At 75.6% G+C, this 228605-nt stretch carries 209 protein-coding genes and 4 tRNA genes (2 of these 213 cut by a window edge); 126 read left to right on the plus strand and 87 right to left on the minus strand.

What is annotated here, in order from left to right; genetic code table 11:
* The 8 genes from E5225_RS02835 to purM all read left to right on the plus strand — a co-directional run.
* Positions 1-662: the 3' portion of an RNB domain-containing ribonuclease gene (locus E5225_RS02835; protein ID WP_135972974.1), read on the plus strand. The gene continues 874 nt to the left of window position 1, outside the view; the window shows 662 of its 1536 coding nt (coding positions 875-1536); its start codon lies beyond the left edge, outside the window; the stop codon is at positions 660-662.
* The gene (locus E5225_RS02840; protein WP_135972975.1) at positions 659-1483 is read left to right on the plus strand and encodes a M15 family metallopeptidase; all 825 of its coding nucleotides are present in this window, start codon (positions 659-661) and stop codon (positions 1481-1483) included. The genes E5225_RS02835 and E5225_RS02840 overlap by 4 nt, the downstream gene beginning before the upstream one ends.
* 91 nt (positions 1484-1574) lie before the next feature.
* Positions 1575-2621, plus strand: coding sequence for a ribosome small subunit-dependent GTPase A (gene rsgA, locus E5225_RS02845; protein WP_135972976.1), 1047 nt, complete (start codon positions 1575-1577; stop codon positions 2619-2621).
* Between the two features lie 251 nt (positions 2622-2872).
* Positions 2873-4273, plus strand: a complete 1401-nt coding sequence (locus tag E5225_RS02850; RefSeq protein ID WP_135972977.1) for a glycoside hydrolase family 6 protein — start codon at positions 2873-2875, stop codon at positions 4271-4273.
* Between the two features lie 111 nt (positions 4274-4384).
* Entirely contained in the window at positions 4385-4762 is a 378-nt protein-coding gene (locus tag E5225_RS02855; RefSeq protein ID WP_135972978.1) for a sterol carrier family protein, read from the plus strand.
* A gap of 39 nt (positions 4763-4801) precedes the next feature.
* Entirely contained in the window at positions 4802-5278 is a 477-nt protein-coding gene (locus E5225_RS17700) for a histidine kinase (RefSeq protein WP_208012502.1), read from the plus strand.
* Between the two features lie 76 nt (positions 5279-5354).
* Entirely contained in the window at positions 5355-6902 is a 1548-nt protein-coding gene (gene purF / locus E5225_RS02865) for an amidophosphoribosyltransferase (protein ID WP_135972979.1), read from the plus strand.
* Positions 6899-8023 carry a phosphoribosylformylglycinamidine cyclo-ligase gene (gene purM, locus E5225_RS02870; RefSeq protein WP_424945129.1) on the plus strand — a complete coding sequence of 375 codons (1125 nt, stop codon included), beginning with the start codon at positions 6899-6901 and terminating at the stop codon, positions 8021-8023. The genes purF and purM overlap by 4 nt, the downstream gene beginning before the upstream one ends.
* 230 nt (positions 8024-8253) lie before the next feature.
* Here purM and E5225_RS02875 read toward each other — a convergent pair whose 3' ends face one another.
* Positions 8254-8466, minus strand: a complete 213-nt coding sequence (locus E5225_RS02875) for a DUF3073 domain-containing protein (RefSeq protein ID WP_135972980.1) — start codon at positions 8464-8466, stop codon at positions 8254-8256.
* Positions 8467-9241: 775 nt separating this feature from the next.
* Between E5225_RS02875 and E5225_RS02880 the strand changes: the two genes are divergently transcribed.
* On the plus strand, positions 9242-9451 hold the full coding sequence (locus E5225_RS02880) for a BldC family transcriptional regulator (protein ID WP_135972981.1): 210 nt from the start codon (positions 9242-9244) through the stop codon (positions 9449-9451).
* A gap of 314 nt (positions 9452-9765) precedes the next feature.
* On the opposite strand, the gene E5225_RS02885 is transcribed toward E5225_RS02880, so the two are convergent.
* The 6 genes from E5225_RS02885 to E5225_RS02905 form a co-directional block, all read right to left on the minus strand.
* Positions 9766-10056: a DUF3618 domain-containing protein gene (locus E5225_RS02885; protein WP_135972982.1), complete on the minus strand. Its 291-nt coding sequence runs from the start codon at positions 10054-10056 to the stop codon at positions 9766-9768.
* Positions 10053-10487, minus strand: coding sequence for a phage holin family protein (locus tag E5225_RS02890; protein WP_135972983.1), 435 nt, complete (start codon positions 10485-10487; stop codon positions 10053-10055). Before E5225_RS02890 ends, E5225_RS02885 begins: the two co-directional genes overlap by 4 nt.
* Before the next feature lie 129 nt (positions 10488-10616).
* Positions 10617-10766, minus strand: coding sequence for a hypothetical protein (locus E5225_RS17415; RefSeq protein ID WP_166435928.1), 150 nt, complete (start codon positions 10764-10766; stop codon positions 10617-10619).
* 237 nt (positions 10767-11003) lie between these two features.
* Positions 11004-11076 (minus strand) — tRNA-Phe (locus tag E5225_RS02895).
* A gap of 39 nt (positions 11077-11115) precedes the next feature.
* Positions 11116-11189, minus strand: a tRNA-Asp gene (locus tag E5225_RS02900).
* A 56-nt stretch (positions 11190-11245) separates the two neighbouring features.
* A tRNA-Glu gene (locus tag E5225_RS02905) sits at positions 11246-11318 on the minus strand.
* 182 nt (positions 11319-11500) lie between these two features.
* Here E5225_RS02905 and E5225_RS02910 point away from each other — a divergent pair.
* A complete protein-coding gene (locus tag E5225_RS02910) occupies positions 11501-11845 on the plus strand; it encodes a metallopeptidase family protein (protein WP_135973000.1) in 345 nt (114 codons plus the stop codon).
* A 102-nt stretch (positions 11846-11947) separates the two neighbouring features.
* Here E5225_RS02910 and E5225_RS02915 read toward each other — a convergent pair whose 3' ends face one another.
* Complete coding sequence (locus E5225_RS02915; protein ID WP_135972984.1) at positions 11948-13087, minus strand: S1 family peptidase; 1140 nt, start codon at positions 13085-13087, stop codon at positions 11948-11950.
* 122 nt (positions 13088-13209) lie between these two features.
* Complete coding sequence (locus E5225_RS02920; RefSeq protein ID WP_135972985.1) at positions 13210-14154, minus strand: LysR family transcriptional regulator; 945 nt, start codon at positions 14152-14154, stop codon at positions 13210-13212.
* Between the two features lie 95 nt (positions 14155-14249).
* Here E5225_RS02920 and E5225_RS02925 point away from each other — a divergent pair, with 95 nt between their 5' ends.
* The gene (locus tag E5225_RS02925; protein ID WP_208012503.1) at positions 14250-15149 is read left to right on the plus strand and encodes an LLM class flavin-dependent oxidoreductase; all 900 of its coding nucleotides are present in this window, start codon (positions 14250-14252) and stop codon (positions 15147-15149) included.
* 39 nt (positions 15150-15188) lie between these two features.
* Here the strand turns inward: E5225_RS02925 and galE are convergent, their stop codons facing one another.
* Positions 15189-16175 (minus strand): UDP-glucose 4-epimerase GalE, encoded by a 987-nt coding sequence (gene galE, locus E5225_RS02930; RefSeq protein WP_135972986.1) that lies wholly within the window; start codon positions 16173-16175, stop codon positions 15189-15191.
* Between the two features lie 162 nt (positions 16176-16337).
* Here galE and E5225_RS02935 point away from each other — a divergent pair, with 162 nt between their 5' ends.
* The 6 genes from E5225_RS02935 to E5225_RS02960 all read left to right on the plus strand — a co-directional run bounded on the left by E5225_RS02935 (position 16338) and on the right by E5225_RS02960 (position 21861).
* Positions 16338-17567 carry a polyprenyl synthetase family protein gene (locus E5225_RS02935; protein WP_135972987.1) on the plus strand — a complete coding sequence of 410 codons (1230 nt, stop codon included), beginning with the start codon at positions 16338-16340 and terminating at the stop codon, positions 17565-17567.
* Between the two features lie 144 nt (positions 17568-17711).
* Positions 17712-18665, plus strand: a complete 954-nt coding sequence (locus tag E5225_RS02940) for a phytoene/squalene synthase family protein (protein ID WP_135972988.1) — start codon at positions 17712-17714, stop codon at positions 18663-18665.
* Positions 18662-20320 (plus strand): phytoene desaturase family protein, encoded by a 1659-nt coding sequence (gene crtI / locus E5225_RS02945; protein ID WP_135972989.1) that lies wholly within the window; start codon positions 18662-18664, stop codon positions 20318-20320. The genes E5225_RS02940 and crtI overlap by 4 nt, the downstream gene beginning before the upstream one ends.
* Positions 20317-20673, plus strand: a complete 357-nt coding sequence (locus E5225_RS02950) for a lycopene cyclase domain-containing protein (RefSeq protein WP_341765625.1) — start codon at positions 20317-20319, stop codon at positions 20671-20673. The genes crtI and E5225_RS02950 overlap by 4 nt, the downstream gene beginning before the upstream one ends.
* Positions 20670-20999 carry a lycopene cyclase domain-containing protein gene (locus E5225_RS02955; protein WP_135972990.1) on the plus strand — a complete coding sequence of 110 codons (330 nt, stop codon included), beginning with the start codon at positions 20670-20672 and terminating at the stop codon, positions 20997-20999. The genes E5225_RS02950 and E5225_RS02955 overlap by 4 nt, the downstream gene beginning before the upstream one ends.
* Positions 20992-21861, plus strand: coding sequence for a prenyltransferase (locus tag E5225_RS02960; RefSeq protein ID WP_135972991.1), 870 nt, complete (start codon positions 20992-20994; stop codon positions 21859-21861). The genes E5225_RS02955 and E5225_RS02960 overlap by 8 nt, the downstream gene beginning before the upstream one ends.
* Positions 21862-21997: 136 nt before the next feature.
* Here E5225_RS02960 and E5225_RS02965 read toward each other — a convergent pair whose 3' ends face one another.
* Together E5225_RS02965 and E5225_RS02970 are read right to left on the minus strand one after the other, a co-directional pair.
* Positions 21998-22675 carry a YceI family protein gene (locus E5225_RS02965; RefSeq protein ID WP_135972992.1) on the minus strand — a complete coding sequence of 226 codons (678 nt, stop codon included), beginning with the start codon at positions 22673-22675 and terminating at the stop codon, positions 21998-22000.
* 290 nt (positions 22676-22965) lie between these two features.
* The gene (locus E5225_RS02970; RefSeq protein WP_136225289.1) at positions 22966-24300 is read right to left on the minus strand and encodes a glycoside hydrolase family 16 protein; all 1335 of its coding nucleotides are present in this window, start codon (positions 24298-24300) and stop codon (positions 22966-22968) included.
* A 268-nt stretch (positions 24301-24568) separates the two neighbouring features.
* Here E5225_RS02970 and E5225_RS02975 point away from each other — a divergent pair, with 268 nt between their 5' ends.
* The 3 genes from E5225_RS02975 (at position 24569) to E5225_RS02985 (ending at position 26085) form a co-directional block, all read left to right on the plus strand.
* A complete protein-coding gene (locus E5225_RS02975) occupies positions 24569-24985 on the plus strand; it encodes a GNAT family N-acetyltransferase (RefSeq protein WP_135974049.1) in 417 nt (138 codons plus the stop codon).
* Between the two features lie 62 nt (positions 24986-25047).
* Positions 25048-25383 carry a hypothetical protein gene (locus E5225_RS02980; RefSeq protein WP_135974048.1) on the plus strand — a complete coding sequence of 112 codons (336 nt, stop codon included), beginning with the start codon at positions 25048-25050 and terminating at the stop codon, positions 25381-25383.
* 81 nt (positions 25384-25464) lie between these two features.
* Entirely contained in the window at positions 25465-26085 is a 621-nt protein-coding gene (locus E5225_RS02985) for a GyrI-like domain-containing protein (RefSeq protein WP_135974047.1), read from the plus strand.
* 50 nt (positions 26086-26135) lie between these two features.
* On the opposite strand, the gene E5225_RS02990 is transcribed toward E5225_RS02985, so the two are convergent.
* From E5225_RS02990 to E5225_RS03000, 3 genes are read right to left on the minus strand one after another with little or no spacing between them, the layout of a single operon-like run.
* Complete coding sequence (locus tag E5225_RS02990; RefSeq protein WP_135974046.1) at positions 26136-26537, minus strand: hypothetical protein; 402 nt, start codon at positions 26535-26537, stop codon at positions 26136-26138.
* Positions 26534-26926, minus strand: coding sequence for a hypothetical protein (locus E5225_RS02995; protein ID WP_135974045.1), 393 nt, complete (start codon positions 26924-26926; stop codon positions 26534-26536). Before E5225_RS02995 ends, E5225_RS02990 begins: the two co-directional genes overlap by 4 nt.
* Positions 26923-28131, minus strand: coding sequence for a hypothetical protein (locus E5225_RS03000; protein ID WP_135974044.1), 1209 nt, complete (start codon positions 28129-28131; stop codon positions 26923-26925). Before E5225_RS03000 ends, E5225_RS02995 begins: the two co-directional genes overlap by 4 nt.
* Before the next feature lie 148 nt (positions 28132-28279).
* Here E5225_RS03000 and E5225_RS03005 point away from each other — a divergent pair, with 148 nt between their 5' ends.
* From E5225_RS03005 to E5225_RS03015, 3 genes are all read left to right on the plus strand, one after another.
* Positions 28280-29461, plus strand: a complete 1182-nt coding sequence (locus E5225_RS03005; protein WP_243738304.1) for an RtcB family protein — start codon at positions 28280-28282, stop codon at positions 29459-29461.
* Positions 29462-29578: 117 nt separating this feature from the next.
* Positions 29579-30973 (plus strand): MFS transporter, encoded by a 1395-nt coding sequence (locus E5225_RS03010; RefSeq protein ID WP_135974042.1) that lies wholly within the window; start codon positions 29579-29581, stop codon positions 30971-30973.
* Positions 30970-31374, plus strand: coding sequence for a YchJ family protein (locus E5225_RS03015; RefSeq protein WP_135974041.1), 405 nt, complete (start codon positions 30970-30972; stop codon positions 31372-31374). Before E5225_RS03010 ends, E5225_RS03015 begins: the two co-directional genes overlap by 4 nt.
* A 29-nt stretch (positions 31375-31403) precedes the next feature.
* Here E5225_RS03015 and E5225_RS03020 read toward each other — a convergent pair whose 3' ends face one another.
* The 7 genes from E5225_RS03020 to E5225_RS03050 form a co-directional block, all read right to left on the minus strand.
* The gene (locus E5225_RS03020) at positions 31404-32603 is read right to left on the minus strand and encodes an RNA polymerase sigma factor (RefSeq protein ID WP_135974040.1); all 1200 of its coding nucleotides are present in this window, start codon (positions 32601-32603) and stop codon (positions 31404-31406) included.
* Complete coding sequence (locus tag E5225_RS03025) at positions 32600-32977, minus strand: YciI family protein (protein WP_135974039.1); 378 nt, start codon at positions 32975-32977, stop codon at positions 32600-32602. The genes E5225_RS03020 and E5225_RS03025 overlap by 4 nt, the downstream gene beginning before the upstream one ends.
* A 166-nt stretch (positions 32978-33143) precedes the next feature.
* Complete coding sequence (locus E5225_RS03030; protein WP_135974038.1) at positions 33144-34586, minus strand: FAD-dependent oxidoreductase; 1443 nt, start codon at positions 34584-34586, stop codon at positions 33144-33146.
* A 16-nt stretch (positions 34587-34602) separates the two neighbouring features.
* On the minus strand, positions 34603-34899 hold the full coding sequence (locus tag E5225_RS03035; protein WP_135974037.1) for a (2Fe-2S)-binding protein: 297 nt from the start codon (positions 34897-34899) through the stop codon (positions 34603-34605).
* Positions 34896-36080, minus strand: coding sequence for an NAD(P)/FAD-dependent oxidoreductase (locus E5225_RS03040; RefSeq protein ID WP_135974036.1), 1185 nt, complete (start codon positions 36078-36080; stop codon positions 34896-34898). The genes E5225_RS03035 and E5225_RS03040 overlap by 4 nt, the downstream gene beginning before the upstream one ends.
* Entirely contained in the window at positions 36077-37009 is a 933-nt protein-coding gene (locus tag E5225_RS03045) for a dihydrodipicolinate synthase family protein (protein WP_135974035.1), read from the minus strand. Before E5225_RS03045 ends, E5225_RS03040 begins: the two co-directional genes overlap by 4 nt.
* Before the next feature lie 34 nt (positions 37010-37043).
* Positions 37044-37580: a cupin domain-containing protein gene (locus tag E5225_RS03050; protein ID WP_135974034.1), complete on the minus strand. Its 537-nt coding sequence runs from the start codon at positions 37578-37580 to the stop codon at positions 37044-37046.
* Between the two features lie 194 nt (positions 37581-37774).
* Between E5225_RS03050 and E5225_RS03055 the strand changes: the two genes are divergently transcribed.
* The 10 genes from E5225_RS03055 (at position 37775) to E5225_RS03100 (ending at position 48244) form a co-directional block, all read left to right on the plus strand.
* Complete coding sequence (locus E5225_RS03055; RefSeq protein ID WP_135974033.1) at positions 37775-39409, plus strand: ABC transporter substrate-binding protein; 1635 nt, start codon at positions 37775-37777, stop codon at positions 39407-39409.
* Positions 39410-39471: 62 nt separating this feature from the next.
* Complete coding sequence (locus tag E5225_RS03060) at positions 39472-40548, plus strand: ABC transporter permease (RefSeq protein ID WP_243738302.1); 1077 nt, start codon at positions 39472-39474, stop codon at positions 40546-40548.
* A complete protein-coding gene (locus E5225_RS03065; RefSeq protein WP_135974031.1) occupies positions 40545-41510 on the plus strand; it encodes an ABC transporter permease in 966 nt (321 codons plus the stop codon). Before E5225_RS03060 ends, E5225_RS03065 begins: the two co-directional genes overlap by 4 nt.
* Positions 41507-42517: an ABC transporter ATP-binding protein gene (locus E5225_RS03070; protein ID WP_135974030.1), complete on the plus strand. Its 1011-nt coding sequence runs from the start codon at positions 41507-41509 to the stop codon at positions 42515-42517. Before E5225_RS03065 ends, E5225_RS03070 begins: the two co-directional genes overlap by 4 nt.
* Positions 42514-43512, plus strand: coding sequence for an ABC transporter ATP-binding protein (locus tag E5225_RS03075; RefSeq protein WP_135974029.1), 999 nt, complete (start codon positions 42514-42516; stop codon positions 43510-43512). Before E5225_RS03070 ends, E5225_RS03075 begins: the two co-directional genes overlap by 4 nt.
* Complete coding sequence (locus E5225_RS03080; RefSeq protein ID WP_135974028.1) at positions 43509-44753, plus strand: metal-dependent hydrolase family protein; 1245 nt, start codon at positions 43509-43511, stop codon at positions 44751-44753. The genes E5225_RS03075 and E5225_RS03080 overlap by 4 nt, the downstream gene beginning before the upstream one ends.
* Positions 44750-45082 (plus strand): TIGR04076 family protein, encoded by a 333-nt coding sequence (locus tag E5225_RS03085; protein WP_135974027.1) that lies wholly within the window; start codon positions 44750-44752, stop codon positions 45080-45082. The genes E5225_RS03080 and E5225_RS03085 overlap by 4 nt, the downstream gene beginning before the upstream one ends.
* Positions 45079-46131, plus strand: coding sequence for an LLM class flavin-dependent oxidoreductase (locus tag E5225_RS03090; RefSeq protein ID WP_243738301.1), 1053 nt, complete (start codon positions 45079-45081; stop codon positions 46129-46131). Before E5225_RS03085 ends, E5225_RS03090 begins: the two co-directional genes overlap by 4 nt.
* A complete protein-coding gene (locus tag E5225_RS03095; RefSeq protein WP_243738300.1) occupies positions 46128-47861 on the plus strand; it encodes a DUF885 domain-containing protein in 1734 nt (577 codons plus the stop codon). Before E5225_RS03090 ends, E5225_RS03095 begins: the two co-directional genes overlap by 4 nt.
* Positions 47858-48244, plus strand: coding sequence for a nuclear transport factor 2 family protein (locus E5225_RS03100; protein ID WP_135974026.1), 387 nt, complete (start codon positions 47858-47860; stop codon positions 48242-48244). Before E5225_RS03095 ends, E5225_RS03100 begins: the two co-directional genes overlap by 4 nt.
* Positions 48245-48308: 64 nt before the next feature.
* On the opposite strand, the gene E5225_RS03105 is transcribed toward E5225_RS03100, so the two are convergent.
* The gene (locus E5225_RS03105; RefSeq protein WP_135974025.1) at positions 48309-48854 is read right to left on the minus strand and encodes an MOSC domain-containing protein; all 546 of its coding nucleotides are present in this window, start codon (positions 48852-48854) and stop codon (positions 48309-48311) included.
* A 122-nt stretch (positions 48855-48976) separates the two neighbouring features.
* Here E5225_RS03105 and E5225_RS03110 point away from each other — a divergent pair, with 122 nt between their 5' ends.
* Together E5225_RS03110 and E5225_RS03115 are read left to right on the plus strand one after the other, a co-directional pair.
* The gene (locus E5225_RS03110) at positions 48977-50278 is read left to right on the plus strand and encodes a glycoside hydrolase family 3 N-terminal domain-containing protein (RefSeq protein ID WP_135974024.1); all 1302 of its coding nucleotides are present in this window, start codon (positions 48977-48979) and stop codon (positions 50276-50278) included.
* A gap of 296 nt (positions 50279-50574) precedes the next feature.
* The gene (locus E5225_RS03115) at positions 50575-52500 is read left to right on the plus strand and encodes an RICIN domain-containing protein (protein WP_135972611.1); all 1926 of its coding nucleotides are present in this window, start codon (positions 50575-50577) and stop codon (positions 52498-52500) included.
* A gap of 68 nt (positions 52501-52568) precedes the next feature.
* Here E5225_RS03115 and E5225_RS03120 read toward each other — a convergent pair whose 3' ends face one another.
* On the minus strand, positions 52569-54962 hold the full coding sequence (locus tag E5225_RS03120) for a LamG-like jellyroll fold domain-containing protein (RefSeq protein WP_135972612.1): 2394 nt from the start codon (positions 54960-54962) through the stop codon (positions 52569-52571).
* Between the two features lie 165 nt (positions 54963-55127).
* Here E5225_RS03120 and E5225_RS03125 point away from each other — a divergent pair, with 165 nt between their 5' ends.
* Positions 55128-56081, plus strand: coding sequence for a hypothetical protein (locus E5225_RS03125; RefSeq protein WP_135972613.1), 954 nt, complete (start codon positions 55128-55130; stop codon positions 56079-56081).
* Between the two features lie 63 nt (positions 56082-56144).
* Here E5225_RS03125 and E5225_RS03130 read toward each other — a convergent pair whose 3' ends face one another.
* The 5 genes from E5225_RS03130 to E5225_RS03150 are packed head-to-tail and all read right to left on the minus strand — an operon-like array spanning position 56145 to position 58053.
* Entirely contained in the window at positions 56145-56486 is a 342-nt protein-coding gene (locus E5225_RS03130; protein ID WP_135972614.1) for a rhodanese-like domain-containing protein, read from the minus strand.
* Positions 56483-56746: a hypothetical protein gene (locus E5225_RS03135; RefSeq protein WP_135972615.1), complete on the minus strand. Its 264-nt coding sequence runs from the start codon at positions 56744-56746 to the stop codon at positions 56483-56485. The genes E5225_RS03130 and E5225_RS03135 overlap by 4 nt, the downstream gene beginning before the upstream one ends.
* Entirely contained in the window at positions 56743-57198 is a 456-nt protein-coding gene (locus E5225_RS03140) for a hypothetical protein (protein WP_135972616.1), read from the minus strand. The genes E5225_RS03135 and E5225_RS03140 overlap by 4 nt, the downstream gene beginning before the upstream one ends.
* A gap of 9 nt (positions 57199-57207) precedes the next feature.
* Positions 57208-57633, minus strand: a complete 426-nt coding sequence (locus tag E5225_RS03145) for a MarR family winged helix-turn-helix transcriptional regulator (RefSeq protein ID WP_135972617.1) — start codon at positions 57631-57633, stop codon at positions 57208-57210.
* A gap of 9 nt (positions 57634-57642) precedes the next feature.
* Complete coding sequence (locus E5225_RS03150; RefSeq protein ID WP_135972618.1) at positions 57643-58053, minus strand: TIGR03618 family F420-dependent PPOX class oxidoreductase; 411 nt, start codon at positions 58051-58053, stop codon at positions 57643-57645.
* Between the two features lie 173 nt (positions 58054-58226).
* Between E5225_RS03150 and E5225_RS03155 the strand changes: the two genes are divergently transcribed.
* Both E5225_RS03155 and E5225_RS03160 read left to right on the plus strand, forming a co-directional pair.
* Positions 58227-58445, plus strand: a complete 219-nt coding sequence (locus tag E5225_RS03155) for a ribbon-helix-helix domain-containing protein (RefSeq protein WP_243738123.1) — start codon at positions 58227-58229, stop codon at positions 58443-58445.
* On the plus strand, positions 58442-58792 hold the full coding sequence (locus tag E5225_RS03160; protein WP_135972620.1) for a type II toxin-antitoxin system PemK/MazF family toxin: 351 nt from the start codon (positions 58442-58444) through the stop codon (positions 58790-58792). Before E5225_RS03155 ends, E5225_RS03160 begins: the two co-directional genes overlap by 4 nt.
* Positions 58793-58836: 44 nt before the next feature.
* On the opposite strand, the gene E5225_RS03165 is transcribed toward E5225_RS03160, so the two are convergent.
* Entirely contained in the window at positions 58837-60237 is a 1401-nt protein-coding gene (locus E5225_RS03165) for a TrkH family potassium uptake protein (RefSeq protein WP_135972621.1), read from the minus strand.
* 196 nt (positions 60238-60433) lie between these two features.
* Here E5225_RS03165 and E5225_RS03170 point away from each other — a divergent pair, with 196 nt between their 5' ends.
* Together E5225_RS03170 and E5225_RS03175 are read left to right on the plus strand one after the other, a co-directional pair.
* Positions 60434-61564 carry a sensor histidine kinase gene (locus E5225_RS03170; protein ID WP_243738124.1) on the plus strand — a complete coding sequence of 377 codons (1131 nt, stop codon included), beginning with the start codon at positions 60434-60436 and terminating at the stop codon, positions 61562-61564.
* A complete protein-coding gene (locus tag E5225_RS03175; RefSeq protein ID WP_135972622.1) occupies positions 61561-62235 on the plus strand; it encodes a response regulator in 675 nt (224 codons plus the stop codon). Before E5225_RS03170 ends, E5225_RS03175 begins: the two co-directional genes overlap by 4 nt.
* Positions 62236-62296: 61 nt before the next feature.
* Here the strand turns inward: E5225_RS03175 and E5225_RS03180 are convergent.
* Both E5225_RS03180 and E5225_RS03185 read right to left on the minus strand, forming a co-directional pair.
* A tRNA-Lys gene (locus E5225_RS03180) sits at positions 62297-62369 on the minus strand.
* 201 nt (positions 62370-62570) lie between these two features.
* On the minus strand, positions 62571-63203 hold the full coding sequence (locus E5225_RS03185; RefSeq protein WP_135972623.1) for a VOC family protein: 633 nt from the start codon (positions 63201-63203) through the stop codon (positions 62571-62573).
* A gap of 296 nt (positions 63204-63499) precedes the next feature.
* On the opposite strand from E5225_RS03185, the gene E5225_RS03190 reads away from it, so the two are divergent.
* Positions 63500-64957, plus strand: coding sequence for a thioester domain-containing protein (locus E5225_RS03190; protein WP_135972624.1), 1458 nt, complete (start codon positions 63500-63502; stop codon positions 64955-64957).
* Positions 64958-65062: 105 nt separating this feature from the next.
* Here E5225_RS03190 and E5225_RS03195 read toward each other — a convergent pair whose 3' ends face one another.
* The 3 genes from E5225_RS03195 to E5225_RS03205 all read right to left on the minus strand — a co-directional run bounded on the left by E5225_RS03195 (position 65063) and on the right by E5225_RS03205 (position 67417).
* A complete protein-coding gene (locus E5225_RS03195) occupies positions 65063-65362 on the minus strand; it encodes an EthD domain-containing protein (RefSeq protein WP_135972625.1) in 300 nt (99 codons plus the stop codon).
* Positions 65363-65432: 70 nt separating this feature from the next.
* Positions 65433-66857 carry a dihydrolipoyl dehydrogenase family protein gene (locus E5225_RS03200; protein WP_135972626.1) on the minus strand — a complete coding sequence of 475 codons (1425 nt, stop codon included), beginning with the start codon at positions 66855-66857 and terminating at the stop codon, positions 65433-65435.
* The gene (locus E5225_RS03205; protein WP_135972627.1) at positions 66854-67417 is read right to left on the minus strand and encodes a DUF308 domain-containing protein; all 564 of its coding nucleotides are present in this window, start codon (positions 67415-67417) and stop codon (positions 66854-66856) included. The genes E5225_RS03200 and E5225_RS03205 overlap by 4 nt, the downstream gene beginning before the upstream one ends.
* A gap of 106 nt (positions 67418-67523) precedes the next feature.
* Here E5225_RS03205 and E5225_RS03210 point away from each other — a divergent pair, with 106 nt between their 5' ends.
* The 3 genes from E5225_RS03210 (at position 67524) to E5225_RS03220 (ending at position 71774) form a co-directional block, all read left to right on the plus strand.
* Positions 67524-68138 (plus strand): TetR/AcrR family transcriptional regulator, encoded by a 615-nt coding sequence (locus E5225_RS03210; RefSeq protein WP_243738125.1) that lies wholly within the window; start codon positions 67524-67526, stop codon positions 68136-68138.
* Between the two features lie 134 nt (positions 68139-68272).
* A complete protein-coding gene (locus E5225_RS03215) occupies positions 68273-69748 on the plus strand; it encodes a calcium-binding protein (RefSeq protein ID WP_135972629.1) in 1476 nt (491 codons plus the stop codon).
* 406 nt (positions 69749-70154) lie between these two features.
* Positions 70155-71774: a vWA domain-containing protein gene (locus E5225_RS03220; protein ID WP_135972630.1), complete on the plus strand. Its 1620-nt coding sequence runs from the start codon at positions 70155-70157 to the stop codon at positions 71772-71774.
* A 36-nt stretch (positions 71775-71810) separates the two neighbouring features.
* On the opposite strand, the gene E5225_RS03225 is transcribed toward E5225_RS03220, so the two are convergent.
* Together E5225_RS03225 and E5225_RS17855 are read right to left on the minus strand one after the other, a co-directional pair.
* Positions 71811-72719 (minus strand): 3'-5' exonuclease, encoded by a 909-nt coding sequence (locus tag E5225_RS03225; RefSeq protein WP_243738129.1) that lies wholly within the window; start codon positions 72717-72719, stop codon positions 71811-71813.
* Positions 72632-73759: a UvrD-helicase domain-containing protein gene (locus E5225_RS17855; RefSeq protein ID WP_135972632.1), complete on the minus strand. Its 1128-nt coding sequence runs from the start codon at positions 73757-73759 to the stop codon at positions 72632-72634. Before E5225_RS17855 ends, E5225_RS03225 begins: the two co-directional genes overlap by 88 nt.
* A 155-nt stretch (positions 73760-73914) precedes the next feature.
* Here E5225_RS17855 and E5225_RS03235 point away from each other — a divergent pair, with 155 nt between their 5' ends.
* Positions 73915-75888, plus strand: a complete 1974-nt coding sequence (locus tag E5225_RS03235) for a BCCT family transporter (RefSeq protein ID WP_243738126.1) — start codon at positions 73915-73917, stop codon at positions 75886-75888.
* A gap of 46 nt (positions 75889-75934) precedes the next feature.
* Here E5225_RS03235 and E5225_RS03240 read toward each other — a convergent pair whose 3' ends face one another.
* The gene (locus E5225_RS03240) at positions 75935-76411 is read right to left on the minus strand and encodes a nitroreductase/quinone reductase family protein (RefSeq protein WP_135972634.1); all 477 of its coding nucleotides are present in this window, start codon (positions 76409-76411) and stop codon (positions 75935-75937) included.
* Positions 76408-77187, minus strand: coding sequence for a glucose 1-dehydrogenase (locus E5225_RS03245; RefSeq protein WP_135972635.1), 780 nt, complete (start codon positions 77185-77187; stop codon positions 76408-76410). The genes E5225_RS03240 and E5225_RS03245 overlap by 4 nt, the downstream gene beginning before the upstream one ends.
* 144 nt (positions 77188-77331) lie before the next feature.
* Here E5225_RS03245 and E5225_RS03250 point away from each other — a divergent pair, with 144 nt between their 5' ends.
* The 3 genes from E5225_RS03250 to thiD all read left to right on the plus strand — a co-directional run bounded on the left by E5225_RS03250 (position 77332) and on the right by thiD (position 79775).
* On the plus strand, positions 77332-77970 hold the full coding sequence (locus E5225_RS03250; RefSeq protein ID WP_135972636.1) for a TetR/AcrR family transcriptional regulator: 639 nt from the start codon (positions 77332-77334) through the stop codon (positions 77968-77970).
* 114 nt (positions 77971-78084) lie between these two features.
* Positions 78085-78852 (plus strand): SDR family NAD(P)-dependent oxidoreductase, encoded by a 768-nt coding sequence (locus E5225_RS03255; protein WP_135972637.1) that lies wholly within the window; start codon positions 78085-78087, stop codon positions 78850-78852.
* Between the two features lie 131 nt (positions 78853-78983).
* A complete protein-coding gene (gene thiD, locus E5225_RS03260) occupies positions 78984-79775 on the plus strand; it encodes a bifunctional hydroxymethylpyrimidine kinase/phosphomethylpyrimidine kinase (RefSeq protein ID WP_135972638.1) in 792 nt (263 codons plus the stop codon).
* 68 nt (positions 79776-79843) lie between these two features.
* On the opposite strand, the gene E5225_RS03265 is transcribed toward thiD, so the two are convergent.
* From E5225_RS03265 to E5225_RS03275, 3 genes are all read right to left on the minus strand, one after another.
* Entirely contained in the window at positions 79844-80212 is a 369-nt protein-coding gene (locus E5225_RS03265; protein ID WP_135972639.1) for a type II toxin-antitoxin system VapC family toxin, read from the minus strand.
* Positions 80209-80454: an AbrB/MazE/SpoVT family DNA-binding domain-containing protein gene (locus tag E5225_RS03270; RefSeq protein WP_135972640.1), complete on the minus strand. Its 246-nt coding sequence runs from the start codon at positions 80452-80454 to the stop codon at positions 80209-80211. Before E5225_RS03270 ends, E5225_RS03265 begins: the two co-directional genes overlap by 4 nt.
* A 125-nt stretch (positions 80455-80579) precedes the next feature.
* Positions 80580-82148, minus strand: a complete 1569-nt coding sequence (locus E5225_RS03275; protein ID WP_135972641.1) for a non-reducing end alpha-L-arabinofuranosidase family hydrolase — start codon at positions 82146-82148, stop codon at positions 80580-80582.
* A 419-nt stretch (positions 82149-82567) separates the two neighbouring features.
* Here E5225_RS03275 and E5225_RS03280 point away from each other — a divergent pair, with 419 nt between their 5' ends.
* The 3 genes from E5225_RS03280 (at position 82568) to E5225_RS03290 (ending at position 85480) form a co-directional block, all read left to right on the plus strand.
* Positions 82568-83266: a hypothetical protein gene (locus E5225_RS03280; RefSeq protein ID WP_135972642.1), complete on the plus strand. Its 699-nt coding sequence runs from the start codon at positions 82568-82570 to the stop codon at positions 83264-83266.
* A 134-nt stretch (positions 83267-83400) separates the two neighbouring features.
* On the plus strand, positions 83401-84345 hold the full coding sequence (locus tag E5225_RS03285; RefSeq protein ID WP_135972643.1) for a DUF808 domain-containing protein: 945 nt from the start codon (positions 83401-83403) through the stop codon (positions 84343-84345).
* A 136-nt stretch (positions 84346-84481) separates the two neighbouring features.
* Positions 84482-85480 carry an RDD family protein gene (locus E5225_RS03290; RefSeq protein WP_135972644.1) on the plus strand — a complete coding sequence of 333 codons (999 nt, stop codon included), beginning with the start codon at positions 84482-84484 and terminating at the stop codon, positions 85478-85480.
* Positions 85481-85494: 14 nt separating this feature from the next.
* Here E5225_RS03290 and E5225_RS03295 read toward each other — a convergent pair whose 3' ends face one another.
* On the minus strand, positions 85495-85911 hold the full coding sequence (locus E5225_RS03295) for an NUDIX hydrolase (protein ID WP_208012480.1): 417 nt from the start codon (positions 85909-85911) through the stop codon (positions 85495-85497).
* Between the two features lie 41 nt (positions 85912-85952).
* A complete protein-coding gene (locus E5225_RS03300) occupies positions 85953-87086 on the minus strand; it encodes an epoxide hydrolase family protein (protein ID WP_243738127.1) in 1134 nt (377 codons plus the stop codon).
* 175 nt (positions 87087-87261) lie between these two features.
* On the opposite strand from E5225_RS03300, the gene E5225_RS03305 reads away from it, so the two are divergent.
* The 6 genes from E5225_RS03305 to E5225_RS03330 all read left to right on the plus strand — a co-directional run bounded on the left by E5225_RS03305 (position 87262) and on the right by E5225_RS03330 (position 94056).
* A complete protein-coding gene (locus tag E5225_RS03305; protein ID WP_135972646.1) occupies positions 87262-88101 on the plus strand; it encodes a class II glutamine amidotransferase in 840 nt (279 codons plus the stop codon).
* Positions 88102-88151: 50 nt separating this feature from the next.
* Positions 88152-89171 (plus strand): LacI family DNA-binding transcriptional regulator, encoded by a 1020-nt coding sequence (locus tag E5225_RS03310; RefSeq protein WP_135972647.1) that lies wholly within the window; start codon positions 88152-88154, stop codon positions 89169-89171.
* Positions 89172-89329: 158 nt separating this feature from the next.
* The gene (locus E5225_RS03315; protein ID WP_135972648.1) at positions 89330-90649 is read left to right on the plus strand and encodes an ABC transporter substrate-binding protein; all 1320 of its coding nucleotides are present in this window, start codon (positions 89330-89332) and stop codon (positions 90647-90649) included.
* A gap of 38 nt (positions 90650-90687) precedes the next feature.
* Complete coding sequence (locus E5225_RS03320; protein ID WP_135972649.1) at positions 90688-91656, plus strand: carbohydrate ABC transporter permease; 969 nt, start codon at positions 90688-90690, stop codon at positions 91654-91656.
* On the plus strand, positions 91649-92488 hold the full coding sequence (locus tag E5225_RS03325) for a carbohydrate ABC transporter permease (protein ID WP_135972650.1): 840 nt from the start codon (positions 91649-91651) through the stop codon (positions 92486-92488). Before E5225_RS03320 ends, E5225_RS03325 begins: the two co-directional genes overlap by 8 nt.
* Positions 92489-92574: 86 nt before the next feature.
* Complete coding sequence (locus E5225_RS03330) at positions 92575-94056, plus strand: gluconokinase (RefSeq protein ID WP_135972651.1); 1482 nt, start codon at positions 92575-92577, stop codon at positions 94054-94056.
* Positions 94057-94087: 31 nt separating this feature from the next.
* Here E5225_RS03330 and E5225_RS03335 read toward each other — a convergent pair whose 3' ends face one another.
* Complete coding sequence (locus E5225_RS03335) at positions 94088-94933, minus strand: SMP-30/gluconolactonase/LRE family protein (RefSeq protein WP_243738128.1); 846 nt, start codon at positions 94931-94933, stop codon at positions 94088-94090.
* A gap of 199 nt (positions 94934-95132) precedes the next feature.
* Between E5225_RS03335 and E5225_RS03340 the strand changes: the two genes are divergently transcribed.
* The 20 genes from E5225_RS03340 (at position 95133) to argJ (ending at position 120961) form a co-directional block, all read left to right on the plus strand.
* On the plus strand, positions 95133-97046 hold the full coding sequence (locus E5225_RS03340; RefSeq protein WP_166435915.1) for a TPM domain-containing protein: 1914 nt from the start codon (positions 95133-95135) through the stop codon (positions 97044-97046).
* Positions 97047-97102: 56 nt separating this feature from the next.
* Positions 97103-98749 carry an ABC-F family ATP-binding cassette domain-containing protein gene (locus tag E5225_RS03345; protein WP_135972653.1) on the plus strand — a complete coding sequence of 549 codons (1647 nt, stop codon included), beginning with the start codon at positions 97103-97105 and terminating at the stop codon, positions 98747-98749.
* 91 nt (positions 98750-98840) lie between these two features.
* The gene (locus tag E5225_RS03350) at positions 98841-99887 is read left to right on the plus strand and encodes a LacI family DNA-binding transcriptional regulator (RefSeq protein ID WP_135972654.1); all 1047 of its coding nucleotides are present in this window, start codon (positions 98841-98843) and stop codon (positions 99885-99887) included.
* 139 nt (positions 99888-100026) lie between these two features.
* The gene (gene speB / locus E5225_RS03355) at positions 100027-101286 is read left to right on the plus strand and encodes an agmatinase (RefSeq protein ID WP_135972655.1); all 1260 of its coding nucleotides are present in this window, start codon (positions 100027-100029) and stop codon (positions 101284-101286) included.
* 82 nt (positions 101287-101368) lie between these two features.
* Positions 101369-102574, plus strand: a complete 1206-nt coding sequence (speB, locus tag E5225_RS03360; RefSeq protein ID WP_135972656.1) for an agmatinase — start codon at positions 101369-101371, stop codon at positions 102572-102574.
* A 60-nt stretch (positions 102575-102634) separates the two neighbouring features.
* Positions 102635-104272 (plus strand): ABC transporter substrate-binding protein, encoded by a 1638-nt coding sequence (locus E5225_RS03365; RefSeq protein WP_135972657.1) that lies wholly within the window; start codon positions 102635-102637, stop codon positions 104270-104272.
* Between the two features lie 125 nt (positions 104273-104397).
* The gene (locus E5225_RS03370) at positions 104398-105699 is read left to right on the plus strand and encodes an MDR family MFS transporter (protein WP_135972658.1); all 1302 of its coding nucleotides are present in this window, start codon (positions 104398-104400) and stop codon (positions 105697-105699) included.
* Positions 105700-105805: 106 nt separating this feature from the next.
* Positions 105806-107821, plus strand: a complete 2016-nt coding sequence (locus E5225_RS03375; RefSeq protein ID WP_135972659.1) for a dipeptide ABC transporter ATP-binding protein — start codon at positions 105806-105808, stop codon at positions 107819-107821.
* Entirely contained in the window at positions 107821-108753 is a 933-nt protein-coding gene (locus E5225_RS03380) for an ABC transporter permease (RefSeq protein ID WP_135972660.1), read from the plus strand. The genes E5225_RS03375 and E5225_RS03380 overlap by 1 nt, the downstream gene beginning before the upstream one ends.
* Positions 108754-108758: 5 nt before the next feature.
* Positions 108759-109754 (plus strand): ABC transporter permease, encoded by a 996-nt coding sequence (locus E5225_RS03385; RefSeq protein WP_135972661.1) that lies wholly within the window; start codon positions 108759-108761, stop codon positions 109752-109754.
* 12 nt (positions 109755-109766) lie between these two features.
* Positions 109767-111392, plus strand: a complete 1626-nt coding sequence (locus tag E5225_RS03390) for an ABC transporter substrate-binding protein (RefSeq protein ID WP_208012481.1) — start codon at positions 109767-109769, stop codon at positions 111390-111392.
* Complete coding sequence (locus E5225_RS03395; RefSeq protein WP_135972662.1) at positions 111389-112450, plus strand: ABC transporter permease; 1062 nt, start codon at positions 111389-111391, stop codon at positions 112448-112450. Before E5225_RS03390 ends, E5225_RS03395 begins: the two co-directional genes overlap by 4 nt.
* Positions 112440-113333, plus strand: coding sequence for an ABC transporter permease (locus E5225_RS03400; protein ID WP_135972663.1), 894 nt, complete (start codon positions 112440-112442; stop codon positions 113331-113333). The genes E5225_RS03395 and E5225_RS03400 overlap by 11 nt, the downstream gene beginning before the upstream one ends.
* Positions 113326-114909 (plus strand): ABC transporter ATP-binding protein, encoded by a 1584-nt coding sequence (locus tag E5225_RS03405; RefSeq protein WP_135972664.1) that lies wholly within the window; start codon positions 113326-113328, stop codon positions 114907-114909. Before E5225_RS03400 ends, E5225_RS03405 begins: the two co-directional genes overlap by 8 nt.
* Positions 114900-115202 (plus strand): urease subunit gamma, encoded by a 303-nt coding sequence (locus E5225_RS03410; protein ID WP_135972665.1) that lies wholly within the window; start codon positions 114900-114902, stop codon positions 115200-115202. The genes E5225_RS03405 and E5225_RS03410 overlap by 10 nt, the downstream gene beginning before the upstream one ends.
* 32 nt (positions 115203-115234) lie before the next feature.
* Positions 115235-117331, plus strand: a complete 2097-nt coding sequence (locus E5225_RS03415) for an urease subunit alpha (protein WP_135972666.1) — start codon at positions 115235-115237, stop codon at positions 117329-117331.
* A gap of 55 nt (positions 117332-117386) precedes the next feature.
* Positions 117387-118097, plus strand: coding sequence for an urease accessory protein UreF (locus tag E5225_RS03420; RefSeq protein ID WP_135972667.1), 711 nt, complete (start codon positions 117387-117389; stop codon positions 118095-118097).
* A gap of 49 nt (positions 118098-118146) precedes the next feature.
* Positions 118147-118884: an urease accessory protein UreG gene (ureG, locus tag E5225_RS03425; RefSeq protein WP_135972672.1), complete on the plus strand. Its 738-nt coding sequence runs from the start codon at positions 118147-118149 to the stop codon at positions 118882-118884.
* Positions 118881-119819, plus strand: coding sequence for an urease accessory protein UreD (locus E5225_RS03430; protein ID WP_136225291.1), 939 nt, complete (start codon positions 118881-118883; stop codon positions 119817-119819). Before ureG ends, E5225_RS03430 begins: the two co-directional genes overlap by 4 nt.
* Positions 119816-120961, plus strand: coding sequence for a bifunctional glutamate N-acetyltransferase/amino-acid acetyltransferase ArgJ (argJ, locus tag E5225_RS03435; protein WP_135975601.1), 1146 nt, complete (start codon positions 119816-119818; stop codon positions 120959-120961). The genes E5225_RS03430 and argJ overlap by 4 nt, the downstream gene beginning before the upstream one ends.
* Before the next feature lie 66 nt (positions 120962-121027).
* On the opposite strand, the gene E5225_RS03440 is transcribed toward argJ, so the two are convergent.
* From E5225_RS03440 to E5225_RS03465, 6 genes are all read right to left on the minus strand, one after another.
* A complete protein-coding gene (locus E5225_RS03440; protein WP_244243677.1) occupies positions 121028-122638 on the minus strand; it encodes a cellulose binding domain-containing protein in 1611 nt (536 codons plus the stop codon).
* A 117-nt stretch (positions 122639-122755) separates the two neighbouring features.
* Positions 122756-123430, minus strand: coding sequence for a response regulator (locus E5225_RS03445; RefSeq protein WP_135974465.1), 675 nt, complete (start codon positions 123428-123430; stop codon positions 122756-122758).
* On the minus strand, positions 123427-124812 hold the full coding sequence (locus E5225_RS03450; protein WP_135974467.1) for a sensor histidine kinase: 1386 nt from the start codon (positions 124810-124812) through the stop codon (positions 123427-123429). Before E5225_RS03450 ends, E5225_RS03445 begins: the two co-directional genes overlap by 4 nt.
* A 107-nt stretch (positions 124813-124919) precedes the next feature.
* Positions 124920-125768 (minus strand): ABC transporter permease, encoded by an 849-nt coding sequence (locus tag E5225_RS03455; protein WP_135974469.1) that lies wholly within the window; start codon positions 125766-125768, stop codon positions 124920-124922.
* A complete protein-coding gene (locus tag E5225_RS03460) occupies positions 125765-126700 on the minus strand; it encodes an ABC transporter ATP-binding protein (protein ID WP_135974470.1) in 936 nt (311 codons plus the stop codon). Before E5225_RS03460 ends, E5225_RS03455 begins: the two co-directional genes overlap by 4 nt.
* A gap of 141 nt (positions 126701-126841) precedes the next feature.
* Complete coding sequence (locus E5225_RS03465; protein ID WP_135974472.1) at positions 126842-127939, minus strand: NADH:flavin oxidoreductase/NADH oxidase; 1098 nt, start codon at positions 127937-127939, stop codon at positions 126842-126844.
* Between the two features lie 267 nt (positions 127940-128206).
* Here E5225_RS03465 and E5225_RS03470 point away from each other — a divergent pair, with 267 nt between their 5' ends.
* The 3 genes from E5225_RS03470 to E5225_RS03480 all read left to right on the plus strand — a co-directional run bounded on the left by E5225_RS03470 (position 128207) and on the right by E5225_RS03480 (position 130674).
* Positions 128207-128878, plus strand: a complete 672-nt coding sequence (locus E5225_RS03470; RefSeq protein ID WP_135974474.1) for a DUF2238 domain-containing protein — start codon at positions 128207-128209, stop codon at positions 128876-128878.
* A gap of 132 nt (positions 128879-129010) precedes the next feature.
* Positions 129011-130126, plus strand: coding sequence for a right-handed parallel beta-helix repeat-containing protein (locus E5225_RS03475; RefSeq protein ID WP_135974476.1), 1116 nt, complete (start codon positions 129011-129013; stop codon positions 130124-130126).
* A gap of 71 nt (positions 130127-130197) precedes the next feature.
* A complete protein-coding gene (locus tag E5225_RS03480; RefSeq protein ID WP_243738349.1) occupies positions 130198-130674 on the plus strand; it encodes a GNAT family N-acetyltransferase in 477 nt (158 codons plus the stop codon).
* Positions 130675-130704: 30 nt separating this feature from the next.
* Here E5225_RS03480 and E5225_RS03485 read toward each other — a convergent pair whose 3' ends face one another.
* Complete coding sequence (locus E5225_RS03485) at positions 130705-131727, minus strand: NAD(P)/FAD-dependent oxidoreductase (protein WP_135974480.1); 1023 nt, start codon at positions 131725-131727, stop codon at positions 130705-130707.
* Positions 131724-132674: a class I SAM-dependent methyltransferase gene (locus tag E5225_RS03490; protein ID WP_135974482.1), complete on the minus strand. Its 951-nt coding sequence runs from the start codon at positions 132672-132674 to the stop codon at positions 131724-131726. Before E5225_RS03490 ends, E5225_RS03485 begins: the two co-directional genes overlap by 4 nt.
* A gap of 48 nt (positions 132675-132722) precedes the next feature.
* On the opposite strand from E5225_RS03490, the gene E5225_RS03495 reads away from it, so the two are divergent.
* Positions 132723-133301: a helix-turn-helix domain-containing protein gene (locus tag E5225_RS03495; protein ID WP_135974483.1), complete on the plus strand. Its 579-nt coding sequence runs from the start codon at positions 132723-132725 to the stop codon at positions 133299-133301.
* A 36-nt stretch (positions 133302-133337) separates the two neighbouring features.
* Here E5225_RS03495 and E5225_RS03500 read toward each other — a convergent pair whose 3' ends face one another.
* The gene (locus E5225_RS03500; protein ID WP_135974485.1) at positions 133338-133628 is read right to left on the minus strand and encodes a DUF4287 domain-containing protein; all 291 of its coding nucleotides are present in this window, start codon (positions 133626-133628) and stop codon (positions 133338-133340) included.
* A gap of 220 nt (positions 133629-133848) precedes the next feature.
* On the opposite strand from E5225_RS03500, the gene E5225_RS03505 reads away from it, so the two are divergent.
* From E5225_RS03505 to E5225_RS03515, 3 genes are all read left to right on the plus strand, one after another.
* Entirely contained in the window at positions 133849-134502 is a 654-nt protein-coding gene (locus E5225_RS03505) for a DUF998 domain-containing protein (RefSeq protein WP_208012598.1), read from the plus strand.
* Positions 134503-134795: 293 nt separating this feature from the next.
* On the plus strand, positions 134796-135842 hold the full coding sequence (locus E5225_RS03510; RefSeq protein ID WP_135974489.1) for an alcohol dehydrogenase catalytic domain-containing protein: 1047 nt from the start codon (positions 134796-134798) through the stop codon (positions 135840-135842).
* Between the two features lie 294 nt (positions 135843-136136).
* Complete coding sequence (locus E5225_RS03515) at positions 136137-137792, plus strand: glycosyl hydrolase family 18 protein (protein ID WP_135974490.1); 1656 nt, start codon at positions 136137-136139, stop codon at positions 137790-137792.
* A 404-nt stretch (positions 137793-138196) separates the two neighbouring features.
* On the opposite strand, the gene E5225_RS03520 is transcribed toward E5225_RS03515, so the two are convergent.
* Both E5225_RS03520 and E5225_RS03525 read right to left on the minus strand, forming a co-directional pair.
* Positions 138197-138991, minus strand: a complete 795-nt coding sequence (locus E5225_RS03520; RefSeq protein WP_135974492.1) for an aldo/keto reductase — start codon at positions 138989-138991, stop codon at positions 138197-138199.
* 58 nt (positions 138992-139049) lie between these two features.
* Positions 139050-139655: a TetR/AcrR family transcriptional regulator gene (locus E5225_RS03525; protein WP_135974494.1), complete on the minus strand. Its 606-nt coding sequence runs from the start codon at positions 139653-139655 to the stop codon at positions 139050-139052.
* A 75-nt stretch (positions 139656-139730) separates the two neighbouring features.
* On the opposite strand from E5225_RS03525, the gene E5225_RS03530 reads away from it, so the two are divergent.
* Complete coding sequence (locus E5225_RS03530) at positions 139731-141626, plus strand: ABC transporter ATP-binding protein (RefSeq protein WP_208012599.1); 1896 nt, start codon at positions 139731-139733, stop codon at positions 141624-141626.
* Positions 141627-141678: 52 nt separating this feature from the next.
* On the opposite strand, the gene E5225_RS03535 is transcribed toward E5225_RS03530, so the two are convergent.
* Together E5225_RS03535 and E5225_RS03540 are read right to left on the minus strand one after the other, a co-directional pair.
* On the minus strand, positions 141679-142041 hold the full coding sequence (locus E5225_RS03535) for an MmcQ/YjbR family DNA-binding protein (RefSeq protein ID WP_243738289.1): 363 nt from the start codon (positions 142039-142041) through the stop codon (positions 141679-141681).
* 91 nt (positions 142042-142132) lie between these two features.
* Positions 142133-142822: a hypothetical protein gene (locus E5225_RS03540; protein ID WP_208012560.1), complete on the minus strand. Its 690-nt coding sequence runs from the start codon at positions 142820-142822 to the stop codon at positions 142133-142135.
* A 119-nt stretch (positions 142823-142941) separates the two neighbouring features.
* Between E5225_RS03540 and E5225_RS03545 the strand changes: the two genes are divergently transcribed.
* Positions 142942-143706 carry an endonuclease/exonuclease/phosphatase family protein gene (locus E5225_RS03545; protein ID WP_135973959.1) on the plus strand — a complete coding sequence of 255 codons (765 nt, stop codon included), beginning with the start codon at positions 142942-142944 and terminating at the stop codon, positions 143704-143706.
* A gap of 703 nt (positions 143707-144409) precedes the next feature.
* Here the strand turns inward: E5225_RS03545 and E5225_RS03550 are convergent.
* From E5225_RS03550 to E5225_RS03580, 7 genes are all read right to left on the minus strand, one after another.
* Positions 144410-144772 (minus strand): hypothetical protein, encoded by a 363-nt coding sequence (locus E5225_RS03550; protein WP_135973958.1) that lies wholly within the window; start codon positions 144770-144772, stop codon positions 144410-144412.
* Between the two features lie 233 nt (positions 144773-145005).
* Positions 145006-145623 (minus strand): CE1759 family FMN reductase, encoded by a 618-nt coding sequence (locus E5225_RS03555; RefSeq protein WP_135973957.1) that lies wholly within the window; start codon positions 145621-145623, stop codon positions 145006-145008.
* A gap of 37 nt (positions 145624-145660) precedes the next feature.
* Positions 145661-146830 (minus strand): LLM class flavin-dependent oxidoreductase, encoded by a 1170-nt coding sequence (locus E5225_RS03560; protein ID WP_135973956.1) that lies wholly within the window; start codon positions 146828-146830, stop codon positions 145661-145663.
* 73 nt (positions 146831-146903) lie between these two features.
* A complete protein-coding gene (locus E5225_RS03565) occupies positions 146904-147152 on the minus strand; it encodes a hypothetical protein (RefSeq protein WP_135973955.1) in 249 nt (82 codons plus the stop codon).
* The gene (locus E5225_RS03570) at positions 147133-147852 is read right to left on the minus strand and encodes a signal peptidase I (RefSeq protein ID WP_243738288.1); all 720 of its coding nucleotides are present in this window, start codon (positions 147850-147852) and stop codon (positions 147133-147135) included. Before E5225_RS03570 ends, E5225_RS03565 begins: the two co-directional genes overlap by 20 nt.
* 49 nt (positions 147853-147901) lie before the next feature.
* Complete coding sequence (locus tag E5225_RS03575) at positions 147902-148585, minus strand: TasA family protein (protein ID WP_135973954.1); 684 nt, start codon at positions 148583-148585, stop codon at positions 147902-147904.
* Positions 148586-148701: 116 nt separating this feature from the next.
* Positions 148702-150807 carry a putative bifunctional diguanylate cyclase/phosphodiesterase gene (locus tag E5225_RS03580; RefSeq protein WP_243738287.1) on the minus strand — a complete coding sequence of 702 codons (2106 nt, stop codon included), beginning with the start codon at positions 150805-150807 and terminating at the stop codon, positions 148702-148704.
* 220 nt (positions 150808-151027) lie between these two features.
* Between E5225_RS03580 and msrB the strand changes: the two genes are divergently transcribed.
* The 3 genes from msrB (at position 151028) to E5225_RS03595 (ending at position 152834) form a co-directional block, all read left to right on the plus strand.
* Positions 151028-151447, plus strand: a complete 420-nt coding sequence (gene msrB / locus E5225_RS03585) for a peptide-methionine (R)-S-oxide reductase MsrB (RefSeq protein WP_135973953.1) — start codon at positions 151028-151030, stop codon at positions 151445-151447.
* A gap of 86 nt (positions 151448-151533) precedes the next feature.
* Positions 151534-152286 carry an NERD domain-containing protein gene (locus tag E5225_RS03590; RefSeq protein WP_135973952.1) on the plus strand — a complete coding sequence of 251 codons (753 nt, stop codon included), beginning with the start codon at positions 151534-151536 and terminating at the stop codon, positions 152284-152286.
* Positions 152287-152363: 77 nt separating this feature from the next.
* Positions 152364-152834 carry a MarR family winged helix-turn-helix transcriptional regulator gene (locus tag E5225_RS03595; RefSeq protein ID WP_135973951.1) on the plus strand — a complete coding sequence of 157 codons (471 nt, stop codon included), beginning with the start codon at positions 152364-152366 and terminating at the stop codon, positions 152832-152834.
* Between the two features lie 57 nt (positions 152835-152891).
* On the opposite strand, the gene E5225_RS03600 is transcribed toward E5225_RS03595, so the two are convergent.
* Positions 152892-154430 carry an MDR family MFS transporter gene (locus E5225_RS03600; protein WP_135973962.1) on the minus strand — a complete coding sequence of 513 codons (1539 nt, stop codon included), beginning with the start codon at positions 154428-154430 and terminating at the stop codon, positions 152892-152894.
* Positions 154431-154739: 309 nt separating this feature from the next.
* Positions 154740-156212 (minus strand): sugar porter family MFS transporter, encoded by a 1473-nt coding sequence (locus E5225_RS03605; RefSeq protein ID WP_243738286.1) that lies wholly within the window; start codon positions 156210-156212, stop codon positions 154740-154742.
* 258 nt (positions 156213-156470) lie between these two features.
* Here E5225_RS03605 and E5225_RS03610 point away from each other — a divergent pair, with 258 nt between their 5' ends.
* Positions 156471-157043 (plus strand): hypothetical protein, encoded by a 573-nt coding sequence (locus E5225_RS03610; RefSeq protein ID WP_135973961.1) that lies wholly within the window; start codon positions 156471-156473, stop codon positions 157041-157043.
* Between the two features lie 137 nt (positions 157044-157180).
* Here E5225_RS03610 and E5225_RS03615 read toward each other — a convergent pair whose 3' ends face one another.
* Both E5225_RS03615 and E5225_RS03620 read right to left on the minus strand, forming a co-directional pair.
* A complete protein-coding gene (locus E5225_RS03615; protein WP_135973949.1) occupies positions 157181-158449 on the minus strand; it encodes a type II toxin-antitoxin system HipA family toxin in 1269 nt (422 codons plus the stop codon).
* Positions 158446-158709: a helix-turn-helix domain-containing protein gene (locus E5225_RS03620; RefSeq protein ID WP_135973948.1), complete on the minus strand. Its 264-nt coding sequence runs from the start codon at positions 158707-158709 to the stop codon at positions 158446-158448. The genes E5225_RS03615 and E5225_RS03620 overlap by 4 nt, the downstream gene beginning before the upstream one ends.
* Before the next feature lie 463 nt (positions 158710-159172).
* On the opposite strand from E5225_RS03620, the gene E5225_RS03625 reads away from it, so the two are divergent.
* Complete coding sequence (locus E5225_RS03625; protein ID WP_135973947.1) at positions 159173-159793, plus strand: DUF47 domain-containing protein; 621 nt, start codon at positions 159173-159175, stop codon at positions 159791-159793.
* 6 nt (positions 159794-159799) lie between these two features.
* On the plus strand, positions 159800-160804 hold the full coding sequence (locus E5225_RS03630; RefSeq protein ID WP_135973946.1) for an inorganic phosphate transporter: 1005 nt from the start codon (positions 159800-159802) through the stop codon (positions 160802-160804).
* Positions 160805-160856: 52 nt separating this feature from the next.
* Here E5225_RS03630 and E5225_RS03635 read toward each other — a convergent pair whose 3' ends face one another.
* On the minus strand, positions 160857-161873 hold the full coding sequence (locus tag E5225_RS03635; RefSeq protein WP_135973945.1) for a LacI family DNA-binding transcriptional regulator: 1017 nt from the start codon (positions 161871-161873) through the stop codon (positions 160857-160859).
* Positions 161874-162074: 201 nt separating this feature from the next.
* Here E5225_RS03635 and E5225_RS03640 point away from each other — a divergent pair, with 201 nt between their 5' ends.
* The 5 genes from E5225_RS03640 to E5225_RS03660 all read left to right on the plus strand — a co-directional run bounded on the left by E5225_RS03640 (position 162075) and on the right by E5225_RS03660 (position 170851).
* A complete protein-coding gene (locus E5225_RS03640) occupies positions 162075-164102 on the plus strand; it encodes a beta-galactosidase (protein ID WP_135973944.1) in 2028 nt (675 codons plus the stop codon).
* A 127-nt stretch (positions 164103-164229) separates the two neighbouring features.
* Entirely contained in the window at positions 164230-165480 is a 1251-nt protein-coding gene (locus tag E5225_RS03645; RefSeq protein ID WP_135973943.1) for a sugar ABC transporter substrate-binding protein, read from the plus strand.
* Positions 165481-165584: 104 nt separating this feature from the next.
* A complete protein-coding gene (locus tag E5225_RS03650; RefSeq protein WP_135973942.1) occupies positions 165585-167201 on the plus strand; it encodes an ABC transporter permease subunit in 1617 nt (538 codons plus the stop codon).
* On the plus strand, positions 167201-168103 hold the full coding sequence (locus tag E5225_RS03655) for a sugar ABC transporter permease (protein ID WP_135973941.1): 903 nt from the start codon (positions 167201-167203) through the stop codon (positions 168101-168103). Before E5225_RS03650 ends, E5225_RS03655 begins: the two co-directional genes overlap by 1 nt.
* Before the next feature lie 108 nt (positions 168104-168211).
* Complete coding sequence (locus E5225_RS03660; RefSeq protein WP_166435984.1) at positions 168212-170851, plus strand: glycosyl hydrolase 53 family protein; 2640 nt, start codon at positions 168212-168214, stop codon at positions 170849-170851.
* 53 nt (positions 170852-170904) lie between these two features.
* On the opposite strand, the gene E5225_RS03665 is transcribed toward E5225_RS03660, so the two are convergent.
* The 3 genes from E5225_RS03665 to mshD all read right to left on the minus strand — a co-directional run bounded on the left by E5225_RS03665 (position 170905) and on the right by mshD (position 175182).
* On the minus strand, positions 170905-171882 hold the full coding sequence (locus tag E5225_RS03665) for an NUDIX hydrolase (protein ID WP_135975153.1): 978 nt from the start codon (positions 171880-171882) through the stop codon (positions 170905-170907).
* Positions 171879-174107 carry an RNA degradosome polyphosphate kinase gene (locus E5225_RS03670; protein ID WP_135975151.1) on the minus strand — a complete coding sequence of 743 codons (2229 nt, stop codon included), beginning with the start codon at positions 174105-174107 and terminating at the stop codon, positions 171879-171881. The genes E5225_RS03665 and E5225_RS03670 overlap by 4 nt, the downstream gene beginning before the upstream one ends.
* 103 nt (positions 174108-174210) lie before the next feature.
* Positions 174211-175182 (minus strand): mycothiol synthase, encoded by a 972-nt coding sequence (gene mshD / locus E5225_RS03675; protein WP_135975149.1) that lies wholly within the window; start codon positions 175180-175182, stop codon positions 174211-174213.
* Positions 175183-175338: 156 nt separating this feature from the next.
* On the opposite strand from mshD, the gene E5225_RS03680 reads away from it, so the two are divergent.
* Positions 175339-176613, plus strand: coding sequence for an NAD(P)-binding domain-containing protein (locus tag E5225_RS03680; RefSeq protein WP_135975147.1), 1275 nt, complete (start codon positions 175339-175341; stop codon positions 176611-176613).
* A gap of 114 nt (positions 176614-176727) precedes the next feature.
* Here the strand turns inward: E5225_RS03680 and E5225_RS03685 are convergent, their stop codons facing one another.
* The 4 genes from E5225_RS03685 to E5225_RS03700 all read right to left on the minus strand — a co-directional run bounded on the left by E5225_RS03685 (position 176728) and on the right by E5225_RS03700 (position 182575).
* Entirely contained in the window at positions 176728-178164 is a 1437-nt protein-coding gene (locus E5225_RS03685; RefSeq protein WP_135975146.1) for a cellulase family glycosylhydrolase, read from the minus strand.
* Positions 178165-178369: 205 nt separating this feature from the next.
* Positions 178370-180463 (minus strand): acetate--CoA ligase, encoded by a 2094-nt coding sequence (acs, locus tag E5225_RS03690; protein WP_424945149.1) that lies wholly within the window; start codon positions 180461-180463, stop codon positions 178370-178372.
* A 125-nt stretch (positions 180464-180588) separates the two neighbouring features.
* The gene (locus E5225_RS03695) at positions 180589-181512 is read right to left on the minus strand and encodes a hypothetical protein (protein WP_136225293.1); all 924 of its coding nucleotides are present in this window, start codon (positions 181510-181512) and stop codon (positions 180589-180591) included.
* A 187-nt stretch (positions 181513-181699) separates the two neighbouring features.
* Positions 181700-182575: a formate/nitrite transporter family protein gene (locus E5225_RS03700; RefSeq protein ID WP_135975201.1), complete on the minus strand. Its 876-nt coding sequence runs from the start codon at positions 182573-182575 to the stop codon at positions 181700-181702.
* Between the two features lie 194 nt (positions 182576-182769).
* Here E5225_RS03700 and E5225_RS03705 point away from each other — a divergent pair, with 194 nt between their 5' ends.
* The 4 genes from E5225_RS03705 to E5225_RS03720 all read left to right on the plus strand — a co-directional run bounded on the left by E5225_RS03705 (position 182770) and on the right by E5225_RS03720 (position 187783).
* Positions 182770-183786, plus strand: coding sequence for a LacI family DNA-binding transcriptional regulator (locus E5225_RS03705; protein ID WP_135975205.1), 1017 nt, complete (start codon positions 182770-182772; stop codon positions 183784-183786).
* Positions 183787-184086: 300 nt separating this feature from the next.
* Positions 184087-185760: an ABC transporter substrate-binding protein gene (locus E5225_RS03710; protein ID WP_135975199.1), complete on the plus strand. Its 1674-nt coding sequence runs from the start codon at positions 184087-184089 to the stop codon at positions 185758-185760.
* 68 nt (positions 185761-185828) lie between these two features.
* The gene (locus tag E5225_RS03715; RefSeq protein ID WP_135975197.1) at positions 185829-186860 is read left to right on the plus strand and encodes an ABC transporter permease; all 1032 of its coding nucleotides are present in this window, start codon (positions 185829-185831) and stop codon (positions 186858-186860) included.
* Positions 186861-186865: 5 nt separating this feature from the next.
* Entirely contained in the window at positions 186866-187783 is a 918-nt protein-coding gene (locus tag E5225_RS03720) for a carbohydrate ABC transporter permease (RefSeq protein WP_135975203.1), read from the plus strand.
* 88 nt (positions 187784-187871) lie between these two features.
* Here E5225_RS03720 and E5225_RS03725 read toward each other — a convergent pair whose 3' ends face one another.
* A complete protein-coding gene (locus E5225_RS03725) occupies positions 187872-189323 on the minus strand; it encodes an NAD-dependent malic enzyme (protein ID WP_135975195.1) in 1452 nt (483 codons plus the stop codon).
* A gap of 90 nt (positions 189324-189413) precedes the next feature.
* Here E5225_RS03725 and E5225_RS03730 point away from each other — a divergent pair, with 90 nt between their 5' ends.
* Both E5225_RS03730 and E5225_RS03735 read left to right on the plus strand, forming a co-directional pair.
* Positions 189414-189893: an NUDIX hydrolase gene (locus E5225_RS03730; RefSeq protein WP_135975193.1), complete on the plus strand. Its 480-nt coding sequence runs from the start codon at positions 189414-189416 to the stop codon at positions 189891-189893.
* Positions 189890-190735, plus strand: a complete 846-nt coding sequence (locus E5225_RS03735; protein ID WP_136225295.1) for a Fic family protein — start codon at positions 189890-189892, stop codon at positions 190733-190735. The genes E5225_RS03730 and E5225_RS03735 overlap by 4 nt, the downstream gene beginning before the upstream one ends.
* Before the next feature lie 528 nt (positions 190736-191263).
* On the opposite strand, the gene E5225_RS03740 is transcribed toward E5225_RS03735, so the two are convergent.
* On the minus strand, positions 191264-192049 hold the full coding sequence (locus E5225_RS03740; RefSeq protein WP_135975619.1) for an HAD family hydrolase: 786 nt from the start codon (positions 192047-192049) through the stop codon (positions 191264-191266).
* A gap of 193 nt (positions 192050-192242) precedes the next feature.
* Between E5225_RS03740 and E5225_RS03745 the strand changes: the two genes are divergently transcribed.
* The 6 genes from E5225_RS03745 (at position 192243) to E5225_RS03770 (ending at position 196522) form a co-directional block, all read left to right on the plus strand.
* Positions 192243-192953 (plus strand): CpaE-like family protein, encoded by a 711-nt coding sequence (locus E5225_RS03745; RefSeq protein WP_208543838.1) that lies wholly within the window; start codon positions 192243-192245, stop codon positions 192951-192953.
* The gene (locus tag E5225_RS03750; RefSeq protein ID WP_424945162.1) at positions 192950-194254 is read left to right on the plus strand and encodes a TadA family conjugal transfer-associated ATPase; all 1305 of its coding nucleotides are present in this window, start codon (positions 192950-192952) and stop codon (positions 194252-194254) included. Before E5225_RS03745 ends, E5225_RS03750 begins: the two co-directional genes overlap by 4 nt.
* Before the next feature lie 300 nt (positions 194255-194554).
* Positions 194555-194971 carry a type II secretion system F family protein gene (locus E5225_RS03755; protein WP_244243678.1) on the plus strand — a complete coding sequence of 139 codons (417 nt, stop codon included), beginning with the start codon at positions 194555-194557 and terminating at the stop codon, positions 194969-194971.
* Positions 194968-195576 (plus strand): type II secretion system F family protein, encoded by a 609-nt coding sequence (locus tag E5225_RS03760; protein WP_244243679.1) that lies wholly within the window; start codon positions 194968-194970, stop codon positions 195574-195576. The genes E5225_RS03755 and E5225_RS03760 overlap by 4 nt, the downstream gene beginning before the upstream one ends.
* Positions 195577-195770: 194 nt before the next feature.
* Positions 195771-196094, plus strand: a complete 324-nt coding sequence (locus E5225_RS03765) for a DUF4244 domain-containing protein (RefSeq protein WP_244243680.1) — start codon at positions 195771-195773, stop codon at positions 196092-196094.
* Positions 196091-196522, plus strand: a complete 432-nt coding sequence (locus E5225_RS03770; RefSeq protein ID WP_136225297.1) for a TadE family type IV pilus minor pilin — start codon at positions 196091-196093, stop codon at positions 196520-196522. Before E5225_RS03765 ends, E5225_RS03770 begins: the two co-directional genes overlap by 4 nt.
* 437 nt (positions 196523-196959) lie before the next feature.
* Here E5225_RS03770 and E5225_RS03775 read toward each other — a convergent pair whose 3' ends face one another.
* Positions 196960-199611: a DEAD/DEAH box helicase gene (locus E5225_RS03775; RefSeq protein ID WP_135975573.1), complete on the minus strand. Its 2652-nt coding sequence runs from the start codon at positions 199609-199611 to the stop codon at positions 196960-196962.
* A gap of 80 nt (positions 199612-199691) precedes the next feature.
* On the opposite strand from E5225_RS03775, the gene E5225_RS03780 reads away from it, so the two are divergent.
* From E5225_RS03780 to E5225_RS03795, 4 genes are all read left to right on the plus strand, one after another.
* Positions 199692-200507 (plus strand): LamB/YcsF family protein, encoded by an 816-nt coding sequence (locus tag E5225_RS03780; RefSeq protein WP_135975571.1) that lies wholly within the window; start codon positions 199692-199694, stop codon positions 200505-200507.
* Positions 200497-202290 carry a 5-oxoprolinase subunit B/C family protein gene (locus E5225_RS03785; protein WP_208543839.1) on the plus strand — a complete coding sequence of 598 codons (1794 nt, stop codon included), beginning with the start codon at positions 200497-200499 and terminating at the stop codon, positions 202288-202290. Before E5225_RS03780 ends, E5225_RS03785 begins: the two co-directional genes overlap by 11 nt.
* A gap of 270 nt (positions 202291-202560) precedes the next feature.
* Positions 202561-204429: a ribonucleoside triphosphate reductase gene (locus E5225_RS03790; protein ID WP_135974117.1), complete on the plus strand. Its 1869-nt coding sequence runs from the start codon at positions 202561-202563 to the stop codon at positions 204427-204429.
* Positions 204426-205151, plus strand: a complete 726-nt coding sequence (locus tag E5225_RS03795; protein WP_135974116.1) for an anaerobic ribonucleoside-triphosphate reductase activating protein — start codon at positions 204426-204428, stop codon at positions 205149-205151. Before E5225_RS03790 ends, E5225_RS03795 begins: the two co-directional genes overlap by 4 nt.
* 44 nt (positions 205152-205195) lie before the next feature.
* Here E5225_RS03795 and E5225_RS03800 read toward each other — a convergent pair whose 3' ends face one another.
* Together E5225_RS03800 and E5225_RS03805 are read right to left on the minus strand one after the other, a co-directional pair.
* Positions 205196-206242, minus strand: a complete 1047-nt coding sequence (locus E5225_RS03800) for a hypothetical protein (protein WP_135974115.1) — start codon at positions 206240-206242, stop codon at positions 205196-205198.
* A complete protein-coding gene (locus tag E5225_RS03805; RefSeq protein WP_135974114.1) occupies positions 206239-206823 on the minus strand; it encodes a sigma-70 family RNA polymerase sigma factor in 585 nt (194 codons plus the stop codon). The genes E5225_RS03800 and E5225_RS03805 overlap by 4 nt, the downstream gene beginning before the upstream one ends.
* Before the next feature lie 185 nt (positions 206824-207008).
* Between E5225_RS03805 and E5225_RS03810 the strand changes: the two genes are divergently transcribed.
* Both E5225_RS03810 and E5225_RS03815 read left to right on the plus strand, forming a co-directional pair.
* Positions 207009-207344, plus strand: a complete 336-nt coding sequence (locus E5225_RS03810) for an STAS domain-containing protein (protein WP_135974113.1) — start codon at positions 207009-207011, stop codon at positions 207342-207344.
* A 380-nt stretch (positions 207345-207724) separates the two neighbouring features.
* On the plus strand, positions 207725-210034 hold the full coding sequence (locus tag E5225_RS03815; RefSeq protein ID WP_208012568.1) for a sodium-translocating pyrophosphatase: 2310 nt from the start codon (positions 207725-207727) through the stop codon (positions 210032-210034).
* A 115-nt stretch (positions 210035-210149) separates the two neighbouring features.
* On the opposite strand, the gene E5225_RS03820 is transcribed toward E5225_RS03815, so the two are convergent.
* Positions 210150-210836, minus strand: coding sequence for a hypothetical protein (locus E5225_RS03820; RefSeq protein ID WP_135974111.1), 687 nt, complete (start codon positions 210834-210836; stop codon positions 210150-210152).
* Between the two features lie 130 nt (positions 210837-210966).
* Positions 210967-213963 (minus strand): glycosyl hydrolase, encoded by a 2997-nt coding sequence (locus tag E5225_RS03825; RefSeq protein WP_135974110.1) that lies wholly within the window; start codon positions 213961-213963, stop codon positions 210967-210969.
* Between the two features lie 165 nt (positions 213964-214128).
* Here E5225_RS03825 and E5225_RS03830 point away from each other — a divergent pair, with 165 nt between their 5' ends.
* From E5225_RS03830 to E5225_RS03875, 10 genes are all read left to right on the plus strand, one after another.
* Positions 214129-214833: an endonuclease/exonuclease/phosphatase family protein gene (locus E5225_RS03830; protein ID WP_135974109.1), complete on the plus strand. Its 705-nt coding sequence runs from the start codon at positions 214129-214131 to the stop codon at positions 214831-214833.
* A 124-nt stretch (positions 214834-214957) separates the two neighbouring features.
* The gene (locus E5225_RS03835; RefSeq protein WP_135974108.1) at positions 214958-216526 is read left to right on the plus strand and encodes a DUF7059 domain-containing protein; all 1569 of its coding nucleotides are present in this window, start codon (positions 214958-214960) and stop codon (positions 216524-216526) included.
* A gap of 483 nt (positions 216527-217009) precedes the next feature.
* On the plus strand, positions 217010-217933 hold the full coding sequence (locus E5225_RS03840; RefSeq protein ID WP_135974107.1) for a hypothetical protein: 924 nt from the start codon (positions 217010-217012) through the stop codon (positions 217931-217933).
* A 228-nt stretch (positions 217934-218161) separates the two neighbouring features.
* Positions 218162-218998, plus strand: coding sequence for a pyrroline-5-carboxylate reductase (gene proC, locus E5225_RS03845; protein WP_135974106.1), 837 nt, complete (start codon positions 218162-218164; stop codon positions 218996-218998).
* Positions 218999-219174: 176 nt separating this feature from the next.
* Positions 219175-220146: a LacI family DNA-binding transcriptional regulator gene (locus E5225_RS03850; RefSeq protein WP_135974105.1), complete on the plus strand. Its 972-nt coding sequence runs from the start codon at positions 219175-219177 to the stop codon at positions 220144-220146.
* A 124-nt stretch (positions 220147-220270) separates the two neighbouring features.
* On the plus strand, positions 220271-221872 hold the full coding sequence (locus E5225_RS03855; protein ID WP_135974104.1) for a xylulokinase: 1602 nt from the start codon (positions 220271-220273) through the stop codon (positions 221870-221872).
* Between the two features lie 82 nt (positions 221873-221954).
* Positions 221955-222674 carry an L-ribulose-5-phosphate 4-epimerase gene (locus E5225_RS03860; RefSeq protein WP_135974103.1) on the plus strand — a complete coding sequence of 240 codons (720 nt, stop codon included), beginning with the start codon at positions 221955-221957 and terminating at the stop codon, positions 222672-222674.
* 23 nt (positions 222675-222697) lie between these two features.
* On the plus strand, positions 222698-224206 hold the full coding sequence (gene araA, locus E5225_RS03865; RefSeq protein WP_135974102.1) for an L-arabinose isomerase: 1509 nt from the start codon (positions 222698-222700) through the stop codon (positions 224204-224206).
* Between the two features lie 213 nt (positions 224207-224419).
* Positions 224420-225595 (plus strand): hypothetical protein, encoded by a 1176-nt coding sequence (locus E5225_RS03870; RefSeq protein WP_135974101.1) that lies wholly within the window; start codon positions 224420-224422, stop codon positions 225593-225595.
* 83 nt (positions 225596-225678) lie between these two features.
* On the plus strand, positions 225679-226119 hold the full coding sequence (locus tag E5225_RS03875; RefSeq protein WP_136225301.1) for a hypothetical protein: 441 nt from the start codon (positions 225679-225681) through the stop codon (positions 226117-226119).
* Between the two features lie 168 nt (positions 226120-226287).
* Here the strand turns inward: E5225_RS03875 and E5225_RS03880 are convergent, their stop codons facing one another.
* The 3 genes in view from E5225_RS03880 to E5225_RS03890 are tightly spaced (at most 52 nt apart) and all read right to left on the minus strand, a layout consistent with a single transcriptional unit that may run on beyond the window.
* Positions 226288-227160, minus strand: a complete 873-nt coding sequence (locus E5225_RS03880; RefSeq protein ID WP_135972944.1) for a PPK2 family polyphosphate kinase — start codon at positions 227158-227160, stop codon at positions 226288-226290.
* Positions 227161-227212: 52 nt separating this feature from the next.
* A complete protein-coding gene (locus tag E5225_RS03885; protein ID WP_135972951.1) occupies positions 227213-227908 on the minus strand; it encodes a potassium channel family protein in 696 nt (231 codons plus the stop codon).
* A gap of 4 nt (positions 227909-227912) precedes the next feature.
* On the minus strand, positions 227913-228605 hold the 3' portion of the coding sequence (locus E5225_RS03890; protein ID WP_135972943.1) for a TrkH family potassium uptake protein. 681 nt of this gene lie beyond the right edge of the window; only the last 693 of its 1374 coding nucleotides appear in the window; the start codon falls outside the window, past its right edge; its stop codon occupies positions 227913-227915.

Consider the following 228605-nt stretch of genomic DNA (forward strand, 5'->3'; position numbering starts at 1 on the left):
GCACGGCCGCGGCCCTGGAGATCCCGTGGGACGCCGACGAGCCGTACGGCGACCTGCTGCCGCGCCTGGACTCGGCGGTCGACGGCCACGCCGCCTTCCTGCAGGAGGCGACGTCGCTCTTCCGTGGCGCCGCCTACGTCGCCTTCGGCGGCGCCGACGGCGCACCGGCACCCGCGGGCGAGGCGGCCGAGCACGCCGCGATCCGGCTGCCGTACGCGCACGTCACCGCGCCCCTGCGGCGCCTCGTGGACCGCTACGGCACGGAGGTCTGCCTCGCCGTGACGGCGGGACGGGAGGTGCCCGCGTGGGTGCGCGACGCCCTGCCCGGGCTGCCCGCGACCATGGCGGGCACCGGGCGGCGGGCGAGCGCGTTCGACCGCGGGGTGCTCGACCTGGTCGAGGCCGTCGTGCTCGCCCCGTCCGTGGGCCGCACGTTCGTCGGCGTGGTCGTCGACGCCGACGAGCCGCGGGACGGGGAGGCCCGGGGGCAGCTGCAGCTGCGCGAGCCGGCCGTGCGTGCGCGCGTGACGGGGGCGGCCCCCCTGCCCCTGGGCGACGCCGTCGAGGCGCGGCTGACCGAGGCGTCGGTGCCACACCGTCGGGTGGTGTTCGCGCTCGAACGTCCGGTTCGTCCCGAATCGCGCCTAGCATCGCGCGGGTGACCCCCTCGCGTGGACGCCTGACCGTCGTGGTGCTGGCCGCAGCGGCGGTGCTCGTGGTCGCCGGCGCGGTGCTGTGGCCGCGCGTGGACGACGCCCTGACGGTGGGCACGGCGCTCGGGCGCACGCACGAGCCCAAGCCGTGGGCTGCCGCGCTGTCGGCGCCGACGGTGCCCACCCGCGAGAGTGCGGGCACCGCCGCCCCGACGTCGGCGCCGACGCCGGCGTTCGACCTGGCCCAGCACTCGTCGTCCGACCCCGCGTCGCCGTGGGTCGTCGTCAACAAGCAGCACCCGCTGCCCGCGGACCACGTCCCGCCGGACATCGTGGAGGTCGAGGGCGTGCAGGTCCGCGGGCTGGCCGCGGCCGACCTGACGGCGATGCTGACGACCGCCCGCGCCGAGGGCGTCGCGCTGGGCGTGCGCAGCGGCTACCGGTCCTACGACGTGCAGGCGGCGGCGCGCGCCGACATCGAGGCACGCCGGGGCTTCGCGCACGCCGAGCGCTACAGCGCGCGGCCCGGGCACTCGGAGCACCAGACGGGCCTGGCCGTCGACGTGGTCAGCGGCTCCACCCCGTCCTGCGACCTGCAGACGTGCTTCGCGACCACGCCCGAGGGCACGTGGGTCGCCGCGCGCGCCGGCGAGTTCGGCTTCGTCGTGCGGTACACCGAGCAGAACACCGACGTCACGGGTTACGCGCCGGAGGGCTGGCACCTGCGCTGGGTCGGCCGTGAGCTCACGGCGTGGCTGGCGGCCAACGGCACGCCGTCGCTCGAGGAGGCGCTCGGCGTCACCGGGGGACCGGAGTACGTGGGCGGCTGACGGCCCCGTCCCGGTTCGCCCGGCAGGTGCCCGTCGCGCCGGCGGAAAATGCGCGTGCCGCGTCGTCCGCGGCGCGCCTACCGTCGCCGGCATGACCTCCGCGGAGCCGCCGGCCCGACCGGCCCGCGTGACCGGCCCGTGCCGCGTCGTGCGCGCCGACCGCGGCGCGCTCCTCGTCGTCCCCGCGGACGACCTCGGCGCCGCCCCGGTGCGCGTCGGGCTCGACCGGGACGGGCTCGTCCCGCTGGACGCGTCGCGCGTGCCGCCGACCGTGGGGGACCTCGTCGAGGTCGAGCAGCCGGACGACCGGACGCCCGCCCACGTCGCCCGGCTGCACCCGCGGCGCACGGCGCTCGTCCGCGACTCCGCGGGCCGCACGTCCCTCCCGCAGGTCCTCGCGGCGAACGTCGACGTGGTCCTGGTCGTCGAGCACCTCGACCCCGACCCGGACCTCGGTCGGGTCGAGCGGCTCCTGACGCTCGCGTGGCGGTCCGGCGCGACGCCGGTCGTGGTCCTGACGAAGGCCGACCTGGTGCCCGACCCCGCGGGGATGGCCGCCGACGTGGCGGGTGTGGCGCTCGGCGTCGACGTCCACGCGGTGGGCGTGCCGACGGGGTACGGCCTCGAGCCGCTGCGGGCGCTCCTGGGCCCGGGCGTCGCGCTCGTCGCCGTCGGGCCGTCGGGGGCCGGCAAGTCGACGCTGGTGAACGCGCTCGCGGGCCGCGAGGTGATGGCCACGGGGGAGCGCCGCGGGGACGGCCGGGGCCGGCACACGACGACGCACCGCGAGCTGGTCCCGCTCGCGGGCGGCGCGGTGCTCGTCGACACCCCCGGCATCCGTGGCGTCGGCCTCGTCGCCGACGCGGACGCCCTCGACGCGACGTTCGCCGACGTGGCGGCGCTCGCGGCGCGCTGCCGCTTCCGCGACTGCGCGCACCGGGCCGAGCCGGGGTGCGCGGTCCGGGAGGCGCTCGAGAGCGGTGCGCTCGACGCCCGCCGCTACGACAGCTGGCGGCGCCTCGCCAAGGAGGCCGCGTGGCAGGCCCGGCGCTCCGACGCGCGGCTCGCCGCGGAGGAGCGGGCGCGCTGGCGGCGTGCCACGCGGGAGTACCACCGCGACGTCCGCACGCGTCCCTGACGGGCGGCACCGGCGTCCGACCCGTCCGGAGGTCGCGCCGCCGGGTCCCGGCGGCCGCGGGAAGCGCTTCGATGTCGCGGGCTTCGTGACAAAACGATTAGGGAACCGCCGTGCGCTCGCCCCGGCGGAGGTTCGTCGGGTTTGCTCAGGGCGATCGCGCGAGGCGCCGACGTCATCGACGACGGCCGCTCCCCGCGCCACCGGTGCCCGCGCCTCGCGCGGAGCTCACCCTCCCGACCCGAGGAGCGCACATGTCCCCCCGCACGACGACGGTGACGTCCGTCCGCCGGAAGGTGGCCGCCGCGGTCGCCGCCGCCGCGGTCGTCACCGCGGGCCTCACGGCCCTGACCAGCACCGCCGCCCAGGCCGCACCCGGCTGCCGCGTCTCCTACGCCGTCAGCAGCCAGTGGCCCGGCGGCTTCGGCGCCAACGTCACCGTGACCAACCTCGGCGACCCCCTGACGAGCTGGGACCTGCGCTGGACGCTCGCGTCCGGGCAGCAGATCGGCCAGCTCTGGAACGGCGCGCTGACGACCTCCGGCTCGCAGGTCTCGGTGCGCAACATCGGCTGGAACGGCTCGGTGCCCACCAACGGCACCGTTACGTTCGGCTTCAACGGGTCGTGGTCGGGGAGCAACCCCGTGCCGTCGCAGTTCACGCTGAACGGCACCGTCTGCACCGGCACGGTCGGTACGCCGCCCGCCACGCCCACGGCCACGCCGACCCCCACGCGGACGTCGACCCCGACGCCGACCCCCACGCGGACGCCGACGCCGACCCCCACGCCGACGACGACGCCGCCGCCCGTGACGTCCGGCTCGCTCTACGTCGACACGGCCAACCAGTCCTACCGCGCGTGGCAGGCCGCGTCGGGCGCGGACAAGGCGCTGCTCGAGAAGATCGCCCTGACGCCGCAGGCGTACTGGGTGGGCAACTGGTCCGACGCGTCGGTCGCGCAGGCGGAGCTGCGCGACTACACGGGCCGGGCGCTCGCGGCCGGCAAGACGGCGACGATCGTCTTCTACGCCATCCCGGGCCGTGACTGCGGCTCGCACTCGGGCGGCGGCGTCGCCGAGTCCGAGTACGCCCGCTGGGTCGACCAGGTCGCCCAGGGCATCCAGGGCCGCCCGATCCTCATCCTCGAGCCGGACGCCCTCGCCCAGCTCGGCGACTGCGCCGGCCAGGGCGACCGCATCGGCTTCCTCAAGTACGCGGCTCGCGCGCTGACCCAGGCGGGTGCGCGCGTCTACATCGACGCCGGGCACTCGGCGTGGCTGACGGCCGCCGAGGCCGCCCGCCGCCTCCAGCTCGTCGGCTTCGAGCACGCGGTCGGCTTCGCGCTGAACACGTCGAACTACCGCACGACCGCGGAGTCCATCGCGTACGGCCAGGAGATCTCCCGCCTGACCGGCGGCAGGACGTTCGTGATCGACACCTCGCGCAACGGCAACGGCTCGAACGGCGAGTGGTGCAACCCGCGCGGGCGGGCGCTCGGTGAGCGACCCACCACGAGCACCGGCGTGGCCGGCCTCGACGCGCTGCTCTGGGTGAAGCTGCCCGGCGAGTCGGACGGCGCCTGCAACGGCGGCCCGGCCGCGGGTCAGTGGTGGCAGGAGATGGCCCTCGAGCTCGCCCGCAACGCGCGCTGGTGAGCTGACGCCGGCTCGCCGGCACCCGACGAGGCCGCGGACGTCCCCGACGTCCGCGGCCTCGTCGCGTCGGTCCCGACGGTCGGGCCCCGGGGCGTGCGGCAGGATCGGCCCATGCCACCGCGCCGCCGCACCGACCCCGCCGACGGGCGGGCCGCGCTCGCCGCCTGGCGGGCCGACCCGGAGGCGGCCACCGTCCGGGACCGCCGCACCGCCGTGCGGTTCACGCTCGAGGAGCTGGCCGACGTGGCGCCCGGCAACTCGGTCGAGGTCCGCGTGCCCCCGGACGGCGCGGTGCAGGCCGTCGAGGGCCCGCGGCACACCCGCGGCACCCCGCCGAACGTCGTCGAGACCGACCCGGCCACGTGGCTCGCCCTCGCGACCGGCCGCACGACGTGGCACGAGGCGGTGGCCGCCGGCCGCGTGCACGCGTCGGGGGAGCGGGCGGACCTGTCGGTGCTCCTGCCCCTGCAGGCGGCCCGCGAGCGCTGACGACCGGCCGTCGCGCGGCCCCTCGCCTACGATCGACGTGTGCCCGAGCCCCACGCCGACGACGACCGGCCCACCCCCGACCGCCCCGCGGGCCTGCCCGCGGACGCCGTCGACGGCGGCGCCGGGGCCCCGGCGGACCCGCGCCCCGTCGCGGACCCCTCCGGTGCCACGGCGTCCGCTGCGGCACCGGCCACGGACGGCCCACCCGCCCCGGCCGTCCCGTCGGAGGAGGAGCTCGAGCGCGTCGCCACGCCCGCGACGGTCCGCCGCGCCCCGCGGTACGGCGCCTTCCTGGTGACGGGTGCGCTGGTCGGGGCCGTCCTCGGGCTCGTCCTCGCGGCGGTGCTCGCGCCCGACGGCGCGGCGGCGGGCGGCGACGGCGGGGTGCTGCCGTTCCTCGGCGGCGAGAACGCCGTGCGCGCGTTCTGCGCGGTGGCCGGCGCGTTCCTCGGCGTGCTCGTCGGGGGCCTGCTCGCGGTGCTCGCGGACCGGCGCAGCACGCGCCGGCAGCGCTGACCGGGCAGCCGACCCGCGTCCCCCCGTACGGCGACCGGGCAGGGCCTGGCAGCGTGAGGTGTGCCACCATGGTCGCGTGGCCCCCCGCGCAGACGGACGTCTGAACCACGACCTCCTTCCCGGCGAGAAAGGCCCGCAGGACGCCTGCGGCGTCTTCGGCGTCTGGGCTCCCGGCGAAGAGGTCGCCAAGCTCACCTACTTCGGGCTCTACGCGCTGCAGCACCGCGGGCAGGAGTCGGCGGGCATCGCGACCTCGAACGGCCGGCAGCTGCTCGTCTACAAGGACATGGGCCTCGTCTCCCAGGTCTTCGACGAGACGGCGCTGAACGCCCTGCAGGGGCACATCGCCATCGGGCACGCGCGCTACTCCACGACCGGCCGGTCCACCTGGGAGAACGCGCAGCCGACGCTCGGCGCCACGGCAGCCGGCACGGTCGCCCTCGGGCACAACGGCAACCTCACGAACTCGGCGGAGCTGGTCCAGCTCGTCGAGGAGCGGTACGGGCCGCAGCGCCGCGGTGAGCTCGCCCGCGGCAACACCACCGACACCGCGCTCATCACCGCGCTGCTCGCGGGCGACCCCGACCACACGCTCGAGGCCACGGCGCTCGAGGTGCTGCCGCGCCTGCGCGGCGCGTTCTGCCTCGTCTTCATGGACGAGCGCACGCTGTACGCCGCGCGTGACCCGCAGGGCGTGCGCCCGCTCGTGCTCGGGCGGCTGGAGCGCGGGTGGGTCGTCGCGTCGGAGACGTCGGCGCTCGACATCGTCGGCGCCTCGTTCGTGCGGGAGGTCGAGCCCGGCGAGTTCATCGCGATCGACGCGGACGGCCTGCGCTCGCAGCGGTTCGCCCCGGTCGACCGCGCCGGGTGCGTCTTCGAGTACGTCTACCTGGCGCGCCCCGACACGTCGATCAAGGGCCGCTCGGTGCACGCCGCGCGGGTGGCGATGGGCCGCCGCCTGGCGCAGGAGCACCCGGTCGAGGCCGACCTCGTCATCCCGGTGCCCGAGTCGGGCACGCCCGCGGCGGTCGGCTACGCCGCCGAGTCCGGCATCCCGTTCGGGCAGGGCCTGACCAAGAACGCGTACGTGGGGCGCACGTTCATCCAGCCGTCGCAGACCCTGCGCCAGCTCGGCATCCGGCTCAAGCTCAACCCGCTGCGCGACGTCATCCGCGGCAAGCGCCTCGTCGTCGTGGACGACTCGATCGTCCGCGGCAACACGCAGCGCGCCCTCGTGCGGATGCTGCGCGAGGCGGGTGCGGCCGAGGTGCACGTGCGCATCAGCTCGCCCCCGGTGAAGTGGCCGTGCTTCTACGGCATCGACTTCGCCTCGCGCGCCGAGCTCATCGCCAACGGGCTCTCGCCGGAGGAGATCGGGTCGTCCCTCGGGGCCGACTCCCTCGGCTACATCTCGGAGGCGGGCATGGTCGCCGCGACGGAGCAGCCCGCGACGCAGCTGTGCACGGCGTGCTTCAGCGGCCGCTACCCGATCGAGCTGCCGTCGGGCGAGGAGCTCGGCAAGCACCTGCTCGAGCAGAACCAGCTGCCCCTCGGCGCGCCCGAGGACGGCCTGCTGTCGATCGTCCCCACGGCCGGTGGCGCGAGCGCGCTGGAGCACCCGTGAGCGCCGTGACGCAGCCCGTGACGTACGCGTCGGCGGGCGTCGACACGCACGCGGGCGACAGGGCCGTCGAGCTCATGAAGGACGCCGTGCGCGCGACCCACGGGCCGCAGGTGCTCGGCGGGGTAGGCGGGTTCGCCGGCCTGTTCGACGCGAGCGCGCTGACGGCGTACCGGCGGCCGCTGCTGGCGACCTCGACCGACGGGGTCGGCACGAAGGTCGCCATCGCGCAGGCGCTCGACGTGCACGACACGATCGGCTTCGACCTGGTCGGCATGGTCGTCGACGACATCGTCGTGGTGGGCGCGAAGCCGCTGTTCATGACCGACTACATCGCGTGCGGGCGCGTCGTGCCCGAGCGGATCGCGGACGTGGTGCGCGGCATCGCGGCGGCGTGCTCCGTCGCGGGGACGGCCCTGGTCGGCGGCGAGACCGCCGAGCACCCGGGACTGCTAGGCCCCGACGAGTACGACGTGGCCGGTGCGGCGACGGGCGTCGTCGAGGCCGACGGGCTGCTCGGCCCGGACCGGGTCCGAGCCGGCGACGTGCTCGTCGCGCTCGGGTCCTCGGGGCTGCACTCCAACGGCTACTCGCTGGTGCGCCGCGTCATCCAGGTCGCCGGGTGGGGCCTCGAGCGGCACGTCGACACCCTCGGCCGGACGCTGGGCGAGGAGCTGCTCGAGCCCACGCGCGTCTACGCCGCCGACTGCCTCGCGCTGGTCGACGCGTTCGGCGCCGATCAGGTGCACGCGTTCAGTCACGTGACGGGTGGCGGACTCGCCGCGAACGTCGCGCGCGTGCTGCCGCCCGGACTGGTCGCCGACGTCGACCGCGCGGCGTGGGAGCTCCCGCCGGTGTTCGGCCTCGTGCAGCAGCTGGGCCGGGTGCCGTGGGGCGACCTGGAGGGGACCCTGAACCTCGGCGTCGGCATGGTCGCCATCGTCGCGCCGGACGTCGCGGAGGACGTGCAGCGGGCCGCTCGCGACCGTGGCGTGCCCGCGTGGGTGCTGGGCGCCGTGCGTCCGCCGACGGACGACGACGCGGCGTCACCGGACGTGGTGGCGGGCACCAAGGGCGTGCAGGGCGGCGCCGTGCGCATGCGCGGGGCCTACCGGGCCGGCTGACGGGCTGCGGGCGCCCGTCGCGCCGAGCGGGCACGGGTGACGAGGCCCGGACCCCGCCCGGGCGCCCCGGGCGTCACGGCGGCGGCAGGACGGCAGCCCGCCCTGCCTGCCGCGGTGGTGCGGCGGGCGGGACGGGCCACCGACGGCGCCAGGACGGCGACGACGTGAGGAGTGACGCGATCATCGAGCCGCGTCACCGCGTACGAGATCGGGGCGGTGTGCCGAGCGCGTCAGCGCTCGTCGTCACCCGGGGACCAGGGGTCCCAGCTCCTGGGGTCGTCGTCGTCCGTGCTGACCGCGCTGCGGCGGCTGTCCGTGACGACATCGTTTCGGCTACGCGACGAGAGCTCCTGCTCGAGGGCCCTGTAGTTGGTGTCCGGGCTGAAGTACTTCAGCTCCCGGGCCACCTTCGTCTGCTTTGCCTTCTGACGGCCGCGCCCCATGGCATCGACCCCCTCTAACGTGGAAGCGGGGCGGCTCCGTGCTGACACGAGCGGCCCCGGGGTGCTGTTGAGTCTCTTCGTGTGGCAACGGTACATGGTCGCGATCCATTCCGACCACCGGCGCGCCCTTCGCGGGCGCCGTGGGCGCCGGGGGTCCTGCTGTCGCGTCCCGGCCGCCCGCACCGGGGCCCGGCGTCGGCACCGCGGGCGCGGCCGGTCGCGGCGTGTCCACCGACGCTGCGGAGCCGGAGCGTCGGGCCGAGCGACCTGCGGGCCGCCGGGCGGAGGCACGGGGGCGCCTGGGTGCTGCGTCCCACGTACTGATACGCATGAGTAACGGAGATGCCTCCGAGTGGGTGAAACGTGAGTGACGTGCGTCGCCTGATCGGCTGAACGCCGCAGATCGGTGAGCTCTCCGGCCCGCCCGAACGCTGTCCGAGGCGCATCTGCGCTGATCAGAGGGTTGAAGCCCGGGTCACACGGCGGGTTGGCGGGGCCCGCCGGGCCCCGCGCTACGCCCTCGGCGGAAAGGAAGCCACTCAGGTTGGCTGTCCGGATTGGGCAGGTTTACGCTGGATCACACGGCGCCCGACGGGACGCCGGAGGGAGGTCGGACGTGCGACGCCGGCCACGCGAGGCGCCACCTCGCTGTGTCCAGGACTGCCGCATGTGTCAGATTCGTCCATGCTAAAAGGAGCACGCGGCGCCGCGAGCTCACCACGGTCAGTCAGCGGAAGAAGCCCGTCGCCTGCCCGAACCGACAGAGGAGGAATCCATGTCCGCTCACTCGCCAGAGTCGGAGACTTTGCTCACGCCCTCGGAGGTCGCCACCCTCTTCCGGGTCGACCCGAAGACGGTGACCCGGTGGGCCAAGTCCGGGAAGCTCTCGTCCATCCGGACGCTCGGCGGTCACCGCCGCTATCGGGAGTCCGAGGTCCGGGACCTGCTCAACGGCGTCCCGCAGCCCCGGCAGACCGCGTCCTGACCCCGTCCGCGACCGTCGCCGAGGTCGGGGCACGCGCACCGCGGGGGAGTGCGTGGGCCGACGGAACGGGTGACGGCCGTCCGGACGGGTCGGCGACGCGGCGCGGCGGTCACGCCGCGGACGAGCAGTGAGCCGCGAAGGCCGCGTCGGCACCAGCCGACGCGGCCTTCGCCTGCGCCGGCCAGGCGCCGGGCGCGACGAGACCTCCGGCCCGAGCCCGGTGCCCGAGGGCCCGGCTCGACCCGGAGGTCTCTCGTCTGTCGACGACGGTCCTTCGACGACGCCCCTGGACGGGCCCGTCGTGCTCAGGACGCCTAGCGCGTCACCTTGCGCACGATGCCGGCCACGACGAGCGCCGCCACGCCCCCGGCGACGGCGAAGATCTTGCGCGCCCGCGACCGGTCCTCCGGCAGGGCGGCGGCGTCGGTTGCGTCGAACACCAGGCGCTTGCCGTCGGCGACCAGCTTGTCCTTCTGCACGCGCGGGTCCAGGCGCTCGGCGAGCGCGTCGACCGTGGACGCCAGCTGGCCGCGGCTGACGACCACCTCGGCCTCCAGCTCGGTGATCTTCGGCGTCGTGATCCTCGTCGCCTCGTCCTCGCTCATCCTCCGAACCCCTTCTTCACGGCGTCGACGTCCTCGTGCACGTTCTCCTTGGCCCGCTCGGGCGTGGGCGGCATGCCCTTCTGCAGACGCTTGACGCCCAGCAGGGCGAGCACGCCGGTCACGACCAGCAGCACCACGGTCACGATGAGCGCGGCGAGCCAGGCGTCGACGACGTTCGCGAGCGCGATGATGATCGTCGCGAGCAGCGTGCCGAACGCGTAGAGGCCGAGCACGCCCGCGGCGGCGAGAAGGCCCGCACCGATGCCGGCCTGCTTGGCCTTGGCGGCCATCTCGGCCTTGGCGAGGTCGATCTCCGCGCGGACGAGGCGCGACGCCTGCTCGCTGAGGTCGCTGACCAGCTGGCCGAGGGACCGGTGGTCCTGGGGTGCGTCGGGGCGTGTGTCGCTCGCCCACCCGGAGTGCGTGACCATCTCCACGACCTTCCTGCGATGTGCCCGCGCGGGGCGGGTCCCGGAGTGCTCAGTCTGCCGGTGCAGCCGCCGTCGCGCGAGGTCAGGGACCCGCAGACGTCGGGGGAGGGTCGTCGCCCCTGCGGGTGGTCAGTCGATCCAGGGGTGGACGAGGTCGCCGGCGGGGTGCGTCACCGCCGGCACCGGGATGACCGGCCCCGTGAGCCCCGGGGTGCCGGGCTGGGGGCGCGGGTCGAGCGGACGCGGCTGGGGACGGTCGGTGGTCGTCGTCATCGTCACGGGACGGTCCTTCGTGCAGGGATCGGTCGGTACGACCCACGCTACGAGCGTCCCCGTGCACGGAGCCGGGACGTGAGTCCCGATCGGGACACGCCGGGCGCTGCTCGACCCGGACGGGGAGCGGAGGGAGGCGAGAGCCGGCGCTGCACGGTCCCGGACGCACCGACGGCCCTGGACACACCGACGGCCCTGGACGCACTGACGGCCCCGGCGGGCGTCCCGCGGGGCCGTCTGAGGTGGCTCCGACCGGCGTCGATCCGGTGACCTTTCGATTTTCAGTCGAACGCTCTACCAACTGAGCTACAGAGCCTCGCAGCGAGAGCGCCGGTCCGAAGACCGGCCCTCGCAGCGACCCCGACGGGACTTGAACCCGCGACCTCCGCCGTGACAGGGCGGCGCGCTAACCAACTGCGCTACGGGGCCTTGAAGCGGCCGTGACCGCTCAAAACCTACTGCTGATCCTGCTCTCGCAGGGTCCGTACCCCCAACGGGATTCGAACCCGTGCTACCGCCGTGAAAGGGCGGGGTCCTAGGCCGCTAGACGATGAGGGCGTTTCCGCCCCGGACGTCGAGGCGTCGGATGACCGGTGTTAACCATACGGGGTGGTCGGCCGGAACTCCAAAGCGAGCCTCCTCCAGGGCTGTCACCAGCGCAGATACCCCGCGGACGCGCGCCCACGGGTACCGGGGCGCGCCGTGGCCGCCCGCTCGGGGAGGATGGTCCCGTGGCCGACATGACGCGCGAGGAGTTCGAGGACGCGGTCCGCGACGCCCTCGACGAGATCCCGGCAGAGCTAGCGGCGATGATGGACAACGTCGTGGTGCTCGTCGAGGACCACGCACCCGCGGACGACCCCGAGCTGCTGGGCCTGTACGAGGGCACGCCGCTGACCGAGCGCGGGGAGTTCTGGGCCGCGGGGTCGCTGCCGGACCGCATCACGATCTACCGCCACCCGACGCTCGCCCTGTGCGCGGACCGCGACGAGGTCGTCGAGGAGGTCGCCGTGACGGTCGTCCACGAGATCGCCCACCACTTCGGCATCGACGACGACCGGCTGCACGCCCTCGGCTGGGGCTGACCGCGCCCGGCGCCGGCCGTGGTGCGGCGCTACGGCGGTCAGGCTCCGGGCACGCGTGCACCCCGGGACGAGGGCGTCCCGGGGTGCACGCGCGGGGGCGGGTCAGCTGGTGAGCAGGCGCAGGCCGTAGGCCTGCAGGATCTCGTTCACCGGCTGGAAGTACGTCGTGCCGCCGGTGCGGCAGTTGCCGTTGCCGCCCGACGTGACGCCCTGTGCCTGGTTGCCCGCGAGCAGCGAGCCCCCGGAGTCGCCGGGCTCGGCGCAGACCGTCGTGCGGATCAGCCCGGACACCGTCCCCTGCGAGTAGCGGACGGAGGCGTTGTAGGCCTGCACGGTCCCGCAGCGCCAGCCCGTGGTGCTGCCCGAGCGGCAGACGTAGGCGCCGACGACCGCCTGGGTCGACCCGCGGACCGCGACACGGCCGCCGGAGTAGTTGTTCACCGCGCCGATCAGCGTGTTGCCCGAGCCGACCTGCACCCAGGCGTAGTCGTTGCCGGGGAAGGACGAGCCGCGGAACGTGCCGTTCGGGCTGCTGGTCGTGGCGCCCGTGCGGCCGCAGTGGCCGGCGGTCACGAAGCCGCCCTGGACCGTGAACCCGACCGAGCAGCGGCTCCCGCTGCCGATGTAGTAGGCGTTGCCGCCGAGCACGTTGATGAAGGTCGTGGGCGCGGTGGCCGTGGTGGACAGCCGCACCGCCTCGGCCGGTACCCCGGCCGCGGCGACGAGCGCGGCCGCGGCCGCGGTGTCCTGCCCGACGGCCTCGACGACCACCGTGTTGGCGGGGACGTCGACGTACCAGGTGGCGACGTCGGCGGGCAGGCCGGCGGCGTCGAGCCGCGCGCCGACGGCCTCGAGCTGGGCGAGGGAGCGCGACGCGGCGACGGCCGTCACGCCCTGTGCCATGGGGCCCCGCACGCGCTGGGGTGCGGTCGACGCGACGTGGACCGTGCCGGCGGCCGGGTCGAGCCACGCGCCGGCGTAGGTGTCGCCGAGCGCCTGGGACAGCGTCCGGACGCGGGTCGCGGCGTCGGCCTGGAAGCTGAGCCGCTGGAGGGCCTTCTCCCGGGGGACGCCGAGGTCGCGCTCCAGCGCGTCGATCATCTCGGCGGGGACGTCGGACGCCGGCGCCGGTCCGGCGGCCGGGGCGGGGGCCGCGCCGCTCCCGGCGGCGAGCGGTCCGAGCAGCATGGCGAGTGCCGCGGTGGCGGTGATCGCGATGCGCCTGGGGCGGTTCAGGTTCATGGGGGGCTGCCTCTCGTCGGTGGTGACCGTGCGTGTCACGCTAGGTCATGACCGACGTCACACCACATCCCGCCTGGGTCATACCGCGGGTGCGCTGCCCGGGCGCACGGGGCTGCGCGACGTCACACGGCCCGCACGGCCTGCGGCGCGACGGCGAGGCCTCGCGGTCCGGCGGCCGCCGCGAGGCCGTCCGTGCGGGCGGCGCGCGCCGCCGCGAGCAACGCGGCCCGGAGCGTCTCCGGCACGGTGTCGTGCACCGCGAGCCACGTCGACCACAGCAGCGGACGCCCGCGCAGCGCGACGGCGCGAACCCCGTCGAGCGGGGCGCCGAACGGCTGCGCGAGGCCCACCCCGGCCCCCGAGCGGACCAGCTCGAGGCCTGCCGACCGGTCGCACTCGCTCGGCGCGTGCGGCGCGAAGCCCGCGCGGGCGCACGCCGCCACGAAGCACGCCGTGAAGCAGCTGTCGCCGGGCGCCTTCAGCCACCGCTCGTCGGCGAACGCGGCCAGGTCGGCCTCGTCGGGGCTCGCGTGGTCCGTCGGCACCAGGACCTGCACGGCGTCCGTGCCGACGAGCCACCAGTGCACGCCGGACGCCGCCGGCGGCAGCGCGTCGGCGCACATGCCGACCAGCAGGGCGTCGTGCGTGCCCGAGGCGAGGTCGTTCGTGGCGCCCGCCGCCGACCACGCGGTGCGCAGGACGGCCCGGCCGGAGCAGCCGCCGTCGACCCGGCGGGCGAACGCCGCGGCGAGCGCGGACCCGACCACGGCGACCCGCAGTCCGTCCGGCACCTGGCCGCACCGCGCGAGCCGGTGCGCGTCCAGCACCAGGGCGTCCATGGCGGGCAGGAGCGTGCGTGCGCGCTCGAGCACGAGTGCGCCGAGCGGTGTGAGGTGCACGCCCCGGTGGTCGCGCACGAAGACGGGACCGCCGAGCGTGCGGTCGATGCGCGAGAGCTGGGCGCTGAGGGCCGGCTGGGCGAGGCCCAGGGCCGCGGCCGCCTTGGTCACGCTGCCGTGCTCGGCGACCGTGGCGACCATCCGGAGGTGCCGCACCTCGAGCTCCATGACGCTTGAGGGTAGGACGACGGGTGGGTGGTGTCACGATTCCGTGACACAACGGTGCGCATGCTGCGTGACCCCCCGTCGGCTAGCGTGCCGGTGTGGTGAGGGTCGGGATCGTGCTGCTGCCCCAGGAGCGGTGGTCGACGGCGCGCGAGCGCTGGCGACGCGCCGAGGACTACGGCTTCGACCACGCGTGGACCTACGACCACCTGGCCTGGCGCGACCTCGCCGACGAGCCGTGGTTCGCCACGGTGCCGCTGCTGGCCGCCGCCGCGGCGGTCACCGAGCGCATCGGCCTCGGTACGTGGGTCGCGTCGCCGAACTTCCGTCACCCCGTGCCGTTCGCGAAGGACGTCATGGGTCTCGACGACGTGTCCGGCGGGCGGTTCGTGCTGGGCGTGGGGGCGGGCGGCGAGGGGTGGGACGCCGGGGTCCTGGGCCCCGCGCCGACCCGCGGTGAGCGCACGCGCCGGTTCGCGGAGTTCCTCGAGGTGCTCGACGCGCTGCTCACGCAGCCCGTCACCGAGCACGCCGGCGAGTTCTACACGGCGCACGCGGCGCGCATGGTGCCGGGCACGCTCGCGCGGCCCCGCACGCCGTTCGTCGTCGCGGCCAACGGGCCGCGCGGCATGGCGCTCGCGGCGCGGCACGGGCAGGGCTGGGCCACCTACGGGCCTGTCGCCGGCGACGAGGGCGTCGGCGCGCAGGAGGCGTGGTGGGACGGGCTCGCGCAGATGGCGGACGCCTTCGACGCGGTCGAGCGCGCGGCGGGCGTGCACGTGCCGCGGTGGCTGAGCCTCGACGGCGCGCCGACGTTCTCGCTGACGGACGCCGACCTCGCGGCCGAGGGCGTCGAGCGGGCCGCCGCGCTCGGCTTCGGCGACGTGGTCGTGCACTGGCCGCGCGCGGAGGGCGTCTACGCCGGTGACGAGCGCGAGCTCGAGCGGTTCGCGGGGATGCTGCCGCGCCTGCGGGCGCTGGAGCCGGCCGCGCGCTGAGGCCGCGGCCGGCTCCCCTCCCGCAGGGGGAGGCCGCCGTCAGGCGCTCGCGCGCCGGTGCGCGTCCCAGGCGCTCGCGACCATGTCGGCGGCCGTGTGCCGCATCCGCCAGTCGAGGTCGCGCGCGGCGGCCTCGCCGGAGGCGACGATGCGCGCGGGGTCGCCGGGGCGGCGCGGTGCGAGCTCCGGCTCGAACGCGATGCCGGTGACCTCGGCGACCGTCGTCATGACCTGCCGGACGGAGAGGCCGTCGCCCGAGCCGAGGTTGTAGACGCGCTCCAGCTCGCGGCCGGCCGCGAGCGCCTGCGCCGCGGCGACGTGCGAGACGGCGAGGTCCCCGACGTGGACGTAGTCGCGCACGCACGTGCCGTCGGGCGTCGGGTAGTCGGTGCCGTTGATGCGCGGCGTGCGACCGGACGCGAGCGCGTCGAGCACGAGCGGGAAGAGGTTGTGCGGGCTGGAGTCGAACAGGTCGGCGTGGCCCGAGCCGACGACGTTGAAGTAGCGCAGCGACGTGTGGCGCAGGCCCGTGGCGCGGCCCTGGTCGCGCAGCAGCCACTCGCCGATGAGCTTCGACTCGCCGTAGGGCGACTCGGGCGCGGTGGCGGTCGCCTCGGTCACGACGTCGACGTCCGGGGTGCCGTAGACGGCGGCGGAGGAGGAGAAGACGATGCTGCCGACGCCCGCGTCGGCCATCGCGGCGAGCAGGTGCGCCGTGCCGGTGACGTTCTGCTCGTACGTGTGCAGCGGCCGCTGGACCGAGACGCCCGCGTACTTGAAGCCGGCGAGGTGCACCACGCCCGTGACGCCGTGCTGGAGGAGCGCCGCCCGCACCGCGTCGGTGTCGACCACGGACGCCTCGACGAGCGGCACGCCGTCGGGGACGAAGCCCCGGTGGCCGCTCGAGAGGTCGTCGAGCACGACCGGTGCCAGCGTGGTGTCACCGGTCCGCTCCACCGCGTCGAGGAGCGCCCGCACCACGTGCGCCCCGATGTATCCCGCTCCGCCCGTCACCATCCACGTCATGGCACCAGGGTAGCCCGCGCGGGGCGGGTTTCCAACAGGATCGAACATGACCGAACAGTTCTACACATCCTGCATCCGGCGGACGTCGGCGCCCGGAAGCACCCTGTGGCGGCGATGCACATGCTCAGTATGCTGAGTAATCCGAGCGGGGGACGGTGGCGCATGGACGAGCGGGACGCGCAGGACGGCACGGCGGTGGGCGACGCGCCCACCGGTCTGGCGGGTCGGGGCCTCGTCGCTCCCGGGGGCACGGCGGCGGCCGCGGACCTGCGCGGCGCGCACGCCCGGGACGCGCAGGCCCCCGGCGCGCACGCCCGTGACGCGCAGGCCCGGGCCGCGCTCGCGCACCGCGTCGAGCACGTCACCGCGGCCGCCGAGCGGCTGCTGGTGCAGGCCGTCGAGGACCGCGTGCGCCACGGCCGGGACCTCGCCCCCGAGCACGGCCGGCTGTGGTCCGACCTCGGGTCCGTGCTGGGCGGCAAGCTCATGCGGCCCCGCCTGACCGTCACCGCCTACCTCGGGCTCGGCGGCACCGACGTCGACGCGGTGGCGCCCGTCGCCGCGGCGCAGGAGATGCTGCACACCGCGATGCTCGTCCACGACGACCTGCTGGACCACGACGAGGTCCGCCGCGGCCGGCCCAACGTCGCCGGGGTGACCCGCGCCCGCCTGGCCGCCGCGGGCGTCACGGGCACGGCGCAGCACGAGCAGGCCGGTGCCGCCGCGCTGCTCGCGGGGGACGCCGCGCTCGCGCAGGCCTTCGCCCTCGTGGCGGGGGCGGCGGTGCCCGCGCACCTCGTCGGCGAGCTCGTCCGGCTGCTGGCCGCCGGGGTGGACACGACGGTCGCCGGCGAGCTGCTCGACGTGCGCGCCGAGGTGCAGGCGCTCGCCGACGTCGACACGCTGCTCGTCGCGCAGCTCAAGACCGCGGCCTACTCGTTCCGCGTGCCCCTCGAGTCCGGTGCCGTCCTGGCCGGCGCGTCGCGCGCGCACCGGATCGCGCTCGCGCTGGTCGGCACCGCGCTGGGCCTGGCCTACCAGCTCACCGACGACGACCTCGGGGTCTTCGGCGACCCCGCGGCGACGGGCAAGTCCGTGCTGTCCGACCTGCGCTCGGGCAAGCGGACCGAGCTCCTGCGGCTGACCTGGGCACGCACGGGCGCGTCGGGGCGGGCGGTGCTGCGCGCGCACGTCGGGCTGTCCGACCTCGACGACGCCGGCGCGGCTCGCGTGCGCGACGTCATGCGCAGCTGCGGGGCGCTCGACGAGGCCCGCGCGCTCACCCGCCGGACCGCCGGCATCGCGCGTACCCTCGCGACCACGACGTTGCCCGAGCCGCTCGCGGGGTACCTCGCGGGGGTCGTGGACGACCTCGTGGCACGGGGGCACTGACCGGTGCGGACGGACGCGAGGCACGCGGACGACCCGCCGGGACCGGCGTCCGCGCCGCCGCCGACGACCGGCGACGGCACGGACGAGCACGGGGACGGGCGCGGCGGGCACCGCCGCGCGGCACGGAGGGACGCCACGGACGGCATGCGCACACCCCACGACGGCGCAGCGGGCGCGCGCCTGTACGACGCCACCGCCGCCCGCGCGAGCGCGGTCGTGCTGCGCGCGTACTCGACGTCGTTCGGGGTGGGCACGCGCCTGCTCGGGCCGCGCACGCGCCGCGACATCGAGGCCGTGTACGCGCTCGTGCGGCTCGCGGACGAGGTCGTCGACACCTACCGCGGACCGGACGCCGGCGCGGAGCTCGACGAGCTCGAGGCGCAGACGGCGCGGGCGCTCGTGAGCGGCTACTCGACCAACGTCGTCGTGCACGCGTTCGCGGGCACCGCCCGGCGCACGGGCATCGGCCACGCCGAGGTCGACCCGTTCTTCGCGTCGATGCGCGCCGACCTGACCGTGCGCGCCCACGACCGCGCGAGCTACGAGCGGTACGTCTACGGCTCGGCGGAGGTCGTCGGGCTCATGTGCCTGCGCGTGTTCCTCGACGCCGAGCGCGGCCCGGGCGACCCGCCCGCCGAGCCCACCGCCACCGCCGTCGCGGGCGCCCGCGGGCTCGGCGCCGCGTTCCAGAAGATCAACTTCCTGCGCGACCTGGGCGCGGACCGCGGCGACCTCGGGCGCAGCTACTTCCCCGGCGTCGACCCCGAGCACCTGACCGACGCGGACGTGCGCGCGGTGCTCGACGAGGTCGCGCAGGACCTCGCCGTCGCGCGCGCCGGCCTGCCCGAGCTGCCGGCGCGCGCGCGGGTCGCGGTGGCGGCGACGCTCGCGCTGTACGAGCGGCTGCTCGACCGCCTGGCGGACACGCCGGCGCAGGACCTGGAGGGACGACGCGTGCGGGTGCCGGGACGGGAGAAGGCGGTGGTGGTCGGCGGCGTCGTCGGCCGGGCGGTGGCCGGGGCGGCGGTGCGGCGCGGGCGGCCGGTGGTGTCGCGGGTGACGACGGCCGTGCGCTCGGCGGCGGGGTGGCGCGCGTGAGCGGGCCCGTGCGGGTCGTCGTCGTCGGCGGCGGTGTCGGCGGGCTGACGACGGCGGCGCTGCTCGCGCGCGGCGGTGCGCACGTCACGCTCCTGGAGCGGCACGAGCGCGTGGGCGGGCGCGCGGGCACGTGGGAGGTCGACGGCTTCCGGTTCGACACCGGGCCGTCGTGGTGGTTCATGCCCGAGGTCATGGAGCACACGTTCGCCCTGCTCGGGCGGCGGCTGTCCGACGAGCTGGACCTCGTGCCCCTCGACCCGGCCTACCGGCTGTTCCCGGAGCCGGGGACGGAGCCGGCCGTCGAGCCGTTCGACGTCACGGCCGACCGGGACGCGAACGCCGCACGCTTCGAGGCGCTCGAGCCCGGCGCCGGCGACGCGATGCGGCGGTTCGTCGACGAGGCCTCCGACGCGTACCGCGTCGCGCTCGACCACTTCCTCTACACGACGTTCGAGCGGCCCGACCGGGCGCTGTCGGCCGACGTCCTGCGCCGCGGCGGCGCGCTGGCCCGGCTCCTGACGCAGTCGCTCGCCGACAAGGTCGCGGGGACCGTGCAGCACCCGGTGCTGCGGCAGGTGCTCAGCTACCACGCGGTGTTCCTCGGCTCGTCGCCGTACCGCGTGCCGGCGCTGTACAGCCTCATGACGCACCTCGACCTCGCGGCGGGCGTCTCCTACCCGCGGGGCGGGGTGTACCGGCTCGTCGAGGCGCTGGAGAAGGCGGCCGTGGAGGAGGGCGTCGACGTGCGGACGGGCGCCGACGTGGTCGCGATCGACGTCGAGGACGCGCCCCGCTCGCTCCGCCACCCCCGCCGCACGGGCCGGGCTCGGGGCGTCCACCTGGCCGACGGGACGTTCGTGCCGGCGGACGTCGTGGTGTCGGGCGCCGACCGGCACCACACCGAGACGGCGCTGCTCGACGCGCGGCACGCGGACCTGCCCGACGCGGCGTGGGGCGCCCGCGGGCCGGGCATCTCCGCGCTGCTCGTGATGGCCGGGGTGCGCGGGGAGCTGCCGGAGCTGCGCCACCACTCGCTGTTCTTCACGCGGGACTGGCCGGCGAACTTCGAGGCCATCCTCGGCACGGGCCGCTCGACACCGGCGGACGGGCTGCGCGTGCCGGACGTCGCGTCCGTCTACGTCTCGCGCACCACCGCGACCGACCCGACGGCCGCGCCGCCCGGGCACGAGAACGTCTTCCTGCTCGTCCCGTTCCCCGCGGACGCGTCGATCGGCGCCCGGCCGGGCGAGCTCGACGCGCACGCCGACCGGTTCCTCGACCAGGTGGGCGCCTGGGCGGGGGTGCCGGACCTGCGCTCGCGGGTCGTCGTGCGGCGCGTCGTGGGCCCGGCCGACTTCGCCCGCGACCTGCACGCGTGGCGCGGCACCGCGCTCGGCATGGAGCACACGCTGCGCCAGTCCGCGATGTTCCGGCCGGGCGTCAGCTCGCGGCACGTGCCGAACCTGCTGCACGTGGGCGGCGGGACGATGCCCGGCGTCGGAGTGCCGATGGTGCTCATCGGCGCCGAGCTGGTCGCGAAGCGGCTGCTCGGGGAGACGTCGGCGCGCCCGCTGCCGGCGCCGCTGCGGCCCGGGTACCTCGCTGCCGCGCTGCCGCGGGGCCTGTGGAGCGACGTCGCGGCGGACCGCGGGTGATCGGGTTCGCGTACCTGGCGGCGCTGCTCGTCTCGCTCGGCTGCCTCGCGCTGTGCGACCACCGGTGGCGGCTGGCGTTCTTCGCCGACGCGCGCCGGGCGGCGTGGACCGTGGGGACCGGGGTCGTCGCGTTCCTGCTGTGGGACGTCGCCGGGCTGCTGCTGGGGATCTTCGCCCGCGGGGACTCGCCGCACCTGACGGGCCTGCTGCTGGCGCCGGAGCTGCCGGTCGAGGAGGCGTTCTTCCTGACGCTGCTCTGCTACGTGTCCCTGCTCGCGTGGCGAGGGCTCGAGCGGGCGGCGTCGGCACGCGCCGAGCGGGCGCGGGGCGTCGGCGCGGGGGGCGCCCGGTGACGAACATCGTGCTCAACGCGATCGTGCTCGCGGTGCTGCTCGCCGTGTCGTGGCCCGTCCTGCGCCGGCTGCGCGGCGGTCCGGTGCTCGGCGCGGTCGCGTTCGTCTGCGTGCTCACCGCGGTGTTCGACACGCTCATGATCGAGGTGGGCCTCTACGTGTTCGACCCGGACAAGATCCTCGGCGTGCACGTCTGGGGCGCGCCGCTCGAGGACTTCGCGTACGCCATCGCCGCCGCCGTGGGCATGCCCGTGCTCTGGACGGCGCTGGGCCGGACCCGGTGGGGCTCGCGGCGCGCCGCGGAGGAGGACGCCCCCGGTGCGTGAGGTGCTCGCCGCGTCGCGGCCGTTCTCGTGGATCAACACCGCCTACCCGTTCGCCGCCGGCTGGCTGCTCGCGACCGGCGGGCGCGTCGACGTGGCGTTCGTCGTCGGGACGCTGTTCTTCCTCGTCCCCTACAACCTGCTGATGTACGGCGTCAACGACGTCTTCGACTACGCCTCCGACCTGCGCAACCCGCGCAAGGGCGGCATCGAGGGCGGGCTCGTCGACCCGGCCCGCGCCCGGAGCGTGCACCGGCGGATCCTCGTCGCGTGCGTCGTCACGACCGTGCCGTTCGTGGTCTGGCTGCTCGCGCTCGGGTCCCCCGCCGCGGGGCTCGTGCTCGCCGTCGTGCTGTTCGCCGTCGTGGCGTACTCCGCGCCCGGGCTGCGGTTCAAGGAGCGGCCGGTCCTCGACTCGCTGACGTCGGCGACCCACTTCGTCGGGCCGCTGCTGTACGCGCTCGTGCTCGCCGACGCGCCGCTGACGGCACGCACGACGTGGCCCGTGCTCGTCGCGTTCGTGCTGTGGGGGATGGCGTCGCACGCGTTCGGTGCGGTGCAGGACGTCCGCGCGGACCGCGAGGGCGGCATCGCGTCGGTGGCGACCGTGCTGGGCGCGCGGCCCACCGTGCGGGCGGCCACCGCCACGTACGTGCTGGCCGCCGCGGTGCTGCTGGCCCTGCCGTGGCCCGGTGTGCTCGCCGCGCTGCTGCCGCTGCCGTACGCGGTGAGCACGTGGCGATTCCGCGGCGTCACGGACGCCGACTGCGAGCGCGCGAACGCCGGCTGGCGCACCTTCCTGTGGCTGAACCTCGTGACCGGGTTCCTCGTGACGATGCTGCTGCTCGCGGTCGCGCTGACCTGAGCGCGTGCGCGTGCCCGCCGCGTCAGACGAGGCGGCCCAGCTCGGGCAGCGTCACGCCCGGGTCGGCGACGGGGGCGCGCGGCTGCGAGACGGTCGCCCACCGCCGCTCTCCTCGGTGCGCGCACCGACCGGCCGGTCAGACCTCGCGGACGGCCTCGCCGCTGATCTCGACCTTCACGCGCTTGCCCACCAGCCAGCCGCCCGCCTCGAGGGCCACGTTCCACGACAGGCCGAAGTCCTCGCGGTTGACGTCGGTCGTCGCGGAGAACCCGAAGATGTCGCGACCGTACGGGTCGCGGCGGGCGCCGCCGAAGTGCATGTCGAGCGGGACCTCACGGGTCACGCCGCAGACGGTCAGGTCACCGACGACCGTGAACCGGCCGCCCACGCTGACGGTCCGCTCGACGAGCTCCGTCGCCACCCGCGACCGCTCCGGCAGGTGGTTGCGCAGCCGCGCCCACTGCGCGATCGCGTCCTCCGCGACCCGGCGCTCGACGCGGCTGCTGCGGAACTCGATCGTCGGCCAGCGCTCGACGTCGAGGAAGTCCGCGCTGCGCAGGTGCGTGTCGCGGTCCTCGTTCTGCGTCGTCAGGGTGCGGGTGCGGATCGTCGCGGTCACCTGGGAGTCCAGCGGGTCGTCGCCGACGCGGATCGTCGCCGCAGCCGCGGAGAACTCGCCCCGGACCTGGCTCACCATCATGTGGTGCGCCGTGAACCCGACGCGCTTGTGCGCGGCGTCGAGCACGTACGTGCCCGCCGCGGGGATGACCATCCCCTTCCACCGTCGCGTCGTCCCCTGCGTGCCCTCGGTCATCGTGTCGTCCCCGCTCTCGTCGCGTCGTGCAGCCGGCCTGCGACCCGGGCCGCGCCCCGGGGCGCGCCGCTGACGGTGCGGGTGAGCGGGGGTGCGACCCACGGAGCGCGCCCGGCGGTGCCGGAGCGTCCGTGTGCGGCTCATCGTCCGTCACCCGGACGGATCACGCCACATCGCCCGAAAGGCGGACAAAACGTCACGAACGCGTGACGCCGATGCGCACCGGCCCCGGACCGGGCGGTCCGGGGCCGGTGGTACGTGCGGGTCGTGCGGTCGGGCAGGGGGACCGGTCAGAAGGTCCAGCGCTGGTTGCCGGCGCCGGAGCAGTCCCACAGGTGCACGCGCTGCCCGTCGTGGACGGGGGTGCCGCCCGCGGCGTCCAGGCAGCGACCGGCCTGCGGGTTGCGCAGCGTCCGGGCGCCCGCGTCGTAGGTCCAGCGCTGCGCGGGCGTGCCGTTGCACGTCCACAGCTGCACGACCGTGCCGTTGGCCGTGCCGCCGCCGCTCACGTCGAGGCACTTGCCGAGCGCGCGGATCGTGCCGTCCGTGCCGCGCGTCCACTGCTGCGCGGCGTTGCCGTTGCAGCCGGCCACCTGGATCGGGTTGCCGTCGCGCGGGTCCGCCCACGGGACGTCGAGGCACAGGCGGTCGTCGACGCGGATCGTGCCCGTGCCGGTCGGCAGCGCGCCGCCGTTCCCGCCGCCGTTCCCGCCACCCGTCGCGCCGTTGTCGTAGACGCGGACGTAGTCGACCCGCATCTGCTGCGGCAGCTGCGTCGAGCCGTCGGGGTAGCCGGGCCACTGGCCGCCCACGGCGACGTTCAGGATGAGGAAGAACGGCTTGTCGAACACCCACTGCCGCCCGCCGAGGCTCGCCGGCGTCACCCGGTGGTAGACCTGCCCGTCGACCGACCACGTGATCTCGCCGGGCTTCCAGTCGACCGCGAACGTGTGGAAGGTGTCCGCGAACGACCAGCCCTGCGGGTGCTGGTACGTGCCCAGCAGGCCCGCGCCGCCGGAGTACCCGGGCCCGTGGATCGTGCCGTGCACCAGGTGGGGCTCGCGGCCGATGTTCTCCATGATGTCGATCTCGCCCGAACCCGGCCACGCGTTCTGCGGGAAGTCCGCGCCGAGCATCCAGAACGCCGGCCAGATGCCCTGACCGCGCGGGATCTGGATGCGCGCCTCGACGCGGCCGTAGCGGATCTCGGCCTTGTCGTTGGTCTGCAGGCGGGCGGACGTGTACCGGCCGTCGGCCTCGCGGCGGGCCGTGATGACGAGGTTGCCGGCGCCGTCGAGCGCGGAGTTCGCGCGGGACGACGTGTACTCCTGCAGCTCCGCGTTGCCCCAGCCGCCGGCGCCGAGGTCGTGGTTCCAGACCCGGCTGTCGGGGGCCGACCCGGCGGGGCCGTCGAACTCCTGCTGCCAGACGACGTCGCCGGGGACGGCGCTCGCGGACGTGGCGGAGGTGACCGCCGCCAGGGCCCCCGCGCCAGCCACGAGGGCGGCCGTGAGGGCGGCCGTCAGCCGGCGGGTGCGGAGCTGTCGGGTGCGGGGCCGTCGGCGGCGGCCGGCGGGGTGGGTCGCCCGGGGTGCGGGGGCGGGGTGGACGGGTGCAGCGCGCACGGGATCCTCCTTCGCGGTCCGGTGGGACCGTCGGGTGAATCCGCCCTGTGCCGCCTCGGCCGCCTGGGGTCGCGGCCCGACGCGAGCGGGTCCGGGTCTCCGTCGACCCGGCGTGGCGAGGCTAGGCCGGAGCCGCTGCGCGTGGCAACAGAGGGATGGCAACGGATCCGTGGCAGCAGATCGGTGGCGACAGGCGGCGACGCCGGCAGGTGGCGCCGCTACGGTCGCGGGCGGCCGCCCACGTCCCGCCGCACCGAGGAGCCTGCCCGTGCACCGTCCGCCCGCCGGTCCCGTCCGTCACACGTGGCGCGGACCGTTCGCCGACCACGAGGTGGACGCGCTGCACGCCGAGGCGTTCGGGCACGACCCCACCGGCGAGGGCTGGGGCAGCCGGCTCGACCGGTTCAGCCTCGGGTGGGTCACGGCGCGCGACGACCGGGGCCTCGTCGGGTTCGTCAACGTCGTCTGGGACGGCGGCGCGCACGCCTTCGTCGTGGACACGGCCGTCGCGCTGCGCGCACGCGGCGGCGGGATCGGCGCGGGACTCGTCGCGGTGGCCCGCGAGCAGGCCCGCGCCGCGGGCTGCGAGTGGCTGCACGTCGACTTCGAGGACCGGCTGCGCGGCTTCTACCTCGACGCGTGCGGCTTCGTCCCGACCGCCGCCGGGCTCATGAGGCTGCGGTAGGGCGGGCGGGCGTGCGGCGTGGCGGCGGGGGCGTTGTCGGTGGTCGGGGCGAGGGTGTGGCCATGGTCGTCGTCTCGTGCTCCTGCGGTGAGGTCTCCTACCCCTCGCACAACCCCCTCCGTGCCCTGCCCGTGGCGGTGCGCGCGCGTCTCGCCGCGACCGCCGGCGAGCGTGGCACCGTCGTCGTCGACATCGACCCGGACTGGCACCCCGGCGGTGCGAGCCTGCACGTCTCGTGCGTGTGGCTCGTCGCCGAGGTCTCGCTCGAGGCCCTCGTGGCCGGCCTGGACCCCGCCGACGCCGCGCTCGTGCGCGCGGCATGGGTGCTCCCGCGCGCGGACGCGCTCGAGGTCGCCGCGCCCGAGCCCGCCGCAGCACGGCTCGCGGTCGGCGCCTGACGCGCTGACGCGACCGGTCGTCGTGCCCGCCGCCGCGGGACGGTGCGCCGCGCGGCACCGGACCGGCACCGGGAGGGACCGATGAAGGTCGACCTGAAGAAGCAGATCCCGACGTACACCGCCCGGCGGGGCCGGTTCGACGTCGTGGAGGTCCCGCCGCTGGGCTACCTGATGGTCGACGGGCACGGCGACCCGAACACCGCGCCCGGGTACCGGGACGCCGTCGCGTCGCTCTACCCGCTGGCCTACCGGCTGAAGTTCCTGCTGCGCGACGAGATCGGGCTCGACCACGTCGTCATGCCGCTCGAGGCGCTGTGGTGGGCCGACGACATGGCGGCGTTCACGACGGCACGCGACAAGGCGCGCTGGGACTGGACCCTGATGATCGCCGTCCCGGACGTCGTCACGGGCGCGCACCTGGCGGCGGCCCGGGCCGCGGCGGCGCGCGGGACGCACGGCCCGCTGCTCGACGCGGTCCGGCTCGAGCGGCTCGACGAGGGGCTGTGCGTGCAGACGCTGCACGTCGGGCCCTACGACGCCGAGGGCCCCGTGCTCGCCGAGCTGCACGAGCGCGTCGTGCCCGGGCACGGGCTGCGCCTGCGGGGCAGGCACCACGAGATCTACCTGGGGGACGCGCGCCGGACGGCGCCCGAGAAGCTGCGGACGATCCTGCGCCAGCCGGTCGAGCGGCCGCCGGCGTAGCTCCGCGTCACGGCCAGCGGCGTCAGGGCTCCGGCGTCAGGGCGCCGGCGTCACGGCTCCGGCGTGCCCGACTCCCACGGCCCCACGTCGACCGGGAGGCCGGCCGCGCCCAGCCGCGCGACGACGTCGTCGACGACCGTGCGCACGAGGCGGCCCGCGCGGAGCTCGTCCTTGCCGCGGTCGACGGTCAGGCGCAGCGTGCACCCCCTGCCGGCCGGTGCGGACGTCACGTCGACCCGCGCGGTGACGGGCATCGGCAACTTCTGCGCCAGCAGGTTCGACCACTGCGTCCGCCGTCCCAGCAGCGTCGTGGTGCCGGCGGCGTGCTCCACCGCGAAGCGGTGCGAGCGCAGCACCTCGGACGCCGTGGCGAGGAGCGGGTCCGCCGGGCCGTCGGTCGCGAGGGCGATCGACGGCCGGACCGTCGAGACGCCCCATGCCGGCACGCTCACGGGCGGCCCACGCCCCCGGACCAGCGCCGGCGCAGGGCGTCGAGGGCGTCGAGCGCCTCCGCCGTCGTCTCGGGCAGCTGGTCGCGCGGCTCGGCGGCGAGCGCCTGCAGGCGCGCGCGGGAGCCGGCGCGCAGGGCGACCGCCTCGGGGCTGTCGTCCTGCCCGCCGAAGACCGCGTCGAGGGACGTGCGTCCGGCGTCGACGCGCCGCTGCACGGCCTGCCAGTCGGCGCCGAGCGCGCCCTTGCGCGCCGCCTCGGCGCGCGCGTCGCCCTCCTGCGCGCGGCGGGTCTCCAGCTCCGCCCCCAGGCGCTGGATCTCGCCCAGGGCCGCGCGGATCCGGGCCTCGGGCGTCGGTGCGTCCGCCGGGAGGCCGGTGCCCGCGGTCATGCCGCCACCGGCGTGCGCGCCGCGAGGCCGCTGACGAGGTCCTCGACCAGGTCGATCGCGTCGAGGACCGACGTCTTGGCGTCGACGAACGACGCGATGGCGTCCGCCAGCCCCTCGAGGATGTTGTAGATCATGCGCACGATCCCCACCACCTTCTCGATCTTCCACCAGATGGTCGCGGCGCCGACCGCCCAGCCGACGACCGGGACGGACGCCTCCGCGGCGAGCTGCGTGAGCACCTCCGCGATGGTGCGCAGCCCGAGCCCGATGCCCGAGCACGCCAGGCTCGAGACGAGCGCGATGTTCGAGACCAGGCCCGACACGTGGTCGCACGCGGCCTGCAGGCCCGCGCACGCGGCGGCGTACGCCGCCATGGTCACGCGGAACGCGTCACCCGCCGCGCCCTGCCAGCCGGCGGTCGTCGAGGCGACCAGCCCGGCGCAGTTGCGCCCCGTCGCGGCGTACGCCTCACCCGCGAACCCCCACGCCGCCGCGGAGCACTTGATGGCCCGCCAGTCGCCGCCGAGCGGCTTGAACACGCACTCGGCGAGGACCGAGATACCGAGGAGCTTCTCCGCGACCCAGTCGATCGAGCCGAGCAGGACGCCGGCGTTCCAGCGCAGGTCCTGCACGGGGTTGTCGGTCGCCTGGGGCACGACCAGGTAGGACGACGCGTCGACGACCTCGACCACCTGGCCGGGCGAGCCCCAGCGGCTGACGTCCTCGCCGATCCCGCGCGCGTCGGCCACGGCGTCGCGGACGGAGGTGCCGACGCCCTGCGCCTTGGAGCCGAGCCACGAGTCCGCGTCGCCGTGGTCGGAGGGCGCGGACTCCTGGGCCGCGCCGAGCGGCGGCACGCCGCCGCGCGGGTCCTGCCACGGCGCGGGCGCGGAGCCGAGGCCCGTGGCGAGGTCGTCCAGGTTCGCGCAGGCCGCCTGGTCCGCCTCCGCGTACGTCGTCGACGTGGCGCGCACGTGGTCGGCGGTCAGCTCGGCGACGCGGGCCGCGCCGCGCGCGACCTGGGCGCCCAGCTCCACGGTGGCCATGGAGAGCGGGACGAGCAGCGCCAGCAGCGCGCCGGTCGAGTCGCGGATGTCGCCGTGGCTGCGCAGGTACGGCTCGACGGCCCGCAGGTGTTGCGCCTGCCGGTCGAGCAGCTGCTCGCTGCGGCCCAGGGTGGTGTAGTCCACCACGATCGCGCTCATCGGTCTCCCCGTGTCGATGCCACCCGCCCCCCGTGCCGGGTGGGCTCGGTCCGGATGCTAATGGCCGCGCGGAGCGTCGTCGCAGGTCATGGGGCTGTTGTCCCGGATTGCCCGCGACGTCGGGGCCGCGCGGTGCCACCATCGCGGTGTGCCGTACACCCGACTCTCCGACCGGCTCGTCAGCTGGGCCTCGGTCCTCGACCCCGTGACGCGCGAGCAGGCCGAACGGACCGCCGAGCTGCCGATCGTCCACCCGCACGTCGCGCTCATGCCCGATGCGCACCTCGGCAAGGGCGCGACCGTGGGCAGCGTCATCCCGACCCTGCGTGCGCTGATCCCCGCCGCCGTCGGCGTCGACATCGGCTGCGGCATGATCGCGGTCCGCACGCAGTGGACGCAGGACGAGCTGCGCGGAGCCAGGAAGCCCCTGCGCGCGCTGCGCGAGGACGTCGAGCGGCGCGTGCCGGTGTCGGCGGGCGCGGCGAACAGGCGGCTCACCGAGAGCGCGGCCGCGCGCGTCGGCGTGCTCGAGGAGGCGGCCGCGGCGGTCGGGCTCACGCCCGACCGGTACGTCGCCGGGTGGCGTCTGCAGCTCGGGACGCTCGGCTCGGGCAACCACTTCATCGAGGTGTCCGTCGACGAGACCGGGCGGGTGTGGCTGTTCCTGCACTCGGGCTCGCGGGGCGTCGGCAACAAGCTCGCGCAGCACCACATCCGGGTCGCGGCGGACGTGTGCCGCCGGCGTGGGATCACGCTGCCCGACCGGGACCTCGCGTACGTCGAGGAGGGCACCGACGAGTTCGACGCGTACGTGCGCGAGCTGCGCTGGGCGCAGGACTACGCCGTCGCGAACCGCGAGGAGATGATGGACCGGGTCGTGGCCGCGCTCGCGCAGCACGTGGGCGCCGACGTCGTCGAGCACGAGCGCGTCAACTGCCACCACAACTTCACCGAGCTCGAGCACCACCACGGCGCGGACGTCTGGGTCTCCCGCAAGGGCGCGATCCGCGCGCGGGCCGGCGACGCGGGGCTCATCCCGGGGTCCATGGGCACGGCGTCGTACGTGGTGGTCGGCAGGGGCGAGCCGGAGTCGCTGTGCTCGAGCCCGCACGGGGCCGGCCGGGCGTACTCGCGGTCGGCGGCGCGGCGGACGTTCACGCGCGCGCAGCTGCGGGAGGCGATGGCCGGCATCGAGTACCGCGACACCGACGCGTTCCTCGACGAGATCCCGGCCGCGTACAAGGACATCGACCAGGTGATGGCGGACGCCGCCGACCTCGTCGAGGTCCGCCACGTGCTGCGGCAGGTGGTGAACGTCAAGGGGGACTGAGACGCGACGCGTCGTCCTGCGGACCGCGTCTGCACCCAGGCCGCGGTCGCGTCCGGCGCCGTTGTATCGTTTCACCGCTGTGCTGCTCGATGACGCGCCACACAGGTTGGAGCCCCGGTGACCGACCGCCAGAACCCCTCGGGGCGCAGTCCGAGCCCGGTGGCGCCCCGCCCTGCGGTCAGCGCGCCCTCGCCCTTCCGGTCCCGCAGCTTCCTCCTCCTGCTCGTCGCCCAGCTGCTCGGCGGGAGCGGCATGTGGATGCTGCGGATGGCCGCCGACTGGCTGGTGCTCGACCTCACGGGCAGCTCGGAGGCGGTCGGTGTCCTCGTCGCGCTGCAGTTCCTCCCGCTGCTGCTCGTCGGCCCGTGGGGCGGGGTCCTGGCCGACCGGCACGACAAGCGCAGACTGGTCGAGCTCGCCCAGGGTGCGCAGGCGCTGCTCGCCGTATCGCTCGCCGCGCTGACGTTCACCGGCGCGATCGCGGTCTGGCACCTCTACGTCGCCGCGGCGCTCATGGGGCTGGTCAGCGCGGTCGACCAGCCCGCGCGGCAGGTCCTCGTGGGGGAGACCGTCGGCGACGCCCACCTGCAGCCGGCCGTGTCGGCGATGAACGCGCTCAACCAGGCCGGCGGCATGATCGGCCCGGCGGTCGCCGGCCTCGTGATCCACCAGTGGGGCGAGGGATGGGCATTCACGACGAACGCCGTCGTAGCCGTGTGCGTGGTCTCACTCGTGCTGACGATGCGCACCCGCGACCTCCACCTGACGCCGCGCGTCCCGCCCAGCAAGGGCCAGGTGCGGGAGGGCGTCCGGTACGTGCGCGAGCGTCCCCGTCTGTCGTGGGTCATCGTGCTCGCCGGGCTCATGGGCGCGCTCGGCATGAACGGCCCGGTGGTGCTCACCGCGTTCGCGCAGGACGTCTGGGACACCGGGCCCGCGGGCTTCGGGCTGTACAACAGCGTCAGCGCGGTGGGGGCCTTCGTCGGCGTGGTGGTCGCGGCCCGGTATGTCCGGGTCCGCGCACGCTCCGTCGTCGTCGCGTCGGGGGCGTTCGCGGTGACCGAGGTCGTCGCCGCGCTGGCCCCCTCCCCGGCGGCGTTCCTCGTGATGCTCGCCCTCGTCGGGGCGGCGACCCTGGTGTTCCTCACGACCGCGGCGACGCTGGTCCAGCTCACGGCGGAACCGTCGGTGCGCGGCCGCGTGCTGGCGCTGTACACGCCCCTGCTGCTGGGCGGGCACGCCTGCGGCGGCCTGCTGCAGGGCTGGCTCACCGAGGAGCTCGGCGTCCGGACGGGCCTCGTCGTGACCGGGGCGTTCGCGCTCGCGGCGACGACGTGCGTCGCGATCGCTCTCGCCCGGGTCCGCCGCGACGGTGCGTCGTGGTCGTCGTCGTCCGGACCGGCACGGACGGCTCCGGTCGGATCCGTGACCCCGGATCCTCGCCGGTCCGCAGGGCGCTGCCGTGCGGCGCCGCGCGCGACGGACCCGCGCGGTGGTATCCCGGACGCATGACCACGACGCCACCGCCCGACGACACCCGCTGCCCCTGCGGTTCCGGGGACACCTACGGCGGCTGCTGCGGCCGGTTCCTCGGGGGTGCGGCGCACGCCCCGACGGCCGAGGCGCTCATGCGCTCGCGGTACACGGCCTTCGCGACCGGCGACGCGGCGTACCTGCGTGCGACGTGGCACCCGAGCCGGCGGCCCGCCCGCGTCGACCTCGACGACGGCACGGTGTGGCGGCGCCTCGACGTGCTGCGCACCGACGCCGGCGGGCCGTTCGACGACGCCGGCGTGGTCGAGTTCGTCGCGCGGTACCGGGGCCCCGACGGGCCGGGGCTGCTGCACGAGCGCAGCCGGTTCGTCCGCGAGGGCGGGCGGTGGTTCTACGTCGACGGTGCCGCCGGCCGCTGAGCGCCACCGACGGTCGCCCCGGTCGTCCGTCAGCGGCCGGCGGGTGCGGCCGCCCGGGCGCGCAGGTAGGCGCGCACGTCCGCGTCGTCCGTGAGCTCGGCCGCCCGCGCCCACGCCGTGGACGCCTCGGCGGCGTGCCCGCCGCGCGCGAGCAGGTCGGCGCGCGCCGCCCACCAGGGCTGGAACGCCGGCACCGGCTCGGGGGGCAGTGCGGCGAGGCCCGCGTCCGGCCCGTCGAGCCGGCCGACGACCGGGGCGAGCGCCACGCGGGCGCCCAGGCTCGGCGCCACCGCGTCCAGCGCGCGGTACAGCGTGCGCAGCGCCGCCCAGTCGGTGGTGCCCGTGCGTCGGCGGTCGCAGTGCACCGCCTGGATCGCCGCCTCCAGCCGGAACCGCCCGGGCGGGCCCGGCCGGTCGGCGCGGAGCAGGTACGCCTCGGCCTCGGCGACCAGCGCCGGGTCCCACGCGGTCGCGTCCTGCTCGTCCAGCGGGACGAACGGGCCGGGGAGCCGGCGCGCCAGCGCGAACGTGACCAGCGCCGCGAGCGCCCACGCCTCCGGCTCGTCGTCGAGCAGGGCCGCCAGCGTGACCGCCAGGTGCTGCACCTCGCCGGCGAGCCCCCGGCCGTCCTGCCGCCACGTCGCCGCGGCACCGCCGTAGACCGCCTCCAGCACGGCGGGCAGCCGCTCCGTCAGCGCCGACCGGTCCGGCACGGCGAACGGGATGCGTGCGGCCGTGATCCGGCGCTTCGCACGCACGAGCCGCTGCGCCATCGTCGCCGGCGCGACGGCGAACAGCCCGGCGACCTGCGCCGCCTCGAGCCCGAGGACGGTCTGCAGCATGAGCGGCGTGCGGACGTCCGCCGCGATCGCGGGGTGCGCGCACACCAGGAGCAGCGCGAGCCGGCGGTCGGGGACCGCGTCGGGGTCGACGTCGGCCAGCGGGTCGGCGGTCGCGGCGGCCGCCTCGTCGAGCGGGGTCGACGTGCGGTGGGCGGCGGAGCGCCACACGTCGCGGACGCGGTTGCGGGCCACGGTCAGGAGCCAGCCGTCGGGGTTGCGCGGGACGCCGGCGCCCGGCCACGTGCGTAGCGCCTGCTCGAAGGCCGTCGCGAGCGCGTCCTCGGCGAGGGTGACGTCCCCGGCGGCCGCGGCGAGCAGCGCCAGCAGGCGGCCGTACGAGTCCCGGGCGGCGCGCTCGGCGGCCGCCCGGGCCTCGTCGGCGCTCACGCGTTCGGCACCCAGGCGCCGTCGACGGTGTGGGTCGCGCCGGGCCGCACCTCGACGGGGCCCCACTCGACGGACGGTGCCCGGCGCGCCCACGCGAGCGCCGCGTCGAGCTCCGGGACGTCGATGACGAACGTGCCGCCGAGCTGCTCCTTCGTGTCCGCGAAGGGCCCGTCCTGCACCTGCAGGACGCCGTCGACCGTGCGCAGCGTGGTCGTCGCCACCGACGGCTGGAGCACCTCCGCGCTCACCAGCGCGCCCGCGGCCTGCAGCGTCGCCGCGTACGCGGTGAAGGCGCGCTGCCCGTACTCCATGCCCTCGGGGCCCAGGGCCTCGGCGCTCATCTCGGGGTAGTGCAGCAGGAGCGTGTACCGCATGGCGTCCTCCTCGGACGGTGCGTGCCGACCTCGTCGACAGGGTAGGCCGCGGGCGTCCCGGTGGGCGGTCCGCGGTCGAGCGGGCCGCTCGACGTGGGGATGACGATGTCGGCGCGCGCCGATCGACAGCCACCACCGGCACGCGTGGACCGACGGCGCGGGTGGGCTACGCGAGCCCGGCGAGGTCGCCCAGCGGGACCGGCTTGACCGGCAGGTGCGCCGTGAACGGCCCGACCTGCTCCATCGGCCGGCCGGTGCGGGCGGCGACGAGCGCGCCGACGGTCGCCTCGCAGTACCGGCCCTGGCAGGTCCCCATCCCCGTGCGGCACTCGAGCTTGACGGCGTTGGCGGTCGAGACGTGGGGGTTCGCCGCCAGCGTCTCCTCCACGGTCGCGCGCGTGACGGACTCGCACCGGCAGACGAGCGTGCCGGGGGTCGCGAGGGAGGCGAGCGCCGCCCGGTCCGGCGCGAACGTGCGCTGCACGACGTCGGAGAACCGTCGCGCGCGGGCCACGTCGCGGCGCGCGCGGCGCAGTGCGGGCCCGTCGGCGGGGGAGGTGCCGCGCAGGTCGCACGCGGTGACGAGCCCCGCGAGGTGACCCTCCGCGCGCGCCTGCTCGGCGCCACGGACGCCGGCCGGCTCGCCGGCGACGAGCACGTCGGGCACCGACGTGCGCTGGTCGCCGTCGTGCGTGACGACCCACCCGCCGCCGGCGTCGTCCCACCGGGTCGCGCAGCCGGCCTGGCGGGCCAGCTCCGTCGAGCCGTGGAAGCCGAACCCGAGCACGAGCGCGTCGGCCTCGACCGTCCGGCCCCGGCCGACCGGGCGCCACGCCGCGTCGACGCGGCACAGCTCGACCCCCTCGACGCGGTCGGTCCCGAGCACGCGGGTCGGCACGGTGCGGGTCCGCACGCGGACGCCGGCACGCAGCAGGCGGCCGAGGGCGGCGGTGCTCGACGCGAGCAGGCCGGTGTGCCCCGGCACGGCCGGCAGGGCACGCAGCGCCTCGGCCGGGCCCGGCAGGCCGCGGGCGAGCGCGACCTCGGCGACGTGCGCCCCCGCCGCGACGAGCTGGTCGGCGACGAGCAGCAGGAGGGGATGGGCCCCCGCGAGGACGGGCCGGTGCCCGACGAGGACGCGCTGCGACTTCAGCAGCCCCTGCGCGGCACCCGCCGTGACGACGCCGGGCAGCGTCCACCCGGGCAGGGCGACGGGCATGTCGTACGCGCCCGTCGCCACCAGCAGGCGCCGTGCCCGCAGCGTCGCCGTGCCGTCGGGGCCGCTGACGGCGAGCCGCACCGGGGCCCCCGGCTCGTCCCGCAGGACGCCGAGCGCGGTCGTGTCCCACCGCCACGACACGTCCGACGCCGTGGCGTCGGCCACGAGGCCCGGCCCCCACGGGTACCCCGCCGGCCAGGTGTGCCGCGCGGTGGCGACGCCGCCGTGCGGGCGGCGGAAGACCTGGCCGCCCGGCCGCTGCTGCTCGTCGACCACGACGACGTCGAGACCGCGGCCGCGGGCGGCGAGCGCGGCCGCCATCCCGGCGGGCCCGGCGCCGACGACGACGAGGTCGTGCAGGGGCCCGGTGCTCATCGGCTCGGTGCTCATCGGCCCGCTGCTCGGCTCAGTGCTCATCGCTGCGCCGGACCTCCGCACCGGGCGTCGCGGGTGCCAGGCACGCGCGCACGGTCCGCCCGTCGACGCGCACCACGCACTCGAAGCACGTGCCCATGTGGCAGAACGGCGCGCGCGGCGCGCCGTCGCGGGCCGTGCGGAAGGCGTCGACGCCCGCGGCGAGGAGGGCCGTGGCGACGCTCTCGCCGTCGTGCGCGGGCACCGCACGCCCGTCGACGCTCAGGGCGAACGCGGAGCCGCGCGCCCCCGGGAGGCGTGCGGGGCCGCGCGTCGTGCTGTCGTTCATGCCCACCGCCGGGGGTCGTAGGGGCTGACGTCGACGGCCGCGGGACGCCCTTGGACGAGGTCGCCGAGGACCTGCGCGAAGCTCGGGGCGAGCGTGAACGCCGACCCGCCGGTCGCGACGAACGCCCCGGGGGCGCCGGGCACGGGGCCGACGAGCGGGAGCTGGTCGGGCCCGACCGTGGTGGCGCCGACCCACGTGCGCAGCGTCTGCAGGTGGGCCAGGCGCGGGACCGCGCGGACGGCGGCGCGCGCGTTGCCCGCCAGCGACGCGGGCACGACGGTGCCGCGGCCCGTGCGGTCGGGCGTGCCGTCGGCGTCCCGCACGAGGGCCGCGGGCCAACCGCCGCCGACGAGCACGTTGCCGTCCGCGGTCTGCTTCAGGGACAGGCGGGTGCCGGCGTGCTGCACGAGGTGGGGCAGGAAGGCGCGCGTGCGCTCGGTGACGCTCATCATCAGGCCGAGCACCGTCACGGGGAGCTCGACGCCGAGCATGCGGCCGAGCGTGCGCGTCCAGACGCCCGCGGCCAGCACGACCGCGTCCGCGCGCAGCGCACCGGGCTGCACGTCGCTCGGGGTGCGGGTGCTGGTGCCGAGGGTCCAGGTGCGCCCGTCGCGGCGCAGGGAGTCGACGCCGGTGCGCGTCCGGATCCGGGCGCCGTGGGCGGCGGCGGCGCGGGCGAGCGCCGGCGCGGCGGTGCGCGCGTTGGCGCGGCCCTCGGACGGGCAGTAGGCGGCCGCCAGGACGGCGGGGGACAGGTAGGGCGCGAGGTCGTGCACCTCGCGCGTGCCGAGCACGTGGACGTCGAGCCCACGTTCCCGCTCGAGGGCGGCCTTGGCCTCGAGCAGCCGCACGGTGGCGTCGTCGTCGGCGAGCATGAGTCCGCCGTGGCGGGCCACGCCGAGGGCGGGGCCGATCTCGGCGGCCAGGGCGTCCCAGCGGGCCGAGGCGTCGAGGTGCAGGGGCATCGCCTCGGCCGCGGTGCGGGCGGCGTCGAGGCCGGCCTCGATCATGCGGTACTCGAGCTGGAAGTGCAGGCTGCCGGCGTTCTGCCCGGACGCGTGCTGGTTCACCTGGTCGCGCTCGAGCAGGACGACGTCCGCGCCCTCCCGGGCGAGCAGGTGGGCCGTGGCGCAGCCGAGCAGGCCGCCGCCGACCACCGCGACGTCGCAGCGCTCGCTCATGCGAGGGGGACGGTCGCCACGCCGAGCGAGTGCAGCGTCCCGGCGACGACCGCGACCTCGTCCTCGGTGAGCTCCAGCAGCGGCCGGCGCACGTACCCCGCGGGCACCCCGCGCAGCCGCAGCGCGGTCTTCATGATCGCCTGGGCGTTGCCGAAGCGGGCGCCGTAGTCGGGGCGGAACCAGCTCTCCATGAGGACGCGGTCCCGCGCGCCCAGCGTGAGCGCGCGCTCACGGTCGCCCGCGGCGACGGCGCGCCAGAAGTCCGGGTGGTCGGCCCCGAGGACGCCGCCGGCGCCCATGAGCCCGTCGCCGTGCCCGAGGCCCGCCAGGTCCGCGCCCAGCGGGCTCGTCGGCACGCCGAAGTAGCGCACGCGGTCCTCGAGCGCGTACATCCCGCGCCAGAACGCGGCGGCGTCCCCCGTGGAGTTCTTCACCGCCACGACCGTGTCGATCGCCGCGAGCTCGCCGAGCAGGTCGGTGCCCATGTCGACGACGCAGCCGCGCGGCCAGTTGTAGACGCACAGCGGCATGTCGCTGCCCGCGGCGACGTCGCGGTAGAAGCGGACGATCTCGCGGTCCGTGGGCACGACGTAGGGCGGCGGCGTGACCAGCACGCCGTCGAGGCCGGCGGCCTGCGCGGCGCGGGCGTGCCGCACGGACTCGTCGGCGGTGTAGGCGTTGCAGCCGCCCAGCACGGTGACCCGGCCGTCGACGACGCGGGCGCCCTCGCGGAACAGGGTGGCGCGCTCCTGCTCGGTCAGCGCGAACCACTCACCGGTCGTGCCGGCGAGGACGACGCCGTGCATGCCCTGGCCGACGAGCCACTCCAGCTGGTGGCCGAGGGCGTCGAGGTCGAGCGCGCCGTCGCGGTCGAAGGGCGTCGTGACGGCCGGCACGTAGCCGGCCCAGTCGACGTCGTGGCGGTCCATGGTGCTCCTGGTGCGCGGCGCGGTACGGGCGAGGTCAGGGGGTGGGCGGGGAGACGGTGAGCAGGAACGACGCCGGGGCACCCGAGGTGTTGGCGTAGCGGTGCGGCTCGCGGGAGTCGAACGTGACGGCGTCGCCGGCGCCGAGGTGGTGCGTCTGCGCGCCCACCTCCACGACGACCTCGCCGGTGAGCACGTAGACGCACTCGGTGGAGTCGTGGCCCCACGCGTGCTCGGAGCTGACGTCACCCGGCGCGAGCTCGGCGCGCAGCACCTCGAAGTCGCCGCGGCCCGGGGTGATGCGCTCGTAGGTGATGAGCCCGGCGGGGGCGGCCATCCGGAACCGCTCGCCGGGGCGCGAGACGTGCACGGCGGGTGCGTCGGGGTCGCGGAACAGCGAGGCCATGTCCGCCTCGAACACCCGCGCGAGCTTGCGCAGCGTGGTGACGCTGGGGTCGGTGCGCCCGTTCTCGATCTGGCTGAGGAGGGCGGTCGACAGGCCGGTCGCGTCCGCGACCTGCCGCAGGGTGAGCCCGTGCTGGTGGCGCAGCGCGCGCAGGCGGTCGCCGAGCATGCGCCCTCCTCGTGGTCGGTGGCGGGCCGGTGCCCGTCGCGGCCAGTGTTTCATCTTGGTGAACACGTTTGATGGAACTGTACATCTGCCCAAATGCTGTGGTGTCATCTGGCGGACACGGCGTCTCATCGCCGCCCGACACCAGCAACAGCGCCGACCCGCAGGGCCGCGGACCACGGCACGGACGGAGAACCATGCAGCGACACACCAGCCGAGGCCGAGCGGTCCTCGCACTGGCCGCGGTGGGCGCACTGACGCTCACGGCGTGCACGGCGGGCTCCTCCGGCGGTGCCGGCGGGACGGGCGGCGGCGGCACGGACGCCGACGGCGGCGACGGCGGCGGCACGCTCACCGTCGCCAACTCGTTCGTCGTCAAGAGCCTCGACCCCGCCCAGGTGTACGAGGCCACGGGCGTCATGACCGTGCACGCCCTCTACGACACGCTCACGACCTTCGAGGGCTCGGACGTCTCCACGCCCGTGCCGCTGGTGGCCGAGAGCTGGGAGGCGAACGAGGACTCCACGCAGTTCACGTTCCGGCTGCGCGACGACGTGACGTTCTCCGACGGCTCGGAGCTGACGGCCGACGACGTCGTGTTCAGCCTCAACCGGCTCGTCGCGCTCAAGGGCAGCCCCTCGGTCACCGTCGCCGGCTTCAGCGCGTCCTCGCCCGAGGACGGCGTCGTCGTCGTGACGACCGAGGCCCCGAACCCCAACGTGCCCACGATCCTGGCCATGCCGTCCACCGGCATCGTCAACGCCGACGTCGCCCGCGAGAACGGCGCGACGGACGCGGCGGACGCGCCCGAGGCCGACTCGGCGACCGCCTTCCTCGACGGGGAGTCGCTCGGCTCCGGCCCGTACGTCCTCGACTCCTTCGACCCGGCGTCCGAGATCGTCCTGACCGCGAACCCCGAGTACTGGGGCGAGGCGCCCGCGTACGAGCGGGTCGTCGTCCAGAACGTCGAGGCGCAGAACCAGAAGATGAGCGTCGAGCGCGCCGGGGGCGACTACGTCGCGCTCGACCTGTCCGGGCGCATGCTCGAGGGGCTCGACGACGCGCTGCAGGTGTCCAGCACGCAGGACACGTTCTACTTCCTGACGCTGCACCAGGACCCCGCCGTCAGCGACGTCACGTCCAACCTCGAGTTCGTCCGGGCGCTGCGCGCGTCCATCGACTACGAGGGCCTCGCCGCGCTGTTCGGGGCCGAGGCACGCCCCGCCGCGGGCATGGTCCCGACCGCGTTCGCCGGTGCCCTGCCCGAGTCCGAGTCGAAGGCGCAGGACCTCGACGCCGCCGCCGAGCACCTGGCCGCCTCCGGCCTGGCCGACCCGAGCGTCACGCTCATGTTCCCCGCGATGACCTACCGTGGCGTCGACCTGGCCACCATCGCCACGAAGGTGCAGAACGACGCGGCCCAGGCCGGCATCACCGTGCAGCTCGACCCGCAGCCCATCGCGTCGTTCCTCGACGCCCAGAGCGCGGGCAACGTCGCGTTCCGGTTCAGCCCGCAGTCGCTGAACTACCCCGTCGCGTCGTCCCTGGTGAACAACTTCCACCCGGGGCACCCGAGCGCGGTGCGCACCGGCTGGACGCTCGAGCGCGCCACCCCGGAGGTCGTGGCCGCCGGCGAGCGCGTCATGGCGGCCGTCGAGAGCGACGAGGAGCTCGCGGCGGTGCAGGACTGGCAGCGCGCGCTCGACCAGGACGGGCCGTACATCCCGCTCGCCTACAACTCGGGCGTCGTGGTGTCCACCCCCGACCTCGTCGGGGCGGACTACTCGCCCGCCGGCTGGCAGGTCGACCTGCGCGACGTGGCGCGCCGATGACGGGCGGTGTCGCCCCGACGGGGAGCGGCACCACCGCCCGGCAGGACCGTGCGGAGGGCGGGGTGAGCACCACCCCGCCCTCCGGCGGCGCTCCTGCGCGGGAGCGGTGGCGCGGCACCACCCGCGCGGTCCGGTACGTCTCCCGCCGCGTCGCCATCACGGCGGCGCTGCTGCTCGGCGTCACCGTCATGACGTTCCTCATCGTGCAGGCCGTGCCCGGGGACGCCGCGACGGCGAACCTCTCCGAGACCGCGCTCAACGACCCCGAGGTCGTCGCGGCGTACCGCGCCAAGTGGGGCCTCGACCAGCCGCTGCCCGTGCAGTACTGGGTGTACCTGACGCACGTCCTGCAGGGCGACCTGGGCATCTCCCAGCAGACGGGTCGCCCCGTCCTCGGCGACCTCATGACCTACGTGCCCGCGACGCTCGAGATCGCGCTGCCGGCGATGCTCCTCGCGATCGTCATCGGCACCGCGGTCGGGCTGTACGCCGCCGTGCACCACGACCGCGCCGGCGACCAGGTCGTGCGCTTCGGCACCCTGCTCGGCCTGTCGACGCCGTCGTTCTGGCTGTCGCTCGTCGTGCTGTACGTCTTCTTCTACGTGCTCGGGGTCGCGCCGTCGGGCGGGCGGCTCAGCACCTGGCTGACGCCACCGCCGCGCGTCACCGGGATGTTCACGGTCGACGCCGCGCTCGCGGGCCGGTGGGACGTGTGGTGGGACGCCGTGCAGCACCTGGCGCTGCCGGTCCTCGTCCTGACCTTCCTCACGGTCGCGATCCTCACGCGGTTCGTGCGCTCCGCCATGCTCGAGGTGCTCGACGCGGACTACATCCGTGCCGCGCGCGCCAAGGGGCTGCCCGAGCGCACCGTGCTGCGCCACCACGTGCTGCGCGCCGGCCTCGTGCCCGTCATCACCGTCAGCGGCCTGGCGTTCGCCTCGCTGCTGTCCGGGACCGTGCTGGTCGAGCAGATCTTCGGCTGGCCGGGTGTGGGCCAGTACGCGTACCGGGCCGCGAGCGGCCTCGACATGCCCGCCATCATGGGGGTCAGCCTCTTCGTGGCGCTCGTGTACACGGCCGTCAACCTCGCCGTGGACCTCCTCTACGGCGTCATCGACCCGCGGATCAGGGTGTCATGAGCTTCGAGGTGCAGCGTCCCGCCCCCGTCCCGACCGAGGTGCCCGCGCAGGCCCCGGACGGTGCGGCGACCCCCGCGGACCGGCGTGCGGCGCGCGCCCTGGGCCGCGGGCGCTGGCCCCAGCGCCTGCGGGTGCGGTCGGTGCACGGCATCTGGCGCCAGCCCGCCGTCGTCCTCGCGATCACGCTCATCGTCGGCTGGCTCGCGGTCGCCGCCACCGCGTCGTGGCTGGCCCCGTACGACCCGGTCGCCCAGTCGCCCGAGCTGTACGCCGCACCCTCCGGCGCGCACGCCTTCGGCACCGACGAGCTGGGCCGCGACGTGCTGAGCCGCGTGCTGCACGGTGCGCGCCTGTCCCTGCCGCTCGCGTTCGTCATCGTCCTCGGGTCGCTCGCCATCGGCGGGCTGCTCGGCCTCGTCGCCGGCTACCTCGGCAAGGCCGTCGACGAGGTGATCATGCGCGTGACCGACCTGTTCTTCGCGTTCCCGCAGATCATCCTCGCGATGGCGGTCTCCGCCGCGTTCGGCCCGAGCACCCGCAACGCCGTCCTCGCGCTGATCCTCGTGTCCTGGCCGACGTACACGCGGGTCATCCGGTCCGCCGTCCTGAGCATCCGCGGGTCGGACTACCTCGCCGCGGCCCGCATGCTCGGCGTCGGGCCGGTGCGGGCGCTGCGCCGCGACGTCGTGCCCAACTCGGTGGGTCCCGCCGTCGTGCTGGCCACGCTCGAGCTCGGCAACGCCGTCCTCATGCTCGCCGCGCTCTCGTTCCTCGGTCTCGGCCCCCGTCCCCCGGCGGCCGAGTGGGGCGCGATGATCGCCGGTGGCTCGCGCGACCTGTCGATGTGGTGGGTCAGCGTCTTCCCCGGTCTGGCGATCCTCACCGTCGTGCTCGCGTTCAACGTGCTCGGCGACGCGCTGCGCGACCGCCTCGACCCCCGGCACGCGAAGGGCATGTCATGACCCGTCTGCTCGACGTCCAGGACCTGGCGGTCGCGCTGCCCGCGGCCGGCGGCGGGACGGTCCCGGTCATCCACCAGGCGTCCCTGCACGTCGACGAGGGCGAGATCGTCGGCATCGCCGGGGAGTCCGGGTCGGGCAAGTCCATGACGGCCCAGGCCCTGCTGGGCCTGCTGCCCGCCGGCGCCCGGGTCAGCGGCCGTGCGTCCCTCGGCGGCACCGACCTGCTGGCCCTGCGCGGCAAGCAGTGGAACGCGGTGCGCGGCGCGCAGGTCGCGATGGTGTTCCAGGACGCCACGTCGGCGCTGCACCCCATGCTGACGATCGGGCGCCAGCTCACCGAGCACATGCGTCTGCACCTGGGCGTGGACCGGCGCACCGCGAACCGGCGCGCGGCCGAGCTGCTCGACCGCGTCCGCATCCCGGAGCCGGAGCGCGCGCTGCGCGCGTACCCGCACCAGTTCTCGGGCGGCATGCGCCAGCGCGTCGCCATCGCCGCGGCCCTGGCGTGCAACCCGCGCCTGCTCATCGCCGACGAGCCGACCACCGCCCTCGACGTGACCGTGCAGGCCGGCATCCTCGAGCTGCTGGACGAGCTGCGCCGCGACATGGGGCTCGCCGTCCTGTTCATCACGCACGACCTCGGCGTGCTCGCGGCGCTGACGTCGCGCGCGTACGTGTTCTACGCCGGGCGGGTCATGGAGTCGGCGGCGACGACGGACCTGCTGCTCGACCCCCGGCACCCGTACACGGCGGCGCTGCTGCGGGCGCGCCCGCACGCCGACGACTCCTGGCACACCGCGACCGGCGCACCGGGCGCCGGTCGGCTGCAGACGATCCCGGGGGCGCCCGCGACGCCGGCCACCGCGGGCCCGGGCTGCCCGTTCGCGCCGCGCTGCACGTTCCGCCAGGACCGCTGCACGGACGCCCCGCCGCCGCTCGTCGCGGTCGGCCCCGACCGGGGCGCGGCGTGCGTCGTCCTGCCCGACCTGCAGGAGGTGCCGGCATGAGCCTGCTCGAGGTACGCGACGTCGAGGTCCGGTTCCGCAGCCGCAGCCGCGGCGCGGTGCGCGCGGTCGACGGCGTCAGCCTGACCGTCGAGCGCGGCCAGGTCGTCGGGCTCGTCGGGGAGTCCGGCTGCGGCAAGTCGTCCCTGGCGCGTGCCGTGGTGGGGCTCGAGCACGTCAGCGCGGGGCAGGTCCTCCTCGACGGGGCCCCCGTGGCGCCGCTCGGCTGGCGGCGCCGGACCGCGCACGACGTCCGGCTGCAGATGGTGTTCCAGAACCCGTACGGCTCCCTGAACCCGCGCCGGACCATCGGCTCGCAGCTGCGTGACGGCCTGCGCACGCCCGCCGGCGCGGCCGACCCGGCGGGCGAGGTGCGGCGGCTGCTCGACCTCGTGGGCCTCGACGCGGAGGCGGCCGAGCGGTACCCGCACCAGTTCTCCGGCGGTCAGCGCCAGCGGGTCGTCATCGCGCGGGCGCTCGCGGCCGACCCCGACGTGCTGGTCGCGGACGAGCCGGTGACAGCGCTGGACGCCTCCTCGCAGGCGCAGGTCGTGAACCTGCTGGTGCGGCTCGTCGACGAGCTGGGCCTGGGCATGCTCTTCATCTCCCACGACCTGGCGCTCGTGCGCGAGATCGCCGACGTCACGGCGGTGATGTACCTGGGGCGGATCGTCGAGGCGGGTCCGACGGCGCAGGTGTGGTCGTCCCCGCAGCACCCCTACACGCGGGCGCTCATCGACGCCCTGCCGCGCATCTCGGCGGCGCCGACGCTGCCCGTCAGCCTGCTCGGGGAGGTGCCGGACGCGGCGCGCATCCCCGTGGGCTGCCGGTTCCGGCCGCGGTGCCCGCACGCGATGGACGTGTGCCGGACCGACCCGCCCGTCGTGCAGCTCGGTGCGCAGTGGTCGGCGTGCTGGCTGCCCGCGCACGGGGCGACGCCGACGACGACGCAGGACACGGCCGGCGTGAGCGCCGGCACGACGGAGGGACGGGCATGAGCACGACGGTGGGGTCGGTCCTGACGGGCTGTGCGGTGTGGGACGGCGTCGCGGACGCGACGGCGCCCGGCTGGGCGGTGCACGTGCGCGCCGACGGCACGCTGGGCGCGGTCGGCCCGGAGGCGGAGGTGCTCGCCGCCGCGCCGGACGCCGACCGCGTCGACCTCGGCGGAGGCGTCGTCGTGCCCGGCCTGCTGAACATGCACGTGCACCTCGGGCTCGCGCTGCCCGGGGCGATGCAGGACGCGGCGCGCGGTGCCGGCGAGGCCACGCAGACGCTGCTCATGACGGGCAACGCCGCGCAGACCCTGCGGGCGGGCGTGACCACGGTGCGGCTCGTGGGCGAGACGGGCTTCACCGACATGGCGCTGCGGGCCGCCGTCCGGGCGGGCCACGTCCCGGGCCCCCGGATCTTCACCGCCGGCCACGCGCTGTGCTGCACCGGCGGGCACGGCCACGACGCGGACGCCATGGAGGCCGACGGTGCGGACGGGTTCCGCCGCGCCACGCGCGTGCAGCTGCGCGCGGGCGCCGACCTCATCAAGGTGTGCATCTCCGGGGGCATCGCGGGCCTGCACGAGACGATCGACTCCCCCCAGATGACGGACGAGGAGATGGCCGCGGTCATCTCGACCGCGCACGACTGGGGGCGCAAGGTCACCGCGCACGCGGGGCCGACGCCCGTCGTGCGGCGGGCGGTCGAGCTGGGCCTCGACTGCGTCGAGCACGGGTACGAGCTCGACGCCGAGGTCTGCGCGCTCATGGCCGAGCGCGGCGTCGCGTACGTGCCGACCATCACCGTCAGCCGCTGCGAGGAGTTCTTCCGCGCCAACGGCGTGCCGCAGTGGATGATCGACCGGGCGCTGGGTGCCGGACCGCGCCACTGGGAGAGCCTGCAGCACGCGATCGCCGCCGGCGTGACGATCATGATGGGCACCGACATGCCGCCGCAGGCGGAGTACGACGGGACCACCGCAACCGTGCGGGAGATGGAGTTCATGGTCGACGCGGGCATGTCCCCGCTGCAGGTCATGCGCTCGGCGACCGGCGTGCCCGCCGACTGGCTGGGCGGGGAGGACGTCCTCGGCCGGCTCGTGCCGGGAGCCGTCGCGGACCTGCTCGTGCTCGACGCGGACCCCGTCGCCGACGTGTCCGCGCTGCGCGGCCTGCACGCCGTCGTGCAGGGCGGGCGCACGGTGCGCGACGACCGCGGCCTGCTGACCGCGCTGGGGCGCCCGTGACGGCCGGCGGGAGCCCGCCCGCGACGACCGACCTGTACGACCTGCGGGTCGTCGTCGAGCGCATCGAGGGCCGGTCCGTGTGCGGCATGCAGGTGGGGGACTGCCTGGAGCTGTCGCAGTCGCGCGTCACGATCCCCGACGGGCGGCACTTCTGCCTGTACGCCCTGTCCGCGGTGCTGCCGCTGCTGCCCGCCAAGCAGCGCGACCTCGCGCCGGGCGACTGGCTCGCGGCCGACGCCCACGTCGCCTGCCCCGACCCGGAGGAGCGGCTCGTCATGCGGATCGAGCGCACGGGCCGCTCGTCCGTCCCCACCGAGGAGCTCACGTGACCGGCACGACCGACCGGCCGGTGCGCGTCACCGTCGCCCTGCAGTCCGACAAGACGACGGCCGAGTACCGCGCGCTCGCCGAGCGCGTCGAGGGGCACGGCTTCGACGGCCTGTCCGTGTACGCCGACCTGGGCTTCCAGCCGCCGTTGCCCGCGCTGCTCACGGCGGCCGCGCACACGCGGCACCTGACGCTGGGGCCCGCGTGCCTCAACCCGTACCTCACGCACCCCGTGGAGATCGCGGGGCAGGCGGCGGCGCTCGACGAGGCCAGCGGCGGGCGCTCGTACCTGGGCCTCGCGCGGGGGTCGTGGCTGGACCGGGCGGGGGTCGCGCAGGAACGCCCGCTGCGGGCGCTGGAGGACACCGTCGCGATCGTGCGCCGGCTGCTGGCCGGTGACGACTCCGGCTACGAGGGCACCGTCCACCACCTGCCGGCGGGCACCGCGCTGCACTACCGCCCGCTGCGCCCCGCGGTCGAGCTGCTGCTCGGCGTGTGGGGCCCGCACGGCGCGCGGCTCGCGGGCCGCCTCGCGGACGAGGTGAAGATCGGTGGCTCGACGAACCCGGACATGGTGCGCCTCATGCGCGGCTGGCTGGACGAGTCCGCCGCGGCCGCCGGGCGGCCCGCCGGGTCGGTCGGCGTGGTCGCCGGCGCCGTGACGGTCGTCGACGAGGACGGCGCGCTGGCACGGCGGGTGGCCCGCCGCGAGGTCGCGATGTACGTGGACGTCGTGGCGGCGCTCGACCGGACCGTCGACGTCGACCCGGAGCTGCTGCGCCGCCTGCACGCCCTGCTGGCCGCCGGGGCCCTGGACGAGGCCGGTGCGCTGCTGCCGGACGACGTGCTCGACCGGTTCTGCTTCGCCGGCACCCCGCAGGCCGTGGCCGAGCGGACGATCGCGCTCGCCGAGGCGGGCGCGACGCGCGTCGAGTTCGGCACGCCGCACGGCCTGACCGGTCCGGGCGGCATCGACCTGCTCGGTACCGCGGTGCTGCCCGCGGTCCGGGAGGCGCTCGGCGCCCGCGCGGTCGCGGGGGTGGGCGCGTGAGCGCGCCGGAGACCTCGCGCGTGAGCGCGGCGGAGACCTCGCCGGTGCGCGCGGTCCTCGACGGCTACGTCGCCGAGCTGGCCACGCTCGACCCGGACGCCGCGGAGGCGCTCGGCCGCACCGACGTCCTGCGCGTGGCCGACCTGTCGCCGGACGCGTTCGCCGCCCGGGCGGACCTGGACCGGCGCACGCTCGCCGCCCTGACGGCCGCGCCGGCCGACGGCCCCGACGCGACGCTGAGGCTCGCGGCGCTCGAGCGCCTGGGGAGCGACGTCGCGCTCGACGAGGTCGGGTTCACCCGGCGCCTCCTCGCGCCCCTCGCCACCCCGGTCCACCTGGTGCGGCAGGTGTTCGACGGGCTGCCGCGCTCGTCCGAGGACGACTGGCGGCGGGTCGCGGCGCACCTGGCGGAGGTCCCGCGGGCGCTGGCCCAGTACCGGGCGACGCTCGAGCAGGCGGCCGACCGCGGGCACGTCGTCGCGGTCCGGCAGGTCGAGGTCGTCGCCGGCCAGTGCGACGCGTGGGTCGCCGGCGGCTTCTACCCGGGCGTGGCCGCCGGGTACGGCGGCGCCGACGCGGCGCTGGCGCGCACGCTCGCGGCACGGGCCGACGACGCGGCGGCGGCGACGGCCGCCTTCGCCGCCGACCTGCGGACGCGGCTGGCGCCCCGGGCGGGGCGCGCCGACGGGGTGGGCCGCGAGACCTACTCCGTCACGAGCGCCGCGTTCCTCGGCACGAGCGTCGACCTCGACGACCTGTACGCGTGGGGGTGGGCGGAGATCGCCCGGCTGCAGGGCCGTGCGCGCGACCTCGCCCGTGCGGTCGTCGGCACCCCGGACGTCGCCGCCGCGGTCGCGGCGCTCGACGCGGACCCGGCGCGCCGCGTGGACGTCGGGGCGCCGCTCGAGGCGTGGCTCCAGGGCCGTCTCGACGCCGTGACGGACGCGGTCGACGGCCGCTGGTTCGACCTTCCGGCACGCCACCGGCGGGTGGAGGCGCGGCTGACCACCGCCGCGTCGGGCGTCATGTACTACACGCCGCCGGACGCCGGGGGGACGCGGCCCGGGCGCGTGTGGTGGACCGTGCCCGCGGGCACGCAGCACGTCGCGACGTGGCGCGACGTGAGCACCGTGCACCACGAGGGCGTGCCGGGGCACCACCTGCAGCACGCGGTCACCTACGGGCTCGACCTGCACCCGTGGCAGCGCCTGCTGTGCCACGTGCACGGCTACGCGGAGGGGTGGGCGCACTACGCCGAGCACCTCGCGGAGGAGATCGGGCTGCTCGACGACCCCGGCGAGCGGCTGGGCGCCGTGTTCGCCCAGCTGTGGCGCGCGTGCCGCATCGTCGTCGACATCGGTCTGCACCTCGACCTCCCCGTCCCGGCCGGCACCGGCGTGCGCTGCCTCGACGGCCGGGACCGCTGGACGCCGGAGCTCGGCGTGCAGGTGCTGCGCGAGGTCGCCGAGGTCGACGCGACCACCGCCGCCTTCGAGGTGGACCGCTACCTCGGCTGGCCGGGCCAGGCGCTCGCGTTCAAGGTCGGCGCGCGGCTGTGGCAGCAGGTGCGCGCGGACGCGCAGGCCCGTACCGACCGCCTCGACCTGCGCGACTTCCACATGACCGCGCTCGGCCTGGGCCCCATGGGTCTCGGACCGCTGCGCACGGCCCTCGCCACGACCCTCGGCGCCCGCCCGGACGCCCCGTCACGACAGGACGCACCCGCATGAGCACCGCCGCACGCGACGAGGTCGTCGCCCACATCGCCTCCCTGTACGACGCCCTCGGCGACCGGCCCCGGTTCGACGCGCACCTGGACCCCGACGTGCTGATGTGGGAGTCCGACGCGCCCGGCGTCCTGCGCGGCCTGCGGGCGCTGGACGCGCTGCGGGACGTGCGCCGCGAGCGGGCCTCCGACGGTCCCCGGCCGGTGTCGGTGGCGCCCGAGGTCGTCGCGGCGGACGCGTGGGGCGACACCGGCGTCGTGCGCTACGAGCTGCGCGCCCGCTACGAGGGCGCCACGCCCGACGAGGTGTACCGCGTCACCGACGTGCTGCGGCGCGGCGGCGAGGGCTGGCGGATCGTGCACCACCACTCCGAGCGCGTCGGCTGACCGCGGGCGGACCGGTGACCCCCGGCGTCGCGGGCGCCCGGCGGGCGTGGGTGCGGCGTCCGGGTCAGCCCCGGTAGCGCTCCAGCACCGTCGGGGCGTCGGCGGGGGCCGGGTCCACGACGATCTCGTCGCCCGCCGTCACCGTGCCGCCGCGGACCACGCGCAGGTACGCGCCCAGCCGGCCCTCGGCGCCGAACCGCTTGACCCAGCCGCGCTCGTCCGCGCCGCCGACCCACCGCGCGAACGTCGCGCACGGCGTCCGCGGGCCCGTCACCTCGAGCACGACGCGGGCGCCGACGCGCCACCGCTCGCCGATCCGGGCGGCGTTGGGGTCGATGCCGGCGACCCGGAGGTTCTCGCCGAACCAGCCCGGGTGCAGGTCACGGTCCAGCTCGCCGGCCCAGAAGTCCGCGTCGTCCTGCCCGTACGCGTACACCGCCTGCTCGTGCCCGCCGTGGTACTTGCGGTTCGCCTGCACGTCGCCGCGCACGCCGTAGGGGCCCACCTTCACCGGACCGTCGAGCGTGCGCTTGTCGATGGCGGTGACGCCGTTCGAGCCGCTGTCGGGGCGCAGGGCGTGGACGGCACAGACGGCGAGCAGGGTGGGCATGCGGGTCAGCGTAGGCGCGGGCCGGTGCGTGCTCACGACGCCGAGGAGGAGTGGCGCGGCTCACGTCACCCGGTCGTGGGCCACCGGAGGTGGGCGTCCGGGCACCGACATAGCCTGCAGCGGTGACGACGTTCCCGCCGACCCCGGCACCGCCGTTCGGCCCGGACGACGCCACGGACGGTCCGGACGACGCCACGCCGCGGCACGCGCGCCGCTCGCCGTGGGCGCGCCGGGCCCGCGGTGCGGGCCTCGCCGTGCTCGCGGTGGCGTGCCTCGGCGCGGGCTCGCTGGCGTCGGTCGCCCTGGAGGAGCCGTCCGCCGAGCCGGTCGTGCGGGGTGCCCCCGGCGCGACGTCCCGGTCCCCGCGCCCCACCCCGACTCCCACGTGCACCCCCGCACCGCTCGAGCAGCGCGCCGCGGCCACGCTCGTCGTGGGTCTGCCCGGCGTCCGCAGCGCCGACGAGCCGCTCGCGCAGGAGGTCGTGGGGCTGGGCGTCGGCGGGGTCTTCCTGTCCGAGGGCAACGTCGGCACGGCGGAGGAGGTCGCGGCGTTGTCGGCGGGCCTGCGCACCGCCGCCGGACGGCCGCTGCTCGTCTCGACCGACGAGGAGTCGGGCCGGGTGGCGCTCATGCGGGAGGTCGTCGGTGCCGGCCCGTCACCGCGCCGGATGGCGCAGCGCGACACGGCTGCGCAGGTGCGCGAGCGGGCGGCCGCCACGGGGACGGCGCTCGCGGGCGTGGGCGTCGACCTCGACCTGGCTCCCGTGCTCGACCTCGACGGCGGGCCGTCGGGCGGCGTGATCGGTGACCGGTCGTTCAGCGCCGACCCCGCGACCGCGGGGACCTACGGGCTCGCGTACGCCGCGGGCCTCGCCGACGCGGGCGTCACGCCGACGATGAAGCACTTCCCGGGCCACGGGCGCTCGAGCGTCGACTCGCACAGCGAGTCCTCGCTGGTCGAGGCGCCCCTCGACGAGCTGCACGCGACCGACCTGCTCCCGTTCCAGCAGGCGATCGACGCCGGTGCGCCGGTGGTCATGCTCAACCACCTGCAGTACGCGGCGCTCGACCCCGACCTGCCCGCGTCGCTGAGCCCCCGCGCGTACGCGCTGCTGCGCGACATGGGCTTCGAGGGCGTCACGATCACCGACTCCGTGGGCATGGGGGCGGTGAACCTGCGGTGGGACTTCCCGGAGGCGGCGGTCGCGGCCGTCGGTGCCGGTGCGGATGCCGTGCTGGCGACCGACGGGCGGCAGGCGGTGCGCATGCGCGACGCGCTCGTCGAGGCTGTGCGCTCGGGTGCGCTCCCCGAGGAGCGGGTCTCGGAGGCGGCCGCACGGGTGACCGCGCTGGCCGGCGGCGACCCGGTGGCGATGTCGTGCCTCGACGTGGAGCTGCCGACGTTCGAACCGCCCGCCGGCTGACGGCTCCACGGCGTCGCGGGACGCCGTCGTCCGGCGGCGTGCGCGCGCACCGGCCCGATGCCCCGGACGAAACGTTTGCAACGTTGCAGAACGGCCCCGCGCCGGAGTACAGGTAGACCACCCCGCGGCCTCGGCGCCCGGGCGCCCCGCAGTCGTGGCGCCCGCGCGCGCACCGCGGGCCCGCACCGGCGCCGGGCGTGACACGCGGGCCGGTGTGTCCCGCGTCCCCACCGCCCGACCCTTGCGCCCACTCGTCACGGCTCGGTTGTGAGCGCTCACACCACGAGGAGCCCGCCATGCACCCCTCTCCACCGCCCGCCCCCGGCAGGACGCGCGCGACCGTCAGACGCCTCGCCGCGGTCCTGCTCACCGCCGTGCTCGCCGCGGCGGCCCTGGTCGCCGTGCCCGCGACCGCGACGGCCGTGGGGGAGGAGACCGTCCGCAACCCGCTGCTGCCCGACGGCGCCGACCCGTGGCTGCAGTTCCACGACGGCAGCTACTACCTGGCGACGACCACGTGGAGCTCGCAGCTGGTCATGCGCAAGTCCCCGACCCTCGCCGGCCTGCGCTCGGCCGCGCCCGTGCACGTCTGGTCGGAGACGGCCGCCGACAGCGGCTTCAACTTCTGGGCGCCCGAGTTCCACCGCCTGACCGGCCCCAACGGCACGCGCTGGTACCTCATGTACACCTCGGGCACGTCCGCGAACCTCGACGGGCAGAAGCTGCGCGTGCTCGAGAGCGCGGGCGACGACCCCATGGGCCCCTACACGTTCCGCAGCACCCCGATGCCGAGCACGTGGAACATCGACGGCACGTACCTCACGGTCGGCAGCCAGCTGTACCTGCTGTGGTCGGAGTGGCAGGGCGCGGACCAGAGCGTCTGGATCACGCGCATGAGCAACCCGTGGACGGTCACGGGCGCGCGCGTGCTCATCTCACGCCCCACCCACTCCTGGGAGACGCAGGGCGGCCGGACCAACGAGGCGCCCGAGGTGATCCAGCGCAACGGCCGCACGCACGTCGTGTTCTCGGCCAGCTCGTGCAACACGCCGGACTACAAGCTCGGGCTGCTGACGCTGACGGGCAGCGACCCGATGTCCGCGTCGGCGTGGACGAAGCGGTCGACGCCCGTGTTCCAGCGGGCCAACGGGGTGTACGGGCCGGGCCACAACGGTTTCTTCCGGTCGCCCGACGGCACGCAGGACTGGCTCGTCTACCACGCGAACGCGACGACGTCCCAGGGCTGCGGCGACACCCGCTCGACGCGCGCCCAGCCGTTCACGTGGGCCTCCGACGGCACGCCGAGCTTCGGCGCGCCCGTGTCGACGTCCACCGACCTCGCGGTCCCGTCCGGTGAGATGGGCCCGATCACGGCGGCGGTCGAGGGCGCCGCGTGGACGCTGGTCAACCGCAGCTCCGGCCGCTGCGCCGGCGTCGCGGGCGGCTCCGCCACCGACGGTGCGGACGTCGCCCAGTACGGCTGCGACACCGCGTCGAGCCGCTGGGTGCTCGACCCGACGGCCGACGGCTACTACCGGATCGTCAACAGGGCGAGCAACAAGGTCGTCGACGTCGCGGACTGCGGGACGGCCGACGGCACGGACGTGCGGCAGTGGGCGTGGCTGAACAACACCTGCCAGCAGTGGCAGGTCACGCCGACGACGGACGGCTGGTCGCGCCTGACCAACCGCGCGTCGGGCAAGGTCCTCGACCTCGCGGGCTGCGGTACCGCCGACGCGACGAACATCCGGATCTGGTCGTCGACCGGGTCGACCTGCCAGCAGTGGCGGCTCGCGCCCGCCGGTTCCGTCGCCGTCGTCAGCAGCCAGAGCGGCAAGGTGCTCGACGTCGCGGACTGCTCGAGCGCCGCGGGTGCGGCGGTCCGGGCGTGGACGTGGAACGGCGCCGCGTGCCAGCGCTGGACGTTCACGCACACCGACAACGGCTACTACCGGGTGCAGCCGGCGTCGTCGACGGGCAGCTGCCTCGCGGTCACGTCCGGGTCCACGGCCGACGGCGCCGCGCTCGCCCAGGGCGCCTGCTCCGGGACGGCGTCCCAGTGGCGCATCGACCCGCTCGCCGACGGGTCCGTCCGGCTCGTCGCCCGGAACAGCGGGAAGGCGCTCGACCTGGCGAGCTGCGGCCTCGCCACCGGCAACGCGCTCGTGCAGTGGCCGTGGCTGGACAACATCTGCCAGCGGTTCACGCTGCGGGCGGTCTGACGACGCGTGCGACGCAGGACGGGGCACGGCCGGCCGGCCGTGCCCCGTCCTCGTGCCTCACCGAGGGGTCAGCGTGCCGCGAGCGCGGCGACCTCCTCGGCCGTGAGGGCCGACCCGTGCACGGTCAGCTCGTCGACGGCGCCGGCGAACGGCGTGTCCCACCAGTTGACGCCGAGGGCGAAGGTGCCCGTGGCCGTCGTGAACACGTTCGGGAACCCGGTGCCGGTGAAGCGCTGGGCGCCGTCCACGTACACGGCGACGTCCCCGCCGTCGACGGTCAGGGTCAGGTGGCTCCACTCGCCGGCGGGGATGGTCCCGCCCGTGCTGGCGTCGTACCAGGCGGTGCCGGACCAGACCATCGTCGAGCCGTCCGGTCCCTGCGGGACGACGCTCACCCAGCTCTCGGGGTCGCGCGCCCCGAAGAACGTGGTCGTGAACCCGGTGACCACGTCGGGACGCACCCACAGCGACACGGTGTACGTCGGGCCGCTGATGAGCCCGTCGGGCAGGCGCACGCCGCTGGCGCCGTCGAGCTGCACGGCCTGCCCCTCGACGCCCTCGACGTAGGAGACGGTCCCGCCGGCCGCGTCGACGCGCGGCCCGGTGACCGTGCCGGCCGGCAGGGCGCCGGACGCCTCGGCGAGGTCGCCCTCGAACGACCAGGCACCGACGAGACCGCCGGCCGCGCGCTCGAGCACGGTGAGGGTGAACCGCGTCGTGGCGGTGCGGCGCTCGTTGCGGACCGTGGCGGTGAGCGTGACGGTCGCGTCGCCGGCACCGTGCTCGGGGCGCGTCACCTCCCCGGTGGGGGAGACGACGGCGGGGTCGCTCGACGCCCACGTGATCGTGGTGCCGTGCGTGCCGGTGGTCGGCAGCGCGAGGTCCGCGACCACGGCGGACGTGTCGCCGAGGTCGAGGTCGGCGACGACGGCCGCGACGGCGTCCTTCGCGCTCATCGGCGCGACGGCGCTGCCCCACAGCGAGACGCCGGCGCGGGACTGCACGGAGAACGTGACGACCCACTCCTGGCGGTCGGGCTGCCACTGGCGCAGGAGCGCACCGTCGTAGAGCACGCCGTCGACGAGCATGTGCACGCGGTCGCGGCCGGTCTGCAGCCACCAGCCCGTGCGGTCACCCGAGATGCGGCCCAGCGGCTCGAGGCGCACGTCCACGGCCCGCGTCACGTCCGCGGAGATGGCCTTGCCGTGGTCGATGAGCGCGTAGTCGCCGACCACGTCGCTGCGGGAGATCGTCTCGGGGTGGTGCTTGTGGCCCTTCGTGGCGGGCGGCTCGCCCGCGTACCGGTACGGCGCGACGACGGGCCAGCCGCGGGCGTTCATCGCCAGCTCGTGCACCCGGACGTTGTGGGTCTCGCCCTGGCCGGGGAAGCGGCTGTGGAACACGAGGAACTGCTTGCCCGTCTCCGGGTCGGTGTACGTCGAGTTGTGGCCGGGGGAGACGTAGCCGGTGCCGAGGCCCGTGCCGGGGTCGCCGACCTCGCGCTGGAAGATGTGGTTGCCCATGACCTTGACGCCGTACGGGGCGATCGACGCGTCGTCGAAGAGCGGCAGCGACGGGTCCGAGCGCACCTGGGACATGTCGTTGCCCTCGGCGTCGACGTAGGGCCCGTCGGGGTTCTTCGACCGGACGACGCGCATGTTGTACCCGCCGTTGGCGTCGAGCCCGCCGAACGACAGGAACATGTAGTAGTAGCCGGTGTCCTCGTCGAACATGATGTTCGGCGCCTCGATGCGGCTGTGGTTCCCGCCGAGCAGGTGCGTGCCGTACCCCTGGCCGGGCAGGGGGAAGCCCGTCGCCGGGTCCATCTCGAGGATGAAGATGCCGCCGGAGTACGACCCGTAGACCATCCACAGCCGGCCCTCGGCGTCGACGAACGTGTCGGGGTCGACGACGTTCGGGTGGATGCGCGCGTCGTAGATCTCGCCGTCCTCGCTGGGCTGGTCCCACATGCCCGAGCGCAGGAAGATCCCGAGGTCCTCGTAGGGGCCGTCGACGGAGTCGGCCACGGCGACGCCCATCGCGGAGCGGGGCGAGTCGCCCTTGCAGGCGTTGTAGTACATGTAGAAGCGGCCGTCGCCGAGCTGGATGACGTCCGCGGCCCAGAGGGTGTCGGTCTGCGCCCACTCGAGGGCCTCCGCCAGCTCCGCGGTGACGTCCTCGAAGATGGGGTTGTCGGGCGTGACTCCCGCCGCGACCTGCTCCCAGTGCAGCAGGTCGTCGGTCTTGGCGACCTGCAGGTGGGACCCGAAGGCCCAGATCTCGTCGTCGGCGACGACGACCGAGGGGTCGTGGACGGTGGCGTCGGTGAACGTGGGCGCGGGCGGCGGGGCGGGCCGCCCGGGCGGGCCTGCGGCGGCGGGCGACGCCGTCGAGCCGACGAGGGCGACGGCGAGGACGAGCGGGACGAGACCGCGAACGGTCCGGGGTGGTGGGGTGCGCACGGCGGCCTCCTGGTGCAGCGCTGGACTGGAGGGATGCGACCACGGACGTCGGGGGACGTCCGTCGTCGCGTGACCGACCGTACGGGCCTTTGTTCAACGTTGTAAAGAGACGATGATGAGGGTGGCCCCCCGGGCCGCACCCCCCACCCCTCGATCGGAGCACTCGTGTCCCCACGCCCCCGTCCCCGCAGCATCCGCCCCCGGCTCCTCGCCGGACCGGCCGCCCTCGCGCTCGCCGGCGTGGTCGCGGCCACGGTGCTCGCGCCCGGGGCCGCCGCCGCCGACACCCCGCCCGCGCGGCCCGTGACGACGATGTGGGTCTGGGACAACTCCATCCCGCGCGAGGTCGACGCCCGCGGCACGGGGTACGCCCCCGCCGAGCCGGCGACCCTCGCGGCCTGGGCGGCCGAGCAGGGGCTCACCACCGTGCACCTGTCCGCGCCCTGGGCCGCCGACGTCGGCGTGATCGACCCGTGGATGACGGCCGCCGTGGACGCGCTGCGTGCCGAGGGCGTCGACGTGGGCGTGCTCGGCGGCGACCCGCCGTGGCTCGACGAGCCGCACCTCGCGGTGTGGTGGCTGCAGGCCGCGACGCGCGGCCGCACGGTCACGCACGTGCAGATGAACGTCGAGCCCTGGACGCTGCCCGGCTGGCAGACCGACCGCGCCGGCATCCTGACCCGCTGGTTCACGATGCTCGACGCGGCGAAGGCGGCGCTGCCGGAGGGCGTCGGGCTCGGCGTCGACGTGCCGTACTGGCTCGCGTGGGAGCCTGCGCCGGGCGGCGGGACCGTCGCGGAGGCCGTCTTCGCGCGGGCCGACTCCGTCGGCATCGTGACGTTCGTCGACCACGCGCAGGGCCACGACGGCATCCTCACCCTCTCCGCGGACGCGGTCGCGCAGGCCGTCGCCGCGGGCGTCCCGTTCACGATCGGCGTCGAGACCGACACCCCCGCGGTGGCCGGCGGCGCCGAGTGGACGTTCGGCGACGACGACCCGGCGGTGCTGACCGCCGAGGTGCAGGTCGTGCACGACGCCCTCGTCGCGACGCCCGGCTACCGCGGCGTCTCCGTGCAGCACTACCGCACGTGGCGCGAGCTGGTGGGTGCGACCCCCTGACCGCTGCTGCGGCGGCTGCGCCCCCGCCCCGGGCCGCGCCCAGCGGCTCGCGGGCGGGTGGCGTCAGTCGACCCGCTCGCCCTCGAGCGGACCGCCGGCGGCCCGCCACCCGATGAGCCCGCTCGCCAGGTCCACGACGTCGAACCCGAGCTCGGTGAGCAGCCGCGCCGCGCCGCGGGACAGCAGCCCCCCGGTGCAGAACGTGACGAGCAGGCGGTCGTCCGGGAGGTCGACCGCGCGCGCCTCGAGCTCGCGCAGCGGCAGGTGCACCGCGCCGGGGACGTGGTGGCGGGCCCACTCGCGCCCGCCGCGCACGTCGACGACCAGCGCGCCGGCCTCGACGAGGCGCACCGCCTCGCGGGCGTCGACCGACGGCACCCCGCGGAGGCGGTCGCGGAAGCTCACCGGCGTGCCTCCCGCCGCACGTTGCGGAGCGTGAGCACCCCGCCGACCACGGGCACGAGGGCGAGCAGCCGGGTGCGCAGCAGCAGGTCCCGGCCGAGCAGCGCGGCGACCGCGACCGTCAGGTACAGCGCGCCGTGCACGGGGCCGAGCGCGGACGTGACGCCGTGCGCGTGCACGGTGGCGAGGTTGGCGAGCAGGACGAGCACGCTCAGGGTCTCGAGCACGGACAGGACGCCCAGCGTGCGCAGCAGCGGCCTCACGACTCGGCGCCCGGGCGCACGACCATGAGCACGACGACGGTCGTCCAGAGCAGGTTGAACACGCCGGCGAGGCCGCGCAGCACGCGGAGCCGGGCGCCGTCGTCCGGGGTCCGGAGCGCCTCGCGCTGGATGGGCGTGATGCGCAGGACGAGGACCCCGCCGGCCACGGCGGTGAGCACCATCGCGAGCGTGATCCAGACCTCGGTGAGCCGCCCCTGCACGGCGGCGAGCACGAGCCCGATCAGGGGCACGGCGAGCGCGAGCGCGCCGTACAGCCGCGTGACGCGGTGCAGCACCGCCGCGACCGACGCGCTGCGCCCGTCGCCGTCGGCCGCCCCGCCCAACCGGCCGGCGAGCGGTGCGTACCGCGGGAAGAGGCTGGTGGTGACGGCGACGGGCCCGACGAAGAGGATGCCCGCGACGACGTGTGCGGCGAGCAGGAGGCGTTCCATACCTTCAGGCTAACTGAAGGTGGTGCTCCTGACCATGGCCTGCATCTCGGCGCGGAGCGCGTCCACCAGGCCGGGGTGCGTGGCGGCGAACCGGGCGTCGAGCTCGGCGACCCGTTCACCCGCCTCGGCCAGCAGCCGCTCGCCGGCCTCCGTCACGCGCAGCCGCGAGGCGGACCCGGCGTGCGCGGTCGCGTCCTCGACGAGCCCGGCGGCGGCGAACGCGGCCACGGTCGCGTGCGCGCTCTGCACGGTGATCCGCGAGCGCCGCGCCAGGTCGCTGAACGAGATGCCGGGCGTGCCGCGGACGTGGCCGAGCAGGCCGTACTTGCGCGTCGTGAGGCCCAGGGGCTTCAGCGCGTCGGTGAGCGCCGCGTCCCAGGTGCGCGAGAGCGTCAGCAGCGCCACCGTCGGGCTGAACGGCGGTTGCTGGGGCATGTCCGCAGGCTAGTCCTGCTTCGCGGCGCCCCAGCCGTGCCAGGACTCGATCTCCACGAGGGCGCTCACCCGCGGGCGGTCACGTGTCGGGTACGGGTTGCCGGCGTAGTGCACCGAGAGCCGGTCGATGTCGACGAGGTCCGTGTCGTCCCGCATCTCGACGACGCGGCCCCGCACGCTCACGTGCGTGTACCAGTCCTCCGCGGCGAGGGCCGTCAGCGAGACGAGCGGGTTCGCCCGCAGGTGCTTGAGGCGTGCGCGGCCGGCGTCGAGGTTGAGCAGCACGCGGCCGTCGTCCTCGAGCAGGTACCAGGTCGCGACGGTGACGGGGTGGCCGTCCGGGTGGATCGTCGCCATGACGGCGGGGTTCGGCTTCGCCAGCAGGGCGGCGACGTCGGCGGGCAGCGGCGGCTTGGGCATGGTGGGTCCCTCCCAGGGTGGTGCGGGTGCCGTCCGTGGCGGACGGTCCTATCTCCATCCTCGCCGCCGGGGCCGCTCGCCGCTGACTGCGACGCCCCTCGAGCGAACCGGCGCCCGCAGCGCTGCCACCTGTTGTGCTACCGGCGGGTAGGATTGTCGGTATGAAACTGAGCGTGAGTCTCCCCGAGGACGACGTGGCGACGCTCGACCGCTACGTCCAGCAGCACCCCGGCGCGACGCGGTCCTCGGCCGTGCAGGACGCGGTGCGCCTGCTGCGCGACCGCACCCTGCAGGAGCAGTACGGCGAGGCGTTCGCCGAGTGGACGGCCTCCGCAGATGCCTCGGCCTGGGACTCCACGTCCGGCGACGGCCGGCGCGGCGGCTCTGCGTGAGCCGGCGCGGCGAGGTGTGGCTCGTCGACCTGGAGCCGGCACGCGGCACGGAGGCGGACAAGACGCGGCCTGCGGTGATCGTCGGCAACCAGGCCGCCGTGACGGCGGCGTTCGCCTCCGGGAGGGGAGTCGTCACGGTCGTCCCCGTGACGTCGAACGTGACCCGGGTCCTGCCGTTCCAGACTGAGCTCCCGGCGGGGGAGACCGGCCTCGAGAAGGACTCGAAGGCGCAGGCCGAGCAGGTGCGCTCCGTCGACGTCGCGCGCCTCGTGGAGCCGGTCGGGTCGCTCTCGCCGAGGCTGATGCGCGAGCTCGAGCGCGCGCTGCGCCTGCACCTCTCCCTCTGATCTCCCTCTGAGGTGCGGCCGCCGGCGCGCTACCCGATCACGCGCTACCCGATCAGCGGACGGCCCTCGGGCCGGCGGAACAGCCGGCGGCGGTCCCGCAGCACCAGGGCCGAGGCGAGGGTGACCGGCCCGAGCCGCCCGGCGAACATCAGGACGATGAGGATGAGCTGGTGCCACGGGGCCAGGTCGGCGGTGATCCCGGTCGACAGACCCACGGTCGCGAACGCCGAGATGACCTCGTAGAGGATCTGGTCGAGGGTGTACGGGCTGGTCATGGCGATCGTCAGCGTGGGGACGACGACGGCGGCGACGCTGAGCAGCGCGACGGACAGCGCCTGGCGGATGACGCCGGGGGACAGCCGGCGGTCGAACAGGTGGGCGTCCGGGTCGCCGCGCAGCTCGGCGACGATCGCGACGAGGAGCACCGCGAACGTGCCGACCTTGATGCCGCCGGCCGTCGAGGCGCTGCCGCCGCCGACGAACATGAGCACGTCGACGCCGAGCAGGGTGCCGGTGTTCATCGCGCCGGGGTCGACGCTGTTGAACCCGGCCGTGCGGGGCATCACCGCCTGGAAGAACCCGGCCAGCACCCGCCCTGGCGGGTCGAGCGCCCCCAGGGTGCCGGGGTTCCCCCACTCGGCGATCGTGACGAACAGCGTCCCGCCCACGAGCAGGACGCCCGTCATGACGAGGGTGAGCCGGGTGTGCACGCTCCACTGGCGGGGCCGCCGGTTCCGGCGCATCAGCTCGATGACGACCGGGAACCCGAGCCCGCCGACGATCACGGCGAGGGCGATCGGCAGGCAGATCCACGGGTCGGTGGCGAAGCCGATGAGGTTGTCGCTGAACAGCGCGAAGCCCGCGTTGTTGAACGCCGAGACCGCGTGGAACACGCCGAGCCACAGGCTCTCCGGCCACGTGTACCCGTAGCCCCAGGCGAACCTCGCCGTGAGGACCAGGGCCGTGGCGGCCTCGACGGTGAGGCTGATCCGGGCGACCCCGAGCAGGACGGAACGCACGTCGCCCAGGCCGACGCTCTTGGTCTCCGCGGCGGCCAGCAGCCGCGAGCCGAGGCCCAGGCGCCGGGAGATCAGCAGCCCGAGCAGGGAGGCGAGCGTCATGACCCCGAACCCGCCGACCTGGATGAGCAGCAGGATCATCGCCTGCCCGAAGCCCGACCAGTAGGTGGCCGTGTCCACGACCGCGAGCCCCGTCACGCACAGCGCCGACGTCGCGGTGAACAGCGCCTCCAGCAGTCCGGCGCCCCCGCGCCCGGCGCGCGAGATCGGCAGCAGCAGCAGGACCGTCCCGACGAGCAGCCCGACCGCGACCGCCGCCACGACCGTGCGCCCGGGGTTGTGGACGCCCAGGCGCAGCGGCGTCCGCGCGAGGGACGCCGGGCGGAAGCGGGTGCCCGGGCTGCGGACATCGGGCGGGACGGCCATGAGCGTGCACACCTCGGACGTGAGCCCCGGTCGGGGGAGCGGCGCGGACCCGGGTGGGCGCGACCTCCGAGCCTAGGAACGGGTCGCGGCGGTCCACCGCAGCGGGAGGGGGTCGGGGGCGTCAAGATTCCGTTAAGAAGCGCGCCGGGTCCGACGCCGTCACCGGGTCCGCCGGGGTGTGTGCGAACCTGACGCCGTGCCGGACACGACGACCCCGCGGGGAGCCACGACGGCGGTCGTCCGCGGCGGCATCGCACCGGTGCGCACCGTCGGCGCGCTCGTGCTGGCGTCCGCCGGCCTGCCCCTGCTCACCGCGCTGCTCGTGGGTGCCCGCGAGGACCTCGCGCTCGGCAGCATGCTGCTCCTCTACCTGCTCGCGGTCGTCGTGGTCTCCGCGCTGGGCGGGCTGCTGCCGGGGCTGCTCGCCGCGGGGGCCTCGTTCATGCTCGCCAACTGGTTCCTCACCCCGCCGTTCCACACCCTCGCGGTGGAGGGCGGCGACAAGCTCGTGGAGCTCGTGGTCTTCGCGGCCGTCGCGACCGTCGTCGCCGCGACCGTCGAGCTCGCCGCGCGCGACCGCGTGCGCTACCAGCACGCCCTCGACGTGCACGTGGCCCGGGCCCGTGAGCTCGCCGCCGAGGACCGTGCCCGCGCGACCCTGCTGGCCGCCGTCGGCCACGACCTGCGCACCCCGCTCGCGAGCACCAAGGCCGCCGTCAGCACGCTCCGGCAGACCGACGTGGACTGGCCGCCCGAGCTGCGTGCGGAGCTGCTCGCCACGATCGAGCAGTCCACCGACCGGCTCACGGGCCTGGTGGCGAACCTGCTCGACATGACGCGGCTCGAGGCCGGCGCCGTGACCGCCCAGCCGGTCGCCGTCGCCCTGGACGAGGTCGTCTCGCGCGCGCTGCTGAGCGAGCACCACGCGCTGCTCGACGTGCGCATCCCCGACGACCTGCCGTTCGTCGTGGCCGACCCCGGCCTGCTCGAGCGCGTCGTGGAGAACCTCGTCGCCAACGCCGTGCGGTTCAGCCCGCCCGGGACCCCGGTCGAGCTGCACGCCGGCCTCGACCCCGCCCCCGCGCGCGGGGGCCCCACGGCGCACCTTCGCGTGGTCGACCACGGTCCCGGGATCTCGCCGGAGCGGCACGACCAGGTGTTCGCCCCGTTCCAGCGCCTCGACGACCACGACGCCAGCTCCCACGTGGGGCTCGGCCTCGCGATCGCCCGCGGCTTCACCGAGGCCATCGGGGCGGAGCTCACCCCGTCGACCACACCGGGCGGCGGGCTGACCATGACCGTGCGCCTGCCGGTGGCGGCGGCGTGAACCGCCTCCTGCTCGTCGAGGACGACACCGCGCTCAGCCGCACCCTGCACATCGGCCTGCAGGCGCGCGGCTACGACGTCCGCTCGACGACGCTGGGCGCCGAGGCCATGCCCCTGGCCCAGGAGTTCCGGCCCGACATCGCGATCGTCGACCTCGGCCTGCCGGACGTCGACGGCATCGAGGTCGTCCGCGCACTGCGCGCCTGGTCCGACCTGCCCGTGCTCGTGCTCTCCGCGCGCACCACGCAGGACGACAAGGTCGCCGCGCTCGACGGCGGCGCCGACGACTACGTCACCAAGCCCTTCGGGATGGACGAGCTCCTCGCGCGCCTGCGGGCCGCGCTGCGCCGGGTCCCCCCCGCGCAGCCCTCCTCGACGATCCGGACCGAGGAGCTCACCATCGACCGCGCCGCCCGGCGGGTCGACCGCAACGGCGCCCCCGTGCACCTGACGCCCACCGAGTGGAACGTCCTCGACGTCCTGCTGCGCGCGCCCCGCCACCTCGTCACCCAGCGCGAGCTGCTCCACGAGGTGTGGGGCCCGCAGTACGCCCACGAGACCAACTACCTGCGCGTCTACATCGCCCAGCTGCGGCGCAAGCTCGAGGCCCGCCCGTCCGCGCCGCGGCACATCCTCACCGAGCCGGGCGCGGGGTACCGCTTCGAACCGTGAGGGGTCCGCGCACGGGGCGGGGTCCTCGGGCGACGGGGGAGCGGTCCGAGCCGACCTGGGGTGGGCCCCGTGGGGATCGAACCCACAACCCGCGGATTAAAAGTCCGCTGCTCTGCCAGTTGAGCTAGAGGCCCGGGTGGTGCGGGGTTCCACCGGGGGAACCCTCGGGACAGCACCGGTGTCGTCCTCGAGCGCCGCGGGGGTGCTCTCGGTCGACGTGGTCGACCGTACCGCCTCGTCAGCGACGGGTCCGAGCGTGCGCGACGCGCGGCGCCCGGGGAGGTGCGCGCGGCCTGACCCGCCCTGCCCCAGGCTGCGGCTGACGCTCGCGCCGGTCAGGCGCCGGTGGTGACGGCCATGAGCACCGCGACGACCGTGACCACGACGGCCACCAGCACGACCGCCACGGCGACGGCCGCCAGCGCGGTCAGCCGCGGACGTGCCCGCCAGCCCGCCATGAGCCGCGCGTCGCGCGTGCGCAGCGCGCGAGGCGTGATCGGCTCCGTGACCGACGTGATCGGCACGCCGTTCGCCGCGAGGTCCTGGGCCATCGCGGTCAGCTGCGCGTGGTCCCACATCTGGCCGACCAGGTGCACGAGCGGCTTCGTGGGCCCCGCGACGATCAGGTGGTGCGTGGCGCCCGCGCCGAGGGACATGTGCGTCACCAGGGCCGCGGTCGACACCTGGGCCGCTGTGAAGCGACGCGGCCGCCCGCTGCCCAGCACGGTGTACGTGCCGTCGCCGAAGGCGAGGCGGGACCGGTCCGCCGCCCGCACGGCGGACGCGGCGGTCGCCGCGACGAGCGTCAGGCCGGCGGCGACACCCGCCACCGCGAGCCATGTGTGCCCCGTGACGACTGCGCTGGTGCCGGTGATGGCCACGAGGAACACCATGTACACGGCGACGGCGACGACGTTGGTCCGCACGACGCGACGGCGCGCGTCCGGCAGCAGGCTGAGCTCGGTCACGGGCACAGGGTGCCGCAGCAGCGCGGCTGGACCGGGCGGTGTCCTCCGGCCGGTGGCGTGTCGCGGACGGTGCCTGCCGTCCGCGCGTCCGACCGGGCAGCCCCGCGAAGGTGCCGCCGGAAGCGGTCAGACCGGACCGAATGGCGTATAAACGTCACGAAGGGCGCGCGAGCCCCGGACGGAGTTCTCGAACGAGAGTCCGCGGGGGGAGTCGTCGGTGACGTGAAGTCCGGGGGGACACGATGACAGGTCGACGTCTGGCGCGCTGGGGAGCGAGCCGCTGTGCAGCGGTCGCGGTGTTCGCAGGCCTTCTGCTGGCGCTCGGCATCGCTCCGGCACCGGCGGTCATCATCCTCGACCCGCCCCCCGTGACGCCCGTCGACGTTCCCGCCACCGACCTCGTCATCGCCACTCCTCCGAACGCCGTAGGTCAGAGACTTACCGGGTTCCTGCCCCCGGTGGGAGCGACGTTCGACCCGACGGCCGGCTACCCGAGCGGCAACCCCACCGGCTACGACCCCGGGAACCCCAGCTTCGCCGGCACCGGGCGGGTCGCGGTCGAGGACACCGGCGAGATCCTGCCGTTCTACTGCATCCAGAGTCGCGTCGGGACGTTCTCGGGCCTCGGGTACACGAACACGACCTGGGCCGAGTCGAACGTGCAGAACACCGGCTACGTCGCCAGGATCGTCAACAGCTACTACCCCGTCGTCCCGACCGAGCCGGCCGCTGCCGCGACCGACAACCAGCGCGGAGCAGCCGTCCAGGCTGCGATCTGGTTCTTCACTGACGGCTACATCGTCTCCACGGCGGACCCGGTCAGACCGCTGGTGGAGTCCATCGTGGCCGCCACCCTTCTTGCCGGCCCGCTGGCGGAGCCGTCACCGCCCGCCATCGCGATCACGCCGGCGTCCGCCAGCGGCGCGGCGGGCGCCCTCGTCGGACCGTTCACGGTGACCGCCACGGCGACCGACGGCGCGCCGACCGACGCCACCCTGGACATCCCCGCCGGCGTCACCGCGTACTCCGACGCCGCGGGCACGGTCGAGGTCGCGAGCGGTGCGCCGGTCGCGTCGGGCACCCAGATCTGGTTGCGCGGCACTACGCCCGGAACGGTTTCCCTCGGCGCGACCGCGACGGTCGACGTCCCCGCCGGCACCATCTACCTCTACGACGGGAACACGCCGGGCCAGGCGGCCGCCCAGACGATCATGCTGGCGCAGACAGGGAACATCAAGGCGGACACGACCGCCGCGGTCGAGCTGTTCGCCGCGGGCTCGCTGGTGGTCGACAAGACGATCGCCGGGGCCGCGGCGGGCGCGCAGGGCGAGGTCGTCCTCGACGTCGCCTGCACGCTGAACGGGACCCCTGTGCTCGGCCAGAGCATCACCCTCCCCGCAGGCAGCCCCGCAGGCACGACCTCCAGCAGGTACGACGGGATACCGGACGGGAGCGCCTGTACCGTCACGGAACCGACCACCGGGCAGACGGCCGCCGTCGGAGTCGTGACGGCCAGTACCGGTGACGTCACGATCGCGGCCGACACCGACGCGGTCATCACCGTGACGAACACCATCACCGTGACGAACACCTACGCCCCTCCCCGGAACGCCGGATCGTCGGACGGGGCGCCGGAACTGGCCGTCACGGGCGCCGACTCCTCGCGCCCGCTGGTCGCGCTCGCCGTGGGCCTGCTGGTCGCCGGGCTCGCCCTGGTCGGTGCCTCGCGACGGTGGGGCACTCGCCGCGGGTGATGCTCCCGCCGGCAGGGGGCCCCGAGGTCGACCGGGGTCGCCGCGTCGTCGCCCCCGTCGTCGCCCGCGTGGTGCGGCACGCGCCGCACCACGCGGGCGAGGTGGTCACTCGATGTCGGAGAAGAGTCCGGTGAACGGGGTCCCGCTGCCGACGAGACGCTGGAAGAACTCCCCGCCGGCCGGGGTGGCGACGGCCGCAGAGGCGTCGTCGTAGCCGTCGAAGTACAGGTCGAGGGTGCGGTACGCCGGGGTGGGCGTCCCGTCCTCCTTCGGCCAGACCTTGGCCGACTCGACGCGGCGGAGCCCGGGCAGCTGCGCCGCCAGGGTGCGGATCTCGGCGTACCGGACCTCGTACGCGGCGGGGTCGGCGGGGTTGTCGACGATGAGCGTGATCTTCGTGGGCATGGTGTTCCCTCTCGGTGGGTGCTGGTGCGGTGGTGGTCCTGGGCGGGTGCTCGGTGCGCGCGATCGGGTCTCAGTCGCTGTGCGGGCGGCCGTAGGCCTCCAGCAGGCGCAGCCAGACCTCGCTGATCGTGGGGTAGGACGGGACGGCGTGCCAGAGCCGCTCCAGCGGCACCTCCCCGACGATGGCGATGGTGGCCGAGTGCAACAGCTCGGCCACGTCCGGGCCCACGAAGGTCGCTCCGACGACGACGTGCCTGTCCTCGTCGACGACGAGCTTCGCTCGGCCCTCGTAGCCGTCGGCGTGCAGCGTCGCGCCGGCGACCGAGCCGAGCTCGTACTCGACCGCGCGCACGGCGACGCCCCGCGACCGGGCCTGCGCCTCCGTGAGGCCCGCGCGGGCCACCTCGGGGTCCGTGAAGACCACGTGGGGGACGGCGGCGTGGTCGGCCGTCGCGACGTGGTCGCCCCAGGGCTCGGCGTGGACGGGCGTCCCGTTGACGCGGGCGGCGATCGCCTCGCCGGCCGCTCGGGCCTGGTACTTGCCCTGGTGGGTGAGGAGCGCCCGGCCGTTCACGTCGCCCACCGCGTAGAGCCAGTCGGTCCCGGCGACGAGCATGGTGTCGTCGACCGGGAGCCAGTCCCCCGGCCGCTGCCCGACGGTCTCGATCCCGAGGTCGAGCGTGTTCGCACGTCGGCCGGTCGCGACGAGGATCTCCTCGGAGGCGACGGTCGTACCGTCGCTGAGCCGTGTCGTCACGCTCCCGGCCGCGTCCCGGTCGACCCGTTCGGGCGTGACGTGCGTGCGCACGTCGACGCCGAGCTGCGTGAGCGCCCGCGCGACGTGATCGCCGGCGAACGGCTCCTCGCGGTCGAGGAGGGTGCTGCGGGCCACCAGGGTCACGCGGGAGCCGAGCGACGCGTAGGCGGTGGCGAGCTCGGTGCCCGCGACGCCACCGCCGACCACCAGCAGTCTCGGTGGCACGCTCGGCGCGCTGGTGGCGTCGCGCGTGCCCCACGGCTGCGCGTCCGCGAGGCCCGGGACGTCGGGGAGGACGGGCAACGAGCCGGTGGCGACCGCGACCGCCGTGGCGGTGTACGCACGGCCGTCGACGTCCACGGTGCCGGGACCGGTGAGGCGACCACGGCCGCGCAGCAGGTCGATGCCCGCCGAGCGCAGCCAGTCGACCTGACCGTCGTCCTTCCAGTGGCCGGCGAAGGCGTCGCGCCGGGCGAGGACCGCCGGCACGTCCACCCGTCCGGTGACCGCCTGGCGAGCGCCGTCGAGCCGCTCCGCCGCCCGCAGCGCGCTGCCGCTGCGGAGCAGGGCCTTGGACGGCATGCACGCCCAGTAGGAGCACTCGCCGCCCACGAGCTCGGACTCGACGATCGCGACCCGCAGACCGCGCTTGGTGGCGTAGTCGGCGACGTTCTCCCCGACCGGGCCCGCTCCGATCACGATCAGGTCGTACGCGGGCGAGACCTGCGCGGCGGTCACGCGTCGGCCGCCGATCGCGTCAGACGGAGGGCGGAGACTCCGAACAGCACGCCGCCGAGCGCCGCGTACCCGGCGATCGAGGTGACCGTGGTCGCGCCGCCGAGCCCCTGGGCCAGGAACGCGAAGCCGACGAGCACCGAGAGGCCGCCGCTGACGATGACGGGCCACTGACCGCCGAGGGCGCGACGGCGACCGATGCCGGTCAGCAGCTGGGTGGCTCCGGAGAGCACGGCCCACACGCCCCACACAGCCAGCACAGCGGCTGCGGACGCGGACGACGCCCACCCGAGGGCGATCGCGGCCAGGACGCTGACCGCGATGTTGACGATCTCGCTGGTCGCGGACCGTCCGGACGCACCCGACGCGCGCAGCTCGATGAGCACCGAGGCAGCGTCGACCAGGGGGTAGACGATCAGCAGCACCGTCAGGAGCGGCGCCACGTCGGGAGCGACGAGGGCCACGAGCAGCGCCCAGACGACGGCGAAGCCGAACCGGGAGAAGGACAGCCGTCGCAGGGTCAGGGCCAGCGGCGGCGCGATGGGGGGATCGAGGGTGGTCATGGGATCTCCTTGTCGGGACAGTAGACGAACTAGTACGTCTACTATCGCGACCCTAGGCTGGGTGCAGCCCGTGACGCAAGAGGCAGCCATCAGGAAGGGGTCACCCGTGAGCGAGCAGACGACCGCGCCACCACCCGTCGGCCGCGGCCGGGGCCGCGAAGGCGTCGCGCGCGGCCGGATCCTGGACGCGGCGAGCGAGCTGTTCTACGCCCACGGCATCCGGGGCACGAGCGCGGACCGCATCATCGAGGCTGCGGGGCTCACCAAGGGCACCTTCTACCGGCACTTCCCGACGAAGACGGAGCTCGTCGTCGCCTACCTCGAGCGGCAGGCCGCGCTCGAGCGCGCGGGCTACGAGGCGGCCGTCGACCAGGCCGACCCGCTCGATGCGCTGGCGCGCCTCGCGGAGTTCATCGGCACGGTGAGCTGCATGCCCGGCTTCCGCGGTTGCGCGTTCATCAACGCCGCCGCCGAGACACCCGACCCCGACGACCCGGTGCGCGTCGTCGTCGACTCCCACCGCAGGTGGACCCACGACCTGTTCGCGGCCATCGCGGCCCGCGCAGGGGTCGCCGACCCGGAGACGGTCGCTCGGCGTCTCGTCATGCTCCGGGACGGCGCGATGATCGGGGGCTACCTCGGCGCGCCCGAGGAGATCAGCGAGACGCTGCGCGGCGCCTACCTCGCGGCCGTCCGGACAGACCTGCCCGCCGCACCCTGACCGGCCTGCCGGGGACGTCGTCCGGACGGCGCGGCTTCGTCGCACTGCGAATCTTTTCGGGCCTCGTCGGTCGCTCCACGGCCGGTCCTCGTCCCCCTATCGTGCGAAGCAACTGCCACAGGGGGGACTCGACGATGAGGCGTACCCGGATCGGCCTGACCGTTGCGACGGTCCTGGCCGCCACCCTGCTCGTGCCCGCACCGGCCTGGGCCGGTGACGTGCAGCGCGAGGAGTTCTGGCGCGTCCCGTCCGACCCGTGGCAGGTGATCGGGTTCGGCCCCACGAACGAGCCGGACGTGACCGCCCGCGGCGGCGCCCTGACGATCGGGGAGGACACGCTCGTCATGCAGCTGGAGGGCCGGTCGGCGTCCGACTGGACGGGCTCGGCGAACCGGCTGACCGGCTGGGACGTGGACTTCCGCATGCGGCTGGGGCGTGACGCCACGGTCTCGTGCTCCGCCGAGCTCGGCGGCACGCCCGCGACGCTGGTGTGGCTGGGTGACAACACCGAGCTCATGCAGCTCGGTTTCGGCCCGGGCGAGCTCTGCATCACGCACCCCTACGCGGACCAGGAGTCGATCCCCCTGGACACCCAGCGCTGGCACCGGTACCAGGTGGAGGCCCGCGGCAAGCACGTGCGGATCAGGGTCGACGGCCGCACCGTCGTGGACCGGGAGTTCAGCGGGACCGGACAGGGCACCGTGGGCGTCGGCTTCGAGACGCACGAGGGCACCTCGACGTGGGACTGGTTCCGGTACGACACCGCACCGGAGCACCGGTGCACGGTCCGCGGCACGGCCGGTGCGGACACGCTGCGCGGCACGCGCGGCGCGGACGTCATCTGCGCCGGCGACGGCGACGACCGGCTCCTCGGCCTCGGCGGTGACGACGTCCTCATCGGCGGGGACGGCGACGACACGCTGCTGGGCGGCGACGGGGGCGACCTGCTCCAGGGCGGCCTCGGCGACGACACGCTCGACAACGGCACCGGGAACGGGCGCGCCGAGGGCGGCTTCGGCGACGACCGGTTCGTCACCGGGGCGGCGCCCGACGGTGCGCAGCAGCTCGCCGGCGGGCCCGGGCACGACGTCGCCGACTACAGCGCGCGCACCGGCGGCGTGACGATCGCGCTCGACGGCAACGGCGGCGACGGCGCCCCGGGCGAGGGCGACGCGGTCGGCGCGGGGAACGGCTGGGGACAGGCGGACGTCGAGGAGGTCCGCGGCGGGCACGGGGACGACGTGCTCACCGGTTCCCCCTGGTCCTCCACGCTCGTCGGCGGTCCCGGTGCCGACCGCCTGCGCGGCAGGGACTCGGCGGACGTGCTCGACGGTGTCGACGGCGTCGAGGGCAACGACGTGCTCGACGGCGGTGGCGGGCCGGACACGTGCACGGCGGACCCCGCCGACGAGGTGCTCGCCTGCAACGACCCGAGCCCGTCGCCGACGCCCACGCCGCGGTACACGATGCCGCCACCCCCGCCGACCAGCCCGGCGCCGTCGCCGAGCCGGCCGCCCCTCACCACGCCGTCCCCGAGCGGGTCGCCGGTGGGCACGGCTGACCCGACGGCGGTCGGCACACCGAGACCGACGCCGGTCACGACGCCGTAGGCAGCGCGTCGGTTCCGTCGCGAGGTCGTGCGGCCTCGCTCCGGAGCGGGCCGCGACCGGTCCCACGACGTGTTCCCGCGCGGGGGTTCCCGTCCGGCCGGCGTGCGGCCGGACATTCCCGGACCGGCTCGGCCGGTGTTCCCGTCGACGTCGTGAAATCCGGCACGAATTGCGACCTTTCGTACGGATGCGCCGTCCCGAGAACGGGCCGCCCGGCATTCTGCGCGCGTGCCGCCGGCGCACGCGACCCCTCCCACCTGCGCAGGAGCGCCGACGCGGCGGGCGGGCGTCGGCAATTACGGGCTCGACCGTCGTTATCCGAACGGGACGGTCGCGTGACTGTCCCGTGCTGGTCGCGGTCGGCGCCGCACGCCACGCTTCAGGCCTCGGACAACGGAGGTCACTGATGCGCATCTCGTCGTCGAAGAATCCCCTGGGGGTGGCCGACCGGCGGGCCCGTGCGGCAATTCGCGCACGGGTGCCGCGGCGCGCGCTGGCCGCTGCGGTCGCCGTCGTCCTCGCGGGCGGCGCGCTCGGTGCCTGCAGCGCGGAGGGTGCGGGCGACGCCGGGTACGACCAGGAGGCCGCGTACGACGGCTCCGTCATGACCGAGGAGTGGCGCGACGTCCCCGTGGACGAGCAGGAGGAGTACGACGACTCCCCGGAGCAGCCGTTCCAGGACGTGACCACCAGCCCGCTGTCGACGTTCGCCTCCGACGTCGACACGGCCTCGTACAGCAACCTGCGCCGCCAGCTCCGCGAGGGCGTCGCGCCGCAGGGCGTGCGGATCGAGGAGCTCGTCAACTACTTCGACTACGACTACGCGGCGCCGGAGCCGGGGGCGGCGGACCCGTTCACCGTCGAGGCCCAGGTCGCGGACGCGCCGTGGGCGCCCGACCACCAGCTCGCGATGATCGGGGTGCAGGCCACGGACGCCACGCCCACGAGCCGCGGCAACAACATCGTCTTCCTGCTCGACGTCTCGGGGTCGATGGAGGACCCGAACAAGCTGCCGCTGCTCGCCGACTCCTTCGAGCTGCTGGTCGAGCGGCTCGACGAGGACGACACCGTGTCGATCGTGACCTACGCCGGCAGCGACCAGGTGCTCGCCGACTCCGTGCCCGGCGACCGGCGCGACGAGCTGGTGCGGACCCTGCGCGGGCTGCGCGCGGGCGGGTCGACCGGCGGTGCGTCGGGGCTGGAGACGGCGTACGAGCTGGCGACGAAGAACTTCGTCGAGGGCGGGAACAACCGCGTCGTCCTCGCGACCGACGGCGACTTCAACGTCGGCCCGTCGACCCCCGAGCAGCTCACCGAGCTCATCGAGGAGCACGCCCGCTCGGGGGTCTACATCTCGGTGCTCGGCTTCGGCATGGGCAACCTCAAGGACAACACCATGGAGGCCATCGCGGACCACGGCAACGGCAACTACGCGTACATCGACACCATCGAGGAGGCGCGCAAGGTGCTGGTGCACGAGTTCGACTCGACGATGTTCGTCGTCGCGCAGGACCTCAAGCTCCAGGTCGAGTTCAACCCCGCGACCGTCGCGCAGTACCGGCTGCTGGGCTACGACAACCGGCGCCTGGAGGACGAGGACTTCGCCGACGACACCAAGGACGCCGGCGACGTCGGTGCGGGTCACTCGGTCACCGCGTTCTACGAGCTGGTCCCGACGCAGGGCGAGGCGGACGACGACGGTCTGCGGTACCAGGACGTCGAGGCCGGCGACTCCGACGACTTCTTCACCGTGCACGTGCGCTACAAGCAGCCGGGCGCGGCCGAGAGCACCGAGGTCGTCGTGCCCACGGGTGCCGACGCCTACACCGACGACCCCACCGCCGACTTCCGGTTCGCCTCGGCGGTGGCCGAGTTCGGCCTCGCGGTGTCCGGCTCGGAGCACGCCGAGGGTGCCGACCCGGGACGTGCGCGGGAACGCGCCGAGTCGGCGCTCGGGGAGGACGACTACGGCCTGCGGTCGGAGTTCGTCGACCTCGTCGGGACGTACCTGCGGATCACCGGCTGAGACGTCCGGGCGTCACCCGTCCGGACCGCCGGCTCGTCACAGCGGGATGAGCCGGTGGTCCGGCGTCACGGTCAGCCGGCCGCCCGAGCCGAAGTCCACGGTGACCCGGCCCGCGCGGACGTCGACGACCTTGCCGAGGCCGTGGCGGTCGTGCGTGACCCGCTGACCGGCGGCGAACGCCGCCGCGGGCGCCGACGACGAGGCGCGGGCCGCCGCACGCCGTTCCGGCCCGGAGCGCGTGTGCGCGGCGCGGACGGGCTCCAGCGCGTCGAGGAACGGCGACCGCCGCGCGGGCCGGCCACCCGACCGCCCCGGGCGGCCCGCCGCCCACGTCGCCACCAGGTGCCGGCGTGCCCGCGTCACGGCCACGTACGCGAGGCGCCGCTCCTCGGCCAGCTCGGCCGGCGTCGTCGCGTACACCGACGGCAGCGAGCCGTCGGTCGCGCGGACGAGCAGGCACGCCTCCCACTCCAGGCCCTTGGCTTTGTGGATCGTCGTCACCGTGACGGCACCGCGCCCCGGCGGCGCGTGGTCGTCGGCGGCCCGGCGGTCGAGGTCGGCGGACAGGGCGCGGACCGAGCCGGTCAGGTGCGCCGGCAGCGAGCCGACCAGCGTGCGCAGCGCGTCCAGGGCGTCCCAGCGCTCGCGGGCCGCGCCGGTGCCGTCGGGCGGGCTGTCGGGGTCGTACCCGGCCTCGGTCAGCGCGTGCGCCAGCGCGTCGGCCGCGGGGTCGGCGGGGGACCGGTCCGCGTGCCGGCGCAGCAGCGTGAGCACCTGGCGGACCTCGCGGCGGTCGAAGTAGGGCGACCCGTCACCGGCCACCGCGATGCCGGCGTCGCGCAGCGCCGCGGTCACCTTCACGGCCTGGGAGTTGAACCGGTGCAGGACCGCGACCTCCTCGGCCGGCACGCCTGCGGCCAGCCAGCCGCGGACGGTCGCGACGATCCGCGCGTCCTCGTCGTCCTCGTCCTCGCACCGCACGACCTGCACGGCGGGGCCCTCGCCCAGCATCCCGACCAGCGGCGGCCGGCGGCCTCGGGCCGGCCGGTCATCAGCCGGTTCGCCGCGTCGACGACCTGCGAGGTCGACCGGTAGTCGCGCACCAGGTGGACCGTGACCGCGTGCGGGAACCGGGCCGTGAACCCCTGGAGGAGGGCGGTGTCCGCGCCCTTGAACGCGTACACCGCCTGGCGGGCGTCGCCGACGACGGTGACGTCGTCGCGGGTGCCGAGCCACGCGTCGAGCAGCCGCTGCTGCGCCGGGTCGGTGTCCTGGTACTCGTCCACGACGAACGACCGGTACTGCTCGCGGACCGCCGTCGCGACCTGCTCGTCCTCCTCGAGGAGCCGCGCACAGGACGTCAGCAGGTCCGCGAAGTCCAGGACCCCGGCCGCCCGCTTGGCGGTCTCGTACCGGCGCATCGCCGCCGCGACCGTCGCGAGGGCCATGCCCGGCCGGCGCCCCGCCGGCGTCGCCTGCGCGAGGTACTCGTCGGCCGTGAGGTCGCGGGCGGCGGCCCACGTGAGCTCGGTCGCCAGGTCGGTGACCATGGCGGCGTCCACGTCCCGGGCCGGCGTGCGCAGCGTCGCGCCGAGGGCGCCGCGCAGGTACCGGTAGTAGGCGCCCTTCCCGTCGGCGTCCAGCATCACCGGCCCGTCCCCGGGCAGGCCCGTCGCCCGCCAGAAGTAGCGCAGCTGGCGCAGCGCGGCCGCGTGGAAGGTCCGGGCCTGGACGGTTCCGGCGCCGAGCCGGCCGAGGCGGTCCCGCAGCTCGCCCGCCGCCCGGGTCGAGTGCGTCACCGCGAGCACGACGTGTGCCGGCACGGCACCGGTCACGTGCTGGTACGCGATCCGGTGCGTGAGGGTGCGCGTCTTGCCGGTCCCCGCGCCCGCCGTGACCCGGACCGGTCCGGGCGGGGCGAGGACGGCGGCCGCCTGCTCCTGGTCCAGGCCCGCGAGGACCCGGTCCGCCGCGGCGTCACCCATCCGGTTCGCTCCGTCCGTGTGCTGGTCGACCGGAGGACATCGTGCCTGGTGGCGCCCACATGCCCGGCCCCCGAGCCCCCGGGGACGAGGGCCGCATCCCGTCCGGTAGACTCGATGACCGTTTCTTGACCGGAACGAGAGAGGCAACACCTGCAGTGAGCGACACCGGCACCGGATCCACGGGTGGCACGAGCAGCGAGACCCCCGCCGGGCAGCGTGCCCGCGCCGCCCGGATCCTGCAGGAGGTCACCTCACCGGAGACCCTCGGGAGCCCGCACCCCGCGCTGCTGCCCGGCATCGGCGTGGAGCGGACCCACGGCGCCTTCGGGGTCGACAAGGTCGTGTTCGCCGTCGCCGGGGCCATCGCGCTGGCGGTGATCGCGTGGGGAGTGCTCGCGCCCGCCGGTCTCGCGGACTTCGCGGCCGTGGCCTTCGAGGTCGCGACCGCCGACTTCGGCTGGTTCTTCGGCGTCCTGACGGTCGCCGTGCTCGTCTTCATGATGTGGCTCGGCTTCGGCCGTCACCGGGCGGTCCGCCTCGGGCAGGACGACGAGGAGCCGGAGTTCTCCACGATCTCGTGGGTGGCGATGCTGTTCTCGGCGGGCATCGGGATCGGCCTGCTGTTCTACGGGCCGCTCGAGCCGCTCTCGTTCTTCCTGGACCCGCCGCCCGCGTTCGCCGACGTGGAGCCGGGCAGCGGTCAGGCGATGCACGTCGCGCTCGCCCAGACGCTCTTCCACTGGGGCCCGCCCGCCTGGGCGTACTACGCGCTCGTGGGCGGCGCGGTGGCGTACGCGGCGTACCGCAAGGGCCGCACGCCGCTGATCTCGTCGCTGCTGGAGCCGATCTTCGGCCGGCGCACCGAGGGCCCGCTCGGCAAGGTCGTCGACGTGTTCGCGATCGTCGTGACGCTGTTCGGCACGGCGGTCTCGCTCGGCATCGGTGCGCTGCAGATCGGCCGGGGCGTGGAGATCGTCAGCGGGATCGGCCCGATCGGCAACGGCGCCGTCGTCGCCATCATCGCGGTGCTCGCGGTGGCGTTCATCTTCTCGGCGGTGTCCGGGCTCAAGCGCGGCATCCGGGCGCTGTCCAACATCAACATGGCCGTCGCCGGCCTCCTCGGCATCTTCATCCTCGTCGTGGGGCCGACGGTGCTGCTGCTCAACCTCGTGCCCGGGGCCCTGCTGACCTTCGTGGGCGAGCTGCCCATCCTCATGGGCCAGTCGGCCGCGACGGCGAGCGACGCCCAGGAGTTCATGAGCGCGTGGAGCACCTACTACTGGGCGTGGTGGGTGTCGTGGACGCCCTTCGTCGGCATGTTCATCGCCAAGATCAGCCGCGGTCGCACGCTGCGCGAGTTCGTCACCACCGTCATCGTCGTGCCGACCGTCGTCTGCCTCGTGTGGTTCACGATCCTCGGCGGCACCACGATGTGGCTCGAGGACACCGGTGCCGCCGTCAGCGAGGCGGCGACCGGCCAGGACATGCTGTTCACGGTGCTGCACGAGCTGCCGCTGGGGGCGGTCACCTCGGTCGTCGCGATGGTGTCGATCGTCATCTTCTTCGTCACCAGCGCCGACTCGGCGTCGATCGTCATGGCCAGCCTCTCGGAGCAGGGCAACCCGGCCCCGCGCCGCTGGACCACCGTCGTGTGGGGTGTCGCGCTCGCGACCATCGCGGCGGTCCTGCTCGTCGGGGGTGGGGACATCGCGCTGTCGGGCCTGCAGAGCCTCATGATCGTCTCGGCGCTGCCGTTCGGGCTGGTCCTGATCTTCGTCATGGTGGCCTGGGCGAAGGACCTGGCGCGCGACCCGCTCACGCTGCGGCGGCGGTACGCGCGCGAGGCCCTGGAGCAGGGCGTGCGCGCCGGCATCGAGGAGCACGGCGACGACTTCGTGGTCGGCGTCGTCGCGACGGCCCCGGACGAGGGCGCGGGCTCCTGGCTCGACACGGAGGACCCCGCCCTCAGCGACTGGTACCGGCCGGACGGCGCAGACGCCGAGCCGTCGGCGACTGCGGCCGAGCCGTCGGCGACGCGCGCCGAGCCGTCGGCCGCACCCGCCGAGCCGCCGGCGACTGCCGGCGAGGCGTCGGAGCGCTCCGCGGGGGAGGTCCGGGCCGGCGGGTAGCCCCGCCGCCCCCGGCGGCGGGTGACGGGCACCCGCGGATCCGCGATCACGGCCGACGCGGGAAGCTGATGCGCATCAGCCGGCTCTCGGCCCAGTCCTCGAGCCGGGTCGGCCGGATGGTGCCGGGGTCGTGGGGCTGGTTGAGGTCCGCGACGATCTCCGCCAGCACGGCCTGACGTTCCGCGGCGTCGGTGACCGGCGTGGCATGGGCGGGCAGGTCGGCACGGATCCCGTTCTTGAGGTGGAAGGTGAAGTCGGGTTCGGCGAGCAGGTTCGCGTGCCAGTCGGTCGCCCCACCGCCGGCGCCGCTGCACAGGTAGGTCGCGCCCGCGGCCCGGTAGAAGAAGATCTCGATGCGGCGTGGTCGGCCGGTGCGGCGTCCCCGCGTGGTGATGTCGATGATCCGTTCCCTGCTGCCCGCGGCGGGGGTGATCTCGATGGCACGCCGGACGGGATCGGGCAGGTGCGCCAGAGACGCGTCGCGCACGGAGTCGCCGGCTCCGGTCACGTGCGGCGTGCTCATGCGGTCTCGGCCTGGAGGGCGGGGCCGAGGAGGAGCCCGCCGTCGATGACGTACTCCGACCCGGTGATGAACGCCGCGTCCGACGACGCGAGGAACAGCAGGAGCCGGGTGACGTCGGTCGGCTCCCCGAGTCGGGGGATCGCGAACGGCGCGGGCGAGTAGAAGTCCGCGATCGCCGTGGTGGCGCCGGCCGCCGGCTCGTGGATGAAGGGGGTCGCGATCACGCCGGGGTGGATGGTGTTCACGCGGATGTTGTCGCGGCCGAGCTCGAGCGCCGCCGTCCGGGTGAGTCCCCGCACGGCCCACTTGCTGGCGACGTACGGCGCGTAGTGCGCCGTGCCACCCAGGGCCATGGTCGAGGCGATGTTGACGATGGCTCCCCCCACCGCCCGGCGCAGGGCGGGAGTGGCGACCTTGATCCCGAGGAAGGTCCCCGTGAGGTTGACGTCGAGGATGCGCGACCACGTGGCCGGGTCCGTCTGCTCGATCGGCGCCGGCGGGTTCTGCACGCCGGCGTTGTTGACGAGCACGTTCAGGGCGCCGAAGGCGCTCTCGGCGGCGTGCACGGCGGCGGACCACGAGCTCTCGTCCCGCACGTCGAGGTGGGTGAAGAGAGCACGGGTCCCGAGCTCGTCGACCAGGGCGGCGCCACGTTCGGCGTCGATGCCCCCGATCACCACGTTCGCTCCCTCCGCGTGGAAGGCGCGCACGTGGCTGGAGCCCTGTCCGCCGGTCCCGCCGGTCACGAGCACGGTCTGGTTGTCGAAGCGGGGCATCAGGTGGTCCTTCGGTCCGTGGTGGATGACCGCGATCACCCGTGATGAGCGGCGGCCAGTGGTGAGCCGTGCGACTCACCATCGCCCCGGACACTAGGTCGACGCCGGAGGCGAGTCAAGCCACTCACCTCGTATGCTCGGCCCATGAGCAGCGTCGTGACGACGTACCACCAGCGCGTCGCCCAGGAGAAGCGGGACCTGATCGTCACGGCCGCGACCGCCCTGTTCCTCGAGCTGGGCTACGACCGGACGTCGCTGGCGCGGATCGCCGATCGCGCGGGCGTCTCGCGCGCCACCCTGTTCAAGCAGTTCCCGACCAAGGCCGCCCTGTTCGACGCCATCGTGACCGAGTCCTGGTCGACCGCGGACGACGCGGATCCGCCGCCGGCAGGCGACCTCGTCGACGGGCTCAGCACCATCGGCCGCCGGTACGCCGAGCTGTTGGGCCGCCCCCGGATGACCGACCTGTTCCGGATCGTCATCGCCGAGCTGCCGCGGTTCCCCGAGCTGGCCCACGCGCAGTTCTCGCACGGGAAGATGCCCTACTTCGAGTCCGTGCGCAGGTACCTCCTGGCCGAGCACGAGGCGGGAACGGTGCGGGTCGACGACGTGGACCTCGCAGCCACCCAGTTCCTCGGCATGATCTCCAACTACGTCTTCTGGCCGACGCTCCTCGTGCCGGGCTGGGAGGTGAGCGCCGAACGCGTCGCCGAGGTGGTCGACGAGGCGGTCCGCACCGTCGTCGCCCGGTACGCCGTGACCGGACCAGGGGCGTCCACGTGACCCTGGTCGACACCTTCCGCGAGATCACCGGCTGAACGCGCTCGGCCCCCATCTTCTGCGCGGTGCGGGGCACCGGCGCACGATGGAGGGAGCCGAGCAGGGGGAGGGGTCGTCGTGCAGGGTCTGGGTGAGGGACGCGTCCATCTGATCACGGGCGGGGCGGGCGGGATCGGCCGTGCCACGGCGGAGGTGCTGGCGCGCGCGGGCGGTCGCGTCGTGATCACCGACGTCGACGAGGCGGCAGGGGTGCGCGTGGCCGAGGAGGTCGCGCGCGAGACCGGCGGCGTGACGCGGTTCGACCCGCTGGACGTCGCCGACCCCGACGCCGTCCGCAGCCTGGCGGACCGGCTCGAGGAGGACGGCTGGCCCGTGCACGGGCTCATGGCCAACGCCGGCATCGCGCCGTCGTCACCGGCGACGGACTACTCCGACGAGCTGTGGCGTCGCACGATCGGGATCAACCTCGACGGCGTCTTCTGGTGCTGCCGCGACTTCGGGCGGCGCATGGTCGAGCGCGGTGCGGGGACCGTCGTCATCACGTCGTCCATCGCCGGGTACGGGGTCGTCTCGCCGGAGACGCACGCGGCCTACGGCGCGACGAAGGCGGCGGTAGGGCACCTCGCGGAGCTCCTGGGCGTCGAGTGGGCGAGCACGGGGGTGCGCGTCAACTCGGTCGCACCGGGCTACACGGCGACGCCGATCCTCGACCGCCTGCGCGAGGAGTCGCCCGACACCTACCAGCAGTGGCTCGCGCGCATCCCGACGGGCCGGCTGAACACCCCCGCGGAGATCGCCAACGCCACCGCCTTCCTCATGTCCGACCTGGCCAGCGGCATCACGGGCGCCGTGCTGCGCGTGGACGGCGGGTACGGCGCGCGCTGACGCGCCGGCGGCCCGCGAGCACGTCGCCCGGGCCGGGGAGCGGTCCTGATCCGCGGGCACGGGCGCCCCGCCGTGCTGTCGCCGTGCGAGGCTGTGCAGGTACCAGCAGCACTCGCGACAGGAGCACCCGCGTGGTCGACCTCGCCTATGTGATCGCCGGGTCCGAGGCCACCGGCGGTGCCGGCATCCAGGCGGACCTGAGGACCTTCCAGGCGCTGGGCGCCTTCGGCCTCGGGACGGTGACCTGCGTGGTCTCGTTCGACCCCGCGAACGACTGGGGGCACCGGTTCTTCCCGGTCCCGGCCGACGTGATCGCGGCGCAGATCGAGGCCGCGACGGCCGCGTACGCGCTCGACGTCGTGAAGATCGGCATGCTCGGCACGCCCGCGACCATCGAGGTCGTCGCCGAGGGGCTGCGGTCGCAGCCGTGGCGGCACGTGGTGCTCGACCCGGTGCTCATCTGCAAGGGCCAGGAGCCCGGTGCGGCGCTCGACACCGACAACGCGCTCCGTGAGCACGTCGTGCCGCTCGCGACGGTGGTGACGCCCAACCTGTTCGAGGCCCGGGCGCTGTCCGGCATGGAGACGATCGAGACCGTCGAGCAGCTCACCGAGGCGGCGCGGCGCATCCAGCAGCTCGGCCCGCGCTACGTCGTCGCCAAGGGCGGGGTCGAGCTGCCCGGGGACGACGCCGTGGACGTGCTGGTGGACGGCGACGAGGTCACGGTCCTGGCGACCCCGAAGGTCGGCCGTGCGCGCGTCGCGGGCGCCGGCTGCACGCTGGCGGCCGCGATCACCGCGGAGCTGGCGAAGGGTGCCGAGGTCGGCGCCGCCGTCGCGCGCGCGAAGGAGTTCGTCACCGCCGGCATCGAGCGCCGCGTGGCGGGGCGGGCGCCGTTCGAGGTGGTCCGGCAGGGCGCCTGAGCGCTCGGCCGGGACGCCCGCCGGTGCCCGTGCGGCGGGCGGGCGGCCGGCGTCGGGACCGCGCGCGGTCAGCGGATCAGCCGCACGCGCGGGTCGTCCTTCCACGCCGTGTCGGCGGTGACGACCGTCGCGTCCAGCCGGTCGCCGAGCGCCAGGCAGAACCGGTCGCCGAGGGAGAGCCCCGACCCGCGGACCCACCGGCGGGCGGCCCGCTCCGCGTCGGCCGTCGTCGCGTCGTGGACCGTCAGCCCGTAGCCGGCCAGCAGGGCGGCGGCGACGGGCCAGTCCCCACCCGCCGCGCGCACCTTCTGGGCGGTCTCGGACCAGTTGACGGTGGAGCAGGCGGCGTCGTCGGCGAGCGCCTCCTCGACGGCGTCCGCGCCGGGCTCGCCGCCGAGGAAGGCCAGGAGCGCGGACGCGTCGAGCACGGTCGTCACGCGGCGTCCTCGCGCTGGGCGGCTGCGCGCCGTTCGGTGAGGAGCGCGTCGACGAGGTTCGTGCCGGCCAGCTGCGTCCGCAGGTGGTCACGTGCCTGGTCGCGCGTCATGACGACGAGTCCGCTGCCCGTCTCGACGAGGACCAGCGGCGCGCCCGCGTCGAGCCCGGTGCGCGCCCGGAGCTCGGCGGGGATGACGAGCCGACCGCGGTCGCCCATCGTGATGGCGTACGTCCCACTCATCCATCGAACGTACCATCGGCGGTTCGGCGATGGGATGCGGAGACGGCTCCGCCCCGCGCCGGAACCCCCAGGTGGGGGCCCGGCACGGGGCGGAGGTCGGGGCCGTAGCCCGGCCCGACGCGCGACTACCGCTGGAGCGTCAGCAGGCCCGGCCGGTACGGCAGGCGACCGTAGTCACCACCGGAGCTCGGCGAACGGCCCTGGTAGAGCAGCTGCAGGTTGCACGGGTCGACCGTCATCGTCTGGTCGGCGTTGGTGCGCAGCAGCTCACCGTGGCTGATGTCGTTGGTCCACGTGGCGCCGCTGTTGACCTTGCCGGCGAACGGGTTGTTCTCCGTCGCGGCCTGCGGGGTCCACGAGCCGTTCAGGCTGGTGGCCGTGAACGAGCGGAAGTAGCGGCCCTGCGAGCCGATGGCCTCGACGATCATGAGGTACCGGCTCTGGCCCTGGAGCTTGTAGACCTGGACCGCCTCGAACAGGTTGTTCGTCGTGTCGCTCATGACGATCGTCGACGACGAGCCGAAGCTGCCCGGGAAGTTCCCGATGGGCATGCTGGCCCGGTAGATCTTGCCGTTGTCGCCGGCGAAGAACAGGTACATGTTCTGCCCGTCACCGATGAGCGCCTGGTCGATCGGCCCGGTGCTGGAGCCGGTGATGCTGCCCGAGAACAGCGTCTGGGGCGCCGACCAGCTGTTCACGTTGGTGGGGTTCGTCGACGTCCGGTAGGAGAAGGCGGGCCCGCCCCACTGGTACGCCAGCACCCAGATGCTCTTGGGCGCGAAGTAGAACAGCGACGGCGCGACGGCGCTGAACGGCATCGCGTTCTGGCTGGCCGACGCCATCTGCGACCAGTTCGTGAACAGGCCGAAGTTCATCGAGCCCCAGGACTCGCCGTTGTCGTGCGTCGTGGCGTAGACGAGCTGCTGCCCGTTGTACGGCGCGACCGTGAAGTCCTTGAGCGAGGCCCAGCCCGATCGCGGGGTGGCGAGCACGCCCGAGGACGACCAGCGGTAGGTCGACGGGAGCGAGCAGGTGCCCGTCGGGGGAGGCGTGGTCGGCGACGGCGTGGGTGTCGTGGTGGGCGACGGCGTGGGCGTGGTGGGCGGCGGCGTGGTCCCGCTCCCGACCCGCACGAGCTGCCACTGCTGGTTGTTCCCGCCCCAGCTCGTGTACTGGACGATGTTGGCGCCGTCGGCGGTCGAGGCGCCCTGCACCTCGACGGCCTTGCCGGACTGGCGGCTGACCAGGGTCACGTAGCCGCCGGCGGCGTCCTGGAGCCGGAACTGCTGGTTGGTCTGGTTGCGGTCGGTGTACTGGACGATCGCGGCGCCGTCGGCGGTGGACCAGTTGTAGACGTCGAGCACCTTGCCCGAGAGCCGCGACTTGATCCGGTAGTAGCCGTCCCCGGAGTCGACGAACTGCCACTGCTGCTGGGCGCCGTCGTTGCGGGTCCACTGGGTGATCCGGGCGCCGTCGGCGGTCGAGAGGTTGTACACGTCGAGGGCCTTGCCGCTCCCGCGGTTGACCAGCACGTACGACGCGCTCGGGTCGACGGTCGCCGCGGACGCGGCCGGCGCGGTGGCCAACGAGATCGCGGTCGCCGACAGGGCTGTCGCCGCCGCCACGAGCACGGCGGCCCAGCGTCGACGTCCTCGCACCGGGCTCGCGGCCCCGGGTGCACGTGCTGGTCTCATGCTGCTCTCCTTCGAGTCATCAGAGCGAACCGTCGGCGGCGGTGCCGTCGGTTGGTGCCCAGCGGTGCGGACCACGAGGGTCTGCACCGATGTAGGCGCCGTCGCGGCCGGACTCCGGCCGCGAATTGTGAGCCTTAACATTGCAGCGCCGGACGGGCCCGGATGAAGGGGTTCGCCCGAGGGTTAAACGATTCGGAGCACCCGGACGCGTGCCGGCGCGGCGCGTCGGCCGCGACGACAGCCCCGCCGCGGACGCCCCCTGCTGCCGCGGCGCCCGGCGTCCGGCGCGGAGGGTCGCCCGTCGAGGGCGGCGTGCCGCTACGCCGAACGGGTGCATCGGCCGACCGGCCGGCGGCCCGGAGCGTGCCGGTGGCCACACCCCGGGGCGGGCGCGCGCACCCGTTGCTACGGTCCGCCGCGTGCCCCCCACCACCGCAGGTGTCCGTGACCGCTCCGCGCCCAGGGCCTGGGAGCGCCGTTGGCGTCCCGTCGGCTACCTCGCCGTCGCCCTCGTCTGGTGGGTGCTGACGGCGATCACGCTCACCGCGGTGCTCTACCTGGCCGTGGCGGCGGCGCTCGGTGTGTTCCCGCCGTTGTCGCAGACGCTGCCCGAACAGCTCGCGGACCCGCAGGAGGCCGTCGCGTTCGCGATCTGCGTGCCCCTGCTCGCGGCCCTCTTCGGTCCGCTCTGCTGGTACCTGCCGACGCTCTGCTGGCCGTGCGCCGTGCTCGCGTCCGTCTACGTGCAGCGCAGCCTGCGGCCCGGCTACGCGGACGAGCGGCTGTCGCGGACGGAGCACGCCGTCGGCACGTTCGGGCCCGCGACGGTGACGGCGACGGCGCTGTCGCTGCAGCCGGTGCGCGAGTCACGCGTCACCCGCGCCGTGATGTGCGCCTACGTCTCGGCGTGGTCGCCCCGGGGTCGGCAGCTGCGCGCCACCCTGCCGACCGGTGCGGCGTACCTGCTGTTCTTCGGTGCCCACGCGTGGCCGACGCACGGCGTCGTGCGGTGGCTGCTGGTGGCCGCGTCGGCCGCCCTGCTCGCCGTGAGCGTGGTCGGGGTCGTCCGGGAGACCCGTCGCCGCTTCGCGGCCCCCGCCGTCCCGACCGGCGCCTGAGCCGCCGACGGTCGCAGGCGCCGCGACCGGGCGGGCCCCGTCCGCGGCCGTCGCGAGCACCACCGCCCGCCGACGCCTAGCCTGTCCCCGGCGCACCCGACCGGTCCGCGCCGACGCACGACGGAAGGTGACCCATGCCCGGCGGTCTCGCAGCACTCCTCGACGACGTCGCAGCCCTCGCGAAGATCGCGGCGGCGTCCATCGACGACGTCGGCGCGGCCGCGGGTCGCGCGGGCGCCAAGGCGGCGGGGGTCGTCATCGACGACACGGCGGTGACGCCGCGGTACCTGCACGGCGCGAGCGCCAACCGCGAGCTGCCGATGATCTGGGCGATCGCGCGCGGGTCGCTGCGCAACAAGCTGCTGATCATCCTGCCGGTGGCGCTGCTGCTCAGCCAGTTCCTGCCGTGGCTGCTCACCCCGATCCTCATGCTCGGCGGCACGTACCTCGCGTTCGAGGGCGCCGAGAAGGTGTGGGAGGCGGTCAGCGGCAAGGACGCCGAGAAGGCGCCGGTCACCGCGCCGGAGCAGGGGCCCGAGGCGGAGAAGAAGATGGTGTCCGGCGCGATCCGGACCGACCTGATCCTGTCCGCCGAGATCATGGTCATCTCGCTCAACGAGGTCGCGGACCAGCCCTTCGTCTCCCGGGCGATCACGCTCGCCGTCGTCGCCCTGCTGATCACCGCGCTCGTCTACGGCGTCGTCGCGCTCATCGTGAAGATGGACGACATCGGCCTGCGCCTCGCCAAGACCCGCAGCGGCGCGGTCGCCGGGCTCGGGCGCGGTCTGGTCACCGCGATGCCGAAGGTGATGGCGGTGCTGTCCACGGTCGGCATCGCGGCCATGCTGTGGGTCGGCGGCCACATCCTCCTCGTCGGCGTCGACGAGCTCGGCTGGCACGGGCTGTACGACGTCGTGCACCACCTGGAGGAGGCCGTGCACGGGGTCGCCGGGGTGGGCGGGTTCCTCGCGTGGCTCGTCAACACGCTCGCGTCCGCGCTGATCGGGCTGCTCGTCGGCGCGGTCGTCGCGTTCGTCGTCCACCAGATCCACAAGCGGCGCGCGCACGCCGCGCACTGAGGGGCGCGCGCGACGCCGGGCGCACGTCCCGCCGGCCGGGGGTCAGCCGCGCGCCGCGCGGGCGTGCCGCGCCCACCGCGCTGCTCCCGCCCCGGACCCCTGGTCCGGGCGGGGTGCGGTCTGGGAGCATCCGCCCATGGTCATGACGCTGCCGGCGCCTACGGCGTTCGACCGGGTCGCCGAGACGGAGTACGCGAGCTGGGGGCGCCGCGTCGCCGCGGCGCTCCTCGACAGCGCCGTGCTCGGGGCCGTGGCGTGGTTCGTGGCCGGCGGTGCCGTGGCCGCGCCCTCGCTGCACCCCACGTATTCGATGGCCCAGGCGGCCGGCCTCGAGGCGGGCGTGCAGCCGTGGACGTCCTCCCCGGTCCTCGTCGGGGCGTGGCTCCTCCTGCTCGCGCTGCAGGGGCTGACCGGCCAGACGCCCGGCCGCCGCGTGCTGGACATCGCCGTGGTCCGCGCGCCCGCCGATGGCGGCCCGGTCGGGGGGCCTCCAGGAGTCCTCCGGTCGATCCTGCGATTCTTCGCGCACCTGCTCGACGCGATCCTGCTCGTCGGGTACCTGCGACCGCTGTGGCAGCGCGAACGGGGCACGTTCGCCGACAGCCTGACCGGGACCGTCGTCGTCCGCCGACCGTCACCGCGGCCTGCCGCGCCCGGCACCGCGTGGCGCTCGACCGCCGTCACCGCGGGCGCGTACGTCGCGGTCACGGTGGGCCTGGCCGCGGGCGTGAGCATCGGGCAGAGCGCCGGCGTGGAGCGGGGCGCCGACGCGGTGTGCGCGCTCGCCCCGCAGGACCCCGACGCCCCCGTGCGGGTGGGGGACGTGCTGCTCGTCCGCGAGACCGAGTGGCGCGCCGACCGGCGGCTGTGGCCGTGGGCGGACGAGCAGCGGCGCGTGGAGCGCCGGCGGCTGTCCCTCGAGGCGACGTGGAGCGTGCAGGGGGCGTCCGTCCCGGGCGGGACCCTCCTGCTGCGCACGACCACCGAGAGCACCGCCGACAACGAGGTGCCCGTCGACGCTGGCTGGGCGTCCGTCCCTGTCGAGCGGGCCACGGGCGGCGTCGTCGACGTCGAGGTCCTGTCCGGCGGCCGGCCGCTGACGTCGTGCTCCGCGGCGGTCCCGGCAGGGGGCTGAGGGCCCGCGGCGCCTCAGCCGGCCGCGCGCGCGAGCGCCGGGAGCACGTGCTCCGCGAGCAGGGGGGCGAGGTCGTCGGGGAGCGGGCCGGCGGGGTCGAGCCAGCGCAGCTCCTCGATCTCACCGGCGGGTGCGACGGCGTGCACGCCGGGGTGCTCGAAGACGGTGCCGACGACCTCCTGCCCGGCCTCGTTCGCCGCGGCCGCCCGGTACGTCCCGAGCTCGCGCAGGTGCTCGAGGTCCAGCGTCGCCCCGACCTCCTCGGCGGCCTCCCGCACCGCGGTCTGCGCGGGCGACTCCCCGGGCTCCGGCTTGCCGCCGGGCAGCATGAACCGGTGCGTGCCGCGCTTGCGGACGGTCAGCACGGAGCCGGCCGCGTCGCGCAGCACCACGGCGCTGACGCGGATCACGTGCTGGTCGGAGGTGGTCACCGCGGCATCGTACGGTCGTCCCGCGGCGGTCTCCCGGCGCCTCAGCCGATCGCGCGCCGCGTCGCCCGCAGCTCGGCGGCGAACAGCGCGGGCTGCTCCCAGGCGGCGAAGTGCCCGCCCCGGGGCGGCTCCCCCCAGTGCACGATCCGGGTGAAGCGGCGCTCGGCCCACCGGCGGGACGGGCGCGGCACCTCGGCGGGGAACACGCTGCACCCGGTCGGGACGTCGACGGCCTCCCCGGTGCCCGACGTGAACCACGCGCTGACCTCGCCGATGCTCTCCCAGTACAGCCGGGCGGAGGACGCGCCGGTCGCGGTGAGCCAGTACAGGCTCAGGTCGTCGAGCACCTGGTCCAGCCGCAGGCCGCCCGCGGTCCGGTCCGACCACAGCCAGAGCTTCTCGCCGACCCACGCGGCCAGCGCGGCGGGGGAGTCGCAGAGCCCGTACCCCAGCGTCTGCGGGCGCGTGCGGTGCACCTCCGAGTACGCCGACCCCGTGGCGGTGCGCTCGTCGAGGTCGGCGAGCGCACGGCGCTCGGCGTCGGTGCGGGGCGACGCGCCACGGTCCGGCGCCGCCAGCGGGGGGACGAGGTGCAGGCCCACCAGCCGCTCCGGGTGCTGCAGCGCGATCGACGTCGAGATGCTCGTCCCCCAGTCGGAGCCGGCGGCGAGGAAGCGCGGGTACCCGAGCCGCGTCATGAGCGCGCACCACGCCCGGGCGATCCGGTGGACGTCCCAGCCGGTGGTGGTCGGGCGCGCGCTGAACCCGTACCCGGGCACCGACGGGACCACGACGTGGAACGCCGGGTCACCGGCGGGCGGGTGGGTGAGGAGCGGGAGGCACTCCTCGAACTCGAGGAACGACCCCGGCCACCCGTGCGTGAGCACGAGCGGCGTCGCGTCGGGGCGCGCCGAGCGGGCGTGCAGCGCGTGCACGCGCACGCCGTCGACCTCGGTGACGACCTGCGGCACGCGGTTCAGGCGCTGCTCGGTCGCCCGCCAGTCGTGCTCGTGACGCCACGAGCGGCACCACGCGCGCACCACGTCGAGCGGGACGCCCTGGCTCCAGCCGCCGACGGGCTCGCGGTCCGGCCAGCGCGTGCGGTCGAGTCGCTCGTGCAGGTCGTCGAGGTCGCCCTGCGGCACCTCGACCCGGACGTCCTCGACCTCGTCCACCGCACCTCCTGGTCCCGTCGTCCACGTGCTGTCCGAGGATCGCGGCCCGCGGCGGCGAGCGGAAGGGGTACGCGGCCGCGCCGCCGGCGCGCGCCGCTCCCGGTGGCGCGTCGCCGCGCCGGTCGTAACGTGAGGAGGGCGACAGCGCCCGCCGGCGCACGGTGAGGGGGCCGACATGTGCCGATGGCTGGCGTACTCCGGGGCGCCGGTGACGCTCGACGACCTGCTCTACAAGCCGCCCGAGTCGCTCGTCGTGCAGAGCCTGCACAGCCGCCTCGGGGCGGAGACGACCAACGGCGACGGGTTCGGCGTCGGCTGGTACGACGGCCACGCACCCGAGCCGGGCCTGTTCCGCAGCACCCAGCCCGCCTGGGGCGACCGGAACCTGCGCGAGCTGTCCCGGCACGTGCGCTCCGGGACCTTCTTCGCGCACGTGCGGGCGACGAGCGGCAGCGCGGTCCAGCAGAGCAACTGCCACCCGTTCCGGCACGACCGGTGGCTGTTCATGCACAACGGCGCGGTGCACGGGTTCCCGGCCCTGCGCAGGGACCTGCAGCTCGCGGTCGACCCGGCGCTCTTCCCGCTGATCGAGGGCACCACCGACACGGAGACGCTGTTCCACCTGGCCCTCACGTACGGCCTCACGGACGACCCGCCCGCCGCGATGGCCGCCGCCGTGGGCCTGGTCGAGCAGGTCGGACGCCGGCACGGTGTGGACGCCCCGTTCCAGGGCACGCTGGCCACCACGGACGGGGTCCGGATGTGGGCGGTCCGGCACGCGAGCGCCGGCCCCGCGCGCACGCTGTTCCGCAACGCCGACCTCACCGTGCTCAAGGAGCACTACCCGGACAACCCCGTGCTCGCGGACCTGTCCGACGACACCCGCCTCATCGTCTCCGAGCCGCTGGGCGACCTGCGGGGCGCGTGGCTCGAGGTGCCGCCGAGCACCTGCGTGGTCGTCGACGGCCGGGACGAGGAGCTGCGTCCCTTCGTGCCGCGCGCGCCGGCGGCCTGACCGGCCGGGCGCGGGCGGGCGGGTCCACCCCCCGCACTAGGATCGCCCCCATGGCCGCCCGTGTGACCATCGGCGACCTCGCGCAGCGGCTCGGGCTCTCGAAGGCCTCCGTGTCGTACGCCCTGAACGGGCAGCCGGGGGTGAGCGCGCAGACCCGCGCGCGGGTCCTCGCCCTCGCGCGGGAGCTGCAGTGGTACCCCAGCTCGTCGGCGCGGGTGCTCTCCGGTGCGCGGACGGGGGTGGTGGGCCTGGTGCTGTCGCGCGACCCGGACCTGCTCGGCACGGAGCCGTACTACATGCTCGTCCTGTCGGGCATCGAGTCGGCGCTGATCGACGCGGAGTACGGCCTGCTGCTGCGCATGGTCGGCACGGAGCCCGGGCGCGACCTCGCCGTCTACGAGCGGTGGGCGGGCGAGGGCCGGGTGGACGGCGTGATGCTGTTCGACCAGCGCCGGGACGACCCGCGCATCCCGCTCGTGCGGCACCTCGGGCTGCCGGCGGTGCTGAACGGCGCGGCGGAGCCGGGTTCGGTGCTGCGCGCCGTCGTCCCGGACGAGCGCGGCGACGCCGACCAGGTCGTCGAGCACCTGCGGGGCCTCGGCCACCGGCGGGTCGCGCACCTGACCGGCCCGTCCGGGCTGCTGCACGAGGAGCGCCGGGACGCGCTCGTCCGGGCGGCGGCGGCCCGCGCCGGCATGGTCGTCGAGACGGTCGAGGGCGACTACACGATGGCGACCGCCCACCGGCTGGTGGCGGACCGGCTGCGGGGCCCGGCCGGGCCCACGGCGTGGATCGCCTCGAACGACGTGATGGCGCTCGGAGCCGTCCGGGCCGCGGCGCAGGAGGGCGTGGACGTGCCGGGGCGGGTGTCCGTCGTGAGCTGGGACGACTCGCTGCTGTGCGAGATCGGCGCGCCGCCGGTGACGGCGCTGGACCGGCACCCGCGAGACTTCGGCCGCCGCTGCGCGCGGGCGCTGCTGCAGGAGATCGCCGGCGTCCCGGACGACGGCGCGCCCCCGCCGGCGAGCCGGCTCCGCGTGCGCGCGAGCACGGGGCCCGCCGCGGCCTGACGTCGGCGCCGCGAGCCGCGCGGCTGTCGTACGCCCACTGACTGGTGTCACGACTTCGGCGCAAGGGGTTCCCGATCGGCCTAACGCATGGGTAGTTTGTCCCCGCGAACTGAACCGGTTAGGTAACGCCGCCGCCGGCACTCGACAAGGGAGTCCCAGTGAAGCTTCGCCACCTCACGGTCGTGTCCGTCGTCCCCGTCCTGCTCCTCGCGGCCTGCTCCGGCGGCGGCAGCGGCGGCTCGGAGTCCGCCGGCGGTGACGGGGACGTCACCCTCACCTACTGGGCCAGCAACCAGGGCACCAGCCTCGACCACGACAAGGAGGTCCTGACGCCGGTGCTGGAGGAGTTCACCGAGCAGACGGGCGTCGGCGTCGACCTGGAGGTCATCGGCTGGAGCGACCTGCAGACCCGCATCCAGACGGCGGTCACGTCGGGCCAGGCGCCCGACGTCGTCAACATCGGCAACACCTGGGCCGTCTCCCTGCAGGCCACGGGGGCCTTCCTGCCCTTCGACGACGCGGCGATGGAGGCGATCGGCGGGGCCGACAAGTTCGTCGGGGCCGCGCTCGCCACGGGCGGCGCGGAGGGCACCGACCCGACGTCCGTGCCGCTGTACGGGCTGGCGTACGGGCTCTACTACAACAAGGCGATGTTCGAGGAGGCCGGCCTGCAGCCGCCCACCACGTGGGAGGAGATGGTCACCGCCGCGCAGGCGCTGACCGACCCGGCCGCCGGGGTGCACGGCATGGCGCTGGCCGCCGGAAGCTACACGGAGAACAACCACTTCGCGTTCATCAACGCCACGCAGAACGGCGCGGAGCTCTTCGACGACGAGGGCAACCCGACCTTCACCGAGGACGGCGTGGTCGAGGGCATCGTGCGCTACCTCGACCTCATGCAGACCGACGCCGTGGCCGACCCCGGCAACGCGCAGTACGACAACGCGTCGCTCGCCGTCGCCGACTTCGCCACCGGCAAGGCCGCGATGATCCTCAACCAGAACAACGCCAACGCGACCATCGAGGCGAACGGCATGGCGCCCGACGCGTACGGCGTCGTCCCGTTCCCGGCCCCCGCGGACGCCGAGAGCGACGTCGCCAGCCACGTGGCCGGCATCAACCTCTCGGTCTTCGGCAACACCGAGCACCCCGACGAGGCGCTCCAGCTCGTCGAGCACATGACCAGCGAGGAGGTCCAGACCACGCTCGGCCGGCCGTTCTCCTCGCTGCCCGTGCTGCGGGACGCCGAGGCGGTGTTCACCGACGACGCCGAGCTCGCCGAGACGTTCACCCAGATCTACAACGAGCGCTCGGCGCCCCTGCCGCTCGTCCCCGCGGAGGACCAGTTCGAGACGACCGTCGGCCAGGCGATGAACACGATGTTCGCCACGATCGCGACGGGCGGCACGGTCACCGCGGACGACGTCCGCGAGGCCATGCAGACCGCACAGGACCAGGTGCAGGCCTCGGTCGGCTGACGCACACGGCCCGCCCCCACCGCGCGCGAGGAGACGCCGTGGCCACGACCACCTCCACCGCCCCGCCCGTGCCCGCGGCCCGTACCGTGCCCGCACGCCGCTCCCGCAGGAGCGGCTGGTGGCTGCCGTACGCGCTGCTGGCACCGGCGGTGCTGCTCGAGCTGCTCATCCACCTGGTGCCGATGCTCACCGGCATCTGGATGAGCTTCACCCAGCTCACCCGCTTCTTCATCCGGGACTGGACGTCGGCCCCGTTCGTGGGGCTGCGCAACTACCAGGTCGCGCTCGACTTCGACGGTGCGGTCGGGCGGTCGCTGCTCAGCTCCTTCGCGATCACGTGCGCGTACACGGTGATCGTCGTGGGGGCGGCGTGGGCGCTCGGCATGGCGGCCGCCGTCGCGCTGCAGCGGCCGTTCCGCAGCCGCGCGGTGTTCCGCACGCTGTTCCTCGTGCCGTACGCGCTGCCGGTGTACGCCGGCATCGTCACGTGGAACTTCATGCTCCAGCGCGACACGGGGGTCATCAACCACCTGCTCGTCGAGGACCTCGGCCTGCTCGAGGACCGGCCCTTCTGGCTCATCGGCGGGCACGCGTTCGCGTCGATCGTCATCGTCGCGATCTGGCGCCTGTGGCCGTTCGCGTTCCTCATGCTGACGGCCGGCCTGCAGTCCGTGCCGGACGACGTCTACGAGGCCGCCGCGATGGACGGGGCGCACGCGTTCCGGTCGTGGTGGTCGATCACGCTGCCGATGCTGCGGCCCGTCAACACGGTGCTCGTGCTCGTGATGTTCCTGTGGGTGTTCAACGACTTCAACACCCCGTACGTGCTGTTCGGCACGTCGCAGCCGGCCGCGGGCGACCTCATCTCGTTCCACATCTACAACGCGTCGTTCCTCACCTGGAACTTCGGTGCCGGTGCGGCGATGTCCGTCCTGCTGCTGCTGTTCCTGCTGCTCGTGACGAGCGTCTACCTCGTCACCCTGAACCGGAGGTCGCGCCGTGCATGACACCCGGGCGTTCCAGGCGTTCCGCGCGGTCGTCGTCGTGGTGCTCACAGCGATGACGGCGCTGCCGCTCTACATCATGGTGACGTCGTCGCTGAAGCCGCTGCAGGACGTGCGGGGGGCGTTCTCCTGGTGGCCCAGCAACCTGACGTTCCAGCCGTTCGTCGACATGTGGACGACCGTGCCGCTCGCGCGGTACTTCGTGAACAGCCTGATCGTCTCGAGCGCCGCGACGCTGGCGAGCCTCACGATCGCGGTGTTCGCGTCCTACGCGGTGTCCCGGTACCGCTTCCGGGGGCGGACGGCGTTCACGACCACGGTGCTGTCGACGCAGATGTTCCCCGGCGTGCTGTTCCTGCTGCCGCTGTTCATCATCTTCGTCAACATCGAGCAGTCGACCGGCTTCCAGTTCGTCGGGACCCGGATCGGCCTGAGCATCACGTACCTGACGTTCTCGTTGCCGTTCTCCATCTGGATGCTGTCGGGGTACCTCGACAACATCCCGCAGGAGCTCGACGAGGCGGCGCGGGTCGACGGCTGCTCGCCGATCGGCGCGCTGCTGCGCGTCGTGCTGCCCGCCGCCCGCCCCGGCGTCATCGCGGTCGCGATCTACGCGTTCATGACGGCGTGGGGCGAGGTGCTGTTCGCCTCCGTGATGACCACGGAGGAGAACCGCACGCTCGCCGTCGGCATCCGGCAGTACTCGACCCAGACGAACGTGTACTGGAACGAGATCATGGCGGCCTCGCTCGTCGTCAGCATCCCCGTCGTCATCGGCTTCCTGCTGCTGCAGCGGCACTTCGTCGCCGGCCTCACGGCGGGCGCCGTGAAGTGAGCCCGGCGACGCCCCGCCCCACCCGGCGGCCGGGGCGGGGCGTCGCTAGGGTCGGGGGCGAACCGCTCCCGGGACGATGAGGTGGCATGGGCCGGACCGCTGACGACGTCACCCTCGAGGCCGCCCTCGACCCGCTGGTCCTCGCGCTCGACGTGGGCTCGACCGCGACCCGCGGCGGCGTGCACGACGCGACCGGGCGGCCCGTGCGCGGGCTGCAGCACAAGGTGCCGCACGCGTTCACGGTCGCACCGGACGGCACGTCGGTCATCGACCCCGACCAGGTCACCGCCGAGATCGAGCAGGTGCTCGACGCCGTCACCGCGCACCGGTCGCTGGGCACGCGGGTCGCGGGCGTCGCGATGGACACGTTCGCCGCCTCGCTCGTCGCGGTCGACGCCGCGGGCCGGGCGCTCACCCCCTGCCTCACCTACGCCGACTCCCGGTGCGCCGACGCGGTCGCCGCGCTGCGCGAGGAGCTCGACGAGCACGCCGTGCAGCAGCGCACGGGCACCCGCGTCCACGCGAGCTACCACGCACCGCGCCTGCGCTGGCTCGCCGCCGCCGAGCCGCGCACGTTCGCCACGGTGACGGGGTGGTGGTCCCTGGGGGAGTATGTGCTGAACCGCCTCGTGGGCGTGCCGCTCGCGGGCACGTCCACGGTGGCGTGGACCGGGTTGCTCGACCGGCGCACCGGCGAGCTCGACGCCGAGCTGCTCGCGGCCGCGGGCGTCGGCGCCGACCAGCTGTCCGCGCCGCGCGACACGACGCAGCCGGTGGCGGCGGCCGCACCCGCACGCTGGCCGGCGCTGACCCGGGCCGTCTGGTTCCCCGTCGTGACGGACGGCTACGCCAGCAACGTCGGCGCCGGCGCGACGGCCCCGACGGCCGCGGCCGCGTCGACCGCGACCAGCGGCGCCCTGCGGGTCCTGCTCGACGGGCCGGCCGACCCCCTCCCGTTCGGCCTGTGGAACTACCGGGTCGACGCGGGGCGCACGCTGCTCGGCGGGGCGATCAACGACGTGGGCCGCGCGGTCAGCTGGGCGCAGGTCACGCTGCGCCTGGGCGCGGACCTCGGCCCGGTCCTGACCGCCGCGCCGACGGACGCGACGCCCCTCGTGCTGCCGTACCTGACCGGGGAGCGCGCACCCGGCTGGGTGGGGGAGGCACGGGCGGTGATCGGGGGCGTCTCGACCGCGACCGACGCGGACGCGCTGTTCCGCGGGATCGTCGAGGGGGTCGCCATGACGTACGCGCGCGTCGCCGACGAGCTCGCCCCAGCCGCACCGCAGGTCGTCGAGGTCGCCGCGTCGGGCCGCGTCAGCAACGACCAGCCGGAGTGGCTGCAGGTGCTCGCCGACGTGCTCGCGCGGCCCGTCACGCACGTCACGCGCCGCCGGGCCACCCAGCGCGGCACCGCCCTGCTGGCCCTGGACGTGCTGGCCCCCGACGTGCCGCGCGCCCCGCGGCTCACGGGCGCCACCTACGACCCGCGGCCCGCCCACGCGGACCACTACGCCGACCGGCGTGCCCGCTTCGCGCACGTGTACGACGCGCTGCTGCGCGGCTGACGGGCCGCGGCAGCCCGCCGCGACGCGACAATCAGCCGCCGAACGGCAGGACCGGGGTGCCCGGCACGTCGACGCGCACGCGGAACAGCGCGCCCGCCTCGGGCTCGGGGTCGTCGAGGTTCTCCCGCGACGTGCTGATGTACAGGTCGCGCAGGTCCGGCCCGCCGAGCGTGCACGCCGTCACGAGCCGTACGGGCACGTCGACCTCGGCGAGCACCTCGCCCCCCGGCGAGACGCACCGCACGCGGCCGTCGCCGTTCAGCGCGACCCAGACGTTGCCCGCCGAGTCGACCGTCAGTCCGTCCGGGCTCTCGTCGTCGCCGCCGGTGAAGAACGGCCGCCGGTTCGCCAGGCGCCCGCCGACGACGTCGAACACGTCGGTCCGGCCCGTCGACGTGTCGTCGTAGTAGGCGCGGGTGCCGTCGGGGGAGAAGTCGATGCCGTTGGAGATCGTGACGTCGTCGAGGACGACCTCCACCTCCAGGTCCGGCGTGATCCGGTAGAGGTTCGCGCCGCCGGGGGTGACGTCGTAGGGCATCGACCCGGCGTACAGGACGCCCGCCGGGTCGCAGCCGCCCTCGTTCATGCGCACGCCGGTGTCGGACCACAGCTCGGGCAGCGGCGTCGGCGCGGCGTCGGGCCCGTCGGCCAGCCCGAGGCCGCGCTGGAGGCCGACGACGTACCCGCCGCGCGTGCGCGGCCGCACGAACGCCGCGACGTCCCCGACGTGCAGCCGGTCCACGGACCCGTCGTCGCGCAGCGTGAGCAGGTCGCCGGCCAGCATGTCGACCCAGCGCAGCCCTCCCCACGTCGGTGACCAGCACGGACCCTCGCCGTGGTAGGCGACGGCGTCGGTGACCTGCTCTGCTCGCAGCACGGTGCTCCTTCGGGTGGGCGCGTGCACCGAGCCTGACCCGCCCGGCGGCAGGACGCACGCCGGGCGTCGGCCCCGGCGGCCGCGATGGGCCAGGATCGTACCGACGGCGCGTGCCCGACCCCGGGCGCGCCGACCGGTGGCAGGGTGGCGCTGCCGTGCGCCCGCCCCCGATCGCCCCCCTCGACCCTGGAGCAACGTCGTGCCCCTGACACGCCACCTCACCCGCGCCGCCGGCACGGCCGTGCTCGCCGCGGCCCTCTGGGCCGGTGCGGCGCCCGCGACGGCCGAGCCGCCGCAGCGGCTGGCCGGGGAGGTCAGCGACACCGCGGGGGTGCTGCGCGACGAGGCCGCCGTGCGGGCCGCGCTCGACGAGCTCGCGGACACCACGGACCTGCAGCTGTTCGTCACGTACGTCGACACGTTCGACGGCATGGACCCGGTGACGTGGGCCGACACGACCGCCGAGCGGTCGAACCTCGGCACGGACGACATCCTGCTCGCCGTCGCCGTGGAGGACCGCGTGTACCAGGTCTCCGCCGCCCCGGACCTGTCGCTCAGCGACGCCGAGCTGCGCGACGTCGAGACCGACCACATCGAGCCGCACCTGCGCGACGGCGACTGGGACGGCGCCGCGATCGCGGCGGCCGGCGCCTACGCCGACGCGACCCGGCCCAGCGGCACGCCGCGCGTCGTCGTCGCCGTCCTGGGCGTCCTCGTGCTGGTCGGTGCCACGGCGCTCGTCGTGCGGGCCGTGCGCCGGCGCCGCGCCGCACGCGCCGAGCTGTCCGCGCTGGAGGACCGGGCGTCCGTCGCGTTGGTGCGCACGGACGACGCCATCGCGACCTGGGCGCGCGAGCTCGACTACGCCGAGGCGGAGCTCGGCCGCGAGAGCCTCGGGGACCTCCCGGCGGCCCTGCCACCGGCCCGGGACCGGCTCACGGCCGCGTTCGCGGCGCGGTCCGCGGCCGACGACGCGGACGACGACGCGGCCCGGCGCACCGCCCTGACCGGGGTCGTCGCCACGTGCGAGGCCGTGGCGGCGACGATCGCGGAGAGCACCGCCGCCCTGTCCGGGCTGCGCGACCTGCACACCCACGCCCCGCAGCTCCTGGGCGACCTCGCGGCCCGCGCCCGGCACGTCACCACGGACGCCGGCGCCGCCGCCGAGCAGGTCGAGGCGCTGCGCACGCGCTGGGCCGCGTCGGCGACGGCCGCGGTCGCGGACCACCCGGCGCAGGCGGAGGCGCTCGCGGCCGAGGCGGCACAGGTCGTGGCGCGCGGTCAGGCGGCGCTCGAGCCCGACCGGACCGCGGCCGTGCAGGCCGTCGGCGCCGCGGACGAGCTGCTCGACCGCGCCGAGGCGCTCCTGGAGCAGGTCCGCACCCGCGCCGCCGACCTGGAGGACGCGCCCGCGGACGTCGCGAGCGCCACCGCGTCGGTCACGGCCGACCTCGACGACGCGCAGCGGCTGGGCGGTGACGACCCTGCCGTGGCGCAGGCCGCGGCACGGGCACGGGAGGTCCTCGCGCTCGCCGGGGCCTCGCTGACCGGTGGCGACCCGATCGCCGCGCTGGCCGACCTGGCGCAGGCCGAGGGTGCGCTCGACGCGGCCCTCGTGCCGCACCGCGAGCAGCAGGAGCGCCTGCAGCGTGCGCGCCGGCGGGTCGACGAGCAGCTGCCGCGGGTGCTGCGGGACATCGACACCACCGAGAGCCTCGTGCGCGCGCACCGCGGCACGGTCGGCGCGTGGGCGCGCCAGCAGCTGTCCGAGGCGCGCGAGCAGGCCCGCGTGGCCGGCGCGCTCAGCGACCCGGTCACGGCCGTCGCGGCGCTGGACCGGGCGCAGCAGACGGTGGCCGCCGCGCAGCGGGCGGCGCGGCAGGAGATCGAGGACGCGCGCAGCGACGCGGGGGGCGTCGGGTACGGCGGTGGCTCCGGCGGCTTCGGCTTCGGCTTCGGTGGCGGGTCCGGTGGCGGGTACCGAGCGTCGCGGAGCCGGTCGTCGTCCTCGTCGTCGCGCTCGCGGTCGGGCTCGAGCTCGCGCCGGTCGAGCGGCGGCCGGTCGCGCGGCTCGTCCGGCCGGAGCCGGCGGGGCGGCGGCGGCCGCTTCTAGCCACCCGGCCGGCGGGCGCGTCCCGGACCGCCTCGCGGCACCGGCAGGATGGAGCCATGAGCGCGACCGTCCAGGCCCGTGGGGTGTCCGCCGGCTTCGGCGACCGTCAGCTGTTCTCCGGCCTCGACCTCGTCGTCGCACCGGGGGACGTCGTCGGGCTCGTCGGGCCCAACGGCGCCGGCAAGACCACGCTGCTGCGCATCCTCGCCGGGCGCCGCGCGCCCGAGGCGGGTGCGGTCACGCTGTCGCCGCCGACCGCGCAGGTCGGGTACCTCGTGCAGGAGGTCGAGCGGCACCCCGGCGAGACCGTGCGCGGCTTCCTCGAGCGCCGCACCGGCGTCCTCGACGCGCAGACGGAGATGGAGGCGGCGTCGCACGGGCTCGCCGCCGGTGCGGCCGGAGCCGACGACCGGTTCACGGCGGCGCTCGAGCGGTGGATGGCGCTCGGTGGTGCGGACCTCGACTCGCGGCTCGCCGTCGTCGCCGACGACCTGGGCCTCGCGGTCGACCTGGACCTGCCCATGACCGCGCTGTCCGGCGGCCAGGCCGCGCGCGTCGGCCTCGCGGCGCTGCTGCTGTCCCGGTTCGACCTCTACCTGCTCGACGAGCCGACCAACGACCTCGACGCCGACGGGCTCGACCGCCTGGAGGAGTTCGTCGCGCGGGCGCAGGCGCCGGTCGTCGTCGTCAGCCACGACCGGGAGTTCCTGGCGCGGACCGTCACCACGGTCGTCGAGATCGACCGCAGCCTCCAGCGCGTCGCCACGTACGGCGGCTCCTACGACGCCTACCTGGAGGAGCGGTCGACCGCGCGGCGCCAGGCCCGCGAGGCGTTCGAGGACTACACGGCCCGCCGCGACGCCCTGCAGGCGCGGGCGCGCACGCAGCGCGCGTGGATGGAGAAGGGCGTGCGCAACGCGCGCCGCAAGGCCAGCGACAACGACAAGCACGTCAAGCACCACCGCGGCGAGACGTCGGAGAAGCAGGCCGCCAAGGCCCGGCAGAGCGACCGGATGCTCGAGCGGCTCGACGTCGTGGAGGAGCCGCGCAAGGAGTGGCAGCTGCGCATGAGCATCGCGACGGCGCCACGTTCCGGAGCGGTCGTCGCGACCGCGCGCGCGGCGGTGGTGCGGCGCGGCGGGTTCGTCCTGGGGCCGGTCGACCTGCAGCTCGACTGGCAGGACCGCGTCGCCGTCACCGGGCCGAACGGCGCGGGGAAGTCGACCCTGCTGCAGCTGCTGCTCGGCCGGGTCGCGCCCGACGAGGGCAGCGCGTCGCTCGGGCCCGGCGTGCTGGTGGGCGAGGTCGACCAGGCGCGTGCCGCGTTCGAGGGCGACGCCCCCGTCGGGGACGCCTTCGCGCGGCAGGTGCCGGAGTGGACGACCGCCGACGTGCGCACCCTGCTGGCGAAGTTCGGGCTCGCGGGGCACCAGGTGGGCCGGCCCGCGTCGTCGCTGTCGCCCGGCGAGCGGACGCGCGCGGCGCTCGCGCTGCTGCAGGCCCGCGGCGTGAACCTGCTCGTCCTCGACGAGCCGACCAACCACCTCGACCTGCCCGCGATCGAGCAGCTCGAGCAGGCGCTGGAGTCGTTCGACGGGACCGTGCTGCTGGTGACGCACGACCGCCGGATGCTCGACACCGTCCGCCTCACGCGGCGGTGGCACGTGGCGGACGGACGCGTCACCGAGGTCGCGCCCGACTGAGCCGGCGACGGTAGCGCCCGGCGTGCGGGCCCCGGGCGGCCGGGTCGCGGGACGCCGCCCGGCCCCGCGACGGCGTGGGTAGGGTCGGCCCATGACTTCCAGGCGGCGCGGCGCCGCGCCCGTCACGCTCAAGGACGTCGCCGCCGACGCGGGCGTCTCGGTCGCGACGGCCTCGCAGGCGCTGGCCGGCCGCGGCCGGATGACGGACGTGACACGCCAGCGGGTGCGCCTCAGCGCCGAGCGCCTGGGGTACCGGGCGAACGCGTTGGCGCGCGGCCTGCGCACGGGACGCACGCAGGCGCTGGGCGTGCACCACCAGAGCGCCGCGGCGAGCCTGGCCACGGCGTACTTCCGCGACTTCCTGGCCGGTGCGATCGAGGCGGCGCACCGGCACGACCACGACCTGGTGGTGCTCTCGTCGGACACCACCCGCCCGCGCACGTCCGCGCCCCGGGTCGACGGCGTGGTCGTCGTGGACCCCATCGCCGACGACCTGCGCGCGCGTGAGCTGATGGAGATGCCGGTCCCCGTGGTGGCGGGCGAGCACGTGCCGGCGCACATGCCGCCGTGCGCGGTGGTGGCCGCGGACCACGCGACGGCGGTGCGGACCGTGCTCGACGCCGCCGCGGCGGCGGGCGCGCGCCGGCCGCTGCTGGCGGCGCCGGACGAGAACAGCGGCTGGGGCAACCTGCTGCGCGAGGTGGTCGTCGCCTGGTGCGCGGAGCGGGGGACCACGCCCGTGCTGGTGTCCACGCAGTTCGCCACCCGCTCGGTCGACACCGAGCGGGCGCGGCTGACCCCGGTGCTGGTGGCACACCCGGAGGTGGACCTGGTGGTGGGGGCGTCGCCGTTCGCGGCGCTGGGCGCCCTGCAGGTGCTGCGCGCGCTGGGGCGCACCCCCGGCGGCGACGTCCTGGTGGCCGCGTGCGCGGACGGGCAGGGCCTGCGGGAGGAGGACCCGCCGGTGACGGCCGTGGAGCTGCCGGCCCACGCGCTGGGCGCGGCGTGCGTGGAGCGGCTCGTGTCGATGCTCGACACCGAGGGTGGCGCCGACGCGGCCCTCGGCACGGTGCAGACGGTGCCCGCCCCGGTGCACCTGCGGGCCTCCACGTCGGGCGCCGTCGGCGTGCTGCGCTGACGAGAAATCGTTTCACCAGCGTTACGTCCGGCGCGGGTTCGCGTGTCCGCGTATCGCTCTGTGGGCGCGGGCGTTAAACCTGCGTTACCGACTCGGACAAGCATGGTAAATCGATTAAGCACGGCCCTACGTTCCTGCCATGAGCACCGAGCACGCCGACACCCCCGGCCCGGACGCCGGGCACGCCGGCCACGACCACGAGGGCCAGCCGCACACGCACGGTCACGACCTGTGGCCGGAAGGGTTCTGGGAGCAGCCCCGCCGCCTGGGTGAGGGCCTCGAGGGGCACGGCGCCGTCGACGACCACAACGTCGGCCGCACGCCCGGCCTCTTCCACGTCAACCGCCGCCACGGCGGCAGCCACTCGGGCATCCGCACGTTCGCGAAGCTGCCCATGGCGCTCACGCCCGAGGACCTCGTCGCCGCGCAGGTCGACGTCGCCGTGCTCGGCGTGCCGTGGGACTCCACCGCCGGGGGCCGCTCCGGCACCAACCACGGGCCGACCGCGCTGCGCACCATCCCGCACTTCGGCAGCTACGGGTTCCCCAGCCAGCACCTCGACGTGCGGGTCAACCCCTTCGACGTCCTGACGATGTGCGACTACGGGGACTCCCCGATCCACGTCGGCAACACCGCGGCGACGTTCGAGTCGGTCCGCAAGTTCGTCGGCACGGTCGTCGGCGCCGGCGCGATCCCGATCATCATGGGCGGCGACCACGCCATCACGTGGCCCGCCGCGACCGCCGTCGCCGACCACTACGGCCACGGCAAGGTCGGCATCGTCCACTTCGACGCGCACGCCGACGTCGGCACCGACATGCACGGCGCGCTGGCCTCGCACGGCACGCCCATGCGCAAGCTCATCGACTCCGGCGCCGTGCCGGGCCGCAACTTCGTCCAGGTCGGGCTGCGGGGCTACTGGCCCGACCAGGAGACGCTCGACTGGATGGACGAGCACGAGATGCGGACCCACTTCATGGCCGAGATCGACCGGGACGGGTTCGACGCCGTGCTGGACCGCGCGGTCGACGAGGCGCTCGACCAGGCGGACCACCTGTACATCTCGCTCGACATCGACGTGTGCGACCCGGCGTTCGCGCCCGGCACCGGCACCCCCGTGTCCGGCGGCATCACGTCCATCGACATCCTGCGGGCCGTCCGCCGCCTGTCCGCCGAGGTCGGGATCGTGGCGATGGACGTCGTCGAGGTGGCACCGCCCTACGACAACGACGGCGAGATCACGGTGCTGCTCGCCAACCGGGCGATCGGCGAGGCGATGACCGGCACGGCGATGCGCCGCCTCGGCCTGACGGGCGCCGACTACCTGGACCCGCACGCGCTGAACCTCGACGCCGACGGCGCCCGCCGCACCCAGGTGTTCCGCGACCGGCAGGCCTGACCCCGCCCGCCGGACGCGCCCCCACCGCAGCCGCGCCCCCCGCACCCGCGCCCCGCACGACCGACACGAACGCGAGGACCCCATGTCGCACGACCACGACCACGGCCACGACCACCACCACGACCTGGCCCCCGAGGGCTTCTGGCAGCAGCCGCGCCGGCTCGGCGAGGGCCTCGAGGGCCACGGGGCCACGGACGACTTCAACGAGGGCCGCGCACCGGGCCTGCTGTTCCCGAACCGCAAGAACGAGGGCGGCTTCTCGGGGATCCAGACGTTCGCCAAGCTCCCCGTCGCGCTGACGCCCGACGACCTGCGCGCCGCGAAGGTCGACGTGGCCGTCCTCGGGGTCCCGTGGGACTCGACCGCGACGGGCCGCAGCGGCACCAACCACGGCCCCCTCGCGATCCGGGCGTGCGACTACAAGGGCGGCTACGGCCGGCCGCACTTCTCGCTCGACACGCACGTCGACGCGTTCGAGGAGCTCGTGATGGCGGACTACGGCGACGCGCCGATCTCCGTCGGCAACACCGCGCGCACCTTCGAGCAGGTCCGCAAGTTCATCGGCACGGTCGTCGACGCGGGCGCGATCCCGATCGTCCTCGGGGGCGACCACTCCATCACGTGGCCGTCGGCGACGGCCGTGGCGGACCACTACGGCTACGGCAAGGTCGGCATCGTCCACTTCGACGCGCACGCCGACACGGGCTCCGACATGCCGGGCTCGCTCGCGTCGCACGGCACGCCGATGCGCCACCTCATCAACTCCGGGGCGGTGCCGGGCAAGAACTTCGTCCAGGTCGGCCTGCGGGGCTACTGGCCCGAGCAGGAGACGCTCGACTGGATGGACGACCAGAAGATGCGCACGCACTTCATGGCCGAGATCATCCGCGACGGCTTCGACAAGGTCCTCGAGCGGGCGGTCGACGAGGCGCTCGACCAGGCCGACCACCTGTACATCTCCCTCGACATCGACGTGTGCGACCCGGCGTACGCGCCCGGGACCGGCACGCCCGAGCCGGGCGGCATCACCTCCAACGACATCCTGCGCGCGGTGCGCCGGCTGGCCGCCGAGGTCGGGATCGTCGCGATGGACGTCGTCGAGGTCTCCCCGCCCTACGACGACCGCGGCGAGATCACGGCGCTGCTGGCCAACCGCGCGGTCCGGGAGGCGATGACCGGCATCGCGATGCACCGCCAGGGCATCACGGAGCCCGACTTCCTGCACCCCTACGCGATCGGTCTCGACGCGGACGGCAACCGCCGCAACCAGGTCTTCCGCCGCGCCTGAAGCTCCGAGCCGCCCCCCACGGCCCGGCACCCTGCGTTCCCCATCGAGAGAGGGCTTCTGATGAACCCACGTACGACGCGTGTCCCGGCCGCGGCGCGGCTCCCGCTGGCACTGCTGACCGTCGGCACCCTGGTGCTCACCGGCTGCTCGGGCGGTGCCTCCACCGGCGGCGGCGGCGGGGGCGAGGGCGGCGCGGCACCGACCGACGGCGTCCTGCGCCTCGGCGTGCTGAACGACATCGGCCAGCCGCCGGACCCGGACGTGTACTACTCCGGCAACGGCCTCGCGATCACCACGAACACCTACGAGGGGCTCGTGCGGTACGAGGCCGGCAACCACGACGAGGCGGCGATCGTGCCCGCGCTCGCCGAGTCGTGGGAGGTGAACGACGACTTCACGCAGTACACGTTCGTGCTGCGCCAGGGTGTGACGTTCCACGACGGCACCGCCTTCGACGCGAGCGCCGTGGGGGCGTCCTTCGACCGCCGCAAGGCCGTCGACGCCGGGCCGGCGTACATGGTCCAGGGCGTCGCCGACGTCGAGGAGGTCGACGCCCACACGGTGCGGGTCACCCTCACGGAGCCGAACTCGGCGTTCCTCGACTACCTGGCCTCCCCGTACGGCCCCCGCATGATCAGCCCGACCGTGCTCACCGAGCAGGCGGGCGACGACTCGGCGCAGACCTACCTGTCGACCGCCTCGGCCGGCACGGGGCCGTACGAGCTCACGAAGGCCGTCGTCGGCGAGGGCTACGAGCTGACGTACTTCGAGGACTACTGGGGCGACCTCGACCCGCAGTTCACGACCGTCGAGCTGCCCGTCTACACCGAGATCTCCGCGATGCAGCTCGAGCTCGAGAAGGGCGACCTGCACGCACTGCTCTCGGCCGTCCCGACCGCGTCCCGGCAGAAGTACCTCGACTCCGAGGAGCTGGAGGCGTACGCGCTGCCGTCGTTCCAGGTCGGCGTCCTGTACATGAACCCGAACCGTCCGCTGCTGGCGGACGCCGAGGCGCGCCGGACGCTGTTCGAGGGCATCGACTGGACGACCCTGGTGGACCAGGTGACGGGCGTGGGCTCGGTCCCCGCCGAGGGCTACTACCCGAAGGGTGCGCTGCCGGCCGACGTCGACTCGCGCGAGCTCGTGCACGACCCCGCGGCCCTCGAGGCCTGGGTGTCCGGCCTGCCTGAGGGCTCGGAGATCCAGATCGGGCACAGCGCGGGCGGCTCGGACGCCGAGCAGATGGCGAACATCATCGCCGCCCAGCTGCAGGCCCTCGGCATGAAGGCCACGGTCACGAGCCACCAGTCGTCCGAGGTCTTCGGCGACTTCCCGGAGCACCCCGAGGACGCCCCCGACGTGCTCGTCTCGCCCGGGACGTGGCCGGACTCCAACAACGCGTACATGCACGGGCACGTGTTCTGGGACCCGGACGGTGGCCTGAACCACCTGCAGTGCTCGGACGAGACCACGACGACGCTGCTGAGCGAGGCGCTCACCACGGGGTCCGACGCCACGTACCTCGCGGCGGGCGAGGCCGCGTACGCGGCCGGGTGCGCCCCGACGTTCTCCTGGACCACCGACTTCATGGTGGCCCAGGGCTGGCTCGCCGGCGTCGAGGAGGCCCACTCGATCGCGGCGCCCGCGACGCTGGACTTCGCGCACCTCCGCGTCGACGAGACCGCCACCTCCGAGTGAGCGGGCCGCCTCACCGCGCGGCCCCCCGCCGCGCGGTGAGGCACCGGCCACCCGCTCCCACCCTCCGCCCCCGCACGCCCGGACCCGGGCGCCTCGGGCGACCCCTGCGAACGAAGGAACCGGCGATGACCTCGGCCGAGACGCCCGTGCACACGCGGCTGCGTGACCTGCCCGCCACCTTCTGGTGGCTGTGGACGGCGCAGCTGGTCGTGTGGATCGGCCGCTTCGTGGTCCCGTACATGACGATCTTCCTGACCTCCTCGATCGGCATGTCCGCCGCGGGCGCCGGCCTGGTCGTCGCCGCCTACGGCGTCGGGGTCGTGGTGTCGTCCCTGCTCGGCGGGGTCCTCGCCGACCGGATCGGGCGGCGCAAGGTGCTGATCGGCAGCGAGCTGCTCAGCGTCGTCGTCCTCATCGCGATCCCGATGGTCGACGGCGCCGTGCTCATCGCCCTGCTGCTGACGGTGTACGGCCTGTTCAACGGGGCGGCCGGGCCGGTGATCCACACGATGGTCGGCGACCTGGTGGAGCCCCGGCACCGCCGCGCGGCGTTTAACTACAACTACTGGGCCGTCAACCTCGGGTACGCCATCGGCCCGCTGGCGGCCGGGTTCATGGCCGAGCACTCGTTCTCGCTGCTGTTCTGGTGCCAGGCCGCGCTCGTGCTGGTGTCGTCGTGCCTGGTCGCCGCGAAGGTCCCGGAGACGCGGGTGCCCGCGCCCGCCGCCGGGCCGCAGGCAGGCGGCACCGGGGCGGGGGCCGGCGCCGGCACGGGCCTGGTGTCCGTGCTCAAGGACCGCGTCTTCATGACCTTCGCCGCCGTGATGTTCGTGTACTCGGTGGTCTACGTGCAGTCCACGACGACCCTGCCGCTCGTGATGACCGAGCAGGGCCACCCCTCCAGCCACTTCGGCATGCTGCTGACGCTCAACGGCGTCCTGCTGTGCCTGCTGCAGCTGCCGACCGCCCGGCTGTTCCACCGGTGGTCGCGCGACCTCGTCATCGTCGTCGCGATCGGCATCACCGCGGTCGGCGTCGGGCTGCAGGCGGCGGCGTCCTCGCTCGCGATGTACATGGTCACCGTCGCGATCTGGACCCTGGGGGAGATGGGGTCGCACCCGCAGGCCACGTCGATCACGGCGGACCTCGCGGACTCCGCGCGCCGGGGCCGCTACCAGGGCGTGTACGGCGTCACGCACTCCCTCGCGATGGCGGTCGGCCCGGTCGCCGGCGGCCTCGTGCTCGACACCTACGGCGGGCGTGCCCTCTGGCTGGGTGCGGCGGCGCTCGCCGTCGTGGTCGCCGTGCTGCTGGCCGTCACGGCGCGGTCGCGGCAGCGACGCGTGACGGCGGTGGTCGCCGCGGACACGGCCGCACGGGCGGCCGCGGAGCAGTCGCAGTCGCCCGCCGAGCTGGCCCGCACGTGACGACATCCCCCGGACATCTCCCGGAGACCCGTCCGAGACACCGCCGGGTGACCCTCGTCCGAGGTCGCCGCCCCCGCCCGCACCCGCACCGAAGGAGCCGGTCACCATGGATGTAGCCGCACCTCCCCTCGCCGAGGCGCCGACCCCCGCCGGCGCGCCTCGCGCCGCCGGCCCGGTCGCCCGGCTGCGCGGGCTCGACGTGAGCCTCGAGCGCAACGGGGTCCGCTCGCAGATCCTGCACGGCATCGACCTCGAGATCGGCCGGGGCGAGATCGTCGGCATCGTCGGCGAGTCCGGCTCCGGCAAGAGCGTCATGAGCATGGCGATGCTGGGGCTGCTGCCCGAGTCGTCGCGGCCGCGGATCGACGGGGAGCTGGAGGTCGCCGGACTGGACCTGCGCACGGCGTCGCCGCAGCAGGTGCGCGAGGCGCGCCGCACCCGGCTGGGCGTCGTGTTCCAGGACCCGATGACGTCGCTGAACCCGACGATGGTCGTCGGCGCGCAGGTCGCCGAGAAGGCGGGGTCGCCCGCGGAGGCGATCCGCCTCATGCGCGCCGTCGGCATCCCGCAGCCCGAGCGGCGCTACCGGTCCTACCCGCACGAGCTGTCCGGCGGCCTGCGCCAGCGCGTCATGATCGCCATGGCGGTCGCCGGCGACCCCGAGCTGCTCGTGGCCGACGAGCCGACCACGGCGCTCGACGTCACGGTGCAGGCACAGGTGCTCACGCTGCTGGCCGGCATGCGCGACCAGCTGGGCTGCTCGCTCGTGCTCATCACCCACGACCTGGGCGTCGCCGCGCAGGTGGCCGACCGCATCGCCGTCATGTACAAGGGCCGCATCGTCGAGACCGGCACGACGCGTCAGGTCCTCGAGTCGCCGCGGCACCCGTACACGCTCGGGCTGCTCGGCTCGCGGCTCTCCCTCGACTCGGACCGCACCCGCCCGCTGTGGGCGCTGCCGAGCGAGGCGCCCGGCGTCTCGAGCACCGGCTGCCCGTTCGCGTCCCGGTGCCGCTTCGTGGTCGACGCGTGCCGCACGACCGTGCCGCCGCTCACCGTCGCCCCGGACCCGGCCGACCCGCTGGGCACCCACCGGGCCGCGTGCCTGCGGTCCGCCGAGCTCGGCGCCGAGGGGGCGGACCGGGTCCGGCTCGACCCGCTGCCGCCGCTGCCACCGCCCGACCGCGGCGCGCCGGTCGTCCAGGCGGCCGACCTCGAGTGCGCCTTCGCCGTCCGCGACGAGCGCGGGCGCCGGGCACGGCTGGCCGCGCTGCGCGGCGTCACGTTCGACCTGCAGCCGGGGGAGTCCGTCGCGATCGTGGGCGAGTCCGGCTCGGGGAAGTCGACCCTGCTGCGCATCGCCGGGCGGCTCGAGCGGCGGTTCACCGGCTCGCTGCGCACGCCGCGCGGCACCGACGTGCAGATGGTCTTCCAGGACGCCGGCTCGTCCCTGACGCCGTGGCTGACCGTCCGCGAGGTGCTGCACGAGCGCCTGCCGGCCCGCACGCCGCGCGCCGCCAAGGAGGAGCAGGCCCTCGCGATCCTCGACCGGGTGGGCCTGCCCGCCGCCGTGCTCGACGCCCTGCCGGGCGAGCTGTCGGGCGGGCAGCGCCAGCGGGTCGCCCTGGCCCGCGCGACGATCGTGCCGCCGAAGGTGCTGCTGTGCGACGAGCCCACCAGCGCGCTCGACGTCTCGGTCGCCGCGAACGTGCTCAACCTCGTCAACCAGCTGCGCCGCGACCTGGGCATCGCGGTCATGTTCGTCACCCACGACCTGGCCGTGGCGCGGATCGTCGGCGACCGCATCGCCGTCATGTACCTGGGCCGGATCGTGGAGGTGGGCCGGGCGGAGGACGTGATCTCGACGCCGCGGCACCCGTACACCCGCAACCTCGTCGCGGCGGTGCCGCAGCCCGGCCGGACGGTCGAGCCGCTGGCCGGGGAGCCCGCGAGCGCGCTCGACCCGCCCACCGGGTGCTCCTTCCACCCCCGGTGCCCGGTCGCGCTGCCCGAGTGCGCGACCACCGTGGTGGGCATCCAGCTCGCCGCCGTGGGCGACCGTCCCACGTCCGACGTCACGCTGCGCCACGAGGTGGCGTGCGTGCGCAGGGGGGAGATCTGATGGCCGACGTCCTCGTCCCCGTCGACGGGCAGCCGGTGCGCACGACGCCCACCGGGGCGCCCGTCGCGACCGGCCCCGCGCCGCGCCGGTGGGGCACCGGCCGCCGCCGCAGCGCCGGCACGAACACGCGGGTGCGCCGCGTCACCGACTGGACCCTCATCGGGCTCCTGCTCCTCGTCACCGTGGTGGCGGTGCTCGCACCGGCCCTCGCGCCGCACGACCCCGTGCAGCCCGTCGGCGTCCCGAAGCTGCCGCCGTTCAGCGACGGCCACGTGCTCGGCACCGACCAGATCGGGCGCGACACGCTCTCGCGCGTGCTCGTCGGCCTGCGCACGTCGTGGCTGCTGGCGCTCGTGGTGACCGGCGTGGGCCTGCTGGTCGGGACCCTGGTCGGGCTCGTCGCGGGCATGTTCGGCGGCTGGGTCGACGCGCTGCTCATGCGCACGACCGAGGTCTTCCTCGCGCTGCCGTCCATGCTCGTGGCGGTGGCCGTGGCCGCCGCGCTCGGGCCGGGGCTGCTCAACACGTTCCTCGCCGTGACGGTCGTGTGGTGGCCGTACTACGCGCGGATCGTCCGCGGCGAGGTCCGCGGCATCATGGCGCGGCCGCACGTCGAGGCGGCGCGGATGGCCGGCGTCGGCCCGCTGCGCGTCATGCGCCGCCACGTCCTGCCCGGGGTCGTGCCGACCGCGGTCATCACGGCCAGCCTCGACGTCGGCAACGTCGTCATGGTGCTCGCGTCCCTGTCGTTCCTCGGCCTGGGGCAGCCCGCGCCGGCACCCGAGCTCGGCTCGGACACCTCGCGCGGCCTCGTCGAGATCCTCGACGCCTGGTGGATCCCGCTCGTCCCCGGCCTCGTCGTGATGCTGCTCAGCCTCCTGTCCAACCTCGCCGGTGACGCAGTGCGCAACCGGCTCGCCCACCGGAGGTGACCGCGATGCCCCACCTGCGCTTCCTCGCCGTCCGCCTGGCCTCGCTGCTCGGCCTGCTGCTGGTCCTCTCGCTCGTCCTGTTCCTCCTGCAGGAGGTGTCCGGCGCCGACCCCGTCGCCGCCACGATCGGCGGGAACGCCTCGCCCGAGGCGGTGGCGGCCGCGCGCGAGCGGCTCGGCCTCGACGACCCGGCCCCCGAGCGGTACCTCGCGTTCGTCGGCGGCCTCGCCACCGGTGACCTGGGGACGTCGTTCCGCACCCGCCGCCCCGTGATGGACGACATCGCCGCGTACCTGCCCGCCACGCTCGAGCTGGTGCTCGTCGCGTTCGCGCTCGCGCTCGTGCTCGGGACGCTCTTCGCGGTGTCGAGCATGCTGCGCTGGCCGCTGTCCGGGCCGTTCCGCGGCCTGCTGTTCGTCGGGTCCACGGCGCCGACGTTCATGCTCGGCATCGTCGGCCTGATCGTGTTCTACAAGCTGCTGGACTGGTTGCCCGCGTCCGGCCGCGGGGGGGTCACGGACGGGCCGACCGGCATGACCGTGCTCGACAGCCTGCTGACGGGGGACGTGGCCGCGGCCGGTGACGCGGTGGCGCACGTCGCGCTGCCCGCGCTGGCCCTGGCGGTCGGGCCGGCGCTGGCGATCGGGCGCGTGCTGCGCTCGAGCCTGACCGAGACGCTGCGGTCCGACTACGTGCGCACCGCGACGGCCAAGGGACTCGGGGAGTTCCAGGTGCTGCGCCGGCACGTGCTGCGCAACTCGCTCAACGCGGCGCTGTCGATGAGCGCCCTGCAGCTCGGCTTCATGTTCGGGGGCGTCCTGCTGATCGAGGGCGTCTTCACGTGGGGCGGGCTGGGCTCGTACCTGTCGGCGAGCCTGCCGGTCGCCGACTTCCCCGCCATCGCCGGCGTGACGTTCGTGCTCGGCGGGCTGTACGTGGTGGTCAACGCCGTCGCGGATGTCCTGCAGTCTGTGGCCGACCCGCGCATCAGCGTCTCCTGAGGAGCTCCACCCGTGCACCTGCGTCACCCCCGCGCCGCCGCCCACCTGCGCCTCGTCGGCTCCCTCGGTCTCGTCGCGCTCGTCGGGTCGGGCTGCGCGGCGGCCGGGTCGGGCACCGGCCCGGCCGCGGCCGGCGACCCGGCGACGCTGCGCCTGGCCGAGACCGGCGAGTACGCCTCGCTGCACCCGCTCGAGTACCCGCTCGGCATCACCGCCAAGCTGTACGACGGGCTGGTCGCGGTCGGCGCGGACGGCGTGCTCGAGCCCGGGCTGGCCACCGCGATGCCCGTCCCGGACGCGACGCTCACGTCGTGGACGGTCACCCTGCGCACTGGCGTGACGTTCAGCGACGGCTCGGCGTTCGACGCCGGCGACGTCGTCGCCGCGTACGACGCCGTGCGCGACCCGGCGGTGGGGTCCTGGATGGCCGCGGACTACGCGATGGTCGAGGACGTCACGGCGATCGACGCGGCGACCGTCCGGTTCGACCTCGCGTACGCCTACGCGGGCCTGCCGGCGCGCCTCACGCTGGGCATCCCGGCGTCCGAGGCCCTCGGGGGCGACGTCGTCGGCTCGCCGCTGGCGACCGAGCCGGTCGGGACGGGACCGTACGTGCTGGCCGAGTGGCGGCGCGGGGAGTCGATGACCCTGCGGGCACGCGGGGGCTGGTGGGGCGGGACGCCGCAGGTCACGACGATCCACCTCGCGTTCGTGCCCGACGAGAACGCGCGCGCCCAGCGGGTGCGCGCCGGGGAGGTCGACGGCGCGCAGCTCTCGCCGCGCACGGCCACCCAGCTCGCCGGCGAGGACGGGATCGAGCTGGTCACCAACCCGTCGGGCGACTTCCGCGCGATCTCGCTGCCCGTGACCCTGCCGTTCTTCGCCGACCCGGCGGTGCGCGTCGCGCTCAACCTCGGCACCGACCGCGAGGCCATGATCGACGGCATCCTCGCCGGCCACGGCGTCGCCGTCGCCACGCCGTTCACACCGGCGCAGGGGGACGCGTACGAGCCCGCGGCCACGTTCGCGCACGACCCTTCGGCCGCCGCCGCGCTGCTCGACGACGCGGGCTGGACCGTCGGGCCGGACGGCACCCGCACCAAGGACGGCGTGCCGTTCGCGTTCACGCTCATGTACTTCGCGGAGGACACGCTGCGGCGCGACGTCGCCCAGGCCTTCGCCTCCGACATGGCCGCCCTCGGGGTGGACGTCGCGCTCGAGGGCGTGGACCGGCCGTACGCGGTGACGGCGATGGACGAGAAGGCGTTCGTGCTGGGCGGGGGGGACATGCCGTACGACCCCGACGCCCAGGCGTACCGCCAGCTGCACTCCGACTTCGCCGTGTTCGCCGAGGACGACGCCTACTCCAACCCGTCCGGGTACGCCGACCCGGAGGTGGACGCCCTCCTGGCGGCGGCGCGCACGGAGGCCGACCCGGCCGCGCGGTCCGCGCTCTACCGCCGCCTGCAGGAGCGGCTCGTGGCGAACCCGCCCATGGTGACGGTGTTCGCGCTCGAGCACACCTACGTCGCGCGCGGGCTGGACGCCTGGGACGGCATCGAGCACGTGCTCGAGCCGCACGAGCACGGCGTCGCGTGGGGGCCGTGGTTCGACGTGCAGCGGTGGACCCGGCGATGACCGCCGACCTCGCCGTGGCCGATCCGCCCGCCGCGCCGGCGCCGGACGCACCGCCCGCCCGCCGGGCCGGTGCCGCCCCCGGACGTGCCGGCGCGGTGCTGCGGCTCGTGCGCCGCCGCCTGCTGTGGGCCGTGCCGCTCGTCGTCGTCGTCAGCCTCGCCGTCTTCGCGCTCGCCGCCGCCTCGCCGACGGACGCCGCCGCGGCGTTCCTCGGCGCCCGCGACGAGTTCACCGGCGGCGCGGCCCGCGCCGGCGTGGAGGAGCTCGTCGCCGGGACGCACTGGCTCGACGCCTGGTGGCGCTGGGCGTCGGGCGCTCTCACCGGCGACCTGGGGGTGTCCACGTCGTCGCGCGCGCCCGTCGCGGACGTCGTGGCCGCGCGGCTGCCGTGGACGCTCCTGCTCATGGTGCTCGGCCTCGGCGTCGGCGCCGTCGCGGCCGTCCCGCTGGCCCTGCTCGCCGCGCGCCGCCCCCGGGGTGTCGTCGCGCGCGTGCTGACCTCGGGGCTGTGGGCCCTGTCCGCCGTGCCCGCGTTCGTCGTGGCGATGGGCCTCGTGGCGGTCCTCGCGCTCGGTCTCGGCTGGCTGCCCACGGGCGGTCTCACCGACGCCGGCGCGGCGGTCACGCCCGGCCAGGTCGGCCGGCACCTCGTCCTGCCGGTGCTGTCCGTCGCGCTGTCCCAGCTGCCCTGGATCACCCTGCACCTGTCGCGCGCGATGAGCGTCCAGCTGCGCAGCCCGGCCACGGACGCGGCCCGGCTGCGCGGCGTGCCCGAGGGGCGCGTCCTGACGCGGCACGTGCTGCCGCCCGCCGCCGTTCCCACCCTCGCCGTCGCCGGGGCGCGGCTGCCCGAGGTCGTGGCCGGGTCCGTGCTGGTCGAGGAGATCTTCTCCTGGCCCGGCCTGGGCCAGTCCCTCGTGGCCGCCGCGCTCGCGCAGGACTTCGCGCTGCTCGCCGCGAGCACCGTGCTGCTCACGGCCGTCGCGGTGCTCGGCGGGCTGCTCGCCGACCTGTGCCTCGTGCGGATCGACCCGAGGACGGACCCCGATGCGCTCTGACCGCGTGCTGCACGACCGCCGGCCGGAGGCGGGCCCGCTCGGCGACGGCCCGCCCGACGCCCCGCGGCGCGCACCGAGGACGCGCCGGCTGCCCGCGGCCCGTGCGGTCGCGGTCGCCGGGCTCGTCCTGCTGGTCGCGTACGCCGTGCTCGTCCCGCTGCTGCTGCCGGTCGACCTGGACCTCGTGGACTACGGGACCGGTGCGACGGCCCCCTCCGCGGCCCACCCGTTCGGCACGGACCTGGCGGGGCGCGACCTGTTCGTGCGCTCCGCGCACGGGCTGCGCGTCTCGCTCGTCGCGGCCCTGGCCGGCGCGCTCGGGGCCGTCGTCGTCGGGTCGGTCGTGGGCGCGGCCTGCGCCCTGCTCGGCGGGCGCGCGGACCGGTGGGGGATGCGCCTGGTCGACGGCGTGAACGCCGTGCCGCACCTGCTGCTGGGCATCGTCGTGGCCGCCGCGCTGCGCGGGTCCCTCGTCACGATCGTGCTCGTCGTGGCGGCCACGCACTGGACCCAGACGGCGCGCCTCGTGCGCGCCGAGCTGCTCGCCCTCGGCGCGCAGGACTTCTACCGCGCCGCGGTCGCGCTCGGCTTCACGCGCCGCCAGCTCCTGCGCCACCACGCCGGGCCCCGCCTGGCCACGCAGCTCGCGGTCGCGTTCGGCCTGCTCGTGCCGCACGCCGTGTGGCACGAGTCGACGCTCACGTTCCTCGGTCTCGGGCTGCCCCCGCACCAGCCGTCGCTCGGCGCGCTGCTCGACCTGGGCCAGCAGGCGCTGCTGTCCCAGGCGTGGTGGACGCTCGCCGCGCCGGCCGGACTGCTCGTCGCCGTCACCGTCTGCCTGGCCGGCTGCCTGTCCGGCCGCGAGGGGGAGCACCATGCCTGAACCGCGTCCCGCGCACGCGTCGGCCTCCGTCGCCGTGCGCGGGCTCACCGTCGCCCACCAGGGCACCGTGGTGCTCGACGGGCTGGACCTCGACCTGGTGCCCGGCCGCGTGCACGTCCTGCTCGGCGCGTCGGGGGCCGGCAAGTCGACGGTGGTCGCGGCCCTCACCGGGACGCTCGCCGCCGGCGCACGCACCACGGGCACCGCGACCCTCGTGGCGAGCGGCCGGACCACCGCGCTCGTGCCGCCCGCGCGGGAGGTGCGCCGGCTGCGCGGCCGCGTCGTCGGCACCGCGCCCCAGGGCGCGGGCGCTGCGTTCACGCCGACCGCGACCCTCGCGGACCAGCTCCGCGAGGTGCAGCGGGCCGGGGGACGCGGCCCGCGGCTCGGCGCGGCGCACCCCCACCGGGCGGCCGGCGACGCCGAGCAGCTCGCGGAGCTCGCGCACGCCGCCGGGGTCGACCCGGCGTGGCTCACCCGGTACCCGCACCAGCTGTCCGGCGGCCAGCTCGCGCGCCTCAACCTGGTCGCCGCGATGGTCAACCACCCGCCCGTCCTGCTGGCCGACGAGCCGACGTCCGGCCTCGACGCGCAGGCCACGCGGACGGTCGGCGTGCTGCTCGCGTCCTACGCGCGGGCGGGGCACACCGTCCTCGTCATCACGCACGACGTCGCGCTGGCCCGCCAGGTCGCGGACACCGTCACGCGCGTGGCCGCGGGCCGGGTCGTCGCGCAGGGGAGCCCCGACGAGGTGCTGCGCGACCTCGCGCCGCCGGTGCGCTCGCGGGAGCCCGTGCCCGCGCACGCCCCGACGCTCGCGGCGCACGGCGTCGTCGTCGTGCGCGGCGGGCGCGCGGTCCTGGCGCCGACCGACGTCGCCGTGCGCGCGGGGGAGGTGGTCGGCCTGACCGGGCCGTCCGGCGTCGGCAAGTCGAGCCTCGCCGCGGTGCTGGCCCAGCTCGAGGCACCCGCGGCGGGGCACGTCACGCTCGCCGGGCGGCGCGTGCCGGGTGCCGGCCTCGACCTGCCGCCCGCGCAGCGGCGCCGCGTCGCGTGGGTCTCGCAGCACCCGCGCACCGCCGTGGACGCCCGCATGACCCTGCGCCGCGCCATCGAGCTGCCCGCGCGGCTCGCCGGCCGCGACGTCGACGCGGCCGCGGCGGCCGCCGCCGTCGGGCTGGACGCGGCCCTGCTCGGGCGCCGTCCGCACGAGGTGTCCGGCGGGGAGCTGCAGCGCGCGTGCGTCGCCCGGGCGCTGGCCCTCCAGCCGGAGTTCCTCGTGCTGGACGAGGTGACGTCCATGCTCGACGACCGCACCGCCGCGGACGTCCTCGACACGGTCCACCGGGTCGCGGCCGCCGGCACCGGCGTGCTCCTGGTCAGCCACGACGTGGCGGCGCTGCGCACGGTCTGCGACCGTGTGCTGTCCTTGCGTCCGGCCGACGGCGGCGCGGTGCTGGAGACCTGGGCGGCGACCGCCACCACGGCCGGCACCGGGCCCGCCCGACCGCCGGCCGCCCTGCCGTCCCCCACCCCGAGCCCCGTCCGGAAAGGCACCGAGACCGCATGCACCTGACCCCCGCCGACCAGGAGAAGCTGCTGCTCGCCGTGGCGGGCATGGTCGCCCGCGACCGCCTCGCGCGCGGCGTGCGGCTCAACCACCCCGAGACCGTGGCGCTGCTGACCACGTGGGTCATCGAGCGCGCACGCGACGGCGCGTCCGTCGCCGAGCTGATGGAGTCGGGCCGCCACGTGCTCACGCGGGACGACGTGATGCCCGAGGTCGCGGACATGCTCACCGACGTCCAGGTGGAGGCGACCTTCGACGACGGGCGCAAGCTCGTCACCCTCCACCAGCCGATCGCCTGACCCGGCGCCCGCCGGCCGTCCCGAGGAGAACCATGGCCCACCACGCCACCAGCGGCCCGGGTGCCGTCCGAGTCGCCGACGGCACGGTCGCGCTGAACGCCGACCGCGCCCCGCACGAGCGCATCGAGCTCGTGGTGCTCAACACCGGCGACCGGCCCGTGCAGATCGGCTCCCACCTGCACCTGCCGGACGCCAACCCGGCCCTGCGCTTCGACCGCGCGGCCGCCCACGGGTTCCGGCTCGACGTGCCCGCCGGCACGTCCCAGCGCTTCGAGCCGGGGGCCTCCCGCACGGTCACCGCCGTCACCCTGCGCGGGGCGCGCCGCGTGCCCGGCATCCGCCGCGGCAAGGAGGACGGCGGCGAGCTCGGGCCCGTCGTCGTCCCGGACGCCGCTCCCGACGCGTCGCCCGCCGCTCCGGTGCCGGCGCTCGTCGTGCCGCGCGCGCGGTACGCGGCCCTCTACGGCCCCACGGTGGGCGACCAGGTGCGCCTCGGGGACACGGACCTGTGGATCGAGGTCGAGGAGGACCGCACCGTCGGCGGCGACGAGGCCGTGTTCGGCGGTGGCAAGTCCATCCGCGAGTCGATGCTGCAGGGGTCGACGACGCGGGCCGAGGGCGCCCCCGACACCGTCATCACCAACGTCGTCGTGCTCGACTGGTGGGGCGTGGTCCGCGCGGACGTCGGCATCCGCGACGGCCGGATCGTGGCCCTCGGCAAGGCCGGCAACCCCGACGTGGCCGACGGCGTGCACCCCGCGCTGCGCATCGGCCCGTCCACCGACGTCATCAGCGGCGAGGGGCGGATCCTCACGGCCGGCGGCTTCGACGCCCACGTGCACCTGATCTCCCCGTCGCAGGTGCACGAGGCGCTGGCCACGGGCATCACCACGATCGCGGGCGGGGGCACCGGCCCGTCCGAGGGCACCAAGGCCACCACCGTCACGCCCGGCGCGTGGCACCTGCGCGCGATCCACCGCAGCCTCGACCACCTGCCCGTCAACGTGCTGCTGCTCGGCAAGGGCAACACCGTCAGCGCCGCGGGGCTCGCGGAGCAGGCGCTCGCGGGCGCCGCGGGGTACAAGGTGCACGAGGACTGGGGCTCGACGCCGGCCGCGCTCGACGCCGCGCTGCGGGCCGCGCAGGAGTGGGGCCTGCAGGTCGCGCTGCACTCCGACTCGCTCAACGAGGCGGGCTTCCTCGAGTCCACGGTCGGTGCGATCGGGGGACGCTCGATCCACGCCTTCCACACCGAGGGCGCGGGCGGCGGGCACGCCCCCGACATCATGCGGCTGGCGGGCGAGCCCTACGTCCTGCCCGGCTCGACCAACCCCACGCTGCCGCACACCCGCAACACCGTCGCCGAGCACCTCGACATGCTCATGGTGTGCCACCACCTGAACCCGCGGGTGCCGGAGGACCTGGCGTTCGCGGAGTCGCGCATCCGCGCCACGACGATCGCGGCCGAGGACGTGCTGCACGACATGGGCGCGATCTCCATGACGTCGTCCGACGCCCAGGCGATGGGCCGCATCGGCGAGGTCGTCACGCGGACCTGGCAGGTCGCGCACGTGATGAAGCACCGCCGCGGCGCGCTGTCGGGCGCCCTGCCGGCCGACAACGAGCGCGCCCGCCGGTACGTCGCGAAGTACACGATCAACCCGGCGATCGCGCACGGGGTCGACGCCGAGATCGGGTCGGTGGAGGTCGGCAAGCTCGCCGACCTCGTGCTGTGGGACCCGCGGTTCTTCGGGGTGCGGCCGGACGTCGTCGTCAAGGGCGGCGCCCTCGTGTGGGGCGCGCTCGGCGACCCCAACGCGTCCATCCCCTCGCCGCAGCCGGTGCTCCTGCGGCCCGCGCTCGCCGACGCGGCGGGCGCGGACCACTCCGTCTCCTTCGTCGCGCCGGCGGCCCTCGCCGACGGGCTGGCCGAGCGGCTGGGCCTGCGGCGGCGGCTCGCGGCGGTCGCCGACACCCGCGAGGTGACCAAGGAGCACATGCGGAACAACGACGTGTGCCCGCGCATCGACATCGACCCCGAGACCTTCGGGATCGAGGTGGACGGCGAGCGCGTGGAGCCGGCACCCGTCGACGAGGTCCCGCTCGCCCGCCTCTACTCGATGTTCTGATGGTGGCGTCCTGATGGTGGCGTCCTGATGGTGGCGTCCTGATGGCGGCGTCCTGATGGCGGCGCCCACCACCGGTGCGGCGGCCGGCGTCGCACCGTCCGCCCTGCTGCTCACGCTGCTCGCGGACGCCCGCCTGCCGTCCGGCGGGCACACGCAGTCCGGCGGCCTCGAGCCGGCCGTGCGCGCCGGCATGCGGCCCGCGGACGTCGCGGCGTACGCGCGCGCCCGGCTGCGCACGGTGACCGCCGTGGAGGCCGGGACGGCCGTCGTCGCGCGTGCCGCCGCCGCCGCGGGGGAGGACCTGGGACCGGTCGAGGCCGCGTGGGCCGCGCGGACGCCGTCACCGGCGCTGCGTGCGAACGCGCGCCGGCTCGGCCGCGGCCAGCTGCGCGTCGCCCGGGCGCTGTGGCCGGCCGCCCCCGGCGACGGCCCGGACCCGTGCGACGACCCGCGCGCCCGGACCTGGTCGCGGCCCGTGGTGCTCGGCGTCCTGGCGCACCGCGCCGGGGTGGACGCCCGCGACCTCGGTCGCCTCGTCGGCTACGACGACCTGCAGACTGTGGTCGCGGCGCTGCTCAAGCTCGAGCCCGGGGACCCGCTGGAGATGTCCGGCACGGTCCTCGCCCTCCTCCCGGAGGTCGAGGAGCTGGCCGCACGCGTGGCGCCGCTGCGCCGCCCCGGGGAGATCCCGGCCGGCGGGGCGCCGCTCATGGAACGGTGGGCGCAGGCCCACGCCGTCACGACCGAGAGGCTGTTCAGTGCCTGAGCACACCGCACCCGTCGCGCCCACGACCACGCCCGTCCCGCAGCGCGCGATGCGGCTCGGCGTCGCCGGCCCCGTCGGGACGGGCAAGAGCTCGCTCATCGCGACGCTCTGCCGCCGGCTGGCCGACCGGATCTCCCTCGCCGTCGTGACCAACGACATCTACACCGACGAGGACGCGCGCTTCCTGCGCGCGGCCGGGGTGCTCGACCCCGAGCGCATCCGGCCCGTCGAGACCGGCGCGTGCCCGCACACCGCGATCCGCGACGACGTGACCGCGAACCTGCTCGCGGCGGAGGACCTGGAGGCGGACTTCGCCCCGCTCGACCTCGTCGTGATCGAGTCCGGCGGTGACAACCTGACCGCGACGTTCTCGCCCGCACTCGTGGACGCCCAGCTCTTCGTGCTCGACGTCGCCGGCGGCGGCGACGTGGTGCGCAAGGGCGGGCCGGGCATCGCGCGCGCGGACCTGCTCGTGGTCAACAAGACCGACCTGGGCCCGTACGTGGGCGTGGACGTCGAGCGGATGGTGCGCGAGGGACGCGAGGCGCGTGCGGGCCGCCCGGTGGTCGCGCTGTCGAAGCACGACGAGGCGTCCGTGCAGGAGCTGGTCGACTGGGTGCTCGGCACGCTCGCCTCCTACCGGGCCGGCGGTCACGTGGCGGTCGACCCGGGCCCGATGGCGCCGCACTTCCACGCCGACGAGGAGCACGAGCACGCGCACGGCGACGAGCCGCACACGCACGCCGAGCAGCACGCGCACGCGCCGGCCGGGACGCACCCGGCGTGACGCGGATCACCGTCGCGCCGGGCGCCGGCCGGTCGGTGCTCGGCCTGCGGTCGGGTGCCCTGGCCGTGCGCGTCCTCGCGCAGGACGAGGCGGGGGCACGGGTGGCGCTCGTCGCCAACGGCGCCCTGCTGCTCGCGGGGGACGCCGTCACGGTGCAGGTCGAGGTCGCCGACGGCGCCTGGCTGGAGGTCGTCGAGACCACCGGCACGGTCGCGTACGGGGGCCCGGAGCCGTCGCGCTGGGACGTCGACGTGCGGCTGGGCGCGGGGTCCACCCTGTGCTGGGACGCGCTGCCGTTCGTCGTCTCGCACGGGGCGCGCACGCACCGGCGCACCGACGTGCACCTCGGCGACGGCGCCCGCGCGCTGCTGCGCGAGACGCTCGTGCTGGGACGCGCCGGGCAGGCGGGCGGCGACCTGTGGACCCGGACCGCGGCGTACGACGCGCACGGCCTGCTGCAGGTCGAGGAGCTCGACCTGTCCCGGGCGACGCGGGGCCTGCCCGGGGTGCTGGCGACCACGGCCGCGGCGGCGGCGTGCCGCGTGGTCGACACGGTCCTGGCGCTGGGCTGGTCGCCGGCCGCGGACCCCGGCCCGGACGACGCGGCGACGCTCCTCGCGCTGGACCGCCCCGGTGCGGTGCTGCGCTGGCTCGGGTCCGAGCTGCACCGCGACACGGTCGGCGACCGCTGCGTGGCGGCGTGGGGGGACGAGCTCGCCGCCGGCCGCGCGGCACCGTCGTCGCACGCGGCACCGTCCTCGCACGCGCCCCCGCCCGCGCCCGCGCGGGTCGTCCCGACCCCGGCGCCGGCGCGCGACCCGGTCGCCCCCTCCCCGTCCCGCCCGCCGCGCGGCGCCGCGCCGCCCGGCCCACCCCCGCGCGCCGAGCGCGCCCACCCGACCTTCCGCACCACCGTCACCGAGGAGTACGCATGACCACCACCGTCGCCGGGTTCGCCGGCGTCACCGGGAACGCCGGCGTCAAGGACGCCGTCCCGGACGTCAGCCTCGTGCACGCCACGGGCCCCACCACGTCGTCGGCCGTGTTCACCCGGTCCCTGTTCGCCGGCCCGAGCGTCGAGCTCAGCCGCAGCGGCGACCTCGCCGGCCTGCGTGCCGTCGTGGTCGTGTCGGGCAACGCGAACGTCGCGACCGGTGCGGCCGGCCTGGCCGACGCGGGCGCGCTGCGCGACTGGGCCGCGGACCGCGCCGGCTGCGCGCCCGAGCAGGTGCTCGTCGCCTCCACGGGCGTGATCGGCGTCCCGTACCCCATGGACCGGCTGCGCGCCGGCCTCGCCGCCCTGCCGGCGGCCGCACCGGTCGACCTCGACGCGGTCGCGCAGGCGATCATGACGACGGACACGCACCCCAAGGTCGCGACGCGGCAGGTCGGCGCGGCGCGCGTGGTCGGCATCGCGAAGGGCGTCGGGATGATCGAGCCCGACATGGCGACCATGCTGTCGTTCGTCTACACGGACGCCGAGGTGCCGGCCGACGACCTCGACCGGATCTTCCGCTCGGTGGTCGCGCGGACGTACAACGCCGTCAGCGTCGACACCGACACGTCGACGTCCGACACGGCCGCGGTCCTCGCGTCGGGCGCCGCCGGGCCCGTCGACCTCGCCGAGCTCGAGGCGGCCCTGCTCGAGGTGTGCACCGCGCTCGTGCGCATGATCGCGTCGGACGGCGAGGGCGCGTCGACGCTGATCGAGGTGCGGGTGACCGGGGCGCGCGACGACGCGCAGGCCAAGCTGGTCGGCAAGTCCGTGGTCAACTCCCCGCTGGTCAAGACGGCCGTGCACGGCGCCGACCCCAACTGGGGGCGGGTCGCGATGGCCATCGGCAAGTGCTCGACCGAGACCGACATCCGCCAGGAGGCGGTCCGCATCGCGTTCGGCGGCCTGGAGACCTACCCGACGCTGCCCACGCCCGACGTCCGGGCGCAGCTCGAGGCGTACCTGGGCCGCGACGAGGTCGTCGTCGAGATCGACCTGGGCATCGCCGACGGCGCGTTCACCGTGTACGGCTGCGACCTGACCGAGGGCTACATCCGCATCAACGCGGACTACACGACCTGACCGCGGGAGGGCCGGCGGTGCGCGCGGGAGTCCGCCGCGCGCACCGCCGCGCTCGCCACCGTCCCGTCACACGGCCGAGCAGGCGACCGTCCCGGTGGGCGGCGTGCCGGTGCCGATGAAGCCGGCGGTCGTCGTCCCGCCGGTGTCGAGCCTGCCGTTCCACGCCGCGTTGCGGACCGTGACCGTGGCGCCGGACGTCGAGAAGTCGCCCGACCACCCCTGCTGGACCGCACCGCCCGACGGCAGGTCGAACGTCGCGCGCCACCCGCCGACGGCACGCGTCCCGGCCGTGACGGTGACGGACGCCTGGTACCCGCCCGGCCAGCGGCCCGCGACGGTGAGGGTCGCCGTGCACGTCGCTGCGGGGAACCCGGGCGTGCGGGTGGGCGTGGGCGTCGCGCTGGACGTGGGGACGGGGGAGCCGGTCGGGCCCGTCGGCGACGGGATCGGGTAGCCGGTCGGGCCTGTGGGCGACGGCTGCGGCGGGGGCCCCGGCGGGGTCACGTCGGGCGAGGGCTCGATGCCCTCGACGCGCAGCAGCGACGTCACGAGCTCGGTGAGGCGCACCGCGACCACCTGGTGGTCGGAGAGCGACGGGTGCCAGTGGCAGCCGGTCAGGTCGAGGCCGCCGTACAGCCACGGGACCACCCGGTCGTCGCCCGCCGCCTCGGCCGCGAAGGCGATCTCCCGGGTGATGTCGCGCACCTCGGGCGCCGTGTCGGGCGCACCGAGGACGATGAACGTCGTCGGGCCGTAGCGCTCGCGCAGCTGCGCGACGAACTCCTCGTACGCCGCGCGGTACGCCGTGCGCAGCGTCGCCGCGGTCCACGGCTCGCCGGCCCCCACCGGCGTCGAGAAGTCGTTGATGCCGAGGCCGACGACGACGACCTGGGGGTGCCAGCCCGCGGGCCGGTCCCACACGTCGCCGTCGACGGCCGGCAGCGCCCGGTCGGCGTAGGTGCGGAAGCTCGTCCCGGGCTCCCCGCCGGCGTAGTTGCGCACCATGCCGCGCCCCGAGAACGCGTTGAGCTGGTAGTCGGCGCCGAGCGCCTGGGCCGTCAGGGCGGCGAACGAGCGGTCGGCGTTGGTCCGGCGGGCGACCTCGTCCCCGGTGCACTCGCGGGTCGGCGACTCGTTGCCGTACCCCGCGGTGTAGGAGTCCCCGAAGAACTCGAGCTGCACCCGGCGGGGCGCCCGGGCGGGCAGCACGGCCCCGCCCGGCGCGGCCACGAAGCCGCCGAACGTGGTGGTGGTCCACGGGCTCTCGTTGCGCCGGACCACCCGGATGGTGTGCTCACCGTCGCCCAGTCCCTGGAGCCACCGCGTGCCGGTGCCCGGCGTCACCCACGTCGCGACCAGGTGCCCGTCCAGGATGACGTCGTAGTCCCCGACGGCGTCGTCGAAGACGACGCCGACGCCCGTGCCGCGGAAGCGGCCCTCGAAGTACACGCCCGGCCAGCCGAAGGCGAGCCCGTCCGCGGTCGGCACCACGCGCCCTCCGGTGTGCACGGTCGGGTCGGCGGTCGCGGCCGCCGCGCCGGCGGGTCCGGCGGCGGCCGGCGCGGCCGCGGCGGCGGCGCCGGGGGCCTGCGCTGCCGCACCGCCCGCCAGCATCAGGGAGGCGGTCGTGGCGAGCGCGGTCAGCACCAGTGCCGCGCTCGGACGAGGGTGTCGCACGGGTGTCTCCATCTCCGGGCGCACGGCGCGCCCCCCGCGTTCGTACCGGCCCCCTCACCTGCGCCACCAGGACCGAAGCGCTTCACATCCGCCGCCGCGCGAGCGACGACGACGCGGTCAGGCGCCGGCGGCGCGGACCAGGCCCGTCTCGTAGGCGAGCACGACCGCCTGGACGCGGTCCCGGACGCCGAGCTTGGCGAGGATGCGCCCGACGTGCGTCTTCACGGTCGCCTCGGCCAGGAACAGCGCGGTCGCGATCTCCGCGTTCGACAGGCCCTCGGCGACGTGCTCGAGCACCTCGACCTCGCGGGGTGTGAGCGCGGCGAGGCGCGGGTGCGGCGCACCGGGCTGCGGTGCGGCGCCGGACGCGGGCAGCCGCTCGGAGAACAGCTCGAGCATGCGCCGCGTGATGCGCGCCGACACCACGGCGTCGCCCGACGCGACGGTCTGCACCGCGGTCACGAGGTCGGCGGGCCGGGCGTCCTTGAGCATGAAGCCGCTCGCGCCGGCGTGCAGCGCGGCGAACGCGTACTCGTCGAGGTCGAACGTCGTGAGGATGAGCACGCGCACCTCGGGCTGCGCCTCGACGATGCGCCGGGTGGCCTCGATGCCGTCCATGCCGGGCATCCGCACGTCCATGAGGACCACGTCGGGGCGCAGCGCCGCGACCTGGCCGACCGCCGTGGCGCCGTCGCCCGCCTCGCCGACGACGTCGAAGCCGCCGCTCTCCAGCACGAGGCGGAAGCCCACCCGCACCAGCGCCTGGTCGTCCACCAGCAGGACCGTCGTCATGCGTCTCCCTCGTTCCACGGCAGCAGCGCGCGCACGCGCCACCCCTGCCCGTACGGACCTGCCTCGACCGTCCCGCCGAACGCGGCGGCCCGCTCCGTCATGCCGACGAGCCCGCGCCGGCTCCCGGGGCCGGCGGTCGCGGGTGCGGTGCCGCCCCGGTCGGTGACGACGACCTCGACGGCGTCCGCCCGCCGCCGCACGTCCACCTCGACGTCGGTCGCGACGGGCGCGTGCCGCAGCGTGTTGGTCAGCGACTCCTGCACGATCCGGTAGACGGCGAGCTGCAGCGCGGGGTCCAGCGCGTCGAGCCCGGTCACGGCGAGCCCGGACGTGCGGACGGCCAGCCCCGCGGTCCGCGCACGCCCGACCAGCCGCGGCAGGTCGAGGCTGCCGGGCTGCGGCTCGAGCGGTGCGTCGCCGGCCGGGCCGTCGCCGTCGTCGTCGTGCAGGACGCCGAGGATGCGCCGCATGTCGCCGAGCGCGGCGCGGCCGGTGTCGACCAGCTCGTCGAGCGCCGCCCGCGCCCGGTCCGGCGCCCAGTCGAAGGCGGCGGACGCACCGCCGCCCAGCGCGACCATGACCGAGATGCTGTGCGCGACCACGTCGTGCATCTCGCGCGCGATCTGCGCGCGCTCCGACGCCTGCGCGAGGCGCGTCCGCTGCGCGTGCTCCTCCGCGCGGGCGCGTGCCGCCTCGGCCAGCGCGGCGACGCGCTGGCGCCGGGCGTGCACGAGGGTGCCGAGGCCGACCGCGAGCAGCGCGAGCACGACGACCGGGGCCGCCATGGCGAACCAGGCCGGGCTGGTCGCGAAGCCGAAGGGGCCGCTGCCGGTGACCGCGGCGAACGCGTCGGCGTCGTCGGGGTCCACCCCGAGGGACTTCGCGCCCACCGTGCGGGCGAGGGGCAGCACCCGGGCGCCGACCAGCAGGGCGAGGACGCTCGCCCCGGCCGCCGCCAGGAGGGTCCGCGGCGGCGCGGTGGTCGCCACGACGTAGAGCGCGAGGGCGACACCGAGCTCGAACCCGTTCGTCGCACCCGTCAGCGCCAGCGACAGCACGCCGAGGACGGTCATCACGGCGGCGACGAGCACCGGCCGCCGCCGGCGCCACACGAGCGCGACGGCGCCCGCGAGCGTGAGCACCGCCGACGTGACCTGCATCAGCAGCACCCGCGGGCCGCCCAGCACCTCGTGCAGCCAGTACATCGAGTCCGCCCCGAGCCCGAGCAGCAGCGCCCACCCGGTGAAGACCGTCACGACGGCCGCGTCCACGAGGCCGGGGCGCCGAAGGAGGAACCGGCGGACGGGGCCGGGGCGGGGAACCGCAGCCTCGGCGACGTCGGGACCCACCGGGTGCCCGCCCACGTCGCCTCCCGCCGTCACGGTCGCATCCTCCCAGCCCTGCGGGGCTGGTCCCGCACCGCGGGCGTCGTGCGGGCGCGCCGGGGCGGACGGCCCCGCGGCCGCCCACCCCGGCACCTCGCCCGTGCTCAGGCGTCCCTCCGGCGCAGGAGCACGGCCGCCACCGCGAGCGCGCCGAGCGCCCAGGCGAGCATGACGCCGTAGCCGGTCCACGGCGGCAGGTCGCTGGTGATGCCGGTGATCACGGACCCGAGGTGGTCGTGCGTGACGAGGCGCGCACCGGCGCTCGTCGGCAGGTACGCGGTCGCCGCCTGCAGCGGCTGCCACGGGATCATCCCGAGCCCGTTCTCGACGACGAGCATCAGCCCCAGGACGACCGTGATGCCGGCGGCGCTGCTGCGCACGAGCGCGCCGATCGCGAACGCGAGCGCCGCGGCGGTGGCGAGGAAGAGCGGGACACCCAGCATGATCCGCAGGTCGTCCGGGTCGCCCAGGTCGACCGGCATCCGGCCGTGCGCGAGCGACGGCGCGGCGACGGCCCAGCCGGCGGCGACCATCACGACCGACGCCGCCAGCACGGCGAGCACCGTGACGAGCAGCTTGGCGAGCAGCGCGGGGACGCGGGTGGGGGCGGCGGCGAGCGTCGAGCGGATCTGCCCGGTGCCGTACTCGCCGCTGATGGTCAGCACGCCGAACGTGCAGAACGCGAGCATGGCCAGCGGGATGCCGGCGGTGGCGTAGACCGACCCGACCCGCTCGGGGTCCGGGTACTCCCGGGCGAGCGCGCTGATGCTCGCCGACTGCATCCCGGCGAACGCCACACCGAGCACGACCCCGACGCCGAGCGTCCACCAGGTCGAGCGCAGCGAGCGGAGCTTGATCCACTCGGCGGCGACCAGGCGGCGGAAGGTGAGGGGGTGCACGGCGACGCGGCTGCGCGTCGGAGGGCCCGCGACGGTGGTGGTGAGCGTGGTCATCGGCGGCCTCCTGCGGCGGCGTGGGACGGGGCGGAGCGGTACTCGACCGCGTCCGCGGTGAGCTGCATGTAGGCGTCCTCGAGCGAGGTCTCGACGGGTGCGAGCCCGTGCAGGACGAGCCCGGCGGCGGCCGCGACGGCGGCGACGGCCGGGGGCGTGCTGCCGGTGACCTCGAGCACGTCGTGCGCCACGGACGCGACCACGACGCCGGGGTCGCGCGTCAGGACCGCCGCGAGCTGCGCGGCCGACGGCGTGCGGACCTGCACCGCGGTGGTCTGCGCGCGGGCGACGATCTCGCTGACGGGCGCGTCGGCGATGACGCGGCCGCGGCCGACCACGATCAGGTGGTCCGCCGTCAGGGCCATCTCGGTCATCAGGTGCGAGGACAGGAACACCGTCCGGCCCTCGGCGGCGAGCCCGCGCAGCAGGTGGCGCACCCACAGCACGCCCTCGGGGTCGAGCCCGTTGACGGGCTCGTCGAGGATGAGCGTCTGCGGGTCGCCGAGCAGCGCGGCCGCGATGCCGAGGCGCTGGCCCATGCCGAGCGAGAACGTCCCGGCGCGCTTGCCGGCGACCGGCGCGAGGCCCGTCATCTCCACGACCTCGTCGACGCGGCGCCGCCCGATGCCGTGCGTCGCGGCCTGCGCGAGCAGGTGGCTGCGGGCGGACCGCCCGCTGTGCACGGCCTTCGCGTCGAGCAGCGCGCCGACCTCACCCAGGGGCGCGCGGTGCCGGGCGTAGTGCTTCCCGTTGACGGTGACCGTGCCGCTCGTCGGCCGGTCGAGGCCCACGACCATGCGCATCGTCGTCGACTTGCCCGCGCCGTTGGGGCCCAGGAACCCCGTCACCGTCCCCGGCCGGACCGTGAAGGTCATGCCGTCGACGGCCGTCCTGGCCCCGTACCGCTTCGTGAGCCCCGTGGCCTCGATCATGCGTCCTCCTCGTTCGGTGTGACTCGAACGTAGGAGCGGGGCAGGGGGCGGCGGGACGCCCGTGCGGACCACATCGGCGGCGGCGCGGCGTACGCCGCGGGGATGACACCGTCACCCCCGCGGCGTCGCGCGCCGCGTGGCTCAGCGCAGCAGCGTGCCGGCGCGGCCGTACTGCTGCGGCACGGTCGGCTCGACACCGAGGTCGAGCGCGGCACGCAGCGGCCAGTACGGGTCCGCGAGCAGGGGGCGGGCGAGCGCGATCGCGTCGGCCGACCCGTCGGCCAGCACCGCCTCGGCGTGCGCCGCGTCGGTGATCATGCCGACCGCGACCGTGGGCACGCCCGCCTCCGCCCGGATCCGCGCGGCGAACGGCACCTGGTAGCCCGGGCCCGCGGGGATGCGCACCGACGGCAGGTTGCCGCCCGTGGAGACGTGCACCATGTCGACGCCCAGCGGTGCGAGGTCGGCGGCGAGACGCACCGTGTCGTCGGCCGTCCAGCCGGCGGGCTCGACCCAGTCGGTCGCCGAGACGCGCACGAGCACGACGACGCCCTCGCCGACGGCGGTGCGGACCGCCTCGACGACCTCGCGCACGAGGCGGGTGCGGTTCTCGAACGAACCGCCGTACGCGTCCCCGCGGCGGTTGCTGTCGGGCGACAGGAACTGGTGCAGCAGGTAGCCGTGCGCGGCGTGCACCTCGACCACGTCGTACCCGACCTCGACCGCCCGGACCGCCGCGTCGGCGAACGCGCGCACGACCCCGGCGACGTCGTCGGTGGACAGTGCGCGGGGCGCGGGGGAGTCCGCCGCGAACGGCACGGCGCTCGGGCCGACCGTCTCCCAGCCGCCTTCGTCGGCACCGAGCGGGGCGCCGCCGCGCCACGGCGCGTCCGTGCTCGCCTTGCGGCCGGCGTGCGCGAGCTGGATGCCGGCCTTCGCGCCCTGCGCGTGCACCAGCGCGGTGAGGCGGCGGTGCCCCTCGGCCTGCGCCTCGTCCCACAGCCCGAGGTCGAACGGCGTGATGCGGCCCTCCGGCGTCACCGCCGTCGCCTCGGTGATGACGAGCGCCGCCCCGCCGACCGCCCGCGAGCCGTAGTGCTGCAGGTGCCAGTCGTGCGGCACGCCGGCCGCGGGGCCGGTCGGCTCCGCGGAGTACTGGCACATCGGCGCCATCCACACGCGGTGCGGGAACGTGACGCCGCGCAGCGTGAGGGGCGTGAACAGGGCGGGCGTGGTCATCGGGGTCCTTCCGGATCGGCAGGCGGCGCGCGTGCGCGACCGCCTCGTGGGTCAACCGCCCCCGTCGTCCGGCTCTTCCGCCGGTGGGTGGCGGACGGGTCACGTGTGACACGCCCCACCGCGCCGCGCGAGCCGTCGCCGCGCGGGTCGCGCCCGTGGGACGGCGGTCCCGACCGCCGGAGGTCCCGGGTGCGTCGCCCGCGGGCGCGTCGTACGGTCGCCGCAGTGCCGTCGTCCCCGCCGGCGCCCGAGGCGTCAGGAGCGGACGTGACCACGACCCCGGCGCCCGTCGGCGCCCCCGACGAGGGGGTGCCCCTGGGACGTCCCGCACCCCGTGCCCCCGCGCCGGCCGGCGCGCGCGGCGTGCTCGCCGTGCTGCTGGGCGGCCCTGCCGGCGTCGTCCGCGTCGCGGGTGTGGTGTGCGTGGTCGTCGCGCTCGTGGGGCGCGATCCCGTGGACGCGGCGTTGTTCTCGCTCGTCCTCGCGGGGCTGGTCGTCCCGCTCGTGGGACGCGTCGACCCGAGGCTCGACGCCGCCTACGGCGTGGGGCTGCTGCTGGCGGCCTGGTCCGGCGCGCTGGGGCTGTACGAGCGGGTGGCGTGGCTCGACGTCGTCATGCACCTGGTGGTCACGGGGCTGGTCGCCGCCGTCGTGCACCTCGTCATCGCGCGCCGCACGGGTGCCGTGGTCGACCCCGCACGCCCCGCGCCGGGCGTGACCCGGGCGGCGTCGGTGGCGGTGACGGCCGCCCTGGGGATGGCGCTCAGCGTGGCGTGGGAGGTCGGCGAGTACCTCGGCAACGCCTACGTCGACCCGGAGATCTACGTCGGGTACGCCGACACGGTGGGCGACCTGGTGATGGGCGGGCTGGGCTCCGCCGTCGCGGGCGCGCTGCTGCTGCGCGGGGCGCGCGGCGGGCGGGGCGGCGTCGCCGCCTGACCGCCAGACGGACGGTTCACCCGGGCGAAACAGGGGCAAACCGGTCGTGGTCGGCCGGTGGGCGTCGACACACTGGCAGACGCGGCACCGGCCGACGCCCGGCACGGTGCGCATCGAACCCGGGGGAATCCCATGCGCGTCCCGTCCGCCCTGCCGATCGCCACCCTCGCCGTCGCGGCCGCGCTCCTCGCGCCGCCGGCCCACGCCGTACCGGTGGCCGCCGCACCGCCGCCCGTCCCCGGGTGCGGCGCGACCCTCACGGCCGACGCACGCCTCACGGCGGACCTCACGTGCCCGGCCGGGAACGGCCTGACGCTCGCCGCGGGCGTGACGCTCGACCTCGGCGGGCACGTGCTGCGCGGCGCCGGCGGGACCGGTGTCGTGGTGCCGGCCGCGGGCGACGTGACGGTCCGGCGCGGGACGATCACGGGATGGGACGTCGGGGTCGCCTCCCCGCCCACGGGCTGGGAGGAGGACCACGAGGGCACGGTGACGGTCGAGCGCGTCCGGTTCGACGGCAACGGGTCCGCCATGGACGGGACCTCGCGGATCGCTGGCCCGAGCAAGACGTTCCTGGTCTCGGGGTCCGTCCTCACGGGCAACGTGACCGGGTTCTCGGCGACCCCCGGTCACGTCCGGTTCTCCCGGAGCACGTTCGAGGGCAACGACAGCGTGGTGCGCATCGACTCCGGGTACGCCCTGATCGAGGACTCGCGGGCCAGCGGCAACGGCACGGTCATGTCCTGCTACGAGGCCGGCTGCGACCTGCGGGGCAGCACCGTGGAGGACAACGGGACGGTCGCGACCGGGTACTTCATGACGGCGATCGAGATCACCGACAGCACGGTCCGGCGCAACGACACCGTCGTCAGCAACGGCGGCGGCTACGGGTACACGCGCGTCGAGCGCAGCAGGCTGAGCGACAACCGGCTCGCCGTGGACGCCGGTGACGCGTCCGTGACGGTCGTCGACAGCACGTTCACGCGCAACGACGTCGCGTTCACGGCGCAGCCGGCGTTCGACGAGTCCGAGGTGACGCGGGTCGTCACGGGCAACCGCTTCCGGGACGGCGGCGACGCGATCCTGGTGGAGGAGGCCCCCGTGCGGCTCGGGAGCAACGACGCGCGACGCAACAGCCGCTGGGGGATCTACGCGCCGAACGCCGTGGACCTCGGCGGCAACACCGCCCGGGGCAACGGCAACGAGCCGCAGTGCGTCGGCGTCGTGTGCGGGGGCGTGCACTCCTGAGCCCCTGGCCCGTCCCCGTCGCGGTGCCGTGCCGTGCCGTCCCGTCCCCGTGCCGTGCCAGGATGCGGCGCGTGCCGCCCACGATCGCCCTCGACGACCCGCGCCGCGCCGACGTCCTCGCCCTGCTCGAGGAGCACCTCGCCGACATGTACGCGACCTCACCGGCCGAGTCGGTGCACGCGCTCGACCCGTCGGCGCTCGCGGTCCCCGGCGTGACGTTCTGGACCGCGCGCGACGACGCCGGCCTGCTGCTCGGGTGCGTCGCGCTGAAGGAGCTCGCGCCGGACGACGGCGAGCTGAAGTCCATGCGGACCGCCGCGGCGGCGCGCGGCCGCGGGGTCGGCGGCGCCCTGCTCGCGCACGTGCTCGGGCAGGCACGCGGGCGCGGCTACCGGACGCTGCACCTCGAGACCGGCACGCAGGACTTCTTCGCCCCGGCACGGCGGCTGTACGCACGGGCCGGCTTCGCGCCGTGCCCGCCGTTCGGCGCGTACGTCGAGGACCCGAACAGCGCCTTCTACCGCCTCGAGCTGGCGCCCGCCGGCTGACGCCGTCGGCCGGCGGGCGGGGCCGGTGCGTCAGCCATGGCCGCCCACCGGCTCGAGCCCGTGCACGCGGCCGCCGGCGAGGGACGCGTGCGGGCGCGCCTCCGTCGCGGCGTCGAACCGCTCGCTGCGGCGTCGCACGGCGGCCTCCGCGTCCGCGTGCACGAGGTCGCCGTTGATCCCTGCCGCCGCCAGGACGCCCGCGGTCGCCGCTCCGCCCACCATCGCGGCCAGGTCGGTGGCGTTGCCCGCCACCCAGACGTCCGGCAGGTCGGTGCGGCCCCCCGGGGAGGACGAGACGTACGTGCCGAACGGGTGCTCGCTCACGGTGCCGCCGAGCTGCTCGTACAGGTCCGCGTTGGCCACGAACCGGGGTGCCACGGCCACCGCGTCGACGTCGAACCGGCGACCGTCCGCCAGGACGACCGCCCGCAGCGCGTCGTCGTCGTGGTCGAGCCGCTCCACCGTCCCCTGAACCAGGCGGACGTCGAGGGCCACGAGCTGCTCCCGCTCCGTGTCCTCCAGGTCGGGCCCGGAGTGCAGGAAGAGCGTGACGTCGTCGCTCAGCTGACGCATCAGCAGCGCCTGGTGCGGCGCGTTGTCGCTGGTCGCGAGCACGCCGATGCGCCGGCCGCGGACCTCCCAGCCGTGGCAGTACGGGCAGTGCAGCACGTCGGCGCCCCACCGCTCCCGCACGCCCGGCACGTCGGGGAGGACGTCGGTCAGTCCCGTCGCCAGCAGCAGGACGCGGGCGCGGACGTCGCCGCCCTCGGCGAGGCTGACGACGAGGCCGTCGCCGTCGCGCCGCGCGCCCACGGCGCGGTCGCTGCGGACCTCGGCGCCGTAGGACTCGGCCTCCCGGCGGCCCGCGGCGAGCAGCTCCTGCGGGGGGACGCCCTCGCGGCCCAGCAGGTTGTGCGCGCCCGCGGCGGGCGCGTTGCGCGGCTCGCCCGCGTCGACGACGAGCACGGACCGCAGCGAGCGGCCCAGGGTCACGGCGGCGGCCAGGCCGGCGGCCCCGCCGCCCACCACCACCACGTCGTACCGGTCGGTCATCGGGCACCTCCGTCGTGCATCGGGACGCCGGCCGCGCCGTGGCGGGCCGGGTCGGGGTCCTCGTGGGTGGACGGCCGGGCTCCGTCCGCGCGCCGCGCGACCCACACCGTGCGGCGCGTCCGCGCCGTCAGGGCGTCGAGCGCAGCGGGGTGCCGTGCGAGCAGGCGGTCCAGGGCCGCCACGTCGGCCGGGGCGAGCCGGTCGGCGAGCGCCGCGCGCACGTGGCCCAGCCACGCGCGCACGAACCGGCCGTCGGCGGCCTCGGCCGTGACGTGGTGGACGGCGTCGACGGTGAACCCCGCGTGCTCGAGGTGCGGCCGCCAGTCGGGATGAGCGTTCCACGGGGACATGGCGGCGGCGAGGCGGGACGCGAGACCGGGTGCCGACGGCAGGTCGTCGGGCAGCACCTGCGCCGGCTCGTCGAGCTCGGCGACCAGCGCGACGCCGCCGGGGCGCAGGGCGGCGTACGCGTCGCGCAGCACGCGGTCGGCCTGGGCCAGGTGGTGCAGCGAGGACGCGGCCCACACGACGTCGACGGTGCCGGTGGCGGGCCACGCGCTGTCGAGGTCGGCCTCGAGCGTGCGGACGCGGTCGCCGAGCCCGGCGCTGCGGGCCGCGGTGCGGACGCGCGCGAGCATCGCCGCGGAGCGGTCGACCGCGACGACGGTCGCCGCGGGCAGGCGCCGCGCGAGCGCGAGCGTCCCGGTTCCGGTGCCCGCACCCAGGTCGACGACCGTGCGCGCGTCCGGGCAGTGGCCGGCGACCAGGTCGGTCGCCGTCGTGAGCCAGGCGCCGAGCACCTCGGCGTCGAGGTCGAGCAGGGCGGCGTTCGTCGCCTCGTCGGCCGGGGAGGGATGGACGCCGCGGGCGTCGTGATGCGCGTCGAGACGGTGCCCGCGGTGCTCGTGGGCCGGGCGGTCGACCGGGTGGCCGGGCGTGGAGGTCATGCGGACGACGTTAGGCGACCGTTGTGCGAGAGACATAGGCTCTTGCGCATGACGCAAGAAGTGGACCTCGATGCCGTCGTCCGGCAGCGCGTGCGCGGGCTGCGGCTCGCCCGCGGCTGGTCACTGGAGGCCCTCGCGGCGCGCTGCTACCTCAGCCCCTCGACGCTGAGCCGCATCGAGACCGGCCACCGGCGCATCGCCCTCGACCAGCTCGTCCCGCTCGCGCGCGCGCTCGGCACCACGCTGGACCAGCTCGTCGAGCCGGTCCAGGACGAGGACGTCGTCATCCGGCCCGAGCCCGAGGAGGCCGAGGGCCTCACCACGTGGCTGCTGTCGCGGCCCGGTGCGATCCCCGGCGTGACCGTCGCGAAGATGCGCATCACGCCGGAGCGGCCCGTGCGCGGCACGGGCGTGCACCCCGGGTACGAGTGGTTCACGGTGCTGTCCGGCACGGTCCGCCTGCGGCTCGGCGAGCGCACGGTGCAGGTGCGGACCGGCCAGGCGGCGGGCTTCTCGACGATGGTGCCGCACGCCGTCGACGCGCCCGAGGGCACCGCCGAGATCCTCAGCATCTTCGACCGCGACGGCGAGCGCGCCCACCTGCACGCGGGCGGCTCCGCCGGCTGACGGCGGCGCGCCCGCGCCCGTGGGCCGCGAGGCCGGTCACGAGGGCTTCGTGGCCTTCCCGTCGAGCCACAGGGTGTCGGACGCGTGCGCGTGCGTGCCGCCGGTCCCGACGTACTTCCCCGAGATCGTCGGCCCCTGCGTCAGCACGCGCCAGAACGCCATGGCGTGCCCGCGCCCGAGCCCGTGCTCCTCGGCGAACCAGGCGACCACCTGCCCCGCCTTCGTGCCGGGGGCGTCCAGGCCCTTCTCGTGCGCCACGGCGAGCAGCTCGCGCGGGGTCATGCCGGTGCGGTCCTCGATCGTGTCGAGGTAGGCCTGGAAGGACATCGGGGCTCCCGTCGTCGCGGCGACGCCGCGCGCGTCGCCCGCCCTGCCCGACCGTCGGCGTGGGCGGGACTCATCGGGGTCACCCGCACGGGGGCACGACCTGCGCGGACGCGCGGCGGCTGGTGGGATGGGCGTCGGCCGGGGTGCTCCCGGGGCGCGGACCGGCGCCGCGACCGGCACGGTGACCGGCGCGGTGACCGGCACGGGGCGGGGTGGGTGCGTGCGCGCGGACGACGGTGGTGCGGTGCCCGCGTGGGCGGTCGCGTCGGCGGTGCTCGCGCCGGTCGCGATGATCGGCGGCTGGACCCTCGCGGCGGCCCTCCAGCCGGGCTTCGACCCCGTCGCCGGGACGATCAGCGCGCTCGCGGCCACGACGGCCACCGCGCCGGCGGTGATGACGGCCGGGCTCGCCCTCACCGGCGCGGCGCACGTCGGCACGGCGCTCGGCACCCGCCCTCTGCCGCGCGCCGGCCGGCTCCTGCACGCGCTCGGCGGCATCGCGACGGTCGCGGTCGCCGCGCTGCCCGTCGACCGTGCCCCGCAAGCCCACGGGCTGGCGGCCGCGGTGGCGTTCGGCGCGCTCGCCCTGTGGCCGGCGGCGGCGTGGCGTCGCGGCACCACGCACGGCCGCACGGACGTGCGACCCGACCGGCCCGCGGTGACGCGCCCGGCGGTGGCGCTGACGGCCTCCGCGGTGCTGCTCGCGCTGCTGACGTGGTTCGTGCTCGAGCTCCAGGGCGTGGGCCCGGCCCGCGGTGCGTGGACCGGCCTCTCCGAGCGCGCGGTCGCCGGCGCGCAGGCCCTCTGGCCGCTCGCCGTGGTGCTCTCCCTGCGCGCCGACGCCGCACGACGCCGCTCCGGCACGCACCCCTGACCCCGGCACCGGAGGCGCCTCCCGCAGCCGCCCGCTCGTCGAGGCCCCCGTCGGTGCCGAGTTCGCCCCGTCGGTGCCGAGCTCGCCCAGTCGGTGCCGAGTTCGCCCAGTCGGTGCCGAGTTCGCCGGTCCCCTGGGGCGTACTCGGGGTGCAAAGGGCGAACTCGGCGTCGGGGGAGGGCGGCGCGGGCCGGGGCGTCCGCCCGGGCCACGACGGCGGCGCGGGCGCAGCCCCGCGCCCGGCCCGGGCGCGCCGGGGACGGGGACGTCGGCCGGCGCGAGAGGATCGGGGGGTGCGTGCGCTGGTGGTCGAGGAGTTCGGTGCGGTCCCGCAGGTGCGGGAGGTGCCCGACCCGGCGTGCCCGGACGACGGCGTGGTCGTGCGGGTCGCCGCGACGGGGGTGTGCCGCAGCGACTGGCACGCGTGGCAGGGGCACGACGACGGCGTCCGGCTGCCGCACGTGCCCGGGCACGAGCTGGCGGGGACGGTCGTCGCGGTCGGGCCGGGGGTGCGGGACTGGGCTGTCGGTGACGTCGTGACCGTGCCGTTCGTGTGCGCGTGCGGGACGTGCGCGACGTGCCGCGCGGGGGAGCACCAGGTGTGCCCGCACCAGAGCCAGCCGGGGTTCACGCACTGGGGGTCGTTCGCGGAGCTCGTCGCGCTGCACCACGCCGACACGAACCTCGTGCGCGTGCCCGCCGGCATGACGGCCGTCGAGGCCGCCTCGCTCGGCTGCCGCTTCGCCACCGCGTACCGCGCGCTGACGGTGCACGGCGCCGTGCGGGCGGGGGACGAGGTCGTGGTGCTCGGGTGCGGCGGCGTCGGGCTGTCCGCGGTCATGGTCGCCGCGTCGCTGGGTGCGCGTGTGGTGGCGGTGGACCCGTCTCCGGCCGCGCGCGCGGCCGCCCGTGCGGCGGGCGCGCACGTCGCCCTCGACCCCGCCGGTGGTACGCCCGCCGCGGTCGCCGCGCAGGTCGTGGCGGCCACGGACGGCGGTGCGCACGTGTCGCTCGACGCGCTCGGCAGCCCCGCGACGGCGCAGGCGGGCGTGCTGGCGCTGCGCCGCCGGGGCCGGCACGTCCAGGTGGGGCTGCTGCTGGGCGCCGACGCCGCGACGGCGCTGCCGATGGACCGCGTGGTCGCGCACGAGCTCGAGGTCTACGGGAGCCACGGCATGGCGGCGCACGAGTACCCCGCGATGCTGGCGGCGATCACGGCGGGGCGGCTCGACCCGGGTCGGCTCGTGGGCCGGACCGTCGGCCTCGACCAGGCGGCCGAGGCGCTGGCCGCGCTCGGGCGGCCGGGCGCAGGCGCGGGCATGACCGTCGTCGTGCTCTGACGCGACGTCCCGCGGGACGCCCCGCCGCACTGGCGGCCGGCGCTGTCATTCATCCGATGACCGGCCCGCATCGCGCGTGGCAGCGCGTTCCTCGGCCCGCCTGCCCGCTTTCACTCGAACGGGTGACAGTGAGGCCGGTGACCTGCGACGACGCGCCCCTTTCCCAGCGTGCGAGATGCCACCGACAACGTTATCTACAGTCATAGGACGATTGACCACTGATTTCCGGCAGGGATAACGTCGTGCACGTCCTATTTGTACACCATCCTTACAAATCGACGAACGGGAGTCGAGATGGTCAGGAGCAGTGCGCACCACCCCCGCCCGGGGTCGTCACGACGGCGTGCGCTCGCCGCCGCGCTGACGGCCCTCGGCGTGCTCGTCGCCGGGCTCGTCGCCGCGCCCGGTGCGAGCGCCGCGGGCGGGGTCACCGTCACGTTCACCTCCCAGGGCGACTGGGGGACGGGCCACCAGGTCGGCGTCACCGTCACCAACGGCACCTCGGCCGCCCTCCCCTCCTGGGCCGTCGACTTCACGCTGCCGGGCGGCGCCACGATCGGCAGCGCGTGGGACGCCGACCTCACCCGCAACGGCACCGCCTACCGCGCGACCAAGAAGGGCTGGGCCGGCCCGATCGCGCCCGGGGCGTCGCAGACCTGGGGCTACGTCGCCTCCGGACCCTTCGTGCGGCCCACCACGTGCACGGTCGACGGCGCCTCGTGCAGCGGCGGCGGCACCCCGACGTCGTCGCCCACGGCGACCCCGACGGCCACCCCCACCGTCACGCCGACCCGGACCCCGACGCCCACGCCCACGCCCACGACGCCCCCGCCCGCCGGCGCCAAGGTCGTCGGCTACTTCGCCGAGTGGGGCGTCTACGCCCGCAACTACCACGTCAAGGACATCGACACCTCGGGCTCGGCGTCGAAGCTGACCCACATCCTCTACGCGTTCGGCAACACCACGGGCGGGCGCTGCTCGATCGGCGACTCGTACGCCGACGTCGAGAAGGCGTACACCGCCGAGCAGTCCGTCGACGGCGTCGCCGACACGTGGGACCAGCCGCTGCGCGGCAGCTTCAACCAGCTGCGCGAGCTGAAGAGGAAGTACCCGCACCTCAAGGTCATCTGGTCGTTCGGCGGCTGGACCTGGTCGGGCGGCTTCACGCAGGCGGCGCAGGACCCGGCCGCGTTCGCGGAGTCCTGCTACAACCTCGTGGAGGACCCGCGCTGGGCGGACGTCTTCGACGGCATCGACGTCGACTGGGAGTACCCGAACACTTGCGGCCTGACGTGCGACGCGAGCGGCCCGCAGGCGTTCGACCGCGTCGTGACGGCGCTGCGCAACCGGTTCGGCCAGAACAACCTCGTCACCGCCGCCATCACGGCGGACGGCAGCAACGGCGGCAAGATCGACGCGGCGGACTACGCCACGGCGGCGCAGAAGCTCGACTGGATCATGCCGATGACGTACGACTACTTCGGCGCGTTCGCCCCGTCCGGCCCGACCGCGCCGCACTCGCCGCTCACCGCCTACCCGGGCATCCCGCAGGAGGGCTTCAACTCCGAGGCGGCGGTGAACAAGCTCATCGCCAAGGGCGTCCCGGCGCGCAAGATCCTGCTCGGCGTCGGCTTCTACGGGCGTGGCTGGAACGGGGTCACGCAGTCCGCGCCCGGTGGTGCGGCGTCCGGCGCGGCGCCCGGCACGTACGAGCAGGGCATCGAGGACTACGAGGTCCTCAAGCAGCGGTGCCCGGCGACCGGCACGGTCGGCGGCACGGCGTACGCGCACTGCGGCACCCAGTGGTGGTCGTACGACACACCGCAGACCCTCGCCGGGAAGATGACGTGGGCGCGGAACAAGGGTCTCGGCGGCGCGTTCTTCTGGGAGCTGTCGGGCGACACCGCGAACGGCGAGCTCATCACGGCCGTCTCCGGCGGCTGGCGCTGACCCACGTGCGCCGGCGCGCTGGGGTGCGCCGGCGCACGTGCACCACCGGCCCGGGTCCCCGCACGGCGGGGGCCCGGGCCGTGGCGTGCCCCGGCCGGCGCGAGGCGTCCGCCGGTGCCGGACGAGTGGTTGACGTCACCTCCGTGCGTCGGGTAGACCTGTCCGTCGGTGGCACAACGGCGTGGCGCCAGACGCATGACACGGGAGCGGCTCTCGGTAGGCCGCATCCGGCGTGCTCGTCCGGTCGGAGACGACGGCGAGCACGTGCGCGGTGAGAGCGCGACCACCCTCCCGGTCCTCTAACCCCCACTGACCAGGCGCCCCACCCGTGGGCGCCCGCACGACCACGGGTCCCCGAGCGTGCGCTCGCGGGGCCCGTGGTCGGCGGTGCGGGTCAGCCCGGGTCAGGCCTGCGTGCCGAGCGTGTCGATCGCCGCGACCTCGTCCGCGGTCAGCTCGAACGCGAGGGCGCCGAGGTTCTCCTCGATGCGCTCCCGGCGCACGGACTTCGGGATGACGACGACGTCGTGCTGCACGTGCCAGCGCAGCACCACCTGCGCCGGCGTGACGCCGTGCGCGCGCGCCGCGGCCGCGATCGGCTCGGCGTCCAGGTCGGTCCGCTTGAGCGGGCTGTACCCCTCGACGACGACGCCGCGCTCCCGGTGCGCCGCGAGCAGGTCCGCGTCGTGGTCGACCGGCGAGTAGGGGATCTGGTTGACGGCGGGCGCCTCGCCGGTGGCGGCGATCAGCTCGTCGATCTGCGCGACGGAGTAGTTCGAGACGCCGATCGAGCGGACGAGGCCCTCGTCGCGCGCCTTGATGAACTCGGCCCAGACCTCGGGGCTGGCCTGCTTGTTCGGCGGCCAGTGGATGAGCCACAGGTCGAGGTGGTCGGTGCCGAGCGCGGCCAGCGACTCGGCCAGCGTCTGCCGCTCGCGGCCGGCGTGGTCCGGCGGCAGCTTGGTCGTGACGAAGACGTCGTCGCGGTCGATGCCGCGGGTCGCGAGCGCGCGGCCGACCTGCGCCTCGTTGCCGTAGCCGGTCGCCGTGTCGATGTGCCGGTAGCCGAGCTGCAGCGCGGCGCTGATGGCGAGCTCGGCCTCGGCGCCCTCGGCCTGCCACGTGCCGAAGCCGAGCACGGGGATGGCGCCGCCGGGCAGCGCGAGGGTGGGGGTCTGGGGGTGCGTGGGGTCGGTCATGGCGTCCATCCTCACCACGGTGGCGCCGCCGCGCCCGTCGGGGACGGTGCGGGCGGGGTCAGTCGAGCGTGCTGCCCAGCGCCTTGCGCAGGGTCAGCAGGAGGTTGCCGACGACCGCGTGCCGGTCGGCGTCGCCCGCGCGGACGGTCGACCACGCGAGGTAGAGCGCGGACCACATCATCCCCAGCGACCAGTCGTCGGGCATGCGGGCGTCGAGCGTGCCGTCGGTGCGCCCGCGTGCGCACACCGCGACGAGCGCGTCGGCGTTGGTGACGTCGTTCGCCCACGCCTCCTCGGGCAGGAGGCCGGTGAACAGGATGGTGAGGAGGTCGCCGAGCTCGAGGTACTCCTGGGCGACGCGCAGCAGCGCCTCGAGCGCGGTGCCCTCGTCGAGGCGGGCGCGCGCGTGGGCGGCCCCGATGGCGGTGACGGCGTGGCGCGCGACGGCGTCGAGCAGGTCGGCGCGCTCGGGGAAGTAGCGGTGCAACGTCGTGCGCCCGACGTCGGCCAGCTCGGCGACCGTGCCGAGGGACGCCGCCGGGTCGGCCGCGAGCGCGCGGACCGCCGCGTCGAGGATCGCCTGGCGGGTCCGGGCGCGTGCTCCGCTCTCGCCCGGCGACGAGGCGGCGGCCGGGGCGCGCCGCACGCGCGTGCTGTTCGCCATGAGCGAACGGTACATCGGAAGGTCGCGGTGGGATATTCATTGACCGGTTTGGAACAGAGGTGCTCCACTCGAGGCATGAGCGCCGAGCCCGCACCGCCGCCTCGTCCCGCCGGACCGACCGACCCCGACCCCGCGGACCCCGCGGGCGCGCCGCCGTCCGACCGGGGGTCCGTCCTGCCGAGCGGCGACCGCCTGCGCATACTCCTCGACCTCGTGCGGCCGCACCGGCGCACCCTCGGGCTCGGGCTCGCGCTCGGCCTGCTCGGCACGGCGCTCGCGCTCGCGACGCCCATGGTCACCAAGTGGGTGCTCGACACGCTGGGCGAGGACCGCTCGCTCGGACGACCCGTCGCGCTGCTGCTCGTCCTCTTCCTCGTCGGCTCGGCGGTGGGGTACGTGCAGTGGGTGGTCATGGGCACGCTCGCCGAGCGGATCGTGCTCGACGCGCGCGAGTCGCTGGTCCGGCGCTACCTGCGCGCGACCGTGCAGGCCATCACCGGACGCCCCACCGGCGAGCTCGTCACGCGCGTCACCTCCGACACCGTGCTGCTGCGCGAGGCCACGTCGTCGAGCCTCGTCAGCCTCGTCAACGGCACGGTGGCGCTCGTGGGGACCCTCGTGCTCATGGGCGTGCTCGACCTCGTGCTGCTCGGCACGACGATGGCCGCGATCGTCGTGGTCTGCGCCGTCATGGCCGCGCTGCTGCCCGGCATCGGCGTCGCCGAGAAGGCCTCGCAGGAGGCGCTCGGGCGCCTCGGCGGCACGCTGGAGGGGTCGCTGCGGGCCATGCGGACCGTCAAGTCGAGCCGGGCGGAGGCGCGCCAGGCGGCGGCGATCCTCGGGGCGGCACGCGACGCCCGCGACCACTCGGTGCGTGCGGTCCGCACGACGGCGCTGGCCTGGACGGTCGCGTGGGGCGGCATCCAGCTCGCGATCATCGTCATCCTCGGCCTGGGTGCGTGGCGCGTCGCGCAGGGCGAGCTGGCCGTCTCGAGCCTCGTGGCGTTCCTGCTCTACGCGTTCAACATCGTCGGGCCGATCACCGAGCTCACGCAGAGCCTCACGCAGCTGCAGTCCGGGGTCGCCGCGGCGGCGCGGATCGGCGAGGTGCAGGCCATGGACGTCGAGCCGGACGCCCCGGCCGGGCCCGACGGCCACGCGGCGCCCGCCCCGTACGCCCGCCGCGGCGCGACCGCGGACCGCGCCGCCGACGGCCCCGTCCTCGAGCTGCGCGGCGTCACCGCCGCCTACGGCCCCGACCGGGAGCCCGCCGTGCGCGACCTGTCGCTCGTCGTGCCGCGGCGCGGCCACACCGCGCTCGTCGGCCCGTCGGGTGCCGGCAAGACGACCGTCTTCTCCCTGCTGCTGCGCTTCCTCGAGCCGCAGGACGGCGAGATCCTGCTCGACGGCCGCCCCTACGGCACGTGGAGCCACGCGGACGTGCGGGGACGGTTCGCGTACGTGGAGCAGGAGACGCCGGTCGTGCCCGGCACCATCCGCGAGAACCTGCTGTTCAGCAACCCCGACGCCACCGAGGACGAGCTCGTGCGCGCGCTCGCCGCGGTCCGCCTCGACGGGGTGTTCGACGACCTGCCCGACGGGCTGGGCACGCGCCTGGCGGAGACGTCGGTGTCCGGCGGGCAGCGTCAGCGCATCGCGCTCGCCCGCGCGCTGCTCTGCCGCCCCGACGTCCTCCTGCTCGACGAGGCGACGGCCCAGGTGGACGGGCTGACGGAGGCCGCGGTGCACGACGTCATCCGCGCCATGGCCACCACGGGCGCGGTCCTCACCGTCGCGCACCGCCTGTCGACCGTCGTCGACGCCGACACGATCCTCGTCCTCGAGGACGGGCGCGTCCGGGCGCAGGGCACCCACGCGCAGCTGCTCGTGGCCGACGCGCTGTACCGGGACCTGGTGGAGGCGCTGCGGATCCACGACGCCACGGACGCCGCGGTGGCCGCCGACGCGTGAGCGGGCGTGCCGCGACCCGCGCCCCGTCGCGGGCCGGCACCGGTCGCGCCGCTCAGCCGCCCGCCGGCGGGTCGGGCGGCGGCCCGAGCCCCGGGTGGCGCCGCCGCAGCACCGGCGGCGCCGCCCACCACCACGACTCGGCGAGCAGCGCGCCGACCAGCCCGGGCGCCGCCACGCGCAGGTCGACCAGGACCAGGTTCGTGCCCGCGTGGTGCGCGGTCGTCGAGTAGAGCGCGGGCTCCTGCGCGACCAGCGCACGGCGCTCGCCGTCGTCCTCGACCCGCACCGTCAGCCGGTGCTCGTCCCACAGGCGCGCGACGAGCGCGCGGTGGAACCAGGCGGGCTGCCCCCAGCTCGACCGCTCGGTCACGCCGGGCAGGGCGAGGGCCAGGCGACGCACGCCGTCGACGTCCACGGCACCAGCATGGCGCGCGCCACCGACACCGTCACCGGCCGCCGCCGCCCGCACCGCCACGGCCACCGGTGGCCGGCTCAGCGCGCCGGCGTCACTCCTCGCCCGGACCGCTGCGCCCCGGCGCCGCCTGCAGCCGTCCGCCGCCGTGCCCGGTCAGCCCCAGCTCGTCGACGAGGAACAGGAACGCCTGCGCGTACGGCTGCCCCGCGGTCTCCTCGCGGACCCGGTCCCAGTCGATCTGCTCGCGCAGCGCGCGGGCCATCGGCAGCAGCCACGTGAAGTCGCAGTAGTGCTCGCCGAGCACGCGCATCTTGGCCGAGATGATGTCGGTCGCCGGGAGCACGGGCATGCGCACGGCCAGCACCTCGAGCTCCTCGGCGCGTGCCAGCTGCTCGTGCGTGACCGGCTCCCCGACCATCCGGAACAGCACGTCGACCAGCTGCCCGTGGTGGTACGCCTTGAACAGCCAGTTCTCGGCCGGCTCCTGCACGTCGAGCCCCGCGGCGGCGAGCGCCCCCTTGGCCCGGTCGACGTCCTCCTCCGCGATCGCGAAGTCGGCGTCGTGGCTCGGCTCCGGTGCGCCGCGCGCCCACGCCGCGTACCCGCCCACGAGCGCGAACGGGATCTCCGCGTCCAGCAGCGCGACGGCCGTCCGGCGCAGGCCGTCCTGCAGGGCGGCACGGGCGTCGGGGGTCTCCGCACCCGTCGGTACGGGAAGGGGAGGTGGGGCCGCGCCGACGAGGGGGGCGGCGCCTGCGGTCGGCGTCGTCTCGGAGTGCATGCACGGTGTCTACACCGGCCGCGCGGGGTCCGCAGGACGAGCGGGTCCGCGACGGGCGGGCGGCGCGCCCGGCCGAGCCTGCGCGCGCGTGGAGGCGGGTGGCGGGTCACAATCACGGCGTGCGGCTGGCCACCTTCAACATCCTGCACGGGCGATCCACCGTCGACGGGCAGGTCCACCTCGACCGCTTCGCCGACGCCGTGCGACGCCTCGACGCCGACGTCCTCGCGCTCCAGGAGGTCGACCGCGGGCAGCAGCGCTCGCACGGGGCGGACCTCACCGCGGTCGCCGCGGAGGCGATGGGCGCGCCCCACCACCGGTTCGTCGCGACGCTGCACGGCGAGCCGGACCTGTGGGTGGCGGCGACCGGCGACGCGCAGCCGTCGGGCGCGGCGTACGGGATCGCGCTGCTCTCGCGCCTTCCGGTGCACGAGTGGCGTGTCGTCGCGCTGCCGGCGCTGCGCCGGCGCACGCCCATCCGCTTCCCGGGCGCGAGGTGGCCGGTGCTGGTGGAGGACGAGCCGCGGTCGGCGATCGCCGCGGTCGTCGAGACGGCCGACGGCCCCTGCACGGTCGTCGGCACGCACCTGACGTTCATCCCGGGCTGGAACGCGCGCCAGCTGCGGCACGTCGTGCGCGCGACGCGCACCCTGCCCGGGCCGCGCGTCGTCATGGGGGACCTCAACATGTCCGGTGACCGGCCGGCCCGCGTGTCGGGGCTGCGACCGCTCGCGCGGGCCTCCACGTACCCGCTCACGGCGCCGCAGCGCCAGCTCGACCACGTGCTCGGCAGCGGCCGCGTGGCGGCCCGGTCGGCCGCGCGCTCCCTCGACCTGGGCCTGTCGGACCACCGCGCCCTCGCCGTCGACGTCACCCTGAGCTGACCCGCCGGGGCAGCCCGACGCTCCCGGTACGCCGTCCACGTCGCTCAGGACGCGCCCACGCACGCCCGGCGCGCGCGCTCACCGCCGACCTGCCAGCCCACCACCGCCCCGGTCGCTCACTGCCGAGCCACCCGTCCTCCGACGTGCCACTCATGCCGACGTGCCGACCCACCACCGCCGCGCTCGGCTCGCCGCGTCGCTGACGCGTGACCGACGCGCCGGGTCGTCGCCGACGCGCCCCCTCGGGACCCCGTCCTCGTCACCGGCTCGTCGAGTTCGTCACGTCCGCTCCGAGTTCGTCACACCCAGGTGACGAAGTGGGCGCGTAGGTGACGAACTCGGCGTGGGCGTGGGCGTGGGCGTGGGGGTGGGCGTGGGGGTGGGGACGGGGGGAGTGCCTGGGGACGATGTCGATGCGCGGCGGCGGGATGCCGCACGGCCGACCGCGCGAGCGGGTTCGCAGGGCGCGGGGAGTGCTCGGTGCTGCGCGGGGGGGGGGGGCGTATCGGCGGTGCGCAGGGGGCGTGCGCGGGTGTCCCGCGGGCCCGGATCGGCCTCCCTCGGGGGACGTGCGTTGCGCGCTCGGGGGGCGGGTCTGGTCACGGTGCGTCGCGACCGACGGTGTCCGCTCCGACGTTCCCCGGGACCCACGCGACGACCGACGCCCCCGTCACCCGCACGGTGCCGGGGGCATCCGGCGGCCTCAGGACGCGTTCGCCGACCAGAGTGCGAGACCCAGCCACCCGAGCAGGGGAACGACCAGCTGCAGCGCCACCGTGCCCACGGAGGTCCACAGCGCGACGCGTGCGATGCGGCCTTCGCCCCGACGCAGCCCGACGACGGCGAGCACGATCGCGACCGGGCCCAGCACGTTGGGCCCCGCGAGCGCCGGCACGAGCGTCCCGATCGCCGCGACGACCGTGACGGCGGCCAGCGCGAACGCGCCCACCGACCACCAGGGGGTGCCCTCGGTGCGGTCGTCGGCCGCGTCCGTGGGCGGTGGGGTGCCGGGCGCCGCGGCGCCCGGCGTGTCGGGACGGTCGGGTCCGGGGGTCGGGACGCTCACGGCTGCTCCTCGGTCGTCGCCGGGGCTCGCCGGTGCGGCGGGCGCCGGGATGGCACGAGGCCAGTCTGTGGCACGACGGCACGACGGCACGACGGCACGACGGCACGACGGCACGACGGCACGACGGCACGACGGCACGACGGCACGACGGCACGACGGCACGACGGCACGACGGCACGACGGCACGACGGCAGCACCCCGGCGCGCGAACCGCACCGCGCCGTGGGCCGGTCTCAGGCGCCGAGCATGTCCTCGAAGGACGGGACGGCGTCGAACAGCCCGGCGCGTCCCACGGGTGCGCGGCCGGCGACCCGCTCGGCCAGCTGGACGCCCGCGCGGCGGACGCGGTCGGGCAGCGGCGCGACCTCGGCCGTCCCGGCGGCGGCCCAGTCGTCGGTGGCGGCGAACACGCCGGTCGGGACGACGTCCGCGCCGAGGTAGGCGAACAGGGGGCGCAGCGCGTGGTCCACCGCGAGGGAGTGGCGCGCCGTCCCACCGGTGGCGCCGAGCACGACCGGCGTCCCGCGCAGCGCGTCCTTGTCGAGCACGTCCACGAACGACTTGAAGATCCCGGCGTAGGACGCGGTGAAGACGGGGGAGACCGCGACGACGCCGTCGGCGCCGGCGAGCGCCTCCTGCGCGGCGGCGAGATCGGCGCCGGCGTAGCCGGTGAGGGTCATGTCGACGACGGCGTGCGCGAGGTCGCGCAGCTCGACGACCGTGACGCGCGCCGCGACGCCGCGCTCGGCGAGGGCCGCGACGGCGGCGTCGGCGAGGCGGTCGGCGAGCATACGGGTCGACGAGGGCTGCGAGAGGCCGCCCGAGACGACGACGAGGGAGCGTTCGCTCATGGAGGTGGTGCCTTCTTCCGGTGCTCTGCTGGCTGCGTCAGCGGACGGTGGCGGCGTCGAGGTCGTCCTCCGCCGTGCGGCCGGTCCAGTGGTCGGTCGTGCCGGTGCTCGCCGCGGGGATCGTGCCGGCCGCACGGGCGGCGGCGACGCGCTCGGCGTGGGACGGCGGGCCGGCCGGGACGTCGGCGGGGCGCCGCGCCTCGGCCTCCTTGCGGAGCACCGGGACGATGTCCTCCGCCAGGATGTCGATCTGCTCGAGCACCGTCTTGAGCGGCAGGCCGGCGTGGTCGATGAGGAACATCTGGCGCTGGTAGTGGCCGACCTGCTCCCAGAACGCGCCGTACCGGTCGATGACCTGCTGCGGGCTGCCGACGGTCAGGGGCGTCTCGCGCGTGAAGTCCTCCATCGAGGGGCCGTGCCCGTAGACGGGCGCGACGTCGAAGTAGGGCCGGAACTCGTTCCACGCGGCCTGCGAGCTCGTGCGGACGAACACCTGCCCGCCGAGCCCGACGATCGCCTGGTCGGCGCGACCGTGGCCGTGGTGCTCGTAGCGCTGGCGGTAGAAGTTCACCATCTGCGCGGTGTGCTGCATGGGCCAGAAGATCGCGTTGTGCAGGAACCCGTCGCCGTAGAACGCGGCCTGCTCGGCGATCTCGGGGGACCGGATCGAGCCGTGCCAGACGAACGGGGGCACGCCGTCGAGGGGGCGCGGGGTGGACGTGAAGCCCTGCAGCGGTGTGCGGAACTTGCCGGTCCAGTCGACGACGTCCTCCTCCCACAGGCGGCGCAGCAGCGCGTAGTTCTCGATCGCGAGCGGGATGCCCTGGCGGATGTCCTTCCCGAACCACGGGTAGACCGGCCCGGTGTTCCCGCGCCCCATCGTCAGGTCCATGCGTCCGCCGGTGATGACCTGGAGCATCGCGTACTCCTCGGCGAGGCGGACCGGGTCGTTCGTGGTGATGAGCGTGGTCGCGGTCGACAGGACGATGTTCTTCGTCCGGCCCGCGAGGTAGCCGAGCATCGTGGTGGGGGCGGACGGCACGAACGGCGGGTTGTGGTGCTCGCCGGTGGCGAAGACGTCGAGCCCCGCGGCGTCGGCGTGCTCGGCGATGGTGAGCATCGCGCGCACCCGTGCGGTGTCGTCGGGGGTGCGCCCGGTCGTGGGGTCGGTCGTGACGTCGCCGACCGAGAAGATCCCGAACTGCATGCCGCACCTCTGGTTCCGATCAAAGTCGATGCGTTTGCATCGAACACCGCGCTCAACCGTGCCGCGCCCGACGCTATTCCGTGGTCTTCCCCGGCCCCGGCGTCGGTGTCGGCGGCGGTGTCGGCCCGTCGGTCGCCCACGTGCGGGTCGTCACGGTCGTCGTCACGTCGTCGGTGTCCGTCAGCACCGCGCTGGTGCTCCCGACGGCCGGCGTGACGGCCGCGGCGGCGGCGACGAGCAGCGCGACGGTCAGGCGCACCCACGTGCCGGCCCCGGTCGCGCCCGCGGGGGCGGGGCGTGCGTCAGTCGAGGAGGAGCGCATCGACCCTCCTGTCGTCCGCCGTGCGCCGGCCCCCGCGGGTGCGGCGTCGGCGTCGCGCGTCGAGCACGGAGAGCACCTCCAGGGTGGCGAGCGCGAGCAGGGGCGGCACCAGCATGACGGCGCGCCCGGCCGACGAGGTCGCCCAGACCAGCGTGTCGCCCCACCCGTGGTGCACCCGCAGCAGCACGCCGCGCACGCGCTCCAGGGGCGTCGCGTTCGGGTCCGGCTCGGGGTTCGCGTCGCCCTGCGTGCGCAGGTACGGCTGCAGGACCGGCTCGCCGGACCCGTCCAGGACCGGCTCCATCCGCCCCGTGCCGTCGTCCTGCATGGCCGGCAGGCGGTGCAGGGACACGATCCGGTGGGTCACGAGCGACGTGCCCCCCACGGGCTGGAACGTCACGATGAGGCCCGGCTTCAGCTCCGACGCGTCCCGCACCGAGCGCAGCACGACGACGTCGCCCTCGACGAACCGCGGCGCCATCGACCCCGACGTCACCACCAGCAGGCGCTCGCCCTGGAGCTGGTACCAGGACGGGACGAGCAGCGTGACGGCGTACGCGAGGACGCCGCCGACGACGACCGTCCAGAGCAGCGCGGACACGGCCTGCCGCACGCGCCGGTCGCGGCCCGCCGTGGGCACGTCGGGGCGCGCGGCCCGTCGCTCGACGAAGGGCTCTGCGTCCGGTCGCTGCGTCCTCATCAGCCCGACGTCCTCACCACCCCGGCGTCCTCGTCCCCGCGGGGAGAGGTCAGGAGTTGTTGACGGTCTGCTCGGAGTCGAGGCGGAACGTCAGGTCGGCGGCGGTGTTCTGGTAGGTGTTCCCCGCGTCCCGCGACATGTCGACGCGCACGCACAGCGTCTCGGCGCCGTTCACGCCCGCGAGCACGCGGTCGCCGGTCTGGGGGCCGGTCGCCGGGTCGCCCACGACGGGGGCGAACACGTCGGGGGTGGACGGCAGGCCGAACTCCGCCGCCGCGGTCGCGGTGTCGCCGAGCGCGGTCCCGGCGGCGGTGCTCTCGAGCGTGCACGTCGCGTCGGCGTACACGCGTGCGCGCAGCTGCCCGCGCAGGTCGCCCGTGCCGGCGGTCCCCGTGCTCGGCGTCGCGCTGCTGGACGTCAGGCTCACGGCGTAGCGCAGCTCGAGCGAGCCCGCGTTGGTGACCTGCACGGGTGCGACCACGGAGCCGCCGGGAGCCAGGCCCCCGACCGGCAGGGCGAACTCCGCGCCCGTGGCACCGAGCACGAGGGTGCCCGTGCTGATCCGGCCGGTGAGCGCGTCCTGGTCCGTGAAGAGGGCGGAGGTCGTCAGCGACGTCACGCCGACCACGGCCAGCGCCAGGATGGAGCCCGTGGCCCACGCGCGGCGGCGGCGCGCGGCGTCCTCGCGCGAGGGCGCCGGGTCGATCATCTCCTCGAGCAGCTCGTCCATCATGGTCGCGCGTCCCCTCCCGGGTGCCGGTGCGGCGGTGTGCCTGCCGGCGGGTAGACCTCACCTTGTCGGTCCTCATCGGCCGGCACGGCGCGCACCTTGAGCCGGTCGTGCAGGATTCACCCGATGGGGTGAAGCACCGGGTGGTCGCCGCGGGCCGCACCACCCGGTGGGTGCACCTCGTGGGCCGGTCCGGGCCGGGCCCACAGGTACCCCTGGGCCTGGTCGACGCCCAGGCGCTGGAGCGTGCGGGCCGTGACCTCGTCCTCGACGCCCTCGGCCACGACGCGCAGGCCGAACGAGTGCGCGAGGTCGACCATCGCCTGCACGACCAGCTCCGAGCCCTCGCGCTCGCCGTCGCCGAGGTCGGCCACGAACACCCGGTCGATCTTGAGCTCGGCGACGGGCAGGTCCCGCAGCTGGGAGATCGACGTCGTCCCCGTGCCGAAGTCGTCGATGGCGACCCGCACGCCGAGCGCTCCGAGGCGCTCGAGCACCGGGACGACCCGCGAGCGGTCGGCGACGAGCGCCGTCTCCGTGATCTCGACCTCCAGCAGGTCCGGCCGGACCCCGTGCCGCGCGAGCAGCTCCTCGATGGTGTCGACGACCTCGGGGTCCGCGACGTCGTGGGCCGACAGGTTCACGGCCACGGGCACCGCCGTGCCGTCGGCCGACCACTGCGCGAGCTGGCGGACGGCGGCGTCGAGCGCGAACGTCGTGAGGCGGTGGATGAGCCCGGACTGCTCGGCGAGCGGCACGAACGTGCCCGGGCCGACGAGCCCGCGCGTGGGGTGGTGCCAGCGCATCAGCGCCTCCAGCCCGACCGTGCGCTCCGAGGCCAGCTCGATCTTCGGCTGGTAGTGCATCTCCAGCTGGCTGGCGCCGGGGCCGCCGTCGGCCCCGCGGCCGGCGCCCTCGCGCGCGCGGGCCGCCTCGTGCTCCTCGAGCGCGGCGTGCAGCTCGCCCATGAGCACGAGGCGTGCGGGCGAGGAGTCGTCGGCGCCGGGGGAGTACACCGCGACGCCCGAGCGCTGGTGCTTGGCCGCGTACATGGCGATGTCCGCGGTGCGCATGAGCGACGACGGGTCCTCGGCGTGGTCCGGCAGGCACGCGACGCCGACGGACGTGTCGACGTGCAGCGCGAGGTCGCCCAGCTCGAACGGCGCCGAGAAGAGGCCGCGCACCCGCTGCGCCAGGCGCTCGGCGTTCGCGACCGAGCGCACGTCCGGCAGCAGGATCGCGAACTCGTCGCCACCGAGCCGGGCGACGACGTCGTCGTCGCGCAGCGCGTTGCGCAGCCGCGCCGCCACGAGCTCGAGCAGCGCGTCGCCGTGGTCGTGCCCGAGCGTGTCGTTGATGTCCTTGAACCGGTCGATGTCGAGCAGGATCAGCCCGACGCGCGAGTGGTCCTCGCGCGCGTCGCGCACCGCGCGCTGCATCTGCTCGGTGAGCAGGCGCCGGTTCGGCAGGCCCGTGAGGGAGTCCAGCATCGCCAGGCGCGCGTTCTCGAGCGCCGCCGTGCGCAGGCGCCGCGACGTCGAGTGCACGATCTGGAAGAGCAGCAGCCACAGCACCACGAGGCTGCCCGCGACGACGAGCGCCACCGTGCGGACGGTGTCCGTGAGCGTCTGCTGCGTGCGCGTGTGGTCGAGCATGACCTCCGCGACGCCGACGGGCAGGTCGGCCGTCCCGTCGGTGGCGGTGCCGGCCGGGAGGGCGCCGCCGGCGGCCGTGCCGGACGGGAGGACCGGCACGTAGACGTCGAGGACCGTGCCCCTCTGCGTCGCCTCCGTCGGGTCCGTCGCGGCGCCACCCTCCCGCACGTCGGACTGCACCACGGCGTGCGGCGCGCGGCTCCGGAAGACCTCCTCGAACCGCTGCGTGTGCGCCAGCCCGGTGCCCGCGTCGCGCGAGGAGTACATGAGCCGGCCGTCGGTGCTCCACAGGCGCAGCTCGACGAGCTCGGACCCGAACCCGGCCGTCGCCGCCGCCACCGCCGCCTGGTCCTGCTCGGGCAGGACGCCGGTCACGTACGCGCCCGCGGGCGTGACGCCCGCCGCGTAGGCCGCGACCGTGACCGCCAGGCCGGTGCCGTCGCGCACCGACTGCTCGCGCATCTGCGAGGACGTGACGAGGACCAGCGCGGCGCCGACGACGGCCATGCCGACGAGGCTCACGACCGCGAACCGGCGCGTGAGGCTCGGACGACGTCGACTGGCGGGCACGTGCACCTCGTGGCTGGGGGCGACCCGGGGGCGGAGACCTCGCGGTCAGCGTAGGTCGTCGGCGCTCGCGTGCACGACACGGTGCCCGCCGCGGCGCGTCGGTGCGGTCGACGGCCCCGCCGGGAACGCCCGCCGGGAACGCTCGCCGGGAACGCTCGCCGGGAACGCCCGGCGTCCCGCCGGTGTTGTCGCTGTCGACCGAGGGAAGAAGGAGGACGACGTGGGTTACCCCGTCCAGAAGACCGACGAGCAGTGGGCGCTCGAGCTCGAGCCGCAGGAGTTCGCGGTGCTGCGCCGCGCGGGCACGGAGCGCGCGTGGACCGGTGAGCTGCTCGACGAGAAGCGCGATGGCGTGTACCGCTGTCGCGCGTGCCGCAACGAGCTGTTCCGGTCCGACACGAAGTTCGACTCGCACTGCGGGTGGCCGAGCTTCTTCTCGCCGCTCGCGGGCGACCGCGTGGAGCTGGTGGAGGACCGCAGCCACGGCATGGTCCGCACCGAGGTGCGCTGCGCCGGCTGCGGCTCCCACCTGGGGCACGTCTTCGACGACGCCCCCCAGACGCCGACCGGTGACCGCTTCTGCATGAACTCCGTCAGCCTCGCGTTCGAGCCCTCCGCAGAGGCCGACGCGCGCGCCTGACGACACGCCGCGGACACGCCGCGCGCCGACGAACTGCCTGGTGCAGGTGACTGAAGTCGTGCGCGCGGCGTGCCGATAATGACGGCGTGGAGGAGGCCCTGACAGTCCGGCGATGGCGGCGGTACGGCGCCGACCGCCTGTTCGTGACGCACGAGACCGGGGGCCGCGTGGGCTCCGTCGACCTGCAGTCCGGCGAGGTCGTCGCGGACGACCCGGTCCTCGAGGCCGGTCTGCGCCGGGCCGCCCAGGAGTACCTGCGTGCCGACCTGGCGGAGCTGGTGCTCCCGCTGCGCGCCACCGGCTCGCTGGACGCCCTCGACGAGGCCGGGCTCGACGCCTGGCTGGGGGCCGACCGCGCGCGCGGCGAGCGCGGCAGCCCGCTGGGCGTGCGCCTCGACCGGCTGGCCGAGATCGGCTGGCAGACCGTGCACGACGTGCCGCTCGGCCGCCAGGGCACGGTCCTCGAGCACCTGCTCATCGGCCCGGGCGGCCTGTTCACGATCTCCGAGCGCCGCCACCCCGGCAGCCGTGTCCGCGTCGAGGCGCGCACGATGCACGTCGACGGCCGGTCCGTGACCCACCTGCGCGACGCCCGCCTCGAGGCGGGGCGCGTGCAGGGGCTGCTGCAGTCGGCGGGCTGCGCCGGCGTGAGCGTGCGTGCCGTCCTCGTGGTCACCGGCGAGCTCGAGCTGGACCCGCAGCACCCGCCGCAGGACGCGATGGTCGTCGCGAAGCACGCGGTGCCGAACGTCTTCCGTCTGCTGCCGCAGCGCCTCGACGAGGCGCGCGTGCACGCGTACGCGCAGGTCGCCCGGCGCCGCACGACCTGGGCCCGCTGACGGCGCACGGACGGACGGCACGCGCCGACCGCGACGCGGTGCTCCGCCGGCCCGGGCCCCTGCGCGAGGATGGGCCCATGAGCGACGACCCCGTGCTGCGCCTCGAGCGCGAGCTCGGTCTGTTCATGCGCCGGGCGCGCGCGGCCGCGGCCGGTGTCTCCCGCGACGTGCACCCCGACCTGGACCCGTCGGCGTACTCGCTGATGTCCGCGGTCGCCGCCGACCCGGGCACGCGCGCGAGCGACCTCGCGGACCGGCTCGGGGTGGGCCGCGGGACGATGTCGCGCCAGCTCGCCCGCCTGGAGCGGCTGGGCCTCGTGGCACGCGAGGCGGACCCGCGCGACTCGCGCAGCCACCCGCTGACGCTCACCGCCGAGGGTGCCCGGCGCCTCGCCGCGGCCCGGACGGCCCGGCGGGAGTGGTTCCGTGCCGCGCTCGGCAGCTGGGGGCCGCAGGAGCTCGAGGACCTCGCCGAGCAGCTCGCGAGGCTCAACACGGCGCTCGGCGAGCGTGCGCGCGCGACCGGCAGCGACACCCCCGGCGCCTGAGACGTCGCCGGCGGGCGGCACCTGCCGGCGGGCGCGCACGCCCACGGGCGTCCGGGGTCAGGCGCTCGCGGCGCCGGACTCCTCGGCCTCGAGCCGCTGCTGGATGCCCGACCGGTTGCCGAGCGGCACCTCGCGCAGCAGCAGGACGGCCACGAGCGAGAGCAGCGCGATCGGTGCCGCGACGAGGAACACGTCGGCGACGCCCACGCCGAACGCGTGCTCGACGACGTGGCGCAGCGGGGCGGGCAGCGTGGCCACGTCCGGCAGGGTCGACGTGCTGCCGCCGAGCGCGCCGGGGTCGATGCCCTCCGCGCGCAGGCCGCCGACCATGAGGTCCTGCACCCGGTGCGAGAGCATCGCGCCGAGGGCCGAGACGCCGAGCGTGCCGCCCAGGGTGCGGAAGAACGCGACCGTCGCGGTGCCGGACCCGACGTCCTGCACGGGCAGCGTGTTCTGCGCGGCGAGCACCAGGTTCTGCATGAGCATCCCGACGCCGGTGCCCAGCACGGCCATGTAGACGCCGAGCAGCCAGAACGACGTCGTCTCGTCGATCGTGCCCATGAGCGCGAGCCCGGCGACCAGCATCACGGAGCCGGCGATCATGAACTTCTTGTAGCGGCCCGTGCGCGAGATGGCCCGGCCCGACCAGGTCGAGGCGAGGAACGTGCCGGCGACCATCGGGATCGTCAGGAGGCCGGACTCGGTGGGCGTGCGGCCGCGGGCCAGCTGGAGGTACTGGCTGAGGTAGACCTGCGAGCCGAACAGCGCGATGCCGACGGCGACGGACGCGACCACGGACAGCACGACGGTGCGGTCGCGGAAGAGGCGCAGCGGGATGATCGGCTCGGGGGCGCGGTGCTCGACGGCGATCGCCGCACCGAGCGCGACGAGCGAGCCGCCGACCATGGCGACCGTCTGCCACGACGCCCACGCGAACGACTCGCCGGCGAAGGTCACCCACAGCAGGAGCGTCGCGATGCCGGCGGACAGCAGGACGGCGCCGGCCCAGTCGATCTGCACGCGGCGCCTGCGCGTCGGGGGCAGGTGCAGCGTGCGCTGCAGCACGATGATCGCGGCGACGGCGAACGGCAGGCCGACGAAGAAGTTCCAGCGCCAGCCGGCCGCGTCGGTGATGACGCCGCCCAGGAGCGGCCCGCCGACCATGCCGACGGCCATCACGGCGCCCATGAGGCCCATGTACCGGCCGCGCTCGCGGGGGCTGATGATGTCGGCGATGAGGACGGTGCCCAGGGCGGTCAGGCCGCCGGCGCCGATGCCCTGCACGGCGCGCATGCCGATGAGCATCTCGGTGCTCTGCGAGAAGCCGGCGAGAGCCGAGGACACGACGGAGATGGTGAGCGCCACCTGGACGAGCACCTTGCGGTTCGTCAGGTCGGCGAGCTTGCCCCAGATGGGCGTCGAGATCGTCGTCGTCAGCAGGGTGGCGGTGACGACCCAGGTGAAGGCGGACTGGGAGCCGTCCAGGTCGGTGATGATCCGCGGCAGGGACGTCGAGACGACGCTCGTCGCGAGGATCGAGACGAACATCCCCAGCAGGATGCCGGACAGGGCCTCGAGGACCTCGCGGTGGCTCATGGCCGGGCGGGCGTCGGCGACGGCGGGTGGGACGTCGCCGGGGTGCGCGGCGTCGCGCCGTCCGGTCGTGCGGGTGTCGGGCTGGGTACTCACGCAGGGTCTCGCTTCCGGGGCGTGCAGGGCGGGGGACCGGCGGCGTCGGCGGTCGTGATCGGTAGGGCGCCCGGAGGGGCGTCAGAAGGTTGCGTAGGGCAACTTTAAATCGGATCGTTACCTCGGGCAACCGTTGCGGGGGTGAGGTTGTTCCTGGACGCACGAGGGCCCGGTCACACCGCGTGGTGCGACCGGGCCCTCGTGCGTGCGGGTGCGTCAGGTGCGCGGGCGCCGCCGCTCCACCTGCAGCCCCTCCATGTCCTCGAGCTGGATGTTCTTCGTCTCCGGCACCTTGGTGAGCACGAAGAAGAAGGAGATCAGGGCGAACGTGGCGTACATGAAGTACGGCACGGTGGCCCCGAACCGCTCGAGCAGCTCCGGGAACGAGACCGTGATGAGGAAGTTCGCGATCCACTGCGCCGACGCCGCCACGCCCAGGGCGGCGGCGCGGATGCGGTTCGGGAACATCTCGCCGAGCAGCACCCACACGAGCGGCCCCCACGTGGCGCCGAAGAACACGACGAACGCGTTCGCGGCGACGACGGCCACCACGCCCCACGGGTCCGGCAGCGACACGTTGTCGCCCGTCCCGACGGAGTTCATGAACGCGATCCCGACGAGCGCGAGCGAGAGCGTCATGCCCGCGGAGCCGATCAGCAGCAGCGGCCGCCGGCCCACCTTGTCGATGAGCGCGATCGCGATGAACGTCACCAGCACGTTCGTCACCGACGTGATCGTCGACGTCGTGAACGACTGCCCCTCGTCGAAGCCGACGGCCTGCCACAGCGTCGTCGAGTAGTAGAAGATCACGTTGATCCCGACGAACTGCTGGAAGACCGACAGCATGATGCCGACCCACACGACGGGCAGGAGCCCCAGCACCGGCCCCCGCAGGCTCGCCTGGTGGGCGAGCAGCTGGTCGGTGCGGATCGTCTGCTCGATCTCCTCGACGCGCTGGGTCGCGTCCTCGTCCGGCGGCAGCACGTCGTGCAGGACGGCGATCGCCTCGTCGCGGCGGCCCTGCGAGACGAGGTACCGCGGCGACTCCGGGATGCGCAGCGCCAGCACGCCGTACACCGCCGCCGGCACCACGCCGACGAGGAACATCCAGCGCCACGCCTCCTGACCGAGCCACAGCTCGGCCGCCGCGCCCCCGGCGGACGTCGCGAGGAGCTGGTCGGACAGCAGGGCGGCGAAGATGCCGAGGGTGATGGCGAGCTGCTGCAGCGAGCCGAGACGCCCGCGCAGGCGCGCGGGGGCGATCTCCGCGATGTAGGCGGGCGCGATCACCGACGCGATGCCGATGCCGATGCCGGCCACGACCCGCCACAGCGCGAGGTCCCACGCCGAGAACGCGAGGCCGGACAGCACCGACGAGACGAAGAAGAGGATCGCGCCGAGCACCATGACCCGCGTGCGGCCCCAGCGGTCGGACAGGCGCCCCCCGAGCCAGGCCCCGAACGCGGACCCCAGCAGGGCGATCGCGACCACGAAGCCGGTCACCACGCCCGAGAGGTCGAACTGGCCCTGGACGGCGTCGACGGCGCCGTTGATGACGGAGCTGTCGAAGCCGAAGAGGAAGCCGCCGACCGCGGCCGCCACGGACAGGGCGACCGCCTTGCCCGCGTGCCGGCTGCGCGCGCCGCCCGCCCCGCTCGGAGTCGCCCCGTGCGATGCCGCACCAGACATCGTCCACCCCCCGTATGAGCCCGAGACCGACCGGACGGCCTGGTCACCCTCACTCTGGACCTGCGCCCCACGTGCCGCACGCGGAGCCCGCCGCCGCGGCCGGTCCGGGGGCGAGCGTCCGGTCGGACGGTGGCACGTGCCCGTGCGCGGGTGCATCATCGCCCGGTGGCAGCGACCGAGGGACGTGACGGCGGCGCGGGGCAGGAGCCCCGGCGCCACCACCGGCCCGCGCCGTTCGACCCCGCCCGCGCCGACGCCCTGCCCGGCAACGCCGACCCGCAGCTGCGCGGCGAGATCGCGCACACCACGGCGGCGGCGCTCGTGCACCGCGCCCGGGCCTCGCAGGACCCCGAGGTCGTGCAGCGGCTCGTCTCCCTCGTCGAGACCGAGGGGCTCGACCTGGTCGCGGCGATGTGGGCGGACAGCCCCGCCGACACCCTGCCCGGCGCCCTGTGGCGCCTGTACGTGCTGCGCGAGTGGGTCCGGCGGGACCCGGGGACGGTCGCGGACCGGTACCGCATGGGCGTCGCCTCGGCCCCCGTCCACGACGTCGTCGCCGGCGTGGTCAGCCCGCCGGGGCCCGCGGACGTGCGGGCCGTCGCGGACGCCGTCCTGTCCGGGGTCTACGCGGGGGACCTCGCGGTCGCGCTCGAGCGGGCGGCCGCCTTCTGCCAGGTGCTCGCCACGGGCGCGGCGTTCGACGCCGACCACCTCGACGTCGTCGACCCCGGTGCGGCGGCCCGCACGACGCGCGGCGCGGCGTCGCTCGTGCGCACCGCGGAGGAGCTCGCCGCCGCCGCGGCGCTGTGGCGCGCAGGCCGCCTGGAGTGACGGCGGCCGGCCGCCCAACCGCGACCCCGTCTCGCTCACCCTCGAGCCGCGCGGCACGTCCGACACCGGCGACGGTGCACCAGAGCGAGCGCGGTGGCGTCCGACACACCAGCAGTGGCGGCTCGGCCTCGACGTACCTACCGCAGCGCGGCCAGGGTCACGTCCGCCAGGCTCTGGACCCGGGTGAGCATCCGGGTGCGCAGCTCCGAGTCGGCGAACGGGTCGAACGCCGCCTCGAGCGCCCCGGGCAGCTGCCCGGCCAGCCGGCGCACCTCGCCGCGAACGAGGTCCCGCGGGACCCTGCACCCGTCCGCGAACCGGTCCCAGTGCCGGGGCTCGACCGTCCCGAACGTCCGGCGCCCACCGATCGACATCGCCGAAGCGGTGATCTCGCTGTCCGCGCGACGAGCGTCGTACGGCAACGCTGACGCGATGTCGTACAGCGGAGCGAACCGCACCTGCGGACCGGCGAGCAGGACCGAGTAGTTCTTCGCGTGCGCGTCCGGGGCCCCGATGAGGTAGTTCACGATCACCGCCTGGACGAGCTCGAGGACGTCACGCTCCGGATCGGTCGCGACCTCCCGCAGCAGCTGGGCGACGTCAGCTGCCGACGGTCCACGTGACGCCTCGTACTTGCGTCGCGGGTGCACGGACAGCGCCTGGCACATGTCCTCCTGATGGATGCGCGTGACCGACCCGTCCGCGGTCCGGCGCCGGTCGTAGCGCCCGACCACGAGCGCCGGCTCGTCGTCGAAGTGTGTGTACGTCGTGCTGACCGCACGCAGCCCGCACGCGCCGACCGCCGTCAGGCACACGTGCTCGTTCAGCGCCTGGTCCCGGTACCCGGGCACTCCGGGCTTGATGATGTGCGTCGAGGGCGCGTCCCCGACCGGTTCGCACCAGCGCCCCTGGGCGTCACGCGCGAGCGTGAACTTGCCCTGCGCGCCGGCCAGGCTCCACCTCTCACCGGGCACCGTCCACGCGCTGTCGTCCGACCGCAGGTCCCGGAGCCGCGCGGCGATGTCCGCGTCGGACACCGGCTCCAGGCGCCCGGGACGGGCGAGGTCCTCATCGTCGCGCGCTCCCACGAACTGGACCGCGCCGGCGCAGTCGAGCCCCATGTGCTCGAGCAGCGCGAAGTAGTTGACCGCGCTGACGTCGAACAGCCGTGCCCAGCGCTCGCGGACCTCCTCGCTGTCGGGCAGGAGGCCGGCCATGAACGGGTCGATGCGCCGCCCTGGGTACGAGGCGGGCGCCAGCGGCATCGAGAGGGACAGCGGGGTCGCGTCGACGTCGCCGGCGTACTGGGCGTCGTACGTGAACGTGTGCCGGCCCGAGTGGCTCTGGGTGACGTGCCCGATGACGCGTCCGTACAGCAGGACGTCCAGGTGCCGCTCGCCGCTCACAGCGGTCGGGTGTCGTGCTCGAGGGAGTCCAGGGTGAACGTCGCCGTGCTCGCCGGAGCCAGGCGCAGCTCGAGGTCCAGGGCACGCAGGACGTCCAGCGCCTTGCCGAGCTCACCGGTCGGGTGGCCCTGCTCGAGCGTGCGGAGCGTCGGGCGCGAGATCCCGGCCTTGTCCGCCAGGGCCTGCTGGCTCAGGCCGGCATTGACCCGTGCGGCGCGCAGCTGGGCCCCGAGCTCGCGTGCGTCGCTGATTCCGCGCATGTGTGGCAACGTACTCTTCCATCCGAGAATGTCAAGGTACGTTTCCATACTCGGATGGCAACGCACGCTCGCGCATCCCGCCGCGCCGGCCTGAACCCGACCGACCAGGTGGCGCCGCGTGTGGCCGACCTGACGTACCGGACGCGTGATGATCGTCACCGGCCCGCCGGTCGCCGGGTGCGCGCGCGGCTCGGCGCCTAAACTGGACGGGACGCCGGGTCGCGGTGGCCCCGGGCTCCATTTTCAGCCGCTACGAGCGGCCTTGTGCCGAGAGGCGCCCCGCGGCCCGGCGTCGCCGCACCACCCGCGCGCTGCGCGGGCGTCGCGCTGTCGGCCGCGGGCACCCGGCCGCGGCGGTCGACCGGGACCCTCGTCCGGTGCACCTGCCGTTCGCGGGCCGTTAGGCTGGGCGCCGCCCGTGCACCCGCCGGGCGTCTGTCTCGTCCCAGCCCCGGAGCTCTCCGTGCGCCTGCGCCTGACACCGCGCGACCCCTCGTACTTCGACCTCTTCGCCGCCCAGGCGTCGTACCTCGTCGTCGGTGCGAACCTGCTGGCCGAGATCCTCGGGGCGGACCGTGCCACCCGCAAGGACATCAACCGGCGGATGGCCGAGGCGGAGCACGCCGCCGACGACGCCACGCACACGATCATGCGGCGGCTGAACCAGACGTTCGTCACCCCGTTCGACCGCGACGACATCTACAACCTCGCGTCGAGCCTCGACGACTGCATGGACTTCATGGACGAGGCCGCCGACCTCATCGTCCTCTACAAGGTCGACGAGCTGCCCGCGCGCGTCTCCGACCAGGTGCAGGTGCTCCAGCGTGCCGCTGAGCTGACGGCCGAGGCGATGCCCCGGCTGCGCTCGATGGACTCGCTCCAGGAGTACTGGGTCGAGGTCAACCGCCTCGAGAACCAGGCCGACAAGACCCACCGCAAGCTCCTCGCCCAGATGTTCGACGAGATCACCGACCCGATCCTCCTGCTCAAGCTCAAGGAGATCGTCGAGAAGCTCGAGGACGCGGCCGATGCGTTCGAGAAGGTCGCGAACAGCATCGAGACGATCGCACTCAAGGAGTCCTGAGCTCCGGTGGAACTCGCGCTCGTCGTCTTCGTTGTCGCGCTCGCACTCGGGTTCGACTACACCAACGGCTTCCACGACGCCGCCAACGCCATCGCCACGTCGGTCTCGACGCGCGCGCTGACGCCCCGGGCGGCGCTGGTCATGGCCGCGATCATGAACTTCGCCGGTGCCCTGCTGGGCACGGACGTCGCCGAGACCATCGCGACGGCGATCGTCGACCTCCAGGGCGAGCCGTCGCACTCCGCGCTCGTCGTCGTCCTGTGCGCGCTCGTCGGGGCCATCACGTGGAACCTCGTGACCTGGTGGTTCGGCCTGCCGTCGTCGTCGACGCACGCCCTCATCGGCGGGCTCGTCGGCGCGGGCCTCGCCGCCGGCTTCGGCATCTACGGCTCGGCGATCGTCGACAAGGTCGTCCTCCCGATGATCTTCTCGCCGCTCATCGGGTTCGGGCTGGCGTTCCTGCTGATGGCCGGGCTGCTGTGGATCATCCGCAACCGCGCGCCGTCCAAGGTCAACCGCCGCTTCCGCATCGCCCAGACCGTCTCCGCCGCCGCCATGGCGCTCGGGCACGGCCTGCAGGACGCGCAGAAGACGATGGGCGTCATCTTCCTGGCACTGCTCACCGTCGGCTGGGCCGACCCCGACGGCGGCATCCCGCTGTGGGTCAAGCTGTCCGCCGCGGCGGCGATCTCGCTCGGCACGTACGCCGGCGGCTGGCGGATCATGCGCACGCTCGGGCGGCGCATCATCGAGCTCGACCCGGCCCGCGGCTTCGTGGCCGAGTCGGTGTCCGCCGTGGTGCTCTACGTCAACGCGTTCTTCCTGCACGCGCCCGTCTCGACCACGCACACGATCACCTCGGCGATCATGGGCGTCGGCGCGACCAAGCGGCTGTCGGCCGTCCGCTGGGGCGTCGCGAAGAACATCCTCGGGGCGTGGCTCCTGACGATCCCCGCGGCCGCGCTCGTCGCCGCCGTCGTGTTCTGGATCCTGCACCCGATCCTCGGCTGAGCCCGGCACGACCGCCCCGCGCCCCAGGGCCGTCCGGGTGCAGGGGCGCGGGTCAGGCGCTGGTGCGGACGACCAGGCTCGCGGGCATCGTCACCGACTTGTGCGGCCCGCCGGCGACGACGTCGAGCAGCAGGCCGACCATCTCGGCGCTGATGAGGTCGAACGGCTGGTGCATCGTCGTCAGCGGCGGGTCGAGGGTCGCCGCGAGGCCGGCGTCGTCGAACCCGCCGACGGCGACGTCCGCGGGGACGCGGCGCCCGTGCTTGCGCAGGGTCGCGATGGCGCCGGCGGCCATCGTGTCCGACGCCGCGAACACGGCGTCGAGGTCGGGGACGCGGTCCAGGAGCTCCGCCATGGCGGCGGCACCGGACCCGGCCGTGTAGTCGCCGTAGGCCACGTACCGCGCGTCGTAGTCGGCGCCCAGCTCGTCGCGGTACCCGTCGAGGCGGTACCGGCCGCCGGGGGTGTCGAGCGGTCCGGCGATCATGGCGACGCGCCGCCGGCCGGTCGAGCGCAGGTGCCGGACCATGGTGCGGGCACCGCCGACCTCGTCGACGGAGACGGACGCGACCTGGCCGGTGTACCCGAGCGGGAGCCCGCACGAGACGGTGGGGATGCCGCGGGCGACGAGGTCCGCGAGCAGCGGGTCGTCGGCGTGCGTGGAGATGAGCAGGACCCCGTCGACGTGGCCGTCGGCGACGTACGCGGCCGCGTTCTCGCGCTCGACCGGGGTGCCGGCGACGAGGAGGACGAGGGTCATCTGGCGACGGGCGAGGGCCTCGGCCGCGCCGCGCAGGAGGATCGCGAAGTTCGGGTCCGCGAAGAGCATGTCCTGCGGCTCGGTCAGCAGGAACGCCAGGGAGCTGCTGCGGCCCGTGGCGAGGGAGCGGGCGTGCTGGTTGGTGCGGTACCCGGTGTCGGCGATGGCCCGCTCGACGGCGACGCGGGACTCCGGGGACACCCAGCGGCCGCCGTTGATGACGCGCGACACGGTGCCACGGGAGACGCCGGCCGCGGCGGCGACGTCTCGGATCGTCGGGCGCCCACGGCCCGTGGCGGTGCTGACCACGGGGCGACTCTAGCCCCGGCGGCCGCGGGAGCGGTGCCACGGTCCGGGCGGTCCGCGGGGCCGGGGCTGTGCACGGTCACAGGTCGATAACGAGGCATCCGAGGGCTTGTCGACCGGGCGGACGCGTGCTTACCTGTGCGCGGTCACAGGCTGTGACCGTGCACAGTCCGGCGGCTGTGCGGCGCGACCCGACGGAGTGTCATGACCGACCCGACCTGGTTCCCCCGCGACGCGATCGCCTACGGCGGGGACTACAACCCCGAGCAGTGGCCGCGCGAGGTGTGGGACGAGGACGTCGCCCTCATGCGCGATGCCGGGGTCAACCTGGTCAGCGTCGGCATCTTCTCCTGGGCCGTGATGGAGCCGCGCGAGGGCGAGCTCGACCTCGCCTGGCTGGACGAGCTCCTCGACCTCCTGCACGCGAACGGGATCGCGGTCGACCTCGGCACGCCCACGGCGTCGCCGCCGGCCTGGTTCTTCGCCGCCCACCCCGACGCCCGCGTCGTCACCCGCGACGGCACCGTGCTGGGCTTCGGCTCGCGGGGCATGGCCTCCCCGAGCCACCCCGCGTACCGCGCCGCGGCCGTGCGCATCGCGACGGCCCTGGCCGAGCGCTACGCCGACCACCCGGCGGTCGTCCTGTGGCACGTGCACAACGAGTACGGCGCACCGGTCGGCGAGGACTTCTCGCCGGCCGCCGTCGCGGCGTTCCGCGCGTGGCTGCAGGACCGCTACGGCTCGCTCGACGCGCTCAACGCGGCCTGGGGCACGGGGTTCTGGGGCCAGCGCTACCTGGAGTGGGAGCACGTCGGCGCGCCCGCCGCGACCCCCTCGGTGGCCAACCCCGCGCAGCGGCTCGACTTCGCGCGGTTCACGGACCACCAGCTGCGGGCCTGCTTCGTCGCCGAGCGCGACGCGATCCGCGTGCACGCCCGGCAGCCGGTCACGACGAACTTCATGGCCAACGAGTGCCCGACCACGGACCTGTGGGCGTGGGCGCGCGAGGTCGACGTCGTCTCGAACGACCACTACCTCACCGCCGCGGACGAGCGGAACCACGTCGGCCTCGCGCTCGCCGCGGACCTCACCCGCTCGGTCGCGGGCGGCCGGCCCTGGCTGCTCATGGAGCACTCGACGTCCGCGGTGAACTGGCAGCCGCGCAACGTCGCCAAGCGTCCGGGGGAGATGGCCCGCAACTCCCTCGTCCACCTGGGCCGCGGCGCGGACGCGGTCATGTTCTTCCAGTGGCGCGCCTCCCGCAGCGGCGCCGAGAAGTTCCACTCGGCGATGCTGCCGCACGCGGGGACGCGCTCGCGCGTGTGGCGCGAGGTCGTCGGGCTCGGGCAGGACCTGGCGCAGCTGGGCGAGGTGCGCGGCTCCACCGTGCGCGCCGACGTCGCGCTGCTGTGGGACACCGAGTCGTTCTGGGCGCAGGACCTCGAGTGGCGGCCCTCGGTCGACGTCGGCCACCGGGAGCGCGTGCGCGCCTACTACGAGCGCCTGTGGCGCGACGGCGTGACGGTCGACATGGCGCACCCGTCGCAGGACCTGTCGCGGTACCGGCTGGTCGTCGCCCCCGCGTCCTACCTGCTCACGCAGGCGTCCGCCGACAACCTGCGCGCCTACGTCGCGGGCGGCGGCACGCTGCTCGTATCGTTCTTCTCGGCGGTCGTCGACGAGCACGACGCGGTGCACCCCGGCGGCTTCGGCGCGCCGCTGCGTGACGTGCTCGGCCTGACGGTCGAGGAGTTCCTGCCCCTGCGCGCCGGGGACGCGACCCGCCTGGCGTGGACGCACGGCACGGAGCGCGAGCTCGCGTCCGCGGTCTGGCAGGACGACGTGGTGCTCGAGGGCGCCGACGTCGTCGCCACCTACCTCGACGGTCCGGCCGCGGGCGGCCCCGCGATCACGCGGCACGCCCACGGCGAGGGCACCGCCTGGTACGTCTCGACCCCGCTGGGGATCGACGCCCTGGCCCCCGTCCTGGCCGCCGTGTACGAGGACGCCGGCATCACGCCCCCGGGCCTGCCCGAGGACGTCGAGGTCGTCACCCGCCACGGCGCGGACGCGGACTACGTCGTCGCTGTCAACCACTCCGGCGACGACGCCAAGGTGCCGGTCGCCGAGGGCGTCGAGCTGCGCAGCGGCACCGCCGTCGCCGGCACGCTCGACCTGCCCGCGGGCGACGTCGCGGTCGTCCGCGTCCCGCACGGGGGTGGTCGCCCCTGAGGTCGCCCCACGCCCGTCGCTCTCCCGCGTGAGCCGCCTCCCGGCAGCCCACGCCGTACGTCCCCGTCGCAGCGCCGCGATCCTCTCCGGACGCGTGCACCGCGACACCACCCCGGAAGGAACGCACATGCGCAAGTCAGCACTCCCGGTCGCGATGGTCGCGGCCGTCGCCCTCCTCGCCGCCTGCAGCGGCGGGAGCGACGACACCACCCCCACGGCCGAGGCCACGTCCGGCGAGGGCGCCGGCGCGGGTACCAGCCTCACCGTCTGGGTCGACGAGAACCGCGAGCCCGCCGTCGCGGCCGCCGCGGAGGACTTCGAGGAGTCGACCGGCGTCACGGTCGAGCTCGTCCAGAAGAACTTCGAGGACATCCGCGCCGACTTCCTCGCGCAGGTGCCCACGGGCGAGGGCCCCGACATCACGGTCGGCGCCCACGACTGGCTCGGCTCGCTGATCGTCAACGGCGTCGTCGACTCGATCGACCTCGGCGAGACGGCCGCGGACTTCGAGCCCGTCGCCACCGAGGCGTTCACCTACGACGGCCAGATGTACGGCCTGCCGTACGCGCTGGAGTCCGTCGCGCTGGTCCGCAACACCGCGCTCGTGCCGGAGCCGGCACCGGCGACCTTCGACGAGATGATCGCGGCGGGCCGCGCGGCCGGCACGAAGCTGCCGTTCGTCATCAACACCAACGGCACCGCGGGTGACGGCTACAACTACTACGCGCTGCAGACGTCGTTCGGCGCGCCGGTGTTCATGCAGGAGGAGGACGGCTCCTACACCAACGAGCTGGGCATGGGCGGCGAGCCCGGCCACGCGTTCGCGACGTGGCTCGGCCAGAACGGCATGGCCGGCTCGGGCGTCTTCAGCACCGACTGGACCGACGAGATCGCGCGCCAGGAGTTCGCCGACGGCAACGCGCCGTTCGCGATCACCGGGCCGTGGGCGATCACGGGCTTCCAGGAGGCCGGCGTCGACTTCGCCGTCGAGCCGATCCCGTCGGCCGGCGGCGAGACCGCGGCGCCGTTCGTCGGCGTGCAGGGCTTCTACCTGTCGGCGCAGAGCGACAACGCGCTGCTCGCGCAGGACTTCCTCGTCAACTACCTGTCGACGCCCGAGGCGCAGCGCGCGCTGTACGACGCCGACCCCCGCGTCCCGGCGCTGCTCTCGGTCGCCGAGGACGTCTCGTCCGACCCGGTCATCGGCGGGTTCGTCGCCCAGGTGAAGAACGGCACGCCGATGCCGTCGATCCCCGAGATGGCGGACGTGTGGGACCACTGGAACGCGGCCGAGGCCGCGATCATCTCCGGCTCGTCCGAGCCGGTGGCCGCGTGGGACAAGATGCTCGGCGACATCCAGTCGTCCATCGGCGGCTGACCTGACCGTGGGCGTCGGCCGTTCCCCCCGACGGCCGGCGCCCACGCCCCCCGCGCACCCCGCGCACGCACGTCCGCGACGTCACCGAGCACGACGGAGAACCGATGTCCACGCAGCAGACCCTCGCGCCGGCGGACCCCGCCGCCGGCGCACGCGAGCCGCACGCGCGGCGCTGGGACGGCAGGGGTGGCGGCTTCCTGGTGAAGCTCGTGCTCATGGCGCTCGTGAACGCCTTCGGGGTGTCGGTGCTGTGGGCCGCGTACGCGCAGGAGTCGTGGGCGATCTTCGGCGCCTCGCTCGTGCTGCTCGTCGTGGCCGACTGGGTGTACTTCAGCAAGCGCGTGCTGCCGATGAAGTACATCCTCCCGGGCCTGGTCTTCCTGCTCGTCTTCCAGCTCTTCTCCATGGGCTACACCGCGTACGTCGCGCTCACGAACTACGGCACGGGTCACAACACGACCAAGGAGCAGGCGGTCGACGCGCTGCTCATCCAGGCCGAGCGTCGCGTCGAGGACTCCCCGAGCTACCCCCTCACGGTCGTCCAGCGGGGTGACGAGCTCGGGTTCGCGATCGTCGACGAGGGCGACGTGCGGGTCGGGTCCGCCGAGGAGCCCCTGGCCGACGCGGGTGACGCGTCCCTCGACGGCGAGCGCGTCACGGCCGTGCCCGGCTGGGAGGTCGTGCCGTACACGACCCTCATCTCGGACCCGGCGCTGCAGGAGCGGGTGGTCGACCTGCGCGTGCCCGTGTCGGACGACGCGGACGACGGCTCGATCCGCACCCGCGAGGGGTCGACCGGGCAGGTGTACTCGTCCGCGCTCGAGCACGACGAGGCGGCGGACACGCTGACGAACACCGAGACGGGCGCGGTGTACCGCGCGACGGACGGCGGCCGGTACGTCTCCGACGACGGCGAGGCGCTGCCCGTCGGCTGGCGCGTCCACGTCGGCCTCGAGAACTTCACGCGCGCGTTCAGCGACGACACGTACTCCGGCCCGCTGCTGCGGATCACCGTGTGGACGTTCGCGTTCGCGATCGCCACGGTGGCCACCAGCTTCCTGCTCGGGCTGGTGCTCGCACTCGTGTTCAACGACACGCGGCTGCGGGGGCGCAGGGTCATGCGGACCCTGTTCATCCTCCCGTACGCGTTCCCGGCGTTCCTGTCCGCGCTGCTGTGGCGCGGCATGCTCAACGCCAACCCCGACTACGGGATCGTCAACCAGCTGTTCTTCCTCGGCACCCGCATCGCGTGGCTCGACGACCCGCTGCTGGCCAAGCTGGCGGTCATCGGCGTCAACCTGTGGCTGAGCTTCCCGTACTGGTTCCTCGTGTGCACGGGTGCCCTGCAGTCCCTGCCGGAGGACGTCATGGAGGCCGCCCGGATCGACGGCGCCGGCCGGTGGCGGACGTTCCAGTCGATCACGATGCCGCTGCTGCTGGTCTCGACCACGCCGCTGCTGATCTCGTCGTTCGCCTTCAACTTCAACAACTTCACGCTCGTCTACATGCTGACGGGCGGCGGGCCGCGGTTCACCGACACGTCGGCGACTCTCGGGCACACCGACATCCTCATCTCGATGATCTACCAGCTGTCGGGCGTGGCCGGCGGCCGCGCCGACTACGGCCTCGCGAGCGCGCTGTCGATCATCGTCTTCCTCATCATCGGCACGATCTCGGCGCTGGCGTTCCGCCGGACCCGCAAGCTGGAGGAGGTCCTCTGATGGCCACCACGACGACCCTCCCCGCGACCGCGACGACGTCCGACCGCGCCCGCGGGCGCCGCCGCCGCTGGTTCGCCGAGGTGGGGTGGAAGTACCCGGTCGCCGCGGTCGTGGTGTTCTACGCCGCGTTCCCGCTGGTGTACGTCCTGTCGGCCGCCCTGGCGCGCACCGGCACGCTCACCGGCTCGACCGAGCTGTTCCGGACGTTCTCGACCGCCAACTTCGAGGCGCTCGACGGCACGCGGTTCTGGTCGTGGGCGGTCAACAGCCTCGTGGTCGGCGGTGCCACCGCGCTCGGCTCGGTGCTCATGGGCGCCGCCGCCGCGTACGCGTTCTCGCGGTTCTCGTTCCGCGGGCGCCGCGGCGGCCTGACCGCGCTGCTCATCATCCAGATGTTCCCGCAGATGCTCGCGTTCGTCTCGATCTTCCTGCTGCTGCTCGCGCTCGGGAACGTGGTGCCGGCCCTCGGGCTCAACAGCACGGTCGCGCTGATCTGCGTGTACCTGGGCGGTGCCCTCGGGACGAACACGTTCCTCATGTACGGGTTCTTCAACACGATCCCGCGCGAGCTGGACGAGGCCGCGCGCATCGACGGCGCCACGCACGCGCAGATCTACTGGGGCATCATCCTGCGGCTCGTGACGCCGATCCTCGCGGTCGTCGGCCTGCTGTCGTTCATCTCCACGTTCGGCGAGTTCATCCTCGCGCGCGTGATCCTCACGTCGCAGGACCGCTGGACGCTCGCCGTCGGCATGTACGGCTGGGTGTCGCAGGAGCTCAACGCGAACTGGGGCCTGTTCGCCGCCGGTGCGGTGATCGCGGCCCTGCCCGTGCTCCTGCTCTTCCTCTTCCTGCAGAAGTACATCGTCGGCGGCCTCACCGCCGGCTCCGTCAAGGGCTGACCCGCCCCCCGCGGGCCCGCACGTCGCACGACCCGGGCCCGGTGGCCCGGCGCCCCACCCGCGTTCACGGACGCACGTGCTCGAACGACGACGATCGAGAGGTCCACCGTGTCACCACGCCCCACCCCCGCGCGCCGCGCCCCTGCGCACCCCCTCCGGGCACTCGCCGCGACCGCCGCCGCGGGCGCCCTGCTCCTGACCGCCTCGCCCGGCTGGGCCGCACCCGCCGACGGCCCGGTCGAGGCCGGCATCGTCGTCGACCGCGTCGACGGGCTCGCCGCCGACTTCGTCAACGGCGTCGACGTGTCGTCGCTGCTGTCGCTCGAGGAGAGCGGCGTGACGTTCCGCGACACCGACGGGCAGCAGGCCGACCTGTTCGAGGTCCTCGCCGACGCGGACGTGAACTGGGTCCGCGTCCGCGTGTGGAACGACCCGTACGACAGCGCCGGCCGCGGCTACGGCGGCGGCACCACCGACGTGGCGCGGGCCGTCGAGATCGGCGAGCGCGCCACCGCGGCGGGCATGCGCGTGCTCGTCGACTTCCACTACTCCGACTTCTGGGCCGACCCGGCCAAGCAGCAGGTGCCCAAGGCGTGGGCCGCCCTCACACCCGGCGAGCGTGCCGCGGCGGTCGGCGAGTACACCGCGGACAGCCTCCGGGCGTTCGAGGACGCGGGCGTCGACGTCGGCATGGTGCAGGTCGGCAACGAGACGAACAACGGCGTCGCGGGCGTGCAGGGCTGGGACGCCATGGCGCCCGTGTTCGCCGCCGGCAGCGCCGCGGTGCGCGAGGTGCTGCCCGACGCCCTCGTCGCGCTGCACTTCACGAACCCGGAGACGGCGGGCCGGTACGCCGGCTACGCCCGCGAGCTCGACGCGCGCGGCGTCGACTACGACGTCTTCGCGAGCTCGTACTACCCGTTCTGGCACGGCACGGCGCAGAACCTGACGTCCGTGCTGTCCGAGGTCGCGACGACGTACGACAAGCAGGTCATGGTCGCCGAGACGTCGTGGGCGTACACGCTCGAGGACGGCGACGGGCACGGCAACACGATCGACCTGGCGTCGGAGGCGACCGCCTACCCCGTGAGCGTGCAGGGCCAGGCGACCGCCGTGCGCGACGTCATGGCGGCCGTCGCGGCGGTCGGTGACGCGGGCCTCGGCGTCTTCTACTGGGAGCCCGCGTGGCTGCCGGTCGGCCCGCCGAGCGAGCTCGAGGCGAACAGGGCGCTGTGGGAGGCGCACGGCTCCGGCTGGGCGACGAGCTTCGCGGGCCAGTACGACCCGCACGACGCCGGCCAGTGGTACGGCGGCTCGTCGTGGGACAACCAGGCGCTGTTCGCGCACGACGGCACGCCGCTCGAGTCGCTGCAGGTGTTCCGGTACGCGCGCACGGGTGCGGTGGCACCGCGCGAGGTCGTCTCCGTCGAGGACGTGCAGGTCGCGGTCGAGGACGGCGACGACGTCGTGCTGCCCGCCACGGTCGCCGTGACGTACAACGACGGGTCGGTCGAGCAGCAGCCGGTCACGTGGAGCGACGCCGCGGACTGGATCCGCGGGCCCGGGACGTACACGCTGCGCGGCACGACCGCGGGCGGCCTCCCCGTCACGGCGACCGTCGTGGTCGCCGCGGCGAACCTCGTGCGCAACCCGGGCTTCGAGGACGACGACCTGTCCATGTGGACGATCGACTGGGGCAACGCGGCGGTGCGCGAGGCGTCCGACGCGCCCGAGGGCGCCCGGGCCGTGAACCTCTGGTCCGGCTCGCCGTACACGCCGCGCATCGAGCAGACCGTCACGGGCGTGCCGGCCGGCACCTACCGGCTCAGCGCCTCCGCGCACGGCGCCCTCGAGGGCGGCACCGGAGGTCTGGAGCTGACGGCTACGACGGCCGCGGGTCGCCAGAGCGCGCCGCTGCCGCTCGAGGGCTGGCAGCAGGTCCGCACGGCGGTCCTCCCCGACGTCGTGGTCGGCGCCGACGGCGTCGTCACGGTCGCGGTCGGTGGCTCGCTGCCCGCGAACGCGTGGGCGTGGGTCGACGCGTTCGTCCTGACGCCCGCCGTGGCCGTGGCCGACGTCGACACCACCGCGCTGGAGGCCGCGCTCGCCCGGGCGGCCGCGGTCGACCGGGCCGCGTGGACGCCGGCGCAGCTGGACGCGCTGGACGACGCGGTCGAGGTGGCCGAGGTCGTGCGCGCGGGCAGCCGCGCCACGCAGGAGGACGTCGACGCCGCGACCGCACGCCTCGTCGCCGCGCTCGACGCGCTCGTGGTCCCGACGCCGGACCCGACGCCGACGCCCGACCCGACGCCGACGCCGGACCCGACGCCGACGGCCGGGCCCACCGCGCCGGCGCCCGCCCCCCGGCTGACGCTCGACCGCACGGACGTGCGGCCCGGCGACACCCTGACCGCACGGGCCACGGGCCTGCCGGCGGGCACGGTCGAGATCGGCGTCGCGAGCACCTACCAGGCGCTGGCCCAGGTCGCCGTCGCGGACGGTGCCGTCACCACCAGGGTGACGCTGCCGACCACGCTGACCGCGGGCGTGCACCACGTCCAGGTCCGGGACCTCGCCGGCGCGGTGCTCGCGCAGGCGGAGATCCGGGTGACCGTGCCGGCCGGCGGACGCCTGAGCGACACGGGTGCGGCCGCGGGCCCGCTCGTCGGCATCGCCGCGGGCCTGCTGGCGGCCGGCGCCGCCGGCGTGCTCCTCGCGCGCCGTCGCGCGGCGCACGTGCAGGGCTGAGCACCTCCCGGGCCGGCCGCCGCGGCCGGCCCGGGGTCGCCCCGGGCCGCGCGTCAGCCCGCGGCGGTGGACCGGTGGGTCTCCGTCGCGACGACGCGCGGCCCGCGGCGCGTCATGGCGGCGTGCGCCACGAGCACCTCGCCGGGCTGCAGGTACGGGTTCTCGGTGGGCAGCCTGTTCGCCACGGGGCGGCGCGCGTGCGTGGCCAGCACGTCCAGCACCGTCGGCAGCACGGGCCGGTGCGTGCACAGCACGGTGTCGACGCGCTCGTCGAGGCACCGGCCCACCACCGCCGCGACGCGGGCGGGCGACTCGTCGTGCTCGGCCTCCGTGAGCTCCGGGGAGATCTCCGGGGCGAGCCGAGCGGCGTGCGCGAAGGGGGCCATGGTGGCCGCGCACCGCTCCCAGTCGCTCGTCACGACGTGCCCCACGCCGAATGCGGCGAGCACGGGCACCATCGCGTCGGCCTGCCGCCCGCCGAGCCCGGTCAGCGGCCGGTCGCCCTCGGCGCCGTCCCACTGGCTGCGCTTGCGCGCCTGCCCGTGCCGCGCGACGACCAGGGCCCGCGTGTCGAGCCGGTCCTTGGCGAACGTCTCGACGAGCGCGTCGAGCGGCCGCCGGTCCTCCTGCCGGGTCAGGCGCTTGGCCGCGGTGCGCACGTCGTACCACTCCCAGCGGTCGATCTCGTCCGCCTCCGCGCGCGGCACCGGCGGGCGCGCCTCGAGCGGTGCCCGGTCCCCGCGGCCGGCGGGCTGCGCGGCCCAGTAGCGGACGACCTTGCGCCGCCCGTCCGCGAGCGTGTACTCCAGCCCGGGCAGCGGGACGCCGAGCACGACCGCCAGCCCGGTCTCCTCCTCGACCTCGCGCACGGCGGCGGCGGGCGCCGCCTCGCCCGGGTCGAGCTTGCCCTTCGGCCAGGACCAGTCGCGGTACCGCGGCCGGTGGACCAGCGCGACCTGCACGCGGCCGGCCCGCACGCGCCACACGAGAGCGCCGGCGGCCTCGACCGCGGGCCGGACGGGCGGGCTCACCGTGCGGAGCCCGGCCGGCGCCTCTGCCGCTGGATGAGGGCCTGCTGGAGGTCGACCAGCGGGCCGCCCGGCCCGCGGTGGTGCCGCTCCCAGACGCCGTCAGCGCGCAGGTGCCACGTGGACGTGCGGTCGTCGGTCGACTCGTCGAGGAGCTCGACGAGCTCGGCGACCTGCGCGGGGTCGGCGACCCGCACGAGCGCCTCGACGCGCCGGTCGAGGTTGCGGTGCATGAGGTCGGCCGACCCGATGAACACCTCCGGTCCCTCGAAGCCGTCCTCGGGGTCGGGCGTCGCGTGCGCGAACGCGAAGACCCGCGAGTGCTCGAGGAACCGGCCGAGGATGGAGCGCACGCGGATCGTCTCCGACAGACCGGGCACGCCGGGGCGGAGCGCGCAGATGCCCCGCACGTTGATGTCCACGGGGACGCCCGCCTGCGAGGCGCGGTACAGCGCGTCGATCGTGGCCTCGTCGACCATCGAGTTGACCTTGATCTTGATCCACGCGGGCTCGCCGCGCCGGGCGGCCTCCGCCTCGCGCTCGATGCGCTGGACGAGCCCCGTGCGCACCGAGCGCGGTGCGACGAGCAGGCGGTGGAACCGCGACTTGGGTGCGTAGCCGGAGAGCTGGTTGAACAGGCGCGTGAGGTCCTGCCCCACCTCCGGGTCCGCCGTGAGCAGGCCGAGGTCGGTGTACAGCCGCGCGGTCTTCGGGTGGTAGTTGCCCGTGCCGACGTGGCTGTAGCGCCGCAGCCCGTCCGCCTCCTGCCGCACGACGAGCGAGAGCTTGCAGTGCGTCTTGAGGCCGACGATGCCGTACACGACGTGCACGCCGGCCTGCTCGAGCTTGCGCGCCCACGAGATGTTGTTCTGCTCGTCGAAGCGCGCCTTGATCTCCACGAGCGCCAGCACCTGCTTGCCTGCCTGCGCGGCGTCGATCAGGGCGTCGACGATCGGGGAGTCGCCGGACGTGCGGTACAGCGTCTGCTTGATCGCGAGCACGTGCGGGTCGGCGGCGGCCTGCTCGAGGAACGTCTGCACCGACGTCGAGAACGAGTCGTACGGGTGGTGCAGCAGGATGTCGCGCGCCCGGATCGCGGCGAAGACGTCCGTCGCGCTGGCCGACTCGACCTCGGCGAGGTGCCGGTGCGTCGCCGGGACGAAGCGCGGGTACTGCAGCTCCGGCCGGTCGAGGTCCGCGATGAGGGTGAGGCCCGTGTGGTCGAGCGGGGCGGGGAGCTCGTACACGTCGTCCTCGGACATGCCGAGCTCGCGGACGAGGAACTTGCGGACCCGGTTGCTGATGCCCTCGGCCAGCTCCAGGCGCACCGGGGGCCCGAACCGGCGGCGCAGCAGCTCCTTCTCCATCGCCTTGAGGAGGTTCTCGGCGTCGTCCTCCTCGACCTCCACGTCCTCGTTGCGCGTGATGCGGAACGTGTGGAACTCGCGCACCTCCATGCCGGGGAACAGCTGGTCGAGGTGCTGGGCGATCACGTCCTCGACGGGCACGAACGACATCGGCCCGCTCTCGGCGCCCGCGCGCGCGGGCACGCTCGGGCGGCCCGACGCGTCCACCGCGATGTAGCGGGGGAGCAGCGGCGGCACCTTCACGCGCGCGAAGTGCTCCTTGCCGCTCGCGGGGTTGACGACGCTGACGGCGAGGTTGAGCGAGAGCCCCGAGATGTACGGGAACGGGTGCGCGGGGTCGACGGCCAGCGGCGTCAGCACGGGGAAGATCTGCCGGCGGAAGAACTTGTGCAGCCGGTCCTGCTCGGCCTCGCCCAGGTCGTCCCAGCGCACGATCGTGATGCCCTCGGCGGCGAGCGCCGGCTGCACGTCCCGCTGGAAGACCGCCGCGTGGCGCTCCATCAGCTCGTGCGCGCGCTCGCTGATCGCCTCGAGCACCTGCCGGGGGGACAGCCCCGACGCGGCCGTGACGGCGATGCCGGTCGCGATGCGGCGCTTGAGCCCGGCCACGCGGACCATGAAGAACTCGTCGAGGTTGGACGCGAAGATCGCGAGGAACCGCACGCGCTCCAGCAGCGGCTGCTCCGGGTCCTCCGCGAGCTCGAGGACACGCTGGTTGAACGCGAGCCACGAGAGCTCGCGGTCGAGGAACCGGTCGTCGGGGAGCGGCGTGGGCGCGGGCAGCTCCCGCGGGTCCTCGGTGTCGACGTGCTCGGCGATGCTCGCGGCGAGCTGCGGGTCGATCGCAGGGGCGTCGGTCATGTGCCCATGGTGGCACCGCCGGGTGAACCCGTCGTGTCGTCGTGGCGGAGCGTCACGTGCGGGGAACGTCACCTCCGCGGGGCGTCGGCACGAGGGCGGGGCGTCAGCGCGCGGGAGGCGCGCCGTCCGGCGCGGGGCCGTACATGACGTCGACGGCGGCGCGCCGGAAGCCCGCCCGCTCGTACGTGTGCACGGCCACCGTGTTCTCGGCGCCCGTGTAGAGGATCGCCGTGCGCAGCCCGCGCTCGCGCAGGTGCGCGAGCCCGAGCGCGGTCAGCGCGCGTCCCAGGCCGAGGCCCTGTGCGTCCGGGTCGACGCCGACGACGTAGATCTCGCCGACCTCCTCGTCGGCCCCCGCGTCGGGCGCCGCACCGCGCGGGTGGACCTTGGTCCACACCGAGCCGAGCAGCTGGCCGTCGCGCTCGGCGAGCAGGAAGCCGGCCGGGTCGAACCACGGCTCGTCCTCCCGCGCGCGCAGGTCGGCCGACGTCATGCGGCCCTGCTCCGGGTGGTGCGCGAACGCGCGCGCGTTGACGCGCCGCCACGCCTCCTCGTCCTGGCCGGGCACGAACGGGCGCACCGTGACGCCCGCGGGCAGCGCGGCCGGCGCGGGCGGGTGCGCCTCGAGGTCGACGGCCATCCGCAGCAGCTCGCGCACGACGACCAGGCCGGCGGCGTCCGCCGTCGCGCGCGCGGCCGGGACGTCCCCGTGCGCCCACACCGAGAGGCGGCGGCCGGGCACGGTGGCGGTCTCCGCCTGCGCGGCCACGAGCAGCGCCGACGCCACGCCGCGCCGCCGGTGGTCGGGGTGGACGACGACCTCGCCGCTCACCCGCGTCGACGTGCCCACGTCGAGCTGCGCGTAGCCGACGAGCGTCCCGTCGGCGGCGTGCGCGAGCAGGTGCACGACCGGCGCCTCGGGCTCGGTGAGCCACAGCAGCGGCTGCTCGGACAGGGGCGCCACGCCGTCGGCACGGGTCGCGTCGTGGTGCAGGCGCCCGACCGCGTCCGCCGTGGCGGGGTCCAGGGGCCCCGCGACGGCCGTCACGAGCGTCGCGTCGGTGTCGGACGTCATGCGCCCATCCCATCACGCGACGGTCCGGTGCGGGGCGGGTGGGCCAGGAGGGCCCTCCCGCTCGTCGGCGGCGTGTGGAGGCCTCGTGCACGTGGGCCCTCCGACGCTGACGCACCCGTCCCGGACGCGGGGTCCGCCGGTACCGTGGACGCCGCCATGGACTCTCCCGCCAGCGCCACCCCCGCCCTGCGCGGGCGGCGCGCGCGCCGGGCGACGCGCGGTCCCCGCACGGTCGAGGTCGACGTCGTCGTGATCGGTGCGGGCCAGGCCGGCCTCTCCGCCGCCTACCACCTGCAGCGGACCGGGCTCGTGGCCGTCGGGTCGCGGGGCTGGGAGCAGGCGGCGGGCACGTTCGTCGTCCTGGACGACAACGCGCGGGCCGGCGGTGCGTGGCAGCACCGCTGGCGCAGCCTGACGATGGCCGACGCGCACGGGATCCACGACCTGCCCGGCATGCCGCTCGTGGTCGTCGACCCGGCCGAGCCCGCCGCCGACGCCGTGCCCTACTACTTCGCGCAGTACGAGGACGCCTACGGGCTGAACGTGCAGCGGCCCGTGCGCGTCGAGCGCCTCGAGCGCGCCCGCGACGGCGGGCCCGAGCCCCGCTTCCTCGTCACCACCCGCCACGCCGAGCACCCCGGCGAGGTCGTCGTGTGGGCCGCCCGGGGCGTGGTGAGCGCGTCCGGCACGTGGCAGCGGCCGTTCTGGCCCTCGTACCCCGGCCGGGCGACGTTCCGCGGCCGCCAGCTGCACACGCACGACTACCGGGACGCGAAGGACCTCGCCGACGGTCACGTCGTCGTCGTCGGCGGCGGCACGTCGGCCGTCCAGCTGCTGCTGCAGCTCGCGGAGGTCACGACGACGACCTGGGTGACGCGCCGCCCGCCGCGGTGGTCCGACGCCGAGTTCACGCCCGAGCTCGGCCGCGAGGCGGTGTCCCGCGTCGACGAGCGGACGCGCGCGGGGCTGCCGCCGCGCTCGGTCGTCAGCGTCACCGGCCTGCCGCTGACGCCCGCGTACCGGGCCGGCATCGCGTCCGGCGTGCTGCGCGCGCGCTGCGTGTTCGACCGCATCGAGCCCGACGGCGTGGCCTGGGACGCGTCCGCGCCCGCCGTGGTCGAGGACGACCCCGGCCCCGACCTGCCGCCGGACCTGCCGGGCGCCGTGCCCGAGCTCGGCGGCTGGGTCGAGGGGCCGCCGTTCGTCGCGGCGCGCACGATCCTGTGGGCGACGGGCTTCCGCGCGACGCTCGACCACCTCGCCCCGCTCGGGCTGCGCGCACCCGGCGGCGGCATCCGGATGGACGGCACCGAGGTCGTCGGCGAGCCGCGCCTGCAGCTGGTCGGCTACGGCCCGAGCGCGTCGACCGTCGGCGCGAACCGCGCGGGGCGCGAGGCCGTCCGCCGGCTGCGCCGCACGCTGAGCTGGTAGCCGCCGGGACGGTGCGCGACCGCGCCACGCGACGCGGACGACGGCCCCCGCCCGGTGCGGGCGGAGGCCGTCGTCGTCACGCGGGTGCCGGGGTCTGCCCGGCGGGGTGCGGTGTCAGGAGCAGGACACCGCGACGGCACCGGTCGGGGCGGGGCCCGAGCCGATGAAGCCGTAGCTCGTCGTCTGCCCGGCACCGAGGGTGCCGTTCCACGCGGCGTTGGTCACCGTGACGGAGCTGCCGGAGCCGCTGAACGCGCCGCTCCAGCCCTGCGAGACGGACGCGCCCGACGGGAGCGTGAACTGCGTGCGCCACGACGACGTGCCCGCCGAGCCGGCCCGCACGTCGACCGAGCCCTGGAAGCCGCCCGGCCACGAGCCGGTGATCCGCAGGGTCGCGGTGCAGGCGCCGGACGGGTTCTGCGTCGGCGTCGCGGTCGGCGTCGGCGTGGCCGTGGGAGTCGCGGTGGGCGTCGGCGTCCGTGTCGGCGTCGGCGTCGGCGTGGGGGTTCGTGTGGGCGTCGGCGTCGGCGTCGGCGTCGCGCCGCCGAAGAACGTCGCCGTGCGCGCGGTGGCCCTGATGCCGTTCGCGCCGTCGAAGATCCGCGTGCCCCACGACGTCTTCCGCGCCGGGTCGAAGCCCGTGACCATGTCGAGGTACTCGACGCCGCCGCCGTTGCCCGACCACGACCAGCCGTAGTACCCGATGCCGCGGCGCTGCGCCTCGGCCATGATCGTGTCCTCGTCGGGGTTGCCGTCGGAGTGGTCGAACCCGAACTCGCCGATGACCAGCGGGAGGCCGTGCGCGGCGAACGCGTCGAGGTACGACGTGATCGTCGACGCCTGCGCGTAGACGCCGTACATGTGCACCGAGAAGAGCACGTTCCCGTCGGGGTCCGCCGCCGCGACCGTGGGCGCCTGGTCGCGCATGATGCCGCCCCAGTCCTGGCCCCACATCGGGGCGTCCACGACGATGTTGTGCCGCAGACCGGCGGCGCGGATGGTCCGGATCGCGGCGGACGTGTCCGCCGCCCAGCCGGCCGACACCGACGCGGTGTTGCCGTAGGGCTCGTTGCCGATGTTGATCTGGATGAAGTCCTCGGTGCCCTGCAGGACCGACCTCAGGCCGGTCCAGTAGGTGGCGGCCTGGGCCAGCGTCGCGGCGCCGGACTGCTCGCCGTACCCCGTGGTGTCGTGGACCTCGAGCATGCAGACCAGCTGGTTCGCGCGGCACAGGGAGATGACGTTCGCGACGTCGGTCGCGTCGTTCCTCGTCCAGCGCGTGCCGTCGGAGAGCACGACGCGCAGGGCGTTGGCGCCGGCGGCGCGGATGGCGGGGATCGCCGTGGGCGTCTGCGACGCGTACCAGGTGTGCGCGTGGCTGACGCCGCGCGCGACGAACGGGGTGCCGTTCTCCTCGACGAGCCGGGCCCCCTCGATGTGGAGGCCGACCGGCTCCGCCGCCGAGGCGGAGGTCGCCGCGGCGGTGAGCCCGCCGAGTGCGAGCAGCGCGGCCGCGGAGGCCGCGACCGCGCGCGTGGACAGGTGCTTCATGGGACGTCCTCGTTCCGCAGAAGTAGGTGCTGACGAGCACCCGCCCGCCTGTCCGCCGGCCGGGAGCGCGCGGGGTGCGCCGGTCACACAACCAGCAGCGCCGGGGCCGCTCCACGGCCTAAACGCTTCGCCGTCCCGGTGCCCACGCGGCCGCGGCCCGGCCCCCGTGGGGTACCGGGCCGCGGCCGTCGGCGGGCTCGCGCGCTCAGTCGCTGGACGCGGCCGGCGTCGCCAGACCTGCGGCGATGAGGTCCATGACCGACGCGTCCGCGAGCGTGGTCGCGTCGCCGACCGTGCGGTGCTCGGCCACGTCGCGCAGCAGGCGGCGCATGATCTTGCCGGACCGGGTCTTGGGCAGCTCCGCGACGACGAGGATCTGCCGCGGCTTGGCGATGGGGCCGATCGCGCGGGCGACGTGGTCGCGCAGCGTCCTCTGCACGGTGGCGGCGTCGGAGCCGGCCGCCTCCGTGGCGTCGCCGCGCAGGATGACGAACGCGACGACCGCCTGGCCGGTCGTCTCGTCGGTCGCGCCCACGACCGCGGCCTCCGCGACCCACGGGTGGGAGACGAGGGCCGACTCGATCTCGGTCGTCGACAGCCGGTGGCCGGAGACGTTCATGACGTCGTCGACGCGGCCCAGCAGCCAGATGTCCCCGTCGTCGTCCTTCTTCGCCCCGTCACCCGCGAAGTACACGTCCTTGAAGCGGGACCAGTAGGTGTCCTTGTACCGCTCGGGGTCGCCCCAGATCCCGCGCAGCATCGCGGGCCAGGGCTCGGTCAGCACCAGGTAGCCGCCGTGGCCGTCGGGCACCGGCTTGGCGTCGTCGTCCACCACGTCGGCCGCGATGCCGGGCAGCGGCACCTGCGCCGAGCCGGGCTTGGTCGTCGTCACCCCGGGCAGGGGGCTGATCATGATCGCGCCCGTCTCCGTCTGCCACCACGTGTCGACGATCGGCGTCCGGTCCCCGCCGATCACCCGGCGGTACCACATCCACGCCTCCGGGTTGATGGGCTCACCCACCGACCCGAGCACCCGCAGCGACGACAGGTCGAACTGCGCGGGGATGTCCTCGCCCCACTTCATGCACGTGCGGATCGCCGTCGGGGCCGTGTACAGGATCGACACCCCGTACTTCTGCACGATCTCCCACCAGCGCCCGCGGTGCGGCGTGTCCGGCGTGCCCTCGTAGATCACCTGCGTCGCACCGTTGACCAGCGGCCCGTAGACGACGTACGTGTGCCCGGTGACCCAGCCGATGTCGGCCGTGCACCAGTAGACGTCGGTCTCCGGCTTGAGGTCGAAGACGTTGAGGTGCGTGTACGCCGCCTGCGCCAGGTAGCCACCCGTCGTGTGGAAGATGCCCTTCGGCTTCCCGGTCGTGCCCGACGTGTAGAGGATGAACAGCGGGTGCTCCGCCTCGACCTCCACCGGCGTGTGCTGCGCCGACGCGACGTCCACGGCCTCGTGCCACCAGACGTCCCGGCCCTGCGTCCACTCGACCGGCTGGCCCGTGCGGCGCACGACGAGCACGTGATCGACGGTGGGCGCGCCCTTGGCGAGGGCCTCGTCGACCGCCGGCTTGAGGGCGGTCGGGGCACCGCGGCGGAAGCCGCCGTCGGCCGTCACGACCAGCTTCGCCTCGGCGTCGAGGATCCGGGAGCTCAGCGCCTCGGCCGAGAACCCGCCGAAGACCACCGAGTGCGGCGCGCCGATGCGGGCGCACGCGAGCATCGTGATGACCGCCTCGGGGATCAGCGGCATGTAGATCGCGACGCGGTCGCCCGTGCGCACGCCGAGCGCGGCGATCGCGTTCGCGGCCTTCGACACCTCGCGCAGCAGGTCGGCGTACGTGAGCGTGCGGGTGTCGCCGCCCTCGCCCTCGAAGTGCAGCGCGACGCGGTCGCCGTGGCCCGCCTCGACGTGCCGGTCGACCGCGTTGTACGTCGCGTTCAGGCGTCCGTCGGCGAACCAGCGCGCGAACGGCGCGTCCGACCAGTCGAGGGTCTGCGTGAACGGCGTCGACCACGTGAGCAGGCTCCGTGCCTGGTCGCCCCAGAAGCCGGGCCGGTCCGCGTTCGCCCAGGCGTGGAGGTCGGCGGTCGCGTTCGCCTGTGCGGCGAACTCGGGCGTCGGCGGGAAGCGGCGGTCCTCCGTCAGGAGGTTCTCCAGGCCCGTCGACGCCGCCGCGGGCGCGCTCCCGGGTGCGGCAGGTGCGACGGGCGCGGCCTCGGTCGGGGTGGGGGCGGCGGACGGTTCGGTCACGGTGTCTCCCTGCGCAACGGCGTCGGTGCGGCTCATCGGTGCTGACCCGAGGGTCCTCGGCACGGACCTTAGCCCTGCGCACCGGCGACGCGCACGCCTCCGACGTGCCCGTCCGCGCCGTCCGCTCCGTCCGCTACGTCCCGGACCGCGGGCGGCGGGGGTCACACCGCCCGGTTGCGCTCCCGGAAGACGCCCAGGTGCACGCCGCGCCGCCGGGCGAGCGCCGCGACCACGCCCGCCACGAGCACCAGCACGCCGGCGACCAGCAGCGTCCCCGAGGTCGCCGCCACGGTCGTCTCCACGGTCGTGCGTGACCACGCCTCGCCGACGACCGCGAGCGCCTGCTGCCGGGCGATGCCCGGTGCGTACAGCGCCAGGCCGCCGAGCGCGGCGAGCGCCGTGCCGCCCGCCAGCGGCACGGCGGGCGTCCACAGCCCCAGCAGCACGACCGCCGCGAGCGCCAGCGCGCCGACGGAGACGAGCACGATGCCGAGCGTCTCGAGCGACGCGTCCCAGTCGCCCGCCTGGACCGTGAGCACGCGCGACTGGCCGACGAGCGTCACGAGCGCCGCGACGGGGGCGAGCAGCAGCCCCACGAGCACGCCGAGCACGTGCGTGCCCGGGTGGACCGTGCGGGGTGCGTTCGGGTCCGGGAAGAGGTCGTCGTCGCCCTCCGGGTCGCTGCGGGTGCTCCGGTCGCTCCGGTCGCCGCGCGCGGTCGCCGGGCCGGCCGCCGCGTCGGCGCGGGCGTCGTGCGGGGGGCTCCCGCGCCCGGCGGCACCCGGTGCGCCGGCGGCGGTCGCGCCCGCGGGACGTGGCGGGGTCGCGGCCGCCGCCGGCGGGCTCGTCGCCGGGTGGGTCGCCGCGGTCGTCGGCCGGCCGGGCGCCGCGGGCGCCGGGCCCGCTGCCTCGTCGCCGGGTGCTCCTGCCCCCGGCGCGCCGGGGGACGTCGGGGCGGTGCCGACCGGCTCCGGCGGCGTGGGCGCGGGACGCGCGACGGCGTGCCGACCCGTGTCGGTGCCGGGCTCGCCGGAGTCGGAGTGCCCGGGGCCGTCCGTGGGCCGCTGGGCGTCGGACGTGCTCATGCGTGCTCCCCGGGTCGCGCCTCGGCGTCCGTGGACACCTCGTCACGTCCACGCTAGTGCCGTCCACGCGGCGTCGTCGCGCGGCGCGCGGCGGGCGGGCCGGGTCCGCGCGGTGGGGTCGCACGTTCGGCCCAGTCGACCGGGGTCAGCAGGCCGGGGTCAGCGCGCCGGGGTCAGCGCGCCGGGGTCAGCGCAGCGCTCCCTCGTCCGGCACCTCGGCCGGCACGGGCAGGGAGAGCAGCACGCCGGCCGGCACGGGCGCCGGGGGAGCGAGGCGCGTGGCGGGTGCCACCGCCGGCCGCACGCCGTAGGCGTAGGCCGCGCCCACGAGCAGCGCGCCACCGACCGTGTTGCCGACACCGACCGCCAGCAGGTTCCGTCCCGCCTCGGCGAGCGTCGCGTGCGGCAGGTCGCCGTACAGCGCGAGCGAGAACGTCGTCATGTTCGCCACGACGTGCTCGAAGCCGGAGGTGATGAAGACCATGACGCAGCCCACCACGACCGCGACGCCGGCGGTGCCGGCGCCGATCCGCCCCCAGCACCAGACGGCGAGGCAGACCAGCACGTTGCACAGGATGCCGCGCACGACGAGCTCGGACGTGGTCGCCTCGGCCTTGTGCGCGACCATGCGCGCGAGCGCCTCGCCCGCCGCGGTGCCCGGCCCGGCGACGCCCGAGGTGTGCACGAGCGCGGCGAACAGCATCGCCCCGAGCAGGTTGCCGGCCAGCGCCGCCAGGAGCGCGACGAGGGCGCGCCCCCAGCCGACGCGCCCCAGCAGGGCACCCTGCGTGAGGATCATCATCGCGCTCGTCGCCAGCTCGCCACCGGCCACCAGGACGATCGTCAGGGCGATGCCGAACACGAGCCCGTTGACGAGCGGCGCCCATGGCGACCCCGCCGCGACGAGCGGGCCGCCCGCGGTCACCATGACGAGGACGCCGATGCCGATCGCGGCGCCCGCGAGCATGGTCCGGACGAGGAGCAGTCCCGGCGTGCGCAGCAGGGCCACCTTGTGCACGGCCGCGTCGGCGTGCGCGGCGACGGTCTCGGGGATGGTCAGCACGCGTCCATCGTGGTGCCGCGCAACGGGTGTCACCCAGGACGAAAGGGCGTCCTCGCGCGCCGACCCGGCCACCGATCGGGGCCGGGACTGACACAGTTGGCCCCGCGGGACCCCGGGACGACCCGACGGCCGCCCCGGAGGCAGGAGGACCACAGGTGGGACCGTCGGTCGCAGGTGGCGCCCGTGTGGCGACGATGAGCGACGTCGCGCGGCGCGCGGGGGTGTCGAAGATGACGGTCTCCAACGTCCTGAACGGTCGGACGCGGGTGGGCGAGGCGACGCGGCGCCGGGTGCTCGAGGCGGTCGACGAGCTGGGCTACGAGATCAACCTCACGGCCCGCCGGCTGCGTGCGGGTCGTGTCGACACGGTCGCGCTCATCGTGCCGAGGTTCGACCACACGTACTTCGCCGAGCTCGCCACCTCGTTCGCGACGGAGGTCGCGAACCACGGTCGGCACCTCGTCGTGGCGCAGTCGGGCGCGAGCAAGGAGGGGGAGCTGTCGGAGCTCTCCCTGGCCCGGCTGCGGCAGTACGACGCGGTGGTGCTCAGCGCCGTCGGCCTGACGTACGACGAGGTGGACTCGCTGAGCAGCACGCAGCCGCTGGTGCTCCTCGGCGAGCAGGACGTCCCGCAGCGGTTCGACCACGTCAGCATCGGGAACGCCGAGGGCGCGCGCCTGGCCGTGCGCCACCTCCTGGGCCGGGGCGCGCGCCGCGTGGCCGTCGTCGACGGTCCGTCGGTGGGGCCCGCCGGGACGGGAGCGCCCGGGGGGCTGGACCCGACGTCCGGGTTGCGCACGCAGGGCTGGCGCACGGCGCACGCGGACGTGGGGCTCGTGCCGGACGAGCGCCTCGTGCTGGGCGGTGCGCTCTACACGGCCCAGGGTGCGCGCGAGGTGGTGCTGCGCGCGCTAGCCGCCGGCCTCGCCCCCGACGCCGTCTTCGCCGTCACGGACGACATGGCGTACGGGGTGCTGGCGGCGCTGCACGACGCGGGCCTGCGCGTGCCGCAGGACGTCGCGGTCGTGGGGTTCGACAACCTGCGGGGCAGCGAGTTCGCCGTCCCGGGGCTGTCCTCGGTCGACCCGGGCCGGGACTGGATCGCCCGCCAGGCGGTGTCGGTGATCGAGCGGCGGCTCGCGGGCGAGGCGTTCGAGCCCGTCCGGCTGACCACGCCGGTGGAGCTCGTGGTCCGCGGCTCGAGCGCCTGAACCGGGTCACCTCCCGCGCCGGTGCCGTCCTGGTGACGTGCCTGGCGGGGGGGCAATTCGGGCGCCGCCGTCGTCGCTGCGGACCGCCGGTGGACGCCGCGCCGGGGCGACATTGACCGCGGGCCTGTCGGACGCATAGATTCCGGCCACGTCGGTGTGGTGTATCGATAATCCTGAGGGATGTATCGATACACCTCCGACGGTCGCGACCCGAAGAGGGGGACGCGGACGACCGGCGGCGAACTACGCAGCAGGGTCCCGGGGTACGACCCCGGGACGGATCTCGATGAGGAGAGCCAGATGACACGTGCGGGCATCAACGGAGGGCGCCGGCCACGGACGACGCGTGCGGCTGCGGCCGTCGCGGCGGGCCTCGCCCTGACGCTGGCCGCGTGCAGCGGCGGCGGTGGCGACGGCGGCGACGCCACCGAGGAGCAGCGGACCGGTGCGATGGAGGGCTACGCCGCCGGTGATCAGTTCACCGCGTCGGAGCCCCTGGAGCTCTCGATCCTGTGGACCGACTGGCCCGAGGTGACGGTCAAGGACGAGTGGCAGTTCTTCGACCTCCTGAAGGAGCAGACCAACGTCACGCTGGAGACGACCCACATCCCGCTGAGCGACCACCTGGAGAAGCGGAGCCTGCTCATCAGCGCCGGCGACGCGCCGGACATCATCCCGCTGGTCTACACCGGTGAGGAGGAGCAGTTCGCCGCCTCGGGCGCCGTCGTCCCGCTGAGCAAGTACCTCGACGAGATGCCCCACTTCCAGAAGTACGTGGAGGAGTGGGACCTGCAGGAGATGGTGGACAACCTGCGCCAGGAGGACGGCGAGCTGTACATGCTCCCCGGCTTCCAGGAGGTGTCCGTGCCGATGTTCACGCTCCTCGTCCGCAAGGACAAGTTCGACGAGCTCGGCATCGAGATGCCCGACACGTGGGAGGACTTCCGCGAGGCGTTCGTCAAGCTGAAGGAGGCCTACCCGGACTCCTACCCGCTGCAGGACGGGTTCCAGGGCAACTCGCTGCTCAACTACGCGGCCCGCGGGTTCGGTACCCAGGCCGGCTGGGGCTTCGGCGACGGCATGCAGTGGGACGAGGAGAAGGGCGAGTTCGAGTACGCCGCCACCTCCGAGGAGTACAAGGAGATGGTCGAGTACTTCCACGGCCTCGTCCAGGACGGCCTGTTCGACCCCGACTCGTTCACGGTGCAGGACCAGGAGGCGGTCGAGCGCGTCGAGCGCCTGATCTCCGAGGGCAAGGCGTTCGCCGGCTCCGGTGCCAGCGGCACGGCGATCGAGTGGGGGCAGGCGCTGGACGCCACCGTCGGTCCCGGCAACCACGAGGTCGTGCAGATCCCGCCGCCCGCCGGCCCGGCCGGTGCGCTCGTGGAGCCGCGCAACTTCTGGCACGGCTTCATGATCACGAAGGACGCCGAGAGCAAGCCCTACTTCACGGCGCTGCTGCAGTTCCTCGACTGGATGTACTACTCGCCGGAGGCACGCGACATGCTCCGCTGGGGCGTCGAGGGCGAGACGTACACGAAGTCCGGTGACGAGTACACGCTCGACGCCGAGCACCGTCTCGACACCTTCAACCTCAACCCGGGTGCGCCGACGGACATCCAGAAGGACCTGGGCTTCAGCACGTTCCTGGCCGAGGCCACGGAGTCGCGGGCGCTGAAGGAGTCGTACTCCACCGACCAGGCCGTCGAGTACATCGACGCCGTGCTGTCGACGCGCACCCCGACCGACCCGCTGCCGCCGGCCCCGCTGTCGGAGGCGGACCTGGAGCAGGCGTCGCTGCTGGGCACGCCGCTGAAGGACTCGGTCGACACCGCCACGCTCCGGTTCATCCTGGGCGAGCGGCCGCTGAGCGAGTGGGACGCGTTCGTCGCCGAGCTCGAGTCGAAGGGTCTGCAGCAGTACGTGGACCTGTACAACGGCGCGCGCGAGCGCTTCGCCGAGAGCAACGGCTAGGACCTCGGGTCATCCGGTGGGCCGGGGCAACGTCCCCGGCCCACCGGGTCCGCACGAAGGAGTGATCCATGAGATCGACCCGGGTCCTCGTACCCACCGACGGCGCAGCCGTCGACGAGCCGGCCACGCGCGCCGGCACCGCGGGTCCGCCCGCCGGGCAGCGTCCCGCAGGCAGGCGGGGCCGCGAGCGCGTCCGGTCCGTGCCGTGGCGCACGACGCTGCGGCGCGACTGGCCGCTGTACGCGCTCGCCGCCGCACCCGTGCTGTTCCTGCTCGTGTTCCGCTACCTGCCGATGGCCGGCAACGCCATCGCGTTCCGGCGGTTCCGGCCGGGCGGCAGCATCTTCGGCGACGAGTTCGTCGGGCTGCGCTACATCTCGATGTTCATGAACGACCCGACGTTCTGGGCGGTCTTCTCGAACACGATCATCCTCGGGGCGCTGACGCTGGTCTTCGCGTTCCCGCTCCCGATCATCCTGGCGCTCATGCTCAACGAGCTGCGGGCGCAGAAGTTCAAGCGGTTCGTGCAGTCCGTGTCCTACCTGCCGCACTTCCTGTCGATCGTCATCATCGTCGGCATGCTCATGCAGATGCTCTCGCTGCAGGGCACGGTCAACCAGGTGATCGAGGCGCTCGGCGGTGAGTCGATCCCGTTCCTGCAGCGGCCGGAGTGGTTCCGCACCATCTACGTCGGCTCCGAGGTCTGGCAGACCGTCGGGTGGGGCACGATCCTCTACCTCGCGGCCCTGACCACGGTCGACTCCTCGCTCTACGAGGCGGCGCGCATCGACGGGGCCAACCGCTGGCAGCAGACGTGGCACGTGACCCTGCCGGGCATCCGCCCGACGATGGTCACGCTGCTCATCCTCAACGTCGGCACCTTCCTCAACGTCGGCTTCGAGAAGGTCCTGCTGCTCTACAACCCCTTGACCTACGAGACGGCGGACGTGATCTCGACCTACCTGTACCGGGTGGGCCTGATCTCGAACAACCTGTCCTACGCGGCGGCGATCGGTCTGTTCCAGGCCGTGATCGGCCTGGTCATGATCCTGTCGGCGAACATGATCTCCAAGCGAGCGGTGGGAGCGAGCCTGTGGTGACGCAGATGACGGCGCCGAAGCCGTCCGCACCGGTCCGGCCCGTCGGTGCGCGCGACACGCGGGGCTACCGCGTGTTCACGTGGGTCAACATCACCGCCCTCCTGCTGGTCATGGGCGTGATGCTGTACCCCTTCCTCACGGTCGTGGCCCAGTCCTTCAGCAGCGAGGACGCGATCCGCTCCGGCGAGGTCAGCTTCTGGCCCGTGGGGTTCAACCTCAACACCTACCGCGCGGTGGCGGAGAACTCCCTCTTCTGGGGGAACTACCGCAACACGGTGGTGTACACCGTCGTCGGCACGACCATCGCGATGGTGCTGACGACCACGTACGCCTACGTGCTGTCCAAGCGGCACCTGCGCGGCCGCGGGCTCCTCATCGGCTTCGCGGTCTTCACGATGTTCTTCAACGGCGGCATCATCCCGAACTACGTCCTCATCTCGTCGCTCGGGCTGAAGAACACCCTCTGGGCCGTGGTCCTGCCGGGTGCGATCTCGATCTTCAACCTGCTCGTCATGAAGTCGTTCTTCGAGAACCTGCCCTCCGAGCTCGAGGAGGCCGCGCAGATCGACGGCCTCGGGTGGTTCGGCATCTTCGGCCGCATCGTGCTGCCGCTGTCGAAGGCCGTGGTCGCGACGATGGTGCTGTTCTACTCGGTGCAGTACTGGAACGACTGGTTCAGCGCGTTCCTCTACCTGGACCGGCAGGACCTGCAGCCCGTCACGCTGTTCCTGCGCAACCTCATCGCGGGGGCGTCGTCCGCCGCGTCGGAGGGGGCCGCCTCGCAGAGCGCCGCCACGGGGTCGATCTCCGTGAACATCCAGGCGGTGACCATGGTGCTCACGGTGCTGCCGATCCTGTGCGTCTACCCGTTCGTGCAGCGGTACTTCGTGTCCGGCGTCATGCTCGGCTCCGTCAAGGGCTGAGCGCTCCCGCCGGCCGTCGGCCCGGCCCTTCGGCCCGTCCGCCCCTCGGGGCGGGCGGGCCGTTCGGCGTTACGGGCGGGCGGGCCGTTCAGCGCTCGACCCGCCGGACCTGCGCGATCTCGCCCGTGGTCGGGGCGGGGGACGCCGCGACGCCCTCCGCGCCGGCGGCCGCGCGCACGGCCGCGGCGACGACCGTCGTCACCTCGGGGTTGAACACGCTCGGCACGATGTACGTCGGGTTCAGCTCCTCCGGGCGCACGACCGACGCGAGGGCCTCCGCCGCGGCCAGCAGCATGGGCTCGGTGATCGTGTGCGACTGCGCGTCGAGCAGCCCGCGGAAGACGCCGGGGAACGCGAGCACGTTGTTGATCTGGTTCGCGAAGTCGGAGCGGCCCGTGCCCACGACGGCCGCGTGCTTCGCCGCCTCGTCGGGGTCGATCTCCGGGCGGGGGTTGGCCAGCGCGAACACGATCGCGTCGTCGGCCATGCGCGCGACGTCGTCGGCCGTGATGACGTCCGGCGCGGACACGCCCACGAAGACGTCGGCACCCACGATCGCGTCGTGCACCGTGCCCGTGGCGCCCCGCGGGTTGGTGTGCGCGGCCGTCCACCGCAGCGACGGAGTCAGCCCCGGGCGGTCGGCGTGCACCACGCCGTCGATGTCCGTGACGACGACGTCGCGGACCCCCGCGGCGAGCAGCAGCTTGAGCACGGCCGTCCCGGCCGCACCCGCACCCGACATGACGACCCGCACGTCGCCGATCCGCTTGCCCACCACGGTGAGCGCGTTCGTCAGCGCCGCGACCACGACGATCGCCGTCCCGTGCTGGTCGTCGTGGAACACCGGGATGTCGAGCGCCTCGCGCAGGCGGCGCTCCACCTCGAAGCAGCGCGGCGCGGAGATGTCCTCGAGGTTGATGCCGGCGAACACCGGCGCGATCGCGCAGACCGTCCGGACGATCTCGTCGACGTCCGTCGTGTCGAGGCAGATGGGGAACGCGTCGATGTCCGCGAACCGCTTGAAGAGCACGGCCTTGCCCTCCATCACGGGCAGCGCGGCGAGCGGGCCGATGTCGCCGAGCCCCAGCACGGCCGTGCCGTCCGTCACGACCGCGATGGTGTTGCGCTTGATGGTGAGCCGGCGCGCGTCGTCCGGGCGCTCCGCGATCGCCTGGGACACCCGTGCGACGCCCGGCGTGTACGCCATCGACAGGTCGTCGCGGTTGCGCAGCGGCACCTTCGACTCGATCGACAGCTTGCCGCCGAGGTGCATGAGGAACGTGCGGTCGGACACGCGCTTGACGGTGACCCCGTCGAGCTCCTCGAGCGCCGCGACGACGTCGGACGCGTGGTCCACGTCCCGCGTCGCGCACGTGACGTCGACCGTCATCGCCTCGTGGAACGACGCGGTGACGTCGAGCGCCGTGACGATGCCGCCGGCGCGCTCGATGGCGGTCGTGAGGTCCGAGACGGCCGTGGGGCTGGCCCGCACCTCCAGCCGGGCGGTGATCGACGACGACACGGAGGGGGCGGTGACCATGCGGTCATCGTGGCACCGACCGCCGCGCGTGGCGCCCCGGCGGGCGCGCGGGCGCGCCGGCCGCTCCGCGTGCGGCCGTAGCATCGGGCCGTGCCCGTCCCGCCGTTCGTCCTGGCCCTGCGCGCGCACGTCGGGCACGACCTGCTCTGGATGCCCGGCGTGACCGCGGTGGTGCTGCGCGCGCACGCCGGCCGCGAGCAGGTGCTGCTCGTGCGCCGCGCCGACTCCGGCGCGTGGACCCCCGTGACCGGCATCGTCGACCCGGGCGAGGAGCCCGCGGTCGCGGCGGCGCGCGAGGTGCTGGAGGAGGCGGCCGTCGTCGCGGTCCCCGAGCGGCTCGCACGCGTCGGGGTCGTCGGGCCCGTGACCTACGACAACGGCGACCGCTCGACCTACCTGGACCTCACGTTCCGCTTCCGCTGGGTCTCCGGGGACCCGTACCCCGCCGACGGCGAGAACACCGACGCCCGCTGGTACGACCTCGACGGCCTGCCGCCGATGTCCGCGGACATGACCGAACGGCTCGCCGCGGGGCTCGTCCCGCACGGCGAGGCGACGTTCGTGGCGTGAGCGACCCGCTCGCGACCCTCGCGGCCGCGCCCGCCGTAGCCGACGCCGTCGCGTCGGCGCGGACCGCGTGCGAGGCGCTGCGCTGGCACGAGGGGTTCCGCCGGCGGTGGCGCGAGGTGCGCGCGGAGACGGGGCTGCGCGCGGCCGCGGCGTCGGCCGCGCTGGACGGCGCCCCGGTCGGGGTCGACGTCCTGCGCGCCTGGGCCACGGGTGGCGGCGCGCCGGGCACCGGGGCGGACGTCGTGGCGGCGGGCGCGCTGCGCGCCCAGGCGGTCGTGGAGGCCGCGCTGCCCCCGCTGGGCGGCCGGGGCGGCCCGGTGGCGCTCCCGCTGCCGCAGCTGATCGCGCGCGTGCACGCCGCCGCCACGGCCGGCTTGCTGCCCCCGGCGGACCTGGGCCGGCCGCGCACGGGCGACGCGCACGACCTGCGCGGGCTCGGTGCGGCGCCCGCGCCCGCCGACGCCGGCGCGCGCCTCGCCGCGCTCACGGCCGCCGTCGCCGGGACGGCCGCCCCCGGGCTCGTCGTCGCGGCCGTCGTGCACGCCGAGCTGCTCGCCGCCCGGCCGTTCGCGGCCGCCAACGGCGTCACGGCCCGGGCGGTCGCGCGCTGGCTGACGACGACGACCGGCCTCGACCCCACCGGCACGGTGCTGCCCGAGCCCGCGTGGCAGTCCGCCCCGGCGCCCTACCTCGCCGCGGCGGCGCGCTACGCGACCGGCACACCGCAGGGCGTGACCGCGTGGCTGGTGGCGTACGCCGACGCGGTCCGCGCGGGGGCGCAGGCGGCACGCGACGTCGCGGACGAGGTGCTCGCGGGACGGCTGGGCCCGGCGGGGCGCTGACGAGGTCGGTGCAGCAGTGCCGGGCCTCGGCCGGCCGACGGCGCCGGACACGGACGGCGGCGCCGGACACGGACGGCGGCGCCGGACACGGACGGCGGCGCCCGTTCCCGGGCGCCGCCGCCGCCTCGACGACCCGGGTGATCAGGCGTGCTGCCGTGAAGAGGTTCGCTCCGGGACCAGCCCGGTCGACCTGCCGAAAGGTGGCGTCCTGCGCGTGGGTGCCCTGGTCGTGCTGTGCCCCGAGTGTGCACCCGGGACGCACGGAGCGGCAACGGCGCGGACCGTCGCCGCACGTGGGGCCGGCGTGGCGTCCGGCTGGCGGACCGGGCGTCCATCTCGTGGCACGGCGGCTGCGGTCACGCGAGGCCGCCCGCGTCCGCGGGCCTGCGCGCCCGGGCCGACCCGGGGGCCGGCCGGTCCTCCGGGGTCGACCAGCCGGCGTCCACGGCACCGTCGTGCGCGAGGACCGCCGTGCCGCGTGTCGAGCGCCCGGCCGGCGCAGGCGGGGGCTCGGTCGGGGGAGGGGCGTCAGGCGGGGCGACGGGCACGGCGGCGCAGCAGCAGCGCCAGCACGACGACGGCCGCGAGCGCGGCGACGACCGCCCCCGCGGCGGCACCCACGCGGCGGTCGAGCGCCCGCAGCGGCACCGGGCGGCGGAACGTGAGCACGCCCCAGCCGCGCTCGGTCGCGAGCCGGCGCAGCGCCCGGTCGGGGTTCACCGCGAACCCGTGGCCCACGACCCCCAGCATCGGCGCGTCGGTGAGCGAGTCGGAGTACGCGTAGCTCGCGTCGAGGTCGTAGCCGCGTGCGGCGGCGAGCTCGCGGATCGCCGTGGCCTTGTTCTCGCCGTAGGCGTAGAACTCGATGTCGCCCGTGTACCGCCCCTCCGCCACGGCCATGCGCGTCGCGACGACACCGTCCGCGCCGAGCATCTCCGCGATCGGCTCGACGACCTCCGAGCCCGAGGCCGAGACCACCACGACGTCGCGCCCGGCGGCGTGGTGCTCCGCGATGAGCTCGACCGCCTCGGCGTACACCGTGGGGTCGATCGACTCGTGCAGGGTCGCCCGCACGACGGCCGAGACCGTCGCGACGTCCCACCCCGTGACCGTCCGGGACAGCTGCGCGCGCAGGCGCTCCGTGGCGACCTCGTTCGCGCTGCCCAGCAGGTAGGCGAGCTGCGCGTACGCCGACGCCACGACGCTGCGCCGCGTCAGCAGCCCCTCGGCGAGGAAGCTCCGGGAGAACGCCGTCGCGGAGGACGTCGCGATGATCGTCTTGTCCAGGTCGAAGAACGCAGCGGCACGGACCACCCCGTGAGAGTAGTGCGCACCACCGACGGCTGCCGGGATACCGGTTCGCGGCGCGGCCGGTGAGCCGCCCCCAGCCCGCCCGCGGGACGCGTCCTCCCCGGTGCGCGCCGTCGTGGACCCGCGGTGCGGCCGTCCCGCGGCAGCCTGTCCCGCGCAGGCGCCACCGGGCGCCGGAGGCGGAGGCGGTGCTGTGGTGCGGCAGGCGAGGCGGGCGGCGGTGGTCGGGGTCGTCGGTGCGGCGGGCGGCGTGGGGGCGTCGACGTTCGCGGCGCTCCTCGCGCGGCGCACGTCCCGGACGACGTCCACGGTCCTCGTCGACCTCGTGCGCGGGGCCGGCGGGCTCGACGTCGTGCTCGGCGTCGAGGAGGCCGAGGGGGCGCGCTGGCCGGACCTGCGGGGTGCGGGTGGCGACGTGCGCGGCGAGGACGTCGTCGCGCTGCTGCCGCGGTGGGGGGCGTGCGCCGTGCTGTCGGCCGACCGCGAGCGCCCCGACCCCGTGGAGGCCGGCGTCCGGGTGGACGTGCTGCACGCCGTCTCGTGCGCCGTCGGCGCGGTCGTGCTCGACCTGGACCGCGGGGACGTGGTCGACGGGCACGCGCCGCTGCCCGCGTGCGACGCCGTGGTGGTGGTGGCGCGCTCCGACCTGCGGTGCGTCGCCGGGGCGCTGGCGCTCGGGCCGCGGCTCGCGGCGGCGCGGACGGGGGCGGGCCTCGTCGTGCTCGGCCGGCCGCCCGGTGGCCTCGCCGCCGCGGACGTCGGCGCCGCGACGGACCTGCCCGTCTGGGCGGTCGCCGGACGGGACCGCGCGCTCGCTGCGCGTGCCGAACGGGCCGGGCCGGGTGGGCGCGGACCCGCGGCCCGGGCGGCGGACGCGGTCGCGCGCCGGCTGGGGCTGGGAGCGTGACGGCAGGGACGCCCGCACGCGTCGCGCCCGCACCGCTCGCAGCGGGCACGGCGACCGCGGGTCGCACCGCGGGCGGGGACCTCCGCCGCGCCGTGGCACCCGCCGTGCTCGACGCCGTCCGCGAGGAGCTGCGCCGTCGGCCGGTGCCCGACGACCTCACCGCGGTGGTCGACGGCGCGCTGCGCGCGCACGGCACGCTGCTCGGCCCGGTCCCGCTCGCGCAGGCGGTGCGCGCGGTCGCCGACGAGCTGCTCGGTGCCGGCCCGCTGCAGCGCTGGCTCGACGCGCCCGACGTCACCGACGTGCTCGTGAACGGTCCGCACGACGTGTGGGTCGAGCAGGCCGGGCGGTTGCGCCGCGTCGACGTCGACCTGGGGACGCCCGAGGCGGTGCGCGCGCTCGCGGTGCGGCTCGCGGCCGCCGCCGGACGCCGGCTCGACGACGCGGCGCCGACGGTCGACGCGCGGCTGCCCGACGGCACGCGCCTGCACGCGGTGCTGCCGCCGCTCGCCGACGGGTGCGCGGCGCTGAGCCTGCGCGTCGTGCGGCCGCAGGCGTTCACGCTCGCCGAGCTGGTCGCGTCCGGATCGGTCGCCCCGGCGCTCGCCCCCGTGCTGGTGGCGCTGGTCGACCGCCGCGCGAACCTGCTCGTCTCCGGGCCGACGGGCGCCGGCAAGACGACGCTGCTCGCCGCGCTGCTGTCCCGCGTGCCGCCCGACCAGCGGATCGTCCTGGTCGAGGAGTCCGGGGAGATGCTGCCGGACCACCCGCACGTCGTGCGGCTCACGGCGCGGCGCGCGAACGTCGACGGCGCGGGCGGCGTCGGCCTCGCCGACCTCGTCCGCGAGGCGCTGCGCATGCGGCCCGACCGGCTCGTGCTCGGTGAGTGCCGTGGCGCCGAGGTGCGCGAGGTCCTCGCGGCGCTCAACACCGGCCACGAGGGCGGCTGCGCGACCCTGCACGCGAACACGGCCGCCGACGTACCCGCACGCCTCGAGGCCATGGCGGCGCTCGCCGGCCTCGACCGGGCGGCGGTCGCGGCGCAGGCCGTGAGCGCGATCGACGCGGTGCTGCACGTGCGACGCGGTCAGGACGGCGCCCGGCGCCGCCTCGCCGAGGTCGGCGTCGTGGGGCGCTCGCCCGGGGGCGAGCTCGAGGTCGCGACCGCGCTGCGCGTGGGCGACGACGGGCTGGTGCGCCGGGGACCGGGGTGGCCGCGGCTCGCCGAGCGCCTCGGCGTGCCCGCCGGTACGGCCGACCCCGCCGGGATGCTCGCCGTGCACGGCACGGGTGGGTCGTGACGGCCGTCGTGGCGGTCGCGGTCGCGCTCGCCGTGCTCGCCGGCGCGGGGCCACCGGGGCGGCCGGTGCCGGGACGGGGGAGGACCGGGGGACGCCGTGCCCGCGCGTTCGCGGCTCCGTCGCGTCGTCGCGTCGCACGCGCCCCGGGGGCCGACCTCGCCGGGGTGCTGCTCGCCGTGGCGGCGCGGTTGCGCGCGGGGGCCGCCGGGCGCCGCGTGGGCCGCGGTGCTCGGCACCGCGCCCGGAGGTCACGGGGGCGGCGGGGGAGGCGGTGCCGGCGCGCCGGCGCTGGGGGACGTCGTGCCGCCCGCGTCGGTCCTGCTGGCCGCCGTGCGCCCCGGCCGCCGGGGCCGCGACGACGGCGTGACCGGCCGCGTGCACGCCGTCGTGACCGGTGCGCGGACGGCCGCCGAGCTCGGCGCGCCGCTCGCGGCGGTGCTCGAGGACCTGGCGGCCGCGACCGCCGCCGACGTCGAGCACGCGGGCGAGGTGACCGCGGCGCTGGCCGGTCCGCGGGCGACCGCGCGCGTGCTGGTGGCGCTCCCCGCGCTCGGCCTGCTCGTCGGCACGGCCCTGGGGGCCCGGCCGTGGGAGGTGCTGGCCTCGGGTGGTGTCGGGACCGCCGCGGCGGTCCTCGGTGCCCTGCTCGTGGCCGCCGGACGTGCCTGGGTGGGTGCGCTGCTGCGGCGGGCCCGCGCCGCCGGGGGCACGTCGTGAGCGCGGCGGCACTCGTCGCCGGCCTCGTCACCGGGGTCGCGACGATGGTCGGGGCGTCGCCGTGGTGGGTCGCGCGGCGCCGGGCCGGGCGCGTGCCCGCCGCGGGGTGGCGTGCCGGCCGGCGCCGTCGTGGCCTGCGCGGGCGGGCCCTCGGTGCGCGCCGGGCCGTGCCACCGCCCGCGGTGGACGCGGCGTTCCTGCTGGACCTCTGCGCCGCGGCGCTCGCAGCCGGCGCGGCGCTGCCGCGCACGCTCGGCGTGGTCGGGCGGCACCTCGGCGGCGCGGACGGCGACGCGCTCGTGCGCGCGGGCTCGACCCTCGAGCTGGGCGGCGCGTGGGCGTCTGCCTGGACCGACGCGCCCGCCGGTGCCGCGGCCGTCGGTGCCGCCCTCGCCACGGGGTGGGAGGCCGGTGCGTCGCCGGGGCCGCAGCTGCGCGCAGCGGCCGACCGGCTGCGCCGGGACCGGCGGGCAGCCGTCCGGACCGCTGCGGGCAGCCTCGCGGTCCGGCTGACGCTGCCGCTGGGCCTGTGCTTCCTGCCGGCGTTCGCGCTGCTCGGGCTGGTCCCGGTGGTCCTCGGACTGGCCGCGGGGATCGGGTGGTGACGGGCCTGTCCGGGGGATGACGGGTTCGGGTGCTGCGGGGCCGCCGTCCGAGCCGACCACAGCCCGCCCCCGCGGTCGGACCGCCACCGTGACGGCCCGCGGGACCGCGGCGCCCGGCGTGCCGGCGCCACCCTCGTCGAGCGGCGCCCGCAGCGGGCCCCGTGCCGCGGACGCGGCCGACGGAAGGAGCAGGGATGAGGACGATGCAGAGCACCGGTGCGACCGGTGCGGACGAGGGGCCGGCGACGCCGGGCCCGACGGCGGCGGACGACGCGGCGCCGGGCGGCGCGGGCGCGGGCCCCGGCACGGGCGCGACGCCGGCGTCGCACGGCGTGGACCCCGCCGGGGGCGTGCGCCGGCTGCGCCGGGTCGCCGGCGACGCGGGCATGGCCACCGCCGAGTACGCGATCGCGACGCTCGCCGCCGTGGGCTTCGCGGGCCTGCTGGTCGTGATCCTCAAGGGCAACGAGGTGAAGGGCCTGCTCACGGGCATCATCCGGCAGGCGCTGGGCGGATGAGCGCCGGGCACCGCGGCCGTCGGCGGCGGCCGGTGCGTCCGACCGGCGACCGCGGTGCCGTCACGGCCGAGCTGGCCGTCGGCATGGTGGCGGTGGCCCTCGTGCTGCTGGCCGTGCTCGCCACCGGGGCGGCCGGGGTCGCGCAGCTGCGGTGCCTCGACGCGGCGCGCACGGCTGCCCGGGTCGCGGCGCTCGGCGAGCCCGACGCGGCCGTCGTCGCCGCGGCGCACCGGGCGATCGGCGGGCGGTCGGCGCACGTGGAGGTCGCGCGGTCGCAGGGCTGGGTGACGGTGCGTGTGACGGCTCCGTTCGTCGGCTGGTCCGGCGCCGACGGGCTGCGGGCGCGCGCGTCCGCGACGTCGTGGGCCGAGCCCACGGGCGCCCACCCGACGGGCGCCGCCGCACCGCCGGTCGGGGCGGGCTCGTGACCCGGTGCGACGCCCCGGCCCGCGGCGGGAGCCGGGTGCCGACGGGGGACCGCGGGGCCGGGTCCGCCCTGCTGCTGGCGGTGGTGGCGGTCGCGCTCGCGCTCGTCGTCGGGGTCGGTGCCGTGGCGGCGGCGCACGTCGCGGCGGCGCGGGCGTCGGCCGCGGCGGACCTCGCCGCGCTCGCCGGCGCGCAGCGCGCGGTGGCCGGGGCGCTGGGCGCCCCCGGGGGCGAGCCCTGCGGCCTCGCGGCCGTCGCGGCGCGCCGCAACGGTGCGTCGCTGGTCGGCTGCGTGCCCGCACCGGACGGGTCCGTCACGGTGCACGTGCGGGTCGAGGCCGCCGCGGGTGGTGCGACGGACGAGGCCCGGGCCGGGCCGGCGTCGGCCCGCGCACCGCGCCGCGGTGGGCGCCGGCCGGGGCGGCGCGTCGCGGGTCCGTCAGGCGGTGCCGCTGCGCGGCGCTCCCGGCGGCCCCGGCGCCAGGTCCGGTGTCTCGGCCCGTGCGGGACCGGCGCCCGGGTCGGCCCGCGCGACGGTCTCTCGTGGTGCGTGCGCGAGGACCGTCGTGAGCAGGCGCAGCGCGCCCGCCTTGTCGAGCGGCTCGTTGGCGTTGCCGCACTTCGGCGACTGCACGCAGGCGGGGCAGCCCGTGCCGCAGGGGCAGGCGGCGATCGCGTCCCGGGTCGCGCGCAGCCACGTCGGTCCCAGCTCGAAGCCCCGCTCGGCGAAGCCGGCGCCGCCCGGGTGGCCGTCGTGCACGAAGACGGTCGCCACGCCCGTGTCGGCGTGCACGACGGTGGACAGCCCGCCGAGGTCCCAGCGGTCGCACGTCGCCAGCAGCGGCAGGAGGCCGATGGACGCGTGCTCGGCGGCGTGCAGCGCGCCGGGTGCGACCTCGAGGGTCACGCCGGCCTCGGCCAGCACCTCGGGCGGGGCGGTCCACCAGACCGCCGCCGTGCGCAGCGTGCGGGCCGGCAGGTCGAGCTCGTGCGTCGACAGCACCCGCAGGTCCGGCAGCCGCTTGCGCTGGTAGCCGAGCACCTGCGTCGTCACGTCGACCTGACCGAACGACCACGTCAGCGGGCCCCACGTGACCTCGCGCTCGACCTCGACGACCTCCGTCGAGGTCACCCACCGCGCCCACGTGCCGAAGTCCACGTCGCGGCGCGTCGCGAGGGCGACCCCGTCCTCGAGGTGCAGCTCGTCCACGACGAACGTCGCGCCCAGGTGCACGTACACGGCGCCCGGGTGGACGGTCGCGTCGGCCGACGCGGCGTCGACCGTCCCGAGCAGGCGCCCGGTCGCGGTCTCGACGACGCGGACCGGCTGCCCGCCCGACCCGCGCAGGTCCGTCATGCGGCTCGCCGGCTCGGCGTGCGTCCAGTACCACCCCGACGGCCGGCGGCGCAGGATGCCGCGCTCGGTGAGCTCGGCGAGCAGCTCGGCGGCGCGCGGGCCGAAGAGGTCGAGCTCGTCGGCCCGCAGCGGCTGCTCGGCGGCGGCCGCGCACAGGTGCGGCGCGAGCACGTACGGGTTCTGCGGGTCGAACACGGTCGCCTCGACGGGCGCGTCCAGCGCCGCCTCGGGATGGTGGACGAGGAACGTGTCGAGCGGGTCCTCGCGCGCGACGAGCACGACCAGCCCGTCGGCACCCGCACGGCCGGCCCGGCCGGCCTGCTGCCACAGCGACACGCGCGTGCCCGGCCAGCCCGCGATGAGGACCGCGTCGAGCCCCGAGATGTCGACGCCCAGCTCGAGCGCGTTCGTCGTCGCCAGGGCGCGCAGGTGGCCCGACCGGATCGCCTGCTCGAGCGCGCGCCGCTCCTCGGGCAGGTACCCGCCGCGGTAGGACGAGACCAGCGACGGCAGCGTCGGGTCGACCTCGGCGAGGTGGGCGCGGGTCGTGGTCGCCACGGACTCCGCGCCTCGGCGCGACCGGGTGAACGCGAGCGTGCGGGCGCCCGCGATGACGAGGTCCGCGAGCAGCTCGGCGACCTCGGCCGTCGCCGTGCGCCGCGGCCGGTCCTGCGGGACGGCCACGAGCTGCTCACCCGTGCCGAGCGGGCCGGTGCCCTCGGCGGGCACGGCGCGCGCCGCGTCGCCGCCGGTGGTCGCGCCGTCCGCGCCGGCGCCGTCCGGGGCGTCCCGCCCCTCCGCGGTGTCCGCCGCGGGCACCGTCAGCACGGTCGCCCACGGGTCGTCGGCGGGCAGCAGCGAGGCCCACGGCCCGTCCGTGCCCGGCAGCTCGGGCGGCTGCCACAGCACGACGGTCTTGCGCCCCGCCGGGGACGCGTCGGCGGTGACGGCGTGCACCTCGGCGGGGTCCACACCGAGCAGCCGTCCCGCGCTCGCCGCGGGGTCGGCCGTCGTCGCGGACGCCATGACGACGACCGGCGACGCGCCGTACGCCGCGGCGAGCCGGCGCAGCCGGCGCAGCACCAGGCCCACGTGCGCGCCGAACACGCCACGGAACGCGTGGCACTCGTCGACCACCACGTACGCGAGCGAGGACAGGACCCGCGACCACGTCCGGTGCTGCGGCAGCAGCGCGAAGTGCAGGAAGTCGGGGTTGGTCAGCACGACGTCGGCGTGCTCGCGCACCCACCGGCGCTCGTCGCGGCCCGTGTCGCCGTCGCACGTGGCGACCCGCACGTCGCTCGTCCCCGCCGCGTGCAGGAGCCGGTGCAGGCCCGCGAGCTGGTCGGCCGCCAGCGCTTTCGTCGGGCTCAGGTACAGGACGGTCGGGCGGCGGCGGGCCGACTCGATGCGGCCCGGGTCGAGGACCGCGTCCGCCGCGCCGGACCGCACCGCGGACAGCGCGGGCAGCCAGAACGCGAGCGACTTGCCCGAGCCGGTGGACGTCGCGAGGACCGTGTGCCGGCCGCCGTGCACGGACTCGGCCGCCTCGACCTGGTGGGCCCACGGCCGGTCCACCCCCAGCGCGCGGTAGCCGCGCACGAGGTCCGCGTCCGCCCACGCCGGCCACTCGGACCGGACGCCCGCACGGGCCGGGACGTGGCGCACGTGCGTGGCCCGCTCGGCGCGGCGACCGCCGGCGAGCAGCACGTCGAGCAGCTCGCCGGGACCCACCCGGCCATCCTCCCACCGCCCCGGACGTGCACCGGCGGCCCGGCTCGCCCGGTGCGGCCCCCGCCCGGCAGGATCGTCGGGTGACCGTCATCGACCTCAACGCGGACCTCGGCGAGGGCGACGGCCCGTGGCGGCGCGAGCCGCCCGCGGACGACGCGCTCCTCGACCTCGTGTCGAGCGCGAACGTCGCGACGGCGTACCACGGCGGCGACGCCGTCACGATGGCCGTGACCTGTGCGGCCGCGCTCGTGCGCGGAGTCGCGCTCGGTGCGCACCCGTCGTACGACGACCGCGAGGGCTTCGGCCGGCGTGCGCGCGACGTGCCTGCCGACGTGCTGCGGGCGCAGGTGGTGCACCAGGTCGGCGGGCTGGTCGCGGTGGCGCGGTCCGTGGGTGCGCGCGTGACGCACGTCAAGCCGCACGGTGCGCTGTACAACGCCGTGGTCCACGACGAGGCGCAGGCCGGTGCGGTCGTCGACGCGGTGCTCGCCGTCGACCCGACGCTGGCGGTGCTGGGCCTGCCCGGCTCGCGCGTGCTCGAGCTCGCCGCACGGGCGGGCCTGGCGACGGTGGTCGAGGCGTTCGTCGACCGCGGGTACGCGCCGGACGGCACGCTCGTCGGACGGGACCGTCCGGGCGCGCTCGTCACCGACCCCGACGAGGCGGGGGAGCGCGCGGTGCGGATGGCGGTCGAGGGGGTGGTGACGGCGGTCGACGGGACGCGCGTGGCGCTGCGGCCGGCGTCGTTGTGCCTGCACTCGGACACCCCCGGCGCGGTCGCGCTCGCCCGGGCCGTCCGCGCCGCGCTCGCCGCCGCGGGTGTCCACGTGCGGCCCTTCGTCGACGCGCCCGCGGGCGCGTCGGGCGCCCCGACGGCTGCGACCCGTGACGGCTGACGCCCGGCCCGCGGTGCGCGCGCTGCCGTACGGCGACGACGGCCTCCTGCTCGAGCTGGCCGACCTGGCGGCGGTCCGTGCCGTCGACGCCGCGCTGCGCGCCGCGCCGCCGGACGGCGTGGTGGACGTCGTCCCGGCCGCGCGCACCGTGCTGGTGCGCGGCCGGTCCCGCACGCGCGCGCGGTGGGCCGACGCCGTCCGGGCGGTCGGCGTCGCGGCGGTGGCGGGCGCGGGCACCGGCGCCGGGCCGGGACGCGTCGTCGCGGTGCCGGTCGTCTACGACGGGCCGGACCTCGACGAGGTCGCCGCGCTGGCGGGCCGCTCGGCCGAGGAGGTCGTCGCGCGGCACCTCGCGGGCGGTCCGGACGGGTACCGCGTCGCGTTCGGCGGCTTCATGCCGGGGTTCGCCTACGTTGCCGGGCTGGACCCGGTGCTGCACGTCACGCGCCGCGACACGCCGCGCACGCGCGTGCCCACCGGCTCGGTCGCGGTGGCGGGCGAGTTCACCGCGGTGTACCCCGCGCCCACGCCCGGCGGCTGGCGCCTGCTGGGCACGACGACGACGCGCCTGTTCGACCCCGCTCGGGGCCGCGCCGGCGCGGCGCTGCTGGCGCCGGGCGACGTCGTGCAGTTCGTCCGGGCGACCCCGCCCGCGGTGCACGGCGGCGTCGGGCCGACGGCGACGGCCGACGCCCGGACGGTGGCCGCGCCCGGTGCCACGCCGCCCGGGGGTCCCCGAGCCCCCGACGGGGGGAGCGGCACGACGCCGGCCCCTCCGCCCGTGCCTGCACCCATCCCTGCGCCCGGGCGCCCCGGGGCGCCCGACGCACCGCCGCGCGTGCTGACCGTCGTCGCGACCGGACCCCTCGTGCTCGTCCAGGACCTCGGCCGGCCCGGGCTCGCGGGCGTGGGCGTACCACCCAGCGGCGCCGCCGACCCCGACGCGGCGCGTGCCGCGAACCGGCTGGTCGGCAACGCGGCCGGCGCGGCCGTGCTCGAGGTGCTGCTCGGGGGGCTCGTCGTGACCTTCGCCGCGACCACGGCGGTCGCCCTCACGGGTGCGCCCGCACCGGCCCGGCTCGACGGCCGTCCCGTCGGGCACGGCGTGCCCGTGCGCGCCGCCGCGGGGACGACGCTCGCGCTCGCGGCCCCGCCCGACGGCCTGCGCACGTGGGTCGCCGTGCGGGGCGGGCTCGACGTCCCACCGGTGCTGGGCTCGCGCGCGCACGACCAGCTCTCGGGGCTGGGGCCGGCGCCCGTCCGCGCCGGTGACGTCCTCGCGTACGGCACGGCGTTCGACGGGCTACCGGTCCCGCCCGGCCCGCCCGACCCGCGGCCGGCCGGCGTGACCCCGTCCACCCGCGCCCCCACGGCCGCCTACGTCCCCGCCGCCGACGTGCCCTCCGCCGACGTCCCCGCCGCCGACGCGCCGGTCGTCGACCTCCCCGCCGTCGACGGTCCGCGCCTCGACCACCTCGACGCGGCCGGGCGCGCGGCGCTGCGGTCGACCGTCTGGACGGTGAGCCCGGCCAGCAACCGCGTCGCGGTCCGCCTCGACGGGTCGCCGCTGACGCGCGCCGCCACGGGCGAGCTGCCGTCGGAGGGCCTGGTGGCCGGTGCGGTGCAGGTGCCGCACGACGGTCGACCGGTGCTGTTCGGCGCCGACCACCCGGTGACCGGGGGCTACCCGGTCGTCGCGGTCCTCACGCGCGACGGGCGTGCCCGGGCCGCGCAGCTGCGCCCGGGCGACCGCGTGCGGCTCGCCCTGGCACCGCCCGGCTGACCGGCTCAGTTCCAGTCCCGGCCCGGCGGGCTCGCCGGGCGGCGGTGCGTGCGGTCACGGTAGCGACCCGGCCACGCCGATGGGGCCGGCGGCGGGTGCCGGGAACGCGCCCCGTCGGCGACCGGGCGCCGGGACGAACGTCCCGCTCGCGCTCCCGAATCGGCCGACACGCCGGAACATGTGGGCGGCGCGTGCGCGCCGCACCCCCACATGTTGTGGTCCGTGCGGTCGACTGGTCATCCGCGCACGACCGTCGAAGGAGCACCACCTATGTCCCGCCCCGAGCAGCCCGCGCCCGCGCCGACCGCGCAGGACCGCCCCGTCGTCGAGGTCGGCTCGTCGATCGACGAGTACCTCGACCGCAGCGACTGGCGCGTCAACGCGAACGCGAACCAGGGCTACTCCCTGGGCGGGCTGATCCTCAACACCGCGGGCAAGGTCGTCGCGAACTACTGGCTCAGCCACGTGTACCCGCCGGAGGTCGGCCACGCGCACCGCGAGGGCGACCTGCACGTGCACGACCTGGACATGCTGTCCGGCTACTGCGCGGGCTGGTCGCTGCGCACGCTCCTGCAGGAGGGCCTCAACGGCGTCCCGGGCAAGGTCGAGGCGCGGCCGCCGAGGCACTTCAGCGCCGCGATCGGCCAGATCGTCAACTTCCTCGGCACGATGCAGAACGAGTGGGCCGGCGCGCAGGCGTTCAGCGGGTTCGACACCTACCTCGCGCCGTACGTCCGCCTCGACGGCCTGTCGTACGCGCAGGTGCGCCAGGGCGTGCAGGAGCTGATCTACAACCTCAACGTGCCGTCGCGCTGGGGCACGCAGACGCCCTTCACGAACCTCACGTTCGACTGGGTCTGCCCGGACGACCTGCGCGACCAGGTGCCGTTCGTCGCCGACGCGCCGTGCGACTTCACGTACGGCGACCTGCAGGCGGAGATGGACCTGATCAACCGCGCGTACATGGAGGTCATGACGGAGGGCGACGCCTCCGGCCGCGTGTTCACGTTCCCGATCCCCACGTACAACATCACGCCGGACTTCGACTGGGACTCCGAGAACGCGGACCGGCTGTTCGCCATGACCGCCAAGTACGGCCTGCCGTACTTCCAGAACTTCCTCAACTCGGAGATGAAGCCGGGCGACGTCCGGTCAATGTGCTGCCGCCTCCAGCTGGACCTGCGCGAGCTGCTCAAGCGCGGCAACGGCCTGTTCGGCTCGGGCGAGCAGACGGGGTCGATCGGCGTGGTGACGGTCAACTGCGCCCGCCTCGGCTTCCGGCACGCGGGCGACGAGGACGCGCTCCTGGCCGACCTCGACCGGCTGCTCGACCTCGCGCGCACGTCGCTCGAGCTCAAGCGCACGACGATCCAGCGCCTGATCGACGAGGGCCTGTTCCCGTACACCCGCCGCTACCTCGGCAGCCTCGAGAGCCACTTCTCGACGATCGGCGTCAACGGCGTCAACGAGATGGTCCGCAACTTCACGGGCGACGCGTACGACATCACGGACCCCCGCGGGCACGCGATGGCGCTGCGCCTGCTCGACCACGTGCGGGCGCGCATGGTCGAGTTCCAGGAGGCGACCGGGCACCTGTACAACCTCGAGGCGACGCCCGCGGAGGGCACGACGTACCGGTTCGCGAAGGAGGACCGCGCGCGCTTCCCCGGGATCCTGCAGGCCGGCACGGACGACCACCCGTACTACACGAACTCCTCGCAGCTGCCGGTCGGGTTCACGGACGACCCGTTCGAGGCGCTCGAGCGCCAGGACGAGCTGCAGACGCGCTACACGGGCGGCACGGTGCTGCACCTGTACATGCCGGAGCGGCTCTCGTCGGCCCAGGCGTGCAAGGAGCTGGTCCGGCGCGCGCTGGGCAGGTTCCGCCTGCCGTACCTGACCGTGACGCCGACGTTCTCCATCTGCCCGCGCCACGGGTACCTCGCGGGTGAGCACCCGCAGTGCCCGACGTGCGCCGAGGACGACGTCGTGACGACGTGCGAGGTGTGGACGCGCGTCATGGGCTACCACCGGCCCGTCAGCTCGTTCAACGTCGGCAAGCAGGGCGAGCACGCCGAGCGACTGCCGTTCCGCGAGCCGGCGCCCGAGCGCCCCGTCCTGGCCGGGGTGGCGGGATGACGACGCCGCTCGCGACGCCGCTCGCGCCGGCCGGCCCGCCCGGGTCGGCCGGCGGGCCCCGCCCCGGACCGCAGGCCGACACCCTCGCGATCGCCGGCCTGACCCGCCTGTCCACGGTCGACTGGCCGGGCCGGCTCGTCGCGACGGTGTTCCTGCAGGGGTGCCCGTGGCGCTGCACGTACTGCCACAACAGCGCGATCCTCGACCCGCGCGCCCCCGGGACGGTCCCGTGGCAGGACGTGCGCGACCTGCTGGCGCGCCGGCGCGGGCTGCTGGACGGCGTCGTCCTCTCGGGCGGTGAGCCGACCCGGCAGGTGGGGGTCGTGGCGGCCGCCCGCGAGGTGCGCGAGGCCGGGTTCGGCGTCGGGCTGCACACGTCCGGCGCGTACCCGGCGCGCCTGCCCCTGCTGCTGCCGCACGTCGACTGGGTGGGGTTCGACGTCAAGGCGCCCGCGCGCCTGTACCGGGCGATCACGCGCACCGGCACGGGCACGACCAGTGCGGACCTGGCGTTCGCGTCCCTGCGCACGGTGCTCGACAGCGGCGTCGACGTGCAGGTCCGCACGACCGTCGACCCGACCGTCCTCACCGGTGCCGACGTCGCCGAGCTCACGGCGGTGCTCGCGGACCTCGGGGTGCGCGACCACGTGCTCCAGCAGGTGCGACCGGACGGGACGACCGAGGAGTACCGCACCGCGCTGGCCGCGGTCGGCGCCGGCTGAGGCGCCCGGCCCGGGCCGACGCCGCGCCACGGCGCCGCCGGGGTTCAGCGGACCGGCTGCACGATGTAGACCACGGACGGCTCGCCGTCGGGGGTCGTCGACGCGTGCACGACCACGTCCCACCCGGAGGGCGTGCGCTGCACGGGGTAGCTCTGGTTGCCGACCCGCTCGACGGCGCCCGCGTCGCGCAGGGCCTGCGCCGCCACGACGTCCCGGTCGTGGCCCTCGGCGGCCACCTCGACGCCCCAGCCGTCGCCGTGCGGCGCCACGGACACCAGCCGGTCGCCCACGACCGGAAGGTCGTGCGGGAAGTCCTCCGGCAGGCGGCTCAGCCCGCGCGGCGGCGGCGCGACGTCGATCGGCCACGGCCCGGCGAGCTCCTTCTGCGCGCCTGTACCCGGACCCCCGCCCGCGTCGGTGGACGCGCGCAGCGTCCACACCGCGTAGGGCCCGGCAGGCAGGCGCTCGCCCGTGTCGCACGCCTCCAGCGGGAGCAGCTGACCGCCCGAGCTCCACGCCACGACCTGCGTCACCGCGCCGTCGTCGCCCGGTGCGACGTAGCTGTAGTCCACGAGCCGGTCCACGCTCGCGGTCATCGTGCTGACGACGAGGTCGCCGTGGGCCACGAGGACCTGGACCTCCGCGTCGCCCGGGGGCTCGACGTCACCGGGCTCGGCCGGCACCTCGAGGTCGACGGCGACGGTGCTGCCCGCCCACGCACCGAGGTCGGTGCCGCGCGGACCCCCGCCGGCGCCACCCGACCCGGCCGGGAAGGTCTGCAGCGAGATGTCCGGCGAGGGGTCGACCGGCAGGTCCGCCAGGGTCGAGCCGCAGGTGCCCGCCGGCGCGTCGGGGCGGGCCGCCACGAGCGACGACGCACCGATCCCGGGTACCCCGAGCGCGACCGCGCCCACCGCGCTCGCGGCCACGGCGCCGCCGGCGGTGGCCCGCACGGCGCGCCGCCGCCGCACCCGCGCGGCGATGCGGTGCACCGTGGCCGCTCCCGTGGCGTCCCCCGGCTCGGCGAGGCGGGACGCGCGCCCCGCGGCGTCGGCGATGTCGGCGAGCGCCTGGTCCAGCCGTGTGCTCATCGTGACCTCCGGGGGGTGACGAGGACGTCGTCGAGGTGGGCGGGGGTGTGCCCGGCCGGCACGTCGTCGCGGCCGAGGACGGGACCCAGCCGGGCCTCGAGGGCGCGCGTCCCGTCGTGGAGGTACCGCTTCACGGCCCCGACGGACAGTGAGAGCGTCGCGGCGACCTCCGCGACCGGCAGGTCGTCGAAGTGCCGCAGGACGATGCACGCGCGCACCCGCGGCGGCAGCGTGGCCAGCGCCTGCTGGACGGCCACCCGCGTCGTGACGACGGACTCCGGCCCGGCCTGCGGCCCGTCGGCCGGCGTGACCGCCGGCACGGCCGTCAGGTGCCGGATCGTGGCCCAGTGCCGGCGGCGGCGGAAGCCGTCGACGTACGTCGTCAGGACGGCCCGGCGGACGTACGCCTCCGCGGACGCGACCTCCCGCACCGCCCGCCCGCGCGTGAACGACCGCACCAGCGCGTCCTGCACGAGGTCCTCCGCCTCGCGCATGTCGCCGGTGAGCAGGAACGCGTACCCGACGAGCGCCCGCCCCCGGGTGCGGACGAGCTCGTCGAGCGCGTCCTCCCAGCTCGTCACGAGCGCCTCCACGGGTCGTGGCGGGACGTGGCAGTCCCGCTCCCGTGCTCAGACGGACGACGGGCCCGGAACGTTGGGTGGTCCATCCCCACGGGTGAACGCGGCCCCGGCCCGCCGCCTCGTGTGGCGATCTCGCGCGCGGGTGCTTGAATGCCGTGGGGCCGAGCGGGACCAGGAGGACGTCTGTGGATGTGCAGGTGGAGCAGGAGGTCGTCGGCACGCGCACCGTGGTGCACGTGGCCGGCGAGATCGACGTGGCCAGCGCCGACCGGCTGCGGGAGCGGCTGAACCGGACCGTCGCCGAGGGCGGCACCGACCTGGTCGTCGACCTCACGGGCGTGACGTTCATGGACTCCACGGGCCTCGGCCTGCTCGTGGGCACGCTCAAGCGCGTGCGGACCGCCGGCGGGCGCATGGCGCTCGTGATCGACTCCGAGCAGCTGATGAAGATCTTCCGCATCACCGGGCTGCACCAGGTGTTCTCGATCCACGAGACGCTCGAGGCCACGCTCGCGGACTGACGCACGGGCCCACCCCGGCGTCACGGTCGCCACGCGCGCGCGGTCCGGCCGGTGCCGGTCGGGCTCGTCGCCGCCCGGTCGGTGCCCATCCGCGTCCCCGTCCGTCGTCGCGTGCCCGCTCGCAGCCTGGCACACCGGCGCCCGCGTCCGAGCGGTGCGGGCGCGCCGGGCGCCGGGCCCGCCCCGTCTCCGAGCGTCTCGCGGGGTCCGCGCCGGGGCGCCGTCACCCGTCCGGGTGCACGCGCGCCCGGACGGGTGTCATGTCCCGGTGCGACCCACGTCACACGGTCTGGCTAGACTCGCCCGGTCCGCCGGCAACGGGGCCGGGCCGGGACGTGGCGCGCACAGGGGGTCCGCGCCGTATGTGTCGAGGAGGATGCATGCAGCTCGGTGCCACGAGCATCACGATCGTCGCCGCCATCGCGGTGATCGCGATGGCCGCCCTGGTCGTCGCGGCGGTGCTCCGTCGTCAGGTCCTCGCCGCGGGCGAGGGCACGGTGTCCATGCAGCAGATCGCGCAAGCGGTGCAGGAGGGGGCGTCGGCGTACCTGCGGCGGCAGTTCCGCACCCTCGCCGTCTTCGCCGCCGTCGTGTGCGCGCTGCTCTTCCTCCTGCCGGGCGACGGGGGCGTCAAGCTCGGGCGGTCGTTGTTCTTCCTGGTCGGCGCCGGGTTCTCGGCCGCCATCGGGTTCCTCGGCATGTGGCTCGCGACGCGCGCGAACCTGCGCGTCGCCGCGGCGGCGTCGCTGCCGGGCGGCCGGGCCGAGGGTGCGCGGATCGCGATCCGCACGGGCGGCGTCGTCGGCATGTCCGTCGTCGGGCTCGGCCTGCTGGGCGCCGCGGCGGTCGTCCTCCTCTACGGGCAGGAGGCGCCGGCCGTGCTCGAGGGCTTCGGGTTCGGTGCGGCGCTGCTCGCCATGTTCATGCGGGTCGGCGGCGGCATCTTCACCAAGGCCGCCGACGTCGGCGCCGACCTGGTCGGCAAGGTCGAGCAGAACATCCCCGAGGACGACCCGCGCAACGCGGCGACGATCGCCGACAACGTGGGCGACAACGTCGGCGACTGCGCCGGCATGGCGGCGGACCTGTTCGAGTCGTACGCGGTCATGCTGGTCGCCGCGCTCATCCTCGGCCGGGCGGCGTTCGGCGAGCAGGGCATGGTGTTCCCCCTGATCGTCACCGCGGTCGGCGCGCTCGTCGCCGGCCTCGGCGTGGCGATCACGCGGGTGCGCGGGTCGGAGAGCGGCCTGACGGCGATCAACCGCGGGTTCTACGTCTCGGCGCTCGTGGGCGTCCTGCTGGCCGCCGTCGCGGCCTACCTGTACCTGCCGTCGTCGTTCACCGCCCTCACGGGCGGCACGGCCGGCCTCGAGACGCACGGCGGCGACCCGCGGCTCATCGCGTCGGTGGCCGTGCTCATCGGCGTCGTGCTGGCGGGCGTGATCCTCTGGGTCACGGGCTACTTCACCGGGACGACCAGCAAGCCCACGCTGCACGTCGCGCGGACCACCCTCACCGGTGCGGCCACCGTCGTCCTGTCCGGCATCGGCGTGGGGTTCGAGTCGGCGGTCTACACCGCGGGCATCATCGCGGCCGCGATCTGCGGCGTGTTCCTGCTCGCCGGCGGCTCCGTGCCGCTCGCGCTGTTCCTCATCGCGCTCGCCGGCTGCGGCCTGCTCACGACCGTCGGCGTCATCGTCGCGATGGACACCTTCGGCCCGGTCAGCGACAACGCGCAGGGCATCGCCGAGATGTCCGGCGACGTCACGCCGGAGGGCGCGCAGATCCTCACCGACCTCGACGCCGTCGGGAACACCACGAAGGCCGTCACCAAGGGCATCGCGATCGCGACCGCCGTCCTCGCGGCCACCGCGCTGTTCGGCTCGTACGCCGACGCGGTCGCGACCGCGCTGCGGGAGGTCACCGGCGACGTCGGGGACGACCTGGCCGTCGCGATGATGTCGTACGACATCATCAGCCCGGTCACGCTCGTCGGGGTCATCCTCGGCGGCGCGGTCGTGTTCCTGTTCTCCGGGCTGGCCGTCGACGCGGTGACGCGGGCCGCCGGTGCGATCGTCTTCGAGGTGCGCCGCCAGTTCCGCGAGCACCCCGGCATCATGACCGGCGAGGTGCGCCCCGAGTACGGCCGGGTCGTCGACATCTGCACGCGCGACTCCCTGCGGGAGCTCGCCACCCCGGGCCTGCTCGCCGCGTTCTCGCCCATCGCGGTCGGCTTCGGCCTGGGCGTCGGCCCGCTCGCCGGGTTCCTCGCGGGCGCCATCGGCACCGGTGTCCTCATGGCCGTGTTCCTCGCGAACTCCGGCGGCACCTGGGACAACGCGAAGAAGATCATCGAGGACGGCAGCTACGGCGGGAAGGGCTCGCCCGCACACGCCGCGGCGGTCATCGGCGACACGGTCGGCGACCCGTTCAAGGACACCGCCGGCCCCGCCATCAACCCGCTCCTGAAGGTGATGAACCTGGTCGCCGTGCTCATCGCCCCGGCGATCGTGATGCTGTCCGCCGGCGACGAGGCCAACCACACCGCGCGCCTGGGCATCGCGGTCACCGCGACGCTCATCGCGTTCGGCGCGGTCGTCGCGTCCCGGCTCCGCGCGGCCCGCGTCGACCGCGAGGGGCGGCTCGAGCACGAGACGCACCTCCTGGAGGACGGACAGCGCGTCGGCTGACGCGACATGCCCGGGCGGCGCCCGGGAGCACGGCCCCGAACGCCAGGAGCGCCCGGCCCCCACGCGGGGGACCGGGCGCTCCTGGCGTGCGCGGCGGGACGGTGCCCGCCGGGTGTCACCGGCGCAGGGTGTAGGACAGGCTGACCGGCTCGCTGCTCTCGTCGACGGCGCTCGTCGTCGTGAGCGTCAGGGTGTCGTCCGTGCACGTGACGGTCGAGGCGGTCGGGGGAGCGGCCTCCATGCCGGCCTCCGTCGAGCCCTCGGGGATCTCGAGCGGCTCACCGTTCATCGAGCCGCTCGTGGTGACCGTCAGGCCGCTCGTGTCGATGTCGGCGAGCGTGAGCTGGTCGCCCTCGAGCGTCCACGACCCCGTCATCGTCCCGGTCGACGTCGACTCGGTGACGATCTCCATGCCCTCGGCCGCGATCGTCACCCCGGAGGACATGTTCGCGGTGCTGGAGAACGCGCCGCCCTCGGCGAAGTCGTACGTGCCGTCGCCCGTGACGGACATCTGCAGGTCGCCGACCTCTTCCTCGCCGATGGCGAGCAGCTCGGTCATCGCCTCCTGCATCGCGGCCGTGTCGACGTTCCAGGTGCCCAGGATGCACTCCTGGAGGTCGCCGCCCGCGGCGGCCCCGGCGTCCGGCGTCTCCTCGGCGTCGCCCGTCTCCTCGGCGGACGGCGTGGACGACGCCGACGAGCCCGAGGCCGTGGGTGCCGGGTCGTCGCCACCGCCCGTGCAGGCGGTGGTGAGCAGCAGGGCGGTCGCGGCCGTGGCGGCCAGCGCGAGCGGTCGTCGCACAGGTTCTCCTCGAGCAGGCTGCGCCCTCACGGCCTCGGCCGGGCGCAGGGTGGGTTCGTCCGGGCCAACCTACGCGGAACCGCGGGACGGGTCACCCGAGCGGAGGCACGGCCGGGCCCCGCCGCGGTGCTCAGCGCACCTCGACGTCGTCGATCACGTGGTCGCCCGCGTTGAGGTAGAGGTGCAGGCCCTTGACGTCCGCGAGTCCGGCGGCGCACTCCGGGGACAGGGTGGTGAGGTCCACCACGACGTCCTGCGTCGGCCCGTCGACCCACCCGGCCTGGCCCGTCTCGCACCACTGCCACGACGGGCCGACCTGCAGCGCGAGCTTCGTGTCGAAGCCCGTGGTGGCGTCGGCGTCGAGGACGAGCCGGGTGCGCCCCGTCAGGTCGAGCGTGGCGTTCACCCCCACCCAGGTGCCGTCGGTCCCGGCGCTGACGGCCAGCGCGCCGTCGGCCGCGGTCGCCGTGCCGCTCATCGCCGACCAGCCCTGGGCGCCGTCCGCGAAGTCGAACAGCACGACGGGGTCGAGCGGCTCGGGCAGCGCGTCGAACCGGTACAGGTACCGGGCCAGCTCCTGGCGCAGCACGGGTCGCAGCAGCCCGAACCGCGTGGGTGACTCCGCCTCCACCACCCCCGTCTGCGTCGCCCACAGCACCGCGTCGCGGGCCGCGCCCGGCACGTCGCGGTACGGCAGGTCACCCTCGACGTCGGGCTCGCCCGCGAGCCGGTACAGCCACACGGCCGCGGTCGTGCGGTCCAGCGGCAGCCAGGGCAGGAACAGCGGGAGCGGGCGGCTGTCCGCGACCTGCTCCGCCGCGAGCCACTCGACCGGCGTGAAGGCCCGGTGCCCGCGGGGCACGTCCCAGAACGTCGGGTACCGCACGGACGGGGCCGCCGGGGCACCGGCGTACGCGTGCAGCAGCCTCGCCGCGTCGGCGCGCAGCACAGCGGACCGCGGGCGGAACGTGCCGTCGGCGTACCCGTCGTCCAGGCCGCGGGCGTGCAGCCACAGGATCTCCGCCTCGTACGGGTGGCCCCTCGGCACGTCGGGGAACAGCGGGGGCGGCTCGGTGCCGGGCAGCGCGGCGATCGCGTCGACCACGATCGAGCCCGACGTCGCCCCGCCCTCGGCCGCGTTGACGTAGACGTTGAGCTGCTCGATCGCGCGCAGGTCGGCATCGCTGATGCGGCGGTCGGCGTTCGCCGTGTCCCAGGGCGCGGGGCGCCAGTCGACGAACGGGATCGTCACCTGCTGCGGCTCGTCGCCCGCCAGCGACGGGTACGCCTCGTAGGAGACGCCGCCGGCCTTGAGCTGCAGGACCATCCGGTTGCCCGACCCGTCCGGGGCGACCCACACGGTCAGCTCGTTGAAGTCCGACCAGTCGCCGCTGATCTGCTTGCCGATCCCGGTGTACGTCTGCGTCGCGAAGTCGTAGTCGAGCCGCAGCGCCTTGGCGCCCTGCCCGACGTCGTCCGTCTCGAGCGTCACGGTGTTCGCGCCGTAGGACACGTACTCGGCGCGCAGCGCCGTGTCGTCGCCGTAGCCCTCGAAGTCGTCGACCACGCCGGGCGCGAAGGTCGGGCGCGGCCCGAGGACGACCTCGGACGTCTCGGTGAGCAGCACCTCGCCGTCGACCGTGACGCGCGCCGTGAGCGTGCGCGTGCTGTTGTCGAGCCGGTCGGCGGGGACCGTGAGCTCCGCCGTCCACCACAGCCCCCCGTCGTGGGTCAGCTCGACCACCTGCTCCTCCTCGCCGCGCGCGACGGTCACCTGGACCGCGTCCGCCTCGACGTTGTCCACGGCGACGCGCAGGGTCGTCGGGCTCGTCGCGACGCGGGCGCCGTCGGCGGGGCTCACGACGTGCGCCAGCGGCGGCTGGGCCGTCGTGGCGAGGTCGCGCCCGAAGACGTCGTCGAGGTCGAGGTCGTCGGACATCGCCGTGAACGGGTCGTCGACGAACGCCTGGAAGTCCGGCACCAGCGGGTCGTCACCGACGGGCACGAAGTGCTGGCCCGCGTCGAAGTTCGCCCACGTCTGCATGTACGCGTTGCGGCGCGCGCCCGGGTCCGCGGCGATCGCCGCGAGCACCTTCGTGAACCACTGCTCCGGGCTCGAGCCGTTCGTGCCGACGCCCCCGGTCACGCCGAACTCCGTGAACGCCGAGACCTTGCCCTTCGCGTCGGCGACCCGCGCGATCATCGCGAGGTCCGCGACGAGGCCGTCGAGGAACGCCTGCGAGCCCGTGTCGTCGTACGTGTCGAGGCCGAGCACGTCGACGAACGCGTCCCCGGGGTAGGTGCGCAGGTAGACGTCCTCGTTGCCGCCGAACCCGCCGCCGGGCCCCCACGCGTAGAGGAAGTTCTCGACGCCCTTGACGTCGCGCAGGTACTCGACGGTGTAGCGGTAGAGCTCCTTGTACTCGCCCGGCGACCCGAACGCGGCGCCCCACCAGAACCACGAGCCCGCGTTCTCGTGCCACGGGCGGAAGATGATCGGGATGAGCTCGCCGTCCGCGCCGCGGGCCTGGCCGGCCAGCGTCGCGATGTCGTCGAGGTAGGCGTTGAGGTCGTCGTGGTGCGAGCCGCCCGGCAGCACCGCGCGCAGGGCGTCGCCCGACGTGTCGTAGAACGAGCCGCCGGTGACGAAGTTCTCGATGTGTGCGCTGATCGTGTTGACGCCCCCGATCGCGTGCGCCTTCTCGATGTGGTCGGCGAACGCCGCGACGTTCTCGGCGCGCGTGGCGTCGGCGCGGCCGGGGCGCTCGTCGCCCGCGATGATCAGGGTGTCCCACCCGAAGACCGCCGGGAAGTCGCCGTAGGTGTTCTCCAGGTCGGACGTCGTGCCGTCGGGCGTGCCGACGGTGAGGCCGAAGGACGTCGTGTGCTGGTGGCCGACGAGCACCTCCTCGCCGCGGACGTCGTCCAGGTAGGAGAAGAGCGACCGGGTCGCCGCGGTGGCGTCCGGGTCGACCACCGTGACGGTGCCGGGGGGTCCCGGGACGGCTGCGGGCCGTGGCGCCGCCGTGGCGGGCGCCGCGAGCAGCGCGGTGGTCAGGGCGGTGGCGACGGCGCAGGTGGCGGCCACGAGCCGCCGGGCGCGTGCGCGGGGTGCGGGGTTCGGCATCGACCCTCCCGGGGAGTGCCGGCCGCGCCGTCGCGACCGGACCGACTTCGTCAAGCTAGCAAACAAAGTCCGCGCGGGACAGAAGCCGTGAATCGCGCGAATCGCTTCGCCCGAGCGTCTAGCGTTCGGCCCCGGACGCACACGCCACGACCCGACGGAGGAGCCGTGCCCGGAGAGGACGTCCGCACCCTGCGCGTCATGACGTACAACCTGCGCGGGCTGCGGCAGGAGGTCGACGCGCTCGTCGACGTCGTGCGCACCGCCCGCCCCGACGTGCTCGCGGTGCAGGAGCCGCCACGCCGCCTGCGGGGGCGGTGGCAGCTGCGGCGCTTCGCCGCCCGGACCGGCATGCGCGTCGCCGTCGCGGGCGGGGGAGCGCGCACGACCGCGCTCCTCGTCGCCCCGCACCGCTCCGTGCACGACGCGCACGCGCTGCGCCTGCCGTGGCGGCCCGGCCTCACGCGGCGCGGCGCGGCGACCGCACGCGTCGACGGCGTGCGGGTCGTCGTCGTGCACCTCGGGCTGCGCGCCGACGAGCGCGCGCGCCACGTGGCGCTGGTCTCCGGCCTGCTGGCCGCGCGGCGGGACGCCGACGCGCCCGTCCTGGTCGCGGGCGACCTCAACGAGCGGCCCGGCGGGCCGTCGTGGGCCACGCTGCTCTCCGCCGCGGGCGGTCTCCAGGACGCCGCGACCACCGCCGGCGCGGACCACCCGACGTACCCGGCCGACGCTCCCCGCGTCCGCATCGACGTCGTGCTCGTCGACGCACGGATGACCGTCCGCGGCGCGCGCGTGCCCGACGACGCACCCGTGGGCGTCGCCAGCGACCACCGCCCGCTCGTCGTCGAGGTGGCGCTGCCGGCCGCGTGACGGGGGAGCCGCCGGTGGTGCGAGCGGTGCCCGGTGACGGGGGATGCCGTGGGGTGGCGTGTGGCGGCGCGACCGGTGACGGGGTGACCGGCCACGGCGGGACCGGTCGCCCGCGCCTGCGACGATGGCGGGCGTGAACGAGCAGAGCACCCCGGACGCCCCTGTCGTCGACGACGCCCTCGTGGCCGCCCTGCGCGCCGACCTCGACTCCGCCGGGTACACCGTCGACGGCGTCGACACGCTGCTGGGACCCGTCGCCACCGGTGCGCTGCACCGCGGCGAGGCGGTCCCCGCCCTGCGCGCGACCGCCGACCACGACGACCCCGTCGCGACGCTCGTGCGTGCCTTCGTGCTCGGCGCCGCCGTGCCCGGCCGCGCGCTCGCCGCGGCCCTGCCCCGCGTGGGCGTCGACGGCGCCCGGCGGCTGGGCCTGGTGACGACCGCCGGCACCGGCGCGGACGACGCCGTGCGTGCCGTCGTCGACCTGCGCCCGTACGCCGCCGTCGACGGCGCGGGCGAGGCGGCGTGGTGGGTCGTCTCCGACCTCGGTGAGCTCGCGACCGGGCGCGCCCTGCGCACCGACCACGTGCTCGGCGTGGGCGGGGCGTCGGTCACGCTCGCCCAGGCCACGGTGCGCGGCCCGCGCGGACGCGTGCTCGACGTCGGCACGGGGTGCGGGGTGCAGGCGCTGCACGCGGGCCGGCACGCCGAGCACGTCGTCGCCACGGACCTGTCGAGGCGTGCCCTGGCGTTCGCGCGTTTCACGACCGCGCTCGCGGGCCTCGGCCCGGACCGGGTCGAGCTGCGGCAGGGGTCGATGCTCGAACCCGTCGCCGGTGAGCAGTTCGACCTCGTCGTCAGCAACCCGCCGTTCGTCATCACCCCGCGCCGCCCGGACGTGCCGGCGTACGACTACCGCGACGGCGGGCGCTCCGGCGACGACCTCGTGCGCGACCTCGTCACCGGCGTCGGCGACGTGCTCGCTCCCGGCGGCGTGGCGCAGCTGCTCGCCAACTGGGAGGTCCGCCGCGGCGAGCGCTGGGACGAGCGCATCGGCGCGTGGCTCGACGCCGCCGGGCTCGACGCGTGGGTCGTCCGCCGCGACGAGCAGGACCCCGCCGAGTACGCCGAGACGTGGATCCGCGACGGCGGCACCACGCCGGCGGACGGCGCCGCGTGGCGCGACCTGTACGGCGCCTGGCTCGACGACCTCGCGTCGCGGGACGTCGAGAGCGTCGCGTTCGGGATCGTCACGCTGCGCCGGCCCGTCACCGGGGCGCCGACGCTGCGCCGGCTCGAGGACCGCACGGGGCCCGTGCGTCAGCCGCTCGGCCCGGTGCTGGCCGCGGGGCTGGAGGCCCACGACGCGCTCGTTCGGCTCGACGACGAGGACCTCGCCGGCCTGCGGCTCTGCGTCGCCGGCGACGTCACCGAGGAGCGGTACCTCGAGCCCGGCGCGGTCGACCCGAACGTCGTGCTGCTGCGCCAGGGCGGCGGCTTCGGCGTCACCGTGCGCGCCGGCACCGCCCTCGCGGCGTTCGTCGGCGCGTGCGACGGCGAGCTCACCGCCGGGCAGATCATCGCCGCGCTCGGCTCCCTGCTCGACGTGCCGGCCGACGCGGTGGCGGCCGACGTCCTCCCGGCCGCCCGCGGCCTGGTCGCCGACGGCCTCCTCCACCTCCCGACCCCCTGACCCTCCTCCCACCGCCGCCCCCCTGCCCCCTCCCCGGCCCCCGCCGCCCCCTCGTCCCGCCCATTCGCCTCATCGCACCCCGTCCTCCCCCGTCACCCGCCGTCGAACCCGGAGTTCCTCAGCACTCAGGGCTCGCGGTGCCCACCAAGTCCGGGTTCGGCGGACCGGTTCGGCGGTGGGCGGTGGACCGGGTCGGCGGGTGGGCGGCGGATGATCACGTCGGCGGTGGCAGACCACGCGGCGGTCCTCCCATCGCACCGAGGGGCCCGGCGAACCCCGAGTTGGTCAGCGCCTCGGCCGTTCGGTGCCCACCACGTCCGGGGTCGCGACGTCGCATGCCGGCCGACGGATGACTCCGGAGCGTCGAGCCGACCCAAGCCCGGAGGACCCGTGGCGGCCTCCACCGGTGTGGCGCCGGCGGGACGCGGCCCGGGGTACGCGCGGTGTCCTGGAGCGGTGCCTGGTCGCCGCCCTCTCCCGCCCGTGCTCGTCGCCACGGCGCTCCGGCAGGAGGGACTGGTCTCGGCGGCGCAGTGCGAGGCGGCCGGCGTGGGCGCGGAACGTCGCCGGGCGCTGGCCCGCAGCGGCCGGGCCACGCCGGTACAGCGCGCGGTTCTCGACCTCGCGCCGTCGATCGTCTCCGTCGCGGCCTCGCGTGCCGACCCCGCCGCCCGGCGCCGACGTGCCGCATGGCTCGGCCTGCTCGCGGTCGGCCCCCGTGCTGTGGCCGTCGGCCCGTGCGCCCTCGCGCTGCTGGGCGTGGAGGGGCTGCCGGGAGACATCCGCCCGGAGGTGGCCCTCCCGGGCGCGAGCCACCGGCGGCCACGGGGCGGGGTGGTGGTGCGCTCGTTCGACCACGGCATGCCCGTGGTCCGGGTGGGGTCTGCCCGCGTCGCCGCGGCCCCGTGGGCACTGGCGCAGGCCGTCTGCGAGCTCGACCGGGCGCACGCCGTCGCGGTCCTCGACTCGGCGCTGCAGCGCGGCCTGCTGCCCGGAGGGCTCGATCCGGTCGACGCACTGGTGCGCGGACGGCGCGGCGCTGCGGCGGCACGGCCGTGGCTGCGGCTCGCCGACGGGCGTGCGCAGTCGCCCCTCGAGACGTGGGCGCGGCTGCAGTGCGCGGACGCCGGCATCCCGCCGCACGAGCTGCAGGTCGCGGTGCGCGACCTGCGCGGACGCATCGTCGCCCGCGGTGACCTGGGCTGGTGGCGGTGCGACGGGCGGCTGCTGGTTGTCGAGATCGACGGCATCGGGCCGCACACCGACCCGACGGCGCTCTTCGCGGACCGGGTACGGCAGAACGCGGTCGTGGCGACCGGCACGGCCGACGTCCTGCGCTTCACCGCCAGGGACGTGGCACGGGGCGGTGTCATCCCGGCGGCGGTCCGCGACTACCTGACCCTCTGACGCCCGATCGGGCCGCCACCCCGGACTTCCTCAGCACGACTGCCGCCCGGTGCTGAGGAAGTCCGGGTTCGCGGGGGTGGGGGGTGGGGAGGGGCCGGGTGGGGAGAGAGCGGTGGGGAGGGACGGGCGGCGGGTGGGGCGTCGGTAGGCTCCCGGAGTCGGTCCTCGAGTGTCGAGGGGCCGCCCGCGGCGCGGCGGAGCGCCGACGGTGATGCCACGGAGGGTGCGATGACCACGCAGGACACCGGGCGCACGCCCCGGGTGGCGGTGCTCGGGGCAGGGGTCATGGGCGGCACGCTCGTGGCGGGGCTGCGCGAGGCGGGCTGGCCCGGTGACCGGGTGTCGGTCGCGGACCAGGACACCGCGAAGGTCGGCGAGCTCGCCGACGCGCACGGCGTGACGGCGGCGTCCTCGAACGCCGAGGCGGTCGCCGGCGCCGACGTCGTGCTGCTGGCCGTGAAGCCCGGTGTGGTGCCCGCGGTGCTCGCCGAGCTGACGGCCGTGCTGGGCACCGGTGCGCTCGTCGTCAGCGTCGCCGCCGGGGTCGCGCTGCGCGCGTACGAGGACGCCCTGCCCGCCGGCACGCCGGTGGTCCGGGTCATGCCGAACACGCCCGCGCTGATCGGCCACGGTGCGAGCGCGATCGCGCCCGGCGCGGCGGCGCGCGAGGAGCACCTCGCGCTCGTCGAGCGGATGCTCGCCGCCACCGGTCTGGTCGTGCGGGTCGCGGAGAAGGACATGGACGCCGTCACGGCGCTCTCGGGGTCGGGGCCGGCCTACGTCTTCTACCTGGTCGACGCGCTGGCCGAGGCCGGCGTGCTGCTGGGCCTGACGCGCGACCTCGCGACGCGCCTGGCCGTCGCGACCGTCGAGGGGTCCGCCGCGATGGTCGCGCAGACGGGGGAGCACCCCGCCGTGCTGCGCGAGCGCGTGTCGTCGCCGGGCGGGACGACCGTCGCGGGCGTCGCGGCGCTCGACGCGCACGCGGTCCGCGCGGGAGTGGTCGCCGCCGTGCGGGCCGCGGCGGAGCGTTCCCGCGAGCTCGGCCGCCCGGACGCGGGCTGACCGTGACCGGCGACGGCCCGCCGTCCACGACGCCACCGGGGGCGTCCACCGCGAGCCGGGCTGAGGCCCGGCCCGGGCAGGGTCCGTCGCCGGCGCCGCCCACCCCGGGCCGGGCTGAGGTCCCGCCCGGGCCGGGTCCGTCGCCGGCGCCGTCCGCAGCGGGCCGGCCGCCCGCCATGAGCGACGTCGCCGTGGTCGCGGGCGTGTCGCACCAGACGGTGTCCCGGGTCCTCAACGACCACCCGAGCGTCCGCCCGGAGACGCGGGCGCGCGTGCTCGACGCGATCGCGGCCCTCGGCTACCGGCGGAACCTGGCGGCCCGTGCGCTGGTCACGCGGCGCACGGGCTCGATCGGGGTGATCACGCCGGGCTCGGCGCTGTTCGGCCCGACGAGCACGTTGGTCGCGCTCGAGCGGGCGGCACGCGACGCGGGCCGGTACGTCTCGGTGGCGACGCTGCGCTCGTTCGGGCCCGACGAGGTGGTGCCGGCGGTCGAGCACTTCCTCGCGCAGGGCGTCGACGGGGTGGTGGTGGTGGCGCCGCGCACGGACACGCTCGCGGCCGTGGGGTCGGTGCGTGCGCCCGTGCCCGTGGTCGTGATCTCGTCGGCGCCGGAGGTCGACGCGGGGCGCAGCGTGTCGGTCGACCAGGCCGCCGGCGGGGAGGTCGCGACGCGGCACCTGCTGGCGTCGGGACGGCGGACCGTGCTGCACGTCGCCGGGCCGCGGGAGTGGTTCGACGCGCAGGACCGGCTGCGGGGGTGGCACGCGGCGCTGACGGCGGCTGGGGTGCCGGTGCCGCCGCCCGTGCACGCGGGGTGGTCGGCGGCGGACGGGTACGAGGTCGGGCTGCGGCTGGTCGCCGAGGGCCTGCCGGACGCGGTGTTCGCGGCGAACGACCAGCTGGCCCTGGGGCTGCTGCACGCGTTCCGCGGGGCGGGCGTGCGCGTGCCGGACGACGTGGCGGTCGTGGGGTTCGACGACGAGCCGGGGTCGGCGTTCGCGGCACCGCCGTTGACGACGGTCCGGCAGGGGTTCGACGAGCTCGGCGAGCGCGCCGTCGCGGCTCTCGTGGCGGCGCTCGACGGCGCCCCGCCGGGTCGCGAGCTGATCGCCCCGGAGCTGGTGGTGCGTGGAAGCGCGCCGTGACGGCGGCGGCGCGCGTGTTTCGCCCCGCCCGTGTGAGCGCTAACATGAGACCGGTGACGGCGCCCTGCCGTCGCGGCGGCACCTCGCACGGTGCCCCACGTCCGCGCAAGGAACGGTGACCGACATGGCCGTCGACGCCCCGCCCGACGCCGCCGCCGCCATCGCGGCCGGCCGCACCTCCCTCGGCATCGAGCTCGGCTCGACGCGCATCAAGGCCTGCCTCGTCGGCCCGGACGGCACGCCGCTCGCCGCGGGCGGGCACGCGTGGGAGAACGACTACGTCGACGGGCTGTGGACCTACTCCCTCGAGGCGGTCTGGGCCGGCCTGCAGGCGTGCGTCGCCGAGCTGCTCGCGGACGTCGAGACCCGCTACGGCACCCGGCTCGAGACCGTGGGCGCGCTCGGCGTCTCCGCGATGATGCACGGCTACCTCGCGTTCGACGCCGACGGCGAGCTGCTCGTCCCGTTCCGGACGTGGCGCAACACGACGACCGAGCGTGCCGCCACCGAGCTCACCGAGCGCTTCGGGCACAACGTGCCGCTGCGCTGGTCGGTCGCGCACCTCTACCAGGCGGTGCTGGACGAGGAGCCCCACGTCCCGCGGATCGCGAGCATCACGACGCTGGCGGGCTACGTGCACCGCGCCCTCACCGGCCGGCACGTCCTGGGCGTCGGCGACGCGTCCGGCGTCTTCCCGATCGACGCCGCCACGCGCGGCTACGACGCGCGGATGCTCGCGCAGCTCGACGAGCTCGTGGCCGACCGCGCCCCGGGGCTGCGCGTGGCGGACCTGCTCCCCGAGGTGCTGCCGGCCGGGCAGGAGGCGGGGCGCCTCACCGACGCGGGCGCGGCGCTGCTCGACCCGAGCGGCACGCTGCGCGCGGGGGCACCGCTGTGCCCGCCCGAGGGCGACGCCGGCACGGGCATGGTCGCGACCGCGTCCGTCGCGCCGCGCACGGGCAACGTCAGCGTGGGCACGAGCATCTTCGCGATGGTCGTGCTCGAGGACGCCCTCACGCGCGTGCACACCGAGATCGACCTCGTGACGACGCCGGCCGGCGACCCGGTCGCGATGGTGCACTGCAACAACGGCGCGAGCGAGCTCGGCGCGTGGGCGCAGGTGTTCGGCGAGCTGGTCGGGGCCCTCGGGCACGACGTCGACCCGGACGCGGTCTTCGGTGCCCTGCTGCGCTCGGCGCTCGACGGCGACGCGGACGGCGGCGGGCTGCTGGCCTACAACTACCTCGCGGGGGAGCCGGTGACCGGGCTGGCCGAGGGCCGCCCGCTCGTCGTGCGCACGCCCGGCAGCCGGCTCACGCTCGCGAACTTCGCGCGCACGCAGGTGTACGGCGCGTTCGGCACGCTGAGCCTCGGCATGCAGGTGCTCGCCGACGAGGGCGTCCGCGTCGACACGCTGTTCGCCCACGGCGGGCTGTTCCGCACCGCGGGCGTCGCGCAGCGCCTGCTCGCGGCGGCGCTGGACGTGCCGGTCGCGGTGGGGCGGACGGCGGGCGAGGGCGGCGCCTGGGGCATCGCGCTGCTCGCGGCCTACCTCGAGGCGGCACCGCACCAGGACCTCGCGACGTGGCTCCGCGAGCACGTGCTCGCCGGGGCGGACCTCGACGAGGTCGCGCCGGACGCCGACGACGTCGCCGGCTTCCGCGCGTTCCTCGAGCGCTACCGGGCCGGCCTCGCCGTCGAGCGCGCGGCCGTCGAGGCGCTGTGAGCCGCCCGGAGGCAGGCGCCGCGACGTACGCGCCGACGAGCCACGACGTGCGCGCCCGCGCGGCGCGCGGAGGAGGAGCACGATGACCGCCACGACCCTGGACGCCTACCCGGACGCGGTGCGGGACGCCGTCGCCCGCGCACGGGAGCGCGTGAGCGCGCTGCACGCCGAGCTGCCCCGCTGGGGGCTGGTCGTGTGGACCGCCGGGAACGTCTCCGAGCGCGTCGTCGTCGACCCCGACGCCGGCCCGGGCGAGCGCGACCTGCTCGTCATCAAGCCGTCGGGCGTGACGTACGACGAGCTGAGCCCGGCGGCGATGGTGGTGTGCGACCTCGACGGCACGCTCGTCGAGGGCACGCGCGCACCGTCGTCGGACACCGCCGCGCACGCGTACGTCTACCGCCACATGCCGCACGTCGGCGGCGTCGTGCACACGCACTCGACGTACGCGACGGCGTGGGCGGCGCGGGCCGAGCCGGTCCCGTGCGTGCTCACGATGATGGCCGACGAGTTCGGCGGTGACATCCCGGTCGGCCCGTTCGCGCTCATCGGCGACGACTCCATCGGCCGCGGCATCGTCGAGACGCTGCGGGACTCGCGCAGCCCCGCGGTGCTCATGCGCAACCACGGACCCTTCACGATCGGCCGCGACGCGAAGGCCGCCGTCAAGGCCGCCGTCATGGTGGAGGAGGTCGCGCGCACCGTGCACATCAGCCGGCAGCTCGGCGAGCCGCTGCCGATCGCGGCCGAGCACGTCGACTCCCTCTACGCCCGCTACCAGAACGTCTACGGCCAGCGCTGACGCCGGCCACCCGGAGGAATGACATGAGCAAGCCCTACGCCGACCGCGAGGTCTGGTTCCTCACCGGCTCGCAGGACCTGTACGGCGAGGAGACCCTCCGCCAGGTCGCGGAGCAGTCGCAGCAGGTCGCCGAGCAGCTCGACGCGTCGGCCGACGTGCCGGTGCGCATCGTGTGGAAGCCCGTGCTCAAGGACGCCGACGCGATCCGCCGCGCGATGCTCGACGCGAACGCGGACGACCGCGTCCTCGGCGTCGTCACGTGGATGCACACGTTCAGCCCGGCGAAGATGTGGATCACGGGCCTGGACCAGCTGCGCAAGCCGCTGCTGCACCTGCACACGCAGGCGAACGTCGAGCTGCCGTGGGACACGATCGACTTCGACTTCATGAACCTCAACCAGGCCGCGCACGGCGACCGCGAGTACGCGTACGTCGCGACGCGCCTGGGCGTGCCGCGCACGACCGTCGCCGGTCACGTGTCGAACCCCGCCGTGACGCGGCGCGTGGGCACGTGGGTGCGCGCCGCCGCCGCCCGCCGCGCCGTGCAGGAGCTCCGGCTGGTCCGGTTCGGCGACAACATGCGCTACGTCGCGGTCACCGAGGGCGACAAGACCGAGGCGGAGCTGCGGTTCGGCGTCTCGGTGAACACGTGGGGCGTCAACGACCTGGTCGCGGCGGTCGAGGCCGTCGCGGACACGGACGTCGACGCGCTCGTCGCGGAGTACGAGGAGCTGTACGACGTCGTCCCCGAGCTGCGCCGCGACGGGGACCGGCACGAGTCGCTGCGCTACGCGGCGCGCCAGGAGCTCGCGATCGAGCGCTTCCTGACCGAGCGCGGGGCGACGGCGTTCACGACGAACTTCGAGGACCTGGGCGACCTGCGCCAGCTCCCGGGGCTCGCGGTGCAGCGCCTCATGGCCAAGGGCTACGGCTTCGGTGCCGAGGGCGACTGGAAGACGGCCGTGCTCGTGCGCGCCGCGAAGGTCATGGGCGAGGGGCTGCCCGGCGGGGCGTCCCTCATGGAGGACTACACCTACGACCTGACCCCGGGCGCCGAGCGCATCCTCGGTGCGCACATGCTGGAGATCTGCCCGAGCCTGACGACGCAGCAGCCGCGGGTGGAGATCCACCCGCTGGGCATCGGCGGCAAGGAGGACCCGGTCCGGATGGTCTTCGACGCGGACTCCGGCACGGGGGTCGTCGTGTCGCTCGCCGACATGCGCGACCGGTTCCGCCTGACGGCGAACGTCGTGGACGTGGTGGCGCCGAGCGCGCCGCTGCCGCACCTGCCGGTCGCGCGGGCCGTGTGGGAGCCGCGCCCGGACTTCGCCACCTCGGCGGAGTGCTGGCTCACGGCCGGCGGCGCGCACCACACCGTGCTCGACACCGCCGTGGGCATCGAGGCGTGGGAGATGTTCGCCGAGATGACGCGGACCGAGCTGCTGGTGATCGACGAGTCCACGACGCGGCGCGGGTTCGCCGCCGAGGTGCGTGCGAACCAGGCGTACTACCGGCTGGCGCAGGGGTTCTGACCCCGCTGCCCGCCTGACCTGCCCGGACGCGGCCCGTCTCGCTCGGCGAGGCGGGCCGCGCCGTGCGTCGGGCGGTCACCCGTACGGAGCACGCCGCGTCCCCTTGCGGTTGCGGTGCCGCGCCCGTGGCTCCTACGGTCGGCTCCAGCGGGCGCCGACGACGACGCCCGACGCACGACCTCGGGGGGTCGTCTGCACATGGACGTGCACCGGATGGCGCGACGCGTGGGGACCTGGCTGGTCCGCGCGGTGCTGACCGCCGCTGCCGCCGTGCTGTTCGTCCTCCTCGGAGCGGTCGTCGGCGGCCCGTACGACGCCCACGCGTCGCCCCGGCCGGCCGGCGCGGCCAGTGACGCGCTCGGCGTGCTGGTCGGCGGCGTGACCGCGCCGGTGGGTGCGGTGCTGGACCCCGTCGGCGAGGTCGTCGAGCGGGTCGTGGACCCCCTCGCGACCCGCGTCGTGGCCCCCGTCACCCAGGCGCTGGCGCCCGTCGTGGAGCCCGTGGCCGCCCCCGTCGCGCAGGTCGTGGCGCCGCCGGCCGCCGTCGTCGCCGCGCCGGTCACCGCGGTCGTCGAGCCCCTGGCGCCCGTCGTCGTCGACGTCCTCGACCCCGTCGTGGCCGCCGTGCAGCCCGTCACCGACGCCGCGGTCGCACCCGTCGCCGCGGCCGTCGCGCCCGTGACCGACCCCGTCGCCGGCCTCGTCGGCGACGCGGTCGGCGCCGTCGTCGCCCCCGTGCAGCCCGTGCTCGACGGCGTCGCGCCGGTGCTCGAGCCGCTGGCCCCGGTGGTCGGCGTGCCGGCCCCCGTCGTCGGTGCGCTGCCGGGCGTCCCGCCGGTCCTCGGCGCGCTCCCGCCGGGGCCGGACCCGGGCGCTGCCAGGCCCGCTCCGGCGGCGCCGGGCGGCCGGGCGCCCGACCTCCACGCCCCCGACCTCCACGCCCCCGACGCCCACGCTCCGGGCACGCCCGAGCCTGCCGTGGGCACCTCGCCCGCCGACGCGGTACCCCCGGGTCCCCTGGCCGGGCCGGCGGGCACCGGGACGCCCCGCCGCCTCACCGCCGCCACGACGGACCACCGCGTGCCCGGCCCGGCCGCCCGCGACCGTGCGGTACCCGCCGCACCGTCCGCGGCCGGGCAGCCCGCCGCCGCGCACGCGCCCGGCGACCCGACCCCGCCCGACGGTGGCACCGAGCACGCACCCGCCGGTCTCCCCGCCGGTGCCGCGACCGCGTCCGGCTCCGGCCCGGGCACCCCGCGCACCGGCGCCGACGCCGCCCTCCCGACCACGGTCGCCCCCGCCGCGCTGCGGGCCGTCGTGACGCCGGCCCCGCTCGACCTCGCGTCCCCCGCGGGGCTCGTCCTGGAGATCCCCCACACCCCTGCCTGACCGGACCGGCGTCGCCGCGCGCGACGCACGCCCCCCACGCGCCCCCGTGGGCGCTCCGGTCCTTCGGCAGAGGAGCTCTCGAGATGCACACCTACGTCCGTCGAGCGCTGCACGTCGCGCTCATGAGCGGCGGCCTCGTGGTCGCCGGTGCCTGCACGACGGCCGCCGCGGCGGCCGGCACGCCGGCGGCCGCGCCGTGGCTCCTGCCCGCGGCGCTCCTGCTGGTGACGGGCGGTGCGTGGCTGCGTGGCAGGGCGTCCCGCGACCCCGGGCGGCACGCCGCCTCGACACCGGCCCCGCCGCGGGACGGCCGGCACGCGGTGGCGGCCCGGGCCCGGAAGGGGGACGGCCGGCACCCGGCGGCGGCCCCGGCCCGGGAGCGGGACGGCCGGCACCCGGCGGCCCTGGCCCCGGCGCACGACGGCCGGCACGCGGTGGCGGCCCTGGCCCTGCGGCAGGAGGGCCGGCACGCGTCGTACGGCCTGGTCGTGCCGCAGCAGCGGCGTGCGAGCGACGCCTCGTGAGGACCGGCGCGGCGGGGCGGTGGGCTCGACCGGCCCGCCCCGTCCACCGCGTCCTACCGGTCGCTCGGCGCGGCGCCGACGGACGAGCAGATGGGCTACCGGCCCGGGGGCGACGCGCTGCGGGCCCTCGGCGGCCCGGGGGGCCCGCCGGGGACCGAGCGCCCCCGCTCACGCGCTCGCGTCCAGGCGGGCGAGCTCGGCCGCCACGTCGTAGGCCGGCTCCGGCCAGCCCAGGTGCAGGTCCGCGAGCGCCTCGAGCAGCAGTGCGCTCACGGCCAGGCGCGCGTACCACTTGCGGTCCGCGGGGACGACGTACCAGGGCGCGGCGTCGGTGGACGTGCGCGCGAGCAGGTCGGTGTACGCCTCCTCGTAGGCGGCGCGCTGCAGGCGCGCGTCGACGTCCTGCGGGTCGTACTTCCAGTGCTTCTCGGGCCGGGTGAGGCGTTCGCGCAGGCGCGCGTGCTGCTCGTCGCGGGACACCCACAGGAGCACCTTGACGACGGTCGTGCCGGCGGCGGCGACCTCGGTCTCGAACGCCGTCACGTCGGCGTACCGGGAGTCGACCTCGGCCGGGGTGAGCCGGCCCTGGACGCGCGGCACGAGCACGTCCTCGTAGTGCGAGCGGTCGAAGACGCCGATGCGCCCCGGGGCGGGCAGGGCGGCGCGGACGCGCGTGAGGAAGTGCTGCGCCCGTTCCTGCGGCGTCGGCACGCCGAAGGCGCGCAGCGCGACGCCCTGCGGGTCCACCATGCCGAGCACGTGGCGGACGATGCCGCCCTTGCCGGCGGTGTCCAGCCCCTGCAGCACGAGCAGGACGGACCGGTCGCCGCCCGTGCGTCCGTGCGCGAACAGGCGCTCCTGCAGCTCCGAGAGCTCCTCGCCCGCGGCGGCGAGCGCCGGCTTCGCGTCGGCCTTGCGCCCGCCGAACCCCGGGGTCGCGCGGGCGTCGACGTCGGCGGGGGAGTCGCCCGGCCGCGCGCGCAGCAGCGTGCGCACGGGCGCCTCCCACGGCCCGGTCGTCCCCGTGCCCGCTGCCGCCATGTCCGCCTCCGGTGTGTCGCCTACCCGGCCCGTGGGTGCGGGCCGGTCCCCGTCAGGGGCGCGCCGAGAACCGCTCGAGCAGGTCGGCGTGCCCGCCCACGATGATGAGGTCGTTCGACGAGATGCGCGTCTCGGGCGTCGCGTAGATGAACTCCACGCCCGGGCTCTTCACGCCGATCACGGTCACGCCGTACCGCTCGCGGATCTTCGACTGCGCGAGCGTGAACCCCTGCGTCTCCTTCGGCGGGCGCATCTTCACGACCGTGAACCCGTCCTCGACCTCGATGTAGTCGAGCATCTTGCCGGACACGAGGTGCGCGACCCGGGCGCCCGCGTCCGCCTCGGGCAGCACGACGTGGTGCGCGCCGATCCGCTGCAGGATGCGCGCGTGCTCGCCCGAGACGGCCTTGGCCCAGATCTGCGGGACACCGATGTCGACCAGGTTGCCGGTGATGAGCACGGACGCCTCGAGGTAGGACCCGACGCCGACGACGGCGACGGGGAACTCGCGCGCGCCGAGCTGCTCGAGCGCCTCGGGGTTGGTGGCGTCCGCCTCGACGAGCGGGACGCGGCCGGCCCACTGCGCGACGAGCTCGGGCTTCTGCTCGACCGCGAGCACGTCCTGGCCGAGTCGGTCGAGCGTCGCGGCGATCGACGACCCGAAGCGGCCGAGGCCGATGACGAGGATGCCCGAGCCCTTCTTCGGGGTCCGGGGGGCGTTGCGCGGCTCGCCGCCGCCGGCACGCAGGCTGTCAGCCAATGATCGGCCTCTCTTCCGGGTAGCGGACGACGCGACGACGGTTGCGCAGCGCGAGCGCCGCGGCGAGCGTGATCGTGCCGGTCCGGCCGATGAACATGAGCACGGCGAGCACGTACTTCGCCGGGTCGGGCAGGTCGGGGGTGATGCCGGTGGACAGCCCGCACGTGGCGAACGCCGAGATGACCTCGAACAGGATGACGTCGAGCGTGAGTCCCGTCATGGCGAGCAGCAGGAGCGCCGCGACCAGCACGAAGCTGGCGGAGACGAACGCCACCGCGATCGCCACCTGCAGCGTGTCGCGGGAGATGCGCCGGCCGAACGCCTCGACGTCCCGGTCGCCGCGGCCCTCGGCGACGATCGCGAGCAGCATGACGGCGAGCGTCGTCACCTTGATGCCGCCCGCGGTGCCGGCGGACCCGCCCCCGACGAACATGAGGGCGTCGAGCAGCAGCCACGTGCCCTCGTGCAGCTCGCCCACGTCGACCGTCGAGAACCCGCCCGAGCGTGGCATGACGCCGGCGAACAGCGACGCCAGCAGCGTCCCGCCCCAGTCGAGGGGCTTGAACGTGCCGGGGTTCGTCCACTCGAACGCGGCGACGACGACCGAGCCGAACACCACCAGGGCGAGGCTCGTCGTGACGGTCAGCTTGGTGTGCAGGTTCCACCGGCGCGGGTCGCGCAGGTG

The organism is Cellulomonas shaoxiangyii, from assembly GCF_004798685.1.
Classification (GTDB): Bacteria; Actinomycetota; Actinomycetes; order Actinomycetales; family Cellulomonadaceae; genus Cellulomonas; species Cellulomonas shaoxiangyii.

What these genes read in the sequence shown, in the direction of transcription:
- rsgA (WP_135972976.1), top strand. Translation starts at nt 1,575, where the DNA reads ATGACCTCCGCGGAGCCGCCGGCCCGACCGGCCCGCGTGACCGGCCCG.
- E5225_RS02850 (WP_135972977.1), top strand. Translation starts at nt 2,873, where the DNA reads ATGTCCCCCCGCACGACGACGGTGACGTCCGTCCGCCGGAAGGTGGCC.
- E5225_RS02855 (WP_135972978.1), top strand. Translation starts at nt 4,385, where the DNA reads ATGCCACCGCGCCGCCGCACCGACCCCGCCGACGGGCGGGCCGCGCTC.
- E5225_RS02875 (WP_135972980.1), bottom strand. Translation starts at nt 8,466, where the DNA reads ATGGGGCGCGGCCGTCAGAAGGCAAAGCAGACGAAGGTGGCCCGGGAG.
- E5225_RS02880 (WP_135972981.1), top strand. Translation starts at nt 9,242, where the DNA reads ATGTCCGCTCACTCGCCAGAGTCGGAGACTTTGCTCACGCCCTCGGAG.
- E5225_RS02885 (WP_135972982.1), bottom strand. Translation starts at nt 10,056, where the DNA reads ATGAGCGAGGACGAGGCGACGAGGATCACGACGCCGAAGATCACCGAG.
- E5225_RS02890 (WP_135972983.1), bottom strand. Translation starts at nt 10,487, where the DNA reads ATGGTCACGCACTCCGGGTGGGCGAGCGACACACGCCCCGACGCACCC.
- E5225_RS02910 (WP_135973000.1), top strand. Translation starts at nt 11,501, where the DNA reads ATGACGCGCGAGGAGTTCGAGGACGCGGTCCGCGACGCCCTCGACGAG.
- E5225_RS02915 (WP_135972984.1), bottom strand. Translation starts at nt 13,087, where the DNA reads ATGAACCTGAACCGCCCCAGGCGCATCGCGATCACCGCCACCGCGGCA.
- E5225_RS02920 (WP_135972985.1), bottom strand. Translation starts at nt 14,154, where the DNA reads ATGGAGCTCGAGGTGCGGCACCTCCGGATGGTCGCCACGGTCGCCGAG.
- galE (WP_135972986.1), bottom strand. Translation starts at nt 16,175, where the DNA reads ATGACGTGGATGGTGACGGGCGGAGCGGGATACATCGGGGCGCACGTG.
- E5225_RS02935 (WP_135972987.1), top strand. Translation starts at nt 16,338, where the DNA reads ATGGACGAGCGGGACGCGCAGGACGGCACGGCGGTGGGCGACGCGCCC.
- E5225_RS02940 (WP_135972988.1), top strand. Translation starts at nt 17,712, where the DNA reads ATGCGCACACCCCACGACGGCGCAGCGGGCGCGCGCCTGTACGACGCC.
- E5225_RS02965 (WP_135972992.1), bottom strand. Translation starts at nt 22,675, where the DNA reads ATGACCGAGGGCACGCAGGGGACGACGCGACGGTGGAAGGGGATGGTC.
- E5225_RS02980 (WP_135974048.1), top strand. Translation starts at nt 25,048, where the DNA reads ATGGTCGTCGTCTCGTGCTCCTGCGGTGAGGTCTCCTACCCCTCGCAC.
- E5225_RS02985 (WP_135974047.1), top strand. Translation starts at nt 25,465, where the DNA reads ATGAAGGTCGACCTGAAGAAGCAGATCCCGACGTACACCGCCCGGCGG.
- E5225_RS02995 (WP_135974045.1), bottom strand. Translation starts at nt 26,926, where the DNA reads ATGACCGCGGGCACCGGCCTCCCGGCGGACGCACCGACGCCCGAGGCC.
- E5225_RS03000 (WP_135974044.1), bottom strand. Translation starts at nt 28,131, where the DNA reads ATGAGCGCGATCGTGGTGGACTACACCACCCTGGGCCGCAGCGAGCAG.
- E5225_RS03015 (WP_135974041.1), top strand. Translation starts at nt 30,970, where the DNA reads ATGACCACGACGCCACCGCCCGACGACACCCGCTGCCCCTGCGGTTCC.
- E5225_RS03025 (WP_135974039.1), bottom strand. Translation starts at nt 32,977, where the DNA reads ATGCGGTACACGCTCCTGCTGCACTACCCCGAGATGAGCGCCGAGGCC.
- E5225_RS03030 (WP_135974038.1), bottom strand. Translation starts at nt 34,586, where the DNA reads ATGAGCACCGAGCCGATGAGCACCGGGCCCCTGCACGACCTCGTCGTC.
- E5225_RS03035 (WP_135974037.1), bottom strand. Translation starts at nt 34,899, where the DNA reads ATGAACGACAGCACGACGCGCGGCCCCGCACGCCTCCCGGGGGCGCGC.
- E5225_RS03040 (WP_135974036.1), bottom strand. Translation starts at nt 36,080, where the DNA reads ATGAGCGAGCGCTGCGACGTCGCGGTGGTCGGCGGCGGCCTGCTCGGC.
- E5225_RS03045 (WP_135974035.1), bottom strand. Translation starts at nt 37,009, where the DNA reads ATGGACCGCCACGACGTCGACTGGGCCGGCTACGTGCCGGCCGTCACG.
- E5225_RS03050 (WP_135974034.1), bottom strand. Translation starts at nt 37,580, where the DNA reads ATGCTCGGCGACCGCCTGCGCGCGCTGCGCCACCAGCACGGGCTCACC.
- E5225_RS03055 (WP_135974033.1), top strand. Translation starts at nt 37,775, where the DNA reads ATGCAGCGACACACCAGCCGAGGCCGAGCGGTCCTCGCACTGGCCGCG.
- E5225_RS03065 (WP_135974031.1), top strand. Translation starts at nt 40,545, where the DNA reads ATGAGCTTCGAGGTGCAGCGTCCCGCCCCCGTCCCGACCGAGGTGCCC.
- E5225_RS03070 (WP_135974030.1), top strand. Translation starts at nt 41,507, where the DNA reads ATGACCCGTCTGCTCGACGTCCAGGACCTGGCGGTCGCGCTGCCCGCG.
- E5225_RS03075 (WP_135974029.1), top strand. Translation starts at nt 42,514, where the DNA reads ATGAGCCTGCTCGAGGTACGCGACGTCGAGGTCCGGTTCCGCAGCCGC.
- E5225_RS03080 (WP_135974028.1), top strand. Translation starts at nt 43,509, where the DNA reads ATGAGCACGACGGTGGGGTCGGTCCTGACGGGCTGTGCGGTGTGGGAC.
- E5225_RS03100 (WP_135974026.1), top strand. Translation starts at nt 47,858, where the DNA reads ATGAGCACCGCCGCACGCGACGAGGTCGTCGCCCACATCGCCTCCCTG.
- E5225_RS03105 (WP_135974025.1), bottom strand. Translation starts at nt 48,854, where the DNA reads ATGCCCACCCTGCTCGCCGTCTGTGCCGTCCACGCCCTGCGCCCCGAC.
- E5225_RS03115 (WP_135972611.1), top strand. Translation starts at nt 50,575, where the DNA reads ATGCACCCCTCTCCACCGCCCGCCCCCGGCAGGACGCGCGCGACCGTC.
- E5225_RS03140 (WP_135972616.1), bottom strand. Translation starts at nt 57,198, where the DNA reads ATGGAACGCCTCCTGCTCGCCGCACACGTCGTCGCGGGCATCCTCTTC.
- E5225_RS03145 (WP_135972617.1), bottom strand. Translation starts at nt 57,633, where the DNA reads ATGCCCCAGCAACCGCCGTTCAGCCCGACGGTGGCGCTGCTGACGCTC.
- E5225_RS03150 (WP_135972618.1), bottom strand. Translation starts at nt 58,053, where the DNA reads ATGCCCAAGCCGCCGCTGCCCGCCGACGTCGCCGCCCTGCTGGCGAAG.
- E5225_RS03165 (WP_135972621.1), bottom strand. Translation starts at nt 60,237, where the DNA reads ATGGCCGTCCCGCCCGATGTCCGCAGCCCGGGCACCCGCTTCCGCCCG.
- E5225_RS03195 (WP_135972625.1), bottom strand. Translation starts at nt 65,362, where the DNA reads ATGCCCACGAAGATCACGCTCATCGTCGACAACCCCGCCGACCCCGCC.
- E5225_RS03205 (WP_135972627.1), bottom strand. Translation starts at nt 67,417, where the DNA reads ATGACCACCCTCGATCCCCCCATCGCGCCGCCGCTGGCCCTGACCCTG.
- E5225_RS03215 (WP_135972629.1), top strand. Translation starts at nt 68,273, where the DNA reads ATGAGGCGTACCCGGATCGGCCTGACCGTTGCGACGGTCCTGGCCGCC.
- E5225_RS03220 (WP_135972630.1), top strand. Translation starts at nt 70,155, where the DNA reads ATGCGCATCTCGTCGTCGAAGAATCCCCTGGGGGTGGCCGACCGGCGG.
- E5225_RS17855 (WP_135972632.1), bottom strand. Translation starts at nt 73,759, where the DNA reads ATGGGTGACGCCGCGGCGGACCGGGTCCTCGCGGGCCTGGACCAGGAG.
- E5225_RS03240 (WP_135972634.1), bottom strand. Translation starts at nt 76,411, where the DNA reads ATGAGCACGCCGCACGTGACCGGAGCCGGCGACTCCGTGCGCGACGCG.
- E5225_RS03245 (WP_135972635.1), bottom strand. Translation starts at nt 77,187, where the DNA reads ATGCCCCGCTTCGACAACCAGACCGTGCTCGTGACCGGCGGGACCGGC.
- E5225_RS03250 (WP_135972636.1), top strand. Translation starts at nt 77,332, where the DNA reads ATGAGCAGCGTCGTGACGACGTACCACCAGCGCGTCGCCCAGGAGAAG.
- E5225_RS03270 (WP_135972640.1), bottom strand. Translation starts at nt 80,454, where the DNA reads ATGAGTGGGACGTACGCCATCACGATGGGCGACCGCGGTCGGCTCGTC.
- E5225_RS03275 (WP_135972641.1), bottom strand. Translation starts at nt 82,148, where the DNA reads ATGAGACCAGCACGTGCACCCGGGGCCGCGAGCCCGGTGCGAGGACGT.
- E5225_RS03285 (WP_135972643.1), top strand. Translation starts at nt 83,401, where the DNA reads ATGCCCGGCGGTCTCGCAGCACTCCTCGACGACGTCGCAGCCCTCGCG.
- E5225_RS03290 (WP_135972644.1), top strand. Translation starts at nt 84,482, where the DNA reads ATGGTCATGACGCTGCCGGCGCCTACGGCGTTCGACCGGGTCGCCGAG.
- E5225_RS03305 (WP_135972646.1), top strand. Translation starts at nt 87,262, where the DNA reads ATGTGCCGATGGCTGGCGTACTCCGGGGCGCCGGTGACGCTCGACGAC.
- E5225_RS03310 (WP_135972647.1), top strand. Translation starts at nt 88,152, where the DNA reads ATGGCCGCCCGTGTGACCATCGGCGACCTCGCGCAGCGGCTCGGGCTC.
- E5225_RS03330 (WP_135972651.1), top strand. Translation starts at nt 92,575, where the DNA reads ATGGGCCGGACCGCTGACGACGTCACCCTCGAGGCCGCCCTCGACCCG.
- E5225_RS03345 (WP_135972653.1), top strand. Translation starts at nt 97,103, where the DNA reads ATGAGCGCGACCGTCCAGGCCCGTGGGGTGTCCGCCGGCTTCGGCGAC.
- E5225_RS03350 (WP_135972654.1), top strand. Translation starts at nt 98,841, where the DNA reads ATGACTTCCAGGCGGCGCGGCGCCGCGCCCGTCACGCTCAAGGACGTC.
- speB (WP_135972655.1), top strand. Translation starts at nt 100,027, where the DNA reads ATGAGCACCGAGCACGCCGACACCCCCGGCCCGGACGCCGGGCACGCC.
- speB (WP_135972656.1), top strand. Translation starts at nt 101,369, where the DNA reads ATGTCGCACGACCACGACCACGGCCACGACCACCACCACGACCTGGCC.
- E5225_RS03365 (WP_135972657.1), top strand. Translation starts at nt 102,635, where the DNA reads ATGAACCCACGTACGACGCGTGTCCCGGCCGCGGCGCGGCTCCCGCTG.
- E5225_RS03370 (WP_135972658.1), top strand. Translation starts at nt 104,398, where the DNA reads ATGACCTCGGCCGAGACGCCCGTGCACACGCGGCTGCGTGACCTGCCC.
- E5225_RS03375 (WP_135972659.1), top strand. Translation starts at nt 105,806, where the DNA reads ATGGATGTAGCCGCACCTCCCCTCGCCGAGGCGCCGACCCCCGCCGGC.
- E5225_RS03380 (WP_135972660.1), top strand. Translation starts at nt 107,821, where the DNA reads ATGGCCGACGTCCTCGTCCCCGTCGACGGGCAGCCGGTGCGCACGACG.
- E5225_RS03385 (WP_135972661.1), top strand. Translation starts at nt 108,759, where the DNA reads ATGCCCCACCTGCGCTTCCTCGCCGTCCGCCTGGCCTCGCTGCTCGGC.
- E5225_RS03395 (WP_135972662.1), top strand. Translation starts at nt 111,389, where the DNA reads ATGACCGCCGACCTCGCCGTGGCCGATCCGCCCGCCGCGCCGGCGCCG.
- E5225_RS03400 (WP_135972663.1), top strand. Translation starts at nt 112,440, where the DNA reads ATGCGCTCTGACCGCGTGCTGCACGACCGCCGGCCGGAGGCGGGCCCG.
- E5225_RS03405 (WP_135972664.1), top strand. Translation starts at nt 113,326, where the DNA reads ATGCCTGAACCGCGTCCCGCGCACGCGTCGGCCTCCGTCGCCGTGCGC.
- E5225_RS03410 (WP_135972665.1), top strand. Translation starts at nt 114,900, where the DNA reads ATGCACCTGACCCCCGCCGACCAGGAGAAGCTGCTGCTCGCCGTGGCG.
- E5225_RS03415 (WP_135972666.1), top strand. Translation starts at nt 115,235, where the DNA reads ATGGCCCACCACGCCACCAGCGGCCCGGGTGCCGTCCGAGTCGCCGAC.
- E5225_RS03420 (WP_135972667.1), top strand. Translation starts at nt 117,387, where the DNA reads ATGGCGGCGCCCACCACCGGTGCGGCGGCCGGCGTCGCACCGTCCGCC.
- ureG (WP_135972672.1), top strand. Translation starts at nt 118,147, where the DNA reads ATGCGGCTCGGCGTCGCCGGCCCCGTCGGGACGGGCAAGAGCTCGCTC.
- argJ (WP_135975601.1), top strand. Translation starts at nt 119,816, where the DNA reads ATGACCACCACCGTCGCCGGGTTCGCCGGCGTCACCGGGAACGCCGGC.
- E5225_RS03445 (WP_135974465.1), bottom strand. Translation starts at nt 123,430, where the DNA reads ATGACGACGGTCCTGCTGGTGGACGACCAGGCGCTGGTGCGGGTGGGC.
- E5225_RS03455 (WP_135974469.1), bottom strand. Translation starts at nt 125,768, where the DNA reads ATGACCACGCTCACCACCACCGTCGCGGGCCCTCCGACGCGCAGCCGC.
- E5225_RS03460 (WP_135974470.1), bottom strand. Translation starts at nt 126,700, where the DNA reads ATGATCGAGGCCACGGGGCTCACGAAGCGGTACGGGGCCAGGACGGCC.
- E5225_RS03465 (WP_135974472.1), bottom strand. Translation starts at nt 127,939, where the DNA reads ATGACCACGCCCGCCCTGTTCACGCCCCTCACGCTGCGCGGCGTCACG.
- E5225_RS03475 (WP_135974476.1), top strand. Translation starts at nt 129,011, where the DNA reads ATGCGCGTCCCGTCCGCCCTGCCGATCGCCACCCTCGCCGTCGCGGCC.
- E5225_RS03485 (WP_135974480.1), bottom strand. Translation starts at nt 131,727, where the DNA reads ATGACCGACCGGTACGACGTGGTGGTGGTGGGCGGCGGGGCCGCCGGC.
- E5225_RS03490 (WP_135974482.1), bottom strand. Translation starts at nt 132,674, where the DNA reads ATGACCTCCACGCCCGGCCACCCGGTCGACCGCCCGGCCCACGAGCAC.
- E5225_RS03495 (WP_135974483.1), top strand. Translation starts at nt 132,723, where the DNA reads ATGACGCAAGAAGTGGACCTCGATGCCGTCGTCCGGCAGCGCGTGCGC.
- E5225_RS03500 (WP_135974485.1), bottom strand. Translation starts at nt 133,628, where the DNA reads ATGTCCTTCCAGGCCTACCTCGACACGATCGAGGACCGCACCGGCATG.
- E5225_RS03515 (WP_135974490.1), top strand. Translation starts at nt 136,137, where the DNA reads ATGGTCAGGAGCAGTGCGCACCACCCCCGCCCGGGGTCGTCACGACGG.
- E5225_RS03520 (WP_135974492.1), bottom strand. Translation starts at nt 138,991, where the DNA reads ATGACCGACCCCACGCACCCCCAGACCCCCACCCTCGCGCTGCCCGGC.
- E5225_RS03525 (WP_135974494.1), bottom strand. Translation starts at nt 139,655, where the DNA reads ATGGCGAACAGCACGCGCGTGCGGCGCGCCCCGGCCGCCGCCTCGTCG.
- E5225_RS03530 (WP_208012599.1), top strand. Translation starts at nt 139,731, where the DNA reads ATGAGCGCCGAGCCCGCACCGCCGCCTCGTCCCGCCGGACCGACCGAC.
- E5225_RS03540 (WP_208012560.1), bottom strand. Translation starts at nt 142,822, where the DNA reads ATGCACTCCGAGACGACGCCGACCGCAGGCGCCGCCCCCCTCGTCGGC.
- E5225_RS03555 (WP_135973957.1), bottom strand. Translation starts at nt 145,623, where the DNA reads ATGAGCGAACGCTCCCTCGTCGTCGTCTCGGGCGGCCTCTCGCAGCCC.
- E5225_RS03560 (WP_135973956.1), bottom strand. Translation starts at nt 146,830, where the DNA reads ATGCAGTTCGGGATCTTCTCGGTCGGCGACGTCACGACCGACCCCACG.
- E5225_RS03565 (WP_135973955.1), bottom strand. Translation starts at nt 147,152, where the DNA reads ATGCGCTCCTCCTCGACTGACGCACGCCCCGCCCCCGCGGGCGCGACC.
- E5225_RS03570 (WP_243738288.1), bottom strand. Translation starts at nt 147,852, where the DNA reads ATGAGGACGCAGCGACCGGACGCAGAGCCCTTCGTCGAGCGACGGGCC.
- E5225_RS03575 (WP_135973954.1), bottom strand. Translation starts at nt 148,585, where the DNA reads ATGATGGACGAGCTGCTCGAGGAGATGATCGACCCGGCGCCCTCGCGC.
- E5225_RS03595 (WP_135973951.1), top strand. Translation starts at nt 152,364, where the DNA reads ATGAGCGACGACCCCGTGCTGCGCCTCGAGCGCGAGCTCGGTCTGTTC.
- E5225_RS03600 (WP_135973962.1), bottom strand. Translation starts at nt 154,430, where the DNA reads ATGAGCCACCGCGAGGTCCTCGAGGCCCTGTCCGGCATCCTGCTGGGG.
- E5225_RS03605 (WP_243738286.1), bottom strand. Translation starts at nt 156,212, where the DNA reads ATGTCTGGTGCGGCATCGCACGGGGCGACTCCGAGCGGGGCGGGCGGC.
- E5225_RS03620 (WP_135973948.1), bottom strand. Translation starts at nt 158,709, where the DNA reads ATGCGCGGAATCAGCGACGCACGCGAGCTCGGGGCCCAGCTGCGCGCC.
- E5225_RS03640 (WP_135973944.1), top strand. Translation starts at nt 162,075, where the DNA reads ATGACCGACCCGACCTGGTTCCCCCGCGACGCGATCGCCTACGGCGGG.
- E5225_RS03645 (WP_135973943.1), top strand. Translation starts at nt 164,230, where the DNA reads ATGCGCAAGTCAGCACTCCCGGTCGCGATGGTCGCGGCCGTCGCCCTC.
- E5225_RS03650 (WP_135973942.1), top strand. Translation starts at nt 165,585, where the DNA reads ATGTCCACGCAGCAGACCCTCGCGCCGGCGGACCCCGCCGCCGGCGCA.
- E5225_RS03655 (WP_135973941.1), top strand. Translation starts at nt 167,201, where the DNA reads ATGGCCACCACGACGACCCTCCCCGCGACCGCGACGACGTCCGACCGC.
- E5225_RS03670 (WP_135975151.1), bottom strand. Translation starts at nt 174,107, where the DNA reads ATGACCGACGCCCCTGCGATCGACCCGCAGCTCGCCGCGAGCATCGCC.
- mshD (WP_135975149.1), bottom strand. Translation starts at nt 175,182, where the DNA reads ATGACGTCCGACACCGACGCGACGCTCGTGACGGCCGTCGCGGGGCCC.
- E5225_RS03680 (WP_135975147.1), top strand. Translation starts at nt 175,339, where the DNA reads ATGGACTCTCCCGCCAGCGCCACCCCCGCCCTGCGCGGGCGGCGCGCG.
- E5225_RS03685 (WP_135975146.1), bottom strand. Translation starts at nt 178,164, where the DNA reads ATGAAGCACCTGTCCACGCGCGCGGTCGCGGCCTCCGCGGCCGCGCTG.
- acs (WP_424945149.1), bottom strand. Translation starts at nt 180,463, where the DNA reads ATGAGCCGCACCGACGCCGTTGCGCAGGGAGACACCGTGACCGAACCG.
- E5225_RS03695 (WP_136225293.1), bottom strand. Translation starts at nt 181,512, where the DNA reads ATGAGCACGTCCGACGCCCAGCGGCCCACGGACGGCCCCGGGCACTCC.
- E5225_RS03705 (WP_135975205.1), top strand. Translation starts at nt 182,770, where the DNA reads ATGAGCGACGTCGCGCGGCGCGCGGGGGTGTCGAAGATGACGGTCTCC.
- E5225_RS03710 (WP_135975199.1), top strand. Translation starts at nt 184,087, where the DNA reads ATGACACGTGCGGGCATCAACGGAGGGCGCCGGCCACGGACGACGCGT.
- E5225_RS03715 (WP_135975197.1), top strand. Translation starts at nt 185,829, where the DNA reads ATGAGATCGACCCGGGTCCTCGTACCCACCGACGGCGCAGCCGTCGAC.
- E5225_RS03720 (WP_135975203.1), top strand. Translation starts at nt 186,866, where the DNA reads ATGACGGCGCCGAAGCCGTCCGCACCGGTCCGGCCCGTCGGTGCGCGC.
- E5225_RS03725 (WP_135975195.1), bottom strand. Translation starts at nt 189,323, where the DNA reads ATGGTCACCGCCCCCTCCGTGTCGTCGTCGATCACCGCCCGGCTGGAG.
- E5225_RS03765 (WP_244243680.1), top strand. Translation starts at nt 195,771, where the DNA reads ATGAGGACGATGCAGAGCACCGGTGCGACCGGTGCGGACGAGGGGCCG.
- E5225_RS03770 (WP_136225297.1), top strand. Translation starts at nt 196,091, where the DNA reads ATGAGCGCCGGGCACCGCGGCCGTCGGCGGCGGCCGGTGCGTCCGACC.
- E5225_RS03790 (WP_135974117.1), top strand. Translation starts at nt 202,561, where the DNA reads ATGTCCCGCCCCGAGCAGCCCGCGCCCGCGCCGACCGCGCAGGACCGC.
- E5225_RS03795 (WP_135974116.1), top strand. Translation starts at nt 204,426, where the DNA reads ATGACGACGCCGCTCGCGACGCCGCTCGCGCCGGCCGGCCCGCCCGGG.
- E5225_RS03800 (WP_135974115.1), bottom strand. Translation starts at nt 206,242, where the DNA reads ATGAGCACACGGCTGGACCAGGCGCTCGCCGACATCGCCGACGCCGCG.
- E5225_RS03815 (WP_208012568.1), top strand. Translation starts at nt 207,725, where the DNA reads ATGCAGCTCGGTGCCACGAGCATCACGATCGTCGCCGCCATCGCGGTG.
- E5225_RS03825 (WP_135974110.1), bottom strand. Translation starts at nt 213,963, where the DNA reads ATGCCGAACCCCGCACCCCGCGCACGCGCCCGGCGGCTCGTGGCCGCC.
- E5225_RS03835 (WP_135974108.1), top strand. Translation starts at nt 214,958, where the DNA reads ATGGCGGGCGTGAACGAGCAGAGCACCCCGGACGCCCCTGTCGTCGAC.
- proC (WP_135974106.1), top strand. Translation starts at nt 218,162, where the DNA reads ATGACCACGCAGGACACCGGGCGCACGCCCCGGGTGGCGGTGCTCGGG.
- E5225_RS03850 (WP_135974105.1), top strand. Translation starts at nt 219,175, where the DNA reads ATGAGCGACGTCGCCGTGGTCGCGGGCGTGTCGCACCAGACGGTGTCC.
- E5225_RS03855 (WP_135974104.1), top strand. Translation starts at nt 220,271, where the DNA reads ATGGCCGTCGACGCCCCGCCCGACGCCGCCGCCGCCATCGCGGCCGGC.
- E5225_RS03860 (WP_135974103.1), top strand. Translation starts at nt 221,955, where the DNA reads ATGACCGCCACGACCCTGGACGCCTACCCGGACGCGGTGCGGGACGCC.
- araA (WP_135974102.1), top strand. Translation starts at nt 222,698, where the DNA reads ATGAGCAAGCCCTACGCCGACCGCGAGGTCTGGTTCCTCACCGGCTCG.
- E5225_RS03870 (WP_135974101.1), top strand. Translation starts at nt 224,420, where the DNA reads ATGGCGCGACGCGTGGGGACCTGGCTGGTCCGCGCGGTGCTGACCGCC.
- E5225_RS03875 (WP_136225301.1), top strand. Translation starts at nt 225,679, where the DNA reads ATGCACACCTACGTCCGTCGAGCGCTGCACGTCGCGCTCATGAGCGGC.
- E5225_RS03880 (WP_135972944.1), bottom strand. Translation starts at nt 227,160, where the DNA reads ATGGCGGCAGCGGGCACGGGGACGACCGGGCCGTGGGAGGCGCCCGTG.